Annotated in this window: 215 protein-coding genes and 1 pseudogene (2 of these 216 running past the window's edge); 142 read left to right on the top strand and 74 right to left on the bottom strand. The window is 59.9% G+C overall.

The genetic code is table 11. The features are described 5' to 3' along the window. Positions 1-678: the 3' portion of an ABC transporter permease gene (locus M5B98_RS21550; RefSeq protein WP_085710947.1), read on the top strand. The gene continues 102 nt to the left of window position 1, outside the view; only the last 678 of its 780 coding nucleotides appear in the window; its start codon lies off the left edge, out of view; it ends in the stop codon at positions 676-678. A gap of 54 nt (positions 679-732) precedes the next feature. Here the strand turns inward: M5B98_RS21550 and M5B98_RS21545 are convergent, their stop codons facing one another. Beyond that, positions 733-1,251, bottom strand: coding sequence for a DUF2062 domain-containing protein (locus tag M5B98_RS21545; protein ID WP_114884766.1), 519 nt, complete (start codon positions 1,249-1,251; stop codon positions 733-735). Positions 1,252-1,387: 136 nt separating this feature from the next. On the opposite strand from M5B98_RS21545, the gene M5B98_RS21540 reads away from it, so the two are divergent. The 12 genes from M5B98_RS21540 to M5B98_RS21485 all read left to right on the top strand — a co-directional run bounded on the left by M5B98_RS21540 (position 1,388) and on the right by M5B98_RS21485 (position 12,835). Beyond that, the gene (locus M5B98_RS21540; protein WP_248743904.1) at positions 1,388-3,631 is read left to right on the top strand and encodes a DNA internalization-related competence protein ComEC/Rec2; all 2,244 of its coding nucleotides are present in this window, start codon (positions 1,388-1,390) and stop codon (positions 3,629-3,631) included. Positions 3,632-3,709: 78 nt separating this feature from the next. Further along, entirely contained in the window at positions 3,710-4,345 is a 636-nt protein-coding gene (locus tag M5B98_RS21535; RefSeq protein ID WP_162803506.1) for a MotA/TolQ/ExbB proton channel family protein, read from the top strand. Then, positions 4,342-4,770 (top strand): ExbD/TolR family protein, encoded by a 429-nt coding sequence (locus M5B98_RS21530; protein ID WP_085710944.1) that lies wholly within the window; start codon positions 4,342-4,344, stop codon positions 4,768-4,770. The genes M5B98_RS21535 and M5B98_RS21530 overlap by 4 nt, the downstream gene beginning before the upstream one ends. Then, positions 4,770-5,780 (top strand): tetraacyldisaccharide 4'-kinase, encoded by a 1,011-nt coding sequence (gene lpxK / locus M5B98_RS21525; RefSeq protein WP_248743903.1) that lies wholly within the window; start codon positions 4,770-4,772, stop codon positions 5,778-5,780. Before M5B98_RS21530 ends, lpxK begins: the two co-directional genes overlap by 1 nt. A gap of 24 nt (positions 5,781-5,804) precedes the next feature. Continuing rightward, positions 5,805-5,990: a Trm112 family protein gene (locus tag M5B98_RS21520; RefSeq protein WP_003179363.1), complete on the top strand. Its 186-nt coding sequence runs from the start codon at positions 5,805-5,807 to the stop codon at positions 5,988-5,990. Further along, positions 5,987-6,751, top strand: a complete 765-nt coding sequence (gene kdsB, locus M5B98_RS21515) for a 3-deoxy-manno-octulosonate cytidylyltransferase (protein ID WP_248743902.1) — start codon at positions 5,987-5,989, stop codon at positions 6,749-6,751. Before M5B98_RS21520 ends, kdsB begins: the two co-directional genes overlap by 4 nt. Further along, positions 6,751-7,215, top strand: a complete 465-nt coding sequence (locus M5B98_RS21510; RefSeq protein ID WP_085710942.1) for a low molecular weight protein-tyrosine-phosphatase — start codon at positions 6,751-6,753, stop codon at positions 7,213-7,215. Before kdsB ends, M5B98_RS21510 begins: the two co-directional genes overlap by 1 nt. Continuing rightward, positions 7,212-8,231, top strand: a complete 1,020-nt coding sequence (gene murB / locus M5B98_RS21505) for a UDP-N-acetylmuramate dehydrogenase (protein ID WP_248743901.1) — start codon at positions 7,212-7,214, stop codon at positions 8,229-8,231. Before M5B98_RS21510 ends, murB begins: the two co-directional genes overlap by 4 nt. A gap of 245 nt (positions 8,232-8,476) precedes the next feature. Beyond that, a complete protein-coding gene (locus M5B98_RS21500; protein ID WP_085710940.1) occupies positions 8,477-8,947 on the top strand; it encodes a (2Fe-2S)-binding protein in 471 nt (156 codons plus the stop codon). After that, the gene (locus M5B98_RS21495; RefSeq protein ID WP_248743900.1) at positions 8,944-11,265 is read left to right on the top strand and encodes a xanthine dehydrogenase family protein molybdopterin-binding subunit; all 2,322 of its coding nucleotides are present in this window, start codon (positions 8,944-8,946) and stop codon (positions 11,263-11,265) included. Before M5B98_RS21500 ends, M5B98_RS21495 begins: the two co-directional genes overlap by 4 nt. Continuing rightward, complete coding sequence (locus M5B98_RS21490; RefSeq protein ID WP_248743899.1) at positions 11,265-12,242, top strand: XdhC family protein; 978 nt, start codon at positions 11,265-11,267, stop codon at positions 12,240-12,242. Before M5B98_RS21495 ends, M5B98_RS21490 begins: the two co-directional genes overlap by 1 nt. Beyond that, entirely contained in the window at positions 12,239-12,835 is a 597-nt protein-coding gene (locus M5B98_RS21485) for a nucleotidyltransferase family protein (RefSeq protein ID WP_248743898.1), read from the top strand. The genes M5B98_RS21490 and M5B98_RS21485 overlap by 4 nt, the downstream gene beginning before the upstream one ends. 68 nt (positions 12,836-12,903) lie before the next feature. Here M5B98_RS21485 and rne read toward each other — a convergent pair whose 3' ends face one another. Beyond that, entirely contained in the window at positions 12,904-16,149 is a 3,246-nt protein-coding gene (rne, locus tag M5B98_RS21480; RefSeq protein ID WP_248743897.1) for a ribonuclease E, read from the bottom strand. Positions 16,150-16,846: 697 nt separating this feature from the next. Here rne and rluC point away from each other — a divergent pair. From rluC to M5B98_RS21465, 3 genes are read left to right on the top strand one after another with little or no spacing between them, the layout of a single operon-like run. After that, positions 16,847-17,809, top strand: a complete 963-nt coding sequence (gene rluC, locus M5B98_RS21475) for a 23S rRNA pseudouridine(955/2504/2580) synthase RluC (protein WP_011335441.1) — start codon at positions 16,847-16,849, stop codon at positions 17,807-17,809. Continuing rightward, a complete protein-coding gene (locus tag M5B98_RS21470; protein ID WP_248743896.1) occupies positions 17,796-18,458 on the top strand; it encodes an HAD-IA family hydrolase in 663 nt (220 codons plus the stop codon). The genes rluC and M5B98_RS21470 overlap by 14 nt, the downstream gene beginning before the upstream one ends. A 24-nt stretch (positions 18,459-18,482) precedes the next feature. Then, the gene (locus tag M5B98_RS21465; protein ID WP_248743895.1) at positions 18,483-19,472 is read left to right on the top strand and encodes a S49 family peptidase; all 990 of its coding nucleotides are present in this window, start codon (positions 18,483-18,485) and stop codon (positions 19,470-19,472) included. Positions 19,473-19,519: 47 nt separating this feature from the next. Here M5B98_RS21465 and M5B98_RS21460 read toward each other — a convergent pair whose 3' ends face one another. Continuing rightward, positions 19,520-20,098 (bottom strand): Maf family protein, encoded by a 579-nt coding sequence (locus tag M5B98_RS21460; protein WP_248743894.1) that lies wholly within the window; start codon positions 20,096-20,098, stop codon positions 19,520-19,522. 106 nt (positions 20,099-20,204) lie between these two features. On the opposite strand from M5B98_RS21460, the gene M5B98_RS21455 reads away from it, so the two are divergent. From M5B98_RS21455 to M5B98_RS21325, 27 genes are all read left to right on the top strand, one after another. Then, positions 20,205-20,732 carry a YceD family protein gene (locus M5B98_RS21455; protein WP_085710932.1) on the top strand — a complete coding sequence of 176 codons (528 nt, stop codon included), beginning with the start codon at positions 20,205-20,207 and terminating at the stop codon, positions 20,730-20,732. A gap of 13 nt (positions 20,733-20,745) precedes the next feature. Further along, positions 20,746-20,928 carry a 50S ribosomal protein L32 gene (rpmF, locus tag M5B98_RS21450; protein WP_003179396.1) on the top strand — a complete coding sequence of 61 codons (183 nt, stop codon included), beginning with the start codon at positions 20,746-20,748 and terminating at the stop codon, positions 20,926-20,928. 4 nt (positions 20,929-20,932) lie between these two features. Then, entirely contained in the window at positions 20,933-21,943 is a 1,011-nt protein-coding gene (gene plsX, locus M5B98_RS21445; protein ID WP_074688106.1) for a phosphate acyltransferase PlsX, read from the top strand. A 125-nt stretch (positions 21,944-22,068) separates the two neighbouring features. After that, positions 22,069-23,007, top strand: coding sequence for an ACP S-malonyltransferase (gene fabD / locus M5B98_RS21440; protein WP_248743893.1), 939 nt, complete (start codon positions 22,069-22,071; stop codon positions 23,005-23,007). Positions 23,008-23,023: 16 nt separating this feature from the next. Continuing rightward, positions 23,024-23,767 (top strand): 3-oxoacyl-ACP reductase FabG, encoded by a 744-nt coding sequence (gene fabG / locus M5B98_RS21435; RefSeq protein WP_085710930.1) that lies wholly within the window; start codon positions 23,024-23,026, stop codon positions 23,765-23,767. A 196-nt stretch (positions 23,768-23,963) separates the two neighbouring features. Continuing rightward, the gene (acpP, locus tag M5B98_RS21430) at positions 23,964-24,200 is read left to right on the top strand and encodes an acyl carrier protein (RefSeq protein ID WP_003175607.1); all 237 of its coding nucleotides are present in this window, start codon (positions 23,964-23,966) and stop codon (positions 24,198-24,200) included. 108 nt (positions 24,201-24,308) lie between these two features. Then, positions 24,309-25,553, top strand: coding sequence for a beta-ketoacyl-ACP synthase II (gene fabF, locus M5B98_RS21425; protein WP_007908259.1), 1,245 nt, complete (start codon positions 24,309-24,311; stop codon positions 25,551-25,553). Beyond that, positions 25,553-26,368, top strand: a complete 816-nt coding sequence (gene pabC, locus M5B98_RS21420; protein ID WP_248743892.1) for an aminodeoxychorismate lyase — start codon at positions 25,553-25,555, stop codon at positions 26,366-26,368. Before fabF (M5B98_RS21425) ends, pabC begins: the two co-directional genes overlap by 1 nt. 3 nt (positions 26,369-26,371) lie before the next feature. Continuing rightward, a complete protein-coding gene (gene mltG, locus M5B98_RS21415) occupies positions 26,372-27,553 on the top strand; it encodes an endolytic transglycosylase MltG (protein ID WP_248743891.1) in 1,182 nt (393 codons plus the stop codon). Positions 27,554-27,572: 19 nt separating this feature from the next. Beyond that, positions 27,573-28,205: a dTMP kinase gene (gene tmk / locus M5B98_RS21410; protein ID WP_248743890.1), complete on the top strand. Its 633-nt coding sequence runs from the start codon at positions 27,573-27,575 to the stop codon at positions 28,203-28,205. Continuing rightward, a complete protein-coding gene (locus M5B98_RS21405) occupies positions 28,198-29,181 on the top strand; it encodes a DNA polymerase III subunit delta' (protein WP_248743889.1) in 984 nt (327 codons plus the stop codon). The genes tmk and M5B98_RS21405 overlap by 8 nt, the downstream gene beginning before the upstream one ends. Positions 29,182-29,223: 42 nt before the next feature. Beyond that, entirely contained in the window at positions 29,224-29,580 is a 357-nt protein-coding gene (locus M5B98_RS21400) for a PilZ domain-containing protein (protein ID WP_248743888.1), read from the top strand. A 15-nt stretch (positions 29,581-29,595) separates the two neighbouring features. Next, positions 29,596-30,381, top strand: coding sequence for a TatD family hydrolase (locus tag M5B98_RS21395; protein WP_085730469.1), 786 nt, complete (start codon positions 29,596-29,598; stop codon positions 30,379-30,381). A gap of 341 nt (positions 30,382-30,722) precedes the next feature. Then, entirely contained in the window at positions 30,723-31,361 is a 639-nt protein-coding gene (locus tag M5B98_RS21390) for a TetR/AcrR family transcriptional regulator (protein WP_007950805.1), read from the top strand. A 138-nt stretch (positions 31,362-31,499) separates the two neighbouring features. Beyond that, positions 31,500-32,468 carry a GTP 3',8-cyclase MoaA gene (locus tag M5B98_RS21385; RefSeq protein WP_248743887.1) on the top strand — a complete coding sequence of 323 codons (969 nt, stop codon included), beginning with the start codon at positions 31,500-31,502 and terminating at the stop codon, positions 32,466-32,468. A 168-nt stretch (positions 32,469-32,636) separates the two neighbouring features. Continuing rightward, positions 32,637-33,242: a DUF4823 domain-containing protein gene (locus M5B98_RS21380; RefSeq protein ID WP_007950810.1), complete on the top strand. Its 606-nt coding sequence runs from the start codon at positions 32,637-32,639 to the stop codon at positions 33,240-33,242. Positions 33,243-33,257: 15 nt separating this feature from the next. Continuing rightward, positions 33,258-33,818: a DUF1285 domain-containing protein gene (locus tag M5B98_RS21375; RefSeq protein WP_248743886.1), complete on the top strand. Its 561-nt coding sequence runs from the start codon at positions 33,258-33,260 to the stop codon at positions 33,816-33,818. Positions 33,819-33,920: 102 nt separating this feature from the next. Further along, positions 33,921-34,637, top strand: coding sequence for a FadR/GntR family transcriptional regulator (locus M5B98_RS21370; RefSeq protein WP_248743885.1), 717 nt, complete (start codon positions 33,921-33,923; stop codon positions 34,635-34,637). Between the two features lie 25 nt (positions 34,638-34,662). Beyond that, positions 34,663-35,538, top strand: coding sequence for an SMP-30/gluconolactonase/LRE family protein (locus tag M5B98_RS21365; RefSeq protein ID WP_248743884.1), 876 nt, complete (start codon positions 34,663-34,665; stop codon positions 35,536-35,538). A 270-nt stretch (positions 35,539-35,808) separates the two neighbouring features. Continuing rightward, complete coding sequence (locus tag M5B98_RS21360; protein WP_248743883.1) at positions 35,809-36,627, top strand: SDR family oxidoreductase; 819 nt, start codon at positions 35,809-35,811, stop codon at positions 36,625-36,627. 144 nt (positions 36,628-36,771) lie between these two features. After that, on the top strand, positions 36,772-37,776 hold the full coding sequence (locus tag M5B98_RS21355) for a substrate-binding domain-containing protein (RefSeq protein WP_085710918.1): 1,005 nt from the start codon (positions 36,772-36,774) through the stop codon (positions 37,774-37,776). Positions 37,777-37,832: 56 nt separating this feature from the next. Then, positions 37,833-39,374, top strand: coding sequence for an L-arabinose ABC transporter ATP-binding protein AraG (gene araG, locus M5B98_RS21350; protein WP_248743882.1), 1,542 nt, complete (start codon positions 37,833-37,835; stop codon positions 39,372-39,374). 12 nt (positions 39,375-39,386) lie between these two features. Then, positions 39,387-40,355 (top strand): L-arabinose ABC transporter permease AraH, encoded by a 969-nt coding sequence (gene araH, locus M5B98_RS21345; protein WP_085697229.1) that lies wholly within the window; start codon positions 39,387-39,389, stop codon positions 40,353-40,355. A 118-nt stretch (positions 40,356-40,473) separates the two neighbouring features. Next, the gene (locus tag M5B98_RS21340) at positions 40,474-41,187 is read left to right on the top strand and encodes a GntR family transcriptional regulator (protein ID WP_085710916.1); all 714 of its coding nucleotides are present in this window, start codon (positions 40,474-40,476) and stop codon (positions 41,185-41,187) included. Then, the gene (locus M5B98_RS21335) at positions 41,184-42,182 is read left to right on the top strand and encodes an ADP-ribosylglycohydrolase family protein (RefSeq protein WP_248743881.1); all 999 of its coding nucleotides are present in this window, start codon (positions 41,184-41,186) and stop codon (positions 42,180-42,182) included. Before M5B98_RS21340 ends, M5B98_RS21335 begins: the two co-directional genes overlap by 4 nt. 70 nt (positions 42,183-42,252) lie before the next feature. Then, on the top strand, positions 42,253-43,719 hold the full coding sequence (locus M5B98_RS21330) for a purine-cytosine permease family protein (RefSeq protein WP_248743880.1): 1,467 nt from the start codon (positions 42,253-42,255) through the stop codon (positions 43,717-43,719). Next, a complete protein-coding gene (locus M5B98_RS21325; RefSeq protein ID WP_248743879.1) occupies positions 43,712-44,641 on the top strand; it encodes a PfkB family carbohydrate kinase in 930 nt (309 codons plus the stop codon). The genes M5B98_RS21330 and M5B98_RS21325 overlap by 8 nt, the downstream gene beginning before the upstream one ends. Here the strand turns inward: M5B98_RS21325 and M5B98_RS21320 are convergent. From M5B98_RS21320 to M5B98_RS21310, 3 genes are all read right to left on the bottom strand, one after another. Then, positions 44,635-44,973 carry a hypothetical protein gene (locus tag M5B98_RS21320; protein WP_248743878.1) on the bottom strand — a complete coding sequence of 113 codons (339 nt, stop codon included), beginning with the start codon at positions 44,971-44,973 and terminating at the stop codon, positions 44,635-44,637. The genes M5B98_RS21325 and M5B98_RS21320 overlap by 7 nt on opposite strands. An 82-nt stretch (positions 44,974-45,055) precedes the next feature. Continuing rightward, positions 45,056-46,252 carry an MFS transporter gene (locus M5B98_RS21315; protein ID WP_248743877.1) on the bottom strand — a complete coding sequence of 399 codons (1,197 nt, stop codon included), beginning with the start codon at positions 46,250-46,252 and terminating at the stop codon, positions 45,056-45,058. 111 nt (positions 46,253-46,363) lie between these two features. Next, complete coding sequence (locus M5B98_RS21310) at positions 46,364-47,011, bottom strand: HD domain-containing protein (protein ID WP_248743876.1); 648 nt, start codon at positions 47,009-47,011, stop codon at positions 46,364-46,366. 111 nt (positions 47,012-47,122) lie between these two features. Here M5B98_RS21310 and M5B98_RS21305 point away from each other — a divergent pair, with 111 nt between their 5' ends. From M5B98_RS21305 to M5B98_RS21280, 6 genes are all read left to right on the top strand, one after another. Further along, positions 47,123-47,605 (top strand): GNAT family N-acetyltransferase, encoded by a 483-nt coding sequence (locus M5B98_RS21305; protein WP_039770630.1) that lies wholly within the window; start codon positions 47,123-47,125, stop codon positions 47,603-47,605. Positions 47,606-47,798: 193 nt separating this feature from the next. Beyond that, entirely contained in the window at positions 47,799-48,788 is a 990-nt protein-coding gene (locus M5B98_RS21300) for a 2-dehydro-3-deoxygalactonokinase (RefSeq protein ID WP_248743875.1), read from the top strand. 19 nt (positions 48,789-48,807) lie between these two features. Continuing rightward, positions 48,808-49,428, top strand: a complete 621-nt coding sequence (locus M5B98_RS21295; protein ID WP_085710908.1) for a 2-dehydro-3-deoxy-6-phosphogalactonate aldolase — start codon at positions 48,808-48,810, stop codon at positions 49,426-49,428. A gap of 46 nt (positions 49,429-49,474) precedes the next feature. Then, the gene (gene dgoD / locus M5B98_RS21290) at positions 49,475-50,623 is read left to right on the top strand and encodes a galactonate dehydratase (protein WP_248743874.1); all 1,149 of its coding nucleotides are present in this window, start codon (positions 49,475-49,477) and stop codon (positions 50,621-50,623) included. A 184-nt stretch (positions 50,624-50,807) separates the two neighbouring features. Then, entirely contained in the window at positions 50,808-52,118 is a 1,311-nt protein-coding gene (locus tag M5B98_RS21285; protein ID WP_192558684.1) for an MFS transporter, read from the top strand. 60 nt (positions 52,119-52,178) lie between these two features. Next, entirely contained in the window at positions 52,179-52,988 is an 810-nt protein-coding gene (locus M5B98_RS21280) for an IclR family transcriptional regulator (protein WP_248743873.1), read from the top strand. A 4-nt stretch (positions 52,989-52,992) separates the two neighbouring features. Here M5B98_RS21280 and M5B98_RS21275 read toward each other — a convergent pair whose 3' ends face one another. Beyond that, positions 52,993-54,045 (bottom strand): NAD(P)-dependent alcohol dehydrogenase, encoded by a 1,053-nt coding sequence (locus M5B98_RS21275; RefSeq protein WP_248743872.1) that lies wholly within the window; start codon positions 54,043-54,045, stop codon positions 52,993-52,995. Positions 54,046-54,236: 191 nt separating this feature from the next. On the opposite strand from M5B98_RS21275, the gene M5B98_RS21270 reads away from it, so the two are divergent. After that, positions 54,237-55,127 (top strand): AraC family transcriptional regulator, encoded by an 891-nt coding sequence (locus M5B98_RS21270; protein WP_007950856.1) that lies wholly within the window; start codon positions 54,237-54,239, stop codon positions 55,125-55,127. Between the two features lie 64 nt (positions 55,128-55,191). Here the strand turns inward: M5B98_RS21270 and M5B98_RS21265 are convergent, their stop codons facing one another. Continuing rightward, a complete protein-coding gene (locus tag M5B98_RS21265) occupies positions 55,192-56,856 on the bottom strand; it encodes an electron transfer flavoprotein-ubiquinone oxidoreductase (RefSeq protein WP_192552176.1) in 1,665 nt (554 codons plus the stop codon). Between the two features lie 525 nt (positions 56,857-57,381). Between M5B98_RS21265 and M5B98_RS21260 the strand changes: the two genes are divergently transcribed. From M5B98_RS21260 to M5B98_RS21215, 10 genes are all read left to right on the top strand, one after another. Next, the gene (locus M5B98_RS21260; protein WP_007950859.1) at positions 57,382-58,131 is read left to right on the top strand and encodes an electron transfer flavoprotein subunit beta/FixA family protein; all 750 of its coding nucleotides are present in this window, start codon (positions 57,382-57,384) and stop codon (positions 58,129-58,131) included. Positions 58,132-58,133: 2 nt separating this feature from the next. Then, the gene (locus tag M5B98_RS21255; RefSeq protein WP_007950863.1) at positions 58,134-59,063 is read left to right on the top strand and encodes an electron transfer flavoprotein subunit alpha/FixB family protein; all 930 of its coding nucleotides are present in this window, start codon (positions 58,134-58,136) and stop codon (positions 59,061-59,063) included. A 79-nt stretch (positions 59,064-59,142) separates the two neighbouring features. Next, positions 59,143-59,979 (top strand): substrate-binding periplasmic protein, encoded by an 837-nt coding sequence (locus M5B98_RS21250; protein WP_248740143.1) that lies wholly within the window; start codon positions 59,143-59,145, stop codon positions 59,977-59,979. A 9-nt stretch (positions 59,980-59,988) separates the two neighbouring features. Next, on the top strand, positions 59,989-60,345 hold the full coding sequence (locus tag M5B98_RS21245; protein ID WP_248743871.1) for a DUF4398 domain-containing protein: 357 nt from the start codon (positions 59,989-59,991) through the stop codon (positions 60,343-60,345). After that, positions 60,342-61,154, top strand: a complete 813-nt coding sequence (locus tag M5B98_RS21240) for an OmpA family protein (protein WP_134827730.1) — start codon at positions 60,342-60,344, stop codon at positions 61,152-61,154. The genes M5B98_RS21245 and M5B98_RS21240 overlap by 4 nt, the downstream gene beginning before the upstream one ends. Before the next feature lie 200 nt (positions 61,155-61,354). Beyond that, complete coding sequence (locus M5B98_RS21235; RefSeq protein WP_096820992.1) at positions 61,355-62,794, top strand: PLP-dependent aminotransferase family protein; 1,440 nt, start codon at positions 61,355-61,357, stop codon at positions 62,792-62,794. A 78-nt stretch (positions 62,795-62,872) separates the two neighbouring features. Next, the gene (locus M5B98_RS21230; RefSeq protein WP_248743870.1) at positions 62,873-63,352 is read left to right on the top strand and encodes a translation initiation factor 2; all 480 of its coding nucleotides are present in this window, start codon (positions 62,873-62,875) and stop codon (positions 63,350-63,352) included. 166 nt (positions 63,353-63,518) lie between these two features. After that, positions 63,519-63,773 (top strand): YkgJ family cysteine cluster protein, encoded by a 255-nt coding sequence (locus M5B98_RS21225; protein ID WP_085710899.1) that lies wholly within the window; start codon positions 63,519-63,521, stop codon positions 63,771-63,773. Between the two features lie 41 nt (positions 63,774-63,814). After that, a complete protein-coding gene (locus tag M5B98_RS21220; protein WP_085710898.1) occupies positions 63,815-64,420 on the top strand; it encodes an START domain-containing protein in 606 nt (201 codons plus the stop codon). A 313-nt stretch (positions 64,421-64,733) separates the two neighbouring features. Then, positions 64,734-66,827 carry an LTA synthase family protein gene (locus M5B98_RS21215; protein WP_102620503.1) on the top strand — a complete coding sequence of 698 codons (2,094 nt, stop codon included), beginning with the start codon at positions 64,734-64,736 and terminating at the stop codon, positions 66,825-66,827. 60 nt (positions 66,828-66,887) lie between these two features. On the opposite strand, the gene M5B98_RS21210 is transcribed toward M5B98_RS21215, so the two are convergent. Continuing rightward, positions 66,888-67,046: a DUF3309 family protein gene (locus M5B98_RS21210; protein ID WP_169432680.1), complete on the bottom strand. Its 159-nt coding sequence runs from the start codon at positions 67,044-67,046 to the stop codon at positions 66,888-66,890. 256 nt (positions 67,047-67,302) lie between these two features. On the opposite strand from M5B98_RS21210, the gene M5B98_RS21205 reads away from it, so the two are divergent. The 3 genes from M5B98_RS21205 (at position 67,303) to csrA (ending at position 68,836) form a co-directional block, all read left to right on the top strand. Then, positions 67,303-68,118: an SDR family oxidoreductase gene (locus tag M5B98_RS21205; protein ID WP_085710896.1), complete on the top strand. Its 816-nt coding sequence runs from the start codon at positions 67,303-67,305 to the stop codon at positions 68,116-68,118. Between the two features lie 63 nt (positions 68,119-68,181). Beyond that, the gene (locus M5B98_RS21200) at positions 68,182-68,514 is read left to right on the top strand and encodes a YnfA family protein (RefSeq protein WP_085710895.1); all 333 of its coding nucleotides are present in this window, start codon (positions 68,182-68,184) and stop codon (positions 68,512-68,514) included. A gap of 136 nt (positions 68,515-68,650) precedes the next feature. Beyond that, the gene (gene csrA, locus M5B98_RS21195; RefSeq protein ID WP_085710894.1) at positions 68,651-68,836 is read left to right on the top strand and encodes a carbon storage regulator CsrA; all 186 of its coding nucleotides are present in this window, start codon (positions 68,651-68,653) and stop codon (positions 68,834-68,836) included. Positions 68,837-68,841: 5 nt separating this feature from the next. On the opposite strand, the gene M5B98_RS21190 is transcribed toward csrA, so the two are convergent. The 4 genes from M5B98_RS21190 to M5B98_RS21175 all read right to left on the bottom strand — a co-directional run bounded on the left by M5B98_RS21190 (position 68,842) and on the right by M5B98_RS21175 (position 73,902). Continuing rightward, on the bottom strand, positions 68,842-69,069 hold the full coding sequence (locus M5B98_RS21190) for a YheU family protein (RefSeq protein WP_085710893.1): 228 nt from the start codon (positions 69,067-69,069) through the stop codon (positions 68,842-68,844). Between the two features lie 59 nt (positions 69,070-69,128). Beyond that, on the bottom strand, positions 69,129-70,319 hold the full coding sequence (locus tag M5B98_RS21185; protein WP_119429707.1) for an osmoprotectant NAGGN system M42 family peptidase: 1,191 nt from the start codon (positions 70,317-70,319) through the stop codon (positions 69,129-69,131). Positions 70,320-70,380: 61 nt separating this feature from the next. Further along, a complete protein-coding gene (gene ngg / locus M5B98_RS21180) occupies positions 70,381-72,126 on the bottom strand; it encodes an N-acetylglutaminylglutamine synthetase (RefSeq protein WP_248743869.1) in 1,746 nt (581 codons plus the stop codon). A gap of 3 nt (positions 72,127-72,129) precedes the next feature. Continuing rightward, positions 72,130-73,902 carry an N-acetylglutaminylglutamine amidotransferase gene (locus M5B98_RS21175; RefSeq protein WP_248743868.1) on the bottom strand — a complete coding sequence of 591 codons (1,773 nt, stop codon included), beginning with the start codon at positions 73,900-73,902 and terminating at the stop codon, positions 72,130-72,132. 296 nt (positions 73,903-74,198) lie between these two features. Between M5B98_RS21175 and M5B98_RS21170 the strand changes: the two genes are divergently transcribed. Next, positions 74,199-79,034, top strand: a complete 4,836-nt coding sequence (locus tag M5B98_RS21170; RefSeq protein WP_248743867.1) for an NEL-type E3 ubiquitin ligase domain-containing protein — start codon at positions 74,199-74,201, stop codon at positions 79,032-79,034. 14 nt (positions 79,035-79,048) lie between these two features. On the opposite strand, the gene mnmC is transcribed toward M5B98_RS21170, so the two are convergent. Further along, positions 79,049-81,028: a bifunctional tRNA (5-methylaminomethyl-2-thiouridine)(34)-methyltransferase MnmD/FAD-dependent 5-carboxymethylaminomethyl-2-thiouridine(34) oxidoreductase MnmC gene (gene mnmC, locus M5B98_RS21165; protein WP_248743866.1), complete on the bottom strand. Its 1,980-nt coding sequence runs from the start codon at positions 81,026-81,028 to the stop codon at positions 79,049-79,051. Positions 81,029-81,201: 173 nt separating this feature from the next. On the opposite strand from mnmC, the gene pap reads away from it, so the two are divergent. After that, positions 81,202-82,716 carry a polyphosphate:AMP phosphotransferase gene (pap, locus tag M5B98_RS21160; protein WP_248743865.1) on the top strand — a complete coding sequence of 505 codons (1,515 nt, stop codon included), beginning with the start codon at positions 81,202-81,204 and terminating at the stop codon, positions 82,714-82,716. 101 nt (positions 82,717-82,817) lie between these two features. Beyond that, positions 82,818-84,002, top strand: a complete 1,185-nt coding sequence (locus M5B98_RS21155; RefSeq protein WP_248743864.1) for a thiolase family protein — start codon at positions 82,818-82,820, stop codon at positions 84,000-84,002. Here the strand turns inward: M5B98_RS21155 and M5B98_RS21150 are convergent. Next, positions 83,999-84,199, bottom strand: a complete 201-nt coding sequence (locus M5B98_RS21150) for a DUF6316 family protein (RefSeq protein WP_114884682.1) — start codon at positions 84,197-84,199, stop codon at positions 83,999-84,001. The two genes, M5B98_RS21155 and M5B98_RS21150, sit on opposite strands and share 4 nt — an antisense overlap. Before the next feature lie 210 nt (positions 84,200-84,409). Between M5B98_RS21150 and M5B98_RS21145 the strand changes: the two genes are divergently transcribed. Then, the gene (locus tag M5B98_RS21145) at positions 84,410-85,369 is read left to right on the top strand and encodes a DMT family transporter (RefSeq protein ID WP_248743863.1); all 960 of its coding nucleotides are present in this window, start codon (positions 84,410-84,412) and stop codon (positions 85,367-85,369) included. A 36-nt stretch (positions 85,370-85,405) separates the two neighbouring features. Here the strand turns inward: M5B98_RS21145 and M5B98_RS21140 are convergent, their stop codons facing one another. Then, the gene (locus tag M5B98_RS21140; RefSeq protein WP_248743862.1) at positions 85,406-86,800 is read right to left on the bottom strand and encodes a class II fumarate hydratase; all 1,395 of its coding nucleotides are present in this window, start codon (positions 86,798-86,800) and stop codon (positions 85,406-85,408) included. A gap of 193 nt (positions 86,801-86,993) precedes the next feature. Between M5B98_RS21140 and M5B98_RS21135 the strand changes: the two genes are divergently transcribed. The 7 genes from M5B98_RS21135 (at position 86,994) to M5B98_RS21105 (ending at position 94,876) form a co-directional block, all read left to right on the top strand. Beyond that, a complete protein-coding gene (locus M5B98_RS21135) occupies positions 86,994-87,512 on the top strand; it encodes a DUF2059 domain-containing protein (protein WP_085710833.1) in 519 nt (172 codons plus the stop codon). Between the two features lie 12 nt (positions 87,513-87,524). After that, on the top strand, positions 87,525-87,824 hold the full coding sequence (locus tag M5B98_RS21130) for a BolA family protein (RefSeq protein WP_065257175.1): 300 nt from the start codon (positions 87,525-87,527) through the stop codon (positions 87,822-87,824). 117 nt (positions 87,825-87,941) lie between these two features. Next, the gene (locus M5B98_RS21125; protein WP_085710831.1) at positions 87,942-88,883 is read left to right on the top strand and encodes a rhodanese-related sulfurtransferase; all 942 of its coding nucleotides are present in this window, start codon (positions 87,942-87,944) and stop codon (positions 88,881-88,883) included. Positions 88,884-88,918: 35 nt separating this feature from the next. Continuing rightward, entirely contained in the window at positions 88,919-89,521 is a 603-nt protein-coding gene (locus M5B98_RS21120; RefSeq protein WP_248740260.1) for a DsbA family protein, read from the top strand. Then, complete coding sequence (locus M5B98_RS21115; protein WP_248743861.1) at positions 89,514-91,331, top strand: ABC transporter ATP-binding protein; 1,818 nt, start codon at positions 89,514-89,516, stop codon at positions 91,329-91,331. The genes M5B98_RS21120 and M5B98_RS21115 overlap by 8 nt, the downstream gene beginning before the upstream one ends. Before the next feature lie 241 nt (positions 91,332-91,572). Continuing rightward, positions 91,573-94,035, top strand: coding sequence for an EAL domain-containing protein (locus tag M5B98_RS21110; protein WP_248743860.1), 2,463 nt, complete (start codon positions 91,573-91,575; stop codon positions 94,033-94,035). A 79-nt stretch (positions 94,036-94,114) separates the two neighbouring features. Next, positions 94,115-94,876, top strand: coding sequence for an iron-containing redox enzyme family protein (locus M5B98_RS21105; protein ID WP_263860009.1), 762 nt, complete (start codon positions 94,115-94,117; stop codon positions 94,874-94,876). Between the two features lie 64 nt (positions 94,877-94,940). Here M5B98_RS21105 and M5B98_RS21100 read toward each other — a convergent pair whose 3' ends face one another. From M5B98_RS21100 to M5B98_RS21080, 5 genes are all read right to left on the bottom strand, one after another. Next, on the bottom strand, positions 94,941-95,867 hold the full coding sequence (locus tag M5B98_RS21100; RefSeq protein ID WP_114884671.1) for a GGDEF domain-containing protein: 927 nt from the start codon (positions 95,865-95,867) through the stop codon (positions 94,941-94,943). Positions 95,868-96,230: 363 nt separating this feature from the next. Beyond that, positions 96,231-96,971, bottom strand: coding sequence for a YciK family oxidoreductase (locus M5B98_RS21095; protein ID WP_003226924.1), 741 nt, complete (start codon positions 96,969-96,971; stop codon positions 96,231-96,233). A gap of 67 nt (positions 96,972-97,038) precedes the next feature. After that, complete coding sequence (gene mupP / locus M5B98_RS21090; protein ID WP_114884669.1) at positions 97,039-97,710, bottom strand: N-acetylmuramic acid 6-phosphate phosphatase MupP; 672 nt, start codon at positions 97,708-97,710, stop codon at positions 97,039-97,041. A 4-nt stretch (positions 97,711-97,714) separates the two neighbouring features. Next, the gene (gene ubiG / locus M5B98_RS21085) at positions 97,715-98,413 is read right to left on the bottom strand and encodes a bifunctional 2-polyprenyl-6-hydroxyphenol methylase/3-demethylubiquinol 3-O-methyltransferase UbiG (protein ID WP_007950906.1); all 699 of its coding nucleotides are present in this window, start codon (positions 98,411-98,413) and stop codon (positions 97,715-97,717) included. A gap of 57 nt (positions 98,414-98,470) precedes the next feature. Then, entirely contained in the window at positions 98,471-99,805 is a 1,335-nt protein-coding gene (locus tag M5B98_RS21080; protein ID WP_248743858.1) for a TRZ/ATZ family hydrolase, read from the bottom strand. Positions 99,806-99,913: 108 nt separating this feature from the next. On the opposite strand from M5B98_RS21080, the gene mtnA reads away from it, so the two are divergent. From mtnA to M5B98_RS20980, 20 genes are all read left to right on the top strand, one after another. Further along, positions 99,914-100,990 (top strand): S-methyl-5-thioribose-1-phosphate isomerase, encoded by a 1,077-nt coding sequence (gene mtnA / locus M5B98_RS21075; protein ID WP_248743857.1) that lies wholly within the window; start codon positions 99,914-99,916, stop codon positions 100,988-100,990. 424 nt (positions 100,991-101,414) lie between these two features. After that, a complete protein-coding gene (gene gyrA, locus M5B98_RS21070) occupies positions 101,415-104,198 on the top strand; it encodes a DNA gyrase subunit A (protein WP_114884663.1) in 2,784 nt (927 codons plus the stop codon). 64 nt (positions 104,199-104,262) lie between these two features. Continuing rightward, positions 104,263-105,348, top strand: coding sequence for a 3-phosphoserine/phosphohydroxythreonine transaminase (gene serC, locus M5B98_RS21065; RefSeq protein WP_248743856.1), 1,086 nt, complete (start codon positions 104,263-104,265; stop codon positions 105,346-105,348). Next, on the top strand, positions 105,348-106,442 hold the full coding sequence (gene pheA, locus M5B98_RS21060) for a prephenate dehydratase (RefSeq protein WP_007950913.1): 1,095 nt from the start codon (positions 105,348-105,350) through the stop codon (positions 106,440-106,442). The genes serC and pheA overlap by 1 nt, the downstream gene beginning before the upstream one ends. Positions 106,443-106,455: 13 nt before the next feature. Then, complete coding sequence (gene hisC / locus M5B98_RS21055) at positions 106,456-107,568, top strand: histidinol-phosphate transaminase (RefSeq protein ID WP_248743855.1); 1,113 nt, start codon at positions 106,456-106,458, stop codon at positions 107,566-107,568. A 28-nt stretch (positions 107,569-107,596) separates the two neighbouring features. Further along, positions 107,597-109,804 (top strand): bifunctional prephenate dehydrogenase/3-phosphoshikimate 1-carboxyvinyltransferase, encoded by a 2,208-nt coding sequence (locus tag M5B98_RS21050; protein WP_248743912.1) that lies wholly within the window; start codon positions 107,597-107,599, stop codon positions 109,802-109,804. Then, positions 109,801-110,490, top strand: coding sequence for a (d)CMP kinase (gene cmk, locus M5B98_RS21045; RefSeq protein ID WP_248743854.1), 690 nt, complete (start codon positions 109,801-109,803; stop codon positions 110,488-110,490). Before M5B98_RS21050 ends, cmk begins: the two co-directional genes overlap by 4 nt. Before the next feature lie 120 nt (positions 110,491-110,610). After that, the gene (gene rpsA, locus M5B98_RS21040; protein ID WP_007950918.1) at positions 110,611-112,296 is read left to right on the top strand and encodes a 30S ribosomal protein S1; all 1,686 of its coding nucleotides are present in this window, start codon (positions 110,611-110,613) and stop codon (positions 112,294-112,296) included. 205 nt (positions 112,297-112,501) lie between these two features. Continuing rightward, the gene (locus M5B98_RS21035; protein WP_248743853.1) at positions 112,502-112,780 is read left to right on the top strand and encodes a hypothetical protein; all 279 of its coding nucleotides are present in this window, start codon (positions 112,502-112,504) and stop codon (positions 112,778-112,780) included. A gap of 151 nt (positions 112,781-112,931) precedes the next feature. After that, positions 112,932-113,228 carry an integration host factor subunit beta gene (ihfB, locus tag M5B98_RS21030; RefSeq protein WP_007950920.1) on the top strand — a complete coding sequence of 99 codons (297 nt, stop codon included), beginning with the start codon at positions 112,932-112,934 and terminating at the stop codon, positions 113,226-113,228. A 27-nt stretch (positions 113,229-113,255) separates the two neighbouring features. Further along, positions 113,256-113,495, top strand: coding sequence for a lipopolysaccharide assembly protein LapA domain-containing protein (locus tag M5B98_RS21025; protein WP_248743852.1), 240 nt, complete (start codon positions 113,256-113,258; stop codon positions 113,493-113,495). 230 nt (positions 113,496-113,725) lie between these two features. After that, positions 113,726-114,802 (top strand): dTDP-glucose 4,6-dehydratase, encoded by a 1,077-nt coding sequence (gene rfbB / locus M5B98_RS21020; RefSeq protein WP_248743851.1) that lies wholly within the window; start codon positions 113,726-113,728, stop codon positions 114,800-114,802. Then, positions 114,799-115,692 carry a dTDP-4-dehydrorhamnose reductase gene (gene rfbD, locus M5B98_RS21015; protein WP_248743850.1) on the top strand — a complete coding sequence of 298 codons (894 nt, stop codon included), beginning with the start codon at positions 114,799-114,801 and terminating at the stop codon, positions 115,690-115,692. The genes rfbB and rfbD overlap by 4 nt, the downstream gene beginning before the upstream one ends. Further along, a complete protein-coding gene (gene rfbA / locus M5B98_RS21010) occupies positions 115,689-116,579 on the top strand; it encodes a glucose-1-phosphate thymidylyltransferase RfbA (protein ID WP_248743849.1) in 891 nt (296 codons plus the stop codon). The genes rfbD and rfbA overlap by 4 nt, the downstream gene beginning before the upstream one ends. Before the next feature lie 54 nt (positions 116,580-116,633). Beyond that, a complete protein-coding gene (locus tag M5B98_RS21005) occupies positions 116,634-117,557 on the top strand; it encodes a glycosyltransferase (RefSeq protein ID WP_248743848.1) in 924 nt (307 codons plus the stop codon). Beyond that, positions 117,554-118,516: a UDP-glucose 4-epimerase family protein gene (locus M5B98_RS21000; protein ID WP_248743847.1), complete on the top strand. Its 963-nt coding sequence runs from the start codon at positions 117,554-117,556 to the stop codon at positions 118,514-118,516. Before M5B98_RS21005 ends, M5B98_RS21000 begins: the two co-directional genes overlap by 4 nt. After that, on the top strand, positions 118,513-119,541 hold the full coding sequence (locus tag M5B98_RS20995; protein ID WP_248743846.1) for an MraY family glycosyltransferase: 1,029 nt from the start codon (positions 118,513-118,515) through the stop codon (positions 119,539-119,541). Before M5B98_RS21000 ends, M5B98_RS20995 begins: the two co-directional genes overlap by 4 nt. Positions 119,542-119,992: 451 nt before the next feature. Continuing rightward, the gene (locus M5B98_RS20990) at positions 119,993-121,795 is read left to right on the top strand and encodes a glycosyltransferase family 2 protein (protein WP_248743845.1); all 1,803 of its coding nucleotides are present in this window, start codon (positions 119,993-119,995) and stop codon (positions 121,793-121,795) included. 430 nt (positions 121,796-122,225) lie between these two features. Beyond that, a complete protein-coding gene (locus M5B98_RS20985; protein ID WP_248743844.1) occupies positions 122,226-124,814 on the top strand; it encodes a rhamnan synthesis F family protein in 2,589 nt (862 codons plus the stop codon). After that, a complete protein-coding gene (locus tag M5B98_RS20980) occupies positions 124,811-125,743 on the top strand; it encodes an SDR family NAD(P)-dependent oxidoreductase (RefSeq protein WP_248743843.1) in 933 nt (310 codons plus the stop codon). The genes M5B98_RS20985 and M5B98_RS20980 overlap by 4 nt, the downstream gene beginning before the upstream one ends. A gap of 113 nt (positions 125,744-125,856) precedes the next feature. Here the strand turns inward: M5B98_RS20980 and M5B98_RS20975 are convergent, their stop codons facing one another. From M5B98_RS20975 to M5B98_RS20940, 8 genes are all read right to left on the bottom strand, one after another. Further along, positions 125,857-127,038, bottom strand: a complete 1,182-nt coding sequence (locus M5B98_RS20975) for an acyltransferase family protein (RefSeq protein WP_248743842.1) — start codon at positions 127,036-127,038, stop codon at positions 125,857-125,859. 284 nt (positions 127,039-127,322) lie between these two features. Further along, positions 127,323-129,230 carry a hypothetical protein gene (locus M5B98_RS20970; protein WP_248743841.1) on the bottom strand — a complete coding sequence of 636 codons (1,908 nt, stop codon included), beginning with the start codon at positions 129,228-129,230 and terminating at the stop codon, positions 127,323-127,325. A 70-nt stretch (positions 129,231-129,300) separates the two neighbouring features. Continuing rightward, the gene (locus M5B98_RS20965; protein ID WP_248743840.1) at positions 129,301-130,272 is read right to left on the bottom strand and encodes a lysylphosphatidylglycerol synthase transmembrane domain-containing protein; all 972 of its coding nucleotides are present in this window, start codon (positions 130,270-130,272) and stop codon (positions 129,301-129,303) included. After that, a complete protein-coding gene (locus M5B98_RS20960; protein ID WP_248743839.1) occupies positions 130,269-131,009 on the bottom strand; it encodes an SDR family oxidoreductase in 741 nt (246 codons plus the stop codon). The genes M5B98_RS20965 and M5B98_RS20960 overlap by 4 nt, the downstream gene beginning before the upstream one ends. Then, complete coding sequence (locus M5B98_RS20955; RefSeq protein WP_248743838.1) at positions 131,006-132,319, bottom strand: FAD-binding oxidoreductase; 1,314 nt, start codon at positions 132,317-132,319, stop codon at positions 131,006-131,008. Before M5B98_RS20955 ends, M5B98_RS20960 begins: the two co-directional genes overlap by 4 nt. Further along, positions 132,316-133,746, bottom strand: coding sequence for a UbiA family prenyltransferase (locus M5B98_RS20950; protein ID WP_248743837.1), 1,431 nt, complete (start codon positions 133,744-133,746; stop codon positions 132,316-132,318). The genes M5B98_RS20955 and M5B98_RS20950 overlap by 4 nt, the downstream gene beginning before the upstream one ends. Positions 133,747-134,335: 589 nt before the next feature. After that, complete coding sequence (locus M5B98_RS20945; protein ID WP_248743836.1) at positions 134,336-135,079, bottom strand: ABC transporter ATP-binding protein; 744 nt, start codon at positions 135,077-135,079, stop codon at positions 134,336-134,338. 13 nt (positions 135,080-135,092) lie between these two features. Continuing rightward, positions 135,093-136,019 (bottom strand): ABC transporter permease, encoded by a 927-nt coding sequence (locus M5B98_RS20940; RefSeq protein ID WP_248743835.1) that lies wholly within the window; start codon positions 136,017-136,019, stop codon positions 135,093-135,095. Between the two features lie 412 nt (positions 136,020-136,431). Here M5B98_RS20940 and M5B98_RS20935 point away from each other — a divergent pair, with 412 nt between their 5' ends. The 4 genes from M5B98_RS20935 (at position 136,432) to fabF (M5B98_RS20920) (ending at position 141,190) form a co-directional block, all read left to right on the top strand. After that, the gene (locus tag M5B98_RS20935) at positions 136,432-138,426 is read left to right on the top strand and encodes a polysaccharide biosynthesis protein (RefSeq protein WP_248743834.1); all 1,995 of its coding nucleotides are present in this window, start codon (positions 136,432-136,434) and stop codon (positions 138,424-138,426) included. Positions 138,427-138,536: 110 nt separating this feature from the next. Beyond that, positions 138,537-138,872: a ComEA family DNA-binding protein gene (locus M5B98_RS20930; protein WP_248743911.1), complete on the top strand. Its 336-nt coding sequence runs from the start codon at positions 138,537-138,539 to the stop codon at positions 138,870-138,872. A gap of 216 nt (positions 138,873-139,088) precedes the next feature. Next, positions 139,089-139,883: an SDR family NAD(P)-dependent oxidoreductase gene (locus M5B98_RS20925; protein ID WP_248743833.1), complete on the top strand. Its 795-nt coding sequence runs from the start codon at positions 139,089-139,091 to the stop codon at positions 139,881-139,883. 32 nt (positions 139,884-139,915) lie between these two features. Then, positions 139,916-141,190 carry a beta-ketoacyl-ACP synthase II gene (gene fabF, locus M5B98_RS20920; protein ID WP_248743832.1) on the top strand — a complete coding sequence of 425 codons (1,275 nt, stop codon included), beginning with the start codon at positions 139,916-139,918 and terminating at the stop codon, positions 141,188-141,190. Here the strand turns inward: fabF (M5B98_RS20920) and M5B98_RS20915 are convergent. Then, positions 141,187-141,744 (bottom strand): TetR/AcrR family transcriptional regulator, encoded by a 558-nt coding sequence (locus M5B98_RS20915; protein ID WP_119429657.1) that lies wholly within the window; start codon positions 141,742-141,744, stop codon positions 141,187-141,189. The two genes, fabF (M5B98_RS20920) and M5B98_RS20915, sit on opposite strands and share 4 nt — an antisense overlap. A 175-nt stretch (positions 141,745-141,919) precedes the next feature. Between M5B98_RS20915 and M5B98_RS20910 the strand changes: the two genes are divergently transcribed. Beyond that, positions 141,920-142,771 (top strand): urea carboxylase-associated family protein, encoded by an 852-nt coding sequence (locus M5B98_RS20910; protein WP_114884612.1) that lies wholly within the window; start codon positions 141,920-141,922, stop codon positions 142,769-142,771. A gap of 46 nt (positions 142,772-142,817) precedes the next feature. Here the strand turns inward: M5B98_RS20910 and M5B98_RS20905 are convergent, their stop codons facing one another. Both M5B98_RS20905 and eat read right to left on the bottom strand, forming a co-directional pair. Next, positions 142,818-142,985, bottom strand: coding sequence for a DUF2897 family protein (locus M5B98_RS20905; protein ID WP_065257130.1), 168 nt, complete (start codon positions 142,983-142,985; stop codon positions 142,818-142,820). Positions 142,986-143,103: 118 nt separating this feature from the next. After that, a complete protein-coding gene (gene eat, locus M5B98_RS20900) occupies positions 143,104-144,468 on the bottom strand; it encodes an ethanolamine permease (RefSeq protein WP_248743831.1) in 1,365 nt (454 codons plus the stop codon). Between the two features lie 431 nt (positions 144,469-144,899). Here eat and kdpF point away from each other — a divergent pair, with 431 nt between their 5' ends. The 6 genes from kdpF to M5B98_RS20870 are packed head-to-tail and all read left to right on the top strand — an operon-like array spanning position 144,900 to position 152,799. Beyond that, positions 144,900-144,989, top strand: coding sequence for a K(+)-transporting ATPase subunit F (gene kdpF / locus M5B98_RS20895; protein WP_007899818.1), 90 nt, complete (start codon positions 144,900-144,902; stop codon positions 144,987-144,989). Between the two features lie 8 nt (positions 144,990-144,997). Next, positions 144,998-146,692, top strand: coding sequence for a potassium-transporting ATPase subunit KdpA (gene kdpA / locus M5B98_RS20890; protein ID WP_248743830.1), 1,695 nt, complete (start codon positions 144,998-145,000; stop codon positions 146,690-146,692). Positions 146,693-146,702: 10 nt separating this feature from the next. Then, positions 146,703-148,769, top strand: a complete 2,067-nt coding sequence (gene kdpB, locus M5B98_RS20885; protein ID WP_248743829.1) for a potassium-transporting ATPase subunit KdpB — start codon at positions 146,703-146,705, stop codon at positions 148,767-148,769. A 57-nt stretch (positions 148,770-148,826) separates the two neighbouring features. Continuing rightward, positions 148,827-149,372 carry a potassium-transporting ATPase subunit KdpC gene (gene kdpC / locus M5B98_RS20880; RefSeq protein WP_192552149.1) on the top strand — a complete coding sequence of 182 codons (546 nt, stop codon included), beginning with the start codon at positions 148,827-148,829 and terminating at the stop codon, positions 149,370-149,372. Between the two features lie 28 nt (positions 149,373-149,400). Further along, a complete protein-coding gene (locus M5B98_RS20875; protein ID WP_248743828.1) occupies positions 149,401-152,052 on the top strand; it encodes a sensor histidine kinase in 2,652 nt (883 codons plus the stop codon). Between the two features lie 48 nt (positions 152,053-152,100). Further along, complete coding sequence (locus M5B98_RS20870) at positions 152,101-152,799, top strand: response regulator (RefSeq protein WP_248743827.1); 699 nt, start codon at positions 152,101-152,103, stop codon at positions 152,797-152,799. Here M5B98_RS20870 and M5B98_RS20865 read toward each other — a convergent pair. After that, complete coding sequence (locus M5B98_RS20865; RefSeq protein ID WP_085710784.1) at positions 152,796-153,833, bottom strand: patatin-like phospholipase family protein; 1,038 nt, start codon at positions 153,831-153,833, stop codon at positions 152,796-152,798. The genes M5B98_RS20870 and M5B98_RS20865 overlap by 4 nt on opposite strands. 218 nt (positions 153,834-154,051) lie before the next feature. Between M5B98_RS20865 and M5B98_RS20860 the strand changes: the two genes are divergently transcribed. The 3 genes from M5B98_RS20860 to M5B98_RS20850 all read left to right on the top strand — a co-directional run bounded on the left by M5B98_RS20860 (position 154,052) and on the right by M5B98_RS20850 (position 156,091). Beyond that, the gene (locus M5B98_RS20860) at positions 154,052-154,330 is read left to right on the top strand and encodes a hypothetical protein (RefSeq protein ID WP_007963692.1); all 279 of its coding nucleotides are present in this window, start codon (positions 154,052-154,054) and stop codon (positions 154,328-154,330) included. 77 nt (positions 154,331-154,407) lie between these two features. Next, complete coding sequence (locus tag M5B98_RS20855) at positions 154,408-155,175, top strand: CHAD domain-containing protein (RefSeq protein ID WP_248743826.1); 768 nt, start codon at positions 154,408-154,410, stop codon at positions 155,173-155,175. Between the two features lie 121 nt (positions 155,176-155,296). Then, a complete protein-coding gene (locus M5B98_RS20850; protein ID WP_248743825.1) occupies positions 155,297-156,091 on the top strand; it encodes an acyl-CoA thioesterase in 795 nt (264 codons plus the stop codon). A gap of 1 nt (position 156,092) precedes the next feature. Here M5B98_RS20850 and M5B98_RS20845 read toward each other — a convergent pair whose 3' ends face one another. The 3 genes from M5B98_RS20845 to M5B98_RS20835 form a co-directional block, all read right to left on the bottom strand. Continuing rightward, a complete protein-coding gene (locus M5B98_RS20845) occupies positions 156,093-156,458 on the bottom strand; it encodes an Mpo1-like protein (protein WP_119429646.1) in 366 nt (121 codons plus the stop codon). 121 nt (positions 156,459-156,579) lie between these two features. Continuing rightward, positions 156,580-158,061: a methyl-accepting chemotaxis protein gene (locus M5B98_RS20840; protein ID WP_248743824.1), complete on the bottom strand. Its 1,482-nt coding sequence runs from the start codon at positions 158,059-158,061 to the stop codon at positions 156,580-156,582. A 109-nt stretch (positions 158,062-158,170) separates the two neighbouring features. Continuing rightward, positions 158,171-158,977, bottom strand: a complete 807-nt coding sequence (locus tag M5B98_RS20835; protein ID WP_248743823.1) for a TatD family hydrolase — start codon at positions 158,975-158,977, stop codon at positions 158,171-158,173. Positions 158,978-159,213: 236 nt separating this feature from the next. Here M5B98_RS20835 and M5B98_RS20830 point away from each other — a divergent pair, with 236 nt between their 5' ends. From M5B98_RS20830 to M5B98_RS20820, 3 genes are all read left to right on the top strand, one after another. Continuing rightward, positions 159,214-160,635, top strand: coding sequence for a transglycosylase SLT domain-containing protein (locus M5B98_RS20830; protein WP_248743822.1), 1,422 nt, complete (start codon positions 159,214-159,216; stop codon positions 160,633-160,635). 106 nt (positions 160,636-160,741) lie between these two features. Next, on the top strand, positions 160,742-161,176 hold the full coding sequence (locus M5B98_RS20825; RefSeq protein ID WP_085710777.1) for a DoxX family protein: 435 nt from the start codon (positions 160,742-160,744) through the stop codon (positions 161,174-161,176). 250 nt (positions 161,177-161,426) lie between these two features. Next, positions 161,427-161,735, top strand: a complete 309-nt coding sequence (locus tag M5B98_RS20820; protein ID WP_192552142.1) for a class I SAM-dependent methyltransferase — start codon at positions 161,427-161,429, stop codon at positions 161,733-161,735. A gap of 3 nt (positions 161,736-161,738) precedes the next feature. Here M5B98_RS20820 and greB read toward each other — a convergent pair whose 3' ends face one another. The 3 genes from greB to M5B98_RS20805 are packed head-to-tail and all read right to left on the bottom strand — an operon-like array spanning position 161,739 to position 165,458. Then, the gene (gene greB, locus M5B98_RS20815) at positions 161,739-162,236 is read right to left on the bottom strand and encodes a transcription elongation factor GreB (protein ID WP_003226818.1); all 498 of its coding nucleotides are present in this window, start codon (positions 162,234-162,236) and stop codon (positions 161,739-161,741) included. A 34-nt stretch (positions 162,237-162,270) separates the two neighbouring features. After that, on the bottom strand, positions 162,271-164,775 hold the full coding sequence (locus M5B98_RS20810) for an ABC transporter permease (protein WP_248743821.1): 2,505 nt from the start codon (positions 164,773-164,775) through the stop codon (positions 162,271-162,273). Then, the gene (locus M5B98_RS20805) at positions 164,775-165,458 is read right to left on the bottom strand and encodes an ABC transporter ATP-binding protein (protein WP_085710774.1); all 684 of its coding nucleotides are present in this window, start codon (positions 165,456-165,458) and stop codon (positions 164,775-164,777) included. The genes M5B98_RS20810 and M5B98_RS20805 overlap by 1 nt, the downstream gene beginning before the upstream one ends. Before the next feature lie 10 nt (positions 165,459-165,468). Between M5B98_RS20805 and M5B98_RS20800 the strand changes: the two genes are divergently transcribed. The 3 genes from M5B98_RS20800 to M5B98_RS20790 all read left to right on the top strand — a co-directional run bounded on the left by M5B98_RS20800 (position 165,469) and on the right by M5B98_RS20790 (position 167,547). Then, positions 165,469-166,074 carry an arylesterase gene (locus M5B98_RS20800; protein WP_085730572.1) on the top strand — a complete coding sequence of 202 codons (606 nt, stop codon included), beginning with the start codon at positions 165,469-165,471 and terminating at the stop codon, positions 166,072-166,074. A gap of 57 nt (positions 166,075-166,131) precedes the next feature. Continuing rightward, the gene (locus M5B98_RS20795; protein WP_007908575.1) at positions 166,132-166,425 is read left to right on the top strand and encodes a hypothetical protein; all 294 of its coding nucleotides are present in this window, start codon (positions 166,132-166,134) and stop codon (positions 166,423-166,425) included. Positions 166,426-166,575: 150 nt separating this feature from the next. Further along, complete coding sequence (locus M5B98_RS20790) at positions 166,576-167,547, top strand: L,D-transpeptidase family protein (RefSeq protein WP_248743820.1); 972 nt, start codon at positions 166,576-166,578, stop codon at positions 167,545-167,547. A 124-nt stretch (positions 167,548-167,671) separates the two neighbouring features. On the opposite strand, the gene oprI is transcribed toward M5B98_RS20790, so the two are convergent. Continuing rightward, a complete protein-coding gene (oprI, locus tag M5B98_RS20785; RefSeq protein ID WP_003183784.1) occupies positions 167,672-167,923 on the bottom strand; it encodes an outer membrane lipoprotei OprI in 252 nt (83 codons plus the stop codon). A 637-nt stretch (positions 167,924-168,560) separates the two neighbouring features. Here oprI and M5B98_RS20780 point away from each other — a divergent pair. Continuing rightward, a complete protein-coding gene (locus M5B98_RS20780; protein WP_007955658.1) occupies positions 168,561-168,842 on the top strand; it encodes a GNAT family N-acetyltransferase in 282 nt (93 codons plus the stop codon). A 70-nt stretch (positions 168,843-168,912) separates the two neighbouring features. Here M5B98_RS20780 and M5B98_RS20775 read toward each other — a convergent pair whose 3' ends face one another. Beyond that, a complete protein-coding gene (locus M5B98_RS20775) occupies positions 168,913-169,989 on the bottom strand; it encodes a 3-deoxy-7-phosphoheptulonate synthase (protein WP_011335309.1) in 1,077 nt (358 codons plus the stop codon). 129 nt (positions 169,990-170,118) lie between these two features. After that, entirely contained in the window at positions 170,119-170,562 is a 444-nt protein-coding gene (locus M5B98_RS20770) for a PilZ domain-containing protein (RefSeq protein WP_085710771.1), read from the bottom strand. Between M5B98_RS20770 and M5B98_RS20765 the strand changes: the two genes are divergently transcribed. From M5B98_RS20765 to cysB, 5 genes are all read left to right on the top strand, one after another. After that, positions 170,561-170,947, top strand: a complete 387-nt coding sequence (locus M5B98_RS20765; protein WP_119429638.1) for a thioredoxin family protein — start codon at positions 170,561-170,563, stop codon at positions 170,945-170,947. The genes M5B98_RS20770 and M5B98_RS20765 overlap by 2 nt on opposite strands. Next, positions 170,947-171,903 carry a putative 2-dehydropantoate 2-reductase gene (locus M5B98_RS20760; protein ID WP_248743819.1) on the top strand — a complete coding sequence of 319 codons (957 nt, stop codon included), beginning with the start codon at positions 170,947-170,949 and terminating at the stop codon, positions 171,901-171,903. The genes M5B98_RS20765 and M5B98_RS20760 overlap by 1 nt, the downstream gene beginning before the upstream one ends. 31 nt (positions 171,904-171,934) lie before the next feature. After that, positions 171,935-172,840 carry a 5'-nucleotidase gene (locus tag M5B98_RS20755; protein WP_248743818.1) on the top strand — a complete coding sequence of 302 codons (906 nt, stop codon included), beginning with the start codon at positions 171,935-171,937 and terminating at the stop codon, positions 172,838-172,840. A 98-nt stretch (positions 172,841-172,938) separates the two neighbouring features. Next, positions 172,939-173,442 carry a universal stress protein gene (locus M5B98_RS20750; protein ID WP_085710767.1) on the top strand — a complete coding sequence of 168 codons (504 nt, stop codon included), beginning with the start codon at positions 172,939-172,941 and terminating at the stop codon, positions 173,440-173,442. Between the two features lie 113 nt (positions 173,443-173,555). Beyond that, the gene (gene cysB / locus M5B98_RS20745) at positions 173,556-174,530 is read left to right on the top strand and encodes an HTH-type transcriptional regulator CysB (protein WP_007955684.1); all 975 of its coding nucleotides are present in this window, start codon (positions 173,556-173,558) and stop codon (positions 174,528-174,530) included. Positions 174,531-174,551: 21 nt separating this feature from the next. Here the strand turns inward: cysB and M5B98_RS20740 are convergent, their stop codons facing one another. Both M5B98_RS20740 and M5B98_RS20735 read right to left on the bottom strand, forming a co-directional pair. Further along, entirely contained in the window at positions 174,552-175,034 is a 483-nt protein-coding gene (locus M5B98_RS20740; RefSeq protein WP_248743817.1) for a transcription elongation factor GreAB, read from the bottom strand. A 2-nt stretch (positions 175,035-175,036) separates the two neighbouring features. Continuing rightward, positions 175,037-175,444: a hypothetical protein gene (locus M5B98_RS20735; protein ID WP_248743816.1), complete on the bottom strand. Its 408-nt coding sequence runs from the start codon at positions 175,442-175,444 to the stop codon at positions 175,037-175,039. A 124-nt stretch (positions 175,445-175,568) separates the two neighbouring features. On the opposite strand from M5B98_RS20735, the gene earP reads away from it, so the two are divergent. Together earP and M5B98_RS20725 are read left to right on the top strand one after the other, a co-directional pair. After that, positions 175,569-176,711, top strand: a complete 1,143-nt coding sequence (earP, locus tag M5B98_RS20730; protein ID WP_248743815.1) for an elongation factor P maturation arginine rhamnosyltransferase EarP — start codon at positions 175,569-175,571, stop codon at positions 176,709-176,711. Between the two features lie 48 nt (positions 176,712-176,759). Beyond that, positions 176,760-177,329, top strand: a complete 570-nt coding sequence (locus M5B98_RS20725) for an elongation factor P (RefSeq protein WP_003226785.1) — start codon at positions 176,760-176,762, stop codon at positions 177,327-177,329. Between the two features lie 78 nt (positions 177,330-177,407). Here M5B98_RS20725 and M5B98_RS20720 read toward each other — a convergent pair whose 3' ends face one another. From M5B98_RS20720 to M5B98_RS20710, 3 genes are all read right to left on the bottom strand, one after another. Beyond that, complete coding sequence (locus M5B98_RS20720; protein ID WP_085710763.1) at positions 177,408-177,827, bottom strand: organic hydroperoxide resistance protein; 420 nt, start codon at positions 177,825-177,827, stop codon at positions 177,408-177,410. Positions 177,828-178,110: 283 nt separating this feature from the next. Then, positions 178,111-178,575, bottom strand: coding sequence for a MarR family winged helix-turn-helix transcriptional regulator (locus tag M5B98_RS20715; RefSeq protein ID WP_248743814.1), 465 nt, complete (start codon positions 178,573-178,575; stop codon positions 178,111-178,113). Between the two features lie 83 nt (positions 178,576-178,658). After that, positions 178,659-179,615 carry a LysR family transcriptional regulator gene (locus M5B98_RS20710; protein ID WP_085710761.1) on the bottom strand — a complete coding sequence of 319 codons (957 nt, stop codon included), beginning with the start codon at positions 179,613-179,615 and terminating at the stop codon, positions 178,659-178,661. Between the two features lie 112 nt (positions 179,616-179,727). Between M5B98_RS20710 and M5B98_RS20705 the strand changes: the two genes are divergently transcribed. Next, a complete protein-coding gene (locus tag M5B98_RS20705; protein ID WP_167443783.1) occupies positions 179,728-180,477 on the top strand; it encodes a sulfite exporter TauE/SafE family protein in 750 nt (249 codons plus the stop codon). Here the strand turns inward: M5B98_RS20705 and M5B98_RS20700 are convergent. Next, a complete protein-coding gene (locus M5B98_RS20700) occupies positions 180,467-181,321 on the bottom strand; it encodes a LysR substrate-binding domain-containing protein (RefSeq protein WP_170931623.1) in 855 nt (284 codons plus the stop codon). The two genes, M5B98_RS20705 and M5B98_RS20700, sit on opposite strands and share 11 nt — an antisense overlap. Positions 181,322-181,418: 97 nt before the next feature. Here M5B98_RS20700 and M5B98_RS20695 point away from each other — a divergent pair, with 97 nt between their 5' ends. Together M5B98_RS20695 and M5B98_RS20690 are read left to right on the top strand one after the other, a co-directional pair. After that, positions 181,419-181,634 (top strand): DUF1127 domain-containing protein, encoded by a 216-nt coding sequence (locus tag M5B98_RS20695; protein ID WP_085607148.1) that lies wholly within the window; start codon positions 181,419-181,421, stop codon positions 181,632-181,634. 64 nt (positions 181,635-181,698) lie between these two features. Beyond that, positions 181,699-182,925, top strand: a complete 1,227-nt coding sequence (locus tag M5B98_RS20690; RefSeq protein WP_248743813.1) for a winged helix-turn-helix domain-containing protein — start codon at positions 181,699-181,701, stop codon at positions 182,923-182,925. A gap of 97 nt (positions 182,926-183,022) precedes the next feature. On the opposite strand, the gene M5B98_RS20685 is transcribed toward M5B98_RS20690, so the two are convergent. Further along, entirely contained in the window at positions 183,023-184,369 is a 1,347-nt protein-coding gene (locus tag M5B98_RS20685; RefSeq protein ID WP_114884552.1) for a class II 3-deoxy-7-phosphoheptulonate synthase, read from the bottom strand. 150 nt (positions 184,370-184,519) lie between these two features. On the opposite strand from M5B98_RS20685, the gene M5B98_RS20680 reads away from it, so the two are divergent. Beyond that, complete coding sequence (locus M5B98_RS20680) at positions 184,520-185,275, top strand: spermidine synthase (protein ID WP_085710756.1); 756 nt, start codon at positions 184,520-184,522, stop codon at positions 185,273-185,275. A 3-nt stretch (positions 185,276-185,278) separates the two neighbouring features. Here the strand turns inward: M5B98_RS20680 and M5B98_RS20675 are convergent, their stop codons facing one another. Beyond that, complete coding sequence (locus M5B98_RS20675) at positions 185,279-186,070, bottom strand: crotonase/enoyl-CoA hydratase family protein (protein ID WP_248743812.1); 792 nt, start codon at positions 186,068-186,070, stop codon at positions 185,279-185,281. Positions 186,071-186,492: 422 nt separating this feature from the next. Here M5B98_RS20675 and M5B98_RS20670 point away from each other — a divergent pair, with 422 nt between their 5' ends. Then, entirely contained in the window at positions 186,493-188,166 is a 1,674-nt protein-coding gene (locus M5B98_RS20670) for a DEAD/DEAH box helicase (RefSeq protein ID WP_007955707.1), read from the top strand. 77 nt (positions 188,167-188,243) lie between these two features. Here M5B98_RS20670 and M5B98_RS20665 read toward each other — a convergent pair whose 3' ends face one another. Further along, positions 188,244-189,011, bottom strand: a complete 768-nt coding sequence (locus M5B98_RS20665) for a DODA-type extradiol aromatic ring-opening family dioxygenase (RefSeq protein ID WP_248743811.1) — start codon at positions 189,009-189,011, stop codon at positions 188,244-188,246. Between the two features lie 102 nt (positions 189,012-189,113). Here M5B98_RS20665 and M5B98_RS20660 point away from each other — a divergent pair, with 102 nt between their 5' ends. Further along, on the top strand, positions 189,114-189,770 hold the full coding sequence (locus M5B98_RS20660; protein WP_248743810.1) for a thiopurine S-methyltransferase: 657 nt from the start codon (positions 189,114-189,116) through the stop codon (positions 189,768-189,770). A gap of 52 nt (positions 189,771-189,822) precedes the next feature. On the opposite strand, the gene htpX is transcribed toward M5B98_RS20660, so the two are convergent. Both htpX and M5B98_RS20650 read right to left on the bottom strand, forming a co-directional pair. Next, positions 189,823-190,710 (bottom strand): protease HtpX, encoded by an 888-nt coding sequence (gene htpX, locus M5B98_RS20655; protein ID WP_085710752.1) that lies wholly within the window; start codon positions 190,708-190,710, stop codon positions 189,823-189,825. A 303-nt stretch (positions 190,711-191,013) separates the two neighbouring features. Further along, complete coding sequence (locus tag M5B98_RS20650; RefSeq protein ID WP_085710751.1) at positions 191,014-192,225, bottom strand: pyridoxal phosphate-dependent aminotransferase; 1,212 nt, start codon at positions 192,223-192,225, stop codon at positions 191,014-191,016. Between the two features lie 225 nt (positions 192,226-192,450). Here M5B98_RS20650 and msrB point away from each other — a divergent pair, with 225 nt between their 5' ends. From msrB to M5B98_RS20635, 3 genes are all read left to right on the top strand, one after another. Further along, positions 192,451-192,846: a peptide-methionine (R)-S-oxide reductase MsrB gene (msrB, locus tag M5B98_RS20645; RefSeq protein ID WP_248743809.1), complete on the top strand. Its 396-nt coding sequence runs from the start codon at positions 192,451-192,453 to the stop codon at positions 192,844-192,846. 101 nt (positions 192,847-192,947) lie between these two features. Beyond that, entirely contained in the window at positions 192,948-193,433 is a 486-nt protein-coding gene (locus tag M5B98_RS20640) for a glutathione peroxidase (protein WP_085710750.1), read from the top strand. Next, the gene (locus tag M5B98_RS20635) at positions 193,430-193,891 is read left to right on the top strand and encodes a MarR family winged helix-turn-helix transcriptional regulator (protein ID WP_248743808.1); all 462 of its coding nucleotides are present in this window, start codon (positions 193,430-193,432) and stop codon (positions 193,889-193,891) included. The genes M5B98_RS20640 and M5B98_RS20635 overlap by 4 nt, the downstream gene beginning before the upstream one ends. On the opposite strand, the gene M5B98_RS20630 is transcribed toward M5B98_RS20635, so the two are convergent. Then, complete coding sequence (locus M5B98_RS20630; protein ID WP_248743807.1) at positions 193,875-196,196, bottom strand: response regulator; 2,322 nt, start codon at positions 196,194-196,196, stop codon at positions 193,875-193,877. The two genes, M5B98_RS20635 and M5B98_RS20630, sit on opposite strands and share 17 nt — an antisense overlap. 166 nt (positions 196,197-196,362) lie before the next feature. On the opposite strand from M5B98_RS20630, the gene M5B98_RS20625 reads away from it, so the two are divergent. Together M5B98_RS20625 and M5B98_RS20620 are read left to right on the top strand one after the other, a co-directional pair. Further along, entirely contained in the window at positions 196,363-197,253 is an 891-nt protein-coding gene (locus tag M5B98_RS20625) for an ATP-binding protein (protein ID WP_085710747.1), read from the top strand. Beyond that, on the top strand, positions 197,250-197,732 hold the full coding sequence (locus tag M5B98_RS20620; RefSeq protein ID WP_085710746.1) for a GAF domain-containing protein: 483 nt from the start codon (positions 197,250-197,252) through the stop codon (positions 197,730-197,732). The genes M5B98_RS20625 and M5B98_RS20620 overlap by 4 nt, the downstream gene beginning before the upstream one ends. Here M5B98_RS20620 and M5B98_RS20615 read toward each other — a convergent pair whose 3' ends face one another. The 8 genes and pseudogenes from M5B98_RS20615 to M5B98_RS20580 all read right to left on the bottom strand — a co-directional run bounded on the left by M5B98_RS20615 (position 197,733) and on the right by M5B98_RS20580 (position 209,084). Further along, positions 197,733-200,678 (bottom strand): HD domain-containing phosphohydrolase, encoded by a 2,946-nt coding sequence (locus tag M5B98_RS20615; protein ID WP_248743806.1) that lies wholly within the window; start codon positions 200,676-200,678, stop codon positions 197,733-197,735. It lies immediately after the preceding gene. Positions 200,679-200,726: 48 nt separating this feature from the next. Further along, a pseudogene (locus M5B98_RS20610) lies at positions 200,727-204,367 on the bottom strand (transporter substrate-binding domain-containing protein). A gap of 8 nt (positions 204,368-204,375) precedes the next feature. Further along, a complete protein-coding gene (locus M5B98_RS20605; RefSeq protein ID WP_119429618.1) occupies positions 204,376-205,002 on the bottom strand; it encodes a response regulator transcription factor in 627 nt (208 codons plus the stop codon). A 358-nt stretch (positions 205,003-205,360) separates the two neighbouring features. Next, positions 205,361-206,689, bottom strand: coding sequence for a deoxyguanosinetriphosphate triphosphohydrolase (locus M5B98_RS20600; protein ID WP_085710742.1), 1,329 nt, complete (start codon positions 206,687-206,689; stop codon positions 205,361-205,363). 68 nt (positions 206,690-206,757) lie between these two features. Beyond that, on the bottom strand, positions 206,758-207,921 hold the full coding sequence (locus tag M5B98_RS20595; protein ID WP_248743805.1) for an EAL domain-containing protein: 1,164 nt from the start codon (positions 207,919-207,921) through the stop codon (positions 206,758-206,760). A gap of 124 nt (positions 207,922-208,045) precedes the next feature. Continuing rightward, positions 208,046-208,384 carry a hypothetical protein gene (locus tag M5B98_RS20590; RefSeq protein ID WP_119429616.1) on the bottom strand — a complete coding sequence of 113 codons (339 nt, stop codon included), beginning with the start codon at positions 208,382-208,384 and terminating at the stop codon, positions 208,046-208,048. Beyond that, a complete protein-coding gene (locus M5B98_RS20585; protein WP_065257074.1) occupies positions 208,381-208,767 on the bottom strand; it encodes a phage holin family protein in 387 nt (128 codons plus the stop codon). The genes M5B98_RS20590 and M5B98_RS20585 overlap by 4 nt, the downstream gene beginning before the upstream one ends. A gap of 2 nt (positions 208,768-208,769) precedes the next feature. Continuing rightward, on the bottom strand, positions 208,770-209,084 hold the full coding sequence (locus M5B98_RS20580; protein ID WP_085710739.1) for a DUF883 family protein: 315 nt from the start codon (positions 209,082-209,084) through the stop codon (positions 208,770-208,772). Between the two features lie 316 nt (positions 209,085-209,400). On the opposite strand from M5B98_RS20580, the gene M5B98_RS20575 reads away from it, so the two are divergent. Next, entirely contained in the window at positions 209,401-210,609 is a 1,209-nt protein-coding gene (locus M5B98_RS20575; RefSeq protein WP_248743804.1) for an ammonium transporter, read from the top strand. Here the strand turns inward: M5B98_RS20575 and M5B98_RS20570 are convergent. Continuing rightward, the gene (locus M5B98_RS20570) at positions 210,606-212,318 is read right to left on the bottom strand and encodes a cation:proton antiporter (RefSeq protein ID WP_248743910.1); all 1,713 of its coding nucleotides are present in this window, start codon (positions 212,316-212,318) and stop codon (positions 210,606-210,608) included. The two genes, M5B98_RS20575 and M5B98_RS20570, sit on opposite strands and share 4 nt — an antisense overlap. A gap of 202 nt (positions 212,319-212,520) precedes the next feature. Here M5B98_RS20570 and M5B98_RS20565 point away from each other — a divergent pair, with 202 nt between their 5' ends. The 3 genes from M5B98_RS20565 (at position 212,521) to M5B98_RS20555 (ending at position 214,210) form a co-directional block, all read left to right on the top strand. Then, a complete protein-coding gene (locus M5B98_RS20565; protein WP_248743803.1) occupies positions 212,521-212,757 on the top strand; it encodes a glutaredoxin family protein in 237 nt (78 codons plus the stop codon). A 172-nt stretch (positions 212,758-212,929) separates the two neighbouring features. Next, positions 212,930-213,247 (top strand): transcriptional regulator, encoded by a 318-nt coding sequence (locus tag M5B98_RS20560; protein WP_085710735.1) that lies wholly within the window; start codon positions 212,930-212,932, stop codon positions 213,245-213,247. A 69-nt stretch (positions 213,248-213,316) separates the two neighbouring features. Continuing rightward, on the top strand, positions 213,317-214,210 hold the full coding sequence (locus M5B98_RS20555; RefSeq protein ID WP_248743802.1) for a pseudouridine synthase: 894 nt from the start codon (positions 213,317-213,319) through the stop codon (positions 214,208-214,210). 73 nt (positions 214,211-214,283) lie between these two features. Here the strand turns inward: M5B98_RS20555 and M5B98_RS20550 are convergent, their stop codons facing one another. Next, complete coding sequence (locus M5B98_RS20550; protein WP_085710733.1) at positions 214,284-214,505, bottom strand: YgdI/YgdR family lipoprotein; 222 nt, start codon at positions 214,503-214,505, stop codon at positions 214,284-214,286. 77 nt (positions 214,506-214,582) lie between these two features. Beyond that, a complete protein-coding gene (gene mobA / locus M5B98_RS20545; RefSeq protein ID WP_248743801.1) occupies positions 214,583-215,185 on the bottom strand; it encodes a molybdenum cofactor guanylyltransferase MobA in 603 nt (200 codons plus the stop codon). An 81-nt stretch (positions 215,186-215,266) separates the two neighbouring features. Between mobA and moaB the strand changes: the two genes are divergently transcribed. Both moaB and glp read left to right on the top strand, forming a co-directional pair. Beyond that, positions 215,267-215,806 (top strand): molybdenum cofactor biosynthesis protein B, encoded by a 540-nt coding sequence (moaB, locus tag M5B98_RS20540; RefSeq protein ID WP_248743800.1) that lies wholly within the window; start codon positions 215,267-215,269, stop codon positions 215,804-215,806. Then, a complete protein-coding gene (gene glp, locus M5B98_RS20535; RefSeq protein WP_248743799.1) occupies positions 215,790-217,016 on the top strand; it encodes a gephyrin-like molybdotransferase Glp in 1,227 nt (408 codons plus the stop codon). Before moaB ends, glp begins: the two co-directional genes overlap by 17 nt. 42 nt (positions 217,017-217,058) lie before the next feature. Here the strand turns inward: glp and M5B98_RS20530 are convergent, their stop codons facing one another. Continuing rightward, on the bottom strand, positions 217,059-217,367 hold the full coding sequence (locus M5B98_RS20530) for a hypothetical protein (RefSeq protein ID WP_248743798.1): 309 nt from the start codon (positions 217,365-217,367) through the stop codon (positions 217,059-217,061). Between the two features lie 315 nt (positions 217,368-217,682). Between M5B98_RS20530 and yegS the strand changes: the two genes are divergently transcribed. Then, positions 217,683-218,600, top strand: coding sequence for a lipid kinase YegS (yegS, locus tag M5B98_RS20525; RefSeq protein ID WP_248743797.1), 918 nt, complete (start codon positions 217,683-217,685; stop codon positions 218,598-218,600). Here yegS and M5B98_RS20520 read toward each other — a convergent pair. The 3 genes from M5B98_RS20520 to M5B98_RS20510 form a co-directional block, all read right to left on the bottom strand. Then, positions 218,584-219,243: a response regulator transcription factor gene (locus tag M5B98_RS20520; protein ID WP_085710728.1), complete on the bottom strand. Its 660-nt coding sequence runs from the start codon at positions 219,241-219,243 to the stop codon at positions 218,584-218,586. The genes yegS and M5B98_RS20520 overlap by 17 nt on opposite strands. Then, positions 219,240-220,133, bottom strand: a complete 894-nt coding sequence (locus M5B98_RS20515; RefSeq protein WP_085710727.1) for a sensor histidine kinase — start codon at positions 220,131-220,133, stop codon at positions 219,240-219,242. Before M5B98_RS20515 ends, M5B98_RS20520 begins: the two co-directional genes overlap by 4 nt. 490 nt (positions 220,134-220,623) lie before the next feature. Further along, the gene (locus tag M5B98_RS20510; protein ID WP_096821100.1) at positions 220,624-221,094 is read right to left on the bottom strand and encodes a hypothetical protein; all 471 of its coding nucleotides are present in this window, start codon (positions 221,092-221,094) and stop codon (positions 220,624-220,626) included. A 455-nt stretch (positions 221,095-221,549) separates the two neighbouring features. Between M5B98_RS20510 and M5B98_RS20505 the strand changes: the two genes are divergently transcribed. Both M5B98_RS20505 and M5B98_RS20500 read left to right on the top strand, forming a co-directional pair. Then, positions 221,550-222,485 (top strand): chemotaxis protein CheV, encoded by a 936-nt coding sequence (locus tag M5B98_RS20505; RefSeq protein ID WP_085710725.1) that lies wholly within the window; start codon positions 221,550-221,552, stop codon positions 222,483-222,485. 90 nt (positions 222,486-222,575) lie between these two features. Next, the gene (locus M5B98_RS20500; RefSeq protein ID WP_114884516.1) at positions 222,576-223,382 is read left to right on the top strand and encodes an MOSC domain-containing protein; all 807 of its coding nucleotides are present in this window, start codon (positions 222,576-222,578) and stop codon (positions 223,380-223,382) included. 70 nt (positions 223,383-223,452) lie between these two features. Here the strand turns inward: M5B98_RS20500 and M5B98_RS20495 are convergent, their stop codons facing one another. The 5 genes from M5B98_RS20495 to atuD form a co-directional block, all read right to left on the bottom strand. Next, positions 223,453-223,737: a pyrimidine/purine nucleoside phosphorylase gene (locus M5B98_RS20495; RefSeq protein WP_007940055.1), complete on the bottom strand. Its 285-nt coding sequence runs from the start codon at positions 223,735-223,737 to the stop codon at positions 223,453-223,455. An 81-nt stretch (positions 223,738-223,818) separates the two neighbouring features. Further along, the gene (locus tag M5B98_RS20490) at positions 223,819-224,361 is read right to left on the bottom strand and encodes an exonuclease domain-containing protein (RefSeq protein WP_248743796.1); all 543 of its coding nucleotides are present in this window, start codon (positions 224,359-224,361) and stop codon (positions 223,819-223,821) included. A 69-nt stretch (positions 224,362-224,430) separates the two neighbouring features. Then, complete coding sequence (locus M5B98_RS20485; RefSeq protein WP_248743795.1) at positions 224,431-226,392, bottom strand: acetyl/propionyl/methylcrotonyl-CoA carboxylase subunit alpha; 1,962 nt, start codon at positions 226,390-226,392, stop codon at positions 224,431-224,433. Positions 226,393-226,460: 68 nt separating this feature from the next. Then, positions 226,461-227,258, bottom strand: coding sequence for an enoyl-CoA hydratase/isomerase family protein (locus tag M5B98_RS20480; protein ID WP_248743794.1), 798 nt, complete (start codon positions 227,256-227,258; stop codon positions 226,461-226,463). After that, on the bottom strand, positions 227,255-227,949 hold the 3' portion of the coding sequence (atuD, locus tag M5B98_RS20475) for a citronellyl-CoA dehydrogenase (RefSeq protein ID WP_085710720.1). 463 nt of this gene lie beyond the right edge of the window; 695 of the gene's 1,158 nt are visible here — the last part of the coding sequence; its start codon lies off the right edge, out of view; the stop codon is at positions 227,255-227,257. Before atuD ends, M5B98_RS20480 begins: the two co-directional genes overlap by 4 nt.

The raw sequence follows: 227,949 nt of genomic DNA, 5'->3' as shown, positions 1-227,949 counted from the left end.
GCGATCACCATGGTTCTGTACTTCGTGATCTTCGGCAACCTGATCGGCAAGCAGATCGGTGGCATGGGCGGCTTCAGTTACATGGAGTACATCGTGCCGGGGCTGATCATGATGTCGGTGATCACCAACTCCTACGGCAACGTGGTGTCGAGTTTCTTCGGCAGCAAGTTCCAGCGCTCCATCGAAGAACTGATGGTGTCGCCGGTGTCGCCGCACACCATCCTGATTGGCTACACCCTCGGCGGCGTGCTGCGCGGCCTGATGGTCGGCGTCATCGTGACGATCCTGTCGCTGTTCTTCACTAGCCTGCAGGTGCATCACCTGGGCGTTACCGTGCTGGTGGTGGTGCTGACGGCGACGATCTTCTCGCTGCTGGGTTTCATCAACGCCGTGTTTGCGCGCAACTTCGATGATATTTCGATCATCCCGACGTTCGTGCTGACCCCGCTGACCTACCTCGGTGGCGTGTTCTACTCGATTACCTTGCTGCCGCCGTTCTGGCAGACCGTGTCGCTGGCGAACCCGGTGCTGCACATGGTCAACGCCTTCCGTTACGGCATCCTCGGTGTGTCGGACATCCGTATCGGTATCGCGATCACCTTCATGCTGGTGGCAACCGTGGTGCTGTATTTCGGTTGTGCGCGGTTGCTGGTGAGCGGTCGCGGCATGCGTACCTGATCCACCCGGCGCTGCAATAAAAAACGGCCTCCCACAGTGGAGGCCGTTTTGCATTCACGACTGGCGACTTTTCTTGCGTCGCGCCCATTGCCGTGCGACCCACCAGCGCCAGTACATCATCACCAGACAATAGGCGAGGGCGCCCAGCGCCAGCCCGACCACCACCGAACCGAGCAGGAACGGTTGCCACAGGGTCGAGAGTTCGCCGCTGATCCACTCCCAGGTCAAGGAGTCCGGCAGGGTGCGGGCGGGGATGTCCATCAGCCACGCCCCGACTTTGTAGGTGCAGTAGAACACCGGCGGCATGGTGACCGGATTGGTCAGCCAGACCAGACTGACGGCAATCGGCATGTTGCCGCGCACGGTGATGGCCAGTGCGGCGGCCACCAGCATCTGCGCGGGAATCGGCAGGAAAGCCGCAAAAATGCCGACGGCCATGGCCCGGGCCACCGAGTGCCGGTTCAGGTGCCAGAGGTTCGGGTCATGCAGCAACTTGCCGAGAAAGCGTAAGGATTTGTGTTCCCTGATGCTCGTCGGGTCGGGCATGTAACGTTTGAATAAGCGCCGGGGCATAAGGCTTCTCGGTCGGTTAAGGCGGCAAGTATGTCTGGATTCTACGAAGCGCCCATTCAGACTTTGTGACAATTGTTGACGACGCCCGCGCTCAACAAGCGCTATGCCTGAAGAGGGGACTCTCAAGGACGGGCGTATGCGCACAGGGATGATGGCGCTGGCAGTCGGTCTGCTGGCCCCGGTTTTTTTGCCGGCCTTGCCGCCGGTCGGGTGGATGCTATGGCTGCCGGTGGTGGCACTGATGTTGTTGCCGTTTCGCAGTTATCCGCTGGCATTTTTGCTGTTCGGCTTCGCCTGGTCGTGCATCGGTGCGCAGTGGGCGCTGGATGAGCGACTGCCGGCGGAGCTGGACGGCGAGACACGCTGGGTCGAAGGACGGGTCGTTGGCTTGCCGCAGAGCGGCGACGGGGTCGTGCGCTTCGAGTTGGCCGATGCCCGTTCGCGTCACGGGAAATTGCCATCGCTGATCCGTCTGGCCTGGTACGACGGGCCACCGGTCAACAGCGGTGAGCGCTGGCGGTTGGCGGTCAAACTCAAACGTCCCGGCGGGCTGCTCAATCCCGATGCCTTCGATTACGAAGCCTGGCTGCTGGCCCAGCGCATCGGTGCCTCCGGCACGGTGAAGGACGGCAACCGGCTGGCGGCGGCGCAGTGGGCCTGGCGGGACGGCATCCGACAGCGTCTGCTGGCGGTGGACACTCAGGGCCGGGGTACAGCGCTGGCGGCGTTGGTGCTGGGCGATGGCTCGGGGCTCAGTCGCGAGGACTGGCAGATCCTGCAGGACACCGGCACCGTGCACTTGTTGGTAATTTCCGGACAGCACATCGGACTGCTGGCAGCGGTGATGTACGGGCTGATCGCCGGGCTGGCGCGATTCGGTGTGTGGCCATTGCGGTGGCCATGGCTGCCCTGGGCCTGTGGTCTGGCGTTCGTGGCGGCGTTGGGTTACGGGCTGCTGGCCGGGTTCGATGTGCCGGTGCGACGAGCCTGCGTGATGGTTGCGCTGGTGTTGCTGTGGCGATTGCGCTTTCGCCATCTCGGTGCCTGGTGGCCGTTGTTGCTGGCTTTCAACGGTGTGCTGCTGATGGACCCGCTGGCGGCTCTGCGCCCAGGACTATGGTTGTCCTTCACGGCGGTGGCAGTGCTGATTTTTACCTTCGGCGGTCGTCTGGGGCCGTGGCGCTGGTGGCAGACCTGGACGCGAGCCCAATGGCTGATCGCAATCGGCTTGTGCCCGGTGTTGCTGATCCTGGGCCTGCCGATCAGCCTCAGCGGGCCACTGGCCAATCTGCTGGCGGTGCCGTGGATCGGTTTTGCGGTGCTCCCGCCGGCGTTGCTTGGCACTTTGTTGTTGCCGATTCCCTATGTCGGCGAAGGCCTGTTGTGGCTGGCCGGCGGGCTGGTCGATGGATTATTCCGGGCTCTGGCCCTGATCGCCGGGCGCTGGCCGGCGTGGGTGGCGCCATCGATGCCGGGATGGATCCTGGCGCTGGGCTGCATTGGTGCCGTGTTGTTATTGCTGCCCCGAGGCATTCCATTGCGTCCCCTGGGCTGGCCGTTGCTGCTGGTGCTGGCATTCCCGCCCCGGGAGCGGCTGGCCGAAGGCGTGGCGGATGTCTGGCAACTCGACGTCGGTCAGGGCCTGGCGATTTTGATCCGCACCCGCCACCACACATTGCTGTACGACGCAGGCCCGCGCTTCGGCGATTTCGATGTCGGCGAGCGGGTAGTGTTGCCGGCCTTGCACAAACTGGGTGTGGAACGACTCGATCTGATGCTGCTCAGTCATGCCGACGCCGACCATGCCGGTGGGGCGCTGGCCGTGGCAAACGGCTTGCCGGTCACTCGGGTAATCAGCGGGGATCCGCCGGGGCTGCCCGAAGCGCTGAATGCTGAAACCTGTGAAAGCGGTCGGCAATGGCAGTGGGACGGTGTTGCCTTTCATCTATGGCAATGGGCCGATGCCCATGACAGCAATCAACGCTCCTGCGTCCTGCAGATCGAAGCCAACGGCGAGCGGCTACTGCTGACCGGTGATATCGACACCGATGCCGAACGGGATTTGCTTAACAGCGTGTTGGCGGTCCCTACTCAGTGGCTGCAAGCCCCGCACCATGGCAGTCGCAGTTCTTCATCGATGGCGTTGCTCAAGGTTTTGCAGCCCCGGGACGTGCTGATCTCCCGGGGGCAGGGCAATTCGTTCGGGCATCCGCATCCGACCGTCATCGCCCGTTACCGCAAGCAAGGTTTGCGCATCCATGACAGTGCCGAGCAGGGTGCCATTCATCTGCAACTGGGCCGGTTTCAGCCGGCCCGGTCGATGCGTCAGCAACGCCGGTTCTGGCGCGACCCGCCGCAGCCGGGGGCGACGCACCGTTGAGTACGGTCGTCGGGGCGACGGGTCTTTATCGCGAACCGGTATGGTAAAGTGGCGCACTTTTTCGAGGGGGCTGTCACTGTGTGGGAATTGGTCAAATCCGGCGGCTGGATGATGTTGCCGATCATTCTGAGTTCCATCGCCGCCATGGCGATCGTCGCCGAACGCCTGTGGACGCTGCGCGCCAGTCGCGTCACCCCCGAGCATCTGCTGGGTCAGGTCTGGGTCTGGATCAAGGACAAGCAGCTCAACAAGGAAAAACTCAAGGAATTGCGTGCCAACTCGCCGCTGGGTGAAATCCTCGCTGCGGGCCTGGCCAACTCCAAGCATGGTCGCGAGATCATGAAAGAGTGCATTGAAGAAGCCGCCGCCCGGGTCATCCACGAGCTGGAGCGCTACGTCAATGCGCTGGGCACCATCGCCGCCATGTCACCGTTGCTGGGTCTGTTGGGCACGGTGCTGGGCATGATCGACATTTTCAGCGCCTTCACCGGTTCCGGCATGACCACTAACGCTTCGGTATTGGCCGGTGGTATCTCCAAGGCGCTGATCACCACGGCGGCGGGCCTGATGGTCGGTATTCCGTCGGTATTCTTTCACCGTTTCCTGCAACGCCGCATCGATGAACTGGTGGTGGGCATGGAGCAGGAAGCGATCAAACTGGTGGAAGTGGTGCAGGGCGACCGTGACGTCGATCTGGCCGGGGGCAAAGCGTGAAATTCCGTCGCAAGCCCCGGGAAACCATCGATATCAACCTCGCGTCGCTGATCGACGTGGTGTTCATTCTGCTGCTGTTTTTCGTCGTGACCACCACCTTCACCCGCGAAACTCAGCTGCGCGTCGATCTGCCGGAAGCGGTCAGCGGCTCGCCGGCCGAGGATCAGCAGGTCAAGCAACTGGACGTCGCCATCAGCGCTGAAGGCGTGTTCTCGGTGAACAACAGGATTCTGCCGAAGAACGACCTGGCGACCCTGATGGAAGCCATGCAGAAAGAAGCCAACGGTGACACCAACATGCCGTTGTCGATCAGTGCCGATGGCAAGACCCAACATCAATCCGTGATCACCGCCATGGACGCGGCCGGCAAGCTCGGTTTCAGCCATTTGCGCATGACCACGGTAGAGGCGGCGCCCAAATCCTGATGGCCATGTCCGATCGTCTGCTCGCCGCGTGGTATCAGGGGCATCCGGCCCTGACGCTGTTGCGGCCGCTGGAGTGGCTGTATCGCCGCGTGGTGGCTGGCAAGCGTCAGCGTTTTCTCGACGGCGAGGGCGAGATCTATCAGTCGCCGGTGCCGGTGATCGTGGTCGGCAATATCACGGTGGGTGGCACCGGCAAGACGCCGATGATTCTGTGGTTGATCGAACACTGTCGGCGCAGCGGATTGCGGGTCGGGGTGGTCAGTCGCGGCTACGGCGCCAAACCGCCGCAATTGCCGTGGCGGGTCGAAGCCGATCAGCCTGCCGATGTCGCGGGCGACGAGCCGCTGCTGATCGTGCAGCGCACCGGTGTGCCGCTGATGATCGACCCTAATCGCGGTGCCGCCGTCAAAGCCTTGCTGGCCAGTGAGCCGCTGGACCTGATCCTGTCCGATGACGGCATGCAACATTATCGTCTGGCGCGGGACCTCGAGCTGGTGCTGATCGACGCTGCCCGAGGCCTGGGCAACAAGCGCTGCCTGCCCGCCGGCCCATTGCGTGAACCGATCGAGCGTCTGCAAAGCGTCGATGGCGTGCTGTTCAACGGCGCCCCTGAGGATCGCGAGGACGGTTTCGCTTTCCGTCTGCAACCCACGGCCCTGGTCAATCTGCTCAGCGGCGAACGCCAGCCCCTCGAACATTTTCCAGCCGGTGAGGCACTGCACGCAGTCGCCGGGATCGGCAATCCGCAACGTTTCTTCAATACCCTCGAAGCGCTAGACTGGCGGCCTGTGCCCCACGCGTTTGCCGACCACGCCGAATACAGCGTGCAGGCCTTGAGTTTTACGCCGTCATTGCCAGTGGTGATGACCGAAAAGGACGCGGTGAAGTGCCGCGCCTTCGCTGCCGCCGACTGGTGGTACTTGGCGGTCGATGCCGTGCCGTCGCCGGCCTTCGTGGCCTGGTTCGACACGCAGCTGATGCGCCTGTTGCCGGATCGTCTTTTGCCTTAAACCGTTTTTATCCAGGGAATGTTCATGGACACCAAATTGCTCGACATCCTCGCCTGCCCGGTCTGCAAAGGCCCGCTCAAGCTCAGCGCCGACAAGACCGAACTGATCAGCAAGGGCGCCGGCCTGGCGTACCCGATCCGTGACGGCATCCCGGTGATGCTGGAAAGCGAAGCCCGCACCCTGACCACCGACGAGCGTCTGGATAAATGACCACAGCCTTCACCGTTGTCATCCCGTCGCGCTACGCCTCGACCCGCCTGCCGGGCAAACCGCTGCTGGACATCGCCGGCAAGCCGATGATCCAGCACGTCTGGGAACAGGCGAGCAAAAGCAGCGCAAACCGCGTGGTCGTGGCCACCGACGACGCGCGTATCGTCGAGGCCTGCAAGGCTTTCGGCGCCGAAGTGGTATTGACCCGTGAAGATCACAACTCCGGCACCGATCGCCTGGCCGAAGTGGCTGCAAAGCTGGGCCTGGAGCCGGATGCCATCGTGGTCAACGTCCAGGGTGACGAACCGCTGATCCCGCCAAGCGTGATCGATCAGGTCGCCGCCAATCTTGCGGCCCACACCGAAGCGCGCATGGCCACCCTGGCCGAGCCGATCGAGGACGTGGAAACCCTGTTCAATCCGAACGTGGTCAAGGTCGTCAGCGACCTCAACGGTCTGGCGCTGACCTTCAGTCGTGCGACCCTGCCATGGGCCCGCGATGCGTTCGCCAAAAGCCGCGACGTGCTGCCGGAAGGCGTGCCGTATCGCCGCCACATCGGCATCTATGCCTACCGCGCCGGTTTCCTTCAGGACTTCGTGAACTGGGGCCCGTGCTGGCTGGAAAACACCGAATCCCTCGAGCAGCTGCGTGCCCTGTGGCATGGCGTGCGGATTCACGTGGCTGACGCATTGATCGCGCCGCCAACCGGAGTCGACACCGCCGAAGACCTCGAGCGCGTCCGTCGCCTGCTGGAGGCCTGATGCGCGTTCTGTTCGTGTGCCTGGGCAACATCTGCCGTTCGCCCACTGCCGAAGGCGTCATGCGCGCCAAGCTGCGTGAGGCCGGCCTGGACGCTCAGGTCGAAGTGGCTTCCGCCGGCACCGGCGACTGGCACGTCGGCAATCCGCCGGACAAACGCAGTCAGGCCGCGGCCAAACTGCGTGGCTACGACTTGTCGGCGCAACGCGCCCAGCAGGTCAGCCGCGCCGATTTCGCCAGCTACGACCTGATCCTCGCCATGGACAACAGCAACCTGCGCAACCTCAAGGCGTTGCAACCGTCCACTGGCAAGGCCGAGCTGGACCTGTTCCTGCGTCGTTATGAAGGCGAAGTCGATGAGGTGCCGGATCCGTATTACGACGGCGATCAGGGTTTCGAGCAGGTGCTGGATTTGATCGAGCGCGCCTGCGACCGGTTGCTGATCGAAGTGAAGGGCCGGTTATGAGTTTGCAGGTACACCCTCAGGTTTCCCTGAAGCCGTTCAACACCTTTGGCGTCGACGTTCGCGCGCAGCTGTTTGCCGAAGCCCACAACGACGGCGATGTGCGCGAAGCACTGGCTTACGCGAGCGCCCATGATGTGCCATTGCTGGTGATCGGCGGCGGCAGCAATCTGCTGCTGACAGCAGACATCCCGGCACTGGTGCTGCGCATGGCCAGCCGTGGCATTCGTGTCATCAGCGATGATGGCAATCGTGTGGTGATCGAGGCCGAAGCCGGCGAGCCGTGGCATCCATTTGTCCAGCACACGCTGGCGCTGGGTTTTTCCGGGCTGGAAAACCTCAGCCTGATCCCCGGCACCGTCGGCGCCGCGCCGATGCAGAACATCGGTGCCTACGGTGTCGAGATCAAGGACGTGTTCGCCGGCCTGACGGCGCTGGATCGTCAGACCGGCGAGCTGCGCGACTTCAGTCTGGAAGAGTGCAACTTCGCCTACCGCGACAGCGTGTTCAAGCAACAACCGGGTCGCTGGTTGATCCTGCGGGTGCGCTTTGCATTGAATCGAGTCGCCCATCTGCATCTGGAATACGGTCCGGTGCGTCAGCGCCTGAGCGAGCAGGGCATCGAACAGCCAACGCCGACGGATGTCAGCCGCGCCATTTGCAGCATCCGCAGCGAGAAACTGCCGGACCCTGCGGTGCTGGGCAATGCCGGCAGTTTCTTCAAGAACCCGCTGGTGTCGGCGGCGGTGGTTGCGCAGATCAAGGCGCAGCATCCGGACCTGGTGGCCTATGCGCAACCGGACGGTCAGATGAAGCTGGCGGCAGGGTGGCTGATCGAGCGAGCGGGCTGGAAAGGTTTCCGTGAGGCCGATGCCGGCGTGCATAAATTGCAGGCGCTGGTGCTGGTCAATTACGGCTCAGCCACCGGGCTGCAATTGCTCGATCTGGCGCAACGTATCCAGAAAGACATTGCAGAACGTTTCAATGTCGAGCTGGAAATGGAGCCCAACCGTTATTGAGGCTACGCTTTCAAGGCGCAATCCAAAGCCCTGCACTCTTTAAAATGTGCAGGGCTTTTTTGTTAATCCCGGGTTAACTTAGCCAGCTAACGATAAACCCCTTTGCTCCACCAAAGGCCCGGTGCAGACGTTTTCGTCGGCACAAGAGAGCCTCATTAGCCTGAGTCGATCTGCGTGAACCCACCGCTGATTTCCGGCGGCAGATTGCTCGACCCCATAACCTCCATGAATATGCGGGCGTGCCCATGATTACCCTGAAACTCAATGGCCAAGACCATCCACTCGATGTCACCGAGGACATGCCCCTGTTGTGGGCGATCCGTGACGTCGCCGGTTACAACGGCACCAAGTTCGGCTGCGGCATGGGCCTGTGCGGCGCCTGCACCATTCATATCGACGGATTGCCGGTGCGTAGCTGCATCACGCCGATCGGTTCGGTGGCCGGGCAGAATGTAACGACCATCGACAACCTGCACGCCGATCCGATTGGCCAGATCGTCCAGCAAGCTTGGCTCGACACCGCGGTGGCCCAGTGTGGTTTCTGTCAGGGCGGGCAGATCATGTCCGCCACCGCGTTGCTCAAGACCAACCCGAACCCAAGCGACGAGCAGATCGAAGAGGCGATGGTCGGCAACATCTGCCGCTGTGGTACCTACAACCGGATCAAGACCGCCATCCGCCAGGCCTCCACTCACCTGAAGGAGGCCAAGGCATGAGCCGCTTGCCGAACGATTTCGCCCTGAGCAATCTGAGCCGCCGGGGTTTCCTCAAGGGTGTTGGTGCCACCGGGGCGCTGGTGCTGGCCGCGAGCTGGGGCTGGCAGGATGCATTGGCTGAAGACAAACCGAAGAAATTCGGCGCCGATGGCATGCCCAATGGCTGGATCGATGATCCGAAGGTCTACGTCAGCATTGCCGCCAACGGCACGGTGACCGTGGTCTGCAACCGCTCGGAAATGGGCCAGGGCGTGCGCACCAGCCTGACCATGGTGGTTGCCGATGAGTTGGAGGCCGATTGGGCACACGTCAAAGTGCAACAGGCCCCGGGCGATGAGGTGCGTTTCGGCAACCAGGACACTGACGGCTCGCGCAGCATGCGTCACTGGTACGAGCCGATGCGCCGTTGCGGCGCCGCTGCCCGGACCATGCTGGAGCAGGCAGCTGCCGCGCAATGGAAGGTGCCGGTCAGCGAATGCCGCGCGCAGCTGCACAAGGTCATTCACACGCCGTCCGGGCGCGAGCTGGGTTATGGCGAGCTGGCCGCTGCCGCCAGTGCGTTGCCGGTTCCGGGCCGTGACAGCCTGCGGCTCAAGCAGCCGTCGGAATTCCGCTACATCGGCAAGGAAGGGACGAAGGCCATCGACGGCGATGACATCGTCAATGGTCGCGCCGTGTACGGGGCCGACGTGCATTTCGACGGCATGCTGTACGCCGTGATTGCTCGACCTGCGGTGTACGGCGGCAAGGTCAAGTCGGTGGACGACAGCGCCGCGTTGAAGGTGCCGGGCGTGCTGAAAGTCATCCAGATCGAACCCCGGCCATTGCCTTCGGAATTCCAGCCACTGGGTGGCGTGGCCGTGGTGGCCAGTAACACCTGGGCCGCATTGAAGGGCCGTGAAGCGCTGAAAATCGAGTGGGACGATGGCCCGAACGCCAGTTACGACTCGATCGCCTACCGCAAGGAGCTGGAAGCCGCTTCGCTGAAACCGGGCAAAGTGGTGCGCAACACCGGCGACATCGAAAAGGCCATCGGCAGCGCTGCCAGCACCCTGGAAGCTTCCTACTATTTGCCGCATCTGGCACAGGCGCCGATGGAACCGATGGTGGCCATCGCTCGCTATAAAGAAGGTGTGTGCGAGGCCTGGGCGCCGAGCCAGGCGCCGCAGGTCACCCGTGAGCGGATCGCCGAACGCCTCGGTCTGCCGTTCGATAACGTGACCTTCAACGTGACCCTGCTCGGTGGTGGTTTCGGCCGCAAGTCCAAGCCGGACTTCGTCGTTGAAGCGGCGATCCTTGCCAAGGAGTTCCCCGGCAAGGCTGTGCGGGTCCAGTGGACGCGCGAAGACGATATCCACAATTCGTATTTCCACACCGTGTCCGCCGAATACCTCAAGGCCGGCGTGGGCAAGGACGGTTTGCCGTCCGCCTGGTTGCACCGCACGGTGGCGCCGAGCATCACCGCGCTGTTTGCGCCGGGCATGAATCACGAAGCCGCGTTCGAGCTGGGCATGGGCTTCACCAACATGGCTTACGCGATTCCCAACGTACGCCTGGAAAACCCAGAAGCCACCGTCCATACGCGGGTCGGCTGGTATCGCTCGGTGTCGAATATTCCCCATGGTTTTGCGATCCAGAGCTTCGTCGACGAACTGGCGCACAAGGCCAAGGAAGATCCGCTCAAGTACCAGATCAAACTGCTCGGCCCGGATCGACAGATCGACCCGCGCACGCTCAGTGAAGAATGGAACTACGGCGAATCCCCCGAGCGTTATCCGATCGACACCGGGCGTATGCGCACCGTGCTGGAAACCGCGGCCAAGGCTGCCGGCTGGGGGCGGAAATTGCCCAAGGGCCGTGGCCTTGGCCTGGCAGTGCATTACAGCTTCGTCACCTATGTGGCGGCGGTAATCGAAGTCGAGGTCAAGGACGACGGCACGCTGATCGTGCACAAGGCCGACATCGCCGTGGATTGCGGGCCGCAGATCAATCCCGAGCGGATTCGTTCGCAGTTCGAAGGCGCCTGTGTGATGGGCCTGGGCAATGCCGTCTGGGGCGAAATCAGCTTCAAGGACGGCAAGGTGCAGCAGGACAACTTCCATATGTATGAAGTGGCGCGCATGTCGCTGGCACCGAAGGAAGTGGCGGTGCATCTGGTGACGCCGCCGGGCGAGGTGCCGCTGGGCGGTGTCGGTGAGCCGGGCGTGCCACCGATTGCTCCGGCACTGTGCAATGCGATCTTCGCCGCGACCGGCCAGCGCATCCGCAGCCTGCCGGTACGTTACCAGTTGCAGGGCTGGCAAAAGGCGCAAGCGTGATGGACAGCGCCGATCTCAATGTCCTGCGCAGCGTCCTGGAGTGGCGCCGCGCCGGGCAGCGGGTGGTGTTGTTCACTGTCGTGCAGACCTGGGGCACTGCGCCCCGGGCACCCGGCGCGATGCTGGCGTTGCGCGAGGACGGCGTGGTGATCGGTTCGGTGTCCGGCGGTTGTGTCGAGGACGATCTGATCGCCCGGTTGCACGACGGGCGAATTCCCGCCGACGGGCCGCTGGTGCAGTTGATCACCTATGGCGTGACGCGGGAGGAGGCGGCGCGGTTCGGCCTGCCGTGCGGCGGCACTTTGCGCCTCACCGAAGAGCGAGTCGGCGATCCTGCGTGGGTCGCTGAATTGCTGGCACGTTGTGAAGCTCATGAAATCGTTGCTCGCGAGCTGAACCTCGAAAGCGGTGAGGTGATTCTTTCGGCGGCGAGCAAAACGGATGCATTGGTTTTTGATGGCAAGACCTTGCGTGCCATCTACGGCCCGCGCTGGCGTCTGCTGCTGATCGGTGCCGGACAGTTGTCGCGTTATGTGGCCGAAATGGCGCGGCTGCTGGATTTCGAAGTGCTGATCTGCGATCCCCGCACCGAGTTCGTGTATGACTGGGAAGAGCAGCATGGCCGCTTTGTCCCTGGCATGCCGGATGAGGCAGTGCTGAGCATTCAGACCGACGAACGCACCGCCATCGTTGCCCTGACTCACGATCCGCGTCTGGACGACATGGCGTTGCTGACGGCGCTGGATTCCAGGGCGTTTTACGTCGGTGCCCTGGGCTCGCGCGTCAACAGCCTCAAGCGCCGCGAATACTTGGCTGAGCTAGGCTTGTCGCAAGCGGCCATCGCTCGATTGCACGGGCCGATCGGTCTGCCGATCGGCAGTCATTCCCCGGCGGAAATCGCATTGTCGTTGCTGGCGGAAATCGTCGCGATCAAGAATGGTGTCGAGTTGAAGCAGAAGAAGGCAGAGCGCGCATGAGTCGATCCATCGGAGTGATTGTGCTGGCGGCAGGCGAGGGCAGCCGCTTTCGCGAAGTGGCGGGTGCCGACAAGGACAAGTTGCTTGTCGATTGCACGGGGCGTGACGGAGCAGTGCGCTCGGTGATCGAGCAGACGCTGGTGAATCTGCCGACGAGTCTCGACAAGCGAGTACTGGTGACGACCGAAGCACGGCCACAGGCGATGCGGATGGCGCAGGCTTATGGGTGCGACATTGTTTCGATCGAGTCTACGGGGATGGGCGACAGCATCGCGGCGGGTGTGGCGGCTTGCCCGGATGCCGAAGGCTGGCTGATTGTGCTGGGTGATATGCCGTTTATCCTGCCGTCGAGCATTGAGCGGGTGGTGGCGGCGATTGCCGAGGATGCGGTCTGTGTTCCGGTGCAGGGTGGCGAGTTTGGGCATCCGGTCGGATTTGGTCGTTCGTTTGGGCCGGGGTTGATGGCATTGTCCGGTGATCGCGGGGCCAGACCTTTGTTCAAGCAGGGGCGAGTAGTGGAAGTGGCGGTTGATGATCCCGGCGTGCTGTGGGATATCGATGTGCCCCAGGCGCTGGTTTTTCCGCAGGTCTGATACAAACCGCGAGGCATAAAAAAGCCCCGCCTGGATCACCAGGCGGGGCTTTTTATTGGCGCTCGGAATCAGACGAGAGGTTTAGGCTCGTGTTCTTTTTCCTGGGCCTGTTCGTGGTGCTCGACCGCTTCCTGTACGGAGCGCGGTGCTTCGGCAATCACTTCTACGGCAGCTTCTTCAGCGACCGGGGCAGGGGCTGCCTCGACCGCTTCGGCAACGGCTGGAGCAGCGGCGGCAGCGGCAGCCAGTTCGGCTTCCTTCTGCAGACGCTCTTCTTCACGCTTGCGACGACGCACTTCACGCGGGTCGTTCGGTGCACGGCCACTTGGCGTCAGGGCGCTGACCGGGGCGACAACTGGAGCCGCTTCAACTACCGGAGCAGGTGCTTCGGCGACAACTGGCGCTTCTACCACTGGGGCTTCAACGACCGGTGCCGGTTCGGCAACCACTACTGGCTCGGCGGCCTTGGCTTCTTCCACGACAGGCACTTCAACCACTGGCGCTGGTGTTTCAGCGACGGCCGGCTCGGCCACCCAGTTGAAAGCGGTCTGTTCTTCGCGAACTTCACGCACGGTTTCGGTCACGGTTTCAGCGACGGTTTCGACAACCGGCTCTGCCACTGCAACAGGCGCCTGGGCGACGAAAGCAGGTTCGGCAGCGACGTCAACCTGAGGCTGAGCTTCGCGAACCGGAGCCACTTCGACTTCCGGAGCAGCAGCTGTTTCTACCGGAGTGGTGGCTTCAACAACCGGCGCTTCTACTGGAGCAGTTTCCAGGGTGGCAGCGGTAGCGCGTTCAGCTTGCTCGTGGGCCTGGGCTTCGGCCGGAGCGCTGATCACGGTGCTGGCAACAGCGGCAGTAACAGCCAGGCCGGCTGCCAGATCGGCAGTGCTCGGCTCGGCGCCTTCAGCGTTCTCGGCGGATTCTTCCGAACCTTCGATCACGTTGCCGTTGGCATCACGCTGACGCTCGCGACGGTTGCTGCGACGACGCTGACCACGGGAGCGGCGGCGTGGACGATCGCCTTCGGCGTTCTCCGAACCGTCTTCCGGCAGTTGCTCTTCGGTGGTGGTGATTTCTTCTTCAGCTACGGCGGCAGCGGCTTGTTCGGCACGCGGTTGACGCTCTTCACGCGGTGGACGTGGCGCGCGCTCTTCACGCGGCTGACGGGCCGGACGCTCTTCAGCGGTGGCGGCTACAGCGGCAGCGGCGGCTGGTGCGGCATCCAGAGGTTCACGCAGTTCACGTACGCGTTCTTCACGCTCGCCACGCGGCTTGCGATCTTCACGCGGAGCACGTGGTGCACGTTCTTCACGAGGGGCGCGTGGTGCGCGTTCTTCGCGGGCTGCCGGTGCTTCGTCACGGGACTCGCGTGGCTCGCGCAGTTCGCGGGCTTCACGAGGCTGACGCTCTTCGCGTGGCTCACGCGGTGCGCGTTCTTCACGTGGAGCACGTTCTTCGCGCGGCTTGCGTTCTTCATCGCGGCGACCGTTACGGTTGCGGCTCTGCTGACGACCGTTGCGACGCTCTTCGTTGCGGGCCGGACGCTCGGTGGCTGGTTTTTCAACCACAACCGGAGCAACTGGCTCTTCCTTGGTGGCGAACAGGCTGACCAGCGACTTCACCAGACCTTTGAACAGGCTTGGCTCAGGTGCGGCAACCGGAGTTGGTGCCGGGGCCGGAGCGGCGACTTCGGTCGGAACCGGAGCGTTGGCGCGGGCCGGAGCGGTCTTGACCGCGGCTTCCTGGCGAACCAGGGTGCGGGTCGCGGCGGCTGGCTGGACGTCTTCGACGTCGGCAGCAGCGGCAGCGATTTCGTAGCTGGACTGGTTGGTCGCGGCTTCCGGGCTGTCGTCACGCAGACGCTGAACTTCGAAATGCGGGGTTTCGAGGTGATCGTTCGGCAGGATGACGATGCGGGCGCGGGTGCGCAGTTCGATCTTGGTGATCGAGTTGCGTTTTTCGTTGAGCAGGAACGCGGCCACCGGGATCGGCACTTGCGCGCGAACTTCGGCGGTGCGGTCTTTCAGGGCTTCTTCTTCGATCAGGCGCAGGATCGCCAGGGACAGCGATTCGACGTCACGGATGATGCCGGTGCCGCTGCAGCGCGGGCAGACGATGCCGCTGCTTTCGCCGAGCGAAGGACGCAGGCGCTGACGGGACATTTCCAGCAGGCCGAAGCGCGAGATGCGGCCGATCTGTACACGGGCGCGGTCGGCTTCCAGGCATTCGCGGACTTTTTCTTCCACGGCGCGCTGGTTCTTGGCAGGGGTCATGTCGATGAAGTCGATGACGATCAGGCCGCCGATGTCGCGCAGGCGCAACTGACGGGCGATTTCTTCAGCCGCTTCAAGGTTGGTCTGCAGGGCGGTTTCTTCGATGTCGCTGCCTTTGGTGGCGCGGGCCGAGTTGATGTCGATGGACACCAGGGCTTCGGTCGGATCGATGACGATGGAGCCGCCGGAAGGCAGTTCGACGACGCGCTGGAAGGCAGTCTCGATCTGGCTTTCGATCTGGAAACGGTTGAACAGCGGAACGCTGTCTTCGTACAGCTTGATCTTGCTGGCGTACTGCGGCATCACCTGGCGGATGAAGGTCAGGGCTTCGTCCTGGGCTTCAACGCTGTCGATCAGCACTTCGCCGATGTCCTGGCGCAGGTAGTCGCGGATGGCGCGGATGATGACGTTGCTTTCCTGGTAGATCAGGAACGGCGCGGAACGATCCAGCGAGGCTTCCTTGATCGCGGTCCAGAGTTGCAGCAGGTAATCGAGGTCCCACTGCATTTCTTCGCTGCTGCGGCCCAGGCCGGCAGTGCGCACGATCAGGCCCATGTCGGCCGGAGCGACCAGACCGTTCAGCGCTTCACGCAGTTCGTTGCGCTCTTCGCCTTCGATGCGACGGGAGATACCGCCGGCACGCGGGTTGTTCGGCATCAGAACGAGGTAACGACCGGCCAGGCTGATGAAGGTGGTCAGGGCTGCGCCCTTGTTGCCACGTTCTTCTTTTTCGACCTGAACGATGACTTCCTGGCCTTCGCTCAGGACGTCCTTGATGTTGACGCGGCCTTCAGGGGCTTTCTTGAAGTATTCGCGGGAGATTTCTTTGAGGGGCAGGAAGCCGTGGCGCTCGGAGCCGAAATCGACAAAGGCAGCCTCAAGGCTTGGTTCGATGCGAGTGATACGGCCTTTATAGATGTTGGCCTTTTTCTGCTCGCGTGCACCGGATTCGATGTCCAGGTCGTAGAGGCGCTGGCCATCTACCAGTGCAACACGCAACTCTTCGGGTTGAGTTGCGTTAATCAGCATTCTTTTCATGTAGTACCGTCGGTTTCCGGGCTGCCGGAAACGGCGTTCGGCACACACGACTTCTCACGGTCGGTGTCAGGTGCGTCGGGAGTGGTTGGCCATTCCCGTGTCCAGCGATGTCCGGCCAATTGGGCCGTTATCGCGACGTACGCGTCCTGCTTGCTGTGGCTACTTAAGCACTCAGTCAGGAGGAGGAATCAACCGTGGCTGTGGACGAGATGAAGCGTCTTGATAAAGCCTGTTGCTACACAGTCCAGCGGTTGTGCATCTCCACCCTACACGTATCCCTGATAATTCGGGTGCTGCCGCGCGCAGAATCCGCAGCGGGTTGGCATTTACCGTGAGCTCCGAAAGGGGAGGTCACGCATCATGGCTAATTCAGGCGGTGTTTCCGGCGCTTTCGCTCGGGGTCATCCGCGGCTGACTGCACTTTGTGAACTGGCCGTGAATATGGCTCGCGTGGCGAGTCAGAACTCTGCTTTGCGGCGTGATTCAGGCCTCATGTCACCTGCGCTTGTTACAGCTGCAAACTCCACCGTTACGTAGCGAAAGCCCCGTAGGACGGCCTCGCGTCCTGGTGAATTGCGTTGGTCAGGGCCGGTTTTTGACCGTGGTTCCGCTGTCCAGGCCGCTTTTGGCGGCGTTCGCGACTATAGCAGCAATGATTAAGTGCTTCAATTCCATAAAAATTGTTATCATCCGCGGCATGACGACTACTGCCCCTTCGACTCCAGGCGTTCAATTGCTTGAGGTCTCGCCGGAATATGCCGGCCAACGAATCGACAATTTTCTTCTCGCCCGGCTCAAAGGCGTGCCCAAGACCTTGATTTACCGCATTTTGCGCAAAGGCGAAGTGCGGGTTAACAAAGGTCGGATCAAGCCCGAATACAAGCTGCAGGCCGGCGATATCGTGCGCGTGCCGCCGGTTCGCGTGCCCGAGCGTGACGAGCCGGTGCCTTTGGCCCAGGGCCTGTTGCAGCGCCTGGAAGCCTCGATTGTCTACGAAGACAAAGCCCTGATCGTGATCAACAAGCCCGCCGGCATTGCGGTTCACGGTGGCAGCGGCCTGAATTACGGCGTTATCGAAGCCTTTCGTCAGTTGCGCCCCGATGCCAAGGAGCTCGAGCTGGTTCACCGTCTCGATCGTGATACCTCCGGTCTGCTGATGATCGCCAAGAAGCGCAGCATGCTGCGTCACTTGCATGCCGCGTTGCGCGGTGACGGTGTCGACAAGCGCTACATGGCACTGGTTCGCGGTAACTGGGCGACCTCGATCAAGCAAGTCCGTGCGGCGCTCGGCAAGAGCAATCTGCGCTCCGGTGAGCGCATGGTCGAGGTCGACGAGGAGGAGGGCAAGGAGTCGGTGACCGTGTTCAAGGTCCTGCGTCGCTTCGGCGATTTTGCCACTCTGATCGAGGCCAAGCCGATCACTGGTCGCACGCACCAGATCCGCGTCCACACGTTGCACGCCGGGCACTGCATTGCGGGTGACACCAAATACGGCGATGACAATTTCAGCAAGGAAATCCGTGATCTGGGCGGCAAGCGCCTGTTCCTGCACGCCTACATGCTGACCGTGCCACTGCCCGATGGCGGTGAACTCAAGTTACAGGCACCGGTCGATGAAATGTGGGCCAAGACTGTGGAGCGATTGAGTGCGCCCATCTGATTACAAGCTGCTGATTTTCGATTGGGACGGCACGCTGGCCGATTCCATTCATCGGATTGTCGAGGCAATGCATTCGGCATCCGCGCGTTCCGGTTTTGAGTTGCGTGATGATTTTGCCGTCAAAGGCATCATCGGTCTGGGCTTGCCCGAGGCGATCCGCACGCTGTATCCGGAAATCAGCGATGCCGAAATGACCTTGTTCCGCGAGTATTACGCGGATCACTACATTGCTGCAGAAGCCGTGCCTTCGCCGTTGTTCGAAGGCGTAGTCGAGTCGATGGCGTCCTTTCGCGAGCAGGGCTATCACCTGGCGGTCGCGACCGGCAAGAATCGTCGCGGGCTGGATCGGGTGCTGAAGGCCAACGGCTGGGAAGATTATTTCGATATCACCCGTGCTGCCGATGAAACTGCCAGCAAGCCGCACCCTCTGATGCTGGAGCAGATCCTTGCGCATTGCGGTGTACGTGCCGAACAGGCGCTGATGGTCGGCGACTCGTCCTTCGATCTGTTGATGGCGCGCAATGCGGGAATGGATTCGGTGGCGGTCAGCTACGGCGCGCAATCGATCGAGTCGCTGCAGCAGTTTGAGCCACGACTGTCGATTGACCGGTTTTCTGAATTGCATGCCTGGCTGGCGCAGCGGGCTTAATACGTTTTTGCTGGGGTGGATGGCATGACCGACGAATGGAAAGCACCGGCCAAGGCAACTGCCGACGACGGTGATGCGAAAAGCTGGAAGCTGCTGGAAAAGACTCTGCTGGCCAGCGTGCAGGAGCAGCGTCGTTCCAGGCGTTGGGGGATCTTCTTCAAGCTGCTGACGTTTGTTTACCTGTTTGTTGCGCTGCTCCTGTTCACGCCGTTGATGGACATGGAAAAGAGCGCCACCCGCAGCTCGAATTACACGGCACTGATTGATATCACTGGCATGATTGCCGATAAAGAGCCGGCCAGCGCCGACAATATCGTCGGCAGTCTGCGTGCGGCGTTCGAGGACAAGAAGGTCAAGGGCGTGATCCTTCGCATCAACAGTCCGGGTGGCAGTCCGGTGCAGTCGGGTTATGTGTATGACGAGATCAAGCGCCTGCGCGGCCTGCATCCGGATACCAAGGTGTATGCGGTGATTTCCGACCTCGGTGCGTCCGGGGCCTATTACATCGCCAGTGCGGCGGATCAGATCTATGCTGACAAGGCGAGCCTGGTGGGCTCCATTGGTGTGACGGCGGCCGGTTATGGCTTTGTCGGCACCATGGAGAAGCTGGGCGTCGAGCGCCGCACTTACACCTCTGGTGAGCACAAGTCGTTCCTTGATCCGTTTCAGCCGCAGAAGCCGGAAGAGACCGCGTTCTGGCAGGGTGTGCTGGATACCACGCACAAGCAGTTCATCAGCAGCGTCAAGCAAGGGCGTGGCGATCGCCTGAAGGACAAGGAGCATCCGGAGCTGTTCTCCGGGCTGGTCTGGTCTGGCGAGCAGGCGCTGCCATTGGGGCTGATCGATGGTCTGGGTAATGCCAGTTCGGTGGCGCGTGATGTGATTGGCGAAAAGGAGCTGGTGGACTTCACCGTTCAGGAATCGCCGTTCGACCGCTTCTCGAAGAAGCTTGGTGCCAGCGTTGCCGAGAAATTGGCAATGTGGATGGGTTTCAACGGGCCATCGTTGCGTTGATCGCTTGATGCATAAAAAACCGGCCTTCGCGGCCGGTTTTTTGTGGGTCAGGGGATTTGTACGCCTTCCGCCAGCAGCATGTCGATCAGGCGAATCAGTGGCAGGCCGATCAGGCTGGTGGCGTCGGGGCCTTCGGTGGACTGGAACAGGCTTACGCCCAGCCCTTCCGCCTTGAAGCTGCCGGCGCAGTCGTAGGGTTGTTCGGCGTGCAGATAGCGCTCGACGCGGGCCTGATCCAGTACGCGCATGTGTACGGTGAACGGCACGCAATCGACCTGGCAGTGGCCGGTCTGGCTGTTGAGCAGGGCCAGGCCGGTGAGGAAGGTCACGCTGGCGCCGCTGGCGGCCATCAGTTGTTCGCGGGCGTTTTCAAAGGTGTGCGGTTTGCCGATGATTCGCTCACCAAGTACGGCAACCTGGTCGGAGCCGATGATCAGATGGGCAGGGTGGCTGTCGGCCAGTGTCCGGGCTTTCTGTTCGGCGAGGCGTTTGACCAGTTCGATTGCTGACTCTCCCGGGCGATGACTTTCATCGATGTCCGGCGAGCTGCAGACGAACGGCAAGCGCAGGCGATTGAGCAATTCCCGACGATAGGTCGAGCTTGAAGCGAGTAATAAAGGCAGCATTCGCGTCTCCAGAGGCAGGCTGCAGATTCTAGCGGAGGCTTGCAAGTGACGGACAGGGCACAATTTCCTTTGACATGGGTGGGTGCATCCCTATAATGCTGCGCCTATGTTGAATGACCCGATTCCACCTCACGTTGACCCGCGCAAATTGGCTGACCGTGGCACCACCCTTCAAGGTGAACTGCTGCTGGCCGATTTGAAGAGACTCTGCGACCCGCTTTCCGACGATGTCGGTACGGTGCAGGCCAAATTAGTTTTTGAACGAGATGAACGTAAATCTGTGGTGATCCACAGCTTTATCGACACCGAAGTCAAAATGGTTTGCCAGCGTTGTCTTGAGCTGGTCACCCTGCCGATCCACAGCGAATGCAGTTACGCCGTGGTGAAGGAGGGTGCGAATACCCAGTCGTTACCGAAAGGTTATGACGTGCTGGAACTGGGCGAAGATCCTTTGGATCTGCAGTCACTGATCGAGGAGGAGCTTCTGCTCGCCTTGCCCATTGTGCCTGCTCATCATCCGGAAGAATGCCAGCAGCCGGCGGGAGCAGATGAGCCCGAACCGAGCGAGGACGAGGTAACGCGGTCCAACCCGTTCAGTGTATTGGCGCAGTTAAAGCGTGACCCAAACGTTTAGGAGTTAATCAATTATGGCTGTTCAGCAGAACAAAAAATCCCGCTCTGCCCGTGACATGCGCCGTTCGCACGACGCTCTCGAGGCTAGCACCCTGTCTGTAGAAAAAACCACCGGTGAAGTTCACCTGCGTCACCACGTATCGCCAGAAGGCGTATACCGTGGCCGTAAAGTGATCGACAAGGGCGCTGACGAGTAATCACTTGTCCGCTCAAGTCATCGCGATTGACGCAATGGGCGGGGACTTCGGTCCCCGCAGCATTGTTCAGGCCAGCCTTGCTTGCCTTTCTGCTACGCCCTCGCTGCACCTGACCCTTGTCGGTCAACCCTCCCTTCTTGAAGAACTGATCACCGGCCAGTCGGCTGCCGATCGCGCGCGCCTGACGATTGTTCCGGCGTCCGAAGTCATCACCATGGACGAAAAACCTGCCCAGGCTTTGCGTGGCAAACCGGATTCGTCGATGCGTGTCGCTCTCGAATTGCTGCGTGATGGCAAGGTTCAGGCCTGTGTCAGTGCCGGCAATACCGGTGCGCTGATGGCGCTGTCGCGATTTGTGCTCAAGACCCTGCCGGGGATTGATCGTCCGGCCATGGTTGCCGCGATTCCTACGCAGAAGGGCTACTGTCAGTTGCTCGATCTGGGCGCCAACGTTGATTGCAGTGCCGAGCACTTGTTGCAGTTCGCTGTGATGGGGTCTGTGGCCGCGCAAACTTTGGGCATTGCCCGTCCGCGCGTCGCATTGCTGAACATCGGTACCGAGGACATCAAGGGCAATCAGCAGGTCAAGCTCGCTGCGACTTTGTTGCAGGCCGCCAGAGGCATCAATTACATCGGTTTCATCGAAGGCGACGGCTTGTATCGTGGCGAGGCGGACGTGGTGGTGTGCGACGGTTTCGTCGGCAATATCCTGCTCAAGTCCAGCGAAGGCCTGGCGACGATGATTGCCGCGCGCATCGAGGCCTTGTTCAAGAAAAATCTGGCTTCCCGTGCTGTCGGCGCTCTGGCGCTGCCATTGATGAAGCGTCTGCAGGCCGATCTGGCGCCGGCGCGACACAACGGCGCAAGCTTTCTTGGCTTGCAGGGAATTGTCGTGAAAAGTCACGGTTCGGCCGGGGTTCAGGGGTTTCAGAGTGCCATTCAGCGAGCGCTGATCGAGATTCAGGAGAATCTTCCCGAACGCCTGCACGGCCGTCTGGAGGATTTGTTGTCTTAGGCGTTTTCGTCGGACAATGCTTAAATGTGACCGCCCGGTTCAAAGGGCCATCCAACTGTCAGTTTCTTGCGTCCCTCTAGCGGGATGCCATTTTTCCGACGACAAGATCATTAGGGGCTTGTTACATGTCTGCTTCCCTCGCATTCGTCTTTCCAGGACAGGGTTCGCAGTCCCTCGGCATGCTGGCCGAGCTGGGCGCGCAACATCCGCTGATCCTCGAAACTTTCAAAGAAGCATCCGAAGCTCTGGGCTATGACCTGTGGGCGCTGACCCAGCAGGGGCCGGAAGAGCTGCTCAATCAAACCGACAAAACCCAACCGGCCATTCTGACCGCTTCGATCGCCCTGTGGCGTCTGTGGCTGGCTGAAGGTGGTGCGCGCCCGGCATTCGTTGCCGGTCACAGCCTGGGTGAATACAGCGCACTGGTCGCTGCCGGCAGCCTGAGCCTGGCGGACGCGGTAAAACTCGTCGAGCGTCGTGGTCAGCTGATGCAGGAAGCCGTTCCGGCCGGGCAGGGCGGCATGGCTGCCATCCTCGGTCTGGAAGATGCCGACGTGCTGGCAGCCTGTGCCGAAGCGGCGCAAGGCGAAGTGGTCAGCGCGGTGAACTTCAACTCCCCGGGCCAGGTGGTGATCGCCGGTGCCAAGGCGGCCGTTGAGCGCGCCATCGAAGGTTGCAAGGCCCGTGGCGCCAAGCGTGCCATGCCGCTGCCGGTCAGCGTGCCCTCGCACTGTGAGCTGATGCGTCCGGCTGCCGAGCGTTTCGCCGAATCCATCGCTGCCATCGACTGGCAGGCGCCGCAGATCCCTGTGGTACAGAACGTCAGCGCTCAGGTGCCGGCGGATCTGGAAACCCTCAAGCGCGATCTGCTGGAGCAGCTCTACAAGCCGGTTCGCTGGGTCGAGTCCGTACAGACTCTGGCAGCGAAAGGCGCGACCAGTCTGGTCGAGTGCGGTCCTGGCAAAGTGCTGGCCGGTCTGAACAAACGTTGCGCCGAAGGCGTTTCGACTTCCAACCTCAATACCCCAGACGCTTTCGCTGCTGCTCGCGCAGCAGCTGTCTGAATCAGGAGAAACTTGCATGAGTCTGCAAGGTAAAGTTGCACTGGTCACCGGCGCAAGCCGTGGTATCGGCCAGGCTATCGCACTGGAACTGGGTCGTCAGGGCGCTATCGTTGTCGGCACCGCGACTTCCGCTTCGGGCGCCGAGCGCATTGCTGCGACCCTGAAAGAGAATGGCATTCAGGGTGCAGGTTTCGAGCTGAACGTCACCAGTGACGAATCGGTCACCGCAGTGCTGGCGAGCATTCAGGAGCAATTCGGTGCTCCGGTCGCGATCCTGGTCAACAATGCCGGCATCACCCGCGATAACCTGATGATGCGCATGAAAGACGACGAGTGGTACGACGTGATCGATACCAACCTGAACAGTCTGTATCGCCTGTCCAAGGGCGTTCTGCGCGGCATGACCAAGGCGCGTTGGGGTCGAATTATCAGTATTGGCTCGGTGGTGGGTGCCATGGGCAACGCTGGCCAAGTAAACTATGCAGCCGCCAAGGCCGGTCTGGAAGGTTTCAGCCGTGCCATGGCGCGTGAAGTCGGTTCGCGTTCGATTACGGTCAACTCGGTAACCCCGGGGTTCATCGACACCGATATGACGCGCGAACTGCCTGAAGCACAGCGTGAAGCCTTGCAGACGCAGATTCCGCTGGGCCGTCTGGGACAAGCTCAAGAGATCGCGTCCGTGGTCGCTTTTCTTGCATCCGACGGTGCGGCATACGTGACCGGGGCTACAATCCCGGTTAACGGCGGGATGTACATGTAATTCAAATGTGACGGATTGCTTCAAAAAAATGTCATACGAGCTGTCTAAAATCCGTTATAAAGCTGCAATCTATTTATAGGCAGAGGGCCGCAGGGTTTGAGGAGTGAAGCTTTCAGTTGAAAAGCTGAAAAGTCTTTCTATACACTTACTCACTGGCCAGCTGCCTGAATTTGTCCATTAGGAGTGAAAACAAGGTATGAGCACCATCGAAGAGCGCGTCAAGAAAATCGTTGCCGAGCAACTGGGTGTTAAAGAAGAAGAAGTGGTCAACACCGCTTCCTTCGTAGAAGACCTGGGTGCCGACTCCCTTGACACCGTTGAGCTGGTGATGGCTCTGGAAGAGGAATTCGAGACCGAAATCCCTGACGAAGAAGCTGAGAAGATCACTACTGTACAAGCTGCAATCGACTACGTTACTAGCCACCAGGCGTAATAGTTTGTAATCGTTGCTTGCTGTCATGGAAAAACCGCACTGCCATCATGGCGTGCGGTTTTTTCTTTAGGCCTGATGCAAAATCGTCATTTGAAAAAGGAGAGTGCTGTGTCGCGTAGACGCGTCGTAGTCACCGGTATGGGTATGTTGTCGCCACTGGGCACGGATGTGCCGAGCAGTTGGCAGGGCATTCTGGCTGGCCGCAGTGGCATTGGTCTGATCGAACACACCGACCTTTCTGCCTATTCCACCCGCTTTGGCGGCTCGGTAAAGGGCTTCAATGTCGAGGAATACCTGTCGGTCAAGGAAGCGCGCAAGCTCGACCTGTTCATTCAGTACGGTCTGGCGGCCGGCTTTCAAGCCGTACGCAATGCCGGTCTGGAAGTCACCGATGCCAACCGTGAACGCATTGGCGTGGCCATGGGTTCGGGTATCGGCGGTCTGACCAACATCGAAGAAACCAGCCGCACCCTGCACGAGACCGGTCCGCGCCGGATTTCTCCGTTCTTTGTGCCTGGCTCGATCATCAATATGATTTCCGGTTTCCTGTCCATCCACCTGGGTGCACAGGGGCCTAACTACGCCATCGCCACAGCGTGTACCACGGGTACGCACTGCATCGGTATGGCGGCGCGCAACATCATGTACGACGAAGCCGACGTGATGATTGCCGGCGGTGCTGAAATGGCTGCGTGCGGTCTGGGCATGGGCGGCTTCGGTGCCTCCCGCGCACTGTCGACCCGCAACGACGAACCGACCCGCGCCAGCCGTCCATGGGACAAGGGCCGTGACGGTTTCGTACTGTCCGACGGCGCCGGTGCGCTGGTGCTCGAAGAACTCGAACACGCCAAGGCCCGTGGCGCGACCATCTACGCCGAATTGATCGGTTTCGGTACCAGTGGCGACGCCTTCCACATGACCTCGCCACCCGCCGACGGCGCCGGTGCTGCACGTTGCATCACCAATGCACTGCGTGACGCGAAGATCAATGTCGATCAGGTGCAGTACATCAACGCCCACGGCACCTCGACCCCGGCTGGCGACCTTGCCGAAGCCAATGCGATCAAGTCGGTGTTCGGTGATCACGCCTACAAACTGGCGGTCAGCTCCACCAAGTCCATGACCGGTCACCTGTTGGGTGCAGCGGGCGCGGTCGAAGCGATCTTCAGCGTGCTGGCGATCAACAGTCAGGTGGCGCCGCCGACCATCAACCTTGATGAGCCGGACGAAGGCTGCGATCTCGACTTCGTGCCGCACACGGCGCGCAACATGGACATCGATGTCGTGCTGTCCAACTCGTTCGGGTTTGGCGGCACCAACGGCACGTTGGCGTTCCGTCGGTTCGCCGGCTGATGGACTGCTGGGTCGACGGTCAACCGGCTGACACTCTGTCGCTGAAAGATCGCGGCCTGGCTTACGGCGACGGTCTGTTCGAGACCATCGCCGTACGTGGCGGCCAGCCTTTGCTGCTGGAACGTCACGTGGCACGAATGGCCGAGGGCTGTTCACGCCTGGCCATCGCGGCCGATATCGAGCTGATCCGTAGCGAGCTGCAAGCCTATGCAGCGGCCATGGGTGAGGGTGTGCTCAAGCTCATCCTCACCCGCGGCGACGGCTTGCGTGGCTATGCACCGGATCCTTCGGCGCCTGGCCGGCGCATCCTGCAAGGCAATCCTCCTGCGGCTTATCCTGCCGTCCACGGCGAACAAGGCGTCCGCCTGTTTCCGTGTACGACGCGTTTGTCCATCCAGCCCTTGCTGGCAGGCCTCAAGCACCTCAATCGTCTGGAACAAGTCCTGGCTCGCGCCGAATGGCAGGACAGCGAGCACGCCGAAGGTTTGATGCTCGACCAGGCGGGCCGAGTGATCGAAGGGGTGTTCAGCAACCTGTTTCTGGTGCGCGATGGCGTGTTGGTCACGGCGGATCTGAAACGCTGCGGCGTGGCCGGTGTGATGCGTGCCGAACTATTGTTTCAGGCAGCATCCTCGGGAATTCCCACGCAAATCACCGATATCAGCCTGGATCAGCTGCAATGGGCTGACGAAGTCTTTGTCTGCAACAGCGTGTATGGCGTCTGGCCGGTACGCGCGTACGCTGCTCTGAGCTGGCCGGTTGGGCCGCTCACCCGTAAACTGCAAACCATTGCCCGCACGCTACTGGATGCCTGATTCGTGAGACGTAAACTTTTGCTGCTGCTGGAAACCGGACTGGTTCTGGCAGGGCTGCTGCTGGGTGCCAGCGCCTGGAAGATTCATTCGGCACTGGAACAGCCTCTGAACATCACGCAGGAAGAACTGCTGGATGTGCCCAAGGGTTCCACACCGACCCGCACTATTCTCGGACTTGAAGCCGATGGCGTGATCAAGGACGCGTTCTGGCTACGCATCTACTGGCGTTTCAACCTGACGGGCACCCCGATCCACACGGGCGAGTACCGCATGCAGCCGGGCATGACCGTCAAGGGCCTGATCGACCTGTGGAAGCGTGGCGAGGTGGTTCAGTACAGCCTGACCCTCGTCGAGGGCTGGAATTTCCGTCAGGTCCGCGCCGCACTGGCGAAAGATGAAAAGATCGAGCAGACCCTGACCGGTCTGAGCGACAGCGATGTGATGAGCAAAATCGGCCACAAGGGCGTGTTTCCCGAAGGTCGATTCTTCCCCGATACCTACCGTTTCGTGCGCGGAGCCTCCGATACCGAACTGCTGAAAAAGGCGTTCGACCGCCTCGACGAAGTATTGGCCAAGGAATGGGAAAGCCGTTCGACCGATGCGCCGTACACCGAGCCTTACCAAGCGCTGATCATGGCGTCGCTGGTGGAAAAGGAAACCGGGGTTCCCCAGGAGCGTGGCCAGATTGCCGGCGTGTTCGTGCGCCGCATGGCGCTGGGTATGCAACTGCAGACTGACCCGACCGTGATCTACGGTCTGGGTGATCGCTACAACGGCAAGTTGACCCGTGCGCATCTCAAGGAAGCCACGCCGTACAACACTTATGTGATTCCGGGGCTGCCGCCGACGCCGATTGCGATGGTCGGGCGCGAGGCGATTCACGCTGCGTTGAACCCGGTGGAAGGCACCAGCCTCTACTTTGTTGCCCGGGGCGATGGCAGCCACGTGTTCTCCGATGACCTTGATGCGCACAACAGTGCGGTGCGTGAGTTCCAGCTCAAGCGGCGCGCGGATTACCGCTCGAGCCCGGCGCCGGCATCGTCGCCGGAAGCTGCTCCGGCAACTGGCGAAGCCGTTCCTGCCGCATCACCCGACACGGCGCCCGAGTCGTTGCCGCCGGTTCCTGCCCAGGAGCCCGCACCGACGCCGGAAACCGAAGCGGCCGCACCGCAAAACGCGCAATGACTTTGATTAAGGACTGCCTGTGACTGGCTTGTTTATTACCCTGGAAGGCCCGGAAGGCGCCGGCAAAAGCACCAACCGCGAATACCTCGCCGAGCGCCTGCGCGCCGCCGGTATCGAAGTGGTGCTGACCCGCGAACCTGGCGGTACGCCGCTGGCCGAGCGCATTCGCGAAGTGTTGCTGGCACCGGTCGACGAAGTGATGAACCCGGACACCGAGTTGCTGCTGGTGTTCGCCGCCCGTGCCCAGCATCTGGCCGAGGTCATTCGCCCGGCGTTGGCCCGTGGCGCCGTTGTGTTGTGCGACAGGTTCACCGATTCGACTTACGCCTATCAGGGCGGTGGTCGCGGCTTGTCGCTGGAACGCATCGCGGCGCTGGAGACTTTCGTGCAGGGCGACCTGCGCCCTGACCTGACGCTGATTTTCGATCTGCCGGTGGAAATTGGCCTGGCCCGTGCCAGCGCTCGCGGTCGACTGGATCGCTTCGAGCTGGAAGGCCGGGCGTTTTTCGAGGCCGTGCGCAGTGCGTTCCTCAAGCGTGCCGAGGCCGATCCCGCGCGTTACCTGCGGATCGACGCCGGCCAGCCGCTGGCGCAAGTCCAGCAGTCGCTGGATATCTTGCTCCCACGTTTGCTGGAGCTGAGCCGTGGCTGAGGCCTATCCGTGGCAGGACAGTCTCTGGCAGCAACTGGCCGGACGCACTCAGCACGCACATGCGTATCTGCTGCACGGTCCTGCCGGGATCGGCAAGCGCGCGCTGGCCGAGCGGCTGATGGCCAGCCTGCTGTGCCAGCGTCCGACGCCTGAAGCCTGCGGCGAGTGCAAATCCTGCCTGCTGCTCAAGGCCGGCAGCCACCCGGACAATTACATCCTCGAACCGGAAGAAGCGGACAAGGCGATCAAGGTCGACCAGGTGCGCGATCTGGTCAGTTTCGTGGTGCAGACCGCACAACTGGGCGGTCGCAAGGTGGTGCTGATCGAGCCGGTGGAGTCGATGAACATCAACGCCGCCAACGCCTTGCTCAAGAGCCTCGAAGAACCGTCCGGCGATACGGTTCTGTTGCTGGTCAGTCACCAGCCGAGCCGTTTGTTGCCGACCATCAAGAGCCGTTGTGTGCAGCAGGCCTGTCCGTTGCCGAGCGAATCCATGAGTCTGCAATGGCTGGCTCAGGCATTGCCGGAATGTTCTGAAGACGAACGGGTCGAACTGCTGACCCTGGCCGCCGGCTCGCCATTGGCCGCCGTCACCTTGCAGGGGCAGGGCGTGCGCGAACAGCGGGCGCAGGTGGTCGAAGGTGTGAAGAAGCTGCTCAAGCAGCAGCAATCGCCGACGCAACTGGCCGAGGAGTGGAAAAACATTCCGATGCTGCGTCTGTTCGACTGGTTCTGCGACTGGTCGAGCCTGATCCTGCGCTACCAACTGACCCAGGATGAAGCGGGCCTCGGCCTGACCGACATGCGCAAGGTCGTGCAGTACCTGGCGCAGAAAAGTGCCCAGGGCAAAGTCCTCGATATCCAGGACTGGATTCTCGCCCAGCGCCAGAAAGTCCTGAGCAAGGCCAACCTCAACGCGGCATTGCTGCTGGAAGCGTTGTTGGTGCAATGGGCGAGTCTGCCTGGCCAAAGATAAGAATGTGTACCTAGACTCTGAACATCAGCAGTGGAGGTCAACATGAATGAACCCGTCAGCCCGGGGCCGCGCAACGGCATCTTGTCCCTGACCATCAAGGACAAGTCCGTCCTTTATGCCGCGTACATGCCGTTCATCAGGAACGGTGGCCTGTTCATCCCGACCAACAAGAGTTACAAGTTGGGCGACGAGGTGTTCATGCTGCTGCACCTGATGGACGAAACGGAAAAGATACCGGTGGCCGGCAAGGTCGCCTGGATCACCCCCAAAGGGGCCCAGGGCAATCGCGCTGCCGGCGTCGGCGTGCAATTCAACGATGGCGACAACACGGCGCGCAGTCGCATCGAAACTCATCTGGCCGGAGCCCTGAAGTCCGACCGTCCCACTCATACGATGTAAGTTGCAGTCCTCTTTATGCTCGTAGATTCCCATTGTCACCTTGATCGCCTCGACCTCGCCGTTCACGACGGTTCCCTGGATGCCGCGCTGGATGCAGCCCGCCAACGCGGCGTCGGGCATTTCCTGTGCATCGGTGTCAGTGCCGACAACGCGGCCGATGTCAAAGCACTGGCCGAGCGTTACGACGACGTTGATTGTTCGGTCGGCGTGCATCCGCTGGATGTGCAGCCGGGCGCGGCGCCGGCGCTGGACTGGCTGCTGCACGAGCTCAATCACCCGAAAGTGGTGGCGATCGGTGAAACCGGTCTGGACTACCACTACGAGCCGGAAGCCGCGGAGCTGCAGCAGGAGTCGTTCCGTCTGCACCTGCAAGCCGCACAGCAGACTGGCAAACCGGTAATCATCCATACCCGCGGCGCCCGCGCCGACACCCTTGAACTGTTGCGCGAAGCTGCGCTACCCCAGGCCGGTGTGCTGCATTGCTTCACCGAAGACTGGGACATGGCCAAGGCAGCGCTGGACATGGGTTATTACATTTCCCTTTCGGGTATCGTCACCTTCCGCAATGCCGATGCGCTGCGCGACGTGGCGAGCAAGGTGCCGGCGGATCGTCTGCTGGTGGAAACCGATTCGCCGTACCTGGCACCGATCCCGTATCGCGGCAAGCCGAACCTGCCGCAATACGTGCGGGAAGTGGCAGAGTTTCTGGCGATGCTGCGGGGCGAGAATTACGAACGCTTTGCCGAGCAGACCACCGAGAACTTCAAGCGACTGTTTCCGCTGGCGCACGTAAAAGCCTGAATCGCAGGCAAAAAAAACCCGGGTTCTGGGGGGTGAATCCGGGTTAAGACCATTAGGAGTAAAACAAAGGCACGCGGTCCCTTGGTACCTTTACCGGCGCGACACTTGGGGGAGATGTCGCCCGACAGTTCAAGTATTGATCAGTCTGGCGTTCAGTCCAGTTGGCCGGTCGGGGTTTTTAAACAAATTTGGAATACGTTCGCTTCGGTTATGTTCTCATTCCCCCCGAAACGTTCGTGAAATGAACAAGAAACACAGATATGGTCGGATGATCCGTGCATTTTTGCGCAAGTTAGGCATAATACGCGGCTTCGAATTTTGACCCCTACAGACCTTTTCTTATGCACAAAGAACCTCGTAAGGTCCGTGAGTTTCGTCGCCGCGAGCAAGAAATTCTCGATACCGCGCTCAAGCTGTTCCTCGAACAAGGTGAAGACAGTGTCACCGTCGAGATGATTGCTGATGCCGTGGGTATCGGCAAAGGCACGATCTACAAGCACTTCAAGTCCAAGGCCGAGATCTACCTGCGCCTGATGCTCGATTACGAGCGCGACTTGAACGAGCTGTTGCATTCGGCCGATGTCGACAAGGACAAGGAAGCCCTGTCCCGTGCCTACTTTGAATTCCGCATGCGCGACCCGCAGCGCTATCGCCTGTTCGATCGCCTGGAAGAGAAGGTGGTCAAGGGCAATCAGGTCCCGGAGATGGTCGAGGAGCTGCACAAGATCCGTGCCTCGAACTTCGAACGCCTGACCTTGCTCATCAAGGGCCGCATCAGCGAAGGCAAGCTCGAAGACGTGCCGCCGTACTTCCACTACTGCGCGTCCTGGGCGCTGGTGCACGGCGCGGTGGCGCTGTATCACTCGCCGTTCTGGAGCAATGTGCTGGAAGATCAGGAAGGTTTCTTCCAGTTCCTGATGGATATCGGCGTGCGCATGGGCAACAAGCGCAAGCGCGACCCTGAAACGCCAAGCAGCTGAATCATTCAGTCGCCTTATGCGCCGTGTTTTTCGCTACATGGCGCAGTACCGCAGGAATATACTCAGGCATAGGGCTTGCTAAAACTTGAATTGTGAGTCAAGTTTTAGCCGCTCGATTTTCCATCGCCGGAGTGCTTCATGATCGTTGACCGTCAAGGCAGGCGTTTTCGCAATTTGCGGATCAGTCTGACTTCAGCCTGCAATTACGCCTGTACCTACTGCGTGCCCAACGGCAAGCGGCTGGTGGCTGCGCAGGATGAACTGTCGGCCGAGGCCATGGCACGCGGCGTTGCCTACCTGATCGAAGCCGCCGGCATCGAACGCCTGCGCATTACCGGTGGCGAGCCGCTGGTCAGTCCCAAACTCGAATCCTTCATGAGCGCCGTCGGCAAGATGGGCCTGGAAGACATCAGCCTGACCACCAACGGCCAGTTGCTCGCAAAAAAACTGCCGTTGCTGGTGGATGCCGGTATACGCCGGATCAACGTTTCCCTCGATACCCTTGACGCCGGCGCGTTCCGCAGCATTGCCCGTGGTGGCGATCTGGCAACGGTACTCGAAGGCATGGATCGAGCCAAAGCGGCGGGCATGAAGATCAAGGTCAACATGGTGCCGTTGCGCGGGCAGAACCTCGATCAGGTCATGCCGTTGCTCGATTACTGCCTTGAGCATGGCTACGAGCTGCGTTTCATCGAGCTGATGCGCATGGGCCACCTGGCCAAGGACTCCAACGCTTTCCTGCAGCAGTTCGTCAGCCTGCAACAACTGCTGGAACTGATCGGCGAGCGTTACGAGTACGCGCAAACCGATGCACCGGTGGACGCCACCGCTGTTCGCTATGCGATTCCCGGCCAGGGCACCTTCGGCGTGATCGCCAACGAAAGCGTGCCGTTCTGCCGAACCTGTTCGCGCCTGCGCCTGTCGTCCACCGGATGGCTGCATGGCTGCCTGTCGTCGAGCAACCGCCACTATGTCGGTGACCTGCTCGACAAGCCGCGCCACGAGGCGCTGCCGGCGTTGCAACGATTGCTGGTCAAGGCGCTGGGCGACAAGCAGGAAGTCGCATTCTCCGGTGGCGCAACCGTCATGAAGATCATCGGCGGCTGAAAGTCCTCATCGCGAGCAGGCTCGCTCCCACAGGTAAATGCTGACTCCTGTGGGAGCGAGCCTGCTCGCGATTACGATCGAACAATCGACAAAGATCTGGAAATGGCGCAAAAGCTGCATCCTACGGCCATTCGCCGGTTTTCCGTCACCGGCTTCTGGAGGATTAGGATGCGTAGCCTGGTTTTGCTGCTGGCCGTTTTGGCGCTGGGCGGCTGTATGACTGTCAGTGACATGGCCGAAGGGACTCGCTACCAGATGAGCGACGCGGGTCTGCTGGATCACAGCGACAGCCGCCGCGTAAACAATTTCCGCATTCAGCCGGATTCGTTCATCTACATCGCGCAAGGCTCGTTCGCGCCGCCGGGTGGTTCTTACCCGCGTCCCAACGTGGTGGCCGAAGAGGCCTTCAAAGGCTTCGTCGAATACTTCCCGATGGTCCGCCGCGCCCGTGCGCCGGAAGGCCTCGACCAGGCGATGGGCGAAGCCCGCGATGCCGGTGCTCACTACCTGCTGTACACCCGTTTCGCCAAGGCCGACGACCGCATCGGCAACTCCGATGAGTGGCTGGATCAGGAAGCCGTGGATCGCCTCGGTATCGACGGCGGTGTGATTCAGATCATGTTGATCGAGACCAGCACCCAGTATTTGATTGATACTGCACGGATCAAGAGTCGTGGCGGTTTACTGACGTTCCACGACAACAAGCCCGAAGACCTGATCGGCCCACCACTGGCGCAGTACGCGCGCAGCCTGCTGGGCGTCGGGGACCAGTAATTCAAGGAGTACGCCATGAGTGGCCCGCAAAAAGCCAATGACCTGCTGGGGCAAATCCCCAAAACCAAAGGCTTGCCGCCGGTGCACTTGTGGAACCCGGATTTCTGCGGCGACATCGACATGCGCATCGCCCGTGACGGCACCTGGTACTACCTGGGTACGCCGATCGGGCGCAAGCCGATGGTCAAGCTGTTCTCCACCATCATCCGCCGCGATGGCGATGACTACTTCCTGATCACTCCGGTGGAGAAGGTCGGGATCAAGGTCGATGACGCGCCCTTCGTGGCGATTGCCGTCGAGGTGGAAGGCGAGGGTGAGGCGCAAGTGCTGCGCTTTACCACCAACGTCGATGAAACCACCGAGGCCGGCGCGGAACATCCGATCCGCGTCGAGATCGATCCGACAACGCAAGAACCTGCGCCTTACGTGCATGTCCGCACCAACCTCGAAGCGCTGATCCATCGCAACGTGTTCTACCAATTGGTGGAGCTGGCCGTCAGCCGTGAAATCGATGGCCAGCGCTGGCTCGGCGTCTGGAGTGGCGGCGAGTTCTTCCCCATCGGCCTCGAACCTTAAAAAAACCGCAGTCTGTGAAAACAGGCTGCGGTTTTTTGTCGTTGACTCTCAATCGTATGATGATTAGCTTGAGCAACCACAGCGAACGGCTTCGGGGTGTTCATGTCGAGCAGTTTTCACGCATCAACGGTTGACTGGCTGGGCGCCTGGATTGCCGCCGGCCAGGTGAAACCGGGGCAGGCGATCAAGGTCGAGGCCGATCTGGGCGAACAGCTCGGGGTCAGTCGCACCGTGATCCGCGAAGCCATCAAGACCCTCGTTGCCAAAGGTTTGCTCGAAGTCGGGCCGAAAGTCGGCACCCGGGTGTTGCCGATCAAGCGCTGGAATCTGTTCGATCCGCAAGTCGTCGGCTGGCTGTCACGCAGCGGTCTGCCGGAAAACTTCGTCGACGACCTGCTCGACCTGCGCCGCACCATCGAACCGATGGCGGTGCGCTGGGCCTGCGAGCGGGCAACCGTCGAACAGGTGCAAGCCATTCAGCAGGCCTACAACGCCCTGGAGCGGGCCGCGCACAGCGGCATCGATTACAACCGCGCCGACCAGTTCTTCCACGAGTGCATTCTCGCCGCCAGCCACAATCAATTCATCGAGCAAATGGTGCCGGCCCTCGGCGCGCTGCTTGCCGTGTCCTTCGAAGTGTCTGCGGCCGACCCTGACGAATTGCGTCGCACACTGCCCATCCACAAAGACATGGCCGACGCCATCGCCGCCCGGGATGCCGCGCGCGGGGTGTGGGCCTGCATGACCCTGATCGACAATGCCGACCTCGCCATCAAGCGGTTCTACCCGCAGGTGATGGCCGACAAAAAAGCCAGCTGACAAAAATAACAAGACAGGAGGTTGCATGACGTGGACTGCAGTGACAGAGCATCGGGCGCAACTGGGCGAAGGCCCGTTCTGGGACGCGCCGACCCAGGCGCTGTATTGGGTGGACATCGCCGGCAAGCAGGCGCTGCGGCTGATCGGGCAGAACGTGCAGATCTGGCAGATGCCGGAGCACGTCTCGGCATTCATTCCCTGTGCCAGCGGTGACGCGCTGGTGACCCTGAGCAGCGGCGTCTACCGACTCGATCTCGATTCCCCCGGACTTGAGCCGCGACTGACGCTGTTCTGCGTCGCCGATCCGCAACCGGGCAACCGCGCCAACGAAGCGCGTTGTGATGGCCAGGGCCGCTTGTGGCTCGGCACCATGCAAAACAACATCGGCGAGCAGGGCGAGGATCTGCCGATCACCCGTCGTTCCGGCGGGCTGTTCCGGGTTGATCCGGATAAACGAGTCACGCCATTGCTGCGGGGCCTGGGCATTCCCAACACGCTGCTCTGGAGCGACGATGGCACCACGCTGTTGTTCGGCGACAGCCTCGACAGCACCTTGTACCGTTATTTCATCCATACCGACGGCAACCTCGACACCGCCCAGCCCTGGTACAGCGCCGATCAGCACGGCGGCCCGGACGGTTCGGCGATGGATGCCGAAGGTTACATCTGGAACGCCCGCTGGGACGGCAGTTGCCTGTTGCGCCTGACGCCGGATGGCCGGATCGACCGCAAGATCGACCTGCCGATCAGCCGCCCCACCAGTTGCGTATTCGGCGGCGCAGACCTGAAAACCCTCTACATCACCAGCGCCAAAAGTCCGCTGAACCACCCGCTGGACGGCGCCGTGCTGTCGTTGCGGGTCGATGTCGCCGGAAAGCTCTGTACACGTTTTGCTGATTAAATCCCAAAATATGGGATTCAAAATTATATATTGAGATTATTTGGCGGTCGGGTTTATAGTCGGCTCCAGCAGTAACACGCACTCACACTTAAAAAGAACAAAACAGGTGAAGTGATGCAGCGAATTTCTATCGCACTCCCCAGCGGAGTCAGCGTTCCGCAACGGCCCGATGCCGTCAGCGGCGCTTGCCTGTTTCGCTCAAAAAGCCTTCCAGACCGGACATCGTCAGATGCCCGGTTTTTTTATGCTTTCGAACAGGAGTCCTGATTCATGGCTGACCCCCTTTCCTTGCCGCCAGTGCCCGAGCCACCCAAAGGCGAGCGCCTGAAAAACAAGGTCGTGCTGCTGACCGGTGCCGCCCAAGGCATCGGCGAAGCCATCGTCGCGACCTTCGCCTCGCAGCAGGCCAAACTGGTGATCAGCGATATCCAGGCTGAAAAAGTCGAGAAAGTCGCTGCCCACTGGCGCGAGCAAGGCGCCGATGTACAAGCGATCAAGGCCGACGTATCGCGCCAGCAGGATCTGCACGCCATGGCCAAACTGGCCATCGAGCTTCACGGTCGCATCGACGTGCTGGTCAATTGCGCCGGGGTCAACGTGTTCCGCGATCCGCTGGAAATGACCGAAGAAGACTGGCACCGCTGCTTCGCCATCGACCTCGACGGCGCCTGGTATGGCTGCAAAGCGGTGTTGCCGCAGATGATCGAGCAGGGCATCGGCAGCATCATCAACATTGCCTCGACCCATTCCACGAACATCATTCCCGGTTGTTTCCCGTACCCGGTGGCCAAGCATGGCCTGCTCGGGCTGACCCGCGCGTTGGGTATCGAGTACGCGCCGAAGGGCATTCGCGTCAACGCCATTGCCCCTGGCTACATCGAGACCCAGCTCAACGTCGATTACTGGAACGGGTTCGCCGACCCCCACGCCGAACGCCAGCGCGCCTTCGATCTGCACCCACCGAAACGCATCGGTCAGCCGATAGAAGTGGCGATGACCGCCGTGTTCCTGGCCAGCGATGAAGCGCCGTTCATCAATGCCTCGTGCATCACCATCGATGGTGGTCGCTCGGTGATGTACCACGACTGAAAATCTGGATTTCAGGTGGCAAGGTCCGCCTGAAATCCAATCATCATACGATATGACTATTGTCGTCATGATTTGCGGGAAAACGCTTCGACCGCTTCAACGCTTTTCAAATAACGCTCAAGAAAAATAACAAGGAGTCTGCTTATGAAACGTCGTTTCGGGATTCGTACCCTGTGCAGTGCCGCGCTGGCGGTCACTGCGTTCAGCCTGAGTGGTTCGCTGCTGGCCGCCGATCCGGTGAAGATCGGTTTCCTGGTCAAGCAGGCCGAAGAGCCGTGGTTCCAGACTGAATGGGCCTTCGCCGAGAAAGCTGCCAAGGACAAAGGCTTCGAGCTGATCAAGATTGCCGTACCGGACGGCGAGAAAACCCTTTCGGCCATCGACAGCCTTGCGGCCAACGGTGCCAAGGGCTTTGTGATTTGCCCGCCGGACGTGTCCCTCGGCCCGGCCATCATGGCCAAGGCCAAACTCAATGACCTGAAAGTGATCGCTGTGGACGACCGTTTCGTCGACGCCAACGGCAAGTTCATGGAAGAGGTGCCGTACCTCGGCATGGCCGCGTTCGAAGTCGGCCAGAAGCAGGGCGCCGCCATGGCCGCCGAGGCGAAAAAGCGTAACTGGGACTGGAAAGACACCTACGCGGTGGTCAACACCTACAACGAACTCGACACCGGCAAGAAGCGCACCGACGGCTCAATGAAAGCGCTCGAAGATGCCGGCCTGCCGAAAGATCACATTCTGACCGCCGCCCTGAAAACCCTCGATGTACCGGGCAGCATGGACGCCACCAACTCGGCGCTGGTCAAGCTGCCGGGCGCGGCGAAGAACCTGATCATCGGTGGCATGAACGACAACACCGTGCTGGGCGGAGTGCGCGCCACCGAAGCCGCCGGGTTCGCCGCCGCCAACGTGATCGGCATCGGCATCAATGGCACCGATGCGATCGGAGAGCTGAAAAAGCCCAACAGCGGCTTCTACGGTTCGATGCTGCCGAGCCCGCACATCGAGGGCTACAAGACTGCCGAGATGATGTACGAGTGGGTCACCACCGGCAAAGAACCGCCGAAGTACACCGCGATGGACGACGTCACCCTGATCACCCGCGACAATTTCAAGCAGGAGCTGGAAAAGATCGGCCTGTGGAACTGACGGCAGCGTCGGCCCGGGCAGCCGGGCCGCTTGAACGGTGTGATGAGGTGGCTTAAATGCACGCGCAAGTACAGACACAACAACACGGTGCCGGCAGCCTGCGTTTCAAAGGGATCGGCAAGACCTTTCCCGGCGTGAAGGCGCTGGACGGCATCAGCTTCGTCGCCCACCCCGGGCAGGTGCACGCCTTGATGGGCGAGAACGGCGCCGGCAAATCGACGCTGCTGAAAATCCTCGGCGGCGCCTACATCCCGAGCAGCGGCGAACTGCAGATCGGCGAGCGGACGATGGCCTTCAAGTCCACCGCCGACAGCATCGGCAGCGGCGTGGCGGTGATTCACCAGGAGCTGCATCTGGTGCCGGAAATGACCGTGGCCGAGAACCTGTTTCTCGGCCATCTGCCGGCGAGTTTCGGCCTGATCAATCGCGGCGCGCTGCGCCAACAAGCCTTGGCTTGCCTCAAGGGGCTGGCCGATGAAATCGACCCGCAGACCAAAGTCGGGCGCCTGTCCCTCGGCCAGCGACAACTGGTGGAAATCGCCAAGGCGTTGTCCCGTGGCGCCCATGTGATTGCGTTCGACGAACCGACCAGCAGCCTCTCGGCGCGGGAAATCGACCGCTTGATGGCGATCATCGGCCGGCTGCGCGACGAGGGCAAAGTCGTGCTCTACGTTTCCCATCGCATGGAAGAAGTGTTCCGTATCTGCGACGCGGTGACGGTGTTCAAGGACGGTCGCTACGTGCGCACGTTCGATGACATGAGCCAGCTGACCCACGATCAACTGGTGACCTGCATGGTCGGGCGCGACATTCAGGACATCTACGACTATCGCGGTCGCCCCCGTGGTGCCGTGGCGCTGAGAGTCGATGGATTGCTCGGCCCGGGCCTGCGTGAGCCGATCAGTTTCGATGCGCACAAAGGCGAGATTCTGGGCCTGTTCGGGCTGGTCGGGGCCGGACGCACCGAGCTGTTTCGGCTGCTCAGCGGCCTGGAGCGCAACACCGCCGGACGTCTGGAATTGCGCGGCCATGAACTGAAACTGCGTTCGCCCCGGGATGCGATTGCCGCCGGGATTCTGCTGTGCCCGGAGGACCGCAAGAAAGAGGGCATCATCCCGCTCGCCAGCGTCGCCGAGAACATCAACATCAGTGCGCGAGGCGCCAATTCCGGGCTCGGTTGCCTGCTGCGCGGGCTCTGGGAAAAGGGCAACGCCGACAAACAGATCAAGGCCCTGAAAGTGAAAACGCCTCACGCCGGGCAACAGATCAAGTTCCTGTCCGGCGGCAATCAGCAGAAAGCCATTCTCGGCCGCTGGCTGTCGATGCCGATGAAAGTCCTGCTGCTCGACGAGCCGACCCGGGGCATCGACATCGGCGCCAAGGCCGAGATCTACCAGATCATCCATAACCTCGCCGCCGACGGTATTTCGGTGATCGTGGTGTCCAGCGATCTGATGGAAGTGATGGGCATTTCCGACCGCATTCTGGTGCTGTGCGAAGGCGCCCTGCGTGGCGAAGTCAGCCGCGACCAGGCCAACGAATCCAACCTGCTGCAACTGGCTTTGCCGCGCCATCGCGCCAGCGGCGCGGCGAACTGAGAGGTGACTATGATGACAACCCAAAACGAAACCCTGCCGACCGCGCGCAAACCTCTGGATATGCGGCGCTTTCTCGATGACTGGGTCATGTTGCTGGCGGCGGTCGGGATCTTTCTCGCCTGTACTTTGCTGATCGACAACTTCCTCTCGCCGCTGAACATGCGTGGCCTGGGCCTGGCGATTTCCACCACCGGCATCGCGGCGTGCACCATGCTGTATTGCCTGGCATCGGGGCATTTCGACTTGTCGGTAGGTTCGGTGATTGCCTGCGCCGGGGTGGTTGCGGCGGTGGTGATGCGCGACACCAATAGCGTGTTTCTCGGTGTCAGCGCGGCGCTCGTGATGGGGCTGATCGTCGGGCTGATCAACGGCATCGTGATTGCCAAGTTGCGGGTCAATGCGTTGATCACGACGCTGGCGACCATGCAGATCGTCCGTGGCCTGGCCTACATTTTTGCCAATGGCAAAGCAGTGGGCGTTTCCCAGGAATCGTTCTTCGTCTTTGGTAACGGCCAGTTGTTCGGCGTGCCGGTGCCGATCCTGATCACCATTGTCTGCTTCCTGTTTTTCGGCTGGTTGCTGAACTACACGACCTACGGGCGCAATACCATGGCCATCGGCGGCAACCAGGAGGCGGCGTTGCTCGCGGGTGTGAATGTCGATCGCACGAAGATCATCATCTTCGCGGTGCATGGGGTGATTGGTGCGTTGGCGGGGGTGATCCTGGCGTCGCGGATGACTTCCGGGCAGCCGATGATCGGGCAGGGTTTTGAGCTGACGGTGATTTCGGCCTGCGTGCTGGGCGGGGTGTCGTTGAGCGGCGGGATCGGGATGATCCGGCATGTGATTGCCGGGGTGCTGATTCTCGCGATTATCGAGAATGCGATGAACCTGAAAAATATCGACACGTTTTATCAGTATGTGATTCGGGGTTCGATTCTGCTGCTGGCTGTTGTCATTGACCGTCTGAAACAACGCTGAGATCAATATTCTGCTGACCCTCTCCTTGGGGAGAGGGTGCCTCCAGTACCGCGCCTTTTGTCACCTTCCCCAAAAATTACCTTGCCCGTCCCAACCCGTTTCGGTTATCACTTTGTACATGATTAGACAGGTACGATTTGACAAGAAACAACGGGTGGTCGACGAGCTCGTCCGACGCATCGAAAGCGGCCTCATGGAGGACGGCTTTCTGTTGCCCGGCGAGCATCAGTTGGCTCAGGAATTCAACGTCAGCCGTGGCACGTTGCGCGAAGCGCTGGCCGAACTGAAACGGCGCAATTACATCGCCACGCAAAGCGGGGTCGGTTCCATCGTCACTTTCGACGGTGTAGTGCTCGATCAGCGCAGCGGCTGGGCCCAGGCTCTGGCCGACAGCGGGGCGCTGATCAACACCGAAGTGTTGCGCCTGGAAGCCGTGACCCGGCCCGATCTGCTGCCGCGCTTCGGCACCGACCAATTCATCACCCTCGATCGTCGCCGCCGCTCCAACGACGGCACGCTGGTGTCCCTCGAACGCTCATTGATGCCCGCCACCGGAGGCCTGGAAAGCCTGCCGCGCGTGGGTCTGATCGACAATTCGCTGACCGTCACCCTGGCGGCCTACGGCTACATCGGCGAACGCGGCGATCAGTGGATCGGTGCCGAGCCGCTCAACGCGGTGGACGCAGAACTGCTCGGCCGACCTGAAGGCACGGTTTTTCTGAAAGCGCTGCGCACCACCTACGACCGGCAGAACCGCTTCATGGAGCAAGTCGAAAGCCTGCTCGACCCGGTGCATTTCCGTCTGCACCTGCAATTTGGAGAATCGAAATGACCGCCCTCGACCGTGCCCTGGGCGCGTTTTATGGCCTGGCCCTCGGCGATGCGCTGGGCATGCCGACGCAATCCCTGAATCGCGAAACCATCAAGCAGCGCTTCGGCCAGATCACCGATCTGCAAGACGCCGGCCCCTTGCAGCCGATTGCCGCGAACATGCCTAAAGGCTCGATCACCGATGACACCGAACAGGCGATTCTGGTCGGCGAGTTGCTGGTCGAAGGTCGCGGTCGGATCGAACCGGCGGTGCTGGCGCAACGGTTGATCGAATGGGAAGCCGAGATGCAGGCCAAGGGCTCGCAGGACCTGCTCGGCCCATCCACCAAACGTGCGATCGAGATGATCCTCGCCGGCCATTCGCCGGAGGAGGCTGGGCGCTACGGCACTACCAACGGCGCGGCGATGCGCATCACGCCGGTGGGGATTGCAGCGGATGTCGCCGACCCCGGGCGCTTTATTGCGGCGGTGGTGCAGGCCTGTCAGGTCACTCACAACACCACGCTGGGGATTTCCAGCGCGGCGGCGGTGGCGGCGGTGGTTTCGGCCGGCATCAACGGCCTGGATCTGGGCGAGGCGCTGAACCTCGGCCAGCAGATCGCCCAGCAAGCTGAGGCGCACGGGCATTGGGTTGCCGGTGGGCGCATCGCGTCGCGGATCAGTTGGGCGCGCAGTATCAGTGTCGAGAGTGATCCGGTGTTGCTCGCGGATCTGCTGTACGACGTGATCGGCACCTCGGTGGCGTCGCAGGAATCGGTGGTGGTTTCGTTTGCCCTCGCGCAGCAAGTCGCTGTGGGAGAAATGTCGCCGTTCGATGCGCTGTGCATGGCCGCCAGTCTGGGTGGCGACACCGACACCATCGCCGCGATTCTCGGCGCCATGCTTGGGGCCTGCCTGGGTCTGCAGAGTTGGCCGGCGGCGATGATTGAAACCGTCAAAGCCGTCAACGATCTGGAGCTGGAACCGTTGGTGAAAGGACTCCTCGCGCTGCGCTGAAACGCCGCCCGCCACACGTCAATCAACTGTCTTGCCGACAACCACAACAATGGCAACAGGAGCATTTCTCATGAGTTCATCGAACGCCGGGCAAAGCGCCGGGCAACTGGAAACCCGGGGCATCGAACCGGTGCCGGAAGGCGAGTGCAACGGCCATCCGCTGCAACTGTTCTGGGTCTGGTTTGCGGCCAACATTTCCATCCTCGGCCTGCCGCTGGGCGCCACGCTGGTTGCGTTTCGTGGCCTGGCGATCTGGCAGGCAATCATCGTCGCGATCCTCGGTGCTGCCGGCTCGTTCGCGGTGGTGGGGATCATCTCGATTGCTGGCCGTCGCGGTCGTGCGCCGAGCCTGACGCTGTCGCGGGCGATCTTCGGTGTTCGGGGCAATATCGGCCCGACGCTGGTCTCGCTGATGTCGCGCCTGGGCTGGGAAACCGTCAACACCACCACGGCGGCGTTCGTGCTGCTGTCGCTGTGCTCGATCCTGTTCGGCTCGCCGGTGGAAGCCAAAAGCGCACCGGTGCTGACCCTGATCTTCATCGCGATTTTCGTGCTGCTGACCCTGTCGGTGTCCGGCCTCGGCCACGCCACCTTGCTGGTGATCCAGAAGTGGGCGACCTACGTGTTCGGCGCGCTGAACATTCTGGTGGGCGGCTTCCTCTGCACGACCATCGACTGGAGCGCGGTGTTCAACGCCACGCCAGCGCCGATGAGCGCGATGATCATCGGTATCGGCACCATGGCGGCCGGCACCGGGATCGGCTGGGCGAATGCTGGCGCCGACATGTCGCGCTATCAGCATCGCAGTGTAAAAGCCGTGCGCCTGGTCGCTTCGGCGGCGTTCGGTGCGGGGATTCCGCTGGTACTGCTGATCACCCTCGGCGGCCTGCTGTCGGTGGGCAACAACGATCTGGCCTCGGCGACTGACCCGATCGTGGCGATCCGCGACATGCTGCCGACCTGGATGGCCGTGCCGTACCTGATCACCGCATTCGGCGGCCTGCTGCTGTCGAACAACCTGTCGGTGTACTCCGCCGGCCTGACCACGCTGACCCTCGGCCTGAAGGTCAAGCGCGTGTACGCGGTGGTGGTCGACATCGTCGCGATCTTCGCCGGTTCGATCTACTTCATGCTGATCGCCGATAGTTTCTATGGCCCGTTCATTACCTTCATCTCCCTGCTGGCGGTGCCGATCACCGCGTGGGTCGGGATCTTCGTGGTCGACCTGATTCACCGTCATTACTACAGCCCCAAAGACCTGCTCGATGTCAGCCCGAGCAGCGCCTATTGGTACAGCGGCGGCATCGAGTGGCGCGCGTTCGGCGCGTGGGCGATTGCCATCGTGCTGGGCTTCAGTTTCACCACCATCGGCACCACCGCCGAGAACGTCTGGTTCAAGGGCTTTCTGTCGGATTCCTGGCTGGGTCATAACGGCCTTGGCTGGATCGTGACCTTCGTGGTGGCCGGCGGCATTTACTTCGTACTCGGCGGGGCGAAAGACCGCCGCGCTGCGCAAACCGAGAATGCTCATGCCTAAGATGTTGCACACCGGCCAGGTCATCATCGACCTGGTCATGGCCGTGGATGCACTGCCGCAGATCGGCGGCGACGTGCTGGCGCAGTCCGCCAGTTTCGAAGCCGGTGGCGGCTTCAATGTGATGGCTGCCGCCGCGCGTAACGGTTTGCCGGTGGTCTATCTGGGTCGCCACGGCAACGGTCGTTTCGGCGATCTGGCGCGGCAGGCGATGAACGCCGAAGGCATTCGCATCGGCATCGAACAGCCTGCAGAACGCGACACCGGCATCTGCGTGGCGCTGACCGATGCGTCCGCCGAGCGCAGTTTCATTTCCTACATCGGCGCTGAAGGTGAAGTGACGATGGCGGAGCTGGACAGCGTTGCCGCCGAGGCCGGGGACTATGTCTACGTCAGTGGCTACAGCCTGTTGCACAGCGGCAAGGCCCAGGCATTGCTGGACTGGACGCTGGCGTTGCCGAAGACGATCAACGTGGTGTTCGATCCGGGCCCGCTGGTGGAATCACCGGACTCACCGATGATGCAGGCGCTGCTGCCACGCATCGACGTGTGGACCAGCAACAGTGTCGAGGCGCTGCGTTTCACCGGCGCAGCGGACATCGAAACGGCGTTGGATCGCTTGGCCGTGCACTTGCCAAAGGGTGTGCTGATGGTGGTGCGCGACGGCCCGCAAGGCTGCTGGATTCATCAGCACGGCGAACGCCAGCATGTGCCGGGCTTCAAGGTGCAGGCCGTGGACAGCAACGGCGCCGGCGATGCCCATGCCGGTGTGTTCGTGGCCGGGCTGGCGCGAGGTCTGGCGGCTGATGAAGCCGCGAGGCGCGCCAACGCCGCCGCGGCGTTGGCCGTCACTCGCTGGGGGCCGGCGACCGCGCCGGGCTCTGACGAAGTCGATGCGCTGATCCGCGAATCTTCCGCCTACTGACCGGTGCCTTCGGAACCCGAGCCTCCGGTGGTGGTTTTCGAACCGATGCCGGAGCCGGAGTTGTCGGGAGTGGTGGGAGAATCCGGCGTGTTCATTCCGCCCTGACGACCCGGGTCATTGCCCTGGGTGCGCGGATCGGTTCCGGTGGCCGGCGGCTGATTGATCAGCGGAACGCCGGAGCCATCGGTATTCATCCCGGGAGCGCTGTTGATCGCAGGCGCGCGCGGTGGTGTGACCGGGTCAGTGGGGCCGGTGCCCGTGGCAGTCGCGGCGAACGCCACGGGGCAGAGCAGGGTGGTAAACACGAAAGCAGTCAACCTTGACGAGATCATGGTGTGTCTCCAGTGATTGGAATCCTTACCTGATCTTGGTCTGCCCTCGCGTGGGATAGGTGCCGATTGAATGACGAACGGTTCAGTTCGTCAGTGCACTTTCTACCTTCATCCTCCGCCACAGCAGGCGGCCGAGGGTGATCGACCAGTTCAACGCCGCCACCGCCAGCACCGTCAGCAACAGCGTCGCCATGCCGTGTTCGACGATGATTTTTCCGGCCAGCAGCGGGAAGCCGAATACACCGATGAAATAAGAAAGACTGAACAGCAGCAACGCCTGCGACGTGGTGCCGATAGGTGCTTCGTTGGCTGCCAGTCCGTTAATCACCGAGTAGGTGAGGCCGTAACCGACACCGAGCATCACTGCTGCCAGCAGATAGCTGAAACCGCTCTGCACGCCGAACGCAAACAACACGATCGAGCCCAGCATCAACCCCGAAAGCAGACACGACGCCCGCAGCGGATCACGCTTGACCACATAGCCTGCGATCAACATCCGGCTGCTGATGGCGGCGCTCATGAAGCCCAGGAAGAACAGCGAATAATCCAGCGAACGGGCGGCGGCATAGCTGGTCTGGAAACTCGACAGCCCCCCGAACACGCAACCGCCGAGGCCGACCATGATGATCGGAAACACCGCGCGGGAGCTGAGCACCTGAGCAGTCGCTTGCCAGGAGATTCGCGCTGCCGATGTCGCCTGTGTGCCTTTCAATCGAGCGCCGAGACGCCAGAACAGCAGCACGCCGATCAGACTCGCCGCAGCCGCCAGATAGAACGCCGACGTCACCGGCAAACCCAGCGCACTCGCCGCACGCCCGAGCAGCGGGCCGCTGCCGATGCCGGTCATCATGCTGCCGGACAGCAGCGCAAAGTATTTCGCCCGCTGTGCCGGGCTCACCAGACTGGCGACGATGATCGGCCCCAGCGTGTAGAACACGCCCCAGCCCAAGCCAAGCAGCAAACCGAAAAACAGCAGCAGATGGCCGAAGCCCGGCGTCATCGCAAACCCGAGACTCGCCGCCACCAGCATCAGCCCGAACAGCGCAATCGAACGCGCCGCGCCCAGCCAGTCGGACAGGTGCCCGGACACCAGCACCGCAACGAAGGTGCTGAGCATCGCCGCACTGATTACGCTGCCGGCATCGTGCTCGTTGCCGCCGCGCGAACCGATCAGCAGCGAGAGCAAAAACGTTGCGCCATAGGACAGCGACAACAGATAACTGGCGAGGCAGAACAGGCCGAACAGTTTGCCCGAAACCTGGGGTGTTGCTTGAGGCATGACGCGGTTCCTTGACCGGAAAAATTGAGCGTCATCTATCTAACACGTCGGGCCCGCGGTTTAGGTCTGAGCTTGGCGATCTCAGGATCGTGAATGACCGGAGTAACGCCTTCAGACGACGCCGATCTCTTCCTTGAATTGCTCCATGAAACCTTTCAGGCGTTGATGACGGATGCGTGCCAGACGTTGTCCGGCAGCGGTCTGGAAACCCTCGGCAAGGTGCAGCAGTTTGGTCTGGAAATGATCGAGGCAGAATCGCTTGTCGTCGTAGTCCCTTTCCCGGGCTTCGGGATCGTGCGGGTCGTACAGCGCACTGCCCATGCGCCCGGCGGTGTAGAACGTGCGGGCGACGCCGAGCATGCCGAGGGAGTCGAGACGGTCGGCGTCCTGCATAAGCCGCGCTTCGAGGGTTGTCGGTGTGATGTTGGCGGAAAAACTGTGGGCTTCGATGGCGTGGATGACGGCGCTGACTTTTTCTTCTGGCCAGTTAAGGTTTGCCAGCACCGTTGATGCTTTTTCCGCTGCCAGGCGCGATGCCTGTGAACGCAGGGGCGAGTTCTTTTCCACGGCCACGCAATCGTGCAACAGCACAGCGGCCAGCAGCACCTCAAGGTCGCCGCCTTCCTCGGCCTGCAAAATACGCGCGTTGTGCCAGACCCGCTGCAGGTGCGACAGGTCATGGGCGCCGTCCTCCGACGGTTCCAGTGCGTGGGGCAGCAGTTCGGCGGCGAGTGGGGCCAGTGGTTCGAATGCGTTCATGAATATCCTTCAGAGTGACCGGCCGCACTAGCCTAATCCGTGGATTGCCATGTGACGAGCGCCGCGCGCCGCCTTAGTATGGCGTTTTCCTTTTTCCGACAAGGCCCGTCCATGACGATCGAAATCCGCCCGGCGACCCCCAGCGATGCTCCGCAAATCCTCGCGTTCATCACTGAACTTGCAGACTTCGAAAAGGCCCGTCACGAAGTCATCGCCAGCGTCGCCGACATCGAGCGCAGCCTGTTCAGCGAAGGCGCCACCGCCCACGGCCTGATCTGCCTGCGTGACGGTTTGCCGATCGGTTTTGCGGTGTTCTTCTTCAGCTATTCGACCTGGCTGGGCAGCAACTGCCTGTACCTCGAAGACCTCTACATCACCCCCGAGCAACGGGGCGGCGGCGCCGGCAAAACCCTGCTGCGCCACCTTGCGAAAATCGCCTGCGCCAACGACTGCGGCCGCTTCGAATGGAGCGTGCTGGACTGGAACACCCCGGCCATCGAGTTCTACAAATCCCTCGGCGCCCAGCCGCAGGAGGAGTGGGTGAGGTATCGCATGGATGGCAAGGTATTGCGCGAGTTTGCCGAGGGCAACTGAGCCGCGCCAGGAATACCGCAGCCGGAGACAGTTCCTGCAGGGAAAGTGAATTTCTCTGAAGGCGCTGTTACTGGCTGCGGTATTTTTTTGCCTATGTCCCATATTATGGGATTGTTATTTATATATTGAGATTTTGCTGTGCCCGGGTTTATAGTCCAGCTCACTCACTGCCAATAACAAAACAGGTGAAGCGATGCTGGCGCAATTGATCGCGCTCGATTGGGGGACGACCTCCCTACGTGCTTACAAACTCGGTGTGGGCGGGCAGGTGCTGGCGCAGCGGTCGCTGTCGTTCGGGATCATGCAGTTGCCGAAGACACCGCGGGTCATCAACGGTCGTGAGTGCTCCGACGGTTTTGAACTGGCGTTCGACGAGGCCTGCGGCGACTGGCTCGATTCGCAACCCGATTTGCCGGTGATTGCCTGCGGCATGGTCGGCAGCGCTCAGGGCTGGCGCGAAGCGTCCTACCGCGATACGCCGGCCAACGTCGCCGATCTCGGAAAATCCCTGCAAACCGTTCGCAGTCTTCGTGGTGTCGATGTGCACATCGTGCCGGGTGTGATTCAGCGCTCAAAGCTGCCGAACGTGATGCGCGGCGAAGAAACCCAGGTCCTCGGCGTCCTGCAGAATCTGCCGGACGAGGCGGGCAATGATCTGTTGATCGGCCTGCCGGGCAGTCATTCGAAATGGGTGGAAGTAGCCGACGGCTGCATCACCCGTTTCGACACCTTCATGACCGGCGAAGTGTTCGCCGTGCTCAGTGAACACAGCATTCTCGGCCGTACCCAACAGCACAGCGCGACGTTCGACGCCGAGGCATTTGATCGCGGTGTGCAGGTGGCGTTGTCGGCCGAGGGCGAGATCGGCGTACTGTCGACGTTGTTCAGCGCCCGTAGCCTCGGTCTGACCGGCGAACTCGGCGCCACCGCACAACCGGACTATCTGTCCGGCCTGCTGATCGGCCATGAGCTGACAGCATTGGCCGCCGTGCAACGACGCCGGCGCAACAGCGCACATCTTCCTTCGATCATCCTCATCGGCAACGCGCAGTTGTGCGCTCGCTACAGCCGTGCCATCGACGCCTGCGATTTCGCCCGGGTGACCCTGGCCGAGCAGGCTACCGAGCGTGGGCTGTGGCAACTGGCGCTCGCCGCCGGACTGATCGATTCCTCATCCCGTTAACCCTGACTGGAGGCCTGACATGCTCAAGCAAGCACTGGCGCAAAACGGTCTGATCGCGATCCTGCGCGGCCTGCATCCGCAGGAAGCCGCCGCTGTCGGAGAAGTCCTGTATGCCGCCGGATTTCGCGTCATCGAAGTACCGCTCAATTCCCCCGCGCCGTACGAAAGCATTCGCATCCTGCGTAAGACCCTGCCCGCCGATTGCCTGATCGGTGCCGGCACGGTGCTGACCCCGGAACAGGTGGAGTTGGTGAAGGAGGCCGGCGGCCAGGTGATCGTCATGCCCCACAGCGATGCCAAGGTGTTGCGGGCGGCGAAAGCGGCGGGGCTGTATCTGTCGCCGGGCGTTGCCACGCCGACTGAAGCCTTCGCGGCGCTGGAGGAGGGGGCCGACATTCTCAAGTTGTTCCCGGCCGAGCAGATGGGCCCTGCGGTGGTTAAAGCCTGGCTGGCGGTGCTGCCGGTCGGGACGATTCTGGCGCCGGTCGGCGGCATAACCCCGGACAACATGCAGGTGTTCATCGATGCCGGCGTCAAAGGCTTCGGCCTCGGTTCCGGGCTGTTCAAACCCGGCATGACGACTGAGCAAGTGGCGGCCAATGCCAAGGCCTACGTGGCGGCCTGGAAAGCCCTTCGCTAAGACTTTTTGGCGCTGTGTGCGCTGCATCTATAAGAGAGACAAAAAGATGAAAATCACCAAACTGACCACCTTCATCGTCCCGCCGCGCTGGTGTTTCCTGAAAGTCGAAACCGACGAGGGCGTGACCGGTTGGGGTGAGCCTGTGGTCGAAGGCCGGGCCCACACCGTCGCCGCTGCGGTCGAGGAATTGTCCGACTACCTGATCGGCAAAGACCCACGCAATATCGAAGACATCTGGACCGTGCTGTATCGCGGCGGCTTCTACCGGGGCGGCGCAATCCACATGAGCGCACTGGCCGGTATCGACCAGGCGTTGTGGGACATCAAGGGCAAGGCGCTCGGCGTGTCGGTGAGTGATCTGCTTGGTGGTCAGGTGCGGGACAAGATCCGCGTGTATTCGTGGATCGGCGGCGACCGTCCGGCGGATACCGCGCGGGCCGCGAAAGAGGCGGTGAGTCGCGGTTTTACTGCGGTGAAAATGAACGGCACCGAGGAGCTGCAATTTCTCGATACCTTCGAAAAAGTCGACCTAGCGCTGGCCAATGTTGCCGCCGTGCGTGATGCGGTGGGGCCGAACGTCGGCATCGGCGTCGACTTCCATGGCCGGGTGCACAAGCCGATGGCCAAGGTGCTGATGAAGGAACTCGACCCTTACAAACTGATGTTCATCGAAGAGCCGGTGCTCAGCGAAAACTACGAAGCGCTGAAAGAACTGGCGCCGCTGACCAGCACCCCGATTGCCGTCGGCGAGCGACTGTTTTCGCGCTGGGACTTTAAACGGGTGTTGAGCGAAGGCTACGTCGACATCATCCAGCCGGATGCCTCCCACGCAGGCGGCATCACTGAGACCCGCAAGATCGCCAACATGGCTGAAGCCTACGACGTGGCGCTGGCGCTGCACTGCCCGCTTGGGCCGATTGCACTGGCGGCGTGTCTGCAACTGGACGCTGCTTGTTACAACGCGTTTATCCAGGAGCAGAGCCTGGGCATCCATTACAACGAGAGCAACGACCTGCTCGATTACGTGAAGGATCCACGGGTGTTCGATTACGACAAAGGCTTCGTGAAGATCCCCAACGGCCCGGGGCTGGGGATCGAGATCAACGAGGAATACGTGATCGAACGGGCTGCGGTCGGCCACCGCTGGCGCAACCCGATCTGGCGTCATGCCGATGGCAGTTTTGCCGAGTGGTGAGTCTTTTCTGACCCGACACCAAACACTGTGGGAGCGAGCTTGCTCGCGAAGAGGGCGGCACATTCGAAACCGATGTCGCCTGATAGATCGCTTCGCGAGCAAGCTCGCTCCCACAGGTTGATCTCCAGGGAGCGGAGATCTGCATCCCCCCCGACCTCAATAAACATAAGAAGAGGCGCTCTCCATGCAACCGCAAACCCTCACCGGGCAAGCGACGTTAGTCACGCCCAGCCGCAAGCGATTCTTCATCATGGTGTTGCTGTTCATCACCGTGGTCATCAACTACCTTGACCGCAGCAACCTGTCGATTGCCGCCCCGGCACTCACCACCGAACTGGGCATCGACCCGGTGCACGTCGGGCTGATCTTCTCGGCGTTCGGCTGGACCTATGCGGCCATGCAGATCCCCGGCGGCTGGCTGGTGGACCGAGTGCCACCGCGCATCCTGTACAGCGTCGCGCTGCTGTTGTGGTCGCTGGCCACCGTGATGCTCGGATTCGCCGCCAGTTTCATCGCGCTGTTCGTGCTGCGCATGGCGGTCGGTGCGCTGGAAGCGCCGGCGTATCCGATCAACAGCCGCGTGGTGACAACCTGGTTCCCCGAGCGCGAGCGGGCCACGGCCATCGGTTTCTACACCTCCGGGCAGTTTGTCGGGCTGGCGTTTCTGACGCCGGTGCTGGCGTGGCTGCAACATGAATTTGGCTGGCACATGGTGTTTGTCGTGACCGGCGCGGTGGGCATTGTCTGGGCTGCGATCTGGTACGCGGTGTATCGCGAGCCACGGGATTTCAAAGGCGCCAATGAAGGCGAAATCGACTTGATCCGCGAGGGCGGCGGGTTGGTGGACATCGCCGCCGAAACTGCAAAAGTGAAGGCGAAATTCAGCTGGACCGATCTCGGCATCGTCCTCAGCAAACGCAAATTGTGGGGGATTTACCTCGGCCAGTTTTGCCTCAACTCGACGCTGTGGTTTTTCCTGACGTGGTTCCCGACCTATCTGGTGAAGTATCGCGGCATGGACTTCATCAAGTCCGGCCTGCTGGCGTCGCTGCCGTTTCTCGCCGCGTTTATCGGCGTGCTGTGCTCAGGGTTCTTTTCCGACTTCCTGATTCGCCGTGGTTGCACCGTCGGGTTCGCACGCAAATTGCCGATCATTGGCGGGTTGCTGATTTCCACCTCGATCATCGGCGCCAATTTCGTTGAATCGACGCCGCTGGTGATTGCCTTCCTGGCCCTGGCGTTTTTCGGCAACGGGCTGGCGTCGATCACCTGGTCGCTGGTTTCGACACTGGCACCGGCGCGGTTGCTTGGACTGACGGGCGGGGTGTTCAACTTCATCGGCAACCTGTCGGCAATTGCCACGCCGATTGTCATCGGCTTCCTGGCCAGCGGCGATTCGTTCGCCCCGGCGATCACTTACATCGCGGTTCTGGCCCTGATCGGTGCTTTGTCCTACGTGCTGTTGGTGGGCAAGGTCGAGCGCATCGAGTTGTAGTCGTCCCTGTCGGGCGACCATAATGCCGCCCGTTCCCTCGCTCAACGCTAAAGGCTGGATATGCAGGAAGACGCCCCGAAAAACGCCAAGGACGCCGCGCCGACCGGCACCCAGACCCTGCTTCGCGGGTTGGGTGTGGTGCAGGCCGTCGCCAGTGGCGCCCGCGATCTCAAAGAGATTGCCCGCCTGATCGGCACCACCCGCAGCACCACCCATCGTCTGGCCAGTTGCCTGGTGGACGAGCGTTACCTGCGTGTCGTGCCGCAAGTCGGTTATCTGCTGGGGCCGAAACTGATTGAACTGGGTTTCCAGGCGCGTGAAGAATTGCCGCTGGTGACCCTGGCCGGGCCTTATCTGGACGAGTTGTCGGCGCTGACCGGCGACACCGTTCACCTGGGGATTCGTGAAGGGGACGAGGTGCTTTATTTGCTGAAGAATCCGGGGCGCAACGGCCCGGAAATGCGCTCGCGGGTCGGCCATCGCATGCCGCTGGCGCGCACCGGAATCGGCAAGGCACTGATGCTGGATGACGCGCCGCAGGATTGGCAGCGTCTGTACGACATCAGCCTGCCGGCGGGTGGGAAAAGTCAGTTCTGGCCGCAGCATCCCCAGCAGTCGTGGGAGCAGTTGGAGCAGCGGATGACCGAATACGTGGCCGGCGGCTACGCGTTCGATCTGGAAGACAACGAACCGTCGATCCGTTGCGTGGCGGCGCCGATCCGCGACGCGAGCAAGCGCATCGTCGCGGCGATCAGCATCGCCAGCACTGTGCCGTACATGCCGCTGGAGAAAATGGCCGAGCTGATTCCCCTGATCAAAGGGGTCACGGCCCGGCTCTCGGCGGAACTTGGTTTAAAAGTGCAGGCTTGAAGGTTTAAAGCTTCAAGGTCGCCATGTCGATCACGAAACGGTACTTCACATCACCGGCGATCATGCGGGCGTAGGCCTCGTTGATCTGGCGGATGTCGAGCATTTCGATGTCGCAGCTGATGTTGTGCTCGGCGCAGAAATCCAGCACTTCCTGGGTTTCGGCGACGCCACCGATCAACGAGCCCGCCAATACGCGACGACCCAGCACCAGTTTGGCGGCGTGGACCGGCGGATCGATCGGTTCGATCAGGCCCACCAGAATGTGCACGCCGTCGAAGCGCAGGGTGTCGAGGTACGGGTTGAGATCGTGCTGCACTGGAATGGTGTCGAGCAGGAAGTCAAAACGACCGGCTGCGGCTTTCATCTGTTCTTCGTCGGTGGAGACGATCACGTGATCGGCGCCCTGGCGACGACCTTCCTCGGCCTTGCTCGCCGAACGGGTGAACAGCGTCACTTCGGCGCCCATGGCCTTGGCGAACTTGATGCCCATGTGACCGAGGCCGCCCATGCCGAGAATCCCGACCTTGTCGCCGGCCTTCACGCCGTAGTGCTTGAGTGGCGAGTAGGTGGTGATGCCGGCGCAGAGAATCGGTGCGGCAGCCGCCAGATCCAGTTTCTCAGGGATGCGCACCACGAAGTGTTCGTTGACCACGATGCTGTCCGAATAACCACCCATGGTGTTGCTGCCGTCGACCCGGTCGGGAGTGGCATAGGTCATGGTCGGACCTTCGAGGCAGTATTGCTCGAGGTTCGACTGGCAGGCTTCGCAGGTGCGGCAGGAATCGACCATGCAGCCGACACCGACCAGATCGCCTACCTTATGTTTGGTGACGTTCGCACCGACAGCGGTGACTTTTCCGACGATTTCGTGGCCGGGCATCAGCGGGTAAACGGCGATGCCCCATTCGTTGCGCGCCTGATGGATGTCGGAGTGGCAGACGCCGCAGTACAGGATGTCGATGGCGACGTCGTCGGCACGGGGGCTGCGGCGTTCGAACTTCATCGGGGCGAGGGGCGTGGTGGCCGTTTGAGCGGCATAGCCGATGGCGGTGTACATGTGAAACCTCGCAAAAGCAGTGACAGGTGAGGCGGCGCATTCTGGGCGCCGTCCGGTCGTCCGGCCATGGCGATTCCTCCGGGTGTCATGCCTAATCCTCCGGCATGCGGGGTTGATCGGTCGCATTGGCAAAAGGATCTGCGATGATGCTTTTATCCCTTTTTCCGTGATTTTTTCTGAAGAGCCGCCCGATGCAATTGACCCGTCACCTTGATGCCAACGCCACCCTGGTTTCGCTGATCGAACCGCTGGCGCTGCGCGACGGTTACAGCCAGACCGGGCTGCCGGGCGTGCAGGTGCTGCGCGCCAGTTGCGACGTCGCCCGTGGCCCGCACATTTATGAACCGAGCCTGATGATCATCGCCCAGGGCAGCAAACTGGCGTATCTCGGCCCGCGCACCATGGAATACGGCGCCGGGCACTATCTGATCCAGGCATTGCCGGTGCCGTTCGAGTGCGAAACCTATGCGTTGCCGGACGCGCCGTTGCTCGGTGTGTCGGTGGCGATCGACCGGGTGCTGCTCGGTGAGCTGGTGCTGGCCATGGGGCTGGCGCCGGGGCGACATATTCCGGCGCAGACACCGGAGTCGATGACCTCGGTGGTGCTCGACGATGACATGCGCGGTTGCGTCGAACGCTTGCTGCGCTGCCTGCACGATCCGCTGGAATGCCAGATTCTCGGACCGGCACGGGTGCGGGAATTGTTGTTCGTGGCGTTGCGCGGGCCTCAGGCCGATGTGCTGCGCGCACTGGTGGAGCAGCAGGGGCAGTTTGCCCGGGTGGCGGCGTCGATCAGCCATTTGCACTCGCACTACACCGAACCGTTGAACGTCGAGACGCTGGCCAGTTGCGCGAACATGAGCGTTTCGACCTTTCATGAGCATTTCAAACGCAGCACGTTGCTGTCGCCGGTGCAGTATCTGAAGCGTTTGCGTTTGTTGAAGGCGCAGACGTTGTTGATCGCGGAGGGGCTGGGTGTGGCGCAGGTAGCGCATCGGGTGGGGTATCAGAGCACGTCGCAGTTCAGTCGCGAGTACAAACGTTATTTCGAGCGCAGCCCGGGGGATGAGCGGGCGGCTTGATCTTTTAAATCGCAGGCAACAAAAAGGCCCCCATACAGGGAGCCTTGATGTTCAGCGGATCGACTTACATATTCGGGTAGGTCGGACCGCCGGCGCCTTCCGGCGTCACCCAGGTGATGTTCTGCGAAGGGTCCTTGATGTCACAGGTCTTGCAGTGCACGCAGTTCTGGGCGTTGATCTGGAAACGCTTCTCGCCGTCTTCCTTGGTGATCACTTCATACACGCCGGCCGGGCAGTAGCGCTGCGCCGGTTCGTCGTACATCGGCAGGTTGCGGCTCAACGGGATGGTCGGATCGGTCAGCTTCAGGTGGCACGGCTGTTCTTCTTCATGGTTGGTACCGGAGATGAACACCGAGCTCAGCTTGTCGAAGCTGATCTTGCCGTCGGGTTTCGGGTAATCGATCTTCTTGCAGTCGGCCGCGAGCTTGAGGCAGGCGTAGTCCGGCTTGGTGTCGTGCAGGGTGAACGGCAGTTTGCCGCCGAAGATGTTCTGGTCCAGCCAGTTGAAACCGCCGCCGACGATGGCGCCGAACTTGTGGATCGCCGGGCCGAAGTTGCGGCTGGCGAACAGTTCTTCGTAGAGCCAGCTCTTCTTGAAGGCGTCGACGTAGGTGGTCAGCTCTTCGCTGCCGTCTTTTTCAGCAAACAGCGCGTCAGCCACGGATTCAGCGGCGAGCATGCCGGACTTCATCGCGGTGTGGCTGCCCTTGATCTTGGCGAAGTTCAGGGTGCCGAGGTCGCAACCGATCAGCGCACCGCCCTTGAACACCATTTTCGGCAGCGAGTTCAGGCCACCCTTGCAGATGGCGCGCGCGCCGTAGCTGATGCGCTTGCCGCCTTCCAGGTACTGCTTCAGAACCGGGTGATGCTTGAGGCGCTGGAACTCGTCGAATGGCGACAGGTAGGTGTTGCTGTAGGACAGATCGACGATCAGGCCGACTACAACCTGGTTGTTTTCCAGGTGATAGAGGAACGAGCCGCCGGTGTTCTCGGTGCCCATGATGTCCATCGGCCAACCGGCGGTGTGCACCACCAGGCCTGGCTGGTGTTTGGCCGGGTCGATTTCCCAGATTTCCTTCAGGCCGATGCCGTAGTGCTGGGCGTCGGCATCGCTGTCGAGGTTGTAGCGCTTGATCAGTTGCTTGCCGATGTGGCCACGGCAGCCTTCGGCGAACAGCGTGTATTTGCCACGCAGTTCCATGCCCGGGGTGTACAGGCCTTCTTTCGGATGGCCTTCGCGATCGACGCCGAGGTCGCCGGTGATTATCCCGCGCACCACGCCGTTTTCATCGATCAGCGCTTCCTGAGCGGCGAAGCCCGGGTAGATTTCCACGCCCAGGTTCTCGGCCTGCTGGGCCAGCCAGCGGCACAGGTTGCCGAGGGAGATGATGTAGTTGCCTTCGTTGTGCATGGTCTTGGGCACAAAGAAGTCAGGAATCTTCTGCGCGCTTTCGGCGTTTTTCAGCACGAAAATGTCATCGCGGGTGACAGGAGTGTTCAGCGGGGCGCCGAGTTCTTTCCAGTCAGGGAACAGTTCGTTCAGGGCCCGTGGTTCGAATACGGCACCGGACAGGATGTGCGCGCCGACTTCGGAGCCTTTTTCGACCACGCAGACGCTGATTTCCTTACCGGCTTCGGCGGCCTTCTGCTTCAGACGGCAGGCGGCGGACAGGCCAGCGGGGCCGGCACCGACGATGACCACGTCGAATTCCATGTATTCGCGTTCCACAGGCTATCTCCTACTCAAGGCTCAACAGTTTTTTTTCTAATTTGGAGGTTCGGTGTCGTATCCGTTATTGCCTTTACGTTAACGTCAAGGCTAATAATGGGCAAACCACCTTTCTCTCTAGGCGGCGCATTATATCTACACCACTCTTAGCGTCCAATACAAACGTTTGTTTGAATCGGCTCCAGCCCAGAGAAATCAAAGAAGCGCGGCTTATGACAGGGCATTTTGGCGTATTGACCAGAATGGGCGTTCCGGTCAAGATACGGGCGGTTTTGCGCTCGCCGTAGGCTGAATGGTGGTTTCAAGAGCACCTCTAAAGACAGGGCGTAGGCGGTAACCGGTGATGCGCAGCGCAGGTTCGGCGCGCAGTTTACACACCGCGAAGCGGCATGACTCGTCGGTCACGACTGACGAACGGTCATCCGACTCAGCCGGCGTTTTTGGAGGTGCCCTTGTGCCCGATGAGCATCAACCGCCAGGTTCGCCTAGGCGACTTTCTTTTCACCGGAGAGTAACGAGGAATCCATGAAGGTTCTTGTAGCTGTCAAACGCGTTGTGGATTACAACGTCAAGGTTCGCGTCAAGGCGGACAATTCCGGCGTAGACCTCGCCAACGTCAAGATGTCGATGAACCCGTTCTGCGAAATCGCAGTGGAAGAAGCCGTACGCCTGAAAGAAAAAGGCGTTGCGACTGAAATCGTCGTCGTCTCCATCGGCCCGTCCACCGCTCAGGAACAGCTGCGTACCGCACTGGCTCTGGGTGCCGACCGCGCCATCCTCGTCGAATCCGCTGAAGACCTGACTTCCCTGGCCGTGGCCAAGCTGCTCAAGGCCGTGGTCGACAAGGAACAGCCTCAGCTGGTGATCCTGGGCAAACAGGCCATCGACAGCGACAACAACCAGACCGGCCAGATGCTCGCTGCACTGAGCGGCTACGGTCAGGGCACTTTCGCCTCGAAAGTCGAAGTCTCCGGCGACAGCGTTGCCGTGACCCGCGAAATCGACGGCGGCGCGCAGACCGTTTCCCTGAAACTGCCCGCGATCGTCACCACCGACCTGCGTTTGAACGAGCCGCGCTACGCGTCCCTGCCAAACATCATGAAAGCCAAGAAGAAGCCTCTCGAGACGCTGACTCCGGACGCTTTGGGCGTTTCCACCGCCTCCACCAACAAGACCCTGAAAGTCGAAGCGCCGGCTGCACGCAGCGCGGGCATCAAGGTCAAGTCGGTGGCTGAACTGGTCGAGAAACTGAAAAACGAAGCGAAGGTAATCTGATCATGACTATCTTGGTAATCGCCGAACACGACAACAAGGTGCTGGCCCCGGCCACCCTGAACACCGTGGCTGCCGCTGCCAAAATCGGCGGCGACATCCACGTTCTGGTTGCAGGCCAGGGCGCTGGCGCCGTGGCTGAAGCCGCCGCGAAAATCGCTGGCGTGAGCAAAGTCCTGAACGCTGACAATGCTGCCTACGCGCATCAGCTGCCGGAAAACGTTGCTCCTCTGGTAGCAGAGCTGGGCGCTGGCTACAGCCACATCCTGGCTGCCGCCACTTCCAACGGCAAAAACATCCTGCCGCGCGTTGCCGCCCAGCTGGACGTTGACCAGATCTCCGAGATCATCTCGGTTGAAAGCGCTGACACCTTCAAGCGTCCGATCTACGCCGGTAACGCCATCGCTACCGTGCAATCGACCGCTGCGATCAAAGTGATCACTGTGCGTGCCACCGGTTTCGACCCGGTTGCTGCTGAAGGTGGTTCGGCTGCCGTTGAATCGGTTGCCGCTGCTCACAACGCCGGCACTTCCAGCTTCGTCAGCGAAGAGCTTGCGAAATCCGATCGTCCTGAGCTGACCGCTGCCAAGATCGTCGTTTCCGGCGGCCGCGGCATGCAGAACGGTGACAACTTCAAACACCTGTACGCCCTGGCCGACAAGCTGGGCGCTGCCGTGGGTGCTTCCCGCGCCGCGGTCGACGCAGGTTTCGTACCGAACGACATGCAGGTCGGTCAGACCGGCAAGATCGTTGCACCACAGCTGTACATCGCCGTCGGTATCTCCGGCGCGATCCAGCACCTGGCCGGCATGAAAGACTCCAAAGTGATCGTTGCGATCAACAAGGACGAAGAAGCGCCGATCTTCCAAGTGGCCGATTACGGCCTGGTGGCGGATCTGTTCGAAGCCGTACCTGAGCTGGAGAAGCTGGTCTAATCCGGCGGCTTCACTTATAAAGAGCCCGGCCTGTTGGTCGGGCTTTTTTTGTCTCGGATTTGAGTGGGAGCGTTTCGCCATGGATCTGCATCGCCGGTTGGGCTTCTCGTTATTGCTGTGTTCCAGCCTGCTGCCGGGGTTGTCCGTGGCAGCGGGCAAATGCGAACGACTGGTCGTCACCGGCAGCCCGGATGCACCGCCGTATCTCTGGCAGGATCCGCAGAATCCCAAACAGTTGATCGGTGCGAGTGCCGACCTGTTGCAGCAAGTGGCGAAGGACCTGGGCATCAAGGTCGAGCTGCTGTATGCCGGCAAGCGCTCGCAGGCCCTCGACGAAGTGCGCAGCGGGCGCATGGACATGCTGGCCGACGCGCCGCTGGCCTTCAACGAGCTGGAAAACCTCGACTACATTCATCCGCCGTTGCTGGAAAACGACTATCTGGTATGGACCCGCAAGGGCTCGACCCTGGTCTACAGCGAAGCGAAGGACCTTCAGGGCCATCAAGGAGGATTGTCGGAAAAGTCTCGAATGACCCAGGCATTCAGCACTTTCGCCGAGAAGCAATTGACCCTGACCCGTACGGCAAACCTCACTCAGGCCTTGCAGAAACTTCTGCTGGGCGAGGTGGAATATGTACTCGCCGGCCGTTACTCCGGGATGGCGGCCGCGCAGGCATTGGGCATGGCCAATGATCTGCTGGCCTTCGAGCAACCGATTGACCGGCCCGGTCTGTTCCTTGCGCTTTCCCACAACTCGGCCTGCAACGATCCGTGGTTACGCGGACAGCTGGCCAAAAAGATGACAGAATTGCCCGCGTCCGGCCTGACGGAAGCCGCGCTGCAACGCAACATCGAGCGCTGGAAGGCGCAGCAGCAACAGCCGCCGCAACAACCTGTCAGCGCCCCAAAACAGTAGGGATTCTTAGTGAGTAATCGAGTTCTTTTCACGGCCCTGGCCGTTCTGGCCCTGGCCGGTTGCGCCAGCGATCCGGCACCCAATGAACAAATGCGCTTGACCGAGCAGGCGCTGGAGCAGGCCAAGGCCGTCGGCGCCACCGCCGACGAAGTGCCGGAAATGAAACTGGCAGATGACAAGTTCAACCGAGCCAAGGGCAGCATGGCCGGCGAATCCTTCAAGAACGCGCGGATGCGTGCCGAACAGGCCGAACTGGATGCACGCCTGGCCGAAGCCAAGGTGCTGACCCAGAAGAGCGAAGAGCAGCTGAACGTGCTCAACACCCGCATCGTCCGCCTGCGCAAGCAACTGGGGGATGCCCAATGAACCTGACTTCAAAAGCCTTCGGCACTCTGATCCTGGTGGGTTGCGCCAGCCTTTACGGTTGCGCTGGTCAACACAGCGAAACTGCTTTGCAGGAAGCCAGCGCTGACTTCCAGAAGGTCAAGGAAGATTCCAATGTGCTGCGTATCGCGCCGAAAGACGTGATACGTGCCGGTGAATCCCTGGCTCGTGCCGATCGCCTGTCCACTTATTGGGGCAGTGGCTCGGACGTGGCGCATTACTCCTACTTGAGCCAGCGCTACAGCCAGATCGCCCGCGAGCACACCAACCTGGTGCTCAACGAAGAGCGTGCGGCGAAGCTGGAGCTTGAGCGTCAACGCCTGCAACTGGCACTGCGCGAGTCCAAACTGTTGAGCGTGCAGCAGCAGGGTAAATGGCTGGAGGAACAGATTGTCGCACTGGCCACCACCCAGACTGACCGTGGACTGGTGATGACCCTGGGTGACGTGCTGTTCGACACCGGCGAGGCGGAGCTGAAGAATTCGGCGAATCGCGTGGTCTTGAAGATCGTGCAGTTCCTGCAACTCAATCCGAAACGCGTGGTGCGTATCGAGGGTTACACCGACAGCACCGGCGGCAAACAGGAAAACCTCAAGCTTTCCCGTGATCGCGCGCAGTCGGTTGCCGACGTGCTGACGGACCTGGGTATCGACGAAAAACGCATTCAGGTCGAAGGCTACGGTGACGAATACCCGGTGGACGCCAACGCTTCCGAGCGTGGGCGGGCACAGAACCGTCGGGTGGAAATCGTGTTCTCCGACGAAAAGGGCCAGCTCGGCGCCGCCCGCTGAGGGTGGCGTTACTGGAAAGCCCGGCCTGTCATGCAGCGCCGGGCTTTTTTACGTCTGTCGATTACCTCACAAAGCAGTACAGATTTATCCGACACTGGACTGTATGGTTGACTAATATGGCAACTGTCCCAGTACACTTCAGAACTGTTCCGGTATTGTTCACACAAAAATAAAACGCCCGTGATATCGAGTGCTGCGTCATGACCAATCTCTTGCTCTACCAACGTATTGCTCAACAGCTGGCCGAAGACATCCGCCGTGGCGTCTATCAACCGGGCGAGCGCGTGCCTTCGGTGCGCAAGATGAGTTCGCAGCTCAACGTCAGCCATGCCACGGTGTTGCAGGCTTACGCCAACCTCGAGGATCAGGGGCTGATCCGTGCACGGCCGCAATCCGGTTACTACGTACACCAGACGCCGGCCCTGACTGCACCGACCCCGGACATTGCCCGGGTCGAACGACCTGGCCTGGTCACCCGCGCCAGCATCATTCAGCAAGTATTGGTCGAATCGCGCCGCGAAGGCGTGTTCCCGTTGGGCGCGGCGGTGCCGAGCGTCGACTATTTGCCGGTGCGCGCGCTGCATCAGCAATTGGCCAAGGTCACCCGATTCCATAGCCCGCGCGCTTTCAGCTACATGTTCAGTCCGGGCTTCGAGCCATTGCGCCGACAAGTGGCGATCCGCATGCGCGACGCCGGTGTGGTGGTCGATCCGTCGGAAGTGGTGATCACCCACGGTTGTGTCGATGCCTTGCAGATGTCGCTGCGGGTGCTGACCCGCCCGGGCGATCTGATCGCCGCCGAATCGCCAACCTATTACGGACTGCTGCAACTGGCCGACCTGCTCGGCCTGAAAGTCATTGAAATCCCCAGCGATCCGGCCACCGGCATGAGTCTCGAAGCCCTGCAACTGGCGGCCAACCAATGGTCGATCAAAGCCCTGGTGCTGACGACCCGGCTGAGCAACCCGTTGGGCGGTACCATGCCCGAGGAGCGGCAAAAACAATTGCTGCGTCTGGCCTCGGATTTCGATATCCAGATCGTCGAAGACGACATCTATGGCGAACTGATGTTCGAGCAGGGCCGCACCAAGGCCCTCAAGGCCTACGACCGGCTGGATCGGGTGATTTACTGTTCGAGTTTCTCCAAGACCTTGTCGCCGGGCGTGCGTGTGGGCTGGATGATCGCCGGCAAGTATCAGCAGGAAATCCAGCGTCTGCAGACCTTCACCACGCATTCGGCTTGCAGCGTCACGCAAATGGCGATTGCCGCCTATCTGGAAAATGGCGGTTATGACCGGCATTTACGGTACATCCGCCAGGAATACCGAAAAAACCTCAGCGCATTCCAGCTGGCGGTGCAGCAGTACTTCCCTGAAGGCACGCAAATGACCCGGCCCACGGGCGGTTTCATTCTCTGGGTGAGCCTGCCGGGGCGGGTCAACACCCAGGAATTGCATGTCCGCGCGTTACAGCAGGGCATCAGCATCGCACCCGGATTGATCTTCAGTAATACCGAGCAGTTCAACCACTGTATCCGCCTGAATTGCGGCACGCCGTGGAATCGCGAGGCGGAACGGGCGTTGATGACTTTGGGTCTGCTGGCGACTCAACTGTGTCAGGAAATGGCCGGCGGTTTCTGAACAGACTGTGTCGCGCGCTTGTCATGCGGCGTTCAACAGGCGAGCATATGGCCCTCTGCCGTTAGCGTTGTAGGTTCCATGAAAGCGATTTTTCCTGCTGCCTGGATTGTGCTTTGTCTGTTGATGATCGGTCACGCGCCAGCTGTCATGGCCGCTGCCGTTTCGGAAAAGCCGACAACAGCCTCCACGGTGAAAAAGCCGGTGGCCAGCAAGAAAGCCGTACCTGCAAAGGACAAGCAGCAGAAGAAAGCCGCCCCGGCGAAGAAACGTGCGCCAATCGCCTCAAAATCGAAATCGGCCCGTGAAGTGGCCAAGACACCGTTACCGCCGGCCAAACTCGACTTGAGCCTGCCCAGGGATATGGTTCAGCAGTTGAAACCCGTCGGTGCCGTGCCGCTGCCCAAGCGCGAAGCGATCCTGCCGCAGATGTTTGGCGAGAAGAACAGCGGCTTCCAGCTCAACGGTCGTCTTCTAAGCAACGAAATGCAGTTGCAGCTACGCAACGAAGAACGCCGTGAAGTCGAAGGCGCGGCGCTGGATTTCGAATTCAAGCAGTAAATTCAATCGATCCGTGACCCGCAGACCAGACGCTTTGTCGGAGACTGGTCAGTCACTTTCGTTTCTGCGTAAAAACCCGGGTTCAGGGAATTTAAAACAGCCGTTTTAGCGGTTACCCTGTTCCGCGTCCCTTTAACACATTGCCCGTCGCGAGGAACTCGTCGTCATGAAATGCCGTGAAGGCTGTGGCGCCTGTTGCATTGCCCCCTCCATCAGCTCGCCGATTCCAGGCATGCCCGATGGCAAACCTGCCGGCGAACGTTGCGTTCAGCTCTCGGTCGAAAACCTGTGCAGCATTTTCGGCCGACCGGAACGTCCAGCGGTCTGTTCAGGGTTCAGCGCCGATGTCGAAGTCTGCGGAAGCAGTCAGGAAGAGGCGATCAGACTGCTCGGCTGGTGGGAGCAGATGACGGCGGCGTGATGTGTCAAACGTACGGAACTTCAACAATAAGGAATAAGACTATGGGTTCGCTGCATCGTATCGCTGTGTTGTGTGGTTTGACTGCCGTGCTGGCCACTTCGGCTGCCCAGGCGGAAGACTGGAAAGTGGCCAAGAACGAAGACGGCATCAAGGTCTCCCTGAGCGAAGTGCCGGGTTCGGACTACAAGTCTTATCAGGGCGTGACCTTGATGAAGACCACCGTCGCCAAACTGCGCGCACTGCAGGAAGACGTCTCCGGTGCCTGTGCCTGGATTCACGAGTGCAAGACCCAGAAACTGCTCAAGCACGAAGGCGACCAGAGCTGGACCTACACCCAGTTCAATACGCCATGGCCGGTAACCCCGCGCGACTCGATCCTGCACGTCACCACCGTTGAAGGCGCCGATGGCAGCCTGACCCGCAATCTGGAAGGCGTGCCGAAGTACCTGCCGGAAGAAAAAGGCTTTGTGCGTGTCGCTCAGGTCAAAGGCTTCTGGAAATTCGTGCCAAAAGGCGATCAGGTTGAAGTGACTTATCAGGTCCACACCGAGCCAGGCGGCAGCGTGCCGTCGATGATTGCCAACAAGTTCGTGGTCGACGCACCGTTCAATACCCTGAAAGCCCTGAAAGAACGCGCCGAGAAGTAAGTATCGCGTGCTCTGCAAACGCCCCGATGAACTCGGGGCGTTTTGTTTTGTAGCGATATTGTGTTTCCGGATATGCGTTGCACGAAATTTTCACAAACGCTTCAAGACAATTCGCCCGCGCAATTTGAATCTGTCCGGGTATGCCGTGCCTTTAATGAAAGAGTCCGGCAGCAGGGCAGTAATCAATGGCAATGCCGCCGGTGATCGTGCAACATTTGCGCACCGCGCAAGCCCCGGGGCCTGGAATGGCCAACAGAGGGCAGGGCGCAGCTGTATTTTTGCAACTTCAACTTCCAATGGGTCCTAAAACGACATGGCAAACCCGGACGCCCTGAATCAGCAGCGATCTTCCAGTCGCTTGCTGCAACCGACCGTCAAATCGCATCTGGCCTACACGCTCTTGTGCGCGCTGGTCATGATGGTGATGTTTTCCGTGCTGCGCCTCGCGCTGCTGGTCTACAACCGCGAGATGATCCTCGACACCCCGGCTTCGACCTTTCTCGAAGCCTTCGCCAACGGCCTGCGCTTCGATTTGCGTCTGGTGGTCTACCTCTGCGTTCCGATGGTGCTGGCGCTGTTCAGTGCCCGGGCCATGGCTGCGCGCGGGTTCTTCCGCCTGTGGCTGACCGTGACTTCCAGCATCGCGCTGTTCCTCGGCCTGATGGAGATGGACTTCTACCGTGAGTTCCACCAGCGCCTCAATGGTCTGGTGTTCCAGTACGTGAAGGAAGATCCGAAAACCGTGATGAGCATGCTCTGGTACGGTTTCCCGGTGGTGCGCTACCTGCTGGCCTGGGCCGTGGGCACGGTGATCCTGACGCTGGCGTTCAAGGGCGCCGACCGTCTGACCCGCCCGCGTGGCCCGTTCAGCGGCGGCAACGTCGGCACCCGTCAGGTGGCGCCATGGTATGCGCGTCTGGCGGTGTTCGTGGTGTGTCTGCTGATCTGTGTGGTTGCCGTGCGCGGTACTCTGCGTCAGGGCCCGCCGCTGCGTTGGGGTGACGTGTACACCACCGAATCGAACTTCGCCAACCAGCTCGGCCTCAATGGCACCCTGTCGCTGATTGCGGCAGCCAAGGACCGCATGGGCGAAGACCGCAACAACATCTGGAAAGCCACGCTGCCGCAGGATCAGGCGCAGAAGGTCGTTCGCGAAATGCTGGTGATGCCGGACGACAAGCTGGTCGATGCCGACATCGCTGCCGTGCGCCGTGACTACACGCCGCCGGCCGACAAGACCCTGCCGATCAAGAACGTTGTCGTAATCCTCATGGAAAGCATGGCCGGTCACTCGGTAGGCGCGCTGGGCGCACCGGGCAACATCACGCCATACCTCGACAAGCTGTCGAAGGAAGGCCTGCTGTTCGACCGCTTCTTCTCCAACGGTACTCACACCCACCAGGGCATGTTCGCCACCATGGCCTGCTTCCCGAACCTGCCGGGTTTCGAGTACCTGATGCAGACCCCGGAAGGCAGCCACAAACTGTCCGGCCTGCCGCAGCTGCTCAGCGCGCGCAAGTATGACGACGTCTACGTCTACAACGGTGACTTTGCCTGGGACAACCAGTCCGGTTTCTTCAGCAACCAGGGCATGACCAACTTCGTTGGCCGTAACGACTTCGTCAACCCGGTGTTCTCCGATCCGACCTGGGGTGTGTCCGACCAGGACATGTTCGACCGCGGTCTGGTGGAACTGAAGGCACGGGAAAACGGCAAGCCGTTCTACGCGCTGCTGCAAACCCTGTCCAACCACACGCCGTACGCCTTGCCGACGCCATTGCCGGTCGAGCGCGTGACCGACCGTGGCACGCTCAACGAGCACCTGACCGCCATGCGTTACGCAGACTGGGCACTGGGCCAGTTCTTCGAGAAGGCCCGCAAGGAGCCTTACTTCAAGGAAACCCTGTTCGTCATCGTCGGCGACCACGGTTTCGGCAACGAGCGTCAGATCACCGAAATGGACCTGGGCCGCTTCAACGTACCGATGCTGATGATCGCACCGGGCATTCAGGAAAAATTCGGTACCCGTGACCACACCGTGGGTACGCAGATCGACATCGTGCCGACCATCATGGGTCGTCTGGGTGGCGAAGTGCGTCATCAGTGCTGGGGTCGTGACCTGCTCAACCTGCCGGCAGGCGACACCGGTTTCGGTGTGATCAAGCCGTCGGGCAGCGAGCAGACCACTGCCATCGTGACCGCTGACCAGATCCTGGTGCTGCCGAAAGAGAAGGAAATGGCGCCGAAGATCTACCAGTACCAACTGGGCGCGAATCCTTCGGCTGAAATCATTCCGGACGCACCACGTACCGCCGAGTTGAAACTCAAGCTCGAAGCGTTCCTGCAGACGGCTACCAAGAGCCTGCTCGACAACACCGCCGGTGTGATTAACGGCAAGCCGGACTGATCTTCCGCGCAATAAAAAAGAGGCCCTTTTCAGGGCCTCTTTTTTTTGTCGGTCAAAAGGTCATATCCGACCGAGCAACAGCAGCACCAACAGTACAACCAGCACTACGCCGATAATGCCCGAAGGACCGTAACCCCAACTTCTGGAGTGCGGGAAGACCGGCAGACCACCGATCAGCAACAGGATCAGGATAATGATAAGAATTGTGCCCATGTCGATTTCCTTGTTGATAGTGTCTGAGGAGTCTCGTTGTTCAAGGGCGGCTGGAAGTTGAACTAAATCCAGACGGCTTACAAATTCCGACTGGCGCGCGTGAAAGAAAATTCAATGTTTTTTTAACGTATTTGGTTCACGGTCTTATTTCGTTCGATGCCACGGTTTGCTCTTGCCATTCAGCAATCTGATGGAGCGTGGGTCGCTCCGGATCCTTCGCTACACTCCGCGCATCTTCCCCGGAACAACAAGGCTGTCTGTTATGCAAAATCGCATGATGATCACTGGCGCGGGCTCCGGCCTGGGTCGCGAAATCGCGCTGCGCTGGGCGCGTGAAGGCTGGCAACTGGCCTTGTCGGACGTCAGCGAACCGGGTCTGCAGGAAACCCTCAAACTGGTGCGCGAGGCCGGTGGCGATGGTTTCATCCAGCGCTGCGACGTGCGCGATTACAGCCAGCTCACCGCATTCGCCCAGGCCTGCGAAGTGAAGTTCGGTGGCATCGACATCATCGTCAACAATGCGGGCGTGGCCTCGGGCGGATTCTTCAGCGAACTGTCGCTGGAAGACTGGGACTGGCAGATCGCGATCAACCTGATGGGCGTGGTCAAGGGCTGCAAGGCGTTCCTGCCGCTTCTGGAACAGAGCAAGGGCAAGATCATCAACATCGCCTCGATGGCGGCACTGATGCAAGGCCCGGCGATGAGCAACTACAACGTGGCCAAGGCCGGCGTGGTGGCGTTGTCTGAAAGTCTGCTGATCGAACTGGCCCAGCAGGAAGTCGGTGTCCATGTGGTTTGCCCGTCGTTTTTCCAGACCAATCTGCTGGACTCGTTCCGCGGTCCGACACCGGCCATGAAAGCCCAGGTCGGCAAGTTGCTGGAAAGTTCACCGATTACCGCCGCCGATATTGCCGACTACATCTACCAGCAGGTCGCCGCCGGCGAGTTCATGATCCTGCCCCACGAACAAGGCCGCATGGCCTGGGCGATCAAGCAGAAGAACCCGCAGCTGCTGTACAACGAAATGACCGCAATGGCCGAAAAAATGCGCGCCAAGGCCAGACAGAACAACGGCTGAACTTGCACCACCAGAGCCCCGTCGTTAGGGTGACCGCCACAGTCACCCTGACGAGTCATCTGCATGCTCAACTACTTGTGGTTTTTCCTTGCCGCGCTGTTTGAAATCGCCGGTTGTTTCGCTTTCTGGATGTGGTTGCGCCAGGGGAAAAGTGCCTTGTGGGTGATCCCGGCGCTGCTCAGCCTGACCCTGTTTGCACTTTTGTTGACGCGTGTTGAAGCGACCTACGCCGGTCGCGCCTACGCCGCTTACGGCGGCATCTACATCATTGCCTCGATTGGCTGGCTGGCGGTGGTCGAGCGCATCCGTCCGCTGGGCTCGGACTGGATCGGTGTCGCCTTGTGTGTGATCGGTGCCAGCGTGATTCTGTTCGGGCCACGGTTTTCGGCGACTTGAAACACGAGTTTGAAGGAAACGTCTGAAGGCTGATGCGCCGTGGCGTGTAGGGTTTGACTGATTTGCCCGCAGCGCATTGTAGGGCGCTCGAAAGCCGCGCATCTTCAAGGCTCGAAAACCTTGAAGGACAACCCTCATGCTTGTACTCAGCCGTGTTGTCGGTGAACTGATTTCCATCGGCGACAACATCACTTTGCGCGTTCTGGCGGTCAACGGCTCCAGCGTGCGATTCGGCGTCGAGGCGCCAAAGCAGGTCAACGTGCACCGTGCCGAAGTCTACGAGCGGATCCAGCGCAAACAGGTCAACGGCAAGGGCCGCTGACCGTTTCAGTCGAACAGGTGCTTGGGCACGTCGTGCTTGAGCATCAACTGGCATTGTTCGCTTTCCGGATCGAAGACGATCAGCGCCTGCCCCTTGATCAGGGCCTGACGAACCCGCAACACGCGGGTTTCCAGCGGGGTGTCGTCACCGTTGTCGGTGCCGTCGCGGGTGACGAAATCCTCGATCAGGCGGGTCAGGGTGTCGACTTCGAGCGCGTCGTAGGGAATCAGCATGGGCACCTCGGCTAAATCAATGTCGGGATGCTACGGCGAATGATCGCCGAGGGCCAGACTCAACTGTCCGAGCGTTGCCCCACCAGGCTGTCCACCGACGGCACCCGGGTGTCGCTTTCCATTTGTGTCTCGTGTTCGATCTGGTGACTGAAGCGATCCAGTGAGGCGTTGGCCGGTTGCGCATCGCTGGCGAACACCGGCGGACTCAGGATGTATGCCCCCAGCAGACGACTGAGTGCGGCCAGACTGTCGATGTGCGTGCGTTCGTAGCCGTGGGTCGCATCGCAGCCGAAGGCGAGCAGGGCGGTGCGAATGTCGTGGCCGGCGGTGACGGCCGAATGGGCGTCGCTGAAGTAATAGCGGAACAGGTCGCGCCGCACCGGCAACTCGTTTTCACCAGCCAGACGCAGCAGATGCCGCGACAAGTGATAGTCGTAAGGCCCGCCGGAATCCTGCATCGCCACGCTCACCGCGTGCTCGCTGGAGTGCTGGCCGGGAGCAACCGGCGCGATGTCGATCCCGACAAACTCACTGACATCCCAGGGCAAGGCCGCCGCCGCGCCGCTGCCGGTTTCTTCAGTGATGGTGAACAGCGGGTGGCAATCGATCATCAACTCCTGACCGCTGTCGACGATGGCTTTCAGCGCTGCGAGCAGTGCCGCGACTCCGGCCTTATCGTCCAGGTGACGGGCGCTGATATGGCCGCTTTCGGTGAACTCCGGCAGCGGATCGAACGCCACCACATCCCCCACGCAGATACCCAGCGAGTCGCAATCGGCGCGGGTCGCGCAGTAGGCATCCAGACGCAGTTCGACGTGATCCCAGCTGATCGGCATCTCGTCCACGGCGGTGTTGAAGGCGTGCCCGGACGCCATCAGCGGCAACACGCTGCCACGGATCACGCCGTTATCGGTGAACAGACTGACGCGGCTGCCTTCGGCGAAACGGCTCGACCAACAACCGACCGGCGCCAATGTCAGGCGCCCGTTGTCCTTCACCGCGCGCACGGCGGCACCGATGGTGTCCAGGTGCGCCGATACGGCGCGGTCGGGGCTGTTTTTCTTGCCCTTGAGGGTGGCGCGAATCGTGCCGCGTCGGGTCATTTCGAAGGGGATGCCGAGTTCCTCCAGACGCTCGGCGACGTAACGCACGATGGTGTCGGTGAACCCGGTAGGGCTGGGAATGGCGAGCATTTCCAGCAGGACTTTTTGCAGGTAGTTCAGATCCGGTTCGGGAATTTGGATGGTCATGGAAACTCCTGTTGCGGAGCGCCATCCCCGTGTCGGGTGCGGGAATGACGCAGAAGAGAGATCAAACGGCCGGCTGACTGTGTGGAAACAACAGATCCACAAACCGTTCGGCCGTCGGCTGCGGCTCATGGTTGGCCAGGCCCGCCCGTTCGTTGGCTTCGATGAACACGTATTCCGGCTGATTGGCGGCGGGCACCATCAGGTCGAGCCCGACCATTGGAATGTCCAGTGCTCGCGCCGCACGTACGGCGGCATCGACCAGGGTCGGATGTAGAATGGCCGTCACGTCTTCCAGAGTGCCGCCGGTGTGCAGGTTCGCCGTACGCCGTACGAACAGATGCTCGCCGGCGGGCAGGATGCTGCTGTAGTCGTAACCGGCAGCGTGCAGGGTGCGTTGGGTTTCGTGGTCCAGCGGAATCTTGCTTTCGCCGCCGGTAGCCGCTTGCCGGCGGCGGCTCTGGGCTTCGATCAGCGCGCCGATGGAGTGATGACCGTCACCGACCACCTCGGCCGGCCGGCGGATCGCGGCTGCGACTACGTCGAAACCGATCACCAGAATCCGCAGGTCAAGGCCTTCGTGGAAGCTTTCGAGCAGCACGCGGCTGTCGAACTGTTTCGCCGAATCGATCGCTTGCTGCACCTCTTCGATGCTTCGCAGGTCAACGGCCACGCCCTGACCTTGCTCGCCATCCAGCGGCTTGACCACCACCCGCTGATGCTCGTCGAGAAACGCCAGATTGTCGTCCGCATTCGCCGCCAGTTGCTGGGACGGCACATTCAGCCCGGCGTTTTTCAGCACCTTGTGGGTCAGGCTTTTGTCCTGGCACAGATTCATGCTGATGGCGCTGGTGAGGTCGCTCAGGGATTCGCGGCAACGCACCCGACGCCCGCCATGGCTGAGGGTGAACAGCCCGGCATCGGCATCGTCCACTTGCACGTCGATGCCACGTCTATGGGCTTCCTCGACGATGATCCGCGCGTAGGGATTGAAATCTGCCTCTGGTCCGGGGCCGAGAAACAGTGGCTGATTGATGCCGTTCTTGCGTTTGATGGCGAAGGTCGAAAGGTTACGAAAGCCGAGTTTGGCGTAGAGGTTTTTTGCCTGACGGTTATCGTGCAGCACCGACAGATCCAGGTAGCTCAAACCGCGACTCATGAAGTGTTCGATCAGGTGCCGCACCAGCACTTCGCCGACCCCGGGACGCGAACACTGCGGATCGACCGCCAGGCACCACAGGCTGCTGCCGTTTTCCGGGTCGTTGTAAGCCTTCTGATGATTGAGGCCCATGACGCTGCCGATCACCGCGCCGCTGTCTTCGTCCTCGGCCAGCCAGTACACCGGCCCGCCCTGATGATGCGGGGTGAGCAGGGTGGCATCGATCGGCAGCATGCCGCGTGCCTGATACAGCTGATTGATCGACTGCCAGTCCTCTTCGCTTTGTGCTCGACGGATGCGAAAGCCGCGAAACACCCTGGTGGCCTGACGGTAATCGCTGAACCACAGGCGCAAGGTGTCGGAGGGGTCGAGAAACAGTTGGGTGGGTTCCAGACCGAGAATCTGCTGCGGCGCCGCCACGTACAGGGCGATATCACGCTCGCCCGGCTGCTCGTTGAGCAACTCTTGGGCAAGGCTGGCCGGGTCGGGAAAGGTATGGCCGATCAGCAACCGGCCCCAGCCGCAATGCACGGCAATCGGCTCGGCACTCGGTTGGTTGCCATCCTCGGCCAGACGCGCCTGTAAACGTTCATAGGACGGTGTCTGACCGCGCAGCAGCCGTTGGCTGTAAGCCGTGGCGTGAGGTTTCATCGATCAGATTCCTTGTTCGCTAAGCCACAGGTTCAGAGCCGCCAGTTGCCAAAGCTTGGAGCCGCGCAACGGGGTCAACTGGCCTTGTGGGTCGGTCAGCAATTTGTCGAGCATGGCGGGGTTGAACAGGCCGCGATCCTGGCTCGGATCCAGCAGCAGCTCGCGCACCCAGTTCAGGGTGTCGCCTTGCAAATGCTTGAGGCCGGGTACCGGGAAGTAACCTTTCTTGCGATCGATCACTTCGCTCGGGATGACCAGCCGAGCGGCTTCTTTCAAGACCTGCTTGCCACCGTCGGGCAGTTTGAATTTGCCGGGAACACGGGCCGACAATTCCACCAGGCGATAGTCGAGAAACGGCGTGCGCGCCTCCAGACCCCAGGCCATGGTCATGTTGTCGACGCGTTTGACCGGGTCGTCCACCAGCATCACCGTGCTGTCCAGGCGCAGGGCCTTGTCGACTGCCGCATCGGCGCCGGGCTGTGCGAAATGTTCCTTCACGAAGTCGCCGGCGGCGTCATTGGCGGTCAGCCATTTAGGCTGCACCGTGGCGGCGTAATCGTCGTAGCTGCGGTCGAAAAATGCTTCGCGATAGGCCGCGTACGGATCGGCCGCGCCGTCCACTTGCGGATACCAGTGATAACCGGCGAACAACTCGTCGGCGCCCTGGCCGCTCTGTACCACTTTGCAATGCTTGGCCACTTCGCGGGACAGCAGATAGAAGGCGATGCAGTCGTGGCTGACCATCGGCTCGCTCATGGCGCGGAAGGCGGCGGGCAGTTGCTCGATGATCTCTGTTTCGTCGATGCGCAATTGATGGTGCCGGGTGCCGTAGTGTTTGGCGATCAGGTCGGAATACTGGAATTCGTCACCGCGCTCGCCGCCGGCATCCTGGAAACCGATGGAAAAAGTCGACAGGTTCTCCACGCCGACTTCACGCAGCAGGCCAACGAGCATGCTCGAATCGACACCGCCGGAAAGCAGTACGCCGACATCCACCGCCGCCCGTTGGCGGATCGCCACGGCTTCGCGGGTGCTGTCGAGCACGCGGTCGCGCCAGTCTTCCAGTGTCAGGTTTTTTTCGTCGTCGTGTGGGCCGTAGGGCAGGGTCCACCAGGTTTTTTGCTCGGTGGTGCCGTCCGCCTCAATGCGCATCCAGCTCGCTGGCGGCAGCTTTTCGATGCCGGCCAGCAAGGTGCGCGGCGCCGGCACCACGGCGTGGAAGTTCAGGTAATGGTTGAGCGCCACCGGATCGAGGATCGGGTTGATGTCGCCGCCCTTGAGCAATGCCGGCAGGGCCGAGGCAAAACGCAGGCGCTGACCGGTGCGCGACAGGTACAGCGGCTTCACACCGAGACGGTCACGGGCGATGAACAGGCGCTGGGCATCGCGCTCCCAGATGGCGAAGGCAAACATGCCGTTGAGTTTCGGCAGCAGCGCTTCGCCCCAGGCGTGATAGCCCTTGAGCAGCACTTCGGTGTCGCCGCCGGAGTAGAACGCGTAACCGAGCGCTTCGAGTTCGGCGCGCAGTTCAGGAAAGTTGTAGATCGCGCCGTTGAAGGCCAGGGACAGGCCCAGTTGGCTGTCGATCATCGGCTGCGCCGAGCCGTCCGACAGGTCCATGATTTTCAGGCGTCGATGGCCCAGGGCAATCGGCCCCTGAGCATGAAAACCCCACGCATCAGGGCCGCGAGGCGCCAGGTGATGGGTGATTCGTTCGATGGCTGCAAGGTCTGCAGGTTGTTGATCAAAACGTAACTCGCCAGCTAGTCCGCACATAAAGTCCTTACCGGTTTTTCCGTTGGGGAGGGTGTTGCTGAACCGCGCCGAAATGGCCGGTACCCAGAAACTGACCCGGTGCGGATGTGGGAGTTTTAGAACGATCGGTTATAAGCGTGTCAGTCTGACCGGTGGGCCATTAGCATCCTGCGGGAAGTCAGCGGTAGTAGATAAGTATTCAAAACATAAGGATTGCTGCTGGTTTGCTGGCTTGAACGGGCAGTTTTCCGAGTTTTTTATTCGTCGCCGGGATCGATAAGGTGAATGGACTCAACAGCAATAAAGGAATATTGCCCATGCCCACGACACCGTACTCGTCCACCTCGATCACCCTCACGGATAAACAGAAACTGAGCTTTCTGCTGGAGGCCACAGGCGATCTGGACACCGCCCGGACCTTGCAGAAAACCCTGCCCCCCGCATTGCTCAAAGCCAGCGCCGATACGCTGGCGGCATTGGAAAAGACCTCGCGTGACTTGTACGTGACCCAGACGCAAGTCGAAACAGACCTGAGCCGGCTGCAATCGCTCAAGCACTTTTGCATTGAACAATTGAACTGCGCCCTGACTGCGCGTTGGCCGGCCGTATTCGATGTCGAGAACGACTATCTGGAGTTGCCGGGAAGCTATTGCGGGTGCGAGGCAGTGACCCCGCCCGGAGGTGGAGAGAAGGTCATTCCGCCCGCTACACCCACGCTGCTGGAAGCCGCGATGCAGAACTTCACGGAAGTCGAGGCGCAAGCCGATTATTTTCCCGAAGGCAGCTTCGTGCGGATTGCCAGCCAGCCTGACGGCGTTCCCGGACTGACACCGACGGCGTTCGCCGCACTTTGCCGGGAGCTGGATCTTGGCCGACTGTATCAGGAGCATTTCCAGCAGGTGTTCGGGGTCAGGGAGGTCAATGGCAGTCGAGTCGCCACCGGGCCGATGGTTCGCAATATCTCGGTGATGAAAAAGCAGATGTTGCAACTGGACCTGCACATGGCGCTGATGAAGGAGCACGTTTCCCCGGAAGGCTTCCGGACGGTTCAACGTTTGATCGATGCCGCAGGCGTCGCCAGTGCCCCTGGCCTTCATTACCAGGGCAGACCGCTGATCATGCAGGGCATTGAATTGCTCGAGAGCTGTATCTGGGGCGTCGTGGTGTTCTCCGAACGTTCGGTGGAGCTGGATCCGGATCAGTGGTGTCTGGTGTACATGCCTGGAGAACCCGATCAGCCACTGTCCGAGTTCGCCAGCTTCACGGCGTTCATCGCTTATCTGGAATTCAAACTGGGGCTGGACAGTTACAAGAGTTACTTCAGCCACTGCATCGGCGAAGTCGACAAGGTCGATTTTTTCAAGACATTCACCGATACCGGCAGTTTGGGGCAGGTCAAACAGCTGGAGATGAATGATCCTTTGTTCGACTTCATGCTCAAGAGCCATGTCGGCAAGCTGCAACTCGACGCCCGTGCGCTCGCCGTACCGACTGCAGATGTTGATGAAGAAGAGCGCAAGAAGCGACTGATTCAATACCTGGAAATCGGCTTGACGATCGCCAACGTGGCGGGCTTCGTCGTTCCGGTATTGGGGCAATTGATGATGGGCGTCGCTATCGGACAAATGCTCGCCGAGGTGTACGAAGGGATTGAAGACTGGAGTCGTGGCGACCGTCAGGAAGCGTTTTCGCATCTGCTCAGTGTTGCCGAGAATATTGTGCTGATGGCAGCCGTGGGGGCCGGGATCAAGGGGGTGAAATCTCTGGTGATCAAGACGGTACGCCAACACCCGGATTTTTTTCAGCCATTTACCACGATCCTCGATCGTCAGGGTCAGGCCCGCTTATGGAAACCGGACCTGCGCGGTTATGCACAACCATTGACCACCACGGCGACGCCTGATGCACAGGGGTTTTACCGGGTCGACGGCAAGGTTTTCGTCCGTCTCGATCAACATTTCTACGAAGTGGCACATGAGCCGGCCAGCAACACCTTTTGTATCCAGCATCCTGTTCGTCCTGGTGCCTACGCGCCTGTACTTGAACACAACAACCATGGAGGCTGGCGTCACGCTTTCGAACACGCCGAAAACTGGAGTGGTGGCTACCTGCTTAAACGCATCGATCCAGGTCTGACGGCTTTCGACGACAGTCGTCTTGAGATGATTCGACAGCTGACGGACACTCATACCGGCGAGTTGCAGCGTCTGTTCGAGAACAACTTGCCACTGCCCGTCCGTTTACGCGATGCGCTCGAGCAATTAAGGCTTGAGCGCCAATTGCGTGATTTCATTACAGCAATGGAGGCCGGCGAAGCGTTCGATGCCCGTTACACCGAGGAGCAGATGCATGCGTTGCCTCGCCTCGCTAACTGGCCCACTGATCGCTACATCAAGGTCGTTGACGAGCATGGCCGTATCACCGCGACCTTTCCTCCCGATGTAATTGACGATGACACGGTGAGCGTCATTGTGACCCACGCACAACTGGAGAAGGGCGAGCTGTTACAGACGGTCATCAACGGTTTGTACCCCGAGGAAGTGGAGACGCTGGTTGGCGAGAATGTTGCCCCGGCGGACGCTGGCACACAGTTGGCCAAAGTGATCGGGGCCGCGGTCAAGACTGATCGCAGGTCGACCTTCGATCACCTCTACCGGCGATACGATCGAGCTGTCGCCGGCGAGTTGCTCAATATTCGCAACGCTTATCCCGACCTGCCGGTGCGGTATGCGCGTGAGTTGCTCAAGCGAGCGCCAAGTGTTGAACGGATGCACCTGCGCAGTACCGGGCGGGTACCCATGGGGCTGGCAGAACGTGTCCGCGCGGCTTCGAGTGATGTGCGTGTGGATCGGGCGTTGACCGGGTTTTACCTGGCTGACATTGCCAGTGCCGATACCACGAGGCTGGCGATCCGGTTGTTACCCCGGCTCAGCGGATGGGATTCTGAGTTCTACCTGGAGGTGCGGGCAAAAAAACTGAACGGAGACTTGTTGGAAACGCTGGGCGAGAAACCGCTCGTGACGTCGAGTTCATGCACGCTGGTCAGGCTCGACAACGGTTATGAAGTGTTCGGCGGTGACAGGAAATCCCTCGGTCATGTGGCGTCCGGTACGGAAAGTCTCTATCACGCGATCCTCAAGGGGCTTTCGTTGCGCCAGCGCAAGGCCATCGGGTTTGCGGAACCGAAGGCGGACGATGGTTGGCGTCTGCGACTCAAACTCCTGGACTGTGCACTGGACGAGCGCGAGGGCTGTGCCCGGATCCTGGCGGATGAGCGGTTGCAACCGACCATCCCGGAGCTTGCGTGTACGCTTGCCGATTCGCCCGTCGAGCCAGTCACGCACTCGCGCCGATTGCTGCGCAAAGTCAAATGGATCTATCCCTCTTTTTCGGACGTACAGGCTAGGGAGTTTCTTGAACAGTTGGGCGGTGACCATCTGACCAGAGCGATACGGGTACGACAGCTGCAAGAGGATCTGAGTCGGCTCCGGGATGTGCTGGACACCTGGAGCGAGGACGAATTGGCCATGAGTTCCTTGGGGGGCTTGCTGTATGACGTTCATGATTGCCGGCAAATCGTGGCCGACGAGATCGAGGACTGCTTCAGGCGGCGGGTTTTCCAGAGCGACGAGTTTGGGCACCGGGTATACGGTTTGAACCTTGACGGCATGCGATTCGGCAAACTGCCGATACTGCCGGTCGGACTGACCTTCGACCATGTCAGATATCTGTCTCTGCAAAACATGCAGCTGGACAACGATGTGGCCTACTTTCTGAAAGCCTTCAAGCAGCTCGAGACCCTGGCACTGGACAGCAATCAGCTGACCTTGCTGCCTGAGATCATTTCGCATATGCCGAACCTCAAGCACTTGAGCATGGGAAACAACCGGATCCAGCTGACAGAGCATTCGCTGGTGAAGTTGTCCAGATTACGCACGCTGCAAAGCCTGGACCTGAGCGGGAACCGCCTGGGAGCGACAGTGGATGTAGGTGGTCTGTTCGACCTGAATCACCTTTACTTGCGTAACACCCGTGCCACCGAGCTGCCGAAGGGATTGCAGTATCTGCCCAATCTGAAACGGGTGGATCTGCGCGACAACGATATTCGCGATCTGCCTGACTGGCTCTTTGGAACGTCCAGGTATTTCAGTGAAACGATCAATCTGCGTAACAACCCGATTTCCGATGTCAGCAAAGTCCATCTTGATTCCTACCGCAAGACCGTGGGTATCGGCATGGGGTATCTGGAAAACGACATCGCTCGACTCGACGAGAACCTGGCGCGTTCGATCTGGTTGACTGAAACAGGGGGGAGCGTGGGTTCACGGCGCCTGCAGACGTGGACCGCAATCAAGGATGATCCGATGGCCGAAGGCCTGTTTCAGCTATTGGCTGAACTGGGTAATTCTGCTGAATCCGTACACGTGCGTGAAGACATGACGCGCCGGGTCTGGACGGTTCTGGAGGCAACGCAGGCCGACGCCGAACTGCGGCGACAGATTTTCGATCTGGCGGCCAACCCGATCAACTGCACGGACAATGCGGCGCTGAACTTCAGTCATCTGGAAGTCGCCGTGCAGGTTCATCGTGTGACCCGCGTTTCCGCGGGCCGACAACCTTCGGCGATATCGCTGATCAAACTTGCAAGAGGGCTGTTTCGTCTCGACCAACTGGACGGGATTGCAACGGAGCATGCAGAGGCGCACTCGTCACCGGATCCCCTGGAGGTGGCTCTGGCCTATCGCTCCGGGCTGGCGGAGGCTCTCGAACTGCCGGGGCAACCGTCGCACATGCGCTACGCGTCAATTGCAGAGGTGACAGGGGCGGATCTGGTAGAGGCCATCGATAGAATCCAGACCGCCGAGCTGTCTCCAGACTGGTTGAAGTTTCTGGTTCGTCAGCCATTCTGGAGCCAGTACGTGAAAAGCAGCTTCGCACAGCAGTTCGACGATGCCCGTGCACCTCACGACGAGGAGGCTCTGGCGTTATTCGAGAAGGCTGAAGAGCTCAGCTCTGCCGACTACCTGAGTGAAATGAATCAGTGCGCCACCCGGCGGGAGCAAACCGAAGGTGCCTTGCTCGAACGATTGACCGAGCAAGTGATGAAGCTGATCGAGGGCAATACCTGCCTGATGCCGGAGGGGGGATCCTGATCCGGGCTGGCAGGTTATTTTCCCCGAATCAGCCGGCGCAGGGCGAACCGGTTGGGATGGCATGCTTCGGCCACACTTCTGGGCAGCGGCAGTGGTTCGTTGTCCAGCCAGGCTGCCAGCAATTCACCTGACAGTGGCGCGGTGATCAACCCGCGTGAACCATGGCCGCTGTTGACGTACAGACCGTCCAGCCACGGGCAGGCGATGTCCGGCACTTGCCGGGCATCCTTGCCCAGGACTGCGTAGGTTTGATCGAAGGCTTCGCGGTCGGCGAGCGGGCCGACGATCGGCAGGTAGTCAGGACTGGTGCAGCGGAATGCGGCGCGTCCTTCAAGGCGTTCGGGATCCTGATCCTTGATGTGCAGGCGCAAGACCAGGTCGTCGGAGATTTCTTCGAGCATCGCCAGATTGCCCAGGTGCTCGGCGGTGGTCGGGGTCAGGTCGTCGTTGTTGAAGTCGAAGCTGGCACCCAGGGTGTGTTCACCCAGCCGTGCCGGAGCGACATAGCCTTCGGCACAGACCACCGTTGCCAGTGCCTGGCTGTCTTCGGTCTTTGCCAGACGGGTGATCTGTCCGCGAATGCGTTTGAGCGGCAGCTCGGCGCTCTGTGCAAACCTTTTGATCTCGGCGGCGCCGGCCAGTACCACGACGGGTGCTGTTGCGATCAATTGTCCGCCGTCGAAAACTTGCCACTGACCGTCGACCTTGTGCAGCTCAACGGCGTCCTGATGAGTCAGCAGTGTGATGCCCGGTTGCGCAGCTTGTGCCTGACACAACGCGGGCGGATGCACCCAGCCACCTTCGGGATAATACAAACCGCCGTGGGCCAGACCGATCCCGGCACGGGCCTGCGCCTCGGGTTGATCGAGCCACTGCAGAAGATCTTCGGGAAACGCCGCCGCCAATTGTGCCTGACGCTCGCGTTCCTTTTCATTGAACGCCAGTTGCAGCACACCGCAGTCATCCCAATCGGTGCCGCGCTGCAGGGTTTCCAGCAGGCGCCGGGTGTGGCCGAAGCCGCTGACGATCAACTGCGACAGCGCTGTGCCGTGGGCGGACAGTTTCAGATACAGCACGCCCTGGGGATTGCCCGAGGCTTCCTGCGCCACTGCTGCATGACGCTCCAGCAGACTGACCTGCCAACCCCGCACCGCGAGGCTGGCGGCCGTGGCGCAACCAGCCAGACCGGCGCCGATCACCAGGGCACGACGCTCTCCCATGACAGGCGCCGGGCGGGCGAACCACGGTTTGTCCGCAGCGGGTAACGGCACATCCTCCGGCCAGCCGAGAAACTCGCCACGCAAAATTTCCCATTTGTGGCCGATGCCCGGCGTGCGCTTCATCTTGAAGCCGGCGGCGTTGAGCAGACGTCGCACCCAACCGGTGCTGGTGAACGTGCTGATGGTCGAACCCGGCGCCGCCAGTCGCGCCAGCTCGGCGAACAATTCGGCGGTCCACATCTCGGGGTTTTTCGCCGGAGCGAAACCGTCGAGAAACCAGGCATCGATCTGGCCGTCCAGTTGCGGCAACTGCTCCAGCGCATCGCCGATCAGCAGCGTCAGGGTCACGCGACCGTTATCCAGAACAATGCGCTGGAAACCCTGATGAATCGCCACGTAATGCTTGAGCAGTTGATCGGACAGCGGCTTGAGATCCGGCCACAACGCCAGCGCACGCTGCAGGTCGGCAGGGCTCAGCGGGTACTTTTCCACGCTGACGAAATGCAGCCGCGCACCGGCCACCGCATGCTGTTCGAACAACTGCCAGGCGCAGAGAAAATTCAGCCCGGTACCGAAGCCGGTTTCACCGATCACCAGTCGCCCGCCCGCCGGCAGCGCGGCGAAGCGTTCAGCCAGTCGATTCTGTTCAAGGAACACGTAGCGGGTTTCATCCAGCCCCGACTGGTCGGAAAAATACACATCGTCGAACACTCGCGAACGCGGGCGTCCCTGGTCATCCCAGTCGAGTTGGGCGTGGGGCATTACAGGTTTCATGGCAGGCTCGGCAACGGCAAGGCGGCCATTCTAGCCGATCACGCGGGCAGCGCTTGATCCATGGCAAGCCTTGCTATGGATGACTCAAGGACAATCCGCCCCCGGCGGGAATTTCTGTGCCGCGTCTGTGCCCAATCCGCTAGTCTTGCTGAATCCTGGAAGGAGCCGTCCCTATGTTCGAATCCGCTGAAATCGGTCACGCCATCGACAAAGAAACCTACGACGCCGCCGTACCCGCGCTGCGTGAAGCACTGCTGGAAGTCCAGTTCGAGTTGCAGCAGCAAAAGCGTTTTCCGGTGATCATTTTGATCAACGGCATCGAAGGCGCTGGCAAGGGCGAGACGGTCAAGCTGCTCAACGAGTGGATGGACCCGCGTCTGATCGAAGTGCGTACCTTCGACCAGCAGACCGACGAAGAACTGGCGCGACCACCGGCCTGGCGTTACTGGCGGATGTTGCCGGCCAAGGGGCGGATGGGGATTTTCTTCGGCAACTGGTACAGCCAGATGCTGCAGGGCCGGGTGCACGGTTTGTTCAAGGACCCGCGACTGGATCAGGCCATCGCCGGTGCCGAACGGCTGGAGAAAATGCTGTGCGATGAAGGCGCATTGATCTTCAAGTTCTGGTTCCACCTGTCCAAGAAACAGATGAAGGCGCGCCTCAAGGCGTTGGCTGATGACCCTTTGCACAGCTGGCGGATCAGCCCGCTGGACTGGCAGCAGTCGGAAACCTACGACAAGTTCGTCAAGTACGGCGAGCGCGTGTTGCGCCGCACCAGCCGCGACTACGCACCCTGGCATGTCATCGAAGGGGTGGACGCGCATTACCGCAGCCTGACCGTGGGCAAGATCCTGCTCGAAGGCCTGCAAAATGCGCTGAAACGTCCGGACGTGCATTCGAATGCTGTCAGTGCCCAGCCGTTGGGCACATCGGTGGATCAGTTGAATCTGCTCGACAGCCTGAACCTGAACCAGAACCTGGACAAGAAGGATTACGAAGAGCAACTGATTACCGAGCAGGCGCGACTGTCCGGCCTGATGCGTGACAAGCGCATGCGCCGCCACGCGCTGGTGGCGGTGTTCGAAGGCAACGATGCGGCGGGCAAGGGCGGGGCGATCCGGCGGGTCGCGGCGGCGCTCGATCCGCGTCAGTACAACATCGTGCCGATTGCCGCGCCGACCGAAGAGGAGCGGGCGCAACCGTATCTGTGGCGTTTCTGGCGGCACATTCCGGCCCGAGGCAAGTTCACCGTGTTCGACCGCTCGTGGTACGGCCGGGTGCTGGTGGAGCGGATCGAAGGTTTTTGCAGCACCGCCGACTGGATGCGTGCCTACGGTGAAATCAACGACTTCGAAGAGCAACTCGCCGACGCCGGGGTGATCGTGGTCAAGTTCTGGCTGGCCATCGACAAGGATACGCAAATGGAGCGTTTCCAGGCCCGCGAGGAGATCCCGTTCAAGCGTTTCAAAATCACCGAGGACGACTGGCGCAACCGTGACAAGTGGGACGCCTACCGTGCGGCGGTGGGGGACATGGTCGATCGCACCAGCACCGAAATCTCGCCGTGGACACTGGTCGAGGCCAATGACAAGCGCTGGGCCCGGGTCAAGGTGCTGCGCACGATCAATCGCGCACTGGAAGAGGTCTTCGAGAAATCCGACAAGAAGGAAAAGAAGCACAAGGACTGACCGATGGGCACGCATACGCGAGGTGAATGATTGTCGCGGTCGGCGATGGGGTGGACTTATGCTCGGTTCACTCTCAACCGACTACAACAATGAGGTATGCCATGCGTGAAGTGGTGATCGTCGACAGCGTGCGGACCGGCCTGGCCAAGTCCTTTCGCGGCAAGTTCAACCAGACCCGCCCCGATGACATGGCGGCCCATTGCGTGAACGCGTTGCTGTCGCGCAACGACGTCGACCCGGCCAGCGTCGAGGACTGCATCGTCGGTGCCGGCTCCAACGAAGGCGCCCAGGGCTACAACATCGGCCGCAACGTGGCGGTGCTCTCGCGACTGGGCACCGGTACGGCGGGCATGACCCTCAACCGTTTCTGCTCTTCGGGTCTGCAGGCGATTGCGATTGCCGCCAACCAGATCGCTTCGGGTTGCAGCGACATCATTGTTGCCGGCGGTGTCGAATCGATCAGCCTGACCCTGAAAAGCGTCAACACCGATCACCTGATCAATCCGTTGCTCAAACAGCAGACCCCGGGCATCTACTACACCATGGGTCAGACCGCCGAAGTGGTGGCGCGTCGTTATGGCGTCAGCCGCGAGGCTCAGGATCGCTACTCGCTGCAAAGTCAGATCCGCACCGCTCAGGCGCAGGCCGCCGGTCTGTTCAATGACGAAATCGTGCCGATGGCGGTGAAATACCGGGTCGAGGACAAGAACAGCGGAGAAGTGCAGATCCTCGACGGCATCGTCGATCGCGATGACTGCAATCGCCCGGATACCACCTATGAAAGCCTTGCCGGACTGAAACCGGTGTTCGCCGAGGATGGTTCGGTAACGGCAGGCAACTCGTCGCAGTTGTCCGACGGCGCCTCGATGACCCTGGTGATGAGCCTGGAAAAAGCCCTGCAACTGGGGCTCAAGCCAAAGGCGTTTTTCCGTGGTTTCACCGTGGCTGGTTGCGAGCCGGACGAAATGGGCATCGGCCCGGTGTTCTCGGTGCCGAAGCTGCTCAAGGCCAAAGGTTTGCAGGTTGCGGACATCGATCTGTGGGAATTGAACGAAGCGTTCGCCTCGCAATGCCTGTACGCCCGTGATCGGCTGGAAATCGACAACGAGAAGTACAACGTTAACGGTGGCTCGATTTCCATCGGCCACCCGTTCGGCATGACCGGATCGCGGCAGGTCGGGCATCTGGTGCGCGAATTGCAACGACGCAATCTGCGCTACGGCATCGTGACCATGTGCGTGGGCGGCGGGATGGGCGCGACCGGTTTGTTTGAAGCGGTGCGCTAAGTCCGGTTGCCGGAATCCAGCAATTGCATCCGCGCGATGTACGCGCGGATTTCCTGCTCGGCTTTCTCGGGGCTGTCGAACGGCCCTTCGAGGGTGTTCTCCCGGGTACTGAAAAACAGTTCGCCGTTGACCCGGCACACCCGGTCACTGCGAAAGTGCGTGGCGGGGGCGGTGTCCTGGGCGCGCATTCCGAACATGATCGATCTCCTTGAGCGCTGCGCTGAATGGGATCCAAAGAGCTTATGCCTGAACCACTTGCAGCGCTTCGCCAGTCGATCAACGGCAGCGCGTCAATTTAATGCTGCGACCTGCACAGTTTCATTTGCGGCTTGAGCGCAACTGTCCCTGTGTCGCGCTTGCCGCTGCGCCTAGAATGAGCGCTCCTGTCATTGGCTTTCGGGGTTCTCATGCACGTTTCATCGGGTCGTTGGGTGTACGGCATGTTCCTGGCCTTGTTGACCGCGTTCTTGTGGGGAATCCTGCCGATCAAGCTCAAACAGGTGCTGCAGGTGATGGACCCGATCACGGTGACCTGGTTTCGCCTGACGGTGTCCGGCGGCTGCCTGTTCATTTATCTGGCGGCCACAAAGCGTTTGCCGAATCGCAAGGTGCTCGGGCCGAAGGGCGGCTGGCTGGTGCTGATGGCGGTGCTCGGTCTGGTGGGCAACTACGTGCTGTACCTGATGGGCCTGAACCTGCTCAGCCCCGGCACTGCGCAACTGGTGGTGCAGATGGGGCCGATCATGTTGCTGATCGCCAGTCTGTTCGTGTTCAAGGAACGCTTCAGTATTGGTCAGGGCATGGGGTTGGCGGTGTTGCTGATTGGCTTCGCGCTGTTTTTCAATCAGCGTCTGGCGGAGTTGCTCACGTCTTTATCTGATTACACCGCCGGCGTGTTGCTGGTGTTGCTGGCGTCGACCGTCTGGACCTTTTATGCGCTGGGCCAGAAGCAATTGCTGACCGTCTGGAATTCGCTGCAGGTGATGATGGTGATCTACCTGTTCTGCGCCTTGCTGCTGACACCTTGGGTGCATCCGCTGGAAGCGCTGGAGTTGAGCCCGTTGCAGGGCTGGCTGCTGCTGGCGTGCTGCATGAACACCCTGATCGCCTATGGCGCGTTTGCCGAAGCACTGGCGCATTGGGAGGCCTCGCGGGTCAGCGCGACGCTTGCGATCACACCGCTGGTGACCTTCGGTGCCGTGGCGATAGCCGCATGGACCTGGCCGGAATACGTGCACGCCGAGCAGATCAACGGTCTGGGTTATGGCGGGGCGGTGCTGGTGGTGCTGGGTTCGGCGCTGGTGGCACTGGGGCCTTCGTTGATTGCCGGGCTCAAGGCCCGGCGGGCGAAACTGTTGGTCGGATAACCTTCCCGTGCCGAGCACGGGAAGGATCGGGATGACTCAGCCCTTGGCCCCGGCCTCGATCATGTTTTCCGGGCGCACCCAGGCATCGAAATCTTCATCGGTCAGATAGCCCAGCTCCAGCGCTGCCTCGCGCAGGGTCTTGCCTTCGCTGTAGGCCTTCTTGGCGATTTCCGCCGATTTGTCGTAGCCGATGTGCGGGTTCAGCGCCGTCACCAGCATCAGACCGCGCTCCAGATGTTTCGCCATGACTTCGGCATCCGGCTCAAGCCCGGCGATGCAGTGCTGCTGGAAGTTGCTGCAGCCATCGGCCAGCAGGCGGATCGATTGCAGCAGGTTGTGGATGATCACCGGTTTGAATACGTTCAACTGCAAGTGACCCTGACTGGCGGCGAAACCGATCGCCACGTCGTTGCCCAGCACCTGGCAGGCCAGCATCGACAGCGCCTCGCACTGAGTCGGATTGACCTTGCCGGGCATGATCGAACTGCCCGGCTCGTTGGCCGGCAATTTCACTTCGGCAAAACCTGCGCGAGGGCCTGAGCCCAGCAAGCGCAGGTCGTTGGCGATTTTCATCAGCGCCACGGCGAGGGTTTTCAGGGCACCGGACAGCGTGGTCAGTGGTTCATGGCCGGCGAGGGCGGCGAACTTGTTCGGGGCGGTGACGAACGGCAGACCGGAAAGTGCAGCCAGCTCGGCGGCAATCGCTTCGCCGAAACCGTGGGGCGAATTGAGCCCGGTGCCGACGGCGGTGCCACCCTGGGCCAGTTCGCACACCGCTGGCAATGCGGCGCGGATCGCCCGTTCGGCGTAATCCAGCTGCGCTATGAAACCGGAGAGTTCCTGGCCGAATGTGATCGGCGTGGCATCCATCATGTGGGTGCGACCGGTCTTCACCAGCTTCATGTGCCGCGCCGACAGCTCGGCCAGTCCACCCGACAGCTCGGCAATGGCCGGCAGCAGTTGGGTCTGCACTGCTTGCGCAGTGGCGATGCTCATGGCGGTGGGGAAGCAGTCGTTGGAGCTCTGCGAGCGGTTGACGTGATCGTTCGGGTGCACCGGCGTCTTGCCGCCGCGGGGGTTGCCGGCCAGTTCGTTGGCGCGACCGGCAATCACTTCGTTGGCGTTCATGTTGCTCTGGGTGCCGCTGCCGGTCTGCCAGACCACCAGCGGGAACTGGTCGTCATGCTGGCCGTCGAGCACTTCGTCGGCGGCCTGTTCGATCAGGCGGGCGATGTCGGCAGGCAGGTCGCCGTTGCGGTCGTTGACCCGGGCCGCGGCTTTCTTGATCAGGGCCAGGGCGTGCAGGACCGGCAAGGGCATGCGTTCCTGGCCGATGGCGAAGTTGATCAGCGAGCGTTGCGTCTGAGCGCCCCAGTAAGCGTCGTCCGGGACTTCGATCTGGCCCAGGCTGTCGGTTTCGATACGGCTCATCGTGCACACTCCTGTTGGTCTGTTTGCGCAGTTTAGGCCGGTGTCGGCCCGGGTGGTTCCCTCCATTCGATTGTTGACCGGCAAATCCCCGCCAATCAAGCACGGCAAGGCCCGGGGGTTGAGCCGCAGCGTTATTCAGGCGCAGAATGGTCGCCCTTGGGGTTTTACCTCGCCTAGCTGAAAAGGAAACTCGATGACTCGTCTTCGTGCCATCTGCACCGCGGTTGCCCTGGTTTGCGCCAGCGGCCAGGTGCTTGCCGATACCGCCAGCCACAACGCCAGTGCCGAAGCTTTCCTGACCCTGGCGCACGCTGACAAGCTGGGCACTCCGGTGTACATGCAAGTGCAGCAGATGTTCGCCCAGCGTTTTGAACAGACCAAGGCTCCGGAATCCAAGAAAGCCGTACTGGATACCTACCAGGCCAAGGCCAACGCCGCTCTGGACCAGGCCATCGGCTGGAACAAGCTGAAACCGGACATGGTCAAGCTCTACACCAGCAACTTCAGCGAACAGGAGCTCAAAGACCTGGTCGCGTTCTACCAGTCGCCACTGGGCAAGAAAGTCCTGGAAAAAATGCCGCAGCTGACCCAGCAATCGGCCCAGATGACCCAGGCCAAACTGGAACCTGCCGTTCCTGTGGTCAACAAGCTGCTGGACGACATGACCAACGAGCTGGCACCGAAAGGCGCGGCTCCGGCCAAGAAGAAGTAAGCGGAGTTCGTGATGACCATGCAACAACGCATCGAATCGACGCTGGCGCTGCTTCAGCCTGAGCATCTGCAAGTGCTGGACGAAAGCCACATGCACAGTCGCGGGTTGCAGACCCACTTCAAGGCAGTGGTGGTCAGCGCGCAGTTCGAAGGCCTGAACCGGGTCAAGCGCCACCAGAAAGTCTACGGCACGCTCGGCGAGCTGATGGGCGAGTTCCATGCGTTGGCGCTGCACACCTACACCCCGCAGGAATGGGCAGAAGTGGGCGCCGCTCCGGCGTCGCCGACCTGTGCCGGCGGCAGCAAGCATTGAGCCTTGCAGCAATGAACTGAGGTTTTTTGCTAGAATCCGCAACGCGCCGCTCACCCGGCGCGTTTTTTTTCGCATCCGGTTCACCCTTTACGAGGGTAGCCACCTGGAGAAATACCCATGACACAACCGATTGTCGTGGCGGCACTGTACAAGTTCGTCACCCTCGAAGATTACGTCAACCTGCGCGAGCCCCTGCTGCAAGCGATGGTCGACAACGGCATCAAAGGCACCCTGTTGATCGCCGAAGAAGGCATCAACGGCACGGTTTCCGGCAGCCGTGAAGGCATCGACGGCCTGCTGGCCTGGCTGCGCAACGATCCACGCATGGTCGACATCGATCACAAGGAATCGTACTGCGACGAGCAGCCGTTCTACCGCACCAAGGTCAAGCTCAAGAAAGAGATCGTGACCCTGGGCGTCGAAGGCGTCGACCCGAACAAGAAGGTCGGCACCTACGTCGAGCCGCAGGACTGGAACGCGCTGATCAGCGATCCGGAAGTGCTGCTGATCGACACCCGCAACGATTACGAAGTATCGATCGGCACCTTCGAAGGCGCCATCGATCCGAAAACCACCAGTTTTCGCGAATTCCCCGACTACATCAAAGAACACTTCGACCCGGCCGTGCACAAGAAGGTCGCGATGTTCTGCACCGGTGGCATCCGCTGCGAAAAAGCCTCGAGCTACATGCTCGGCGAAGGCTTCGAAGAGGTCTACCACCTCAAGGGCGGCATTCTGAAGTACCTCGAAGAGGTGCCGCAGGAAGAGACCAAATGGCAGGGCGACTGCTTCGTCTTCGACAACCGCGTGACCGTGCGCCATGACCTGAGCGAAGGGGACTACGATCAGTGTCACGCCTGCCGTACACCGGTCAGCGTCGAGGATCGCGCCTCCGAGCATTACGTGGCCGGCATCAGCTGCCCGCACTGCTGGAACAGCCTGAGCGAGAAGACCCGCCGCAGCGCCATCGACCGCCAGAAACAGATCGAACTGGCAAAAGCGCGCAACATGCCGCACCCGATCGGCTACAACTATAAGCAAGCATCCTCCGAGGCTTAATCATGTCTGCACGCCTGCTCTATGTGATGGATCCGATGTGTTCCTGGTGCTGGGGATTTGCCCCGGTCGCCAAGGCATTGGTGGAGCAGGCGCAGGCTGCCGGGGTGGAACTGCACCTGGTGGTCGGCGGGTTGCGCACCGGCAGTGGTGCGGCACTTGAGCCAACCACCCGGCGCTACATTCTCGAACACTGGCAGGCGGTCACCGAGGCCACCGGCCAGCCGTTCAAGTTCGAAGGCGCATTACCGGACGGTTTTGTCTACGACACCGAGCCTGCCTGCCGGGCCATCGTCACGGCGCGCAGCCTGGCACCGGATTGCGCTTGGAAACTGGTCGGATTGATCCAGCACGCGTTTTACGCTGAAGGTCGCGATGTCACTCAGGCCAGCGTTCTGGTGGAGCTGGCGGAGAAGGCCGGCGTCCCCCGCATCGAATTCGCTGCCCTGTTCGATCGTGCTGACCAGCACGAGGCCACACTGGCCGATTTCAACTGGGTTCAGGATCTCGGTATCGCCGGATTCCCGACCCTGCTCGCCGAACGCAATGGCCAACTGGCGTTGCTGACCAACGGCTACCAGCCGCTCAGTGAACTGTCGCCGTTGCTCGGTCGATGGCTGGAGCGCGCGGCCTGTGTCTGACCCGGCCGATGACACGCCAGCCGTCAAGCGTGTCGACCGGCTGAGCTGGGCTGAAGTCCGGCGACTGGCACTTCATCACAAAAAATCCCTGTGGATCGCCAACGGCGTGGCCGTACTGGCGACGCTGTGCAGCGTGCCGATCCCGTTGCTGCTGCCGTTGCTGGTGGACGAAGTCCTGCTCGGCCACGGCGACGCCGCGCTGAAAGTCATGAACCATGTGCTGCCCTCGATGTGGCAACAGGCGGCGGGCTACATCGGCCTGATGCTGGTGGTGACCCTGACCCTGCGTTGCAGCGCCCTGTGTTTTGGCGTGTTGCAGGCGCGGTTGTTTGCGCGGCTGGCCAAGGACATCGTCTACCGCATTCGCGTGCGCCTGATCGAAAGACTCAAGCGTATTTCCCTCGGCGAATACGAAAGCCTGGGCAGCGGCACGGTCACCACGCACCTGGTCACTGACCTCGACACCCTCGACAAGTTTGTCGGCGAAACCCTCAGCCGTTTTCTGGTGGCGATGCTGACCCTGGTCGGTACCGCCAGCATCCTGATGTGGATGCACTGGAAACTGGCGCTGCTGATCCTGCTGTTCAACCCGCTGGTGATCTACGCCACGGTGCAGTTGGGCAAACGGGTCAAGCATCTGAAGAAGCTGGAGAACGACAGCACCTCGCGCTTTACCCAGGCCTTGAGCGAAACCCTCGATGCAATTCAGGAGGTGCGCGCCGGCAACCGTCAGGGCTTCTTCCTCGGGCGCCTCGGCCTGCGGGCTCAGGAGGTGCGCAACTACGCGGTCAACTCGCAGTGGAAGACCGACGCCTCGAACCGCGCCAGTGGCCTGCTGTTCCAGTTCGGCATCGATATTTTCCGTGCGGCGGCGATGCTCACGGTGTTGTTCTCCGACTTGTCCATCGGTCAGATGCTCGCGGTGTTCAGCTACCTGTGGTTCATGATCGGCCCGGTCGAGCAACTGCTGAACCTGCAATACGCCTATTACGCGGCGGGCGGTGCACTGTCGCGGATCAACGAATTGCTGGCCCGCGCCGACGAGCCGCAATACCCCGGTGGCATCGACCCGTTCAAAGGTCGTGAGACCGTCGGGATTCAGGTGCAGGGTTTGAGCTTCGGTTACGGCGACGAACTGGTGCTGGATCAGTTGAACCTGTCCATCGCACCAGGCGAGAAAGTGGCGATTGTCGGCGCCAGTGGCGGCGGCAAAAGCACCCTCGTGCAATTACTGCTGGGGCTCTACACGCCACTGGCCGGGACCATCCGTTTCGGCGGCTCGACCCAGCAGGAAATCGGTCTGGAAACGGTTCGGGAAAACGTCGCAGTGGTGCTGCAGCATCCGGCGCTGTTCAACGACACCGTGCGCGCCAACCTGACCATGGGCCGTACCCGCAGTGACGAAGCCTGCTGGCAGGCGCTGGAAATCGCCCAGCTCGAACCCGCCATCCGCGCCTTGCCGGACGGCCTGGACAGCATCGTCGGCCGCTCCGGCGTGCGCCTGTCCGGCGGCCAGCGGCAACGGCTGGCGATTGCGCGGATGATCCTCGCCGAACCCAAAGTGGTGATCCTCGACGAAGCCACCTCGGCCCTCGACGCCGCCACCGAATACAACCTGCACCAGGCCATGGCGCGGTTCCTCCATGGCCGCACCACGCTGATCATTGCCCACCGCCTGTCAGCGGTGAAGCAGGCGGACCGGGTGCTGGTGTTCGACGGCGGGCAAGTGGCCGAAGATGGCGACCATCAGCAATTGATTGCCGATGGCGGGTTGTACGCCAAACTTTATGGGCATTTGCAGCGGTTGTAGGACAGCTCCCAAAGGGGCTCAAAACCTCCCTTTTGGCCGTATTGGTCGAACTGGCAGCTGTCTGGTGAGGACAGAAATGCCAATTGCAGTAGAGCGCTTCCAAAAGACCTGGCAGTGGTGCATATGTATCGCTTGCAAAAGCGATGAGGGGGCCGGCTTGCCTAGTGCGTGAAGCCCACCTAGTCTCGGTGTAGCGATTTCGTCCGGACGACGAGCGGGCAGTGCTCATGCAAGGAATCCAATGAAACAAAAGCGGACTCTCGGAACGCCTCGGTTGCTGGGCATCGTCTGGCCATTCATCGCCGTCGTGTTGTTCCAGGCATTGCTGGGAGGCGTGAGTCTTTACGTCCTGTCGGCTGTTCGCGGCTATGTGGCGGGCGAGAGCCTCTGGTCAAAGGGCCAGAAGGACGCGATCTATTACCTCAACCTGTATGCCGACAGCCGTGACGAGGCGATTTACCTCAAATATCAGAATGCGATCGCCGTGCCTCAGGGTGGCCATCAGCTGCGTCTGGCCCTGGACAAGCAACCACCCGACCTGCAGGCGGCCCGCGAGGGCATCCTCAAGGGCGGCAACCACCCGGACGATGTCTCCAGCCTGATCTGGCTGTACCTCAATTTTCGTCACTTCAGTTATCTGGAAACCGCCATCGACCGCTGGACGCTGGGCGACGCCTATCTGGTGGAGCTCGATGACGTGGCGCAGGAGATGCACCGGCGGATCACGGCCAATGCCGCCACCGATGCCGATATCCGGCGCTGGAAGGACCGGATCTTTGCGATCAACGATGGTGTGACACCCGCCGCCAAGGCGTTCAGCGATGCCCTGGGCGAAGGCTCGCGGGTAATCCTGCGTTTGCTGTTGTTCACCAACCTCGCCACGGCGCTGGGCCTGATCGTCCTGGCGCTGTTGCGCACCCGCAAACTGCTCAAACAGCGGCATGCCTTTGCCGAAGCCCTGCAGCTGGAAAAGGACCGGGCCCATATCACCCTGCAATCGATTGGTGACGGGGTGATTACCACGGATGTGAGCGGTGCAATCGAATACATGAACCCGGCGGCCGAGGCCTTGACTCATTGGAAGGCCGAACAGGCTGCCGGTCTGCCGCTGGCGGCGCTGTTCAATTTGCTGGATGACAACGCCCAGACCGAAGGGCTGACCCTGATCGAACACATTCTGAGCGGGCAACTCAGCGGTGGCAGCGAGCATTCCAAGCTGATTCAGCGCCTGGATGGCAGCACGGTATCGGTGACGCTGGTGGGAGCGCCGATCCGCAATGCGGGCAAGGTCAGCGGGACGGTGCTGGTGCTGCATGACATGACCCAGGAGCGGCAATACATTGCCAATCTGTCGTGGCAGGCGACCCATGATGCGTTGACCGGTCTGGCCAACCGCCGCGAGTTCGAATATCGCCTCGAACAGGCGTTACACAACCTGACCCGGCAGCCCGGGCGGCATGCGCTGATGTTTCTTGATCTGGACCAGTTCAAACTGGTCAACGACACCTGCGGGCATGCGGCGGGTGACGAGTTGCTGCGGCATATCTGCGCGTTGCTGCAATCCGGTCTGCGCGAGGGCGACACGCTGGCGCGGCTGGGGGGCGATGAGTTCGGCATCCTGCTGGAGAACTGCGCGCCGGAGGCAGCCGAGAAGATCGCCGAGGGGCTGCGTCAGACGGTGCAGAACCTGCATTTCGTGTGGAAGGGACGGCCATTCCTGACCACTGTCAGCATTGGTCTGGTGCACGTCGCGCAAACCCCGACCACCCTCGAAGCCTCGCTGCGGGCGGCCGACATGGCCTGCTACATGGCCAAGGAAAAGGGCCGCAACCGGGTGCAGGTCTACCATGCCGACGATTCGGAGCTATCCCTGCGTTTCGGCGAGATGGCCTGGGTGCAGCGCCTGCACATGGCCCTGGAGGAAAACCGTTTCTGTCTCTATGCCCAGGAAATTGCTCCGTTGGGTTCGGTTGCCGGCGGTACCGGCGGGCACATCGAAATTCTGCTGCGTCTGCATGACGAAGCGGGGCGGATGATTCTCCCGGACAGCTTCATACCGGCAGCCGAGCGTTACGGTTTGATGACTTCGCTGGATCGCTGGGTTGTGCAGAATGTATTTAAGGTCATTGCTCAATGTATTAACGAAGAGTGCGAACGGCCTCTGGCAATGTGTGCGATTAATCTTTCAGGCATTACTATCGGAGATGACGCGTTCTTGCACTTTCTGCGGGAACAGTTTGATAACTATTCCGTTCCTCCTGAAATGATTTGTTTTGAAATTACAGAAACCAGCGCCATTGCAAATCTTGGCAGTGCCATCCGATTTATTAATGAACTCAAAGGCTTGGGTTGTTATTTCTCGCTGGATGATTTTTGCGCCGGAATGTCTTCATTCGCTTATTTGAAACATTTGCCTGTAGACTTCCTGAAGATCGACGGGAGTTTCGTAAAGGATATGCTGGACGACCCGATTAACCGCGCTATGGTCGAAGTGATCAACCACATCGGGCATGTCATGGGTAAGCAGACAATTGCGGAGTTTGTCGAAACAGCCCAGATCGAGCAGGCATTGCTTGAAATCGGCGTGGATTACGCTCAGGGTTATGTCATCGAACGCCCGCAGTTGTTTACCTGCGACAGTTTGCAAAGTCGGCCCGCCAGACCGCAGCCGCTGTTGTTCAAGGCGCCTGGCACGTTCCGTTGAAGTCTCTTGCCGATCCTTACAATCACAAATCAAAAGGAGCCGAACAGTGATCGACACATTCAACCGAACCGGACCACTCATGGAAGCTGCAAGTTATCCTGCCTGGGCACAACAGTTGATCCAGGATTGCAGCGAGAGCAAACGCCGGGTTGTCGAACATGAACTTTACCTGCGCATGCGTGATAACAAGCTCAGCGCCAAAACCATGCGCCAGTACCTGATCGGGGGCTGGCCCGTTGTTGAGCAATTCGCTTTGTACATGGCGCAGAATCTCACTAAAACCAAATTCGCCCGTCACCCGGGTGAAGACATGGCGCGGCGCTGGTTGATGCGCAACATCCGTGTCGAACTCAACCATGCCGATTACTGGGTGCACTGGAGTCGTGCCCATGGCGTAAGCCTGGAAGACCTGCAAGCCCAGCAAGTACCGCCCGAGCTGCATGCGCTGAGTCATTGGTGCTGGCACACCAGTTCGGCGGATTCGTTGATCGTGGCCATCGCGGCCACCAACTATGCAATCGAGGGCGCGACCGGGGAGTGGTCGGCGCTGGTCTGTTCGACCGGTGTGTACGCCGCCGCTTTCCCTGAAGAAGACCGAAAGCGGGCGATGAAGTGGCTGAAGATGCACGCCCAGTACGATGACGCCCACCCCTGGGAGGCGCTGGAAATCATCTGCACCCTGGCCGGCATGAACCCGAGCCGGGCCTTGCAGACCGAGCTGCGCCAGGCTGTGTGCAAGAGCTACGACTACATGTACCTGTTCCTTGAGCGCTGCATGCAGTTGGAGTTGACAGAGCGGGTGCTGGTCGGGCGCGAGCGACGGGCGCTGGTCGAGAGCTAGTCCGACGACCTCAATGAAAAACGGGAGCCCATGTGCTCCCGTTTTTTATTGGCCTGATAAAGGTTCAGCCGGCCATAGTCAGGCGATTGCGCCCCTCACGTTTGGCCACGTACAACGCGCTGTCGGCGCGACGCAGCAGGCTGTCGGCGGACTCGCCCGGCAGCAGGGTCGAGCAGCCAAGGCTCACGGTCAGTTCGATCAACTGGCCATCGGCGTAATAGTCCTGGGCCTGCGCTGCATACCGCAGGCGTTCGCCGACCATCGCGGCGGCTTCGCGGCTGGTGTTGGACAGCAGAATCAAAAACTCTTCCCCGCCATAACGAAACACCATGTCGACGTTGCGCAACTGGTCCTTGATCGAGGCTGCGACAGCTTTAAGCACTTCATCGCCGGCCGTGTGACCATGAATGTCGTTGACCTGCTTGAAGTGATCAATGTCCAGCATCAGCAGTGACAGCGGTTGCAGGTGGCGACGGGACATCTCGATTTCCCGCTGCAGGGTCTGCTCCATGGCGATACGGTTGCCGGCGCCGGTCAATGGATCGCGCAAGGCCGTCTGCGTCGCAACGCGGTAGAGCAGCGCGTTGCGCATCGGGTACAGCAGGGACGACAGGAGTGATTCCAGATTGCCCAGTTCCTGCTCGCTGAAGCGCTGGTTGCGGCGGAACACCAGCTCGCCCATGTGCTCGCCGTCGTGGCTGAGGCTGTAGCTGGCCGAGTGATGACCGCGGGCACCGAACTCCAGGCGCAAGTCACTGCCACTGTGCACATAGCTCAAGGCGTCGAGCGGTACCAGGCGCTGAACTTCGCGGAAGAACAGACCCAGGATGCGTTGAGGCTCAAGGCTGGTTTGCAGTTGCAGGCTCATTTGCTGGCGCAATTGCGCCAGGCTGACAGGTCGCTGCAGCAGCGGAGGCAGCTGACCAAAGCCCAGGCGTTGCAATTTGGCACTGTCGAAGTCAATTGCAGTGGTCTGGGAGGGTGATTTCATATGGCGTGAGCCCCTAAGCAGTAAGTCTGTCTTACAGGCTGGGTGAGAGCGGCTATGGGCTGCGCGTCATACTGATCCATCAGTCCCGTAGGACATTTGGCACAAGTTTAGTCTGCCCGATGACGATTAGTCAGCTATCGAAATCAGGCCTTGCCCGACTGCCTTCACTCGGCGTGCTTTGAGGGAATGTAGAGCGAAAGTCGTGCCACTCAGTTCAGGTTTAATTAAAACCTTTGTGAATCAAAGAGTTGAATTTATAGAGTGGAATGGAGTGGTGGTAATTTGACTGAAACGGGCCTGCGCAAAGCGGCAAATGTATGCCGCGACGGGAATCCGCCGCGGCAACAAAAGCGACGTATGGCATTACTGGGCGTTGAATGCCTGGCCGTTGATGCCTGTGCTGTCCGGACCCATCAGGTACAGATAGACCGGCATGATCTCTTCCGGCGTCGGGTTGTTCAGCGGGTTTTCCCCCGGATACGCCTGGGCGCGCATGCTGGTGCGGGTGCCGCCCGGGTTGATGCTGTTGGAGCGTACCGGTGCCACGCCGTCGACTTCGTCGGCCAGAGTCTGCATCAGGCCTTCAGTGGCGAACTTCGACACACCATAGGCGCCCCAGTAAGCACGGCCCTTGCGCCCGACGCTGCTGGAGGTGAATACCACCGAGGCGTCCTGCGACAGTTTGAGCAGCGGCAGCAGGGTGCTGGTCAGCATGAACATCGCATTGACGTTGACCTGCATGACGCGCATGAAATTTTCACCGGACAACTGCTCGATCGGCGTGCGCGGGCCAATGATCGAGGCGTTGTGCAGCAGGCCGTCGAGGTGGCCGAACTCGGTTTCGATCATCGCTGCCAGCTCATCGTATTGATGGGGCAGGGCGGTTTCCAGATTGAACGGAATCACGGCAGGCTGCGGATGCCCGGCCGCTTCGATCTCGTCGTAGACCTGGGTCAGGTTGGCTTCGGTCTTGCCCAGCAGCAGCACGGTTGCACCGTGGGCCGCGTAGGTCTTGGCGGCGGCCGCACCGATGCCACGACCGGCACCGGTGACCAGAATGACCCGATCCTTGAGCAATTCGGGGCGAGCGGTGTAATCAAACATAAAAAACCTCTAATCCATTAACTTCTGATCGTTCCCACGACCGGCATGGGAATCGAGCGGGCACGAATCAGCAACTGCACAGCGCGTTATCGATCACCTTGCGTAACTCCTGCGGATGATCCACCACCACGTCCGCGCCCCAGTGTCGCGGGTTGTCGTCCGGGTGAATGTAGCCATAGGTCACGGCGGCAGTCTTGGTGCCGGCGTCACGGCCGGATTCGATATCGCGCAGATCATCGCCCACAAACAGAACGGTCGACGGATCCAGATCAAGCATCTTGCAGGCAAGCTCAAGCATCTCGGGATCCGGTTTGCTGTTCTTCACATGATCCGGGCAGATCAGCAAGGCCGAACGCTCGGCCAGCCCCAGTTGCTGCATGATCGGCTCGGCGAAGCGCAGCGGCTTGTTGGTGACCACGCCCCAGACCAGATTGGCTTTCTCGATGTCGGCCAGCAGCTCGCCCATGCCATCGAACAACTTGCTGTGCACGGCACAGCCCGCCAGATAACGCTCAAGGAACTCCAGGCGCAATTCCTCGAAGCCCGGCGACTCCGGGTCCATCGAGAACGTCACCGCGACCATGGCCTTGGCGCCGCCGGAAATTTCGTCGCGGATATGCTTGTCGTTCATCGGCGGCAAACCGCGATCCGCGCGCATCGCCTGGCAAATCGCGATGAAATCCGGCGCGGTGTCGAGCAGGGTGCCGTCCATGTCGAAAAGGACTGCTCTGATGGCCATCGGCTTATTCCTCGCGCAGGGTCTGGATCATGTAGTTGACGTCAACGTCCGCCGCCAGCTTGTAGTGCTTGGTCAGCGGGTTGTAGGTCAGGCCGATGATGTCCTTGACGGTGAGACCGGCCATGCGGCTCCAGGCGCCGAGCTCGGACGGGCGGATGAATTTCTTGAAGTCGTGGGTGCCGCGCGGCAGCAGCTTCATGATGTATTCGGCGCCGACGATGGCGAACAGGTAAGCCTTCGGGTTGCGGTTGATGGTGGAGAAGAACACCTGGCCGCCGGGCTTGACCATGCGGAAGCAGGCGCGGATCACCGAGGATGGATCCGGTACGTGTTCGAGCATTTCCAGGCAGGTGACGACGTCGAACTGCTCGGGCATTTCTTCCGCCAGGGCTTCGGCGGTGATCTGGCGGTATTCGACGTTCACGCCGGATTCCAGCTGATGCAGTTGTGCGACCGCCAGCGGCGCTTCGCCCATGTCGATGCCGGTCACGGTCGCGCCGCGCTGGGCCATTGCTTCGCTGAGGATGCCGCCGCCGCAACCGACGTCGAGGACTTTCTTGCCGGCCAGGTTGACGCGCTCGTCAATCCAGTTGACCCGCAGCGGGTTGATGTCGTGCAGTGGTTTGAACTCGCTTTCGCGGTCCCACCAGCGATGGGCCAGTGCTTCGAATTTGGCGATTTCGGCGTGGTCGACGTTGCTCATGATTCAATCCTCTAAAACTTGAAAAAGGCTGTAGCCCCGGAGTTTGCCCCGGGGTGTTTACGATTCGGTGTGGCCGCTGATGCGTCGGCCCCAGGCCCGGGCGGTTTCGCCGAGCTGTTGTTCGTCCAGGCGCGTCAGGCGCCGGTCGTCGAGCAGCTGCTTGCCGGCGACCCACAGATGTTTCACGCAGTCCCGGCCGGTGGCGTAAATAAGTTGCGAGACCGGGTCATAGACCGGTTGCTGGGCCAGGCCGGACAGGTCGAATGCGACAATGTCCGCAGCCTTGCCGAGTTCCAGGGAGCCGGTCTCGGCTTCGATCCCCAAGGCCCGCGCGCCGTTCAGCGTGGCCATGCGCAGCGCCCGATGGGCGTCCAGCGCGGTGGCCGAGCCGGCGACAGCCTTGGCCAGCAACGCAGCGGTGCGGGTTTCGCCCAACAGGTCCAGATCATTGTTGCTCGCCGCGCCATCGGTACCGACCGCCACGTTGACCCCGGCCTGCCACAGGCGCTCAACGGGGCAGAAGCCGCTGGCCAGTTTCAGGTTCGACTCCGGGCAGTGGATCACGCTGGTGTTGCTTTCTACCAGCAACGCCAGGTCGTCATCGCTGATCTGGGTCATGTGCACGGCCTGGAAGCGCGGGCCGAGCAGGCCCAGTCGGCTGAGGCGGGCCAGCGGACGTTCGCCGCGCTGTTCGACCGCTTGCTGCACTTCGAAGGCGGTCTCGTGGACGTGCATGTGAATCGAGGCGTCCAGCTCTTCGGCGATCACGCGGATTTTTTCCAGGTTCTCATCACCAACGGTGTAGGGTGCATGAGGGCCGAAAGTGATCTTGATGCGCTCGTGGTGCTTCAGGTCGCCGAACAGTTCGACGCCCTGACGAATGGCTTCATCGGCGCTGGCGGCGCCCGGAATCGGGAAATCGAGGATCGGAATGGCGATCTGCGCACGAATTCCGCTGTTGTGCACGCGCTCGCTGGCAACCTTCGGGAAGAAATACATGTCCGAAAAACAGGTGATGCCACCTTTTATCTGCTCGGCGATGGCCAGGTCGGTGCCGTCACGCACGAAATCTTCATCGACCCATTTGCCCTCGGCCGGCCAGATGTGGTTTTCCAGCCAGGTCATCAACGGCAGATCGTCGGCGAGGCCGCGGAACAGAGTCATGGCGGCATGGCCATGAGCATTGATCAGGCCGGGGGCGAGCAGCATGTCCGGCAATTCGCGGACTTCGGCGGCGTTACACTTCAATGCTTCGGCGCGCGGGCCGATGAACACGATGCGACCGTCGCGGATGCCCAGGCCATGCTCCTTGAGCACAACGCCTGCGGGTTCGACGGGTACCAGCCAGGTCGGCAGCAATAATAAGTCGAGCGCAATGGCAGGTTTCGGCATCGAGGGTCGGTTCCAGTGCTTTTGTAAAGGATGGCGAAGTATACCCGAGCGTCTTCGCGGGGGGATCGCTATAATCGGCGGCTTTTGTTCATGAGTGCGGGGTGAGGGATGCGCGATCGACTGTTGGCTGCGGAGAAAGTGAAGGCCATCGATTGGCGTGATGGCGCGCTCCACCTGCTGGATCAGCGCGTTTTGCCGTTCGAGGAAAACTGGATCGCCTACACCAGCGCCGCCGGCGTGGCCGAAGCGATTCGCTCGATGGTGGTGCGCGGTGCGCCGGCCATCGGCATCAGTGCGGCTTATGGCATCGTGTTGGCGGCTCGTGCCCGGATTGCCGAAGGTGGCGACTGGTATGCCGCGCTGGAAGAGGATTTCATGCTGCTGGCCGATTCACGCCCGACGGCGGTCAATCTGTTCTGGGCGTTGAACCGCATGCACGACCGGCTGGATCGCCTGAAGGACAACGCCGATCCGCTGGAAGCGCTCGAAGCAGAGGCCATCGCCATTCATGAAAGCGATCGCGAAGCCAACCTGACCATGGCCCAGCTTGGTGTCGACCTGATCCGCAAGCATCAGGGCAATGCCCAGGCCATTCTGACTCACTGCAATACCGGCGCCCTGGCCACCGGCGGTTTCGGCACGGCGCTCGGGGTGATCCGCGCCGCGTTCATCGAGGGCATGGTCGAGCGCGTCTACGCCGACGAAACCCGGCCGTGGCTGCAAGGCTCGCGCCTGACCGCGTGGGAACTGGCCAACGAAGGCATTCCGGTAACGCTCAATGCCGACTCCGCCGCTGCGCACATCATGAAAACCAAAGGCGTGACCTGGGTCATCGTCGGCGCCGACCGGATCACCGCCAACGGTGACGTGGCGAACAAGATCGGCACCTATCAACTGGCGGTCAACGCCATGCACCACGGCGTGCGCTTCATGGTGGTGGCGCCGAGTTCGACCATCGACATGAATCTGGCCAGCGGTGATGACATCCCGATCGAAGAGCGCGACGGTGCCGAACTGCTGGAAGTCGGCGGCAAGCGTGTCGGGGCGGACGTGGAGGCGTTCAATCCGGTGTTCGACGTGACGCCGGCGGACCTGATCGATGCGATCATCACCGAAAAGGGCATTGTCGAACGACCGGACACCGCGAAAATGGCCCAGCTGATGTGCCGCAAGCGCTTGCATTAAAGGTGTTCTGCACCCACTAAATCGCTATCGCCAGCAGGCTGGTTTCCACAGGTTTTGTGCCCGGCACGGATCTTGTGGTAGCTGGCTTGCCAGCGATGAGGCCCTGAAAGTCAATAAACATCCGCAATTTCGTCTCGAAATTTGCATTCGGAGAAGCTCTGAGCCTCTCTCGTCCCCGTTAAGCCTGTCATCGGTCATCTAACTATGCTCCATGCGCATCTGGGGGATAGGTGCGTGGCGGCTCTTGTGATAACATCCGGCGTTTTCCGAGGCAGTCCCGCGGGGTTGTCTTCACTGCGCAAATCCAGGGTCAACTTGTCGATTTGTCGTAAGTCGGCGCATGGCACTCGGCCTGCATCGACGAGCTTCGTGCGTCCCCTATGGATATGGCGAAGTTTCACCAGAAAAAGGAATCAGGCTTCTCATGGGCGAACTGGCCAAAGAAATCCTCCCGGTCAATATCGAAGACGAGCTGAAACAGTCCTATCTCGATTACGCGATGAGCGTGATCGTCGGCCGTGCACTGCCGGATGCGCGCGATGGCTTGAAGCCCGTGCACCGTCGCGTGCTGTTCGCGATGAGCGAGCTGGGCAACGACTTCAACAAGCCGTACAAGAAATCTGCCCGTGTCGTCGGTGACGTGATCGGTAAGTATCACCCGCACGGTGATACCGCGGTGTACGACACCATCGTTCGTATGGCGCAGCCATTCTCGCTGCGTTATCTGCTGGTGGACGGTCAGGGCAACTTCGGTTCGGTGGACGGCGACAACGCCGCGGCCATGCGATACACCGAAGTGCGCATGACCAAGCTGGCGCACGAGCTGCTGGCCGACCTGCACAAGGAAACCGTGGACTGGGTGCCGAACTACGACGGCACCGAACTGATCCCGGCGGTCATGCCGACCCGCGTGCCGAACCTGCTGGTCAACGGTTCCAGCGGTATCGCCGTGGGCATGGCGACCAACATTCCGCCGCACAACCTCGGTGAAGTCATCGACGGTTGCCTGGCGCTCATCGACAACCCCGAGCTGACCGTCGATGAACTGATGCAATACATCCCCGGTCCGGACTTCCCGACCGCCGCGATCATCAACGGTCGCGCCGGCATCATCGAAGCCTACCGCACCGGCCGTGGCCGCATTTACATGCGCGCCCGCTCGATCATCGAAGACATCGACAAGGTCGGTGGCCGTCAGCAGATCGTCATCACCGAACTGCCTTACCAACTGAACAAGGCGCGTCTGATCGAGAAGATCGCCGAGCTGGTAAAAGAGAAAAAACTCGAAGGCATCACCGAACTGCGCGACGAGTCCGACAAGGACGGTATGCGCGTCGTGATTGAGTTGCGTCGCGGCGAAGTGCCTGAGGTGATCCTCAACAACCTCTACGCCCAGACCCAGCTGCAGTCGGTATTCGGCATCAACATCGTTGCGCTGATCGATGGTCGTCCGCGGATCCTGAACCTCAAGGATCTGCTGGAAGCCTTCGTCCGTCACCGTCGCGAAGTCGTTACCCGTCGCACCGTGTTCGAACTGCGCAAGGCCCGCGAGCGTGGTCACATCCTCGAAGGTCAGGCCGTCGCCCTGTCGAACATCGACCCGGTAATCGCGCTGATCAAGGCCTCGCCGACTCCGTCGGAAGCGAAAGAAGCGCTGGTCAGCACGCCGTGGGAATCCAGTGCGGTGATGACCATGGTCGAGCGCGCCGGTGCCGATTCGTGCCGTCCGGAAAACCTCGACCCGCAATACGGTCTGCGCGACGGCAAGTACTTCCTGTCGCCGGAACAGGCGCAAGCCATTCTGGAACTGCGTCTGCACCGCCTGACCGGCCTGGAACACGAAAAGCTGCTGGCCGAGTATCAAGAGATCCTCAACCAGATCGGCGAGCTGATCCGCATCCTCAACAGCGCCACGCGCCTGATGGAAGTGATCCGCGAAGAGCTGGAAGTGATCCGCGCCGAATACGGCGACGTGCGCCGCACCGAGATTCTCGATGCACGCCTCGACCTGACCCTGGGCGACATGATCCCGGAAGAAGAGCGCGTCGTGACCATCTCCCACGGCGGTTATGCCAAGACCCAGCCGCTGGCTGCGTACCAGGCCCAGCGTCGTGGCGGTAAAGGCAAGTCGGCGACCGGCGTGAAGGATGAGGACTACATCGCTCACCTGCTGGTCGCCAACAGCCACACCACGCTGTTGCTGTTCTCCAGCAAGGGCAAGGTGTACTGGCTCAAGACCTACGAGATTCCGGAAGCGTCCCGCGCCGCCCGTGGTCGTCCGCTGGTCAACCTGCTGCCGCTGGATGACGGTGAATACATCACCACCATGCTGCCGGTCGATCTCGAAGCCATGAAGCGTCAGGCTGATGAAGAAGAAGCCGAAGGCGCCGAGGCAGATGTAGAAGACATCGAAAACAGCAACGAAACCGAAGAAGAGCGCCGCGCGCGCATCAAGGCTGCCGACCGCAAGAAGGCACCGTTCATCTTCATGTCGACCGCCAACGGTACCGTCAAGAAGACCCCGTTGGTGGCCTTCAGCCGTCAGCGCAGCGTCGGTCTGATCGCGCTGGAGCTGGACGAAGGCGACATCCTGATCTCCGCTGCCATCACCGATGGCGAGCAGGAAATCATGCTGTTCTCCGACGGCGGCAAGGTGACTCGCTTCAAGGAATCCGAAGTCCGTGCCATGGGTCGTACCGCTCGCGGTGTGCGTGGCATGCGTCTGCCGGAAGGGCAGAAGCTGATTTCCATGCTGATCCCGGAAGAGGGCAGCCAGATCCTGACGGCTTCCGAGCGTGGCTACGGCAAGCGCACGGCGATTACCGAGTTCCCTGAGTACAAGCGTGGCGGTCAGGGCGTTATCGCCATGGTCAGCAACGAGCGTAACGGCCGTCTGGTCGGCGCGGTTCAGGTGCAGGACGGTGAAGAAATCATGCTGATTTCCGACCAGGGCACGCTGGTGCGTACCCGTGTCGACGAAGTCTCCAGCCTGGGCCGTAACACCCAGGGTGTGACCCTGATCAAACTGGCCAAGGATGAAACCCTGGTCGGTCTGGAGCGGGTCCAGGAGCCGTCGGAAGTCGAGGGTGAAGAGTTTGAAGGTGAAGAAGGTGTCGAGCTGGAAGAAGGCGTGATCGGCGCCGAACCGGACGATGCGGTCGACAACCTGCAGGCGGACGCCGCAGACGAAGAAGAGTCGCAAGACTAACCAAATCGTAGCAGGGCAGAGTGTTTGCTCTGTCCGCTACCGTGATTGCATAGCGAGAGTGGATGTGAGCAAACGAGCCTTTAACTTCTGCGCAGGTCCCGCTGCGCTGCCTGAAGCTGTCCTGTTGCGTGCCCAGTCCGAGATGCTCGACTGGCACGGCAAGGGTCTGTCGGTCATGGAGATGAGCCATCGTAGCGACGACTACGTGGCCATCGCCGAAAAAGCCGAACAGGACCTGCGCGACCTGCTGTCCATCCCCTCCAACTACAAAGTGCTGTTCCTGCAGGGCGGCGCGAGCCAGCAGTTCGCCGAGATCCCGCTGAACCTGTTGCCCGAGAACGGCACTGCCGACTATGTCGAGACCGGCATCTGGTCGAAGAAAGCCATCGAGGAAGCGCGTCGCTTCGGCAACATCAACGTTGCCGCCAGCGCCAAGCCTTATGACTACCTGGCCATTCCTGGTCAGAACGAATGGAAGCTGACCCCGGGTGCGGCCTATCTGCACTATGCGTCCAACGAAACCATCGGCGGCCTGCAGTTTGACTGGGTGCCCGAGGCCGGTGACGTTCCGCTGGTGGTCGACATGTCCTCCGATATCCTCTCGCGCCCGATCGATGTGTCGCAGTACGGCCTGATCTACGCCGGTGCGCAGAAGAACATCGGCCCGAGCGGTCTGGTCGTAGTGATCGTCCGTGAAGACCTGCTGGGCCGTGCCCGCAGTTCGTGCCCGACCATGCTCGACTACAAGATCTCGGCCGACAACGGTTCGATGTACAACACCCCGGCCACCTATTCCTGGTACCTCTCGGGCCTGGTCTTCGAGTGGCTGAAGGAGCAGGGCGGCGTCGCCGCGATGGAGCAGCGCAACAAGGCGAAGAAAGATCGCCTGTACGGCTTCATCGACAACAGCGACTTCTACACCAACCCGATCAGCGTCAATGCCCGCTCCTGGATGAACGTGCCGTTCCGTCTGGCTGACGAGCGTCTGGACAAGGCTTTCCTGGCTGGCGCCGACGCCCGCGGTCTGCTCAACCTCAAGGGCCACCGTTCGGTCGGCGGCATGCGTGCCTCGATCTACAACGCCCTGGGTCTGGATGCGGTTGAAGCGCTGGTTGGCTACATGGCTGAGTTCGAGAAGGAGCATTCCTGATGTCCGAGCAGGAACTCAAGGCGCTGCGCGTTCGCATCGATAACCTTGATGAGAAGATCCTCCAGCTGATCAGTGATCGTGCTCGCTGTGCCGAAGAGGTTGCCCGGGTCAAGATGGCCAGTCTGGCCGAAGGCGAGCAGCCGGTGTTCTATCGTCCCGAGCGTGAGGCGCAGGTCCTCAAGCGCGTGATGGAGCGCAACAAGGGGCCACTGGGCAACGAAGAGATGGCGCGGCTGTTCCGCGAAATCATGTCCTCGTGCCTGGCCCTCGAGAATCCGCTGAAAGTGGCCTATCTCGGTCCGGAAGGCACCTTCACTCAAGCGGCAGCCATGAAGCACTTCGGTCATGCGGTGATCAGCAAGCCGATGGCGGCGATCGATGAAGTGTTCCGTGAAGTGGCGGCCGGTGCGGTGAATTTTGGTGTGGTGCCGGTGGAGAACTCCACCGAAGGCGCGGTCAACCACACCCTCGACAGCTTCCTTGAACACGACATGGTGATTTGCGGCGAGGTCGAGTTGCGAATTCACCATCACCTGCTGGTCGGTGAAAACACCAAGACCGACAGCATCAGCCGCATCTATTCCCACGCTCAGTCGCTGGCCCAGTGCCGCAAGTGGCTGGACGCCCATTATCCGAATGTCGAGCGCGTGGCGGTGTCCAGCAATGCCGAAGCGGCGAAGCGGGTCAAAGGTGAGTGGAACTCGGCGGCGATTGCCGGTGACATGGCGGCCGGGCTGTATGGCCTGACCCGTCTGGCCGAGAAGATCGAGGATCGTCCGGACAACTCCACGCGCTTCCTGATGATCGGTAACCAGGAAGTGCCGCCGACCGGCGATGACAAGACGTCGATCATTGTGTCCATGAGCAACAAGCCCGGCGCGCTCCATGAGCTGCTGGTGCCGTTTCATGACAACGGGATCGACCTGACCCGGATCGAAACCCGTCCGTCGCGCAGTGGTAAATGGACCTACGTGTTCTTCATCGACTTCGTCGGCCATCACCGTGATCCGCTGATCAAAGGTGTACTGGAAAAGATCAGTCAGGAAGCAGTAGCACTCAAGGTGCTGGGTTCCTACCCGAAAGCAGTTCTTTAAGGGGCGGTAGCAAATGAGTGGCAACTTCCTCGCTCTGGCACAGCCGGGCGTGCAACAACTTTCGCCATACGTACCGGGCAAGCCCGTGGACGAACTGGCGCGCGAGCTGGACCTGGATCCGGCAAGCATCGTCAAACTGGCGAGCAACGAAAACCCGCTGGGCGCGAGCCCGAAAGCGCTGGCCGCAATCCGCGAAGCGCTGGACGAGCTGACCCGTTATCCGGACGGCAACGGTTTTGCCTTGAAGTCCCTGCTGGCCGAGCAGTGCCGCGTCGAGCTGAACCAGGTGACCCTGGGCAACGGCTCCAACGACATTCTCGAGCTGGTGGCGCGCGCCTACCTGGCGCCGGGCCTGAATGCGGTGTTCAGCGAGCACGCGTTCGCGGTCTATCCGATCGCGACCCAGGCGGTCGGCGCCCAGGCCAAAGTCGTTCCGGCCAAGGATTGGGGGCATGATCTGCCGGCGATGCTGGCGGCCATCGACGCCAACACGCGCGTCGTGTTCATCGCCAACCCGAACAATCCGACCGGCACCTGGTTCGGCGCCGAAGCGCTGGACGAGTTCCTGCAGGACGTGCCGGAGCACGTGCTGGTGGTGCTGGACGAGGCTTACATTGAATACGCCGAAGGCAGCGATCTACCGGATGGTCTGGATTTCCTCGCGGCTTACCCGAACCTGCTGGTCTCGCGCACCTTCTCCAAGGCCTACGGTCTGGCGGCGCTGCGGGTTGGTTACGGCCTCTCGACTCCGGTGGTGGCAGACGTGCTGAACCGCGTACGTCAGCCGTTCAACGTCAACAGCCTGGCCTTGGCTGCGGCGTGTGCGGCGCTGAAGGACGAGGAATATCTGGTGCAAAGCCGACAGCTCAACGAGTCCGGCATGCAACAGCTGGAAGCGGGTTTTCGCGAGCTGGGCCTGAGCTGGATTCCATCCAAGGGCAACTTTATCTGCGTCGACCTCGGACAAGTGGCGGCTCCGGTGTTCCAGGGCCTGCTGCGCGAAGGCGTGATCGTACGTCCGGTGGCCAACTACGGCATGCCGAACCATCTGCGGGTGACCATCGGTCTGCCGGCGGAAAACAGCCGCTTCCTCGAAGCGCTGCGCAAGGTTCTGGCTCGTGGGTGATGTCACTGCGCTGCAATCTGCTGCACCTATGATCGGGCGCCTGGTGGTGGTCGGTCTGGGGTTGATCGGTGGTTCGTTTGCCAAGGGCTTGCGTGAAAGCGGCGTGTGCCGCGAAGTGGTCGGGGTCGATCTCGACCCGCAATCGCGCAAGCTGGCGGTCGAGTTGGGCGTGGTGGATCGCTGTGAAGACGATCTGGTGGCTGCCTGCCAGGGCGCAGACGTGATCCAGTTGGCGGTGCCGATCCTGGCCATGGAAAAAGTGCTGGCCCGCTTGGCTGGTATGGATCTGGGGCAGGCGATCCTGACGGATGTCGGCAGTGCCAAGGGTAATGTGGTGCGTGCGGCGACCGAGGCGTTCGGCGGCATGCCGGCGCGCTTCGTGCCGGGCCATCCGATTGCCGGCTCCGAGCAGAGCGGGGTGGAAGCCTCCAATGCCGAGCTGTTCCGCCGTCATAAAGTGATTCTGACTCCGCTGGAGCAGACCGATCCGGCTGCGCTGGCGGTGGTTGATCGCCTGTGGCGCGAACTCGGTGCCGACGTCGAGCACATGCAGGTCGAGCGTCACGATGAAGTACTGGCGGCGACCAGTCATCTGCCGCACCTGCTGGCTTTCGGTCTGGTCGATTCGCTGGCCAAGCGCAATGAAAACCTTGAGATCTTCCGTTACGCTGCGGGCGGTTTCCGTGATTTCACAAGAATCGCCGGAAGCGACCCGGTCATGTGGCATGACATCTTTCTCGCCAACCGCGAGGCTGTCCTGCGCACACTCGATACATTTCGCAGCGACCTCGACGCCTTGCGCGACGCGGTCGATGCAGGGGATGGGCACCAATTGTTGGGCGTCTTCACGCGCGCCCGGGTTGCCCGCGAGCATTTCAGTAAAATCCTGGCCCGCAGGGCCTATGTGGACGCTATGAATTCCAACGATCTGATCTTCCTGGCTCAACCTGGTGGCCGCCTGTCCGGTCGGATTCGCGTACCGGGTGACAAATCGATTTCCCACCGTTCGATCATGCTCGGCTCCCTGGCTGAAGGCGTCACCGAAGTCGAAGGCTTCCTCGAGGGTGAAGACGCCCTGGCGACCTTGCAGGCATTCCGCGACATGGGCGTGGTCATCGAAGGCCCGCATCACGGCCGCGTGACCATCCATGGTGTAGGCCTGCACGGCCTGAAGCCTGCGCCGGGCCCGATCTATCTGGGCAACTCCGGCACTTCGATGCGCCTGCTGTCCGGCCTGCTGGCCGCGCAGGACTTCGACAGCACCCTGACCGGTGACGCTTCGCTGTCCAAGCGTCCGATGAATCGCGTCGCCAACCCGCTGCGGGAAATGGGCGCCGTGATCGAAACCGCTGCCGACGGTCGTCCGCCGATGACCATCCGTGGTGGCCACAAGCTCAAAGGCCTGACCTACACCATGCCGATGGCCAGTGCCCAGGTGAAATCCTGCCTGCTGCTGGCGGGTCTGTATGCCGAAGGCAAGACCACTGTCACCGAACCAGCACCGACCCGTGATCATACCGAGCGCATGCTGCGCGGCTTTGGCTATTCGGTAAGCGTCAATGGTGCCACTGCATCGGTCGAGTCCGGCGGCAAGCTGACTGCAACCCACATCGAAGTGCCGGGCGACATCTCGTCGTCGGCGTTCTTCCTGGTGGCGGCGTCGATTGCCGAAGGTTCGGAACTGGTGCTCGAGCATGTCGGCATCAACCCGACCCGTACTGGTGTGATCGACATCCTGCGCCTGATGGGTGCCGACATCACCCTGGAAAACCAGCGTGAAGTGGGTGGCGAGCCGGTTGCCGACCTGCGCGTGCGAGCAGCTAAACTCAAAGGTATCGAGATTCCGGAAGCGCTGGTCCCTCTGGCCATCGACGAGTTCCCGGTGCTGTTCGTGGCGGCAGCCTGTGCCGAAGGGCGCACCGTTCTGACTGGCGCCGAAGAGCTGCGGGTCAAGGAATCGGATCGTATCCAGGTCATGGCGGACGGTTTGCTGGCGCTGGGCGTCAAATGCGAACCGACCCCGGACGGCATCATCATCGACGGCGGCCAGATCGGCGGCGGCGAAGTGCATGGTCATGGCGATCACCGCATCGCGATGGCTTTCAGCGTGGCCTCGTTGCGCGCCACTGCACCGATCCGCATCCATGATTGCGCCAATGTCGCGACATCGTTCCCGAACTTCCTGGCGCTGTGCGCGCAGGTCGGCATTCGTGTGGCGCAAGAGGCTCAGTCGTGAACAACATTGCTCCGGTCATCACCATCGATGGGCCAAGCGGCTCGGGCAAAGGCACCGTAGCCGGGATTCTGGCCAAGCGTCTGGGCTGGAATCTGCTGGACTCCGGCGCGCTGTATCGCCTGCTGGCGTTTGCTGCGCACAACCATGGTGTCGACCTGACCAATGAAGAGCTGCTGAAGAAGCTGGCCGCTCATCTGGATGTGCAGTTCATCGCGGCGACCGACGGTCAGTTGCAGCGCATCATTCTGGAAGGTGATGAAGTCAGCGATGTCATTCGCACCGAGAGCGTCGGGTCCGGCGCTTCCCAGGTGGCGGCATTGCCGGCTGTGCGCGAGGCGCTGCTGCAGCGTCAGCGCGCTTTCCAGGAAGTACCGGGCCTGGTAGCCGATGGTCGTGACATGGGAACGGTGGTGTTTCCGAATGCACCGCTGAAGATTTTCCTGACTGCGAGTGCCGAGGAGCGGGCGCGCCGTCGATATTTGCAGTTGAAGGGCAAAGTCGAGGGTGTTAGTCTGTCGAGTCTGCTAGATGAGATCCGTGCGCGTGATGAGCGCGATACCCAGCGAACGGTGGCCCCGCTCAAGCCGGCGGCCGACGCCATACAGCTGGATTCCACGGAGTTGTCCATCGATCAGGTGCTGGAACGCATCATGAGCGAGATCGCCATTCGCGATATCGCCGGGTGACCAGGAAGGCCGCAGGGGACCAGTCATAGTCCTGCGGTGGCTTCCTTTAAATGAAACTGACCCGCATCGTCTGGGATGTGGAGACGGGCGTATTTTTCGCCCTAATCAACAGGAATTAAAATGAGCGAAAGCTTTGCGGAACTCTTTGAAGAAAGCCTAAAGACCCTGAACCTTCAGGCAGGCTCCATCATCACCGGTGTTATCGTTGATATCGATTACCAAGCTCGCTGGGTAACCGTTCACGCTGGCCTGAAGTCCGAAGCACTGATCCCTCTGGAGCAGTTCTACAACGACGCTGGCGAACTGAACATCAACGTCGGTGACGAAGTTCACGTTGCTCTGGACTCGGTTGAAGACGGTTTCGGTGAAACCAAGCTGTCCCGTGAAAAAGCCAAGCGCGCTGAATGCTGGATCGTTCTGGAAGCAGCCTTCGCAGCTGAGGAAGTGGTCAAGGGCGTTATCAACGGTAAGGTTAAAGGCGGCTTCACTGTCGACGTTAACGGCATCCGTGCGTTCCTGCCAGGTTCCCTGGTTGACGTCCGTCCAGTGCGCGACACCACGCACCTGGAAGGCAAAGAGCTGGAATTCAAGGTCATCAAGCTGGACCAGAAGCGCAACAACGTTGTCGTTTCCCGTCGCAGCGTCCTGGAAGCCGAGAACTCCGCCGAGCGTGAAGCTCTGCTGGAATCCCTGCAGGAAGGCCAGCAAGTCAAAGGTATCGTCAAAAACCTCACCGACTACGGCGCATTCGTCGACCTGGGCGGCGTGGACGGCCTGCTGCACATCACCGACATGGCGTGGAAGCGTATCAAGCACCCTTCCGAAATCGTCAACGTTGGTGACGAGATCGACGTCAAGGTTCTGAAGTACGATCGCGAGCGCAATCGTGTTTCCCTGGGCCTGAAGCAACTGGGCGAAGATCCATGGGTTGCTATCAAAGCCCGTTACCCAGAAAGCACTCGCGTTACCGCTCGTGTAACCAACCTGACCGACTACGGCTGCTTCGCTGAGCTGGAAGAAGGCGTTGAAGGTCTGGTACACGTTTCGGAAATGGACTGGACCAACAAGAACATCCACCCTTCGAAAGTCGTACAAGTCGGCGACGAAGTGGAAGTCATGGTTCTGGACATCGACGAAGAGCGTCGTCGTATCTCCCTGGGCATCAAGCAGTGCAAGTCGAACCCATGGGAAGACTTCTCTGGCCAGTTCAACAAGGGCGACAAGATCTCCGGCACCATCAAGTCGATCACCGATTTCGGTATCTTCATTGGTCTGGACGGCGGCATCGACGGTCTGGTTCACCTGTCCGACATCTCCTGGAACGAAGTGGGCGAAGAAGCCGTACGTCGTTTCAAGAAGGGCGACGAGCTGGACACCGTTATCCTGTCGGTTGACCCGGAGCGTGAGCGTATCTCCCTGGGTATCAAGCAACTGGAAAGCGATCCGTTCTCCGAGTACGTCTCGGTTAACGACAAAGGCGCAATCGTTACTGGCACCGTGAAAGAAGTTGACGCCAAAGGCGCCATCATCGTTCTGGCCGACGATATCGAAGCGACTCTGAAAGCCTCCGAAATCAGCCGTGACCGCGTTGAAGACGCGCGCAACGTTCTGAAAGAAGGCCAGCAAGTAGAAGCCAAGATCATCAGCGTTGATCGTAAGAGCCGCGTAATCCAGCTGTCGATCAAATCGAAAGACGATGCTGAAGAGAAAGAAGCCATCCAGAGCCTGAAAGCAGCTCCGGAAGGCGAAGCAGCTGACACCACCATGGCGGCACTGCTGCGTCAAGCAATGGCCAAACAGAACTGAGTTCTGTCTGATCATGAAAAAGGGCGACTTCGGTCGCCCTTTTTTGTGCCTGCGATTTGGTGTGGCGTCATGCTCTGTGTTGTCCTGGTGAAACCATTCCCTTTGTGCTGCGGTCTGTTTCTTTAATCGGATCAATCGTCTATTCGCGTCTAGGCTTAGTCTGAAGATAGCAGTAGTCGGGCAAGTGCCTGGCATAAGGAAGTGAATGAGCAAGTTTATAGTCCTGATGGGTATCTTGATGTTGGCGGGCTGCACTACGAGCGCCAAGACTCATGCGGTGCGTGGCGTCAGTGGCATCGAGGTTGACTGCTCCGGTTTGGGTTCTGGCTGGGAGAAGTGTCAGAAGCGCGCGGCCAAGGAATGCAAGGGTGCGGGTTATAAGGTGATCACACGGTCTGATGATGCCCGGGATGAGGGTGAGTTTCCCTTTGGCTTCAATCCTGCCGGTTACGTTACCCGAACCATGTTGGTGATTTGTCGGTGAATGAGCATTGACGGGCTCGCGATCCGATGCCCTGAAAATGGGCGTTTCGTCGAGGCGAAAGATATGTCAAGTCCTGGGCTGTTCAAAATCTTCCGGGCGTGCTAAAACCTTTCAAGCGCTGATCTAGCTGCTTGAAAAAGAAGGGAAAAATATGACGAAGTCGGAGTTGATCGAACGAATTGTCACCCATCAAGGGCTGCTCTCATCCAAGGATGTGGAGTTGGCCATCAAGACCATGCTTGAGCAAATGTCACAATGTCTGGCTACGGGTGATCGCATCGAGATCCGTGGTTTTGGCAGCTTCTCCTTGCACTATCGTGCGCCGAGAGTGGGTCGCAACCCGAAAACCGGCCAATCTGTCAGCCTTGATGGAAAGTTTGTTCCGCATTTCAAGCCAGGAAAAGAGTTGCGTGATCGCGTGAATGAAGAAGAGGAGGAGGGCGCTTGATGATGGTCGCTACGCGAGGAGCCGCTCATGAATAATTTCAAGCGCATTTTGATTTCCGTCTTAATCCTGATGCTCGTATTGGCGATCCTTGCGTTCGTTCTCGAAAATCAGCAATCGGTTTCCCTGTTGTTTCTGGGTTGGGCGGGTCCGCAACTTCCCGTGTCAGTAGTTGCGGTGGGTGCGCTGCTCGTCGGCATGCTGATTGGCCCGGTTTTCGGCTGGTTTCTGGGACGATCGTCCAGAGCTTCCCGCAAGCGCCTTGCCTGAATGCGACATTAAGCGAAAAGCGGACTAATCTTTAGCCACAGCTTGTCTATATCCATTAGTAAAACGCTCATTAAGCTGTAAAATGCTGCGCTTGTTCGATAGTGGCATATTCCCACATCGGTAAAGACTGACTCTGTCAAAAGCCCCGGCTGAATTGATGGCTTTTGCATTCATGGATTAGACAGTGCTCGGTTGGCGGCCCTGTCAGCAACTCAAGGGTATGGTTTCGCGTGAAAATTCTAGTAACCGGCGGCGCCGGCTTTATCGGCTCGGCAGTCATTCGTCATATCATCTCCAATACAACCGACGCAGTGATCAACGTCGATAAGTTGACTTATGCGGGTAACCTTGAGTCGTTGGCCGAAGTCAGCGCAAGCCCGCGTTATGCGTTCGAGCGTGTCGATATCTGTGATCGTGACCAGATCGACCGCATCCTGCGCGAGCATCAACCGGATGCAATCATGCATCTGGCGGCAGAGTCCCATGTTGATCGCTCTATCTCCGGTCCTTCCGAGTTCATTCAGACCAACATCATCGGCACTTACACCTTGCTTGAAGCTGCGCGTCATTACTGGGCTGCACTGGATGATGCCCGTAAGGCCGCTTTCCGCTTCCACCATATTTCGACGGATGAGGTTTACGGCGATCTTGAGGGGCCGGAAGATCTTTTCACGGAAACCACTCCGTATCAGCCGAGCTCCCCGTACTCGGCCAGTAAGGCCAGTTCCGACCACCTGGTTCGTGCCTGGGCTCGTACGTATGGCCTGCCGACGCTGGTCACCAACTGCTCGAATAACTATGGTCCTTGCCACTTCCCTGAGAAATTGATCCCGCTGATCATTCTCAATGCGCTGGAAGGCAAGCCGCTGCCTGTTTACGGCAAAGGCAATCAGGTTCGTGATTGGTTGTATGTCGAGGATCATGCTCGGGCACTGTATAAAGTTGTGACAGAAGGCGTTATTGGAGAGACCTATAACATCGGCGGTCATAACGAAAAGCAAAATATTGAAGTTGTAAAAACGCTCTGTGCGCTGCTCGATGAGCTGCGTCCTGATTCTGCGCATCGTCCGCACGCGAGTCTGATTACTTACGTTCAGGATCGCCCGGGCCATGATCAGCGCTACGCCATCGATGCGAGCAAAATCCAACGTGAGCTGGGGTGGACACCGGAAGAAACCTTCGAAACCGGCATTCGCAAGACGGTGGAGTGGTACCTGAACAATACTGAGTGGGTATCTCACGTCAAGAGCGGAAGTTACCAGCAATGGATCGACCAGAACTACGCCGGTCGTTCAAGCAAGGCATGAAGATTCTCCTGCTTGGAAAAAATGGCCAAGTGGGCTGGGAGCTGCAGCGCTCCCTTGCGCCACTGGGCCAATTGATTGCCCTTGATCGGCATCCGGTTGATGGGCTGAGCGGTGATTTGACCGACGTGGACGCTTTACGTGAAACGATCCGTCAGATCCAGCCAGATATCATCGTGAACGCAGCCGCTTACACGGCAGTAGATAAAGCCGAGTCCGAAAAAGAGTTGGCTGATCGTGTGAATGGTCAGGCTGTTCAAGCCATGGCCGAAGAGGCTGCGGCACTGGGTGCCTGGCTGATCCACTACTCAACCGACTACGTATTCAGTGGTGAAGGCTGCACGCCGTGGTGCGAGTCAGATGCCCTCTCGCCAGTGAATCACTACGGTATCAGCAAGCTGGCTGGCGAACGAGCGATAATATCTACCGGCTGCAATCATCTGATTTTCCGGACAAGCTGGGTCTATGGTGCTCGTGGCAATAACTTTGCGAAGACAATGCTGCGCCTGGCAAAAGACCGAGAAACCCTTAGCGTCATTGCTGATCAGGTCGGTGCACCGACAGGTGCAGATCTGATCGCAGACGTGACGGCATTGGCTGTGCGGCAAGTCTTGCGCTCTCCCGAGTTGGGGGGCGTCTATCACCTGGCCGCTGCCGGAGAAGTGTCATGGCATGGCTATGCTTGTCATGTGATCGATTTTGCGAAGGCTTGCGGTGAAGCGCTTACCGTGAAAACGATTGATCCGATCGATACTGCTGCTTATCCAACACCTGCGCGCCGTCCTTTGAATTCTCGTTTGAATACTCAGAAGTTGCGCGACAATTTTTCTCTGCACTTGCCGGATTGGCAAAGTGGTGTAACCCGAATGCTTAGGGAAGTTCTTAATAAATGACCACGACAAATCGTAAAGGCATCATTCTCGCCGGCGGCTCGGGCACGCGCCTGCATCCGTTGACTCTCGGCGTATCCAAGCAAATGCTGCCGATCTACGACAAGCCGATGATCTTCTACCCGCTGTCCGTGCTGATGCTTGCAGGTATGCGCGAGGTCCTGATTATTTCCACGCCTGAGGACTTGCCATGTTTCCGCAAGTTGCTGGGTGACGGTAGCCAGTATGGCGTCAAGCTCACTTATGCTGAACAACCTAGCCCGGATGGTCTGGCACAAGCTTTCATCATTGGTGAGGAGTTCATTGGTAAGGATCCTTGCTGTCTGATTCTGGGCGACAACATCTTCTATGGTCAGCACTTCTCGGACAACCTCCGCTCCGCCAGCTCGCAAAAGCAGGGCGCAACGGTATTTGGTTACCACGTTTCCGATCCGGAGCGTTTCGGCGTCGTCGAATTCGATAAAACCGGTCGAGCGCTGAGCATCGAGGAAAAGCCAGTCAAGCCAAAATCGAATTATGCGGTGACTGGTCTGTACTTCTATGACAACGATGTTGTCGAGATCGCCAAAAGCATCAAACCGTCCGAGCGCGGTGAGCTGGAGATCACAGACGTTAACCGTGCTTATCTGGAGCGCAAGACGCTGAATGTTGAAATGCTGGGGCGTGGTTTTGCCTGGCTGGACACAGGTACTCATGATTCTTTGCTGGAAGCCAGTCACTTCGTGCATACCATCGAACAGCGTCAAGGCCTGAAAGTGGCTTGCCTGGAAGAAATTGCTTACAACAACGGCTGGATTACGGCCGAGCAATTGGGGGCGCAGGCAGAAGCCTTGAAGAAAACGGGTTATGGCCAGTACTTGCAAAAGTTGCTGGACTTGAGTGCTCGTTGATCCAAGCCGATCTACTCGAACCCCCTAGTGTCAATTAGTGCAAGCAGGAATGGCATGCCAGTTAGACTTCCAAAGGTTGCGGTTTTACTGGCTGCCTACAACGGTACACAGTGGATCGAGGAACAGCTTGCCTCGATCCTTTGCCAATCAGGCGTTGATGTCTCAGTTCATATAAGTATTGATCCTTCTACTGATGGTACCGAGACCTGGTGCGAGGCCTATGCTGCAGCGCACCCTCAGATTTTTATCCTCCCGGCAGCCGGAAAGTTTGGAGGCGCGTCGCGAAACTTCTTTCGTCTGATTCGTGATGTTGATTTCTCTTCTTATGACTTCATCGCTTTGGCCGACCAGGACGACATCTGGCATACGGACAAGCTGCAACGAGCCACCTCTGCAATTGATTCTCGCCAGGCTGATTGCTTCTCCAGTAATGTCACGGCTTTTTGGGATGATGGCAGGACTCATTTGTTGGATAAGGCTCAGTCTCAAGTTGCCTGGGATTATTTATTCGAGGCTGCGGGGCCGGGATGCACTTATGTATTCAATAAGCGCTTTGCTTCAGCATTGAAAGCTTCGGTGATCGCCGACTGGGAAAAGGTGCAGGATGTCCGTCTGCATGACTGGTATTGCTACGCCTTTGCCCGTAGCCATGGCTTTCGATGGTTTATTGACCCAATACCTACTATGGACTATCGCCAACACGCGAATAATCAAGTGGGAGCGAACAAAGGTCTGAGCTCTTTGCTCTCCCGCTACAAGACTATTCACGACGGTTGGTGGTTTAGTCAGGTTCGGATGATCGCTTTGCTGATCGGACAAGCTGACAATCCATTTGTAAAGTCGTGGTTACCTTTGAAGCGGGGCCAGCTCATAAAACTCTCTTTTGATGCCTGGAAGTGTCGGCGACGATTTCGGGATAAAGTCCTTTTCTTTTTTGTCTGCTGGATCTTTGCGTTTTCAGGGAAAAAATCCGGATGAAGTCCTCGAGAGTGGTTGTGACGGGAGCGGGCGGATTTGTTGGTGAGGCTCTCGTTCGCAGGTTGTTGCTGGACGGAGAGTTTCTACCGATAGCAGCTGCACGAGGTGCGACCCGTCTGGGGGGGCAATGTCCGGTTGTTTCACTTGATCTGAGTGAGCCCGACGTCATACCGTCGCTCGATGGTGTGCAAGCGGTCGTTCATGCGGCCGCAAGGGTGCATGTCATGAACGAGACGGCGACTGACGCATTGGCGATGTTTCGCCGTATCAATGTCGATGGAACATTGAGATTGGCGCGACACGCTGCCAAGTCAGGGGTGAAGCGCTTTATTTTCATCAGTTCAATCAAGGTGAATGGCGAAAGCACTGCTGTTGGACATCCGTTCACGGCCGATAGCGTTCCAGCGCCGGTCGACCCTTACGGGGTGTCCAAGTATGAAGCTGAAGAAGGTTTGAAAGAGCTAAGTATTGAGACCGGTATGGAAGTGGTCATCATTCGCCCACCTCTGGTTTATGGTCCGGGGGTGAAGGCCAATTTCCTGAGCATGATGCGATGGCTCAACAAAGGTCTGCCTCTGCCGCTGGGTGCGATAGGCAATAGACGTAGTCTCGTTGCCATTGGAAATCTGGTCGATCTGATTGTGACCTGCATCGAACATCCGGCGGCGGCCAATCAGACTTTCCTGGTGAGCGATGGAGAGGATCTTTCTACTACGCAACTGTTGAGGTACCTGGCACGGGCGTTAGGGAAAAAACCGTTGCTGATGCCAGTGCCACAGTGGTTGCTGGCTCTGGTTGCATCTGCGCTTGGCAGGCAGGCGGTGGCTCAGCGTATCTGTGGCTCGCTTCAGGTCAATATTGAAAAGAACCGCGATGTGTTGGGGTGGACTCCTCCTGTTACTGTGGATAAAGCCATGCTTCAAACCGCTCGCTATTATCTGGATGAGCAAACGAAATGAAATTTTGGTGGCTGCTGTTATCGGTTTTTTTGCTGTCTTGGGTACTGACATTAACGCTTCGCCGATATGCGTTGGGGAATAAGCTGGTCGATATCCCGAATGAGCGAAGTTCCCACACCATTCCTACTCCTCGCGGTGGCGGTGTAGCCATTGTTTTCGCGTTCCTGATTGCACTGCCTGCGTTAAAGTTGCTCGGGATGATGAGTTCTGAGTTGATGTATGGCCTGTTGGCCGGGGGACTGCTGGTTGCGGCGATCGGTTTTGCCGATGACCATAATCATATTGCGGCACGTTGGCGGTTGCTGGGGCATTTTGCCGCCGCTGCATTGGCATTGTTCTGGCTGGGCGGCCTGGCTCCCATTCCTTTCGGAGGGGTGACCATCGATCTGGGAGTGGCTGGCACTGTCCTGGCGTTGGTTTATCTGGTCTGGATGTTGAATCTTTACAACTTCATGGATGGTATTGATGGTCTGGCCAGTGTCGAGGCCATCAGCGTCTGTCTCGGCAGTTGCCTGATTTATGGTTTGACCGGGCACGTCGAATCAATGTGGGTAACGCTGCTATTGGCCGCATCCGTCAGCGGTTTTCTGTGCTGGAATTTTCCACCTGCACGGATATTCATGGGGGATGCGGGAAGTGGTTTCCTGGGACTTGTTTTAGGTGTAATGGCTGTTGATGCCGCATGGAAATCTGGTGATTTTCTGTGGAGCTGGTTGATTCTGCTGGGCGTTTTTGTCGTCGACGCTACCTGGACGCTGGGCAGGCGTCTGCTCAGTGGCGAGAAGGTTTATGAGGCTCATCGAAGCCATGCCTATCAATACGCAGCCCGGCGGTATGGAAGCCACAAAGTAGTGGTATTTGCAGTCGCTGCCATAAACCTGTTCTGGCTGACGCCCTTGGCTGTCGCTGTGGGAACCGGACGGCTTTCCGGTGCCATAGGATTACCAGTGGCTTATTTGCCCTTGATACTGATCGCGTGCGCTTTAGGTGCAGGCGTGCGTGAGAAGCCAAAATCCAGGGCTTGACGATCGGCAGCAAACCATATCGGTGGCGAAGATGATGCTATGATTCGCGCCCTCTGAATGAACCGGCAGAAGTATTGACGAGTTCGAGAGACAGTTTTTTATCTGGCATTGCTCCATTTCGAATGCCAGACAGCAAGGCGCATTTCAACAGGTGCGGAATGTAATTGATTCAGGTCCCGTGGCGGCAACGCGTTAACAGGGTTAGTGGGGACTTCTATGATTGATATTGAGTTACAGACCAATGGATAAAAAGTGTAAAGCTTCTGATAGACCAGTCGTGCGGGCACTCACCAGGCCACTTCGTGTCCTTCGGCGTGGTGCTTCAATCTGCTCCAATATCTTGCGAGCAGTGTTTCGCGGAGACATGGTTACAGTTAGGGGTTATGCTCGGGCTGTATACTTGAGAGTTCCTTTTTTGAAGTTTGTCTGGTCGTTTTATAGTTATAGAAAAATGAAGCTGATGCGAGGCATCCGTGACAAGACGTTATCGAATGATAATATCAAGTCGTTGAATGCACTGTCTGATAATCGGTTTTCCGATCTTTCGGAATTGGCTGCGTCCCCGGCGTTGACCGTCTTTCCTCCTATCGATGTTTCGGTTGTTTCTTATAATAGTTCTCGCTGGGTGAAGAAGTTTCTTGATTCTCTGGCTGCGCAGGATTATCCGCTCTCAAGTATTCATTTTAAAGTTGTTGATAACGGCTCTACTGATGATACGGTCGAATTATTCAATGCTTATTTGAATTCATATGGAAGTGCGTTTGCCAGTACCGAAGTCATTCAGCAGGCGAATCTGGGCTTCGGTATGGGGCACGATCGCGCGATTCGCAAGGGGCAATCGGATTATTGCCTGGTTGTGAATCTCGACCTTGAGTTCCTGCCTTGTTCGATCGTAAAGGCAGTTACAGCTGCCGTAAATGACCGTAACCCTGCATCCGCCAGCTGGGAGTTTCGGCAGGTACCGTTTGAGCATCCGAAATACTATGACCCGGTCACCCTGGAAGCCAACTGGTCGTCGCACGCGTGTGTTCTGCTGCGACGTGACGCGTATGTGCGTTGCGGTGGTTATGATCACGCCATTTTCATGTATGGCGAAGATGTGGAGTTTTCCTATAGATTGCGCTCTTACGGCTATGTACTGAAGTACTTGCCCAGTGCGGCGGTGATTCACCATACCTACGAAGAGGCTGGTGAGGTCAAGCCACTGCAGTTTGCGGGGAGTGTATTGGGCAATACCTATATACGGTTGCGGTATGGATCGAATGTCGACCGCTTCGTAGCGTTGGTGTTGTACGCCATTCTTTTTGTATACCCCTCGCAATTTCCGGGGGCAAAAAAAATGCTCCTGCGGAATTTGCCAAAATTATTTAAGAATTTCCCTCATTTCATACGCGGAAAAGGACCGGTTGCGGCTAATTTTCCGTTTCGCGGTTATGACTATGAGCTGGTCCGCGATGGCGCATTCTGGAAGGCGAAACCTTTTGATTCTGCGAGCCCGGCACCCAAGGTTACAGTGATTACTCGTACCTACAGAGGGCGTGGTGTTTTCCTGAAGCAGGCCATGCAGAGCGTGTTTAATCAAACGTACCCCAATATTGAGCTAATCGTTGCCGAGGATGGTGGGAATACTCAGTTGGAGATCGTGGAAGCGGCGTCCACATACGCGCCTTCAAATGTCGCTGTAAAATTTTTGGCCAATGAAAAAATCGGTCGCTCCGGTGTGGGTAATGCTGCAATGGCCATTGCCCAGGGCGAGTATTTTATGTTTCTGGATGACGATGATCTGTTGTTTTCAGATCATGTCGAAACGCTTATGCAATGCTTGAGCGCCGAACCTGATCTTGACGCTGCATACAGCCTGGCTTTTGAAGTGGCTACTCGTGTCAATGATGATAAAAGTCATTACGTTGAAGAGCTTTTTTACACGCCCCCTGTGTTTCGCCAGGAGTGGGATTATAGCGTTATGCAACGCCATAACTTTATTCCCATTCAATCCATCATGTTCAAGAAAGAACTCTATCAGCGTTGGGGCGGGTTCGATCTCGATCTGGATCAGCTTGAGGACTGGAACTTGTGGCTCTGCTACGGCTACGAGGCCAACTTCCGTTATATCGGAAAGACCACGTCGCTTTTCCGCACGCCAGCTGATTCCGGCGTTCGTGCCGACCGCCATGCTCTTTTGCATAATGCCTATGAAATGGCGGTCAGAAGTGCCACTCAGCGCATTGCACAAGACGCAGGGCGTGCATCCTAGTCCGCGGGAAATGGATCACTCACTTTGAGAGAGGGATGATGAAACCCTTGGTGTTGGTTGTGAAAGGCGAGGGAAGCGTTCAGTGCTTGACTCCTTTCGCAGCCAACGGCCGTTCCTCGATTCAGGGCCAGTCTGGATGCATGGTGGCCACCTGAATGTCCCCCTGCAGGCATGTCTTCGTACCCCCACCACGCCTGAGTCGGATCGCCGACGAATCCAGGATTCTCAACTTTCGTCGAATGTTGGAAAAGCATAAACTGGCCAGCGGATTTTTTTGCAGCCATCAACCGTTCCGGGAAGTGGATGGTGATCTGGTGCAGCGTCGGTGCATGGTGTCGGAAATATGATCACGCCCGTCCGCGTAGTTTTCGCTGAAGCGAAACGGAAGATGCACGTCAGTGCCCGTACGAACGATTAAGGAACTAGTAGCTTGAGCCTGAACACTTTGAAAACCATTGCGAGACGACTGCGACGCGCTTATTACATCCTGAGGTCCGGTGCGAACGAGCCAGTGGTTGGCAAGGCTAACTATGACTGGGATTACTATTTGCACCAGTATCCCGATGTTGCAGCCTCCGGCATCGATCCGCGCGACCATTATTTTCTCTACGGTCGGCATGAAGGGCGCAGCGCGGTGGTCCCGGCGCCTGGCACCGAAGGTTCCGATAAGTCCGACACTGCCAACTACAATTGGGAATTCTATCTACGGAATTATCCCGATATCGCCGCCGCCGGTATCGACCCTAGCCAACACTTTTTTCAGTTTGGTCGAGATGAAGGGCGTATTGCGGTGTTGCCGGAGCTCAAGTTCATCGGCTCCCCGGAAGAGGACTTTGATCCCGCGCGCGAAACTGTTCTGGTTGTGAGCCATGAAGCCTCTCGAACCGGGGCTCCGATCCTCAGCCTTAATCTGGTTCGTATACTGAGCAAACGCTACAACGTAGTCGCTTTGCTGCTCGGAGGAGGCGCTTTGGTCGAGGCGTTTCGCGAAGCCGGCGCTGTAGTCGCCGGGCCATGTGAGATGCGCCATTATCCGATCGCCACTCAGATGATTCTCGACAAGCTGTTCCTTCGCTGCCAGTTCAAGTATGCCTTGGTCAACAGTATCGAATCCCGTTTCGTGCTTTCGTCGCTTGCCCGGCATTTTATCCCGAGCGTCAGCCTGCTTCACGAGTTTGCTTCATACACCCGGCCGCGGGATGCTTTCCGCCAGGCTCTGTTCTGGTCCACCTCTTCGGTTTTCTCTGCAAAACTGACTCTGCAGAGTGCGCTGGACGAATACCCTGATCTGGACGAGACAATCGCTCACATCATGCCGCAAGGGCGTTGCGAACTCCCATTTGCCGCACTTGATGAAAAAGCGCGCAATGCTGAAATAAAGCGATTGATGAATGCTCTGCGTCCATCGTCTGTACCTGCCGATGCCTTCCTCGTCATAGGCGCTGGCTCAGTTCAGTTGCGCAAGGGGGTAGATTATTTCATCGAGTGTGCGAGCCGGATCCTGCGTGCCAATCCCGCTCGCAGCTTCCGGTTTGTCTGGATCGGGCACGGTTTCGACCCTGACAAAGATGTAGGCTACTCGGTTTACCTTGCGGATCAGATCCAGCGGGCAGGCATCGAAGAGCACATTACGTTTCTGAAGGACACGTCGGAGCTTGATTTCGTCTACGAGCAGGCTGATGTCTTGTTGATGACGTCCCGTCTGGATCCGTTGCCGAACGTTTCCATTGATGCGCTCTGTGTGGGTTTGCCAGTCGTTTGTTTTGAAAGTACGACCGGGATTGCGGACATCCTCTCCGAGGAACAACTGGGAGATACCTGCGTTGCGGGCTATCTGGATACAGCCGATATGGCGGAGAAGTTGCTGAATCTCTCCAGCGACCCTCAGCTCTATCAGCAAGTGGTTTCCCGCTCGCGGGAAATGGCGTCCAGACGCTTCAACATGGATGCCTACGTAGAACAGCTGGACCAGTTGGCCGGCACGTTGATCGACAAGGCGAAACAAGAGGCCGATGATGTTGCGCAGATTGCCCAGGCAAATGTACTGCGCTCCGATTTCGTGAGCCTGTCTGAGCGCCCTGAGCGGACTCAGGACGAAGTCATTCGCGAATATGTACGCGCTTGGGCTTGTGGCGTCGATCAGCGTAAACCTTTTCCAGGTTTCCACCCGGGCATCTACAAAGAGCAGCATGAATCGCTCAAGGTGGATCCGCTTGCAGACTTTATACGCAAGGGTCGCCCGCAGGGGCCTTGGCTCGCTCCCGTCATCACCCCTGAAGAGCGGACGAAAGCCATACCGCGCGTGACGGTAGCGCTTCATCTTCATGTATCTCATCCAAAATTGTTGGGTGAAGTACTCGGCAGATTGAAGCACAACAAGTTTTTACCTGATCTGTTCATCAGTTCGCCAAGCGATGATCTGCGCACCGAGATCTCCCGCCAGTTGTCCGGTTATGCAGGACGGTTGGTCGAGGTGCTGACTGTGCCGGAAGATAAAGCTGATATCGGACCGTTTTTCGGTACATTGGGTAGGAAAATCTCTCAGCAATACGACTTCATCGGGCATCTGCACACCCAGGCAAGCGAAGATGCTGACGACGATTCTGAAGTCGAGGCAGGTTACAACTTCCTTCTGGAAAACCTGCTGGGCGGCAAGTCTGGTGCCATGATGGATCGCATCATTTCCAGAATGCACGATGATGCAACGCTCAGTATCGTGTTTCCGGACGATCCCAATGCGGAAAGCATGGGCAGCCTTCGACCGATTGTGCAGCACTGGGCAAAAAATATTGAAATCGAGCCATTAAGGGAGTACCTGTACTTCCCAGTCGCGGCGATGTTCTGGGCGCGTGCTGATCAGCTGGAGGCGCTGTGGGATCTCGCGGTTCAACTCCCTGACGATCGCGCTTCGGTTGAAGACGATGTCGCTCTGCATGCAATGGAGCGGCTCATTCCCCTGTCTCTTGCCGGCCCGAGTCAGCGCTGCGCGGTAACCAATGTATTGGGTGTGACTCGATGAAAATTGTAATCTTTGGTGGCGGTGGGTTTATCGGAGCGGCAATCGCGGATCAGCTGCTTAAAGATGGACACCAGTTGCGCATTTTTGAGCGGCCGCGTGTACCTCCTTATCGTGAGTTTACGGCTGAGGAATCGGTTGAGTGGGTCACCGGTGATCTCATGAGTTCCAGTGAAGTCACCGAAGCAGTGGAGGGTGTCGACGTAGTCCTGCATCTGGTTTCCACGACGCTTCCCAAGACCTCCAACGATGATCCAATCTACGACGTCCAGACCAATCTGGTCGCGACCTTGCAGATGCTCAATGCGATGGTCGCCAAGAAAGTAGGCAAGATCGTCTTCATCTCTTCCGGGGGGACGGTTTACGGTTCGCCCAAGTATCTGCCGATTGATGAATCCCATCCGACAGACCCGCAGGTTTCCTACGGCGTCACGAAGCTGGCAATCGAGAAGTACCTGCTGATTTACCAGAACCTGCACGGTATCAAAGCCAATATCCTGCGGGTCACCAATCCTTATGGCGAGCGCCAGCGCGTAGAAACCGCTCAAGGTGCGGTCGGCGTCTTCCTGAGTCGAGCGCTGCAGGATAAACCATTGGATATTTGGGGTGACGGCAGTGTTACCCGTGACTATATCTATGTAGGCGACGTTGCCACGGCTTTTGCAAAAGCGGTCACGTATGATGGTGAACATTCAGTGTTCAATATCAGTTCCGCGTCGGGCACCAGCCTTAACGAATTGATTGGCGTGATCGAAGGGGTTACCGGGAAATCCATTGCGCGTAACTATTCGCCAGGTCGTGCATTTGATGTCCCTACGAGTATTCTGGATAACTCGCTGGCCCAGCAGGAGCTCGATTGGCAGCCGAGAACTTCCCTTGAGGATGGTGTTGCCAAGACTTGTGCATGGATGAGGAAGGCGCTGTCCAAGTAAAGCAGGGGTTGATGATTCCGTTGGTTGAAGTAGTCAGCGTGTCACTCAAAAGCTAATAAAAACCCGCCTCTTGAAGGCGGGTTTTTTTTGGAGTTCTGGAATTGTCGCGATGTTCAGTCAACTGGCTTTTTGATTAAAAGCTTCCGTGCGACGGTATCGACTCGTTTTACCCACCAGTCGTCAAACTTAGCTAGCGGAACAGCCAACATGACTGATGAGAGAGCGGTAACAGCAAGCACGATCATCAGGCTTGTCTGGTTGTTGACACCGTGACTTGTTAACTTGAAATAGGCATAGCTGGATAGCGAGCAAATAATTAATGTGTGGACAAGGTAGAGCGGGAAGCTGATTTTTCCGATACTGGCCAATAGCTTTCCATTCAGACTCATGAATAATTTTTGATTGGTCATTGTCGCAAAAATTATGCAGGCCGATCCTAGTGTGTGGAACAGTGTCTGCGAATGTGGCTTTAGTGAGGTCGGTATTATAGAGAACCAAGTGTATGATTTTTCCGGGATCATATATCCGAGAAGGTATAGGCCCAGGATGATAAGGCCGATAGAGGTCAGGAATGAAATATGAATTTTATTCTTGGCTAGATAGGCAGAAAGAAACGCCCCGACTACAAATGGAAAAACAAGATCGTTATAAAACAAGGCCGAGATTGAAAGGATTGCCAAGGCATAAACCAAATGGCGATACCCCAGGATCACGGAGATAAAGCATGCAAGCATATAGACTACCATGCTGCCAAAAAACTCTGGCTTCATGGTCCAGAGGTTTGTGTTGTAATTCGCCGCTCCTGTAAAGAAAGTAGTCGCACCTTGGAACAGCGCACTCAGGAAGTTTGGCTCAAAATCGGGGGTTAACCCGAAGGCAAACGCGGCCAGCCATGGGCTTGAGCTAAGTGCGGCGGCCTCGCGAAAATAGTACAGATTCAGTCTGAACAGGCAGTAACTTGCAATCGTTGTTATTGTGACGATCGCAACCAGTCGCGGGAATCTTTTAAGAAAGGCCAGAAGCAGTTTTTGTGGGTTTTCATGGTTGAAATAAGACCAGCACAAAACAAACCCGGAGAGTGTGAAAAAAAATCCAACAGCGCCAGTGCCATTAAAAAGAGCAAAAAAAGGTTGGCCTATCAAGCTGTCTGCGTTTCTGACGTCTGGCAATAGACCTGTGGTGTACGGGGAGAATGCCAGGAAGAAATGATGGATCAGTACAATAAAGGCAGCGATTCCCCTATAAGCTTCAAGCGGAATCAATCTATTGCTGCCGTGTATGTTTTTTACGGGCATGTCAGACCTTGTGTTGAATTTTCGAGCTGTCGGGTTTGCATGGATACATTTTATCGGACTGAATGCCGCTGACACCAGTGATGAGATCGGAACAGGTATGTGGTCTCATCAATATTGCCGCTATCCCTGTGCTTCCTGGGTAATCAGCTTCCGATACTCTTGATATGTTTGGTGTGCGACGTACGGTGGGCTCTGCCAATGTCGGCTGTAGCGTGTTTGTCAAAAAAACGCAAAAAAATACCCTGCGAAAATATTCACTTCTCGCAGGGTATGGCGCTACCGCATTACTTGTTTTGTTCTAGTTTGATCAGGACCCAATTCGTGTCGACGACGTTGTTGTTGTCCAGTACGACTCGGTAATTTCCGTCTTTCGCTAATGGGAAACTAACGGCGAAAGGCTCTCCCGCTCTAATAACCTTGCGTTCGGCGATGATGTCATTCTGGTGGTAGACCGTAAATCCGGCAACCGCTCCGCCGCGCGCAAGTATCTCTTTGGGAACGTTCGGAGATATGGAGGCGGTCAATGTAAGTGATGTAACACCCCACTTTTTGAATGTGTTCGGGTCGAGCTCAAATGTCGTAGGCTGGGTTTCTCCTGGGTGTGCGAATATAGTATTCGGGAACGCATCAGCGCGCAGAATTCCATACTTGTCTCCCAGTACTGGTTTGGTAATAAGATCGATCAAAGGAGTGTCGATAGAGGCGCAAGTTCCATTGTCTGCACATATTTTAAGTGTGCGGTCAATGTTTGTTACTTGTGACAATACGTCGTTTCTGATGTGAACCCCGAACGGGTAATTTATACCGACTTTTGTTGCGCTGTTGAATATTTTTACAAGGGTATATTTGTCCCCTAGCTTTCTTATGTCGCTGATGATGATTTCCGGGAAATAGGTGTCAACCAGATTGTTGCTTTCGTAATGACGGTTCAGAAAGGAACTGTCTATTGTATACCGGTGCCCAAAGAATGCTGGGCTACCCCAAGGTGACTGTAGTTTGAAGTTTTTAGGCGTGTTTTCATTGATCCATTTACCGGCATCTGTTCGATCTTTTTCAAGATTTAAATATGTTTTAACGCCGGCGGTCGATTGCTTGCCGATAATATATGACTGCGTGACTATGTAACCAAGAAGGAGGATAAGTGCCAGCTTGATAACAAAAGAGTATTTAGAGCTGATGTTCCAAATGGTTTGGGCGCCCAGCGATCCCAAAATGAACAGGCTGTAGAGAGCGGGTGTTGCGTACCAGTCGTAGCGCTCGAGAGGGAATTTCAGGCTATAGGCTGTCAGATGGGTAAGAATCAAACCTCCCAGAAAGATGAACAGAGGCAGGGATTTCTTGTTCAAGCCCAGTAGCGCCGGCAGTGCAAGAATTGCAAACCAGTAGTGATTGTTTTCAACGAGCAGGTATTTACCGAACCACTGCCAGGTAATATATGACTCGACATTCTGAAAAAAGGTTTTGGTGATGAATGAGTTTGGTACAGGCAGTCCAAAGTAAATCCAGGCAAAACCGTACCAGGTAACGGCAATGGCAGCGGCGATGGCTATCGTTTTTACCGGGATAGAGCGAGTCAGCACGCTCCAGGCGCATATCAGAAAGAAAGCAGCAGGGATCAAATCGAGCTTTTGTACAGTGAGCAGACCTGCTGCAACACCCACGTGAACCCAGTTATTGCTCCGTAGCAGTGCCCATAAGGCATAGGTAAAGACAGTAATGGTCAGCGGCGATTCCAGCCCGGCAGTTCCGGCGTACCACATGAAGAGTCCGTCGGACGAGGTCGCTGCCACAAACAATATGCCAGCCACATAGCCGAATCGTTGTACCAATACCCAGCCAGCGAAGGTAAGGGCCAAACAGCCCATCAAGGCACCGCCGCCGACTAGCGCAACAATCGGAGATACTCCCAGTTTTATCAGGAGTGCCAGGTAAAGCGGATAAAGAGGGGATGACGCCCCCCAAATTGGAGATTCACCCAGATTCCAGACCCAGAATTGTCCATGCGTCATGTTCTCTGCATAGCGCAAGAAGAATGACCCATCATCGGCGGTCGCTCCACCCCAGCCTGCTTGCAGCCCGTATACGTAAACAAAAAACGCCACCAGTGCAAAAAGCAAGTGGCCTTTGGTTCGTACGAAACTCTCGGCGGGAGTTATTCCAATTTGTGTAGTGTTGCTTCCAGGGGTCAGCATTTTTACCTCGTTGTCATATATGCTGTTTCGGCATTGCTGAATGCTTGTAAGTCTATTAAATCCAATAGTATTAGCTTTGAGGGGGAAGGGCTGGTGCTGAGTCTTTCTTGGCGATGCTCAAGCAAACCGAGCCGATGCCAACGGCATACCACAGTGTTGCGAGTCGTATCAGTACTGTCGCAGCCACAGCATCTGCGTTATGCATGCCATTCCATATCAGCAACGTGACCATTACCGCCTCGGCGCCACCCAAGCCACCAGGCATGAAACTTATTGCGCCTGCAAGCATTGCAAGCGCATACACGAACATTGCAAATTGCAGGGTGATGTCCGCTCCCATCCAGGTAAGAATCCAATAGAAAGCGACAGCCTCCGCACCCCATGAAACAACTGCAAGCAGCGTGGTGAGAGCCAGAACATCAACTTTGTGGCAACGCTGGGCTTCTTTGAATATATCAATCAGGTGGCCGCTTATTTTTGCCAGTCTGCCTTCTTTTTGATCGATGAGCTGCTCGGCCCAGCTATGGATTTTTTGTTGTGAAAGTATGAGTAGGACTATTGCGATACCGATCGCGCCAAAAATAATTATCGGTCGCGCATCAGGATACAAAGTAAGGCCCAAGAAGCTCAGTAATACAATGCCAATGAGGTCTGATAGTCTTTCACTAAAGAAGGCCGCAAAACTTTTTCCGTATGGCATCCCCCACGGTTTCAGCAGAACACCTCTCAATGCTTCCCCGGCTTTTCCTGGGGTTGTAGTCAGTGCAAATCCGGCCAGATAGATCTTCAGGCTGGGTTTCCAGGGAATGGCATGCCCGAGTACCTTGAGGTAAATCTGCCACCTGAAGAATCTCAATAAATAATTGAAAGAAGACATCAGCAGGGCAATGACTACCCCGAACATGCCAACCTCTTTTACCGAATTTGCAACTGCATCCCAGCCGCCCCACATTGAAAAACCGAGATAGCCTATCGCCGACAACACGACGGAGAGAATAAGCGCACGGTACTTCCAGCCAGACAAGTGAGTTTGCACGATCACAAGCTGAGTCTCTTGAATACTGCTTGAGGAATGCACCGGATGATAAGCATGATCAAAGCCCAGAAGCCGGGTGCATAGAGTGTTGCAGCTTTGCTTTCGATGCCGTCAACGATACGACGGGCAACCTTCTCGGGGGTGGCCAAAAGCAGCGGTGGCAAGTTCAGGCCTTGAGTCATCGGGGTATCGACAAAGCCCGGTTTGATCGTGGTGACATTGACGCCGACCTTGTAAAGGCGTGCACGCAAGCCCTCGCAAAACGTCGATACGGCCGCTTTCGCCGTGCCGTACAAGTAGTTGGAAGGGCGACCACGGTCACCGGCTACCGAGGAAATGACGGCAAGACTGCCGCAACGTTGCTCCTCGAACTGATTGGCCAGCAGGGTAAGCAGGGCAATTACCGAGGTACCGTTGATGGCAAATTCCCTCAAGGCCACGTTGACGTCCTGTTCACAGGCTTTTTGGTCCGGGAGAGTGCCGTGGGCAATCAAGGCAACATCGATCTGCCGCAATTCACTCAGGCAACTGCTCAGCATTGCTGCATGCGAGGTGAGATCGGTCGCATCCATGGCGTGGAGCGTTACCCCCTGGGCGCCGCGAGCTCGAAGATCAGCAGCGGTTTGCTCCAGTTTTTCCTGGTCGCGGGCCACCAGAAAGAATGTCGCACCTTGCTCGGCCCAGAGGCGGGCACAAGCCGTGGCGATGGCCGAGGTAGCTCCAATGATCAAAACTCGTTTCATGCGATTACTCGTTTCCAGAAATGGGACATCAATGTTGGGTCACGCAGCTCTTCCAGCTTTTCCCACTCTGGATAGGCCTTGCGAAATTCATTCCCGCTCATGTGCGCATCCTTGGCCGGATACAGGCGACCGCCCGCGTCACTCACAATGGCATCCAGACGCTTGAACAGTGGCATGAGAGCGGCCTTCTGGGGGAAGTCCAAGGCGAGTGAGGTGCCTGCCTGGGGGAAGGACAACAGGCCCGGCGACTTGATGTCACCACAGCGTTTGAGCACGGCAAGGAACGAGCCTTGCCCGGAATCGGCGATGGCGACCAGCAACTCTTGCATGGCTTTTTCGGCGTCGATGTCAGGGATGACGCACTGGTATTGCTGGAAACCTTTGCGTCCGTAGATGCGGTTCCAGTGCAGGATGCTGTCCAGAGGGTAGAAAAACGGATCATAGCTGACGCGTTTTCGCGTGCGCTGGATCGGGTGTACTCGCCAATAGGCCTCATTGAAGGCGTGCAGGGACAGATTGTTGATCAGTGACACGGGTGGGGTAAGCGGTACTTGCTTTTTAGAGCGCTCGCAAACTTCCAGAGTCCCATATCGGGCGTGGTCGCCGACGATGAACACTCCGCGTCCGGTGTTGGCGCCCTTGGCCAGGCAATCGATCCACGCGACGCTGTATTCATGTTGATGATCCAGTTCGGCAGACAGAGAGAAAAACTCGCTCAAATTGTTGAAGCGCACCAATGTACTGTCAATCTGGCTGGACTGGATTGGCATCAGCTGGATTTCCGCCCAGGTGATCACGCCGGTCAGCCCCAATCCTCCAATGGTGGCGGCAAACAGTTCGACGTTTTCGCTCGCGGAGCAGGTCAGCAGTTCCTGATCATGACGCAGCAACCCGAAGTGGCGCACATGATTGCCGAAAGTGCCACGCAAATGATGGTTCTTTCCGTGAACGTCGTTGGCTATCGCTCCCCCGAGGGTCGCGAATTGCGTTCCCGGAGTGACAGGAAGGAACCAGCCCTGAGGGATCGCGATGGCCAGAATCTCGCCGAGGGTTACGCCGGCCTCCGCAATGACGATGCCGCGCTGCCAGTCGGTCTGGATGAAACGATCGAGTGAGCGCATGTGCAGCACCTGGTCACTCGCAGCCAGGCAGCTGTCTCCATAGCTACGCCCATTGCCATATGCAAGGGTGTTGCCGTGATCGGCAGCTAATTGCCGAAGACTCGCAGGGATCTCGCTTCGCCAGCTGCAGGAAACGGCTGTCTGAGGTCTATCCGGGTACCTGCCCCAGGAATAAAGAGGTGCGCTCATGCAGCTATCCAGAACACGAGTCCAAACATTATCCCGACTAGCAGACTGACGCGGTCGCGGATGGCGAATACCACAGGGTCATCATGCATTTCACCTCGATGGGTAAGCATCCAGACCCGAGTAATCCAGAACAGCAGCAATGGACAGGCGACCCAGATCACTTGTGGGTAGGCATAGAGATTTGCAGTGGCCTGATCGTGGATGTACAGGGCCAGAACCATGACCGCCAGGTAGCCGGAAGAGGCGCCCAGTGAGGAGATCATTTCCAGATCCGCAGGATAGTAACCCCGGCCCCGGGTTTTCTCGGTTTTACCTTTTCTGCGTGCCTCATAGAGTTCGGCATAGCGCTTCACCAGAGCCAGACTGAGGAACATGAACATCGAGAATGCCAGAATCCAGAAAGTCAGTGGCAAACTGAAGGCGGCCGCCCCGGCAATGATGCGTACTGTATACAGAAGGGCTAGCGCAATGACGTCGACCGCCATTTTCCGTTTCAGAGATAACGAATAGGCCAGTGTCAGTACGTAGTAAGCCAGGAGCACTGCGCAAAACTGCCAGGGCAGTAACAGCGCTGCACCTGCAAAAGAGGCCATCAGCAACAGGGGGAAAATAATCAGGCCTGACCTGATGGACAGCCGGCCCGATGCGAAGGGGCGATTGCGCTTGCTCTTGTGATGGCGATCATCTTCCAGATCAAGAAGATCATTGAGCACGTAGACGCTGGAAGCGCATAAGCCGAACAGCACAAAGGCCAGAATTCCCTGCAAGAGCAATAGGGGATTGGTTAATTGATGCGCCGCCAGCAGCGGTACAAAGATCAGTGCATTTTTCATCCATTGATGAAGCCGCAGTGCTTTCATCCAGTCCTTGGGCCGGGACTGGTTGGAATTTATAAGGTGCTCCACATTGCCTTGGGCGCGTGCGCGCCGTTCCACGCCTGCCTCGGGGTTGACCACGTAAGCGTGTCGTGCGGCGGCCCATACCGGAATGTCATCAAGTGAGTTGCCCGCATAGTCAAAGCCGTTTTGGCCATAGTGCTCGACCAGCAGATCGCGCTTGCGATGCGCTGACAGATTGCGATTGGCATCGGAGGCTAAAACCTGGTCAAACAATTGAAGGTGGTCTGCAATGCGTTCTGCCAGCGAGTAATGGCTTGCGGTAGCCAAAACAACTTTGCGTCCGGTAAGCCGCTCGGCTTCGATCAATTCGATGACCGCTGGATCGTACGGTAAAGAGGTGACGTCAATCCGGGTAGCGGTGGCGAACCCCTCCTTCAGCGCAGCCTTGCCTTTGAGCAGCCAGCACAGGGGTTTGAACATTTGCAATGGCTGCTTGCGAATGAACGCCATGCCGGTTTCTAGCAGAAGATCGGAGCGCAGCAGCGTGCCATCCAGATCAACGACAAGAGGAGGTGGGGTCGTCACCATAATACTTCCCTGAAAAACGGAGGTCAGACTGTTTCTGACTGGGATGAAAATTACAAATCGAACGCTTTTGACTTTCGCAGCCAAGATAAGGCAAATGTATTCAGCGCTTGAGTTGACTGTACTTGAAACCTTGTCCTGATCGCTTGTTCATGTAGGTGGATCGAGAATTAGAAGGTGTTCTAATGTAGGAACTCAGTGGCGCAATTGCCGCATTTCGTTCTAGTGCATTTTCTCGAAATTGACATGTAGCGATGCTTCAGGAAATTGCATCTGCCTGGAATGTTTTTGCAGGCGGGAAGGTTACGGTGGTGGTGGCGACGCTGCAAGTACAAAGCTTTGATTGATGCTCGTCCAGGCATGATTTTGGGGAAGGGGCGGTCGTGTGGATGCCGTTGCGCGCTCCAGAGAAGCGTCTGGAATCCGGGTATCTGTGGGTCGTGTGTCGGTGTGGTTCTTTGTCGCGCAGAACTGAAACCGGGTGCTCATGGTGAGCGGCCAGCGCAATGAGAGTCTTGCGGGCGCCGCCCGGTCTGATCGAGTTGATAGTGGGTTCATCAGCTCATCAGGCAAGGACGGGCGCCCGAAAACATCATTCGCCGAAATACGCTCGAGTCACGGTCGCAGGATCGGCATCCATCTTGATTTTGCCGTGCTCCAGCCAGATGACCCGATTGCAGGTATGCATCACCAGTTCACGAGAGTGGCTTGCAATCACCAGAATGTTGGTCGCTTCGACCAACTCATTCATGCGTGCTTCGGCTTTGTGCTTGAAGCCTTCATCCCCTACCGATAGCCATTCGTCCATGATCAGGATCTGTGGGCGGATTGTGGTAGAGACCGCAAAGGCCAGGCGCAGATGCATGCCCGAAGAGTAGGTGCGAACGGGCATGTCGATAAAGTCGCCCAGTTCGGAAAACTCGATTATCTCGTCGAGTTTCTCTGTAATGTCGCCTTTTGTCATGCCTAGCAAGATGCCACGCATGAAGATATTTTCCCTGCCGGTAGCTTCAGGGTCTATCCCCAGGGAGATATCGATCAGGGAAGCAACTTCACCCTCGATTTTAGCGGTGCCGGCGGAGGGGGCATAAACGCCGCTCAGCAGTCTGAGCAATGTACTCTTGCCTGCGCCGTTGTGGCCGAGCAGTCCGACCCGATCTCCATCACTGAGAGAAAAAGTAAGGTTTTCCAATGCCCTTACGGTGACGCGTCCTTTTTCGTTGGCGCTTATCTTGCCGCCGGTTGCGACTTCAATAAGCCGTTTTTTCAGGGAGCGACCGTTTGCGTTGTAGATGGGGAAGTCAACGCAGGCTTGTTGAAATTCAATAGATGCCATAATAGTTTTCTTCTCAGATCCAATATGCAATGCGGCGTTTGTAGCTGCCATAAATGATGATGGCAATGCTCCATCCAAACAGTGCCATGCCGCCTGCTACCCACCAGCTCAACGCGCTGACATCTTGTCCGAGCAAAGGAGCCCTGACAATTTGAATAAGATGATAAATAGGGTTGAAGTCTAGCAAGTAAGTTCCTGAGCGACCTGAGATCAGCGAAGGAAGCCACATGATAGGCGTCAAATAAAATGCAACTTGCAAAAAGCTTGCAATGATTTGTGGAAGATCACGGTATCGCGCGCAGAAGATGCTTAAAATCAAACTTGCCCATGCCAGGTTCAGGGCGAGCAGGGCAAAGCCCGGAATACTCAAGAGCGCCTCGAAGCCCAACGGCTTTTGAACTGCCAGAAGTACAAGTGGGAAAATTACAATGTTGTGCGCGAGAATCAGGGTGTTGCGCCAGAGTGTACGCAGGATGTGTACAAATAATGGAATGGGTAGTTGTTTGATAATGCTTTCTGCAACGATGAGGCTGGTGCATCCCTCTGTCAGGCAGGTAGCAATGAAGCTCCACAAAATCATGCCCGCAGCGAGAAAGGGCAGAAAGTCTTTCATTGGAGAGTTGAATATCTGGCCAAATACCAAGCCAATAGTGCCGATCATGATGCCCATGCTGATGGTCAGCCAAAATGGTCCAACAGCAGAGCGTCTATAGCGTTGGCGTACATCTTGCCAACCGAGCATGCCAACCAGAGAATAGCGCTTTACCGCCGTCCCTATGTCCGCCAAGGCAGCATTTATTGAGTTGTTGAGCATTTGAATCACCGGGGTCAAAACAGTCGATGTTTGTAATGTTGGCTGAAGGATGATGTTACTTTTCTCATCCCGCTGAATATCCAGATTTTTGATGGTCGCCGCGTCCATGCTGCGCGTAGAGCCCATAAGGCATGCATTTTGCTGCTGATTACATGCGAGCGCGCGCTCGGTGAGTTCGTCACCATGACCGACGTGAGCGATTCGAAAAAGATCTTGTGTCGGATTGTCGTGCTGTGCTTTCTAGGGGCTAATATCTCTGACTCTATGGGCGATGATTCGCCTATCATCCCATGCTCAGGGGCGAACACCAAAGAAATTTCCTCACGCTGAAGCGCAGCTGGCTCGGTTTTCGCTTCGGTCATAAGCTTCGGTTAGAGACATGCCGGCTCATGAATACGGCGCATTTTCGGATAAATGCTTACTCAAACAGTAAGTGGTGGGCCCGCGTGCGTACGTGGTGGGTGATCTTGTTGTCATTGCGGTTACAATGCCGATCAACGACTGCTTAAAGGAGAGGGCTACGTGCTCAGAAGGGTGAATGGATAAAGTGCGCAGAGTGTTACTGGGATTGCCTCGCAGGCAAAAAAGGCTGGTACAGGTCGCCACTGATGTGGTCTTGGTCTGGGTTGCGCTGTGGCTGGCCTTTATCGTCCGTCTTGGCATCGACGATATGTACAACCCGCTGAGAGCCCATTTCTGGTTGTTCATCTGTGCACCGCTCATCGCCATTCCTCTCTTCATCCGCATCGGCATGTATCGTGCCGTCATGCGTTATTTCGGCAATGATGCACTGGTTGCAATCGTCAAGGCCGTCAGCCTGTCATCCCTCATCCTGGCACTCGTCGTCTACTGGTACAGCAATCATGAAGCTGTCGTTCCGCGCTCGATCATTTTCAATTACTGGTGGTTGAGCCTGGTGATCATCGGCGGATTGCGGCTCTGCATGCGCCAGTATTTCATGGGGGACTGGTTCACGGCGGCGCAACGTATACCGTTCACCAATCGTGACGACGGTCTGACCAAAGTTGCCATTTACGGTGCTGGAGTCGCGGGTAACCAGTTACTCGCAGCCTTACGCATGGGGCGAGTGATGCGTCCGGTTGCGTTTATCGACGATGACTCCAGCATCGCGGATCGTTCGATATCCGGTCTGCAGGTTTACAAGCCTAAACACATACAACAAATGATCGATGTCACGGGAGCCCAGGAAATCCTGCTGGCGTTGCCGTCTTCGACTCGGGCGCGGCGAAGGGAGATTCTCAACTTTCTTGAGGGCTTTCCATTGCACATCCGAAGTGTGCCGAACTTCACTGATCTGGCCAGTGGCCGTGTAAAGGTCGAGGATATCCAGGAAGTGGATGTCGCGGACTTGCTGGGGCGAGACTCGGTCCCGGCTCATCCCGATTTGCTTGAGCGTTGCATCAAGGGCAAAACGGTCATGGTCACTGGAGCCGGGGGGTCTATCGGTGCAGAGCTTTGCCGGCAGATCTTCTCGCTTGGGCCCGCTACGCTCATATTGTTTGAGCACAGTGAGTTCAATCTGTACAGCATTCTCAGCGAACTGGAAAAACGCTTCAACCGAGAGTCGTTGTCCGTTCGACTGCTGCCTATTCTCGGTTCCATCCGGCATCAGGACAAACTTCTGGATGTGATGAAAACCTGGAAGGTGGACACGGTATATCACGCTGCCGCCTATAAACATGTTCCGATGGTAGAACACAATATTGCTGAAGGCGTCTTGAACAATGTGATAGGAACCTTGAATACCGCACAGGCTGCATTGCAGACAGGCGTTGCCAATTTTGTGCTGATATCAACTGACAAGGCTGTTCGTCCGACCAATGTCATGGGCAGCACCAAGCGTTTGGCGGAGCTGACGCTGCAGGCGCTAAGCCGTGAGATTGCCCCTGTACTGTTCGGGGACAAGGCTAATGTATCGCGAGTCAACAAAACCCGTTTCACGATGGTTCGCTTCGGAAATGTTCTGGGCTCTTCCGGTTCGGTCATCCCTCTGTTCCACAGTCAGATCAAGTCCGGTGGCCCCCTGACGGTCACACACCCTAAGATAACTCGCTACTTCATGACCATCCCGGAAGCAGCTCAGCTGGTCATCCAGGCAGGTTCCATGGGGCAGGGGGGCGACGTATTCGTACTGGACATGGGTGAACCAGTGAAGATTGTCGAGCTGGCAGAGAAAATGATCCATCTATCCGGATTCAGCATTCGCTCGGACAAGAACCTCCAGGGAGATATCGCCATCGAATTTACCGGCCTTCGGCCGGGGGAGAAACTCTACGAAGAACTGTTGATCGGCGATAATGTGGCTGCGACCCATCACCCTATGATCATGAGCGCGAACGAAGACTACATCCCCTGGGACGTACTGAAGGGGCGCCTGACAGAACTGCTTGCGGCAGTTGAACAGGATGACTATTCCCGAGTTCGTCAGCTGCTTCGCGAGACGGTCAGTGGCTACACACCTGATGGCGAGATTGTCGACTGGATCCACCAGCAGCGCCGCCTTGAGCCCTGATTGTTTCACATCCTGTAACGGACGCATTTTTGACTTGTTCCGATCATCGCCTAAGTTTGAGGAGCAGCTTCGGAAAAGCTGCTTTCTCAATTGATGATGGAGCGTCACTTATGCGTACCGGTTATTTCTACTCCCTGATTTTTGCCCTGCTGACCAGCGCCTCGATTGCCGCAATCGCTGCGCCTGTGGCGCCGTCCGATACGAGCAAGGCCCCTCTGGTGATGGATTCGTCAGCCACTTCCGACGTCCAGAAAATCGATCTCAACGGGGCTGATGCCGCCACCCTTCAAAAAGAGCTGGCGGGTGTTGGAGAGGCCAAGGCCAAGGCGATTGTTGCATATCGTGAAATAAACGGGCCGTTTGCATCCGTGGATGAGTTGCTCGAAGTGAAAGGCATCGGCAAGGCGATCCTGGATCGCAATCGCGACAAGCTGGAAGTGAACTAAGCTGGTTGTTCAACGCCAAGGGGCCGGTCATTGACCGGCCCTTTTTGCTTCCCGGCCTTGAAGGATTGCGAGGGGGCAGGGTGCCTTTCCGTCGGGATATGGGAAATTACGGCTATCATATTGTGCTGAGATTATGCCTATAATAATTTCGGTCATCGCGAAAGCAATCGTGCTTTCAAAAGCTGCTCATTCCTCACGCATCCCAGGAGTATCGTCATGAATTCCCCGAAATCCCAAGGTACGGCGCTTGTCACAGGCGCGTCTTCCGGCATTGGAGCGGTGTATGCCGAGCGGTTGGCGGCACGTGGTTTTGATCTGTTACTGGTGGCTCGCGACCAGGAGCGCCTGGAAGCTGCTGCCAGCAAATTGCGAGACAAACATGGCGTCCAGGTCGAAGTGCTGAAAGCCGATCTGACACAAAGGGAAGACGTGCTCAAGCTTGAGCAGCGTCTGCGCAGCGACTCCGGCATCAGTCTTTTGGTCAACAATGCGGGGGTGGCAGTGAACGGATTGCTGGCCAATGCCGACCCGGACCAATTGGAAAACCTGATTCAACTGAATGTCACGACCCTTACCCGGCTGGCCTCTGCAGCTGCAGCAGCATTCACCAAAGCCGGGCGCGGCACGATCATCAATATCGCGTCAGTGGTCGCTTTGTTCCCCGAGCGTTTCAATGCCACCTACAGTGCCAGCAAGGCCTACGTGTTGAGCCTCACTCAATCGCTGAATACGGAACTCGAAGGCACCGGGGTCAAGGTGCAAGCGGTATTGCCGGGTGTGACCCGCACCGAAATCTGGGCGCGTTCCGGTTTTGATGCCAGCGGTATTCCGGCGGAGATGGTCATGGAGGCGGGCGAGATGGTGGATGCGGCGCTGTCGGGGCTGGACCAGGGCGAACTCGTGACGATTCCTTCGCTGCCCGATGCCGGTGAATGGCAAGCCTTCGTTGCTGCACGTCATGTGATGGCACCCAATCTGTCCCACAGCTCGGCGGCCAGCCGATACAAGTAAATGACTTTTGAGTCGTGAGAGGTCAACCCGATATGGATCAGCGTCGAGTAGTTGTCACGGGTATGGGCCTGGTGTCGCCCCTGGGCAGTGATGTCGAAATCGTCTGGCAGCGTTTGCTGGCCGGGCGTTCGGGATTGCGAAACCTGCCGGAGGCGGTCGTTGCGGATCTGCCGACGAGGGTCGGTGGCGTAGTACCGACGATGGAAGAGGACGCTGAAGCCGGTTTCGATCCGGATCTTGCCACGCCACCTAAAGAACAGAAGAAAATGGATCGCTTCATTCTGTTCGCGATGGAGGCGGCCCGGCAGGCGCTTGAACAGGCAGGCTGGTATCCGACCGATCCCCGTGCTCAGGAACGTACGGCGACCATCATTGGCTCCGGTGTCGGTGGCTTCGGTGCAATCGCCGATGCTGTGCGCACCACCGACAGCCGTGGTCCGCGTCGCTTGTCGCCGTTCACCATCCCTTCGTTTCTGGTCAACCTCGCGGCGGGCCATGTCTCGATCCAGCACGGTCTGAAGGGCCCGCTAGGTGCGCCGGTCACCGCGTGTGCCGCTGGCGTGCAGGCGATCGGTGACGCCGCTCGGCTGATTCGTGCCGGTGAGGCCGACATTGCCGTGTGTGGCGGTGCGGAAGCCTGCATCGACCGTGTGAGCCTTGCCGGATTTGCAGCGGCGCGGGCGCTCTCCAGTGGCTACAACGACACGCCCGAGCGTGCTTCGCGTCCGTTCGACAGCGGGCGTGACGGTTTTGTGATGGGCGAGGGTGCCGGGTTGCTGGTGATCGAATCGCTGGATCACGCATTGGCCCGTGGTGCCAAACCATTGGCTGAACTGGTCGGCTACGGCACCAGTGCCGACGCCTATCACCTGACTGCCGGGCCGGAAGACGGCAGCGGAGCTCGACGAGCCATGACGCTGGCGCTGGCTCAGGCCGGTATCGCGCCGGATCAGGTGCAGCATCTGAATGCCCATGCGACCTCGACGCCGGTTGGCGACCTCGGTGAACTCGCGGCGATCAAGTCAGTGTTTGGAGCGCAAAACTCAATCGCCGTGACCTCGACCAAATCCGCGACCGGGCATCTGCTCGGTGCGGCGGGAGGCCTTGAAGCCATCTTCACGTTGCTGGCTATCCGCGACCAGACCGTTCCGCCGACCCTCAACCTGGACAATCCCGACCCGGCCAGTGAAGGCGTGGACATCGTCCACGGTCAGTCGCGGTCAATGCCGATCGAATACGCGCTGTCCAACGGCTTCGGTTTCGGTGGGGTCAATGCCAGCGTGCTGTTCAAGCGCTGGCAGGCTTAGTCTTCGGAGCGCTTGAGGTGTTCGCGGGTGACGTCGAGGATCTGCTGCGCAAACCCGGCATCCGCGACGCTGCGTGAGAGCAGGAGCGCGCCCGCCAGTGTCGCCATGATGACGATGCTGCGCTCGGCCGCGTTCTCGCCTTCGAGGGTGTTCTGGATCTGATCCAGACGGGCCTTGAGCACGAGATCGCTGGTCGGGCTCGGTTGTCCGCGCAATCCCAGTTCCGAAGAAATGGTCAGCAGCGGGCAGCCTTCATGCGGAGAGGTCTGGTGCCACTCGGAGAGATACGTATCGATGAAGGCTTCCAGCGGTTTTTCCTGGGCGAACAACTCTTCGCACAAGCCTGCGACCTGCTCGCCGGCGGCTTGCAGGGCTTTCTCGACCAGGTCGTCCTTGGATTTGAAATGCGAATAAAAGCCGCCATGGGTCAGCCCCAGTGCTCTCATCAAAGGTTGCAGACCGGTCGCACCGATGCCGTCCTTGCGAAAGCGCTCTGATGCTTCCTTGATAATGCGCTGATGGGTCTGGGCTTTATGATCTTGCGAGTAACGCATTTAAACTCTCCGCAACAAGACCGCCATCTTAACCAATGCAAATTGAATGGTGACTGTACTTCTACTTCTAAAAAGCCTGCCAGTGAATCCAACATGTTCGTAACAGCCATCAACGGTTGGCACGGATAGTGGTTGCAGCTCACAAAGTTGCCATCACCGAAGGAGCAGGAGAACCATGTACAAAGACTATCCGGCCGCCTATCAAGTCAGTAAGGGCTCGGCCTTGCAGGTCAATGCACCGTTCTACGAGCGGATTCGCGACAGCAAGGATGCGCGGACCCTGATCGAGCAATTCGAAGTGCCGATCCGCACCGGCCGCGCCTGGCATGTTCCGGCGGGCCATGTGTTTCGTGTCACCACACCAGTGGGGCCTCAGGTGGGCGACTTCAATGTGTGGAATGCCCACGATCCGCGTGAACGGATGTGGGCGGCGCGCACCCGACAACTGCAGGGCGCCCATGTCACCACTCATGATCGTCTCTGGTCGAACCTGCCTTTTTTGCGTCCCATGGTGACCATCACCGATGACAGCCTGGCCGATTACGGCATCGATGAACACGGCGGGCGCCTGCATGACTTGCTCGGTACGCGCTGTGATCCCTACGTGAACAAGATGCTCACCGGCGAAGACTTCCATCATCATTGCCATTCAAACCTGACCCGCGCCGTGTTACCCCACGGTCTGACCGAATTCGACGTGCACGACGTGTTGAACATCTTTCAGTGCACGGGCCTGAATCACGATGACCTGTATTTCATGAAGGCCTGCCCGGCGCAGAAGGGCGATTATCTGGAATTCTTCGCGGAAATCGATTTGCTGTGTGCGCTGTCGACGTGCCCCGGTGGTGATCTGTCGCTGGCGATGTGGGGGCCGGATGCGCAGGATCCGTTGAGCGTGTGCCGTCCGCTGGGTGTGGAAATCTATCGGCTGGACGAGTCGCTGCTCGAAGGCTGGAGTTCACCGGAACGCGCGGCGTACAAAGGCCTGCATGGCTTGCACATTGCCAGGGCCGAATGGGAAAAGTAACCGCAACAAAAAACAAACCCCGCCGATTCAAGGCGGGGTTTTTCGTTCAGCGGTCCTGCGCGTCCTTGATGTCCGCTTCGGCATTGCGCTCGGCAACGCGTTGACGTTGTTCTTCGGTCAGTTCGACCTTGTTGGCGGTGTCGCGCAGCATCATCAGACCCCCCACGATCGAGCCGATTGCAACGACCAGAATCAACCAGGCATACCAGGGCATAGCGGCTCTCCTTAATGGCAGGTCGCCGGGCGAGGATTTCGCCGGCGATGCTGCTTACCACGTTTGAGCGATGGGAAATCGCAGTGGTTCCATTCTAGGCCGGTTATGCCCGGTGCGGTTAAAGCCCGGTCAGCATGGCGTCCGCCGGAGCGTTCGCGCGCAATTGCCCGGTGAGCAAAAAGTAGCCGAAGCCGACGGCCATGAAGCCCAGGAAAGTCAGCCCGATCAGTGCGTTGAACCAGGCCATTGCCACCAGGCACACGATCGCCAGCACCAGCGCAATGAACGGGATCAATGGGTAGCACGGCGCGCGGAAAGTCCGCTCCAGATTCGGTTCGCTTTTGCGCAGCTTGAAAAGACTGAGCATGCTCATGATGTACATCACGATGGCGCCGAACACGGCCATGGTGATCATTGCGGCAGTGAGTGTCATGCCGCCGAGATTGATCAGGCCGTCGCTGTAAATGGCGGCAATGCCGATGACTCCACCGGCGATGATCGCCCGGTGCGGGGTCTGGAAGCGCGACAGTTTCGCCAGCGAGGCGGGCAGGTAACCGGCGCGGGCGAGGGCGAAGAACTGCCGCGAGTAGCCAAGAATGATCCCGTGGAAACTCGCCACCAGCCCGAACAGGCCGATCCAGACCAGCATGTGGAGCCAGCCGGAGTTGTCGCCGACCACCGCTTTCATCGCCTGTGGCAACGGGTCGTTGATGTTCGACAGGGTGCGCCAGTCGCCGACGCCGCCGGCGAAGAACATCACGCCCATCGCCAACAGCACCAGGGTCAAGATGCCGCTGATGTAAGCCTTGGGAATCGTGCGTTTCGGGTCCTTGGCTTCTTCTGCCGCCATGGCCGCGCCTTCGATGGCGAGGAAGAACCAGATCGCAAACGGGATCGCCGCGAACATCCCGGCAATCGCCGGTGCGCCGAACACGTCCGCGCCGGCCCAGCCATTGAGGGCGAAGTTGCTGAAGCTGAAGGCCGGGGCGACCACGCCCATGAACACCAGCAACTCGGCGACGGCCAGCACGCAGACGATCAACTCGAAGGTCGCTGCCAGTTTCACACCGAGGATGTTCAGCCCCATGAAGACGATATACGCGCCGACCGCTGCGTGTTTCGGATCGAGGGCCGGAAACTGCACGTTCAAATAGGCACCAATCGCCAGCGCAATCGCCGGCGGAGCGAAGACAAATTCGATCAGCGTCGCCAGGCCTGCGATCAATCCGCCTTTTTCACCGAAAGCCCGGCGACTGTAGGCAAACGGCCCGCCCGCGTGGGGGATCGCCGTGGTCAGTTCGGTGAAGCTGAAAATGAAGCAGGTGTACATGGTCGCGACCATGAACGAGGTCACCAGGAAACCCAGGGTTCCCGCGACGCCCCAGCCGTAACTCCAGCCGAAGTACTCCCCGGAAATCACCAGCCCCACCGCGATGCCCCACAGATGCAACGTGCCCAGCGTGGGTTTGAGTTGTGTGTTCATGCGTTTGCTCCCTGAACGGTTTGGAAAGCTCGGGGGAGGGCGTGTGCAGTGGGCGTGCCATTTTGTATTGGCGGGTCGCAATGGGCTGAAAGCTGTCGTATCGGGGATGTTCGCGACTCGATAGCCACATTTCTGTGCGCCACTTGGGTGCGATGTTGTCTGGAATGCCGCTATCGCGAGCAAGCTCGCTCCCACAGGTGCCAGCGGTGTCTGGACGCGCGCATTTCAAAATGTGGGAGCGGGCTTGGTCCGGGCGGCGATCCGACGAAGAGGCCCGTCCACACGACGCAAAACTCCGCTGTAACGCCCGCGTAAACCGACTCTTTACGCATTCTTTATGCCCCGCCCGCACCCTCGGTCTCGTTCCTTTACAGCCTCCTTTCCGACAATGCCTCCACACGCGGCAATAAGCCGTAACACGGAGATCTTCCATGAGCGTTCTGGACGGGGTGTCCCTGCTGCTGGCAGTGGGGCTGTTCATTTATCTGTTGGTTGCGCTGTTGCGCGCGGACCGGAACTAGGAGCGGCTATGCACAGTTATGACTATTGGCAGATCCTCGCGTTTTTCGCGTTGGTGTTGCTGCCGGCGCCGTTCCTCGGGCGCTTCTACTACAAGGTGATGGAAGGTCAGCGCACCTGGCTGACGCCGATTCTCGGCCCGGTCGAGCGCGGCTGTTACCGCATTGCCGGGGTCGATCCGCAGGCCGAACAGAGCTGGCAGAAGTACACGCTGGCGCTGCTGGCGTTCAACCTCGCGGGTTTCCTGTTGCTGTTCGCGATTCTGTTGTTCCAGGATCACCTGCCGCTGAACCCGCAAAACCTGCCGGGCCAGGAGTGGACCCAGGCGTTCAACACCGCCGTCAGTTTCATGACCAACACCAACTGGCAGTCCTACAGCGGTGAAGCGACCCTCAGCTACCTGAGCCAGATGGTCGGCCTCACCGTACAGAACTTTGTCAGCGCCGCCACCGGCCTCGCCGTGCTGGTCGCCTTGTGCCGTGGCATCGGTCGCAAATCAACCAAGACCCTGGGCAACTTCTGGGCCGACATGACCCGCGCCACCCTCTACGGCCTGCTGCCGCTGTGCCTGCTGCTGGCGCTGTATCTGGTGTGGCAGGGCGTGCCGCAGACCTTCGCGCAATACGTGAATGCGGTGACTCTGCAAGGCGTGGATCAGGTGATCCCGCTGGGTCCTGCGGCCAGCCAGATTGCAATCAAGCAACTGGGCACCAACGGCGGTGGTTTCTTTGGCGTCAACTCGGCGCATCCGTTTGAGAACCCGACTGCGTGGAGCAACCTGTTCGAAGTCACCTCGATCATCCTGATCCCGGTGGCGCTGGTGTTCACCTTCGGCCACTACGTGAAGGATCTGCGTCAGAGCCGCGCCATCATCGGCTGCATGCTCGCGCTGTTCCTGATCGGCGGCGCTACTTCGATGTGGGCCGAGTATCAGCCGAACCCGGCCCTGAACAACGTGGCCGTCGAACAGACCGCGCCGCTGGAGGGCAAGGAATCGCGCTTCGGCACTACCGCCACCGTGCTCTGGTCGGTGACCACCACTGCAGCGTCGAACGGTTCGGTCAACGGCATGCATGACAGCCTCAACCCGCTCAGCGGCATGGTCGCGCTGGTCAACATGATGGTCGGCGAAGTGATCTTCGGTGGCGTCGGTGCCGGGCTCTACGGCATGTTGCTGAACGTGCTGATCGCGGTGTTCCTCGCCGGCCTGATGATCGGCCGCACCCCGGAATACCTCGGCAAGAAACTCCAGGCCCGCGAAGTGCAATTGCTGGTCGTGACCCTGCTGGTGATGCCGGTCGGCGTGCTGGTGCTGGGGGCGATTGCCGCTGCATTGCCTGGCCCGGCGGCGACCATCAGCAACCCCGGCCCCCATGGTTTCAGCCAGTTGCTGTACGCCTACACCTCGGCCAGTGCCAACAACGGTTCGGCGTTCGGTGGCCTGAGTGCCAATACCCCGTTCCACAACCTGATGCTGGGCTTGGGCATGTTGATCGGTCGCTTCGGTTACATCCTCCCGGTACTGGTCCTGGCCGGCAGCCTGGCGATGAAGAAAACCGCACCGGTCGGCCAGAACAGCTTCCCGACCCACGGCCCGCTGTTCGTGACCCTGTTGACCGTGACCATTTTGCTGGTGGGCGGCCTGACCTTCTTGCCGACCCTGGCGCTCGGCCCGATTGCCGAACACCTGAGCATGGGCTTCTAAGGAATCCATCATGAATATGCATGTTCCAGCTTCAAAACCTGCGGTAGCTGCCAAGTCGGCAGAAGCGCCCAAAACCGCGATCAGCGCCCTGTGGCGTCCGGCGCTGGTGCAAGCGTTCGTCAAGCTCGATCCGCGCCAGCTGGTGCGTTCGCCGGTGATGCTGGTGGTCGAACTGACCGCGATTTTCACCACCGTGCTGTGCTTCATCCCGGACAACGTCGTACCGACTTTTGTCGCGGCGCAAATCGCCCTGTGGTTGTGGTTCACCGTGCTGTTCGCCAACTTCGCCGAAGCGCTGGCCGAAGGTCGTGGCAAGGCCCGCGCCGACAGCCTCAAGGCCGGCAGCGAAGGGCTGAGCGCCCGGCGCAAACTGGCCAACGGCAGCTTTCAGGTGGTGCCCGCCGCCAGCCTGCGCAAGGGCGATGTGGTGCGCGTCGAAGCCGGGGAAATGATCCCCGGTGACGGTGAAGTCATCGAAGGCATCGCGGCGGTCAACGAAGCGGCGATCACCGGTGAGTCCGCTCCGGTCATCCGCGAGTCCGGCGGCGACCGTTCCGCCGTCACCGGCAATACGCGACTGGTGTCCGACTGGCTGCTGGTGAAGATCACCGCCAACCCCGGCGAGTCGACTCTGGACCGCATGATCGCGCTGGTCGAAGGCGCCAAACGCCAGAAGACCCCGAACGAAGTGGCGCTGGACATCCTGCTGATCGGCCTGACCCTGATCTTCCTGCTGGTGGTCGTGACCCTGCAACCGTTCGCCCACTTTGCCAACGGCAGCCTGCCGCTGGTGTTCCTGGTGGCGTTGTTGGTCACGCTGATTCCGACCACCATCGGCGGCCTGCTGTCGGCCATCGGTATCGCCGGGATGGATCGTCTGGTGCGTCTGAACGTGATCGCCAAGTCCGGTCGTGCAGTGGAAGCGGCGGGTGATGTGCACGTGTTGCTGCTGGATAAGACCGGTACCATCACCTTCGGCAACCGTCGTTGCAGTGCGGTGTATGCCGCGCCGGGTGTGAATGCCCGAGAACTGGCCGAAGGCGCGCTGTTCGCCTCGCTGGCCGATGAAACGGCTGAAGGCAAGTCTATCGTCGAGTACCTGCGCGGCTCCAATCCGCAGCCGGAACCAGCCCCTGAAACCCTGACTGCCGTGCCGTTCAGCGCGGAAACCCGCTTGTCAGGCGTCGACTATCAGGGCCGTGTATTCCGCAAGGGCGCGGTGGATTCGCTGCTGGCGTTCCTCGGTCAACAACGCAAGGATCTGGCCCCGGCGCTATCCCGTGAAATTGACAAGATTGCCCAGAGCGGTGGCACGCCATTGCTGGTCTGCGCCGACGGCAAACTGCTCGGCGCGATCCACCTGAAAGACGTGGTCAAGCCGGGCATCCGCGAGCGTTTCGCCGAGCTGCGCAAACTGGGGATTCGCACGGTGATGGTCACCGGCGACAACCCGCTGACCGCCGCCGCGATTGCCGCTGAAGCGGGCGTCGACGATGTGCTGGCCGAAGCGACACCGGAGAAAAAACTGGCGCGCATCCGCCACGAGCAGAATGACGGTCGTCTGGTCGCGATGTGCGGCGACGGTGCCAACGATGCCCCGGCGCTGGCCCAGGCTGACGTCGGCATGGCGATGAACGACGGCACTCAGGCAGCACGCGAAGCGGCCAACATGGTCGACCTCGACAGCGATCCGACCAAGCTGCTGGACGTGGTGCAGATCGGCAAGGAATTGCTGGTGACCCGTGGTGCGCTGACGACCTTTTCCATCGCCAACGACGTGGCCAAGTACTTCGCGATCCTGCCGGCACTGTTCGCTGCGATCTACCCGCAACTGGGCGTGCTGAACATCATGCATTTGAGCAGCCCACAGAGCGCGATCCTCTCGGCCATCGTCTTTAACGCTTTGATCATTGTCGTGCTGATCCCGCTGGCCCTGCGCGGCGTGCGGGTGCAGGCCGCGAGTGCGGCGGCGCTGCTGCGACGCAATCTGCTGATCTATGGCCTGGGCGGGATTCTGGTGCCGTTCGTGGGGATCAAGGCGATCGACATGCTGCTGACGGCGTTGCACCTGGTTTGAACCTGAACAGCGGTGTGCCGGGCACACCGCTTCAAGCACGAATTCGAGGATTCCGAAATGTCCACAATGTTACGTCCGGCCCTGAGCCTGCTGGTGCTGATGACCCTGGTCACCGGCGTTGCCTATCCACTGGTCGTCACCGGCGTTGCCCAGGTCGCCTTCCCCGAGCAGGCCAATGGCAGTCTGGTGCGCGATGCTGAAGGCAAGGTGCGTGGCTCGTCGCTGATCGCTCAGGATTTTGTCGGCGATGCGTGGTTTCATCCACGTCCGTCGGCCGGAGCCTTTGCCACCGTGTCGAGCAGCGCGAGCAACCTGGCACCGAGCAATCCGGCGCTGGCCACTCGGGTGATCGATGATGCCAACAAGCTGCTGGTGCCCGGTCAGGGCCCGGTGCCGCTGGCGTTGCTGACCACCTCCGGCAGCGGTCTCGATCCGCACTTGCCACCAGCGGCGATTGCCTATCAACTGGCGCGTGTCGCCCACGCGCGCAACTTGCCGGTGGCGACCTTGCAGCAGTTGCTCGACGCGCACATCGAACAGCCGCTGGTGGGCCCGCCGGTGGTGAATGTGCTGGCGTTGAACATGGCGCTGGAAAAGCTGTAATGAATCCTTCAGGAAGAGAGCTTCAAGCATGAGTGACTCCGGCCGCGCCGACGCGCTGTTAGCAGAACTGCCCCGCGACGGACGCGGCCGGCTCAAGGTTTTTCTCGGCGCCGCGCCGGGCGTGGGCAAGACCTTCGCCATGCTGCAGGCCGCCCATAGCCAGCTGCGCCAGGGCGTGAAAGTCATCGCCGGTGTGGTCGAAACCCACGGCCGCGCCGAAACCGAAGCATTGCTCGGCGGCTTGCCGCAACTGCCGCTGGTGCGGTCCGAATATCGCGGCGTGACGCTGGAGGAAATGGACCTCGACGGTCTGCTCGCAGCAAAACCGAAGCTTGTGCTGGTCGACGAACTCGCCCACAGCAACGCCCCCGGCAGTCGCCACGCCAAACGCTGGCAGGACATTCAGGAACTGCTCGCCGCCGGCATCGACGTCTACACCACGGTCAACGTCCAGCACCTGGAAAGCCTCAACGATCAGGTGCGTGGCATCACCGGTGTGCAGGTGCGTGAAACCCTGCCGGATTGGGTCTTGCAGGAAGCCTACGAACTGCTGCTGATTGACCTGCCGCCCCGGGAACTGCTCGAGCGCTTGCGCGAAGGCAAGGTCTACGTACCGGAGCAGGCCCGGGCCGCGATCGATGCGTTTTTCACCCAGACCAACCTCACCGCTTTGCGGGAGCTGGCGATGCAGACCGCTGCGGCGCAGGTCGACAACGATCTGGCCCAGGGCTACCGCAAGCTCGGTCAGGCCGCGCCGGCGGTGCGCGGTCGCTTGCTGGTCGGCGTCGATGGCAATGCCGATGCCGAACGATTGGTGCGCCATGCCAGTCGTGTGGCCCAACGCCGGCATTTGCCGTGGAGCCTGGTGCACGTCGACAACGGCAGCGTGCGCGATGAGCAATCGCGTCTGCGCCTGCAAGGTGCCCAGCAACTGGCCGAACGGCTTGGCGGCGAAGTGGTGCTGCTGCGAGCCGGCGAAGTGGCGAAGACCCTGATCCAGCACGCTACCGAGCGCCGGGCCAGTCTGGTGCTGGTCGGCCAGTCGCGGCCGAGCCTGCGCCGGCGCCTGTTCGGTGGTGGACTGGCGGCGCGCCTGTTGCGTCAGTCCCACGGCCTGGAAATCAACGTGCTGGACAGCGATCACGAGCAGCACGCGCCACGCCTGCGGACGGCGCCGACGCTGGTGTGGTTCGACTATGCGCTGGCGCTGGTGGCGACCATTCTGGCCAGTGCGCTGGCGTGGGCGGTGTCCAGCGTATTACCGCTGCCGAACATCTCGCTGGTGTTCCTCGCGGCGGTGTTGCTGGTGGCGGTGCGCAGCAGTCTCGGGCCTTCGCTGGCCTGTGCGGCGTTGTCGTTTCTGACCTATGACTTTCTGTTCATTCCGCCGAATTTTTCCTTCGCCATCCAGCGCGAAGAAGACGTGCTGACCTTGCTGTTCTTCCTGCTGATGGCGGCGCTCACCGGCAATCTGGCGGCGCGTCAGCGTCGGCAATTGCAGGCGTTGCGCGATACCCAGGAAGAGACCACCGAGCTGCTCGACCTGTCGCGCAAACTGACTGCCGCCACCGACCGTCAGGCCGTGGTCAGCGCCGCCGCGCAGCACCTCAATGGCTGGAGCGATCTGCAATTGTGCCTGCTCAATCGCGATGGCCAGGGCGGCTGGAAAGTCGAGACCGGCGGGCCGTTGCAATTCACCGAAGCGGAACGCGCCGCCGCCGACTGGGCCTGGCAACACGATCAACCGGCGGGCATGGGCACCGGCACCTTGCCGTTCGGGCGTTGGTGGTGGTGGCCGCTGTCGGTGGAAGACGGGCCGCTCGCACTGCTCGGTGTGTGTGCCAAAGAAGGCCAGACCTTGAGTGGTCAACGTCGCCGCTTGCTGACCGCGTTGAGCCAGCCACTGGCTCAGGCACTGGCCCGGGCGCAGCTGGCCGATGACCTGGAAGCCGCGCGTCTGCACGGTGAAACCGAACAACTGCGCAGTGCCTTGCTGGCCTCGGTGTCTCACGATCTGCGCACGCCGCTGACCTCGATGCGTGGCAGCATCGACAGCTTGCTGGCTCTCGGTGAAGCGATCCCGCTGGAGGATCGCCGCGAGTTGCTCGAAGGCACCCGCGATGAAGCCGAGCGTCTCGACCGTTACATCCAGAACCTGCTGGACATGACCCGCCTCGGGCATGGTGCCCTGAAGCTGGCGCGGGACTGGGTGTCGCCGGCGGACATCGTCGGCAGTGCGCTCAATCGTCTGCGCGCGGTGTTGTCGTCGTTGCAAGTCAGTACCGATGTACCGGCCGAATTGCCGCTGCTGTTCGTCCATGCCGCGTTGATCGAACAGGCGCTGGTCAATGTGCTGGAAAACGCTGCGCGATTCTCGCCGTCCCACGGCCGTCTGCAACTGCGCGCCGGAGCGGATGACAGCGAGGTGTTTTTTTCGGTCAGCGATGAAGGGCCGGGGATTCCGGTCGATGAACGAGCGAAGATTTTCGACATGTTCTACACCGCCGCCCGGGGTGATCGTGGCGGGCAGGGCACGGGCCTGGGGCTGGCGATCTGTCAGGGCATGGTCGGCGCCCATGGCGGGCGGATCAGTGTCGGCGACGGTATCGACGGACGCGGCACCTGCATCACCCTGCACCTGCCTTTGCAGACGCAACCGGGGATGGACGGTGAAGCCTGAATCCGCCTGCGCTACTCTCTTGCCAATCTTTTGTGTTGATGTGAACTCATGACTCAGACCGCGACCATTTTGGTCATCGACGATGAACCGCAGATCCGCAAGTTCCTGCGCATCAGCCTCGCCTCGCAAGGCTACAAAGTGCTGGAGGCCGGCACCGGTGCCGAGGGCCTGGCTCAGGCGGCGCTGAACAAGCCCGACCTGCTGGTGCTCGACCTCGGCCTGCCGGACATGGACGGCCAGCAAGTGCTGCGCGAGTTTCGCGAGTGGGCCACGGCGCCGGTGCTGGTGCTGTCGGTGCGCGCCAGCGAAGGGCAGAAAGTCCAGGCGCTGGATGGCGGCGCCAATGACTACGTGACCAAACCGTTCGGCATTCAGGAGTTTCTCGCCCGGGTCCGCGCATTGTTGCGCCAGGCGCCGACCGGCGAAGCGCAACAGGCAGCGCTGGCCTTCGGCCCGCTGACGGTGGATCTGGCCTATCGCCGGGTGCTGCTCGACGGCGTCGAAGTTGCCCTGACCCGCAAGGAATACGCCGTGCTCGCGCAACTGGCGCGGCATCCGGGGCGGGTGATTACCCAGCAACAACTGCTCAAGGATATCTGGGGGCCGACCCACACCGAGGACAGTCACTATCTGCGCATCGTCGTTGGCCATCTGCGGCAGAAATTGGCGGACGATCCGACCCGGCCACGATTCATCGTGACCGAGGCCGGTGTCGGCTATCGATTGTTGAACGAGAGCAGTCTTTAGCTCTGCTCGCTTTCGTAGCGATCCAGCGTATCCCGGGCGATCTCCCGACCCAGTGCGATCAGCTCCGGCGCCTTGTAGAACTCGAAGAACCGGCAGACCCGCTTCGGCACGTTGATCAGGATGTCCGGCGGATACCCGGCGATCTTGTATTGCGCCAGCGAGGTCTGCATCACCTCGAAACTCTGGTTGATCAGATCCAGCAACGACGCCGGCCCGACGTTATCGACGATGAACGAACCGGTGGCGGACTTCGGTGCACCGTCGCGCTCGGGGGCGGCAGCCGGTTGCTGGGTTTCGGGCTCCGCACCTTCGACCCACGGATTGATCTCGGCGGCCTCGGCGCGCAACGCTTCCTGTTCCAGTCGCAGCAGTTGCTCGGCTTGTGTGCGGCGGAACGGCATCTTCGAACCGAGTGAACTGATCAGATTGTCGAAGCGGCTACGAAACGCCGCCGGGCGTTGAATCACCGGAAGTTTGTAATGGCGCTGGTTGGTCGAGTTGAGATTGACCGCGATGATCAGATCGCAGTGGCTCGACACCACCGGCACGATCGGCAACGGATTGAGAATGCCGCCATCCACCAGCATGCGGTTGCCCTGCATCACCGGGGTGAACAGGCTGGGAATCGCCGCCGAGGCACGCATCGCCTGATGCAGGCAGCCTTCCTGAAACCAGATTTCCTGCTGGTTGGTGAGGTCGGCGGCGACCGCCGTGTAAGGGATGCGCAGCTCCTCGATGTTGATTTCGCCAACGATCTTGCGGATCTGGCCGAAGACCTTTTCACCACGGATCGCGCCGAGGCGGAAACTCACGTCCACCAGCCGCAGCACATCGAGGTAATCCAGGCCTTCGATCCAGCGTCGGTACTCGTCGAGTTTACCGGCCGCGTAGATGCCGCCGACCACCGCCCCCATCGAACAACCGGCAATGCAGGCGATGTCGTAACCACGCCGTTCGATCTCCTCGATGACCCCGATATGGGCATAGCCCCGGGCGCCACCGGAGCCCAGCACCAGTGCGACACGCTTTTTCATCAGACTTCCTCCCCGACAGGTTTCCACAATGCACCCATCGAGGGCCGGGCTACAATCGTCAGGGTCGTTCGGGGTGGCGCTGGCGTCGTTATTTCGATACTTCATGACCCGCTGACGCTATCTTTTGCCGTGCGGTGGATTCACGGGGCACAAGGCACTTTTTCACCGCCCGAACGTCTTAATTGCACGACTGTTGACCTATCTTTGAGGTGTAAGTGATGAAAGCCTGGATCTGTGTGCCCTTGATTGCCCTGGCATTGGCCGGTTGCGCCGGCAAGACGGCCTACCGCGACAGCTGCGGCAGCCAGCTCGATGCGGCGTGGCATGAGCTGGATCTGGCCAAGGCCGAGGGTTTTGCCGGAACGGTGAGTTACTCCAAGGCCCTGTCGCTGCTGACGGCGGCCAAGACCCAACAGCAATTCGAGGGTTTCGAAGGTTGCAGCAACAAAGCCGAGAAGGCGCGTTTCTACATTCGCGAATCCCGCGCCGGGCGCTAAGCTGCTGACGTAGCGCAAGTGCAGGTGCCTTGCGCAGGTACACACTCATGCAGCGCCATTGAATACAGGAGCAAGTAATGTCTGCGTTGGTCGACCGGTTGGTGGCTCATGTCCTGAGCCTGGAAGTCAGGCTGCTGGCCTGTCAGGCACGTTTGACCGCCCGGACCGACCCTGAGGCGCTGCATGATCTGCGAACCACCGTGCGCCGCTTGCGCAGCCTGTTGCGGCCATTGCGCGGTTTGCCCGGTGTCGAGCAACTGGAAGTCGCGGCGGCCGGTGTCGGGCAAGTGACCACGCCTTGGCGCGATCGCGAGGTGCTGGCGGCGTACCTGCTCGAACATGGCCAGCCTGAGGCCGCGCAGCGGCGCATGGCACAGATGGCCGAGGCTTATCCGGCATTGGCGGCCAGTGCGGAAGTGGCTTCGCTGCTGATGATCCTCGATGCGTTTCCGCGTTTCCTGCGGGCATCCCAGCGTCAGGGATTGCTCGATGACCTGGACAAGCGCATCGAAAAACGCCTGGGCAAACAATGGAAGAACCTCGACGTGGCGCTGCACGATCCGGCCCACGACCGCCATCGCCTGCGCCTGCTGATCAAGCGTGTGCGCTACGGCATCGAGGCTTATCCCGAACTCGATCGCCTGCCAAAACCCGCGTTGGAGCGCCTGAAGTCCGCACAGGGTGCGTTGGGTGACTGGCACGATTGCTGGCAATGGCTGGCGAAAGCCGAGCAGGAAGCGGATCTGCAACCCTGCGTCGCCACCTGGCAAGCCACCATGATCAAGGCTGAAAGCAAGGCTGACCGGGTGCTGGAGAAACTCAGCGCCGCCTGCTTCAAATCCTGAAACCCTCTACAGCTTGGCGCGGCTGTCTTATCTGTCAGTCTCTTTGACCGGAATGGACGCTGCGCCGCTCTGCCGCGCTGGTTAAGATCCGGTCATTCCCTTTTTCGTGTCCGAGGTTCCCATGCGCTTCTGCGATCTGATCGATGCTGTCCGCCGTCAACCGGAGGTCACCATTCCGGCCGAGTGGGGCCAGGGTCGGGCCAGTTTTGGCGGGTTGGTTGCCGCGCTGCAATTTGAAGTCATGCGCACTCGGGTGCCAGCCGAACGGCCGGTGCGTTCGCTGGCGATCACCTTCGTCGGGCCGGTCGAGCCTGAAGTACCGGTGAGCTTCGAGGTCGAGGTATTGCGCGAAGGCAAAGCGGTCATTCAGGTGCTGGGACGCGCCGTACAGAACGGCCAGGTGGTGACGATGGTACAAGGCAGCTTCGGTGCTTCGCGCCCGTCGGAAGTGGCGGTTGCAGCCTATCCGGCACCGGAGATGAAACACTGGGACGAGTGCCAGGAGCTGCCGTACATCAAAGGCGTGACCCCGGAGTTCATGCGTCATCTGGCGATGCGCTGGAGTGTCGGCGGCATGCCGTTCACCGGCATTCAATCGCGGCTGATGGGCGGATGGGTGCGCTTGCGTGGGGATGTGAAGGAGGAGCCGGTCAACGAGGCGCATCTGCTGGCGCTGGTCGATGCCTGGCCACCTGCGCTGTTGCCGTATCTGAAGAAACCGGCGCCGGGCAGCACGCTGACCTGGACCATCGAATTCGTTCAGCCTTTACACGATTTGAGCACGCTGGACTGGTGCCAGTATCTGGCGGACATCGAGTACGCCGCCGACGGTTATGGTCATGTCGCCGCCAAACTGTGGAGCGCGCAAGGCGAGCTGATCGCCATGAGCCGGCAGACGGTGACGATCTTCGCCTGACTCAATGCCGGCGGTGGCGTTCACGCCAGGCGCGGTACCAGCCGCCGCTGAGCAGAAAGCGCGGGAAGGTCAGAAACTGCTCGACCAGCAGGCGCGATACCGCGTCCTTGCGATCACTGAACGGCTCGGAGGCTTGCGCCTCCAGGCTGTGGCCGTGGCGCTGCAGACCCAGCGCCGCGACGATGCCGATCACACCGATGGCCACACTCGCCAGACTCAGGCTGAACACGCCCGAGACGATCAACAGAAACGCGACGATGAACAGCGGCACGGCAATCAAGTGCAGCACCAGATTGGTCGGGTGCTGGTGATTGGCCGGGTACGCGCGCCATTGCCACGCGGGAAGGTTGGGGTGACGTTTGCCCATGTTGCTGTTCCTCAATCCATGTTCGAATTCATGGTTGAAGAATAGGCCCGGGCGGGCAGGGCGGCGAATCAAGGTTGGCTATTGCAGTGATAGGGACAATGACTGTCCCTGATGTTGCCCCCTAGAGCTTCAACTGACCGATTGCCTTGTTCAGTTCCCCGGCCAGCGTCGCCAACTCGTTACTGGTGGTCGCCGAATCCACGGTCTGCTGCACGGTGTTTTCGGTCACATCACGAATGCTCACCACCGCGCGGTTCATCTCTTCGGCCACCTGGCTCTGCTGTTCCGCCGCTACCGCAATCTGCGTATTGCTCTCGCGCATCTGCGCCACCGCGCCGGTGATTTCTGCCAGCGCTTCGCCGGCCTCCTGGGCCTGCTGCACGCAGTCGTCGGCCTTGTACGAACTCTCCTGCATGAAATCCACCGCATCGCGGGTGCCGGCCTGCAGCGCCGAGACCATGGTGGTGATTTCATCGGTGGAGGTCTGCACACGTTTGGCGAGGTTGCGTACCTCGTCGGCGACCACCGCGAACCCGCGACCCATTTCCCCGGCACGGGCCGCTTCAATGGCGGCATTGAGGGCCAGCAGATTGGTCTGTTCGGCGATGCTGTGGATCACGCTGACCACGCCGTTGATCTTCTGACTGTCTTCGGCCAGACGCTGGATCATCTCGGCAGTCTGTTGCACGCCGCTGGACAGGCCGGCAATCGAATGCTGGACGCGGGTGACGACTTGCTGACCGCTGCCGGCCAGACCATCGGCGGTCTGCGACAGATCGCGCGTGGCGCCGGCGTGCTGGGCGATGTGGTAGACGGTGGCGGTCATTTCGTTGATCGCCGTGGCGGCCTGATCGGTTTCGCTTTGCTGGCCGAGCATGCCGTGGCGCACCTCGTTCATGCTCGATGCCAGCCGTGCCGCGCCGACGTCCAGTTGTCGTGCGGTGTTGGCCACGGTGGTGACCACGCGCTGGTAGCCGGCCTGCATCGCGTTGAAGGCATTGGCCATCTGACCGACTTCGTCCTTGCAGGCCAGCGGCACCCGGGCCGAAAGATCACCGGTTTTTTCCACGTGCAGCATCACGTCCTTGAGCGTGTTGAGCTGGCTGAGCAGGAAGCGGATCAGCAGCTGCGAAGCACCGAGCATCGCCAGCATCAGGATGAACACCGCCACCGCGTAGTTGGCGAAGCGTTCGCTGAACACCTGGCTGAGGCTGGGGGCGTAGGCAATCACGGCGACCTGCTGGCCATCGGCGCGGCTGAAGACTTCGGCGCCGAGCAGCGGGTTTTCGCCGAACAACGGCAGGTGACTGATTTCGATCCAGCCGTTGCTGTCAGTGATTTCCAGCAGTGGCTGATCGTTGAGGCGCGGCGCTTCACCGCGTTTGAACGTCAGCACTTGATCGGATTTGGGCAGCGCCTGTCCGGCCGGCCAGGCTTTGAGCAGCTGCGCCTGGGCCTGTGCGGAGGCCTGCGCGGCATGGCTGCGTGCCTGTTGTTCCAGCTGCACCGCGTACAGCACCAGCAACAGGGTGGTGACAAAGGCGACCGCGTTGACCGCCCAGAATTTGTATTTCAGCGAGATATTGCTAAGCCAGGCACCCATGGAGGTCTTCTCTGATAGCGGAAACAGTTTTGGCAAGGTGCCATTATTGTGCCGCTACGCAGGTGTCCGGATCTTGATATGCGTCAACAAGTGATGCATCTGCCTTGGCTCAGGGCAGGGCGGGCAGTCTGTAAAAAGCTCGGGCGCATGCGGTGGTATGGGCTGCGAGATCTTCCTCGGTTTCGCCCCGATGCAACGCTACTTCACGCAACACTTCGGTCAGATACGCAGGCTCGTTGCGCCCGTTCTTAGGCTTCGGTCGCAGTGTGCGCGGCAGCAGATATGGTGCATCGCTTTCCAGCATCAGGCGACCGCGTTTGATCTCCTTCACCAGCGGATGCAAGTGGGTGCCGCGCCGCTCGTCGCAGATCCAGCCGGTGATGCCGATGTGCAGATCCAGATCGAGGTAGCTGAACAACGCCTTTTGCTCGCCAGTGAAGCAATGCACCACGGCGGCAGGCAACTGATCGCGGAAATCACGGAGGATTTCCAGCAAGCGCTGGCTGGCGTCACGTTCGTGCAGGAACACCGGCAGTTGCAGTTCCACGGCCAGGGCCAAGTGTTCTTCGAGGACTTTTTCCTGCTGCGGGCGCGGGGAGAAATCGCGGTTGAAATCCAGCCCGCATTCACCCACCGCCACCACGTTCGATTCCTTCAGCAGAGCGCGCAGATGCCGTGCGCTGTCAGCGTTCCAGTCACTGGCCGAATGCGGGTGAATACCGGCGGTGGCGAACAGTCGCTGGCCGTCCGGATCCAGTTGCCGGCACAGTTCCAGTGCCTGTTCGCTGCCCTCGACGCTGGTGCCGGTCAGTACCAGTTGGCAGACCCCGGCAGCGTAGGCGCGGTCGAGTACGGCCTGGTGTTTGTCGGCGAAACTGGGGTTGGTCAGGTTGACGCCGATATCGATGAGTTGCATGGTGCTACCTCGGGCCGAAGGCCGGAAAGCATATCAGAGCAGTAGATTTAAAAGAAAAACCAAGAACTACAACGGCTTATGGCTGTCTGTTGAGGCCGCGAGGCAACACGGGGTGGCGCGGCTGCCATCACTGTGCCAGTCTCTCGCACTTTATCAGCGCTCCAGGCGCTCTGTTTTCGTCGGTGTTTTGCGACCGTTCAGCGGCAAAAACGCCCCGTATTCTTTCCGGAGAGTGGATGGTTCGTCCCTCGGTTTTGCTCCTGCTGTGTGGTTCGTTGCTGCTGCCGATGACAGCGGTCGCGCGCCTGCCCGGGCCGCTGCAAGCCGTGCCGGCCGCCAAGGTCCGCGACCTGACCGAGATCCGCAACAGCCGCGTGCTGCGCGTATTGGTCAACCAGAGCCGTAACAGCTCCGGCGAAGTCCAGGGCCAGACCATCGGCGTCGAATATCACCGTTTGCGCGCCTTCGAGCAGTACCTCAATGGCCACGCTCGCGACGGCCGGGAAATTTCCCTCAAGATCATTCCCAAAGCCAAGGATCAATTGCTCGGCGCGCTGCAGCGTGGCGAAGGTGATCTGGTGGCCCCCGGCGAACTGCTCGACCTGCAACCGGGCCACGCGGTCGCCAGCAGCGAGCCGATCGCCAGCAATGTGCCGCTGGTGCTGGTCGGCATCAAGGGCGAGAAGCGCTACACCAAGGTCGAGCAACTGGCCGGCAAAACCCTGGCCCTGCCCACCGGCAGTGCGGCGGGGGAGGCGGTCAGTCAGCTCAACCAGAAACTGGCGCTGCACAAACTGGCGCCGATCAAGATCGAATGGGTCGATCCAACCCTGGCGGTCGAAGACGTGCTGGAAATGGTCCAGGGCGGGATCTTCCACCTGACCATCGTCGAGCAACCGATTGCCGAGCGCTGGGGCAAGATCTTGCCCAAGTTGCGCTTCGACCGGCAGTTGATGATCAGCGAACCGGGCGAGGAATACTGGTTCGTGCGGCGCGATGCCTCGATGCTGCGCGCGAGCATCGACCGCTTCCTGACCGGCTACAAGACGCCGTCGAACGAAGACGCAGCGTTTCTACGAATCTACCGTCGTCTGTATCAAGTCCACTATCCATTGGCCAAGGCTGACCGTCAGCGCCTGGAAAAACTGCGCCCAACCCTGCAAAAGCATGCCGAAGCGCAGAACATGGATTGGCTGAACCTGGCCGCGCTGGCGTTCAAGGAATCGGCACTGCAACCCAGTGCACGCGGTGGCGGTGGGCCGACCGGGCTGATGCAGATCACGCCATCCGCCGCGCAGCGGGTCGGCGTCAATAACATCCAGAATCTCGATGCGAATGTGCAGGCCGGGGCCAAGTACCTGGCGATGATCCGCCGCAAGTTCTTCAACAGCCCCAAGCTCAACGAGCGCGAGCGCATGGCGTTCACCCTGGCCGCCTACAACATCGGCCCGGAGCGCGTGCAGGGCATGCGCGCCGAGGCCCGGCGCCGCGGGCTTAACCCGAATCAGTGGTTCTTTCAGGTCGAGCGCATCGCGATGGAGCAGGTGGGGATGGGCGCCGTCAGCTATGTTAATAGTGTGAACAAGTATTACTTGGCGTTCGACCGGGAGCGTGAGTCGTTGGAGCCCCGGGGACAGAAAGTTGTCTCACGCAAATGATCAAATAAATTGATTGTTATGGCGGAATATTTGCGCTTTTAACATAAATTTAACTGATTAATATGGCGGCCAACCAACAAGCACTTCTCCAACAAGGAATACAAACATGAGCTCTCTGATCAACAAGGTCCTGTTCACCCGCGCCGGCTACGGTCTGACCATCCTGCGCATTGCCGTCGGCGTGATCTTCGCTGCCCACGGTTCGCAGAAACTCTTCGGCCTGTTTGGTGGCTACGGCCTGGCGGGCACTGCGCAATACATGGAAAGCATCGGTCTGACCCCCGGCTATCTGATGGCGACTCTGGCAGGCGGTACTGAATTCTTCGCCGGTCTGGCATTGATCATCGGTCTGCTGGTGCGCCCGGCGGCACTCGGTCTGACCTTCCTGTCGCTGGTGGCGATCTTCACCGTGCACATCAGCAACGGTCTGTTCATGGCCAACAACGGTTACGAGTTTGCCCTGGCTCTGCTCGGTGGCAGCCTCGCGGTAATGATCGAAGGCGCCGGCAAGCTCTCGGTGGATCGCGCCATCGCCGGTTGACCGCTCTGGTTCAAGCAAAAGGCCCGCATTGTGCGGGCCTTTTTTGTTGCGGCTGATTCTTGACACTGGCTGGTCACGTTCTCTAGGATGCCGCTCATGCGCCGATTTAAACAGCTACTTGCGGGGCGCCAGGTGACTATTCTTCAGTTGCCGTCAGAAGCCGGAACAGGGCTTCGAAATACCGCTAAAGCGCTGGTTCGGTGTTGCCTCTCACCTGCCATGCAGACTTTTGAGGCAGAGACACGACACGATGAATGCACTTCGCCCTCCAGCACGTCCCGCGCCGATCACGGCACATGTCACCCAGCGCAATCCAAAAATCCTGCTTGGCGGTAAACACCAGCCGACGCTGTTGCGTTATCTCGATGGCTGGCCACGTCGCAGCGGCGGTCCTGCCGCATTCCTGATCCAGTTCGTTGAAGACGGCGAGTCGCTGGCGCGTTTTGCCGATGACAGTTTCGACCTGGCGGTGATCCAGTCGCCCAGCGCTGAAGACGCGCCGGAAATGATCCATCAGCTGACCCGCGTTGCCCGTCAGGGTCTGATTGCCCGGCGCTGAGCCTCAGGGGTAGTCGATCGCCACGATGTAAACGAATTGCTCGCCGGTTGGCGTCTGGACCCGGACTTCGGCGTCCAGCGCCTTGCCGATCAGGGCGCGGGCCAGCGGTGAGTCGATGCTGATCAGGCCCAGCTTCAGATCCAACTCATCCGGGCCGACGATGCGGTAGCGCGACTGTTTGCCATCTTCATCCTCGATGGTCACCCAGGCGCCGAAGTAAACCTTGTTCGGATCGCTTGGTTTTTCGCTGACCACTTTCAGCGCCTCAAGGCGCTTGGTGAGAAAGCGAACGCGACTGTCGATCTCGCGCAGCATCTTCTTGCCGTAGGTGTACTCGGCATTCTCCGAGCGGTCGCCCTGAGCCGCCGCCTCGCTGACCGACTGCGTCACCTGTGGCCGGCGTACGTGCCACAACTCATGGAATTCGGCGCGCATCCGCGCTTCACCTTCGGGGGTGATCAGCGCGGTGCCGGCGGTACGGGGAGGGCGATAACGGCTCATGGCAACTTCTTGTGGTATTGAGGGCTGGAGTCTATCAACCCTCGCGCAGCACTGTCAGCGGGCTCGCATTCAGAGCCCGACGGGTGCCGAACACGCCGGCGCCACCGATCAGGACGGCGCCTATCAACGGCAGCACCAGCAACCATGGATGCGGGTGCCAGGGCAGGTCGAACGCGAAGCGATACAACACCAGGCTCACCACTTCCGTACCAATGGCCGCCAGCAATCCACTGACTGCGCCAAGCAAACCGAACTCGATCCGCCGCGCCTTGACCAGCAACTGCCGTTCCGCCCCTAGCGCACGCAATAAAGCACCCTGGCGAATGCGTTCATCCAGCGTCGCCTGCAACCCGGAAAACAACACCGCCATCCCGGCCGCCAGCACAAACAACAACACGTACTCCACCGCCAGGGTGACCTGGGCGAGGATGCTGCGCAGCTGTTCGAGCAAGGCTTCGACCTGCAGGATGGTCACCGCCGGGAAGGCTCGCGACAGCTCGACGATCTGCTGGTCGTGACCGGGCGCCAGATAGAAGCTGGTCAGGTAGGTCGCCGGTAGATCTTTCAACGTGCCGGGCTGGAAGATCATGAAGAAGTTCGGCTGGAAGTTGTCCCAGTTGATCTCTCGCAGGCTGGTGACCTTCGCTTCGCGATTGACTCCGCCAACGGTGAACACCAGATGATCACCGAGTTTGAGCTTGAGGCTTTCGGCGACCTTGCTTTCCACCGAGACCCCGGGAATCTCGTCCGAGGGTTGTCCGCTCCACCATGAACCCGCGGTGATCTTGTTACCCGCCGGCAAGTCAGCGGCCCAGGTCAGGCTCAGGTCACGCTGGATCGCCCGGTCGCCGGCCGAATCCTTGCTGACGATCTGCTGCACCGCCTCGCCGTTGATGCTGATCAGCCGTCCCGGCACCACCGGGTACAACGGCGCAGCCTGGGCCGAGACATTGATCAGGTGATCGGTGAAGGCCTGTTTGTCCGCCGGCAGGATGTTCAGGGCGAAATAGTTGGGGGCGTTTTTCGGCAGCTGGTTTTGCCAGGTGTCGAGCAATTCACCGCGCAGCAGTGCAATCAACGCCATGGACAGCAGGATCAGACCGAATGCCAGGGACTGCCCGGCCGCCGCGAGCGGGTGACGCAGCAACTGGCCCAAACCGAGACGCCACGGCAGGGAGGCGCGAGCCAGCAGGCGACGCAGACTGTTGAGCAGCAGCAACAGCAAACCACCCAGGACCAGTGCAGCGACTACGCCACCGCCGAGCAAGGCAAACGTCAACAGCAGATCCAGGCTCAGGCGCCACATGATCAACCCGAGCGCACCGAGTGCAGCGCCGTAGACCATCCAGGTGCTCGACGGAATTGGCAGCATGTCGCGTCGCAGCACTCGCAACGGCGGCACACGGCCGAGGGCGGCGAGCGGCGGCAGAGCAAAACCGGCCAGCGCCACCAGCCCGGTGCCGATCCCCGCCAGCGCCGGAAGCAAGCCACCCGGCGGTACGTCGGTCGGTAGCAGATCATGCAGCAGCGCAAACAACCCCAACTGAGCAAGCCAGCCAAGCAAGGCGCCGCTGAGGCTGGCGAACAAGCCGAGTACCGCCAGTTGCAGGCTGAACAACACCATGGTTTCCCGGCGTGACAATCCCAGGCAACGGAGCAGGGCGCTGGCATCGAAACGGCGACTGGCGAAGCGATTCGCCGACAGCGCCACGGCCACACCGGCCAACAGCACGGCAACCAGACTGGCCATGTTCAGATAACGCTCGGCCTTGCCCAGTGCGCCGCCAATCTGCCGGTTGCCGTCGCGGGCATCCTGAATCCGCTGGTTGGCGGCAAGGTCTGGCTTGATCAGCTGGCGATAGGTTTCCAGCGTGTTCGGTTCGCCGCGCCACAGTTCGCGATAGCTCACCCGGCTGCCGGGCTGGACCACGCCGGTCGCGGCGAGGTCTTCGAGGTTGATCAACACCCGTGGCGTCAGACTATAGAAGTTGCCGGCGCGATCCGGTTCGTAAGTCAGCACTCTGGTGAGCTTCAGCGTCTTCATGCCGACGTCGATGCTGTCGCCGATCTTCAGGTCCAGCGCCGTGAGCAGGCGCGATTCGACCCAGGCTTCTCCCGGTTGCGGTTCGCCGCCCGACGCTTCGGCAGCCAACGGTGCCGGGGCACTTTTCAGTTCGCCACGCAGCGGATAGGCACGGTCGACGGCCTTGATGCTCGACAGCTGAATGCCGTTGTCGGTGGCGATGACGCTGGAGAATTCGACGATTTGCGCATGGTCGAGGTGCAGCTCGGTGCCGCTCCTGATTTGTTCCGGCCGTGCGGGGGAGCTGCCTTCGAGCACCAGGTCCGCGCCGAGAAACTCGGTAGCGCGCAACGTCATCGCACCATTCAGGCGGGCACCGAAGTAGCCGATGGCGGTACTGGCGGCAACCGCCACCAGCAAGGCGAAGAACAGCACCCGCAACTCCCCGGCGCGGGCATCGCGCAAGAGCTGGCGCAGGGCAAGGCTGAACAGGCGCAACAGCGGCAGACGTGCCATCAAGGCTCCAGGGGGGCGACCAGCAGGCCGGCTTCAAGTCGGATCAGGCGCCGGCAGCGATGGGCCAGGCGTTCGTCGTGGGTCACCAGCACCAGGGTGGTACCGCGTTCCTTGTTCAATTCGAACAGCAGGTCGCTGATGCGCTCGCCAGTGTGGCTGTCGAGGTTGCCGGTGGGTTCGTCGGCGAACAGCACGTCCGGCTCGGCGGCAAAGGCCCGGGCGATGGCGACGCGCTGTTGTTCACCACCGGAGAGCTGGCGCGGCGAGTGCGTCAGGCGCTGGCCGAGGCCAACTCGTTGCAACAATTCCGTGGCGCGACCGCGGGCGTCTTTGCGGCCATCGAGCTCCAGCGGCAGCATGACGTTTTCCAGCGCATTGAGACTGTCGAGCAGCTGGAACGACTGAAACACGAAACCCACGTGTTCGGCACGAATGCGCGCGCGCTGGTCTTCGTCGAGATTGCTCAGGGACTGTCCGGCCAGAACGACTTCGCCGCTGCTTGGCAGATCGAGGCCGGCGAGCAGGCCGAGCAGGGTGGATTTGCCGGAGCCGGACGCGCCGACGATGGCCAGGCTGTCGCCCTTGTTCAGTTCCAGGCTGAGTTCGTGCAGGATGGTCAGTTCACCTTCCGCGCTGGGAACCACTTTGCTAAGGTTCTTCGCGGTGAGAATGCTTGCGCCCATGGAGAATCCGATGCGTGTGTGGTTTTTGAGTGCTGGCCTGGCCTTGATGTGCATGGCCCAGAACGCAGCGGCGGGTACAGTCCTGATCGTTGGCGATAGTATCAGCGCCGGTTTCGGACTGGATACCCGGTTGGGGTGGGTGTCGTTGCTCGAGCAGCGGCTCAAGTCCGAAGGTTTTGACGATAAAGTGGTCAACGCCTCCATCAGCGGCGACACCAGTGCAGGAGGCCAGGCGCGGCTGCCGGCGCTGCTTGCAGAGCACAAGCCGGAGCTGGTGATCCTCGAGTTGGGGGGCAACGATGGCCTGCGCGGAATGCCGCCGACGCAATTGCAACAAAATCTTGCTTCGATGATCGACAGCTCCCGTCAAAGCGGTGCCAGGGTGCTGTTGCTCGGCATGCAACTGCCGCCCAATTACGGCAAGCGCTACACCGATGCCTTTGCCCAGGTCTACGGCAAGCTGGCCGAGGAGAAAAAGATCCCGCTGGTGCCGTTTTTCCTCGAGGGCGTGGGCGGGCACCCGGACTTGATGCAGGCCGACGGTCTGCACCCGGCAGCCGGGGCCCAGGGCAAGTTGCTGGAAAATGTCTGGCCGACGCTAAAACCGCTGTTATGAGGCTTTTCTAGCGGCAGGCTTTCGGCTAATGTGGCGCCCCCCTAAATGGAGCCCCCGATGTCGCGTTCTGCCTGGTCCCTGTTTGCCTACCAACTGATCGAGCCTGACGAACAGCTGGATCTGTTCGCCTGCCAGGAAGTGCGGGTGCATCTGGTGACCCGTCAGCTGGAACTCGGTGGCTCGGCCGACCGGACCCTGTGCGGCAGTCTGCTGCCGGCGCAACCGCGCTGGTCGAGCGTGGATCGCCGGGTGTTCCAGGATCAGCGCCTGTGCTCGTTGTGCCGGGCGATTCTCGAATCGCAGAAGCGTGGCACCTCGCCAATCTGGCCTGAACTGCGTTTCGAGCTTTAAGCACACGCATCTGTCGAACGCCGTCCGGGCTGGCGGCCGCTTCAATTATGAAGACTTCTGCCAGCCCATCGGCGCATCTCCCCGAATTCCCTGGGCGCGGTGTACAATCGCGTTCTTATACCCTTGTCGATCTTGCGAAGGATTCTCCGGATGTTGCCGCGTTTCCCTGCCGTCACCCGCTGCCTGTCTCTTGCCGCCCTGTGTGTGGCCGGCCCCGTTGCCGCCCTGGAGTTTCCCCTGCCACCACCTGGTGAAGACATCATCGGCCAGGTGCAGGTGATCAAGGCCAAGTACGAAGATACCTTTGCCGATCTGGGCACCACCTACGATCTGGGTTATTCGGAAATGGTCGCGGCCAACCCGGGCGTCGATGCCTGGTTGCCGGGCGCCGGCACCGAAGTGGTCCTGCCGACCCGCTTCATCCTGCCGCCAGGCCCGCGTGAAGGCATCGTGATCAACCTCGCCGAATACCGTCTCTATTACTACCCGAAAGGCCGGAACGTGGTGTACACCTTCCCGCTGGGTATCGGTCGCGAAGGCTGGGGCTCGCCAATCGCCCACACCACGATCACCGCCAAGACGCCGAATCCGACCTGGACACCGCCAGCCTCGATCAAGGCCGAACACGCCGCCGATGGTGATCCGCTGCCGAACGTGGTGCCAGCCGGCCCGGACAACCCGCTGGGGCCGTTCAAGTTCACCCTGGGCACGCCGGGCTACCTGATCCACGGTTCGAACAAGAAGTTCGGTATTGGCATGCGCACCAGCCACGGCTGCTTCCGCATGTTCAACAACAACGTGCTGGAAATGGCCAGCATGGTGCCGGTGGGGACTTCGGTGCGAATCCTCAACGACGCGTACAAGTTCGGTCGCAGTGGCGGCAAGATCTACCTGGAAGCGCACACGCCGATCGACGACAAGGGCAACCCGTCGGTGGTCGACAAGCACACCGCCGTGATCAACGCGATGCTCAAGCGTGAAGACATCACCAACAACCTGCGCATGAACTGGGATGTGGTGCGTGATGTGGTGGCGGCGGAAGATGGCCTGCCAACTGAAATCGGCACACCGAACACCTCGGCGCCGATCGTTTCCAGCACACCGATCGACCTGCAACAGTAAGCCGGAAAACAGAACCCGCCGATGCGTGAGCGTCGGCGGTTTTTTTTATTGCATGAAGAAAATTTCAGGCAAAAAAAAGCCGACCCGAAAAACGGGTCGGCTTGATAACAATCCCGAAGGACTATTACTTGCGGCTAGCTTTTTCCAGCATGCGCAGAGCACGCTCGTTAGCTTCGTCAGCAGTCTGTTGTGCTTTTTGAGCAGCAGCCAGAGCTTCATCAGCTTTACGGTAAGCTTCGTCTGCACGAGCCTGGGAGCGAGCAGCTGCGTCTTCAGTAGCGGTCAGACGTGCTTCGGTTTCTTTCGATGCGCTGCTGCAACCGGTAGCCAGAACTGCGGCCAGAGCCAGAGCAGAGAATTTCAGAACGTTGTTCATCGTGTTCCCCTTCAAGGACTTTCAATTAAGTGGCTGTCTCCTCCGATTGAGGAAATAGCCGGCGTACATACTACCCATTACTTGTAGTAAGTAAACTGACGTAAGGCAAGAAGCAAAAAAAATTGTAGGCGTTGATTCTTTTTCGAGCAACTTTTAACCGGGCTGTATAAAAAATATTCAGCTGTAACGCCCGTCGTGAGCGAGTTATTGAGAAAAAGTTCCCGTTGTCGGGTGCTGTTTTGCAGGTAGTGGCTAGAGTCTGCCTATATGGGTTCGTCTACACTTTTGTTCCGATTTTGCGTGACAGCTCGCATATCTTTGTCCATGTTCAGGTGACTTAAAAAAACCAGGCACGTCTTAAGTCTCAACATCCGGCGATGTTCAGCCTTTCGGTTCGGGACAAGGTTCTCCCGAAGCGGTCCTGAGTCCACCGGAACTGCCCCGTCAATCAGCCTGATGACGAGTGCGCCTTGAGCATTTTCGTCATTGGTGCCTACTATTTGATACGTGCTCGGGTTGCGCGAGATCGGTGCGGTTCTTCTCGGTGTCCATCAGGCACGGGGTGGCGTAGATGTTCCTTCGCCGGGAAAACATCGGTAAGGTAGGGGTCAGCATTCGAGACCCGCGAGGAGTAGTGATGAGCGAGGCGTTGTCCATCCACCATGACCAGGCTGGTCATCAGTTCGAGACCAATGTGGACGGTCATCGTGCCTACCTGACCTATATGGATCTGGGGAAACAGACCCTGGATATCTACCGCACCTTCGTGCCCAACGCATTGCGTGGCCGAGGCATTGCGGCGGCCCTGACCGAGCGGGCACTTCAGTACGCCGATGAAATGGGCTACACGGTCATCCCGTCGTGCTCCTACGTGGAGCGCTACATGGAGCGTCATCAGCGGCGCACGGCCAAGATCTGACTGACCTCACACCGCACACACAAAAACGCCGGGCAATGCCCGGCGTTTTTTTATGCCTGCGAAACGGCTGTCAGCCGCGCTGACGTTTCGGCAGTACATCCTTGAGCTTGGCGTGCATGCTGCGCAAGGTGTTTTCGGTGGCCGACCAGTCGATGCAGGCATCGGTGATCGAAACGCCGTATTGCAGGTCGGCGAGGTCTTTCGGAATCGCCTGGCAGCCCCAGTTCAGGTGACTCTCGACCATCAGGCCGATGATCGACTGGTTGCCTTCGAGGATCTGGTTGGCGACGTTCTCCATCACCAGCGGTTGCAGGGCCGGATCCTTGTTGGAGTTGGCGTGGCTGCAATCGACCATGATGTTCGGCTTGATCTTGGCCTTGTTCAGCGCCTGTTCGCACAGGGCGACGCTGACCGAATCATAGTTCGGCTTGCCGTTGCCGCCGCGCAGCACCACGTGACCGTAGGCGTTGCCCTTGGTGGTGACGATCGACACGCCACCTTCCTGGTTGATGCCCAGGAAACGGTGCGGGCTGGAGACCGACTGCAAAGCGTTGATCGCCACGGTCAGACCACCGTCAGTGCCGTTCTTGAAGCCGACTGCCGAGGACAGGCCGGAAGCCATTTCACGGTGGGTCTGGGATTCGGTGGTGCGGGCGCCGATGGCCGACCAGCTGATCAGATCCTGCAGGTACTGCGGGGAGATCGGATCAAGGGCTTCGGTCGCGGTCGGCAGGCCTTTCTCGGCCAGGTCCAGCAGCAACTGGCGACCGATGTGCAGGCCGTCCTGGATCTTGAACGAGTCATCCAGGTACGGGTCGTTGATCAGGCCTTTCCAGCCGACGGTGGTCCGCGGTTTTTCGAAGTACACGCGCATGACCAGATACAAGGTGTCCGACACTTCCGCCGCCAGCACCTTCAGGCGGTCGGCGTATTCGTGGGCAGCCTTGATGTCGTGGATCGAGCAAGGCCCGATGACCACGAACAGACGGTGGTCGGTGCCATCGAGAATATTGCGGATGACTTCGCGACCCTTGGTGACGGTGCGCAGGGCAGCGTCGCTCAGAGGGATATCACGCTTGAGCTGATCGGGAGTGATCAGGGTCTCGTTGGAAGCGACGTTCAGGTCGTTGATCGGTAAATCAGCCATCGTTTACTCGTCAGGTCACGGGTGCCGGCCGCCAGCGATCCCCGCGCGGCGGAGCACAGCAGATTTAAGCGCGTCGGGGAGCCGAACCTTAGCGCGTCAGGCGCCTGTCGACAATGGGCAAGTCACTGTTCAGTCCAGTACTGGCTGCGCAAAAGCCTTGCGAACGGTGTCGTGGGAGAACTCGTCGGCGTGTTGTTCGACCCATTGCAGGGCCAGGGCCTGAATATCCTGGAGGTCGTCGTGGGCGTCGTTGAGCCGGCAATAGCGTTCGATCTGACACACCTGCTCACCCATTCGGGCGCTGAACAGGGTCTGTTCGTCAGTGAAGGCGATGCCCACCAGATAGCCTTTCTTGCGTCGCAGGCACCAGGCCACGTAGCCCGGATAACAGATGTCGGCATTGAGTGTCGGCATTCGCACCTGCAGCGCGGTGCCATGGCGCCAGGCGCGGTGGTAATTGCAAGCGATGCCGCCGAGGCTGATAGTGTGCAGCTGTTGCCGCGAAATACACTCAGGTTTGAGCAACGTTAATTCGACGGGCACATCATCCGGATGAGGAATAAACCGTCCCATGAGCACAGACTCCCTGTGTCGGCCATCTGACATTGTTTCCCCCAGTATAGTGTTCGAATCCGAACTGACCGATTTCGACGCCGACCAACGGCTGCTGGCGATGAGCGGCGTTTCGCTAGTGATTTTCACCAGCATCGGCTGCGCCAGTTGCCGTTATGCCCGCGAGGTCCTGCCGGGGCTTGATCTGGCAGTCGATCGCCTGTGCTGGATCGATGCCGGTGACAACGGCGGTCTGGTCGAGCGTTATCAGGTCTTTCATTTGCCGGCGCTGTTCGTGGTGCGCGACGGCGAGTTCTTTGGGGCAGTACACACGCGTCTGAATGCCGCTGAGCTGAACGCAGCCGTGGCGCAGGCGCTGGGTCGAATTGCAGAGGAGTTGCCGTGATGGGGGCAGTAGTCAAGAAGCCGGTGGTAGGGATTATCGGCACCGGTGCAATCGGAGGGTTCTACGGCTTGATGCTGGCCCGGGCCGGATTCGATGTGCACTTTTTGCTGCGCAGCGAGTTTTCCGCGGTCGCCGAGCGCGGATTGCAGGTGGACAGCGCGGTTCACGGCACACTGACATTGAATCCGGTGCAGGCCTATTCATCGGCTGAAGACATGCCGCCCTGCGACTGGTTACTGGTCGGTGCCAAAACCACCAGCAATGCCGGCCTGGCGCCGTCGATCATTCAAGCGGCGAAACCCGACGCGAAAGTGCTGGTGCTGCAGAACGGCCTCGACGTCGAAGACAGCCTGCGGGCGTTGCTGCCCGATTCCCTGCACTTGCTGGGCGGCCTGTGCCTGATCTGCGTTCATCGGGAAGGTCCGGGCCACATCACCCATCAGGCGCTGGGGGCGGTGAACGTCGGTTATCACAGCGGTCCGGCAGCCGATGATGCGGCGCGCTTGGCGATCGTCGAGGAGGGCGTCGGTCTGTTCCGTGCCGCCGGCATCGACTCCCAGGCCATGCCGAACCTGCACCAGGCGCGCTGGCAGAAACTGGTCTGGAACATTCCCTACAATGGTCTTTCGGTGTTGCTCGGGGCGAGTACCACGCCGCTGATGGCCGATGCCGACAGCCGCGCGCAGATCCAGGCGCTGATGGCCGAAGTGGTGCAGGGCGCCAAGGCCTGTGGCCATGACATGCCGCCCGGTTACGCCGAGTACCTGTTCATGATGACCGAGAAAATGCCCGACTACTGGCCGAGCATGTACCACGATTTTCTGCACAAGCGACCGCTGGAACTGGACGCCATCTACGCTCGACCTTTGGCGGCGGCAAAAGCGGCAGGTTGCGAGCTGCCGCGAATCGAGGCGTTGTATCGCCATTTGCGTTTCATCGACCGGCGTAACACCTGAGTCGATTCTTTGAGGGGATCTGGGGGAAGGCATGGCCAAGAACATTGATGACAAACTGGTGCTGGCGATTTCGTCCCGTGCCCTGTTCGACCTGAGCGAGAGTCACAAGGTCTACCTGTCGAGCGGCGTCGAAGCCTATCGGCAATATCAGATCGAGCACGAAGACGAAATCCTCGCGCCGGGCGATGCCTTCCCGCTGGTGGAAAAACTGCTCAACCTCAACAGTCGCCTCGGCCGTGCCCGGGTCGAGGTGATTCTGGTGTCGCGCAACAGTGCCGACACCGGTCTGCGGGTGTTCAACTCGATCGATCACTACGGCCTGGCGATTTCCCGTGCGGCGTTTGTCGGCGGGCGCAGTCCTTATCCTTATCTCAAGGCCTTTGGCTGCGACCTGTTTCTTTCCACCCACGCTGAAGACGTGCGCTCGGCGCTGGACAACGGTTTTGCGGCGGCGACCATTCTTTCCGGTGGCGCCAGCCGTGCGGCCAGCGATGAATTGCGCATCGCCTTCGACGGCGACGCGGTGCTGTTTTCCGATGAGTCGGAGCGGGTCTATCAGTCCGGCGGCCTCGAAGCCTTTCAGGCCAAGGAACGTGAATCCGCTCGCGAACCGTTGCGTGGCGGGCCGTTCAAGGGCTTCCTCGCAGCGCTCAATCTGTTGCAGCGTGAGTTCCCGGACGATAACTGCCCGATCCGCACCGCACTGGTCACCGCGCGTTCGGCTCCGGCTCACGAACGGGTGATCCGCACCTTGCGTGAGTGGGACATCCGTCTGGACGAGTCGCTGTTTCTGGGCGGCCTGACCAAGTCGGCGTTCCTTGAAGCGTTCGCTGCGGACGTGTTTTTCGACGATCAGGCCGGTCACTGCGAGCTGGCCCGGGAGGTGGTCGCCACCGGCCATGTCCCCCACGGCATCAGCAACGAACCGGTTGTCTAAAGCCCTCGTGGTTCAAGACGTTGCGTCGCACGTCGTACTCGCCAAGGCACTGCTAAGCTGAATCAAATCTCCGCCATGTTGGCTTGCGAGGAGGTCATATGATTCGTTCGATGCTGTATGCCACTGACCTCGGCCTGTACGCACCGTTAGTGATGCAGCATGCCCTGGCGATGGCGCGAACATTCAATGCCGACTTGTATGTGGTGCACGCGGTGGAGCCCATGGGGCTGTTTGCCGAATCGGTGTTGCAGAGCTATCTCGACGAACAGGCGTTGAACGAATTTCACAGTCAGGGTCTGAAAACCGTCATTGCCAATATCGAGCAACGGGTGCTCGACAGTTTTCGCGAAGAGCTGGGGGACGAGGGCGAGCAGGATCTGCTACGGATTCGCGCGGTGCGGGTGCTGCAGGGCGATCCGTCGCAGGTGATTCTCGACCAGGTCCAGAAACTCTCCGTCGATTTGCTGATCGTAGGAAGTCACAGCCACGGGGTCGGGGCGGAAACACCGTTGGGGCGCACGGCGACGCGATTGCTGCAATTGTCCAAGGTGCCGGTTTACATGGTGCCGCTGGTGGAGCGTCGGCGTCGGGAGGATCGCTGAGACGGTAATAATGGCGTTTTGATAAAAAAGTTCTAGATTTATTCTTCAAACCATTAATATAGTTATATACCGTCGCTGATGCCCGTGGCGTCTACCTGCTTTGAGGGATTCATATGAAGCTTCAACAATTGCGCTACATCTGGGAAGTGGCGCACCACGACCTCAACGTTTCCGCTACAGCCCAAAGTCTCTACACCTCGCAACCGGGCATCAGTAAGCAAATCCGTCTGCTGGAAGACGAACTGGGCGTCGAAGTGTTCGCCCGAAGTGGCAAGCACCTGACCCGCGTCACGCCGGCCGGCGAGCGCATCATCACCACCGCCGGTGAGATTCTGCGCAAGGTCGAAAGCATCAAACAGATCGCCCAGGAATTCTCCAACGAGAAAAAAGGCACCCTGTCGATCGCCACCACGCACACCCAGGCACGTTATGCACTGCCGCCGGTGATCAGCAATTTCATCAAGCAATACCCGGACGTGGCGCTGCACATGCACCAGGGTTCGCCGATGCAGATCGCCGAGATGGCCGCTGACGGCACCGTGGATTTCGCCATCGCCACCGAAGCGCTGGAGCTGTTCGGCGATCTGGTGATGATGCCGTGCTACCGCTGGAACCGCTGCGTGGTCGTGCCTCAGGGCCACCCGCTGACCAAGCTGCCGAAGTTGACCCTTGAAGCGCTGGCCGAATACCCGATCGTGACCTACGTGTTCGGTTTCACCGGCCGTTCGAAACTCGACGAAGCCTTCAGTCATCGCGGCCTGACGCCGAAAGTGGTGTTCACCGCTGCCGACGCCGACGTGATCAAAACCTACGTGCGCCTGGGTCTGGGTGTCGGCATCGTGGCGAAAATGGCGGTCGATACCAAACTCGACAACGATCTGGTGGTACTCGATGCCAGCGAACTGTTCGAGTCCAGCGTGACCAAGATCGGTTTCCGTCGCGGCACTTTCCTGCGTGGCTTCATGTGCGACTTCATCGAGAAGTTCGCGCCGCACCTGACCCGCGAAGTCATGGCCAAGGCCATTCAGTGCCACAACAAGCAGGAGCTGGAAGAACTGTTCGAAGGCGTCGAACTGCCGGTTCACTAAGCCCCTGTCACAAGCCCCTGTCTACAGCACCTCGGTGACAGCGAACTGTTGCCGGGTGCCCGCCACCAGAATCTCCACCTCATCACCCTCGAACTTGCCCATAAGGCTTTTGCCCAGCGGCGAGCGTGGGGTGATCACGGTGACCGGCTGACCGACCACGTCGACTTTCAGGCCCGCCGCATCCGGCGCCAGGAACAGCCATTGCTCGCGACCCTTTTCGTCTTCCAGACCGAGCAGGGCGCCGATTTCAATCCCGCGTTGATCGTCATAGGTCCTTAGCGTCAGGTTCTGGCAGACCGCCAGTGACTGGCGGATCTCCTCGACCCGTTTCGCTTGCCCTGCCGCCAGGTACGACGCCTCAAGCCCCAGGGTGTCGTACTTGTTTTCGGCGATGTTCTCTTCGTGAGTCGCGGTTTCGTAAGCGGTTTGTGCCGCGCGTTCGGCGATATCGAGGTCGACGCGCAGTTTGTCGAGAATCAGTTGGTGGACGGCGTGCTTGTTCATGATCAATCGCAGAATTGCAGGACGTTGGCGCGGCTCTTTTCGCTTGGGGCCGTCTGATCCTGCTGGAGCCAGAACTGGCATTTAGGGTTCGACTGGTTGCGCGTGCTGCTGCGGGCCTGATCCAGGCGATCCTGCTGTTCGTTCTTGCGCAGGTTTTCTTCGTACTGCTCGAACAGGCGGTTTTGCGGCTCGGTCTCTGGCTGCGGCTGGGCGACTGCCGCAGGCTTGCTCAGTTGTTGTACTGCATCCGCCACCGGTTGCAGTTGGCGGCTGAACAGCATCGAAGCGAGCCAGCACGTCAGCGCAATGGCCAGGAAACCCAGCCACAGACCCAGGGCAATGCTGCCGGTCAATTGCAGCGCGCTAAGCTGAACAGGCAAGGGACGACGCGGGGTTGGGCGGTAGGGCATGGCTGCCTCCTGGCGGATGATTGCGGGCAAGTGGCGATTGTCGCACGAAGATTAATTGTCGTCGGCTCTTCTGCACGCGGACATTTATGCGGACAATCGGCGCTTTTGCCAACGGGAGTCTTGAATGCCGCAGCCGAAAACCCGCTGGGACATCTTTTGTACCGTGGTCGACAACTATGGCGACATCGGCGTGACCTGGCGTCTGGCCCGGCAACTGGCGGCCGAGCATGCGCTGGCGGTGCGGCTTTGGGTCGATGATCTGCGTGCGTTCGAGCGTATTTGCCCGGAACTCGATATCCATCTCGATGCGCAATGGCAGCAGGGTGTCGAAGTCCGGCACTGGCCGACAGAATGGCCGGAAACGGACTCCGCCGACGTGGTCATCGCCGCGTTCGCCTGCCAGTTGCCGAGCGCCTATATGGACGCCATGGCCGAGCGGGAAAAGCCGCCATTGTGGATGAACCTCGACTATCTCAGCGCCGAGGACTGGGTGGTTGGCTGCCACGGTCTGCCTTCGGTGAAGTACAAGTCCGTGCAGAAGATCTTTTTCTTCCCGGGGTTCCAGGCCGGCACGGGGGGATTGTTGCGTGAAAGCGGATTGCTGGATCGGCGTCGGCGGTTTCAGCAGGATCCCGAGTCGCAGCGACAATTCCTGCAAGCCCTGGGGGTCGTTCCTGCGCCCGGTGCGCAACTGATTTCGCTGTTCGCCTACGAGAATGCCGGGCTCGCCAGTTGGCTGGATGTGCTCGCGGCTGATTCGACACCGACTCATCTGCTGGTGCCGGAAGGGCGGATTCTCGGTGATGTCGCGCGCTGGCTCGGTGTCGAGTCGCTGTCGGTCGGCGACTTCAATGTGCGCCAGGCGCTGACCGTGCAGGTGCTGCCGTTCGTCCGCCAGGATCAATACGATCAACTGCTGTGGTGTTGCGATTTCAATGCGGTGCGCGGCGAGGACTCGTTTGTCCGTGCGCAGTGGGCCGGTCGTCCGATGCTGTGGCACATCTATCAGCAGGACGAAGATATCCATCTGGACAAGCTCGATGCCTTCCTCGCGCTCTACGAAAAAGACCTTTCGCCCGCCGCTGCCGAGGCGATGAACGGTCTTTGGCGGGCCTGGAGTGCCGGGCAGCCTATCGGCGAGCACTGGCTTGAGGCCCGTAAACACTGGTCAGAACTGCAGGAAAATGCCGAAGCGTGGTGTCTGGAACAGGCCTTGCAGGCCGATCTTGCGACGGCGCTGGTACAGTTTTACCGAAATTGGATATGATACGCGGCCTAGATTTTTGTAAATCCCATCCAAATTCGGATATTCGCAATGAAAACTGGTAAAGAACTCAAACCCGGTACCGTGATCCGTATCGACAACGATCCTTGGCTGGTTCAGAAAGCTGAATTCACCAAATCGGGCCGTAACAGCGCGATCATGAAGACCAAGCTGAAGAACCTGCTGACCGGTTACAAGACCGAAACCGTTTACGGTGCGGACGACAAGCTGGACGACGTGATCCTCGACCGCAAAGAAGCGACCCTGTCCTTCATCAGCGGCGACACCTACACGTTCATGGACACCACCGACTACACCATGTACGAACTGAACGCCGAAGACATCGAAAGCGTTCTGCCTTTCGTTGAAGAAGGCATGACCGACGTTTGCGAAGCCGTGTTCTTCGAAGAGCGTCTGGTTTCCGTAGAGCTGCCGACCACTATCGTGCGTCAGGTTGACTACACCGAAGGTTCCGCTCGCGGTGACACTTCCGGCAAGGTGATGAAGCCTGCCAAACTGAAGAACGGTACCGAGCTGTCGGTTGCTGACTTCATCGAAATCGGCGACATGATCGAGATCGATACCCGCGAAGGCGGTTCCTACAAAGGCCGTGCCAAATAAGCACTGCTTTTTAAGGAAAGAAAAAGCCCGACCATTGAGTCGGGCTTTTTTGTGCCTGCGATTTTTGCTGCAGGGCAGTTACACGGTCACATGCAGGCGTACATCGACATTGCCACGAGTGGCGTTGGAGTACGGGCAGACCTGGTGGGCCGCGTCGACCAGGCTTTGCGCGTCAGCCTGTTCCAGGCCCGGCAGGGCGATATGCAGGTCGATGTCCAGACCGAAACCACCAGGAATCTGACCGATGCCGACGTGAGCGGTGATCGACGCGTCGTCCGGGATTTTGCGTTTGGTCTGGCTGGCGACGAATTTCAGCGCACCGATGAAGCAGGCCGAGTAGCCGGCAGCGAACAGCTGCTCAGGGTTGGTGGCCGCGCCGCCGGCACCACCGAGTTCTTTCGGAGTGGCCAGTTTGACGTCGAGGATGTTGTCGCTGGAGATCGCACGACCGTCACGGCCGCCGGTGGAGGTTGCGATTGCGGTGTAGAGAGTTTGCATGGTGTGAGCCTCGTCGAATGTGTGATTTGTTGCGCTAATTGTTTGCGCGCTAACTAGGTTCGAAGTAAATGTACTTCGCCAATGTTTAGTGCGCAAGATAATTTTTTGCGAAAGCACGGAAGCGAGACGTGGATCAGCTCGGGATGAGATCTCAAGCTTCTGATATGAAAGGCTTTTTTGAGAGAAAAACGAGAGAAAAAAATTTCGGGGGAGGGGGTGAAACAGAGAAAAATGCGATTTCCCTGCAGGTGCGAGGCTGCTCCTGCAGGGAAGAGGAGGAGGCTTAGGTCAGGCTGTCCTGCAGATGACCACGCAAGGCCTGCAATTCGGCTTGCAGGTTTTGCAGTCGTTCCAGCGTGAAGCCACTGGCCCCCAGAATGCATTGCGGAACGGTTCGGGCCTTGTCTTTCAACGCGCGGCCCTGTGCAGTCAGTTCAACGATCACCACCCGTTCATCCTCTCGGCTGCGGGTTCGGCTGAGCAGTCCTTCACCTTCCAGACGCTTGAGCAGCGGGGTCAGCGAACCCGGATCGGTCAGCAGGCGCGTGCTGATTTCTCCGACGGTCAAACCATCCTTCTCCCACAGCACCATCATCGCCAGATACTGCGGATAGGTCAGGCCAAGCGCTTGCAGCAAGGGCTTATAGACCTTGGTCATCATCAGCGAGGTGGAATGCAGGGCGAAGCAGGCCTGATTGTCGAGCAGCAGTTCTTCGCAGTGGTCGGTGGTGTTGCGGTCGGTGGTCATGTCGGTGCCTTGAACGGTGATGCAGATGAATCTAGCGCTCGATTGTTTAATGCGCCAGACAATTGTGCCCGATGGCGAATGGGTCAGTGCCGGCCAAGTTCTCGTTGCAGTGCCAGATCCCACGGTGGCACGGGGCTGAAACGGGTCTTGAGGTATTCCAGCAGCAGGCGGCTGCGGGAGCTGGCCTGTTGTTCCAGCCGCAGCGCGTAGATGCCGGTGCTCTCCGGTTTCGGCAGGCCGTTTTCACAGAACAGCGGCAGCAACTCGCCACGCAACAGGTATTCGCTGGCCAGCCAGGTCGGCAGATGCGCGATCCCGAGTCCCGCGAGCGCGCCGCAGACCAAGGCCTCGGCGTTGTTGGCGCTCATGCGGATTCTTGCCGGACGGTGCAGTTGCATTTGCCCGTCGTGTTCGAATCGCCAGGCGAAGGGCGGGGCAAGGCCATCCCAATCGAGGCCGTCATGTTCGCCCAATTGCGCCGGCTCGCTCGGCACGCCCCGACGCTTGAGGTAGTCGGGGCTGGCGCAGGCGATGCGCACCATGCTCGCCAGCGGTGTGGCGACCAGCCGAGTGTCGGCCATCTGTCCGGCGCGCAACACCAGATCGACCTTGCCCAGGTTCGAGCCATCCATGTCGACGAAGCTGTCGATCAGATGCAGTTGTACGTCCAGGCCCGGATACAGCACCAGAAAATCGGCAATCACCGGCGCCAGATGTCGTCGCCCGAACGCTGCCGGCGCATCCACCCGAATCAAGCCTTCCGGCGCGCTGCTCAGTGACACCGCTTCGGCGCGGGCCAATTGCAGTTCGGCAACGATTCGCCGGGCCCGTTCGGCAAACGCCAGGCCGGCCGGTGTGGCGCGGACTGCGTGAGTGCTGCGAATGAACAACTGACTGCCGACGGCGCTTTCCAGGCTGTCGATGCGTCGGGCAACAGCCGAAGGCGTGAGCGGATGTCGACGTGAGGCGGCGGAAAAACTGCCGCTCTCCAGCACGTCGAGGAACAGTCCGAGTTGTTCGGTCAATTGATTGGGGTTCATGAATCGGCTCAGTGCTTATGCGAATTTGGCAAAGCCATTGTGCGTTGCTGTGCGTTTCCGTGCCAGCGGTGACTGCGTAGGATGGGTCGCCTGACGTATGAGGAATTCTGCTGTGATCGAGTTTTTGCTGTACCTGTTGTTTGGCGCCGCCCTTGGCACCCTGGGTGGGATATTCGGCATCGGTGGCGGCTTGATTGCCATTCCGCTGCTGGGCGTGTGGTTCGGCCTCGATCAACAGATCGCCCAAGGCACGGCGCTGGTGATGGTGGTGCCGAACGTGATGCTGGCGCTGTGGCGTTATCACCAGCGCAACCGCATCGAACTCCGGCACGCTTTGCCGCTAGCGGTGATGGGATTCTGTTTTGCGTGGATCGGCTCGATCTGGGCCGTGGGCATTGACGCGCAAACCATGCGCATCGGTTTTGTCGCGTTCCTTGTGGCGTTGTCGGCCTACAACCTGGTGCGCATGTTCGGCGCGCGTCCGGCTGCGACGTCAGAGATGCGTTATTCATGGCCGTGGCTGGGCGTGCTCGGCGCGGCGTCCGGCACCATGGGCGGTTTGTTCGGTGTCGGCGGGGCAGTGGTGGCGACACCGGTGCTGACCAGCCTGTTCGGCACCACTCAGGTGGTCGCTCAAGGTTTGTCGCTGGCGCTGGCATTGCCGAGCACCGGTGTCACGCTGGTGACCTACGCGGTGCACCACGAAGTGGACTGGATGATCGGCCTGCCGCTGGCCCTCGGCGGTCTGGCCAGCATCAGTTGGGGCGTGAAAGTGGCCCACGCAATGCCGGAAAAGCTCCTGCGCGGACTGTTCTGCGGCTTCCTGGTGCTGTGCGCGGTGATGCTCGCCTTTAAAGTTTGAAGCCTTCGACGATGTGTTCGGCCAGGCATTCGGTGATCGGCGACGGATTGTTCAGGTTGCGGATCAGCATGATGCTGGCCTCGGGCAACAGCGGCAGATCCTCGGCAGCCCCGAGAATCCGCAGGTCCGGGGTGATCAGGCTTTCCAGTTGCGCGGTGATCGCCAGACCCGCGCTCACCACCGCCATCAGCGCTGACAGGCTGGTGCTGTTGTAGGCAATCCGGTACTCGCGGCCCATGGCGTCCAGCGCATTGCAGGCCCACAGGCGGCAGAAGCAATCACTGTTGAACATCGCCAGCGGCAACGGCGTCTGCTCGTGGGCGCTGAAGTTCTGCGCCTCGGCCCAGACGAAGCGCTCCTTGCGCAGCAGTTGGCCAATCTCGTTGCCTGGCTCGCGGGTGACGATCGACAGATCCAGGTCCGTGCGTTGCAGCAACTGTCGGGTCGACTCGCAGTGCACTTCAATCTGGATCAACGGATAGAACTGAGCGAAGCGCGACAGGATCCCCGGCAGAAACCGCATTACGTAATCGTCCGGCGTGCCGATCCGCACCGTGCCGACCATGTGCGGTTCACGCAGGGTGTTGAACACTTCGCTGTGCAATTTCAGGATGCGCCGCGCGTAGCCGAGCAACACCTGGCCTTCAGCGGTCAGGCGCACCTGACGCCCGTCACGCTCGAACAACTGGCGCTGCAACACGTCCTCTTCCAGACGCTTCATCTGCATGCTCACCGCCGATTGGGTGCGGTTGACCATTTCGCCCGCGCGGGTGAAACCGCCCTGATCGGCAATCGCGACAAAGGTGCGCAGCACATCGGTATCGATACTGGGGTACGCCGACAATTGATGAATCTCCGTGATGCATGCCATCAGAAACATTCGTTGGATTGATCGTAGCCCCGGCGCGAGACTTGAGCCATCCCAAAAAGGAGGCAACACGATGAAAGGTCAAAAACTGTATGTGAGCGATGAAAGAGTGCCGGTCCATCTGATTTCCGATTTGCTGCACAAGTTTAGCCGCTGGTACGAACTTCACCGTGAACGCGAACTGCTCGCCAGTCTGAGCGACGAGGCTTTGAAGGACATCGGGGTCAGCCGTGCCGATGTCGAACATGAAGCGATTCGGCCGTTCTGGGACGATCCGATGCATAAATGATGAGGCCATCGCTACACAAACCACTTTGTAGTGAGGTAGGTTGCGAGCAGACATGGAGGTACACATGCCCGCGACTTTGTCCTTTTCCCTTAAACAGGCTCGACGTCTGGCACTGGCTGCCCAAGGGTTTCACGGGCGCCAGCCGCCGGCTGTCAAAGCCCTGCACGTCAACCGGCTGATCGAACGCCTCGGCCTGTTGCAGATCGACTCCGTCAATGCCGTGGTGCGCTCGCACTACCTGCCGCTGTTTTCCCGTCTCGGTTCCTATTCTGCTGACTTGCTCGACCAGGCTGCCTGGAGTTCGGGGCGACGCCGTTCGCTGTTCGAATACTGGGGCCATGAAGCGTCGTTGCTGCCGCTGTCGATGTACCCGTTGATGGGCTGGCGGATGCAGCGGGCCAGGCGCGGTGAGGATATCTATCAGCAACTGGCACGTTTCGGCCGTGAGCAACAGGACACCATTCGCCGGGTATTGGCGTCGGTCGAGGAGCAGGGCGCACTGGGCGCCGGCAGTCTGTCGACCCGCGAGGAAAAGGCCGGCCCCTGGTGGGACTGGAGCGCGGAAAAACATGCGCTGGAGTGGCTGTTTGCCGCTGGCGAAGTGACCGTCGCCGGGCGGCGCGGCTTTGAAAGGCTTTATGACCTGCCGGAGCGAGTGATCCCAACCTCCGTGCTGCAACAACCATTGCCCGATGAGGCCGAGGCGCAGCGCGGTTTGCTGTTGCATGCGGCTGAGGCGTTGGGCGTAGGCACGGAAAAAGACCTGCGCGATTATTTCCGCCTGAACCCTGCTGATGCCCGCCCGCGTCTGGCCGAATTGGTCGAGGACGGGCAACTGCTGACCTGTGAAGTCGCCGGTTGGCGCCAGATCGCCTATTGCCTGCCCGAGCCGAAAATCCCGCGCAAGGTCGAGGCCAGTGCATTGCTGTCGCCGTTCGATTCACTGATCTGGGAGCGCAGCCGGACCGAGCGGCTGTTCGATTTCCGCTATCGGCTGGAGATTTATACGCCGCAGGACAAACGTGTTTACGGCTATTACGTGCTGCCGTTCCTGCACAACGAACGGATTGCTGCGCGGGTCGATCTGCGCGCCGAGCGGGCGGCGGGGCGCCTCGCAGTGCATGCGGTGCACGAGGAAGAAACGGGACTGGACGAGGCGGGGATGCTGGCCTTGGCGCTGAACCTGCGGCAGATGGCGGATTGGCTGGGGCTTGGGCAGGTGCAGCTCAATTGCCAGCGCGAAAGTGCGGGTCGGCTCCGGATGGCTATGGTTCAGATCGGCGGTGATTGAACTGGCCTCATCGCCAGCAAGCTGGCTCCCACATTGAATCTGTGTCGTACACAAAATCAAGTGGGAGCTAGCCTGCTAGCGATAGGGGCGATGCGGTTTAACGGCGAACTTGCTTCAGCGTCTCGGCAATCAGAAACGCCAGTTCCAGCGACTGATCGGCGTTCATCCGTGGGTCGCAGTGGGTGTGATAGCGATCCGACAAGCCATCTTCGGTGATCGGCCGCGCGCCACCGATGCATTCGGTGACGTTCTGCCCGGTCATCTCGATGTGGATGCCACCGGCGTAGCTGCCTTCCGCTTCGTGGACCTGGAAGAACTGCTTCACTTCGCCAAGGATCTGCGCGAAATCGCGGGTCTTGTAGCCGCTGCTGGCCTTGATGGTGTTGCCGTGCATCGGGTCGGAACTCCACAGCACCTGCTTGCCTTCACGCTGCACTGCGCGGATCAGCGCCGGCAGGTGATCGCCGACCTTGTTCGCGCCCATCCGTGCGATCAGGTTGAGGCGGCCCGGATCGTTGTCCGGGTTGAGCACGTCGATCAGTCGGATCAGATCATCGGGGTTCATGCTCGGGCCGACTTTCACCCCGATCGGGTTGTTCACGCCACGCAGGAATTCGACGTGGGCGCCGTCGAGCTGGCGGGTGCGGTCGCCGATCCACAGCATGTGCGCCGAGCAATCGTAGTAATCGTTGGTCAGGCTGTCGCGGCGCACGAAGGCTTCTTCGTAGTTCAGCAGCAGCGCTTCGTGGGCCGTGAAGAAACTGGTCTCGCGCAGCTGCGGCGAGCTGTCCATGCCGCAGGCGCGCATGAAAGCCAGTGTTTCATCGATGCGGTCGGCGAGGTGGCTGTACTTTTCGGCCAGCGCCGAGTTGGCGATGAAATCGAGGTTCCACTTGTGCACTTGATGCAGGTCGGCAAAACCGCCCTGGGCGAAGGCGCGCAGCAGGTTGAGGGTGGCGGTGGACTGGTGATAGGACTGCAGCAGACGCTCCGGATCCGGTACGCGGCTGGCCGAGTCGAAACCGATGCCGTTGACGATGTCGCCCCGGTAAGCCGGCAGGGTCACGCCGTCGATGGTCTCGTCGTTGGCCGAGCGCGGCTTGGCGAACTGGCCGGCCATGCGCCCGACCTTGACCACCGGGCAGCCGGCGGCGAAGGTCATGACGATCGCCATTTGCAGCAACACTTTAAAGGTGTCGCGGATCTTCGCGGCGGAGAACTCGGCGAAGCTTTCCGCGCAGTCGCCGCCTTGCAGCAGAAACGCCCGGCCCTGGGTGACTTCGGCAAACTGACGACGCAGCTCCCGCGCTTCGCCGGCAAACACCAGCGGCGGATAACTGGCCAGCGTCTGCTCGACCTGGCGCAGGTGCGCGGCGTCGGGGTATCGGGGTTGTTGCTGGATCGGCAAGGCGCGCCAGCTGTCAGGGCTCCAGGGTTGGCTCATCACGGTCTCTAAGGTTCTACGCACGGACGGCCATGTTAGCAGCAATTAGTGCGTGACCTGCTCCCGCCGCATCGCCGACAATCGCCGCTTTGCCACGGCACCATAGCGGTGCCATCGCGTCACCGCGCCCGGTGACCACCAGGAGACGAAATGACTGAGGAGCGCGTCGAGCTGTTGCTCGCCGAGGTACAGGATGAGTTCGGCGTGATTCGCGTGCTGGAAGTGGCCGACTACCGCTTTCTGGAGTTCGGCGATGCCATCGAGCAAAGCTGCGTGTTTACCGCCGACCCGAGCTGGCTGGAGTACGACTACACCCGGGCGATGCTGATTGGCGCGCTGTGCCATGAGCAACCGGAGAGCGCGTTGTTTCTCGGGTTGGGCGCCGGTACGCTGACCCAGGCCTGTCTCAAGTTCCTGCCACTGGAAGATGTCGAAGCCATCGAGCTGCGCCCCGATGTGCCGCGTCTGGCCATTGAATATCTCGGGCTGGATGACGATCCACGGCTGTACATTCGCGTTGGCGATGCAATCGAACTGCTGCCGACGGCCGAACCGGCGGATCTGATCTTCGTCGACCTTTACACCGATGTCGGCCCGGGTGCCGCGCACCTTGCGTGGAATTTCCTTGGCGACTGTCAGAAACGTCTGAATCCCGGTGGCTGGCTGGTGATCAACCAGTGGGCCACCGATGACGGCAAGCCATTGGGGGCGGCGCTGTTGCGCGGGCTCTATCACCGGCATTACTGGGAACTGCCGGTGAAGGAGGGCAACGTGATTCTGATCGTGCCGGCGGATCTCGATCAGGTGCTGGACATGCAGGCACTCACCGCGCGAGCTGAAGCGCTGGCGCCGAAGCTGGGTTATTCGTTGCAGTCGTTGATCAATTGCATCCGTCCGGCGACTTGAGTTTTAAAAGCCTTTGAAGTCGCCAGGTCTGCGCTCCACCAGTGACCGAACACCTTCCTTGGCATCCTCGGTTGCCAGCAATTTCTTCACCAGCGGCGGCAAGCTCTGCGCCGCTGCGGTCTCGCCTTCATAGCGCGCCTGACGCGCCGACATCAGCGTCGCCTGCACACCCAATGGCGCCTGTCGGGCAATCCGTTCCGCCAGTTCGATGGCGCGCGGCAGCAAGTCTTCGCTGGCCATGACCTCCTGCACCAGCCCAAGGCGTAATGCCTCATGGGCATCGAACTCGTCGCCGGTCAGCAGCCAGCGCATGGCATTGCCCCAGCCGGCGATTTGATGAAAGCGCAGCGTTGCACCGCCGAACGGAAAGATCCCGCGCTGCACTTCCATCTGGGCGAACCGAGTGTTGCTGGCGCACAGGTTGATGTCGGCGGCGAGCATCAGCTCGATGCCGATGGTCAGGCAATAGCCTTGCGCGGCGACAATCACCGGTTTGCTGACCCGCGGTCCGACGAAGACGCCCCAGGGATCGCAGCCGCCGGTCGGCACCTGCCAGCCCTGGGCGAGTGCGGAACTGGCGTTGACCAGATCAAGTCCGGCGGTGAAATGCTCACCATGGCCGAACACCACCGCCACTCGCGCGTCGCTGTCGGCCTCGAATTCGCCGTAGGCCAGGGCCAGGTCGTTGAGCAGATCTAGATCGAAAGCATTGCGCTTGGTTGCTCGGTCCAGACCAATCAAATGGACGTGACCGTGGCGCGCACGGCTGACGCGGCCGGGGCAGGGCTGATTCATGGGTGTTTCCTCGGACGGGAAGAAAGGGTGCAGCGACCAGATGCCGCACATCGGTGAATCGTTTAAGCGCCATCGCCCGCAGGGCCGGGGTCTTTGAAAAATAGACCTTTGCCCGATTATCCGCAAAACCCCGTTACACAGCGGTGACAACTGTATTTCACCGATAAAAAAAGCTCCCTTTTTGGGCAAATTCCGGTATAGTGCGCGCCGGCCTTTAACCGGGCCGCGTTTAGGTAGCGCAATTCCCCGAAGTCAGCTTCGGCTGCACGTCCGCACTGCGGGCTCTTCCTTGACGATTCTTTTTCATTCATTCGTTTTCGCAAATCCCCGCCGACAAAGCTGCCAGGGCGACTCTTGAGTCTCAACACGGCATGTGCAGCTTTGGAGCATGGGTCTTTGCGGATGCACTTAGAGGCAGACCCATGACCCAGGAAATCGGCGGCTTCGCCGCTCTTGAACTTCATCCCAATATTGTCGCTGCAGTAGTCGCTACCGGCTATGAAGAGCCTTCGGCCATTCAGCAGCAGTCGATCCCGATCATCCTCGCCGGTCACGATATGATTGGTCAGGCGCAAACCGGTACCGGTAAAACCGCTGCCTTTGCCCTGCCTATCCTGCACCGCATTGATCCGTCCAAGCGCGAGCCGCAAGCTCTGATCCTGGCCCCAACTCGTGAGTTGGCGCTACAAGTTGCAACCGCTTTCGAAACCTACGCCAAGCAAATGCCGGGCGTAACTGTTGTGGCTGTCTACGGCGGCGCGCCGATGGGCCCACAATTGAAAGCAATCCGTAATGGCGCACAGATCGTTGTCGCCACTCCGGGCCGTCTGTGCGACCACCTGCGTCGCGACGAAAAAGTGCTGCAGACCGTGAACCACCTGGTTCTCGACGAAGCAGACGAAATGCTCAAACTGGGCTTCATGGACGACCTCGAAGTCATCTTCAAGGCCATGCCGGAAACCCGTCAGACTGTATTGTTCTCGGCGACCCTGCCGCAATCGATCCGTGCCATCGCCGAGCGTCACCTGCGCGATCCAAAGCACGTGAAGATCCAGAGCAAGACCCAGACCGTTACCGCGATCGAACAGGCTCACCTGTTGGTTCACGCTGACCAGAAGACTTCTGCCGTTCTCAGCTTGCTGGAAGTGGAAGACTTCGACGCTCTGATCATGTTCGTGCGCACCAAGCAAGCGACCCTGGATCTGGCCAGTGCCCTCGACGCCAAAGGCTACAAAGCCGCCGCGTTGAACGGCGACATCGCCCAGAACCAGCGTGAGCGCGTCATCGACTCGCTGAAAGATGGCCGTCTGGACATCGTTGTGGCGACCGACGTTGCCGCCCGTGGTCTGGACGTACCGCGCATCACCCACGTATTCAACGTGGACATGCCGTACGATCCGGAATCCTACGTGCACCGTATCGGCCGTACCGGCCGTGCCGGTCGCGAAGGCCGCGCGCTGCTGCTGGTGACTCCACGTGAGCGCCGCATGCTGCAGGTTATCGAGCGTGTAACCGGTCAGAAAGTTGCCGAAGTACGTCTGCCGGACGCCCAGGCCGTTCTCGATGCCCGCATCAAGAAACTGACCAACAGCCTGTCGCCGCTGGTGGCTGACGCCGAATCGACTCACGGTGATCTGCTGGATCGCCTGACCGCCGACATCGGTTGCACCCCGCGTGCCCTGGCTGCCGCTCTGCTGCGCAAGGCCACCAATGGTCAGGCGCTGAACCTGGCCGCGATCGAGAAGGAACGTCCACTGGTGCCGAACAGCGCTCCACGTGGCGACCGTCCTGAGCGTTCCGGTGATCGTCCGGACCGTGGTGACCGCGAGCGTCGTGCTCCGATGCCGCTGGGCGAAGGCCGTGCCCGTTGCCGTACCGCGCTGGGCGCGCGTGACGGTATCGCGGCGAAAAACCTGCTGGGCGCCATCCTCAACGAAGGTGGTCTGGCACGTGAAGCCATCGGTCGTATCCAGGTGCGTGACAGCTTCAGCCTCGTCGAGCTGCCGGAAGATGGTCTGGACAAGCTCCTGACCAAGCTGAAGGACACTCGCGTTGCCGGCAAGCAGTTGAAGCTGCGTCGCTACCGCGAAGATTGATCTGCCTTTGGGCTGATTGATCGAACATAAAAAATCCCCGACTGGTTCGGGGATTTTTTTTGCCTGCGATTTGGGCTTCAGCCGAAGCGATAGATGTCCATGCCCAGCGCGCCCATGGTGAACCCTAGGTGCGCAATGCTGAACTCGCTGCCGGCGCCGCGGGCGAAGTACAGCGGAAGCAGGTGTTCGTCACTTGGATGGCTACGAACGGCGTTCGGCGCTTGCTGGCGGTAATCGTGCAGGGCGGCTTCATCATTGGCCGCCAGCCTGTCGATCATCCAGTCACGGAAGTCCCGGGCCCACGGCTCGACGCTTTCCGGGCCGGCGTGCCAGTCCAGTTCCCGCAAATTGTGGGTAATGCTCCCGGAGCCGATCAACAGAATGCCGTGTTCGCGCAGGCTGGCCAGCGCCTTGCCGACACGGGTCTGCAACGCCGGGCCGCCACGGCTGGGCAGGGACACCTGAACCACCGGAATATCGGCTTGCGGATACATCAGCGACAGCGGCACCCAAACGCCATGGTCGAAAGGGCGTTGCGGGTCGAGGCGTGCCGGCAGGTTATTGGCGCTCAGCAGGTCGGCGACCTCGCCGGCCAGTTGCGGATCGCCCGGAGCGGGATATTGCACTTCAAACAGCGCACGGGGGAAACCGCCGAAGTCGTGCCAGGTTTCCGGTTGCGGATGGCTGCTGACCAGCAGCTCATGGCTTTCCCAGTGGGCGGAAACGATGACGATGGCTTTAGGGCGTGGCAGTTCGGCGGCCAGTCGCGCCAGGGCCGGGCCGCTGGCGCCGGGCTCCAGCGCCAGCATGGGCGAGCCGTGAGAGATAAACAGGCTGGGAAACATGGAAGGGTTCCTGAGCGTTAAGATGGCTCATCTTCAGTCAGATCATTGATCTAATTCCAATATAAGTTTTAACGCTTTTTGATCGAATTCTTAGGAGGAAGCATGCAGCCGGAGTTTTGGCACAAGAAGTGGGAATCGAACCAGATTGGCTTTCATCAGCCTGAGGTGAACCCGTATTTGCAGCGGCATTGGCCCGATCTGGCAATCCCGGCGCAGTCGCGGGTGCTGGTGCCGTTGTGCGGGAAAAGCCTGGATCTGCTGTGGTTGGCCGGTCAGGGGTATCGGGTTCTCGGTGTCGAGCTGTCCGAGAAGGCTGTCGAGGATTTCTTTCGCGAGCAGCAACTACAGCCACAAATCAGCGAAGAGGGTGGCTTCAAAGTCTATCTGGCCGGGGCGATCGAGTTGAGGTGCGGGGATTTCTTCGCCTTGTCCGCGAGCGATGTGGCCGATTGCACGGCGCTGTATGACCGCGCGGCGCTGATTGCCTTGCCGGCGCCGATGCGCGAGCGCTATGCGGCACATTTGCAGAATATCCTGCCGACTGGCCTGCGTGGGTTGCTGATCACGCTGGATTACGATCAGGCTCAGATGCCCGGGCCGCCGTTTGCGGTGACAGATGCCGAGGTGCGGCATCTGTTCGGCGGCAGCTGGCAGGTGCAGGCGCTGGAGGAACAGGACGTGCTGAGCGAAAGCGGGAAGTTCCTGCAGGCAGGAGTGACGCGGCTGGAAGAACGGGTGTACCGTCTCACCGGTCAGTAACAGGCACAAAAAAGGCCCGCATCAGCGGGCCTTTCTATTTGAGCAAGGCTGATCAGCCGCGACGACGCAGGGCGTCGATACGCTCTTCCAGCGGCGGGTGGCTCATGAACATACGGGCCAGACCCTGTTTGATGCCACCGTTGATGCCAAAGGCGTTCAGGGTATCAGGCATGTGCACCGGCAGACCCTGTTCGGCGCGCAGGCGTTGCAATGCGTTGATCATCGCGCCCGTACCGGCCAGGCGTGCACCGGCATCGTCGGCTCGGAACTCGCGTTTGCGCGAGAACCACATCACGATCGCGCTGGCCAGAATGCCCAGCACCAGTTCGGCGAAAATGGTTGCGATGTAGTAGGCCGTACCCTGGCCTTCTTCATTCTTGAAGATCACCTTGTCGACGAAGTTGCCGATGATCCGCGCGAAGAACATCACGAAGGTGTTCACCACGCCCTGGATCAGCGCCAGGGTGACCATGTCACCGTTGGCCACGTGGCCGATCTCGTGGGCCAGCACGGCCCTCACTTCGTCTTCCTTGAAGCGCTCGAGCAAGCCCTGGCTCACCGCGACCAGCGCGTCGTTCTTGTTCCAGCCGGTGGCGAACGCGTTCGCTTCGTAGGCCGGGAAAATCCCGACTTCGGGCATCTTGATCCCGGCTTCGCGGGACAGTTGCTCGACGGTTTGCATCAGCCATTGCTCGTGACGGGTGCGCGGCTGGGTGATGATCTGGGTGCTCGTGCTCATCTTCGCCATCCACTTGGAGATGAACAGCGAGAACAGCGAACCGGCGAAACCAAAGACGGCACAGAAGACCAGCAGCTGACTGAGGTTGAGGTCAACCCCGTTGGCCGCCATGAACCCGTTGAAGCCGAACAGGCTCAGGGTGATGCTGGCTATCAGCACGACCGCCAGGTTAGTGGCCAAAAACAGCAGGATGCGCATCATGGTTGTAGAAATCTCCTCAAGCTAAAGATGTAGCGTACTGCGGGGTATATAAGGCGCGGCACCGGGTGATTCAACCGAGTGACTATTTCAAACTGTGTCCTACACCGGATTCGCCAGGCATGGGAGATTTCCCACTACCGGATCCGGTATGGATGACAGGCACGGGCCACCCGGTCTCATTGCGTCAGGCACGCATGATTTGTATGAGTCGCAAGTGTAGAAGGTGCTGGAGGAGGGGCAGAGCAGAAGTGTTGCTGAATCAGACAGTGCGCAACGAAAGGCTCGTTGCGCACGGATGGCCGGTTACTGGCGGTAGGACTTGAGGAAGTTGCCGATGCGCCCGATGGCCATGTCCAGGTCATCGACACGGGGCAGGGTCACGACGCGGAAGTGATCCGGCCAAGGCCAGTTGAAGGCCGTGCCCTGAACCACCAGCAGTTTTTCGGACAGCAGCAGGTCGAGGACGAATTTCTCGTCGTTGTGAATCGGGCAGATTTTCGGGTCGATCTTCGGGAATGCATACAGGGCACCCATCGGCTTCACGCAGCTCACGCCGGGAATGTCGTTGAGCAATTCCCAGGTGCGGTTGCGCTGTTCCAGCAGGCGACCTTGCGGCAGGACCAGGTCGTTGATGCTCTGATAGCCGCCGAGGGCGGTCTGGATCGCGTGCTGGCTCGGCACGTTGGCACACAGGCGCATGTTGGCCAGCATATCGATGCCTTCGATGTAGCTGTGGGCGTTGTGTTTCGGCCCGGAAATGGCGATCCAGCCGGAACGGAAGCCCGCCACGCGATACGACTTCGACAGACCGTTGAAGGTCAGGCACAGCAGGTCCGGCGCCAGCGAAGCGGTGCAGATGTGCACGGCATCGTCGTAAAGAATCTTGTCGTAGATCTCGTCGGAGAACACCACCAGGTTGTGCTGGCGGGCCAGTTCCAGCATGCCCAGCAACACTTCCTTCGAATACACTGCGCCGGTCGGGTTATTCGGGTTGATGATCACCATGGCCTTGGTGTTCGGGGTGATCTTGGCCTTCATGTCGGCCAGGTCCGGGAACCAGTCGGCGCCTTCGTCGCACAGGTAGTGCACGGCGTTGCCGCCGGCCAGGCTAACGGCGGCGGTCCAAAGCGGATAGTCAGGTGCCGGGACCAGCACTTCGTCGCCGTTGTTGAGCAGCGCCTGCAGCGACATTACGATCAGCTCGGACACGCCGTTGCCCAGGTAGATGTCTTCGATACCGACACCTTCGACCTGCTTCTGCTGGTAGTACTGCATCACGGCCTTGCGCGCGCTGAACAGGCCTTTGGAGTCGCTGTAGCCCTGGGCGGTCGGCAGGTTGCGGATCACATCCTGGAGGATTTCGTCCGGCGCTTCGAAACCAAAGGGCGCCGGGTTGCCGATGTTCAGCTTGAGGATGCGATGGCCTTCCTCTTCCAGGCGTTTGGCGTGCTTGAGCACCGGGCCGCGAATGTCGTAGCAGACGTTGGCGAGCTTGTTCGATTTGCTGAACTGCATGGCGATGTGATCCCGAAAATGAACGATCCAGGCGGCGAATGGACAACCGTGCTGGGAATCCTGCGTCTTCACACAGGCAAACGTCTTGAGCGGCGGTTTCCAACAATCCGTTTGAATGCGCAGGATCCCGCTGCCAGACTGGCGTGTGACGAGGCGCAATCATACGTGCCGCCCGATCCGTGGAAAAGGTACAGATCGGGCTTTTTCAGCCGCTGAGGTGTGATGATGGAAAAGATAGAAAAGACCCTGGAAGAATGGCGCGCGATGCTCGACCCGGAGCAATACAACGTGTGTCGTCTCAGTGCTACCGAGCGACCGTTCTCTGGCAAGTACAACGCCACCAAGACCGACGGCGTCTATCACTGCGTCTGCTGCAATGAGCCGCTGTTCGATTCCAGGACCAAATTCGACTCCGGTTGCGGCTGGCCCAGCTTCTACGCGCCGATCGGCGAGAGCGCGATGACCGAAATCCGTGACACCAGCCACGGCATGATCCGCACCGAAGTGAAATGCGCCCGTTGCGACGCGCACCTCGGCCACGTATTCCCCGACGGCCCGCCGCCGACCGGTCTGCGTTACTGCATCAACTCGGTGTGCCTGGACCTGATGCCGCGCGAATAACCGATGCGGGCGATCTTTGGATCGCCTTTCGGATAATTAAATTGCACACAATTCAATTGCTCGCTATTTTTGCAGCTTCTCAACTTTTCAGAGTGCGCACCATGAGCGATAACCTGCTGACCATCCCGTGCACCACCATCAAGGGCGAGCAAAAGACCCTGGCCGATTTCGCCGGCAAGGCGGTGCTGGTGGTCAACACTGCCAGCAAGTGTGGTTTCACCCCGCAGTACAAGGGCCTTGAAGAGCTGTGGCAGACATACAAGGATCAGGGGTTGGTAGTGTTGGGCTTTCCGTGCAACCAGTTCGGTAAGCAGGAACCCGGCAACGAGGGGGCGATCAGCGAATTCTGTGAGCTCAATTACGGCGTCAGCTTCCCGCTGTTCAAGAAGATTGAAGTCAACGGCACCGGTGCGCATCCGCTGTTCGTGCAACTGAAGAAACGCGCACCGGGCGTACTGGGTTCCCAGGGCATCAAGTGGAACTTCACCAAATTCCTGATCGGCAAGGACGGCCAGTTGGTCAAGCGCTTCGCCCCGGCCACCAAGCCGCAGGACCTTAGCCGCGAGATCGAAGCCCTGCTCAAATGAATGAACTGTCCACCGATGCGCTGAAGCTCGACAGTCAGTTGTGCTTCAAGCTGTATGCCGCGTCCCGGGCGGTGATTCGTGCCTACAAGCCGATGCTGGATCAGCTTGGCCTGACCTACCCGCAATATCTGGCGATGCTGGTGTTGTGGGAATGGCAGGAAGCGGCGCCTGAGCAACCGACGGTCAAGGCGCTGGGCGAGCGTCTGGCGCTGGACTCCGGGACGCTGACGCCGCTGCTCAAGCGTCTGGAGCAACTGCAACTGGTGCAGCGCCAGCGTTCGGCGCGGGACGAGCGTGAGGTTCACTTGAGTCTCACGCCTCGGGGGCAGGCGCTGCGCGAGCAGGTCGGGCCGTTGAAGGATCGCCTGTTGTGTGACAGCGGCGTGGACCTGGATCGGCTCAACGAGCTGCGCACCGGGCTTGATCATCTGCTGGGGCAAATCAAAGCGCTGTCGTAGTCGGTATCCACTGATCCAGCAGTGCGGCCAGTTCTTCGCGGCGGAAGGGCTTGGCCAGGTAGTCGCTCATGCCCGCTGCCCGGCAGCGCTCACGCTCCTCGGACATGGCGTTGGCCGTCAACGCCACGATCGGCAAGTGCGGCCAGCGACCGCTCTGCCGGATCTGCCGGCTCGCTTCGTAACCGTCCATCACTGGCATGTTGCAGTCCATCAACACCAGATCGAATTCATGGTGTTCCAGTTGATCCAGTGCTTCTGCGCCATGGGCCGCCACTACCACTTCGCAACCAAGTTTACTGAGCATGCCTTTGGCCACCAGTTGGTTGACCGGATTGTCTTCCACCAGCAACACCCGCCCGCGACGCTGTGAAGGCACGCTTTCAAGCCGCCCGCGGTCGATGGTGGTGATGTCCGGTTGCAGGGTTCTGCGCAGATTCTGATACAGCGCATTGCGCGCCAAAGGGCGAGCCTGCTGTTGCAATGGGGCGAGGGCGGCGGCCTCTTCGCCCGGCAGGAAGCTGCCGTAGGCGGTCACCAGCAGAATTGGTGCGGTCATGGTCGGCCGCAGGCCGAACAGGCATTCGGGGCAATCCGTGATGATGATGTCCGGTGACGGGCCGAGCAGTGACGCTTCAATCGTGCGCTGCTCGTACGACAGGCCCCAGACCGGCAACAGACTGCTCAGCAGTTCTGAGAGTCCGCTGGCCGCTGTGGTGATGGCAAGCACGCTGCCATGCAGTTGTGCCGGAATGACCGCGCGGGTGTGGCAGGGCAGCGGCAGTTCGGCACAGAACTGGCTGCCGAAACCGACTTCGGAGCTGATCGTCAGGCGTCCCTCCATGGCTTCGCACAGGTTGTAGGTCAGCGCCAGGCCCAGTCCGGTGCCGCCGTACTGGCGAGTGATACCGGCCCCGGCCTGGGTGAACGGCTGGAAAATCTTCACCTGGGCTTCCTGGGCAATGCCGATGCCGGTATCGCAGACTTCGATGCGCACGCCGTCCTTCCAGGTCGACAAACGCACATCGACCCGGCCGAAGCGGGTGAACTTCAGGGCGTTGGACAGCAGGTTGCTGACAATCTGCCTGACACGGGTCGGGTCGCCGAGCACCAGCGCCGGGAAGTGCGGATCGATCAGACACGTCAGCTCGACGCTTGGCGCCGCATTCTGTGACAGCAGGTTGGCGGTGTCTTCAACGAGCGAACCGAGGTCGAAGGGGATGTGCTCGAGCTCCAGTTGCCCGGCATCGAATTTCGACAGATCAAGAATATCGTTGAGCAACTCCACCAGCACCTTGCCTGAGTCATGGGCAATGGACAGTTGCTGCTGTTGTTCGCCATTGAGCGGGCCGTCGAGGGACAGCGCGATCATGCCCAGCAGGCCGTTGAGCGGAGTGCGAATCTCGTGGCTCATGTTGGCGAGGAACGCCGAGCGTGCCTCGGCCATGTCCAGCGCCGTGCTGCGGGCGACCTCCAGTTCCTCGTTGGACTGGCTGAGGCGGGCGTTGATTGCTTTCAGTTCAGCGGTGCGTGCCGACACGATGTCTTCGAGTTGGGCGAGGTAGTCGGTGAGACGGTTTTCTGCGGTGCGCCGTTGCTGGATTTCCGTGGCGATGTTCTCGAACTGCTGGTTGGCGACCTTCACCAGCACACCGATCTCGTCGTTGGCGTGTCCGCCGGGGCATTCCAGTGTGGTCGGTTCGGCGCTGCGCGGATCGCGTCCGCTGAGTTCGCGGATCACCCGCACCAGCGGCTTGGTCAGCATCACGTAGAACAGCGCCAGCAGGATGCCGGTCAGGATCAGGCTGCGGGCAAACCCGTTGAGCAGCGTGATTTCGGCCCGGCGCAGGAAGCGGCTGCCGAAGGCATAGGTGTCCACTTCCAGGCTTAACGTACCGAGGGATTCGTTGGGCAAGTGGTCGAGATAGAGCCGGTCTTCGAACTCGCGTTTGGCGCCGAACAGAAAGTCGCTGATCAACCGATAGCCGCTTTGCAGTTCCGGGCGTTTGACGCTGGCCAGCACTGTCTGATTGTTGTCGGTCAGTTGCGCGGAAATGATGGCCGGCGAGCGCAACAGGCCCAGCGTGAGTTCCTGGGCCAGCTCGGCATCGATGTTGTAGGCGATGCGCGAGGCCGGGTTATGGCTGATTTCCAGCAAAGACAGGATTTCACGGTTGATGGAGGCGTCTTCACTGGCATAATCGATGCCGATTTGCAGCAGACTGAGCAGCGTGCCCAGAATGAACCCGACCAGCACGGTAAGCCTGGCTTGCTTGTAAGACAGCCGGTGGGTGAATTTGATATCCATGGGGTGTTGAACCACTTACGTTTCCCTTCGCTGCTCAAGCATAGTCGATCATGCATGGATACCGGAGTTCCCGCATCGCCTTGTAACAAGGGCCGGGCCGGGTGTCGAACGCTATCGGTCGTCGCTGTATCGCCATCATTACTGTGAACCAGCCCGAGGAGAAGACGTGGATTCCCGATTGAATGCTTTTCTTGAGCGCGCCGAGTCGGTTCTGGCGCGGATCGAACCGCTGCTGCCGGCGCCACGCCCGGTCATCGACTGGGGCACTTGCCTGGCTGCACGCTGGCAGCGCGATGGTCGCAGCGGCTATCTGCTGCCGCTGGAAGTCAGCCTCGACATGCGTCTGTCGGACTTGATCGGTGTCGATCGGCAACTGGAGCAACTGGGTCGAAATACCCAGCAGTTCCTCGACGGCATGCCGGCCAACCATGCGCTGCTCTGGGGGTCACGCGGTACCGGTAAATCCTCGCTGGTGCGTGCGTTGCTGGCCGAACACGCCAAGGCCGGCCTGCGCCTGATCGAGATCGAGCGCGATCACCTGGCCGACCTGCCACGTGTGGTGGAGCAGATCGCCAAGCTGCCGCAGCGTTTCGTGCTGTTCTGCGATGACCTGTCGTTCGAATCCGGCGAAGGCGATTACCGCGTGCTGAAGAGCGTGCTGGATGGCTCGCTGGAGCAGGCGCCGGACAACGTGTTGCTGTACGCCACCTCAAACCGTCGCCATCTGGTGCCGGAAAAGGAAAGCGACAACGAAAACTGGAAGCGCGTCGACGGCGAGCTGCATCCGAGCGAAGCGGTGGAAGACAAGATCGCCCTGTCGGATCGCTTTGGCCTGTGGCTGTCGTTCTATCCGTTTACACAGGAACATTTTCTCAATGTCGTCGAACACTGGATCGGGCAACTGGCCGCCAAGGCCGGCCTGACCTGGCAGCGCGACGAACAACTGGACATTCTCGCCGTGCGCTGGGCAACCGGCCGTGGCAACCGCAACGGACGTTGCGCGTACCAATTCGCCCGTTACTGGGTGGGACTGAAATTGCTGGAGCACAAGGCATGATTGATTTGCAACAGAGCGGCCAGGGCCTCGAAGGCTATGGCATGTTGGCCGCACAACTGGAGTCGCTGCTGGCGGATGAGCGCGATTTCATCGCCAATGCTGCGCAGTTTTCGGCGTTCCTGTTCAACCAGCTCGATGACCTGAACTGGGCCGGCTTCTACCTCAATCGCAATGAAGAACTGGTGCTTGGCCCGTTCCAGGGTCAGATCGCCTGCGTACGCATTCCGTTCGGTCGCGGTGTGTGTGGCGCGGCGGCGGCCAGCCTGCAGACACAACGGGTCGAAGACGTTCACGCGTTCCCCGGCCACATCGCCTGTGACAGCGCGTCGAACAGCGAACTGGTGGTGCCGTTGGTCAAGGACGGTCGCCTGATCGGCGTTCTCGACCTCGACAGCCCGAAGCTTTCGCGTTTCGGCGCAGACGATCAGGCCGGAATCGAACGACTGGCGGCGATCTTCCTGCGCCTGACCGACTGCTGATCACGCTGCAAGGCCGGCCTTGCGCAGCACGCCGGCGGGATCGACCGCATCGATCTGTTGCGGTTCGAGGAACCGACTGGCGTATTGCAGGTAAACGCCTTCGCGGATGAACAACCCGAACAGCTCGGCATCGATATGTGCCTCGCGACACATGGTGGCCATGATTCCCAGCGCCTCGCTGAGAGTCTTGGCCTTTTTGTACGGGCGGTCGGCGGCGGTCAGCGCTTCGAAGATGTCGGCAATCGCCATCATCCGTGCCGGCAGGCTCATCTCTTCGCGTTTCAAGCGTTTCGGGTAACCGGTGCCGTCCATTTTTTCGTGATGGCCGCCGGCGATTTCCGCCACGTTGTTCAGATGCCCGGGGAAGGGCAGATGGCTGAGCATCAGGATCGTCTGCACCATGTGGTGGTTGATGATGTAACGCTCCTCGCGTGTCAGCGTGCCGCGAGGAATGCTCAGGTTGTACAGCTCGCCGCGATTGTATTTGTAGCGCGGGACATCGAGTTTGAACCCCCATGGGTTGTCCTCCGGAATCAGCTCGCTGTCGGCGCGTTCGATCAGGTGTTCGGGCTTGTCGGACAGTAACTTTTCGCTGACCGGCAGGGTCGGTGCCGGTGTGCGTGCCTGACGCCGGTTTTCCTCCCAGGACACGCCCAGCCGATCATCCAGCGTGCGGGTCCAGGTGCGCTGCGCAATGCCCTCAAGACGCTGAAGGTCGGTGTCGGCCATGGCCTCACTGCCCAGGTTGCAGCGGGCGACGAAACTGAAATCGTCATCCAGAGACGCCAGCGTCGTGTCGCGCAGGCTGGCCAGTTGTCGTTCGTCCCCGCCCGATGCCAGAGCTTGCCAGTAGCTGATCCAGGCATCGCGCTTGAGCACTTCGAAGCGGGTGCGGATTTCATGGATGCGATCGTTCAGGGTTTCCAGTTTGGTGGCTTTGTCGACGACGTATTCCGGCGTCGTGACCTTGCCGCAATCGTGCAGCCACGCGGCAATGTGCAAGGCTTCCCATTCATCCTCACTGGGCTGGTAGTCGCTGAAGGCCGGGGCTTCGCTCGCTGCCGCAGCGTGGGCGAGCATCAGGGTCAGTTCCGGCACGCGCTGGCAATGGCCGCCGGTGTACGGACTCTTGGCATCGATGGCGCCGGCGAGCAGTTGAATGAACGCATCCAGCAGCTGTTTCTGCCGTGCTTGCAGGCGTTGGCTCTCGATGCTCACCGCCGCCGCGCCGGACACCGCTTGCAGGAAGGCGATGCGGTCGGGGCGCAGTTTTTCAAGGTCGGCCGGGGTGCCGCTGTCGCTGATCAGCAATACCAGCAGACCGATTGTTTCGTTGTGCCGGTTATGCAGACGGATCCCGATCAGGTGTACGCGCGGCGTTTCCATGGCCAGCAGTACTTTTTGCAAGTCGGCCGCCTGTTCGAAGCCGAGGCTGCTCACCACGTTGTCGGCCTTCGACAGTTGCTCAAACCATCTGGGGCCCTGGGTGGCGTCGAGGTTGTGTCCCTGGATATCGAAGGCGGCCAGCGTCTGTGAGGTGTCGTCGACCACCAGCCCGTAAGGTTCCATGCGGTTGCCATCACTTTCCCGCAGGTAGATCAGCCCCGCCTGGGCCTGGGCAATCTGCACCGTTTCGAACAACACCCGTTGCAGCAGTGGTGAGAACCGGGTTTCGGCGGTCAGACTGTCAGTGATGCGAAAGAAGCTGGCCAGAGTGTCCTTCATCCGCGCCATCGACAGGCTCAACTGATCGACCTCCAGCACCGGTGAGCGACGGGTCACGGGAAAGTTGAAATCGAAACTGCGGATGGCGTCGGCTTCCTTGACCAGTGCATGCAGCGGCTTGACCAGAATCCGCGAGATCAACCATCCCAGTGGCAGGCACAACAGCAGGGTGGCGAGGGTGATCAGCGCACCCTGCCAACGCATGCGATAGGCATCGACCAGCAACTCGTCCTCCGGCACCAGCAAGGCCATCTGCAAACCTTTCGGACCACCTTCCTGCAAGCTGCTGCGGGCGACGATCCAGCGTCGCCCGTCAGCATTCAGGCGTTTGCCCTGATGATCGGCAGACAGCAGGGCATGCAGGCTCGGGCTCAGGTCGGCTGCCTTGGCCAGGCGCGCGGTACGGTCATCGACGATCAGCCGGCTGCTGTCAGGGTACGCTACGGCGTTGCCTTCGGCGTCGAAGAGGACGATTTCTGTCGCTGGCGTCACCACGTGTTTGGTCAGGGTCGCCGACAGCGCGTCGAGGGTCAGGTCGGCAGCGATCACTGCATGCTCACCGCTGCGCCGGGCGAGGGTGGTGCCGACATTGTGGGTGGAAAAGAACACGTAGGGTTCGGTGGTGATCTGCTCGTTCTGTTTTTGTGCGCCGATGTACCAGCCCCGGCTGCGCGGGTCGTAGGCATCGTCCGGATTGTCGTGACGACCGACCGCCGACAACGCCTGATCGAAGAACAGCGACTGTGACCGGACGCCGCCATTGGCGTCATGCTCGATGCTCCAGACCTGATAGGCCGCTGCGTCCGGCGCCTTGAGCAAGGTTTTCAGTGAGGTGGTGCGCAACGGCCGCACCATGAAGAAATCACCGTTGTCGTAACCCAGATACAACGAGGCCAGATCAGGGTTGTCCGCCAGTGACTGGCTGAACGGTTTGAGCAGGGTCAGGCGTTGTTCAAGGGCGTAGGCCTGAGTCCCGGGGTTGTCCGCGAGCAGGCTCAGCAAGTGCCGGATCGGCGCATAGGTCGATTGCAGATCGACGCGCACATCCTGCTCGATGCGCTCGAACAGTTTTTCGCTGCTCGACAGAATGATCTGTGTGGTCTGCCGGTAGTTGAACAGTCCCAGCACGACCCCGGTGAGCAACAGCAGAAAGGTGAACATGACGCTGATATGCACGTGCAGGGGAAACCGGCGTTGATCCGGGCGCAGTGGGCTGGGCATTGCGGACTCTCCGAGTTGATAAACACACTGCTCAGCGTCCAAGCATAGTTAAGGCCCGGTCATTCTGCTGTGGTCGGTCAACGTCAGTTGCTGCTCCAACGCCTTCTCCAGTTCGAGAATGGCGAAGTTGCTCGCCTTGCACCGGCGTTCGATCTCCTCAACCGGCAATGCTTGCAGACAAGCCTGTTCGAGTGCGTCGCAACTGTTGATCAGGCGCGATGCCTGGGCAATGCGTGCAGCGCCTTTGATCCTGTGCGCCATCTCGGCCAGCGCCTGGTGATCCCGTCCGGGGGACAAGGCCTGTAGATCCCGGCGGTCAATCCGACTGCTTTTCAGAAGCTCGGTCAACAGTCGCCTGGTCTGGGCGGGGTTGCCTCCGGTCAGCGCATAGAGCCCCTGCAGGTTGAACGCAGAGGTATGGAGCACAGGTGCATCGAGGATTGGCTGGACACTGGCGACCCACTGGCTCAAGACACTCAGGCTCAGTGGTTTGAACAGGCACTCGTTCATGCCGGCCCGCTTGCAGCGAAGCACCTCTTCCGGTTGGGCGTTGGCGGTAAACCCCAGCACGGTGCAGGCCGGGCGTTGTGTGAGTTCTTCGTGGCGCCGGATCGCGCGGGTCAGTTCATAGCCGTTCATGACGGGCATGTTGCAATCGGCGATGACCAGATCGAATGCGCCGTTTTTCCATTGTTCCAGTGCGCTCTGGCCTTCCTCGGCAATGCTGAAGTGGTGTCCAAGGAACTCGAGTTGCTGGCACATCAGCAGGCGATTGGCCGGGTGATCGTCGACCACCAGAACGTTGAGGGGTGTGAGGGCGGTCTGGATCTGTGGTTCGTGTTTCCGGCTTTTCACTTCAGCGGGCATGATTGCCAGTGGCAGCGATACCCTCACTTGTGTGCCGATCCCGGGCTGGCTGCTCAATTGCAGTTGGCCTCCCATCATTTCGCACAGACTGCGGCTGATGACCAGCCCCAGTCCTGTGCCGCTGATTGCCCGGTTCCTGCCATGGCTGGCCTGGGTGAAGGGTTCGAACAGCCGCCGTTGATCTTCGGCAGTAATACCGATGCCACTGTCCTGAACCGTCAGTTGCACCTGCGAGCAAGCGGGAACATCGCTGTCCAGCAGTTCCAGCGAGATCCTGATCTGGCCTTTTTCGGTGAATTTGATGGCATTGCTGATCAGGTTCGACAGCACCTGCTTGAAGCGCAAGGGATCCAGATGTACGTCGATGTTCAGTTCGGGCGGGGAGACGTTCACCACCAGTGCCAGCCGTTTCTGCCGGGCCAGGCCATCGAAGATCCGGACCACCGACGCGATGGTATCGATGAGATTGACCCGTTCGGGGCTCAGGCTCAGGCAATATCCAGAATGTCACCGATCAGACCCAGCAGATCCTTGGCCGAGCTGTAGGCGGTTTCGATGCTGGAGCGGTCCGGATGCACGTTGTCCATGCGCTTGAGTGTCAGTTCGAGCATGCCGATGACCGCGTTCATCGGCGTACGGATTTCGTGGCTCATGGTCGCCAGGAAAGTGCTCTTGGCACGGTTGGCATCATCGGCCTGTTCCTTGGCGGCACGAAGCTCGTCAAGCAGCTCATGACGTTCACTGATGTCGATCCAGCCGCCGATGATCCCCTGAACATCGCCGCTGGAGTCGCGGTACGGCAGGATCCAGTGATAGATCGTCATGCGCCGGTTGCCGATTTGCAACGGCCGGTCGAGGACCAGCGGTCTGCCCTCGTTCACGACCTGCTGGTAGTCGGCCTGAAAGGCCCTGGCTTCGAAAGCGTTGTTCAGAACACCTTCCATCACATTCTTGCCGATGACGTCTTCGCGTCTGGCCTTGAAGGCTTCGAGGTAACTGTCGTTACAGCTTTGCAACAATCCTTGCCGATCACGCACATAGATCGGATGAGGCGTGCCGTTGACGAGGGAGCGCATGAACTCCAGTTGATCGTTCAAGGCGCGTTCGGCGGCCTGGCGCTGTTTGATCTGGCGACGCATGTAGGCATTCCAGAGCATCGACAGCAGCAACAGCAGGCCGGCCGCCCCGATCACCTGATAGAACAGGCGCCGGTATTGGTGCCAGGTGCCTTGCGAAAGGCTTGAATAACCCCTCCATCGACCATTGATGATGCCCAGTTCTTCGGGCGATATGCTCATCAGGGTCTTGTCGATGATCGAGCCCAGTTCGGTGTTGTCTCTGGCGGTTGCCAGGGAAAAGGCTGCCTGGCGGGTGCCGATGGTGGTCGTGATCTGCAAGGGGTGTTCGAAGATGTGCGAAGCGATGAAGTAGTTGGCGATCACCAGCGAGTTCACGGCGCCTTCGACCTGGCCCTCGTCAAGTAATGCCACGGCACTGAAAGTGTCCGGGGTCTCGATCAACTGGATGTGTGGAAACTCGTTGCGCAGGTACTCGATCATCGGGTTGCCCTGGGCGATGGCCAGGCGCTTGCGCTTGAGCTGACCCAGGTGGGTCGGACTGTCGGCAGCCTTGCGGGTCAGCAGGACATAGGAGTTTTCAAGGTAGGGGCGGCTGAACTTCAGGGTTTCCTCGCGTTGGGCGGTCGGCAGCAGGGCGGCGATCAGGTCGGCCTGATGGTTTTCGATCTGTTTGATCATCTCGGCGTCGCTGCGGCTGCGGCGGATTTCGAAGCGCAGGCCGGTGCGCAACCGGATGAGTTCCAGCAGGTCGGCGCTGATGCCGCGAAAGTTGCCATCGGTGTCAAAGAAGCTCAGGGGGGCAAAGGCCTCGTTGACGACCACGCTCACCACCGGGTGTTTCTTCAGCCACTGTTCTTCGCGGTGGGTCAGTTGCAGTTTCTGGTCGGTCAGCAAGGTATCGCTGCCGGCACTCCAGCGTTTGGCGATGGTTTCCCGCTCGCTGCCCGGGACAGCCTTGAGCACGTTATCGATGATACCCAGCAGTTGAGGATTGTCGCGACGCACGGCAAAGCTGAAACCGTGGGCTTCGTGCTTGCCGAAATTGGCCATGCGGATGTTGTTCAGATACCCCTTGCTGATCATGTAGTGAGTGGAAATGGTGTCGCCCAGAAACACGTCCGCCTGATCGAAGGCGACGGCGTTGATTGCATTCTGGTAAGACGGATAGGAGGTGATGAGGGCTTTGGGATACAGCGCCTTGACTTCGTCCAGCGGCAGATAGTGATACAGCATGCTCAGCCGCAATCCGGCCAGACCTTCGCTCAGAGACCGGGTTTCACCCGTGCGGGTGACCAGTACCGGTTGATCGATGGCGTAAGGGCTGGACAGTACGACGTTGGCGTTTTCCGCCTCCAGCCCGTTGGACGTGCCAAGCATGTCGATGCTGCCGTCGAGCAATGCCCGGATCGCCGCGTCCCGTGTGGCAAAGCGCTTGACCCTGACCGGCAGGCGGGTTGCCTGACCGATCAGTCCGGCGTAATCGGCCGTGAACCCTTCGTAATCGCGGCCGCTGGCCGTCATGTCAAAGGGTGGATAGTCGGGAGCCGATGTGCCCAGAACCAACTCATTGCGATTGTGCAACCAGTCCCGTTGCGCATGTTCAAGCAGGACTGGAAGCGGCTTGTCGGTCGAGCGACTGAGCAGGGCCAGGTCTTGCGAGATGACGGGGGCGGCTGCTGCATGAGCACTTAACCCAAGGCATGCACTCAATACAATCAGGCAGTTTTTCAAGCGACTGGGCATGTCGTCTCTCACACGAGTGCGTTGCGTTTGGCCATTTCAATAAGTTCTACAAGGGATCTGGCTTTGAGTTTCTGCATCAGACGTTTTTTATAAGTACTGACGGTCTTGTTGCTGAGGAACATGCCTTTGGCAATTTCCTTGTTTGTTCGGCCTTGGGCGAATAGTTGCAATACCATCAATTCCCGGTCATTGACGGATTTGAAAAGTTCCAGTTCTGCGTAGCGCACATCATCATTTCGAACAGGGTTCAGGGCCTGGCTGGGGAAATAGTTGTATCCGGAAAGGACTGCCTTGATGGCACTGACCAGTTCGCTGAGGTCTTCCTGTTTGCAGACATAACCCGATGCGCCGGACTGCATGCAACGAATGCCGAACAGCGTCGGGCACTGTGCGGTCAGAACCAGCGTCTTGAACGGGGAACTCATTGCGTTGAAACGGGCAAGGACTTCCAGGCCGTCCAGCTTTGGAATACTGATGTCGAGGATGATCAGGTCGGGGGCGCATTCGCGAACCATTTGCATGGCATCGACCCCGTTATCGGTTTCACCGACGACCTTGTAACCTTCATGTTCCAATAGCATTCGAACGGCAAGACGGATAACCGGGTGATCGTCGACAATAAAAACGGAGTTCATAACAAAGTCCCATGCGAACACTAATAAAGGGCGCACCTTAGCTCAGATGAAAGAGCGGTCGCATGAGCCGGTAGGACCTTGGTGGCAATCTAGGATCAGTCCTACAAATAAAGAGGAATGGGACTACGTGTGAACTAGTTTTGACGTAGGTAGCGGATGGCTTCGCGTATTGAACTTGTTCGATGGAGGGGGCAGGAGTGGCTGAAAAGTCTGTTTGTTTAATGTATGTAAGTCATCAATGAGTTTCAGTTTTTTGTTGGCGATACGTCGCGAGCGTCGAACCTGGATATAAGGAAAGGATTGGAATATCCATCAGTCGCCCGTCCGGTCAATGCCTGACCGGGTGGGCGACGAAGTATCAATGACTGGAGCGCCCTGTCATTTCCAGGGCCATGTCGCTGGCATAGCTGTCGGTCATGCCTGCGATGAAGTCGATCATGCGCAGGAACGATGCGTGCAACGGGCCGTGCGGGTCTGGTGCATTGTTGCCCAGCAAGTCGAGGATTCTGCGGCTCTTGAACGACGGTGTACGCCCGTTGTGCTGTTCGAGGGCCGCACCGCAGAACGCGTTGAGCAGAATCTCCAGTGTCGTGTAGGCGCCGATCTCATGCAGGGTCTTGCGCTTGTCCTGAAAGATTTTCTTGCGGGCGATGTCCTTGGCATTCAGCACGCAACGTTTGGCCGGGCCGTGCATGTGCTCCACAAGGTCCCCATGCAGCGTTCCCGCCAAGAGCGCGTCCTGTTGTTCGACAAAGGCCCGGGCGGCGGCGTTGGTCAGGTGTTCGATGGCCTTGCCCCGCAGGATCGCCAGTTTGCGCCGGCGCGAATCCTGCGGGCCCAGCTGTCGGTAGGTTTCCGGCAGATCGTCGCCGACCAGACCCAGCAGCAGCGACTCGACTTCGGCGTAGTCCAGCAGATCCATCTCCAGTCCGTCTTCCAGATCGATCAGCGCGTAGCAGATGTCATCCGCAGCCTCCATCAGGTAAACCAGCGGATGACGCGCCCAGCGCTGTTCTTCGAGTTGCGGCAGGCCGAGTTTGTGGGCGATCTGCTCCAGCAATGGCAACTCGCTCTGATAGCAGCCGAACTTGTGTTTCTTGTAACCCAGAGAGTCGGCGTGGCGGGCGGTCCACGGGTATTTGAGGTAGGTGCCGAGGGTCGCGTAGGTCAACCGGGTGCCACCGTCGAACTGGTGATATTCCAGTTGTGTGAGAACCCGGAAACCCTGGGCATTGCCCTCGAAGTTCAGGAAGTCCCCACGCTCGGCGTCACTCATCGCATCCAGCCAGCCGCGCCCGGCGGCCTGCTGGAACCAATGGCGGATGGCGTCTTCGCCGGAATGGCCGAAGGGCGGGTTGCCGATGTCATGGGCCAGGCAGGCGGACTGCACGACCATGCCCAGATCGCTCGGTTCGCACCACTCGGGCAGGGCGCGGCGCAGGGTTTCGCCCACTCGCATGCCCAGCGACCGGCCGACGCAACTGACTTCCAGCGAGTGGGTCAGGCGCGTGTGGATGTGGTCGTTGCTCGACACGGGATGCACCTGGGTCTTGCGGCCCAGGCGGCGGAAGGCGCCAGAGAAAATGATGCGGTCATGGTCTTTGTGGAACGGGCTGCGGCCGAGTTCCTGCGGGCTGTGCAGCGGCTTGCCGAGACGTTCGCGGTTGAGCAGGGTTTGCCAATCCAAGGCTGATTCTCTCCGTCGGGTGACTGGTGCCCTAGCTTCCCGGTTCGGGCGAGTGTCTGCAAGCGCAACTACAGTCCGGCGGCGTCAATGTCGATCAACAGCAGGCGTTCACCATTGTCGAAAAACTGCCCGGCGGTCAGGCAGTACTGGTTGCTGGTGGCATCGCGGTAGGTGTTGGAAAGCGTCAACCGGCGTTCTTCCCAGCCTTCGGCCAGCAGATGGTAGAAGTAGGGGCGCCACGACCAGTTGTGACCCAGATAACGGTTGTCGGCGACCCAGCCGCTTTGCCGCCATTCCAGATTCGGCGTCAGTTGCGTGCCCTGACGGTCGCACTGATAAAAACGCAGCAACCACGGGAAGGCGTCCAGTTGCGGCAAGGCACTGAGCGGCGCGTGGGTTTGCGCCCAGTTCTGCAGAATCGTCATCAACTCGCCAAGCTGTCGGCGCATGGACATCAACTTGCCGCGCTCGGCGAGTTTCTGCTTCACATAGGCCTGGCGCAGTTCAGCGAAGCGCTGGACGAAAGCATCCGACGCAAAGAAAGCCTCCTGCGCCCGGGCGAACAGAAAACCCTGCACGTAACGCGAGCCACATTCCAGTGCGAAACTCAGCTGCGCTTCGGTCTCCACGCCCTCGGCGATGATCCAGCAACCAGTCCTTTCGGCCATCTGCGCCAGTGCCTTGACCACATCGCTGCTGGGCCCGCCGAGCGCGGCGGCCTGAAACAGGCGCATGTCGAGCTTGAGGATGTCCGGCTGCAAGGCCAGCACGCGATCCAGCTGTGAATAGCCGGCACCGAAATCGTCGATGGCGATCCGCGCCCCGGCATCGCGATAGCGTGCAACCACTTCAGAAAGACGCTGACTGTTGCCGCCCAGTTCAGTGATCTCGAAGACAATCCGCTGTGGGTCGACGCCATGCCGGGCGAGTTGTTTCAGGCTGGGTAGCGCCTGGTCGGCGCGCAGACGGCTGATCCAGCGCGGTGACATGTTCAGGCTGAGAAACCAGTCCGGCGGCGCTTCGTGAAATCGGCTCAGCGCATTGTCACGAATCTGCCGGTCGAGGCGGCGCAAGGCGGTAGCGGGCGTTCGTGGGGCGGCGAACAGCGGCCCGACCGATGTCAGTTGCCCTTGCGCCTGGCGCAATCGACCCAGAGCCTCGACGCCTGCAATGCGTCCGGTGGCGGTATCGATGAAAGGCTGAAAGCAGGCGAGCGGTTGCCCGTCGATCACGGGGCCTCCTTGGTCATTGTTGTTCTGGTCGGATCCTGCCGGCCGGATAGGCGAGCGGGATTGAATCTCCGGGTGAAGAGATTCAATCCCGCCAGCAGTGCAAGAATGCAGCCAGATGTGGAACTCAGCGTTTGCCCGAGTTCTGCATGACCAGTTTGATCAGCGGTGCGAGGCTGGTACCGAGGCGGATCAACCGGCTCAGGCCGCCGATGCCACCGCTTTTCGCACCTTTGCCGGTCAGGAATCCCAGCAGTGTCACGGCGGCTACGCCCCACAACGGCGCATGCTTGATGCCGAAACCGTCCTGCAGGTTTTGCGTCATGCCGCGCATGCGTTGCAAGGGCTGCAGCACCTGGCCGGTTTCGTGGCGGATTTCCTGACGATGCATTTCCATGCGCAGGCGGATCAGGGCCTTGCGCATTTCCTGGCGCGAGCTGTTGTGTGGAAGTTCAGGCAGGCTCATGGCAGCAGGCGCTCCCGGTCGTTGGCCAGTTCTTCCAGGGTGCCATGGAAGGGCGAGGATTCATCGAAGATCGCAGCCTTCAGGCGCAGCCCGCAGAAGATCGCGGCCAGGGTGTAGAACACGCACAGGCCGATGATTGCGGCGAGCCGATACGTGTCCCAGAACACGATCAGGACGAGGGTCGACAGGCCGACCAGCAACAGCAGTGCAAACACCAGCGCGAGGCCTGCGAACAGCAACAGGCTGACAGTGCGTGCTTTCTGCTCCTGCAGCTCGATGCCGAACAACTCGACGTGACTGTGCAAAAGACCGAGGACGGCTGCACCCAGGCGCCGTGTGGAAGAGGCAGTGCCCGCAGTCGGGCCGGATTCACCGATCGACATGATCAGCGCCGCGTGGCCAGCAGGCCAATCAGAAAGCCCACACCGGCGGCGATGCCCACCGATTGCCACGGATTGGCCGACACATAATCTTCGGTGGCGGTGACCGCAGCCTGACCGCGCTCGCGCAGGGTGTCTTCGGTCAGCTTCAGGGTTTCCCGCGCGCGCAGCAGACTTTCGTGGATCTGTTCGCGCAATTCATCAGCCTGATCACCGGCCAGCGTGGCGGTGTGTTCCAGCAACCGTTCGGTGTCGCTGACCAGGGTCTGGAAGTCGTTCATCAGGATTTCTTGAGCAGTCTTTGCCTTGGTGCTGGCCATTGGGAATCTCCGTAAGTGGCTGTCTGAAGCGGCTTCTGAAACTTTCGAGTATGAGCCTTGCGTGAAGGTTCAGTACAAATGACTGGTACATCTTTTGCTGTGTCGTGGTGCGTCCCCCGGTAGCAGTGCGCTGTTGCCGGGCGCGAAGCCGGGAAATCATAGCCCGGATGACACGGGTTCAGCTCAGGACATCGACCTCGTGCGCCAAAGCGGTTCACCGACCCCTCGGGTTAGTGACTGCGCGGTCGCAACTTGGTGCATGAAATGTCTGCATGAACCGCTTTGGTGCCTTTTTCAGCCTTGGGTCTGCCTCTTCATGGAAAATCTGCAAAGCGCTGTGGATACGCTCGTTCATAGTTCCAACACGTTGTTCATTCTGATCGGTGCGGTCATGGTGCTGGCCATGCACGCCGGTTTCGCCTTTCTGGAGGTCGGAACGGTTCGCCAGAAGAATCAGGTCAACGCTCTGTCGAAAATTCTCAGCGACTTCGCCGTGTCCACCCTGGCCTATTTCTTTATAGGCTATTGGATTTCGTACGGGGTGACGTTCCTGCAACCGGCGGCGGTGCTCAGCGCCGATCATGGTTACGGGCTGGTGAAGTTTTTCTTCCTGCTGACCTTTGCGGCGGCGATCCCGGCGATCATTTCCGGCGGCATTGCCGAGCGGGCACGGTTCGCTCCGCAGCTGTGCGCGACGGCGTTGATCGTGGCATTCATCTATCCGTTTTTCGAGGGGATGATCTGGAACGGCAACTATGGTCTGCAAGCCTGGCTGGCGGCTCGATTCGGCGCCCCGTTCCATGATTTCGCCGGCTCCGTGGTGGTGCACGCCATGGGCGGCTGGCTGGCGCTGGCAGCGGTGCTGTTGCTGGGACCGCGCAACGGCCGCTACCGCGATGGCCGGCTGGTGGCGTTCGCACCGTCGAGCATTCCGTTTCTGGCGTTGGGCTCGTGGATCCTGATCGTCGGCTGGTTCGGCTTCAACGTGATGAGCGCGCAAACCCTGCAGGGCGTCAGTGGCCTGGTGGCGGTCAATTCGTTGATGGCGATGGTGGGCGGTACAGTGGCGGCGTTGATCGTCGGGCGCAATGACCCGGGTTTTCTGCACAACGGTCCGTTGGCCGGTCTGGTGGCGGTGTGTGCAGGCTCCGACCTGATGCATCCGGTGGGCGCACTGGTCACCGGTGCGATTGCCGGTGCCCTGTTTGTCTGGTGCTTCACGGCGGCGCAGGTCAAATGGCGGATCGACGACGTGCTGGGTGTCTGGCCGTTGCACGGCTTGTGTGGCGTGTGGGGCGGCATCGCCTGCGGGATCTTCGGCTCGACCGCGTTGGGCGGGCTGGGTGGTGTCAGCCTGATCAGCCAGTTGATCGGTACGGCGTTGGGCGTGGTGGTAGCACTGGTCGGCGGCTTCGCCGTATACGGCTTGATCAAGGCCCTGCATGGTCTGCGCCTGAGTCAGGAACAGGAGTATTACGGTGCGGACCTGTCGTTGCACAAGATCGGCGCGGTGAGTCAGGACTAGGTCTCTTCATCTTCGGCACCCGGGTAGAAGCCATGCAGCAGGCGATAGCGGTCGATGCGCACCCGATCGACTTTCTCCTGCACCTGGTGTGCCGGCAGACCGAGCAGAATCAAGGCGTGAGAGGCAAGCATCAGGCTTGATTCCAGCAGCTCCGGCACCACTTCGCTGGCGCCGGCAGCTTTCAGCTCGGCCCACTGGCTGTCGTCGCGGGTGCGCACCAGAATCGGCACTTTCGGGTTGAGTCGTCGGGCCTCCTTGAGCACCCGCAACGCCACATCGCTTTTATCCACGGCAATCACCAGCAACCTTGCGCGCAGCAAACCGACCGCAGTCAGCAGGTCGCCACGCGCAGAGTCGCCGTAATGCACGTCGCGTTCGACGGTGGCTGCCTCCTGAATACGTACGGGGTCGTTGTCCAGGGCGATGTAAGGTTGCCCGGCATTGCGCATGAAGCGTCCGATCGACTGACCGACACGCCCGTAGCCGCAGATCACCACATGCTGGTCGAGGCCGGCATTGAGGGCGCTGATTTCCTCGATCTGCGCTTCCTGATTGGGTTTACGGTGCAGGGCGGCGGCGATGCGCGGTGCTGCACGTAGCATCAGCGGCGTAAGCAGCATCGAGCAGAACGTTGCAGCGAGGAGCAGCGCGCCGAGCTCGGCGGGCATCAGTTGGTTCTGCTGCATCTGCGCCATCAGGGCGAAACAGAACTCGCCGCCCTGAGCCAGTGCCAGGCCGCTGCGCCACGCGGTTTCATTGTCGTTGCCGCGCCATTTCACCAGCAGCGCCACCACTGAACCCTTGATCACCAGCAAGCCCAGTGTCATGGCGAGTATCAATAGGCTGTGGCTGGCGAACAATTGCAGGTCGATCAGCATGCCGATGCTGACGAAAAACAGGCCGAGCAGGATGTCGCGGAACGGCCGGATATCGGCTTCGATCTGATGCCGATAATGACTCTCACCCAGTAGCATGCCGGCCAGGAAGGCACCGAGGGCAGGGGACAGGCCGAGCAGGTGAGTCAGCCACGCCGTGAGCAACACGATCACCAGCGCCAACAGCACGAACAGTTCGGCCGAGCGCGATGCCGCCACCTCCTGAAAAAGGCGTGGCAACAGCCAGCGACTGGCCAGCAGCAAGCCGATGAACAGCACGACAGTCTTGAGCAGTGTCAGCGGCAACGCCCAATACCAGGCTTGATCGCTGCTGCCGGCGAAGACGGGTACCAGTGTCAGTAACAACACGGCTACCACATCCTGAAACAACAGAACCCCGACCGCGTTCTGCCCATGGCTGCTGAAGATTTCGCCGAGGCTGCCCAGTTCCTTGGTGACGATAGCCGTGGATGAAAGCGAAAGACCCGCGCCGAGCAGCAGCGCCGGGGTGAGAGGCATGCCCAGCAGCATCAGCACACTTCCCAGCAGCGTTGTGCTGACCAGCACCTGTTGGCTGCCCAGACGAAAAACCACCTGACGCAGGGCAATCATTTTCGACAGGGAGAATTCCAGCCCCAGAGAAAACAGCAGAAACACCACGCCCAGTTCGGCGAGGTCCGGCAGGTGCTCGCTCTCGTTGATCCAGTCGAACGCTTTCGGTCCGACCATCAGCCCGACGCACAGATAGCCCAGCACCGGTGGCAGGCGCAGGCGGCGAAACAGGGCAATCATCACCAGAGACGAGGCAAGAATGATCAACAGATTGGCAAACACAAAACACTCCGGTGGCAGGGTCAGGCTCTTCAAGCGTAGAGGCAAAAAACACCGGAGCATGGTGTAAAACGCCTTTGTACGGGCTGATTTGAGTCAGGGTTTTGCGAGGACAGACCCGCTCGATGGCTTGAGGGTTCTGATGGGTCGACGGGTTCACAGGCCAGGCCTACAATGGCCAATCAAATTTTCGGATTGAACGCGCATGCTTCCTGAATGCCAGTTGTTCGGCACCCTGGGGTGCCATCTGTGTGAAGTCGCTGAAGCCGAGCTGATGCCGTTTGTAGAGCATGGACTGCTGGTGGAACTGGTGGACATTGCCGGCGACGAGTCCTGGTTCGAGGCCTACAGCCTGCGGATTCCTGTGCTGCGCCGGACCGATACCGGAGCGGAGCTGGGCTGGCCGTTCAGTGCCGATCAGGTTGTGGCATTTCTGCGTTAGCCCTGTCCCTCGACGTTGTTCCGACTTGGCCATTCATCGCGACGGCCATCGATCCTTGGCACTTTCGAGCTCATTCGGTTACTGTATGCGCATACAGTAATTGAGTGGGCTCGCCGTGTTGTGTCCTTCCGGGGCAACGGGCAAGGCAGCCAGGACGTCTGAGGGATGAATCGTGGTCAATGTCGAACAGTTGAAAAGCAGCGTGAACCGGATGTCGGTTGATGTGGTGCACGATGCCGTCCGCGAATTGCGTCTTGACGGTCTGGTCACGGAGGGCAAGACGCCTTTCAACAAGTTGCATTTCAATACCTGTTTTGCCGAGATCGAGGCGTTGTTCCAGCGCGCCGGCTATCACAAACAACTGGATGTGGTGGGTTATCAGGGACTGTTGTACGCCTTGTACGACCCGGGTCGCTGGGAGGCTGTCGATGTACTGCGCTGGCTGAAGGAGTTCACCGAGGCCGCGGCCCTCAAATCGATTCCCGCCTGATTCTGCGCTAGGTCTGCTGCGTCCGGTGTTGGATAATGCCGCTCTGCTTTGAGGGTTCGAGTTCTCCGTATGTCCAGCACACCAACATTTTCCGCCGCACAGAATCAGGCCAGCACGCTTTACCTGCCCCCGGGAGACTGGCGGACAGTGTTCGATTGTCTGTGTGATCACTTCAGTGCCATCGGACGCGATCAGTGGCTGGACCGGATTGCTCGAGGCCGGGTACTGGATGGCGAAGGCCAGCCGATTGCGCTGGACCTGCCGTACAAGGAAGGCCTGCGCATCCATTACTTTCGCGAAGTGCCGGATGAAAAGCCGATTCCGGTGGTCGAGTCGATTCTCTACGCGGACGAACATTTGGTCGTGGCAGACAAACCCCATTTCCTGCCGGTAACGCCAGCGGGGGAGTATGTGGAACAAACACTACTGCGCCGGCTGATTCGTCGTCTGGACAACCCGCACCTGGTGCCGTTGCACCGAATCGACCGGCACACCGCCGGGTTGGTGATTTTTTCGGCCAATCCGCAGACGCGTTCGGCGTACCAGTCATTGTTCCCGACACGGCAAATCGAAAAACGCTACGAAGCCATCGCTGCTGCATTGCCGGGGCTGGATTTTCCGTTGGTACACAAGAGCCGCTTGGTTGATGGCGAGCCTTTTTTCCGCATGCAGGAAGGTCCCGGTGTCAGCAATACCGAAACGGCAGTGGAAGTGCGGGAAAGAAACGGCGACCTCTGGCGTTACGGCCTGTATCCGGTGACCGGCAAGAAACACCAGTTGCGGGTGCACATGACGGCGCTCGGCGCGAGCATCTGCAATGATCCGTTCTATCCCGAGGTGTTGAAGGACGTCGAGGACGATTACACCAAACCGCTCAAGCTGCTGGCGCAGGGTTTGCGGTTCATTGATCCGGTTTCGGGGCAGGTGCGTGATTTTGAAAGCCGGATCACGCTGGACTGGTGATCTGTCGCACCGTCCACTTTCTACCGCCCACGAAAAAGCCCGCAAATGCGGGCTTTTCTGTATCTGGCGTCGCTTACAGTTCTTTAACGGTGCGAACCTGATCTTTGTTGATGCGAGTCTGCTTGCCGTCCAGTTGTTCGAATTCGTAGAAGCCCGAATCCTTGTCGTATTTAGGCGAGTCGACGGCCTGGATTTCGCGACCGTCATTCAAGGTGATCACCGTTGGCGAAGCGCAACCGGCGAGGGTGGCCAGGCCCAGTGCGAGCATGAAAGTGGCGAGAGTCCGTTGAGTCATGTGTTTGTCTCCGAAGGGAATTCTTTTGGTTACTGAGCTGTAGACGTATGCAAGGCGTGAGAGTTCCTTGAATGCGGTCAGTCTGACACAGTGTTATGAGAGCTTAACAGTTCCGGGGTATTGAGATTGGCCAGCCGTGGGTCGTTGTCCGGGCAAATCAGGGCCTGGGCGCCAAGGCTGCGCATGAGCCTGCCTGGGCTGCGTTCTCCCTCGTGCCAGGCCTCTTCGAATGCGGGCAGAAGCGCCACCGGAATCACACAAAGCAACGGTTCCCAGTGCTCGTCGTGACGCAGCATCAGCGGATTTTCAGGATTCAGGCTGGCGGTTTCGCGCATGCTCTGTAACAGGGGAAGATCGATTCGCGGTACGTCGCACGGCAACACCAGCAGATGGGAATGGCGAGCGGCTCGCAAACCGGCACGGATGCCGGCCAATGGTCCGGGAAAGTCTTCTTGGTCGTCCGTCACCAATTGATCGGCGAAGGGCGCATAGCGTTCGCGATTGCGGTTGCAGGAAATGATCAGATCGTCGGTCAACGGGCGAACCTTGCGCTGCAAATGAGCGATCAGCGGTTCCCCGTGCCATTCAATCAGCCCCTTGTCCTGGCCACCCATGCGTTGACCACGCCCGCCGGCCAGCAGCAGGACGGAGCAGGGGGACAGTTGCGTATTCGAAGTCATGGCAGCTCTCCGCAGGTTCGGCGAAAAAATGGGGCGCTGTGATATAACACCGGGCTGTTTCTCCTACAACTGGATGAGCCTATGAAAGCCAAGGCTGATGTACCTTTTGCACCGCTCAATATCGCGGTATTGACGGTCAGCGACACCCGTACTCTGGAAACCGATACCTCCGGCCAGGTCTTCGTCGACCGTTTGACCGCTGCCGGTCACAACCTGGCGGAGCGGGTATTGCTCAAAGATGACCTGTACAAAATCCGCGCGCAAGTTGCCCACTGGATTGCCGAGGACATTGTGCAAGTGGTGTTGATCACCGGGGGCACAGGCTTCACCGGTCGCGACAGTACACCCGAAGCCGTCGCGTGCCTGCTCGACAAGCAAGTCGATGGTTTTGGTGAGTTGTTCCGGCAGATTTCGGTGGCCGATATCGGTACTTCCACTGTCCAATCCCGTGCACTGGCTGGACTGGCCAACGGTACGCTGGTTTGCTGCCTGCCAGGCTCGACCAACGCGGTGCGCACCGGTTGGGATGGCATCCTGGCCGAGCAGCTGGATTCGCGGCATCGCCCGTGCAATTTCGTCCCTCATCTGAAACAGGCGGCTCCTTGTGAATCCCGCGGGTAAGCCTGGCAAGACCGGCAGCCTGATGCCGGTCGAGGTGGCCTTGGCGCGTCTGCTGGAAATGGCTGACGCCTCGCGTATCGTCGAGTCCGAGTATCTGCCATTGGCGCAGCTCGAGGGGCGGGTGCTGGCGCAGGATCTGGTTTCGACACTGGACCTGCCGCCATGGCCCAACAGTGCTATGGACGGGTATGCCTTGAACCTGGCCGACTGGACTGGTGAGCCGATGCCGGTCAGTCAGAAGATTTTTGCCGGCCAGGCGCCTGAACCTCTGGAACCGGGGACCTGCGCCCGTATCTTCACGGGGGCACCCGTTCCGCCGGGCGCCGATTGCGTCGAGATGCAGGAAAACGCCGTGATCGAGGCCGACGAGCGAGTTCGGTTCACTGAGCCCATGGTGTCCGGGCAGAACGTTCGCCCGCAGGGGCAGGAAACCACGGTGGGCGAATTGATCCTGTCCGCTGGAACCCGGCTCGGTCCGATCGAGCTGGGGTTGGCTGCGTCTTTGGGCTGCGCCGGCCTTGATGTGATCCGTAAGCCTCGCGTGGCAGTGCTGTCCACCGGCGATGAGCTGGTTGAACCGGGAATGGCACTGGGCCCGGGACAGATTTACAACAGTAACCGGGTGGTGCTGTGCAGTTGGTTGCAACGTTTGGGCTGTGAGGTGCTGGATGCCGGGATTCTTCCGGATGACTTGTCCACCACTCGAGCGCGTCTTGGTGAGCTCGAAGAGGCCGACTTGATACTGTCGACCGGAGGCGTATCGGTTGGGGAAGCGGATTTCCTCGGCGTCGCGCTGAGGGAAGAAGGTGAGCTGACGCTGTGGAAGCTGGCCATCAAGCCCGGGAAGCCTTTGACTGTTGGTCATTTCCGGGGGGTTCCGGTCATCGGTCTGCCCGGCAACCCTGCGTCGACCCTGGTGACTTTTGCCTTGCTGACCAAGCCTTATCTGCTGCGTCGTCAGGGTGTGCAAGATGTCGAGCCTCTCAAGTTTCCAGTCCCGGCTGGATTCGTCTGGCCCCAGGCGGGCAATCGGCGTGAATTCCTGCGGGGGCGTCTGGAGCAGGGGCAGGCAACTATCTACCGAAACCAGAGTTCAGGCGTTCTGCGTAGCGCCGCCTGGGCTGATGGGCTGGTAGAGGTGCAGGAGGGGCGTACCCTGGCTCAGGGAGACATGGTGCCCTTCATTCCCCTGAGTGACCTTCTCGGTTGATCATTGAAATGCAGGCTCGGTACGGGCCTGCATTTCTGTAAGTCATCGGCTGATCAGTGTCACGAGCTGGTCGAAGCGACTATTGGCAACCCAGCCCAACAATCCAAGGACCACCGCCGTGGCGCCTGCGGAGTAGGCGAGACGGTGTTTGATGGCTTTGACGTCTCCTTTTACTTCGTCCATATCACGACGGATATATTTGAGATAGGTTTCCAGCTCGGCGACACGAGGTTCCATGATTTTTTCTCCAGTGCTTTTGGCGCTGCTCTTGAATTCGGGTTGATGACTGGCGCAACTGTTGGAGAGGGGGGCAGCCTGACTCGCTGTCATTCTTGCTTCATGACTGTGCATGGGAAATTCCGCCTGCTGCCATGAGTTTCTGCCGGCAGAAACTGCTACTCGAATGATCGAAAGTCCTGATGATGTTTTGACTCATTACCTGCACATCCTTGTGTTATCGGGTTGAAAATTGCTGCCTCAGACACACGGTGTACGAATGGTCAGGACTGGTCAATTGAGCCGATTCCTTACATTCCGTACGAAAAAATACCGCCTTGTAGGACGAATGAGCCGCGTCGCTGGAAATACTTGGGATTGCGGTGGCTCTTTTGCGTGCTGTGAAGGTCAAGATGTCCCGAACTGAGTTAATAACGGGGAGTGGCCAATATGGATGAGCGCAGGGCATTGCTGATTCTGCATGGCAAGCAGGCACTTAATGAAGCGGTTCGCGCCGCCGTTGAGCACAAACGCAAGCAAGGCTGGGAATTGGCGGTACGTCTGACCTGGGAGGCCGGTGATGCCCAGCGTCTGGTCGAAGAGGCGCTGACTGGTGGATACAGGCAGATCATCGCCGGCGGTGGCGATGGCACCTTGCGCGACATCGCCGAGGCCCTGGCGGCTCACCCGGGAGAGACCAGTCTGGTGCTGCTGCCACTGGGAACCGCCAACGATTTTTCCCGCGCGGCCGGTATACCTTTGGAGGCCGCCGAGGCGCTTGAGTTGCTTGATGCACCTGCCCATGACATCGATCTGGGTGAAGTGGGCGGGCAAATATTCCTGAACATGGCCACGGGCGGGTTTGGCAGTCAGGTCACTGCCAATACCTCGGAGGATCTGAAAAAGGTGCTGGGCGGCGCGGCCTATCTGTTTACGGGGCTATCGCGATTCAGTGAGTTGCACGCCGCCTATGGCGAATTGCAGGGGCCGGACTTTCACTGGAGCGGTGAACTGCTCGCGCTGGGTATCGGTAATGGCCGCCAGGCGGGCGGAGGACATGTGTTGTGCCCGGAGGCTCTGGCGGATGACGGCCTGCTGGATATCAGTATTCTGCCGGCACCACAGGAGTTGGTCGGTACGCTGAAAAACCTGCTCAGCGACGGATTCGGTCTCGACAACATGTTTGTCCGCACGCGTTTGCCGTGGGTTGAAATCAAGGTTGCCGAAGGGCTCTGCATCAATCTTGATGGCGAGCCGCTGGAGGGAGACAGTTTGCGATTTGCGGCGCGTCCGGCGGCATTGCGTGTGCATTTGCCGGAGAACTCGCCGCTGTTGGGCAGGACGAGGCGGGTCAGTCGTCCAGACTGATGATCTGCTCCCGTACGGCAAACAGTACCAGCCCCGCCACATCGTAGATCTGCAGGCGTTTCATGATCTGCGAGCGGTGGGTTTCCACAGTCTTGATGCTCAGGCCCAAACCATTGGCGATCTCACGGGTGGACTTGCCGCGAACGATCAGGCGCAGGATTTCCAGCTGGCGAGCCGTCAGGTTGTGCGAATCGGCGACTTCCGGTTGCAACTTCTGATTGCGTGTCAGGGCCTGGTTGATCACCGTGTGGGCGATGGCCGGGCTGAGGTAGCGTTCGTTGTTGCGCAGGGCTTCCAGTGCGTGTTCGAGTTCAGTGGCCGTGGTGTCCTTGAGCAGATAGCCATGGGCACCGGATTCCAGTGCCTGCATGATCAGCGCAGGGTCGGTGTGCATCGACAGAATCAGCACTTTGCTGTGCGGACGAACCCGTCTGAGCCGCTGCAACGCCTCCAGGCCGCCGGTTTCTCTCATGGAAATATCCAGCAAGACGATATCGGGGTTCAACTGCTCGACCATCTCGAGCAGTTGCGAGCCGTCATTGGCCTCGCCGATTACCGCGTAACCGGGAATATCCAGCACCAGAGCGCGCACGCCGGCTCTGATCAGCGAGTGGTCATCCACCAGAAGTAAGTTACAAGTCAACGCATAACCTTATTCGTACTGGCCCGCTCGAGTGCACGGGGCGCCCAGGGGAATAGTGCTTCGATTTGAGTGCCTTTGCCCGGTTCGCTCGTCACGCTCAGGCTGCCGCCCAGCTGCTCGATCCGTTCGGCCATTCCGGCCATGCCTCGTTGTCCTTCACGACCGGGATTGGCGGCCGGGGCAAATCCCAGACCGTCATCGCTGATCAGCAGGGTCAAGCCTTGGGGCAGGCGTTGCACGCGGATCAGCAGGTTCTTGGCCTGCGCATGTCGCAGGATGTTGGTCACGGCTTCCTGAGTGATGCGGAAGGCGGCGACAGCCATTTCTTCGGGGATGCCGTTCAAACGCTGCTGACAGTCCAGGCTCCAGTGAACCGAAGTATTGGCCAGTGTCTTGAGCAAATGCGCGCGCAGACTGGCTTCCAGTCCGAGGCTGGTCAGTTGACGTGGGTTGAGAATGGCCGAAACGTCGCGGACTTTATTGAGGGTTTCCTCAAGGGTGTCGCAGAGTGCCGAACATTGTTCCTGCAGGTCCTCGGGCAGACGCCGTTTGAGCCATTCGCTCTGCAACTTGGCGGCGGTCAGCAACTGGCCGATATCGTCGTGCAGTTCGCGGCTGAGGCGATGACGTTCGTTTTCCTGGACTTCGAGCAATCGATCGGCCAGCTCCTGGGGCTGGAACTTGATCGACTTGCGCGACAGGCGATGCTGGGTAAAGACGCAAGCGGCGGCTGCCATGTTGAGCAGCAGCAGGCCAAATGACAACGGTGCGGACAGGCAATAAGTCAGCAGACTGCCCAAAGCCGCGCCAATGCAAAGCGTGAGCGTGAACCTGCGCGCGTTTTCTCGGGAGGGTGGCCATGTGGCGATTGACTTGAGGCTGGCGTACATAGCGGATGGAGCCAATGGATGTTCGCTGCGGGCAGACCGGTCAGAGTGACTGGCGGTCTCTGTCTGAAAATCTGTGATTCAGGTTGTTGGTTTCAATACGGTTCAGTGATCGATAATTGACTGCCAACTTCGGAGCAGACCGATCATTGAAGTCACTGTGCCATTAAGTGAAAGCAACTAACGCGCGGCATAATACCACTTAACATACCGTTGGTCGCGTTTGCCCTATATGTCCAAAGAGTCAGGAAATACGCCATGTTGGACGCGAGTTCCATAATGGAAAAAGTTGATTTATTGGAGTCGATAATTATCGGTGACACCTGAAGTCTTCAATTTTTATACACAGGTAAACCCTGACTTCAACGGTAGGCAGTCTGCATGTTGAAGCGTAATTATTTATTTGGAGATGTCGCTGGCAGGCATGAGTTATTCAATTGCGACATTCGATGGCTCGAACTAACAGGCTCCAGCGATCCCGGCGTGCACTCGATTACGCTTGCCGCTCCGAGTAAGACACGAGGGACAAGGGCTTGGCACTGAGCGGCGGTTGAAACTGGCTCTGTCCGACCTGGAAGGCGAACGCTTCGATGAGGGACGTCTGCTCGCTTTCGTCCAGGCTTAGCTGGCCGGTGCTCTGGTCGACCAGCTCAAGTTGCCAGGCCATCAGGGTGAAGCAATCTTTCAGGGCGTCGAGTGCCTGGGCATGCAGGTCGACATGATCTTGCGTCTGAGTGAGCAAACCGTGCAGGTGCAGGCAGAACTCGGAGACTGCCACCAGTGCCAGGGCATCGGCCTTGTTCGCCAGTTTGAGCAGGGTGCTGAGCATGCAATCGATTGCGTCCTTGTCATTGCTGATCAGTTGCAAATGACTCAGGCACTCTTCGGACTTGGCCAGGAGCGTTTCAGCCTCGACAAGAAATTCGGGGAACCGCTGCGCCCACTCTTTACGGTCGTTCGGCATGCTTATCTCCACAACGTCATGTCTGATGAGCGAATGTCGTGTGTGTCGACGATCATGAACCGTCGTGAGATCGCGCCCCGCAGTGCCGAGAAGGCTGGTGCCGGGGGTTTCGAGAGGATGGGGTTCCACTGACCTGCGATCGCACACAAAAGCCTGACTCCGTTCATGCAATGAGAATGGCGTCACATTAATGGCTATTGGATATTGCGAACATCAGGTTGGGCCTGATTGTTACTAGGGGAATCCCTTAGGCACGGGAACCTGCCGCGCAAACCGTGGTCGCGCCGCAGAGAATGTAGCAGATGAAATCACGGGGCCAGTAAAGCATGATGTTAATGTGACATCAATGCTTTCTCATGGCATTTTGTAGGTGATTTGTATGGGGATCAAGATTGGCCGGAATCCGCCGATAACCCCCTTTAATGAATTCACCAGAAAAAGCCCAGGAGTCATTGATGGCCGGCATTCTCGATACGGTAGACCAACGCACGCAACTGGTGGGTGAGAATCGCCTGGAAATTCTCATGTTTCGACTGGCCGGGCGCCAATTGTTCGCGATCAACGTGTTCAAGGTTCAGGAAGTGCTGCAATTGCCGAAGCTGACCCTGATGCCTCAGCGTCACCCGTTTGTCTGTGGTGTGGTCAACCTGCGCGGCCAGACCCTGCCGGTGATCGACCTGTCCCAGGCGATCGGCATGCGCCCGCTGGTGCCGGGTCCCAACAGCACGATCATCGTTACTGAATACAACCGTTCGGTGCAGGCCTTCCTGGTCGGTGGTGTAGATCGTATCGTGAACATGAACTGGGAAGCCATCCTGCCACCGCCGACCAGCGCCGGTCGCCAGCACTACCTGACCGCCATCAGCAAGGTCGACGATCAACTGGTGGAAATCATCGACGTCGAGAAAGTCCTCGCCGAAATCGTTCCGTACAACGCCAAGGTGTCCCGCGACAAACTGGAAGATCCGGTCCTGGAACGTGCCCGCGGCCGCGAAGTGCTGCTGGTGGACGATTCCAATGTGGCGCTGTCGCAATTGCGCGACACCCTCGGCCAGTTGGGTGTGAAGATGCACATCGCCAGCGACGGTCTGAAAGCCCTGAACATGCTCAAGGCCTGGGCCGATACCGGGGTCAACATGACCGACAAGTTGTTGATGATCTTCACCGACGCGGAAATGCCGGAAATGGACGGCTATCGCCTGACCACCGAAATCCGCAACGACCCGCGTCTGCGTGGCCTGTACGTGGTGTTGCACACCTCGCTGTCCGGCAGTTTCAACGACTCGATGGTGAAGAAGGTCGGCTGCGACAACTTTCTCTCCAAGTTCCAGCCGGACAAGCTGGTCGATGTGGTGCGCCAGCGTCTGATGCTCGACGAAGTGCCGGCCTGATCAACTTGTCGAGGCTGACCCGGCGTCAGCCTTTGATTCGGCGACAAAGCTCGTATAGGGTGGCGTTTTTCACCCATCAGGGAGCTGGCCATGCTGCGTCTGAGCGCGCTTTATCGTTACCCGCTGAAATCCGGCAAGGCCGAGGTCCTGCAAGGGATCGGCCTGGACAAACTGGGGCTTGAGGGCGACCGACGCTGGATGCTGGTGGACGAGGCCAGCGGGCGCTTTTTGACTCAGCGTGCCGAAGCGAAGATGAGCCAGTTGTCGGCGCTGTGGAATGCTGACGGTGGCCTGACCCTCGATGCGCCGGGGCATTCGGCAATTGATATCGCCTTGCCCGGCAACGAAGCCGAACTGCGCGGCGTGACGATCTGGCGCGACACTCTGCGCGTGCCGGATGCCGGTGAAGAAGCGGCCCGCTGGGTCAGCGAATTCATCGGCAAGCCGACCCGACTGGTGCAAGTGCCACTGGACCGCGCCCGCACGACCCAGGCCGGGTACGGCAACGATGACGACCAGGTGGCCTTCGCCGACGGCTTCCCACTGCTGTTGATTGGTGAGGCGTCGCTGCAACATCTGTCGCAGGAAGTCGGGCGTCCGCTGGAAATGCTGCGGTTCCGGCCGAATCTGGTGATCGAAGGCAGCGAGGCCTATGCCGAGGATGGCTGGAAGCGCATCCGCATTGGCGATGTCGAATTCCGCGTGGTCAAGTCGTGCTCGCGCTGCATTCTCACGACCATCGACCCGAAAACCGGTGAGCGCAGCGCCGACCGCGAGCCACTGGCGACCCTACAGAAGACCCGTGCCCAGGCCGACGGTGCAATGTTCGGTCAGAACCTGGTCAACGACAGCAACGGTCGACTTGAAGTCGGCATGCCGGTGGAAATCCTCGAATAACCGTCCCGAAACGAAAAATGCCCGTGTCCTTGGACACGGGCATTTTTTATTGCCGCAGGAAACCGTGGTTTCAGCCGCGGTATTCGCACAGGTAAGCGGTGTCGACGGCCACTTTCAGCTGGAACTTGCTGTTGGCCGGCACGTTGAACTGGCTGCCGGCGGCGAAGGTTTCCCAGTCGCTGCTGTCCGGCAGTTTGACGGTCAGTGCGCCGGACACCACGTGCATGATTTCACGCTGGCTGGTGCCGAATTCGTATTCGCCCGGGGCCATGACGCCGATGGTCGCAGGGCCTTCGGCAGTGCCAAAAGCGATCGACTTGACGGTGCCGTCGAAGTACTCGTTGACTTTAAACATGGGCGATTCCTCTCGAAAAGGGCTTAAAAGGGTCAAAAAGGTCGGCCAGTATGCACAAGGTGCCTGGCGCCGTCACCTGTGCTAGAGCGGCAGCACCAGCGGCAATAATCGGGCGGTATTTCGCGCATCTTCCAGCGCCCGGTGCTGCTGACCGGAGAACTGCATGCCCGCCAGTTGCAGGGCGCCATTGAGTCCCAGGGGCCGTTCGAGACGTCGGGCCTTGGCAAAGCGCTGTTTGAGGTTCATGTGCGGCACACGGCTCAGCGCGCTGTCGAGTTGCAGGCGCTGCCATTCCTGAAGCAATTGCTTGCGGTCGTAATCGCCCCAGCTGGCCCAGCCTTCAAGGCGTGTCTGGTGCTGAGCGAGCCAGCGCTCGAACGCCGGCCAGACATCGGTCAGCGGTTGCGCGGCGTCGATGTTGGCCTGGGTGATGTGTGTCAGCTCACGACAGAACGGCGTCAGCAGTGGCCGACGCGTCGGTTTGACGAAGCGCTGGAAGTGATCCTGCTCGCGACCGGTTCGATCCACCAGGGTGGCACCGATCTCGATGATCTCCATTTCCGTAACCGGCCAGCCACCTTCATCGGTGGTGGCTTCCAGATCAATGACCAGCCAATGGGGCATCGCAGGGTTCCTGATTTCCGCGTCCTGATTATTCAGAGCGTAGTCAAACCTTGCGGATGCGCGCGGTGACTACTCGACCTGCAACAGAACCTGACGATTTTTCACCTGATCGCCGACCTTGACCTGCACCCGCTTGAGCACGCCATCGATGCCGGCCTTGAGCGGGTGCTCCATTTTCATCGCCTCCAGCACCACCAGCAGCTGGCCTTTACTGACCGGGCTGCCTTCGCTGACAAGCACGTCGATGATTGCGCCATCCATCGGGGCTTTCAAGGTGCCGGTGCTGACGCTGGTCTGACTGTCGATCACGGCGTGAGTTCGATTCACCAGACGCAGGCTGCCGGGGCGGGTGCACAGCCAGAGCTGGTCGTCGCGCAGGCGATAGGCGTGGCGCTGGCGCAGGCCTTCGATGTCCAGGGAAATCGAGCGTTCGCCGTGTTCGATGAACTTCAGTTCGAAGGTACGTTCAGCGACTTGAACCCGAACGATGCCATCCGGGGCGGCCAGTAATTGCACGCTCCACTCCTGATCTTCAAGACCCAGGCGATAGTGCAGCGGCGCGCCGGCATTGTTGCGCCAACCGGCCAACGGTGCGCGATGCGAACCAGCGGCAGATTGATAGAACAGCAACGCCGCGATCGCGAGTTCTTCCGCACTCGGTGCATGGGGATGCAGGCATGGATGGTCGGTGAAGTGTTGCGGGATAAACCCGGTGCTGAATTCGCCGCTGATGAATTGCGGATGCTGCAACAGACTGGCCAGCAGCCGCTGATTGCTCTGCACACCCAGCAACACGCTGTCCTGCACCGCGCACAACAGCTTGCGCCGGGCCTCTTCGCGGGTCGCGCCATGAGCGATCAGTTTGCCGAGCATCGGGTCGTAGAACGGTGAGATCGACTGACCTTCGATCAGCCCGTGATCAACCCGCGCTCCCCGATCCAGTGCCGGTTCCCAGGCTTCGATACGCCCGGTCTGCGGCAGGAATCCCTGGGCCGGATCCTCGGCATAGAGTCGCACTTCCATGGCGTGGCCATCGAGTTTCACCTGCGCTTGCTTCAGTGGAAGAGGCTGGCCCTCGGCAACCAAAAGTTGCCAGGCCACCAGGTCCAGCCCTGTAATCATTTCGGTTACCGGATGTTCGACCTGCAGCCGGGTATTCATCTCCAGAAAGAAGAACTGGCCGCGGGCGTCGAGCAGAAACTCCACGGTTCCGGCGCCGACGTAGTTCACCGCACGCCCAGCCTTGAGCGCCGCTTCGCCCATTGCCTGACGCAACTCTTCGGTCATCACCGGGCACGGCGCTTCCTCGATGACCTTCTGATGGCGACGCTGGATCGAGCAGTCGCGTTCGCCGAGGTAGATCAGATTGCCGTGCCGGTCGCCGAACAGCTGAATCTCGACATGACGCGGTTCGATCAGGGCCTGTTCGAGGATCAGTTCGTCGCTGCCGAATCCATTCAAGGCTTCCGAGCGAGCCGTGCGCAGTTGCGCCGCCAATTCAGATGCGTGATGCACCAGCCGCATGCCGCGTCCGCCACCGCCGGCGCTGGCCTTGATCATCAACGGATAACCGATGCGCTCGGCTTCCCGTGTCAGGGTCGCGTCGTCCTGCTCGGCGCCTTGATAGCCGGCGATGCATGGCACACCGGCGGCGAGCATGGCGATTTTCGATTGGCGTTTGCTGCCCATCAGTTCGATGGCTTCGACGCTGGGGCCGATGAACGTCAGGCCGGCCTGTTCGCAGGCCCGGGCGAATTCGGCGTTTTCCGAGAGGAAGCCATAACCGGGATGAATCGCGTCGGCACCGCTACGCCGGGCGGCGTCGAGGATGGCCGGGATGTTCAGGTAGGACTGTTGAACCGGCGCCGGGCCGATGTTCACCGCTTCATCCGCCATTTGGACATGCAGCGCATCGGCGTCGGCGTCACTGAACACCGCGACGGTGCGATAGCCGAGGGCCTGGGCGGTGCGCTGGATGCGGCAGGCGATTTCACCGCGGTTGGCGATCAGGATTTTATGGATGTCGGGCATGGTGGTTTTTCCTGAATGTTGGCGGTGGATTGAAGGGCCTCATCGCGGGCAAGCCCGCTCCCACAGGGTCAGGTGCTCCATCCGGGTTTGCGCTTTTGCACGAACGCCATGGTGCCCTCAATCCCTTCGGCACCGGTCACCGCTTCGCTGAACCACTGCGCCGCTTCATCCAGCAGTTCGCTCGATGGCTGGCCGGCACTGGCCAGCAGCAGCTTTTTCGTCACGGCATTCGCTTCGGGGGCGCAACACAAGACGTGATCGAGCACTTCATCCAGACGCTCGGCGAGTGCCTGCGGATCCTGTTCGACAAAGTGCACCAGCCCCAGCCGTCGAGCCTGATGGCCATCGAAGCGGGCGGCGGTCAGCGCCAGGCGGCGGGCCTCGGTGAGACCAATGCGCTGCACCACAAACGGCGCGATCTGCGCCGGCAACAGGCCAAGACTGGTTTCCGGCAGACCGAATTGCGCCTGATGATCGGCCATCGCGATATCGCTCACGCACGCCAGCCCGAATCCGCCACCGAGCACCGCGCCCTGCAGCACGGTGATCAACACTTGCGGTGTGTGCTGTGCTTCTTCCAGCAGCGCCCCGAAAGCCCGATTCAACTCACGATAGGCATCGCTGCCCTGGGTGCGGGCGTTGGTCATGTCCTTGATGTCGCCGCCGGCACAGAAATGCCCGCCGGCGCCGCTGAGCACCAGGGCGCGCACGCCGCGGTCATCGCGCACAGCGGCAAGCACTGCGCGCAGTTCGGCGACCATTTGCAGGCTCATGGCGTTGCGGCTTTCCGGGCGATTGAGGGTGATGTGCAGCACGCCGTTATGCGGCTCCAGCAACAACGTCTGGCAAGCGGGCAAGGTGCTCATTTCTTTTTCCCCGGCAGGATGCCCATCAGTTTGCAGATGATCCCCAGCATGATTTCGTCGGCGCCTCCGCCAATCGATACCAGCCGCACGTCGCGGTAGGCGCGGGCCACCGGGTTGTCCCACATGAAGCCCATGCCGCCCCAATATTGCAGGCAACTGTCGCTGACTTCGCGACCGAGGCGCCCGGCCTTGAGCTTGGCCATCGAGGCCAGCCGGGTGACGTCCTGGCCTTTCACATACTGCTCGGTGGCCTGATAGACCAGCGCCCGCAGGCATTCGATTTCGGTCTGCAATTCGGCGAGGCGGAAATGGATCACTTGATTGTCGATCAGCGCATTGCCGAAGGTTTTGCGTTCCTTGCAGTACTCGATGGTGCTGTCGACGCAGTATTCCAGGCCCTTGATCATGTTGGCCGCGCCGAACAGGCGTTCCTCCTGGAACTGCAGCATCTGCATCATGAACCCGGCGCCTTCATGGCCGATGCGATTGCGTTGGGGCACACGCACATTGTCGAAAAACACCTGGGCGGTTTCCGAGCTGCGCATGCCGAGCTTGTCCAGGTGCGAACTGAGGCTGATGCCCGGCGTGTTCATCGGCACCATGATCAGCGATTTGTTGACGTGCGGTTTGTCGTCCGAGGTGTTGGCCAGCAGGCAGATGAAGTCGGCGCTCGGCGAGTTGGTGATCCACA

Origin of the sequence: Pseudomonas sp. MWU12-3088, assembly GCF_023242405.1 — a bacterium.
GTDB lineage: Bacteria > Pseudomonadota > Gammaproteobacteria > Pseudomonadales > Pseudomonadaceae > Aquipseudomonas > Aquipseudomonas kribbensis.
This window is presented reverse-complemented; position numbering and strand designations above follow the sequence as displayed.

Coding starts and splice junctions, on each gene's coding strand:
- M5B98_RS21545 (WP_114884766.1), bottom strand. CDS start 1,251: ATGCCCCGGCGCTTATTCAAACGTTACATGCCCGACCCGACGAGCATC.
- M5B98_RS21540 (WP_248743904.1), top strand. CDS start 1,388: ATGCGCACAGGGATGATGGCGCTGGCAGTCGGTCTGCTGGCCCCGGTT.
- lpxK (WP_248743903.1), top strand. CDS start 4,770: ATGGCCATGTCCGATCGTCTGCTCGCCGCGTGGTATCAGGGGCATCCG.
- M5B98_RS21520 (WP_003179363.1), top strand. CDS start 5,805: ATGGACACCAAATTGCTCGACATCCTCGCCTGCCCGGTCTGCAAAGGC.
- kdsB (WP_248743902.1), top strand. CDS start 5,987: ATGACCACAGCCTTCACCGTTGTCATCCCGTCGCGCTACGCCTCGACC.
- M5B98_RS21510 (WP_085710942.1), top strand. CDS start 6,751: ATGCGCGTTCTGTTCGTGTGCCTGGGCAACATCTGCCGTTCGCCCACT.
- murB (WP_248743901.1), top strand. CDS start 7,212: ATGAGTTTGCAGGTACACCCTCAGGTTTCCCTGAAGCCGTTCAACACC.
- M5B98_RS21500 (WP_085710940.1), top strand. CDS start 8,477: ATGATTACCCTGAAACTCAATGGCCAAGACCATCCACTCGATGTCACC.
- M5B98_RS21495 (WP_248743900.1), top strand. CDS start 8,944: ATGAGCCGCTTGCCGAACGATTTCGCCCTGAGCAATCTGAGCCGCCGG.
- M5B98_RS21490 (WP_248743899.1), top strand. CDS start 11,265: ATGGACAGCGCCGATCTCAATGTCCTGCGCAGCGTCCTGGAGTGGCGC.
- M5B98_RS21485 (WP_248743898.1), top strand. CDS start 12,239: ATGAGTCGATCCATCGGAGTGATTGTGCTGGCGGCAGGCGAGGGCAGC.
- rne (WP_248743897.1), bottom strand. CDS start 16,149: ATGAAAAGAATGCTGATTAACGCAACTCAACCCGAAGAGTTGCGTGTT.
- rluC (WP_011335441.1), top strand. CDS start 16,847: ATGACGACTACTGCCCCTTCGACTCCAGGCGTTCAATTGCTTGAGGTC.
- M5B98_RS21465 (WP_248743895.1), top strand. CDS start 18,483: ATGACCGACGAATGGAAAGCACCGGCCAAGGCAACTGCCGACGACGGT.
- M5B98_RS21460 (WP_248743894.1), bottom strand. CDS start 20,098: ATGCTGCCTTTATTACTCGCTTCAAGCTCGACCTATCGTCGGGAATTG.
- M5B98_RS21455 (WP_085710932.1), top strand. CDS start 20,205: ATGTTGAATGACCCGATTCCACCTCACGTTGACCCGCGCAAATTGGCT.
- rpmF (WP_003179396.1), top strand. CDS start 20,746: ATGGCTGTTCAGCAGAACAAAAAATCCCGCTCTGCCCGTGACATGCGC.
- fabD (WP_248743893.1), top strand. CDS start 22,069: ATGTCTGCTTCCCTCGCATTCGTCTTTCCAGGACAGGGTTCGCAGTCC.
- fabG (WP_085710930.1), top strand. CDS start 23,024: ATGAGTCTGCAAGGTAAAGTTGCACTGGTCACCGGCGCAAGCCGTGGT.
- acpP (WP_003175607.1), top strand. CDS start 23,964: ATGAGCACCATCGAAGAGCGCGTCAAGAAAATCGTTGCCGAGCAACTG.
- pabC (WP_248743892.1), top strand. CDS start 25,553: ATGGACTGCTGGGTCGACGGTCAACCGGCTGACACTCTGTCGCTGAAA.
- M5B98_RS21400 (WP_248743888.1), top strand. CDS start 29,224: ATGAATGAACCCGTCAGCCCGGGGCCGCGCAACGGCATCTTGTCCCTG.
- M5B98_RS21395 (WP_085730469.1), top strand. CDS start 29,596: ATGCTCGTAGATTCCCATTGTCACCTTGATCGCCTCGACCTCGCCGTT.
- M5B98_RS21390 (WP_007950805.1), top strand. CDS start 30,723: ATGCACAAAGAACCTCGTAAGGTCCGTGAGTTTCGTCGCCGCGAGCAA.
- M5B98_RS21385 (WP_248743887.1), top strand. CDS start 31,500: ATGATCGTTGACCGTCAAGGCAGGCGTTTTCGCAATTTGCGGATCAGT.
- M5B98_RS21380 (WP_007950810.1), top strand. CDS start 32,637: ATGCGTAGCCTGGTTTTGCTGCTGGCCGTTTTGGCGCTGGGCGGCTGT.
- M5B98_RS21375 (WP_248743886.1), top strand. CDS start 33,258: ATGAGTGGCCCGCAAAAAGCCAATGACCTGCTGGGGCAAATCCCCAAA.
- M5B98_RS21370 (WP_248743885.1), top strand. CDS start 33,921: ATGTCGAGCAGTTTTCACGCATCAACGGTTGACTGGCTGGGCGCCTGG.
- M5B98_RS21365 (WP_248743884.1), top strand. CDS start 34,663: ATGACGTGGACTGCAGTGACAGAGCATCGGGCGCAACTGGGCGAAGGC.
- M5B98_RS21360 (WP_248743883.1), top strand. CDS start 35,809: ATGGCTGACCCCCTTTCCTTGCCGCCAGTGCCCGAGCCACCCAAAGGC.
- M5B98_RS21355 (WP_085710918.1), top strand. CDS start 36,772: ATGAAACGTCGTTTCGGGATTCGTACCCTGTGCAGTGCCGCGCTGGCG.
- araG (WP_248743882.1), top strand. CDS start 37,833: ATGCACGCGCAAGTACAGACACAACAACACGGTGCCGGCAGCCTGCGT.
- araH (WP_085697229.1), top strand. CDS start 39,387: ATGACAACCCAAAACGAAACCCTGCCGACCGCGCGCAAACCTCTGGAT.
- M5B98_RS21340 (WP_085710916.1), top strand. CDS start 40,474: ATGATTAGACAGGTACGATTTGACAAGAAACAACGGGTGGTCGACGAG.
- M5B98_RS21335 (WP_248743881.1), top strand. CDS start 41,184: ATGACCGCCCTCGACCGTGCCCTGGGCGCGTTTTATGGCCTGGCCCTC.
- M5B98_RS21330 (WP_248743880.1), top strand. CDS start 42,253: ATGAGTTCATCGAACGCCGGGCAAAGCGCCGGGCAACTGGAAACCCGG.
- M5B98_RS21325 (WP_248743879.1), top strand. CDS start 43,712: ATGCCTAAGATGTTGCACACCGGCCAGGTCATCATCGACCTGGTCATG.
- M5B98_RS21320 (WP_248743878.1), bottom strand. CDS start 44,973: ATGATCTCGTCAAGGTTGACTGCTTTCGTGTTTACCACCCTGCTCTGC.
- M5B98_RS21315 (WP_248743877.1), bottom strand. CDS start 46,252: ATGCCTCAAGCAACACCCCAGGTTTCGGGCAAACTGTTCGGCCTGTTC.
- M5B98_RS21310 (WP_248743876.1), bottom strand. CDS start 47,011: ATGAACGCATTCGAACCACTGGCCCCACTCGCCGCCGAACTGCTGCCC.
- M5B98_RS21305 (WP_039770630.1), top strand. CDS start 47,123: ATGACGATCGAAATCCGCCCGGCGACCCCCAGCGATGCTCCGCAAATC.
- M5B98_RS21300 (WP_248743875.1), top strand. CDS start 47,799: ATGCTGGCGCAATTGATCGCGCTCGATTGGGGGACGACCTCCCTACGT.
- M5B98_RS21295 (WP_085710908.1), top strand. CDS start 48,808: ATGCTCAAGCAAGCACTGGCGCAAAACGGTCTGATCGCGATCCTGCGC.
- dgoD (WP_248743874.1), top strand. CDS start 49,475: ATGAAAATCACCAAACTGACCACCTTCATCGTCCCGCCGCGCTGGTGT.
- M5B98_RS21285 (WP_192558684.1), top strand. CDS start 50,808: ATGCAACCGCAAACCCTCACCGGGCAAGCGACGTTAGTCACGCCCAGC.
- M5B98_RS21280 (WP_248743873.1), top strand. CDS start 52,179: ATGCAGGAAGACGCCCCGAAAAACGCCAAGGACGCCGCGCCGACCGGC.
- M5B98_RS21275 (WP_248743872.1), bottom strand. CDS start 54,045: ATGTACACCGCCATCGGCTATGCCGCTCAAACGGCCACCACGCCCCTC.
- M5B98_RS21270 (WP_007950856.1), top strand. CDS start 54,237: ATGCAATTGACCCGTCACCTTGATGCCAACGCCACCCTGGTTTCGCTG.
- M5B98_RS21260 (WP_007950859.1), top strand. CDS start 57,382: ATGAAGGTTCTTGTAGCTGTCAAACGCGTTGTGGATTACAACGTCAAG.
- M5B98_RS21255 (WP_007950863.1), top strand. CDS start 58,134: ATGACTATCTTGGTAATCGCCGAACACGACAACAAGGTGCTGGCCCCG.
- M5B98_RS21250 (WP_248740143.1), top strand. CDS start 59,143: ATGGATCTGCATCGCCGGTTGGGCTTCTCGTTATTGCTGTGTTCCAGC.
- M5B98_RS21240 (WP_134827730.1), top strand. CDS start 60,342: ATGAACCTGACTTCAAAAGCCTTCGGCACTCTGATCCTGGTGGGTTGC.
- M5B98_RS21235 (WP_096820992.1), top strand. CDS start 61,355: ATGACCAATCTCTTGCTCTACCAACGTATTGCTCAACAGCTGGCCGAA.
- M5B98_RS21230 (WP_248743870.1), top strand. CDS start 62,873: ATGAAAGCGATTTTTCCTGCTGCCTGGATTGTGCTTTGTCTGTTGATG.
- M5B98_RS21225 (WP_085710899.1), top strand. CDS start 63,519: ATGAAATGCCGTGAAGGCTGTGGCGCCTGTTGCATTGCCCCCTCCATC.
- M5B98_RS21220 (WP_085710898.1), top strand. CDS start 63,815: ATGGGTTCGCTGCATCGTATCGCTGTGTTGTGTGGTTTGACTGCCGTG.
- M5B98_RS21215 (WP_102620503.1), top strand. CDS start 64,734: ATGGCAAACCCGGACGCCCTGAATCAGCAGCGATCTTCCAGTCGCTTG.
- M5B98_RS21205 (WP_085710896.1), top strand. CDS start 67,303: ATGCAAAATCGCATGATGATCACTGGCGCGGGCTCCGGCCTGGGTCGC.
- M5B98_RS21200 (WP_085710895.1), top strand. CDS start 68,182: ATGCTCAACTACTTGTGGTTTTTCCTTGCCGCGCTGTTTGAAATCGCC.
- csrA (WP_085710894.1), top strand. CDS start 68,651: ATGCTTGTACTCAGCCGTGTTGTCGGTGAACTGATTTCCATCGGCGAC.
- M5B98_RS21190 (WP_085710893.1), bottom strand. CDS start 69,069: ATGCTGATTCCCTACGACGCGCTCGAAGTCGACACCCTGACCCGCCTG.
- M5B98_RS21185 (WP_119429707.1), bottom strand. CDS start 70,319: ATGACCATCCAAATTCCCGAACCGGATCTGAACTACCTGCAAAAAGTC.
- ngg (WP_248743869.1), bottom strand. CDS start 72,126: ATGAAACCTCACGCCACGGCTTACAGCCAACGGCTGCTGCGCGGTCAG.
- M5B98_RS21175 (WP_248743868.1), bottom strand. CDS start 73,902: ATGTGCGGACTAGCTGGCGAGTTACGTTTTGATCAACAACCTGCAGAC.
- M5B98_RS21170 (WP_248743867.1), top strand. CDS start 74,199: ATGCCCACGACACCGTACTCGTCCACCTCGATCACCCTCACGGATAAA.
- mnmC (WP_248743866.1), bottom strand. CDS start 81,028: ATGAAACCTGTAATGCCCCACGCCCAACTCGACTGGGATGACCAGGGA.
- pap (WP_248743865.1), top strand. CDS start 81,202: ATGTTCGAATCCGCTGAAATCGGTCACGCCATCGACAAAGAAACCTAC.
- M5B98_RS21155 (WP_248743864.1), top strand. CDS start 82,818: ATGCGTGAAGTGGTGATCGTCGACAGCGTGCGGACCGGCCTGGCCAAG.
- M5B98_RS21150 (WP_114884682.1), bottom strand. CDS start 84,199: ATGTTCGGAATGCGCGCCCAGGACACCGCCCCCGCCACGCACTTTCGC.
- M5B98_RS21145 (WP_248743863.1), top strand. CDS start 84,410: ATGCACGTTTCATCGGGTCGTTGGGTGTACGGCATGTTCCTGGCCTTG.
- M5B98_RS21140 (WP_248743862.1), bottom strand. CDS start 86,800: ATGAGCCGTATCGAAACCGACAGCCTGGGCCAGATCGAAGTCCCGGAC.
- M5B98_RS21135 (WP_085710833.1), top strand. CDS start 86,994: ATGACTCGTCTTCGTGCCATCTGCACCGCGGTTGCCCTGGTTTGCGCC.
- M5B98_RS21130 (WP_065257175.1), top strand. CDS start 87,525: ATGACCATGCAACAACGCATCGAATCGACGCTGGCGCTGCTTCAGCCT.
- M5B98_RS21125 (WP_085710831.1), top strand. CDS start 87,942: ATGACACAACCGATTGTCGTGGCGGCACTGTACAAGTTCGTCACCCTC.
- M5B98_RS21120 (WP_248740260.1), top strand. CDS start 88,919: ATGTGTTCCTGGTGCTGGGGATTTGCCCCGGTCGCCAAGGCATTGGTG.
- M5B98_RS21110 (WP_248743860.1), top strand. CDS start 91,573: ATGAAACAAAAGCGGACTCTCGGAACGCCTCGGTTGCTGGGCATCGTC.
- M5B98_RS21105 (WP_263860009.1), top strand. CDS start 94,115: ATGGAAGCTGCAAGTTATCCTGCCTGGGCACAACAGTTGATCCAGGAT.
- M5B98_RS21100 (WP_114884671.1), bottom strand. CDS start 95,867: ATGAAATCACCCTCCCAGACCACTGCAATTGACTTCGACAGTGCCAAA.
- M5B98_RS21095 (WP_003226924.1), bottom strand. CDS start 96,971: ATGTTTGATTACACCGCTCGCCCCGAATTGCTCAAGGATCGGGTCATT.
- mupP (WP_114884669.1), bottom strand. CDS start 97,710: ATGGCCATCAGAGCAGTCCTTTTCGACATGGACGGCACCCTGCTCGAC.
- ubiG (WP_007950906.1), bottom strand. CDS start 98,413: ATGAGCAACGTCGACCACGCCGAAATCGCCAAATTCGAAGCACTGGCC.
- M5B98_RS21080 (WP_248743858.1), bottom strand. CDS start 99,805: ATGCCGAAACCTGCCATTGCGCTCGACTTATTATTGCTGCCGACCTGG.
- mtnA (WP_248743857.1), top strand. CDS start 99,914: ATGCGCGATCGACTGTTGGCTGCGGAGAAAGTGAAGGCCATCGATTGG.
- gyrA (WP_114884663.1), top strand. CDS start 101,415: ATGGGCGAACTGGCCAAAGAAATCCTCCCGGTCAATATCGAAGACGAG.
- pheA (WP_007950913.1), top strand. CDS start 105,348: ATGTCCGAGCAGGAACTCAAGGCGCTGCGCGTTCGCATCGATAACCTT.
- hisC (WP_248743855.1), top strand. CDS start 106,456: ATGAGTGGCAACTTCCTCGCTCTGGCACAGCCGGGCGTGCAACAACTT.
- M5B98_RS21050 (WP_248743912.1), top strand. CDS start 107,597: ATGATCGGGCGCCTGGTGGTGGTCGGTCTGGGGTTGATCGGTGGTTCG.
- rpsA (WP_007950918.1), top strand. CDS start 110,611: ATGAGCGAAAGCTTTGCGGAACTCTTTGAAGAAAGCCTAAAGACCCTG.
- M5B98_RS21035 (WP_248743853.1), top strand. CDS start 112,502: ATGAGCAAGTTTATAGTCCTGATGGGTATCTTGATGTTGGCGGGCTGC.
- ihfB (WP_007950920.1), top strand. CDS start 112,932: ATGACGAAGTCGGAGTTGATCGAACGAATTGTCACCCATCAAGGGCTG.
- M5B98_RS21025 (WP_248743852.1), top strand. CDS start 113,256: ATGAATAATTTCAAGCGCATTTTGATTTCCGTCTTAATCCTGATGCTC.
- rfbD (WP_248743850.1), top strand. CDS start 114,799: ATGAAGATTCTCCTGCTTGGAAAAAATGGCCAAGTGGGCTGGGAGCTG.
- rfbA (WP_248743849.1), top strand. CDS start 115,689: ATGACCACGACAAATCGTAAAGGCATCATTCTCGCCGGCGGCTCGGGC.
- M5B98_RS21005 (WP_248743848.1), top strand. CDS start 116,634: ATGCCAGTTAGACTTCCAAAGGTTGCGGTTTTACTGGCTGCCTACAAC.
- M5B98_RS21000 (WP_248743847.1), top strand. CDS start 117,554: ATGAAGTCCTCGAGAGTGGTTGTGACGGGAGCGGGCGGATTTGTTGGT.
- M5B98_RS20995 (WP_248743846.1), top strand. CDS start 118,513: ATGAAATTTTGGTGGCTGCTGTTATCGGTTTTTTTGCTGTCTTGGGTA.
- M5B98_RS20990 (WP_248743845.1), top strand. CDS start 119,993: ATGAAGCTGATGCGAGGCATCCGTGACAAGACGTTATCGAATGATAAT.
- M5B98_RS20980 (WP_248743843.1), top strand. CDS start 124,811: ATGAAAATTGTAATCTTTGGTGGCGGTGGGTTTATCGGAGCGGCAATC.
- M5B98_RS20975 (WP_248743842.1), bottom strand. CDS start 127,038: ATGCCCGTAAAAAACATACACGGCAGCAATAGATTGATTCCGCTTGAA.
- M5B98_RS20970 (WP_248743841.1), bottom strand. CDS start 129,230: ATGCTGACCCCTGGAAGCAACACTACACAAATTGGAATAACTCCCGCC.
- M5B98_RS20960 (WP_248743839.1), bottom strand. CDS start 131,009: ATGAAACGAGTTTTGATCATTGGAGCTACCTCGGCCATCGCCACGGCT.
- M5B98_RS20955 (WP_248743838.1), bottom strand. CDS start 132,319: ATGAGCGCACCTCTTTATTCCTGGGGCAGGTACCCGGATAGACCTCAG.
- M5B98_RS20950 (WP_248743837.1), bottom strand. CDS start 133,746: ATGGTGACGACCCCACCTCCTCTTGTCGTTGATCTGGATGGCACGCTG.
- M5B98_RS20945 (WP_248743836.1), bottom strand. CDS start 135,079: ATGGCATCTATTGAATTTCAACAAGCCTGCGTTGACTTCCCCATCTAC.
- M5B98_RS20940 (WP_248743835.1), bottom strand. CDS start 136,019: ATGGGCTCTACGCGCAGCATGGACGCGGCGACCATCAAAAATCTGGAT.
- M5B98_RS20935 (WP_248743834.1), top strand. CDS start 136,432: ATGGATAAAGTGCGCAGAGTGTTACTGGGATTGCCTCGCAGGCAAAAA.
- M5B98_RS20930 (WP_248743911.1), top strand. CDS start 138,537: ATGCGTACCGGTTATTTCTACTCCCTGATTTTTGCCCTGCTGACCAGC.
- M5B98_RS20925 (WP_248743833.1), top strand. CDS start 139,089: ATGAATTCCCCGAAATCCCAAGGTACGGCGCTTGTCACAGGCGCGTCT.
- fabF (WP_248743832.1), top strand. CDS start 139,916: ATGGATCAGCGTCGAGTAGTTGTCACGGGTATGGGCCTGGTGTCGCCC.
- M5B98_RS20915 (WP_119429657.1), bottom strand. CDS start 141,744: ATGCGTTACTCGCAAGATCATAAAGCCCAGACCCATCAGCGCATTATC.
- M5B98_RS20910 (WP_114884612.1), top strand. CDS start 141,920: ATGTACAAAGACTATCCGGCCGCCTATCAAGTCAGTAAGGGCTCGGCC.
- M5B98_RS20905 (WP_065257130.1), bottom strand. CDS start 142,985: ATGCCCTGGTATGCCTGGTTGATTCTGGTCGTTGCAATCGGCTCGATC.
- eat (WP_248743831.1), bottom strand. CDS start 144,468: ATGAACACACAACTCAAACCCACGCTGGGCACGTTGCATCTGTGGGGC.
- kdpF (WP_007899818.1), top strand. CDS start 144,900: ATGAGCGTTCTGGACGGGGTGTCCCTGCTGCTGGCAGTGGGGCTGTTC.
- kdpA (WP_248743830.1), top strand. CDS start 144,998: ATGCACAGTTATGACTATTGGCAGATCCTCGCGTTTTTCGCGTTGGTG.
- kdpB (WP_248743829.1), top strand. CDS start 146,703: ATGAATATGCATGTTCCAGCTTCAAAACCTGCGGTAGCTGCCAAGTCG.
- kdpC (WP_192552149.1), top strand. CDS start 148,827: ATGTCCACAATGTTACGTCCGGCCCTGAGCCTGCTGGTGCTGATGACC.
- M5B98_RS20875 (WP_248743828.1), top strand. CDS start 149,401: ATGAGTGACTCCGGCCGCGCCGACGCGCTGTTAGCAGAACTGCCCCGC.
- M5B98_RS20870 (WP_248743827.1), top strand. CDS start 152,101: ATGACTCAGACCGCGACCATTTTGGTCATCGACGATGAACCGCAGATC.
- M5B98_RS20865 (WP_085710784.1), bottom strand. CDS start 153,833: ATGAAAAAGCGTGTCGCACTGGTGCTGGGCTCCGGTGGCGCCCGGGGC.
- M5B98_RS20860 (WP_007963692.1), top strand. CDS start 154,052: ATGAAAGCCTGGATCTGTGTGCCCTTGATTGCCCTGGCATTGGCCGGT.
- M5B98_RS20855 (WP_248743826.1), top strand. CDS start 154,408: ATGTCTGCGTTGGTCGACCGGTTGGTGGCTCATGTCCTGAGCCTGGAA.
- M5B98_RS20850 (WP_248743825.1), top strand. CDS start 155,297: ATGCGCTTCTGCGATCTGATCGATGCTGTCCGCCGTCAACCGGAGGTC.
- M5B98_RS20845 (WP_119429646.1), bottom strand. CDS start 156,458: ATGGGCAAACGTCACCCCAACCTTCCCGCGTGGCAATGGCGCGCGTAC.
- M5B98_RS20840 (WP_248743824.1), bottom strand. CDS start 158,061: ATGGGTGCCTGGCTTAGCAATATCTCGCTGAAATACAAATTCTGGGCG.
- M5B98_RS20835 (WP_248743823.1), bottom strand. CDS start 158,977: ATGCAACTCATCGATATCGGCGTCAACCTGACCAACCCCAGTTTCGCC.
- M5B98_RS20830 (WP_248743822.1), top strand. CDS start 159,214: ATGGTTCGTCCCTCGGTTTTGCTCCTGCTGTGTGGTTCGTTGCTGCTG.
- M5B98_RS20825 (WP_085710777.1), top strand. CDS start 160,742: ATGAGCTCTCTGATCAACAAGGTCCTGTTCACCCGCGCCGGCTACGGT.
- M5B98_RS20820 (WP_192552142.1), top strand. CDS start 161,427: ATGAATGCACTTCGCCCTCCAGCACGTCCCGCGCCGATCACGGCACAT.
- greB (WP_003226818.1), bottom strand. CDS start 162,236: ATGAGCCGTTATCGCCCTCCCCGTACCGCCGGCACCGCGCTGATCACC.
- M5B98_RS20810 (WP_248743821.1), bottom strand. CDS start 164,775: ATGGCACGTCTGCCGCTGTTGCGCCTGTTCAGCCTTGCCCTGCGCCAG.
- M5B98_RS20805 (WP_085710774.1), bottom strand. CDS start 165,458: ATGGGCGCAAGCATTCTCACCGCGAAGAACCTTAGCAAAGTGGTTCCC.
- M5B98_RS20800 (WP_085730572.1), top strand. CDS start 165,469: ATGCGTGTGTGGTTTTTGAGTGCTGGCCTGGCCTTGATGTGCATGGCC.
- M5B98_RS20795 (WP_007908575.1), top strand. CDS start 166,132: ATGTCGCGTTCTGCCTGGTCCCTGTTTGCCTACCAACTGATCGAGCCT.
- M5B98_RS20790 (WP_248743820.1), top strand. CDS start 166,576: ATGTTGCCGCGTTTCCCTGCCGTCACCCGCTGCCTGTCTCTTGCCGCC.
- oprI (WP_003183784.1), bottom strand. CDS start 167,923: ATGAACAACGTTCTGAAATTCTCTGCTCTGGCTCTGGCCGCAGTTCTG.
- M5B98_RS20780 (WP_007955658.1), top strand. CDS start 168,561: ATGAGCGAGGCGTTGTCCATCCACCATGACCAGGCTGGTCATCAGTTC.
- M5B98_RS20775 (WP_011335309.1), bottom strand. CDS start 169,989: ATGGCTGATTTACCGATCAACGACCTGAACGTCGCTTCCAACGAGACC.
- M5B98_RS20765 (WP_119429638.1), top strand. CDS start 170,561: ATGAGCACAGACTCCCTGTGTCGGCCATCTGACATTGTTTCCCCCAGT.
- M5B98_RS20770 (WP_085710771.1), bottom strand. CDS start 170,562: ATGGGACGGTTTATTCCTCATCCGGATGATGTGCCCGTCGAATTAACG.
- M5B98_RS20760 (WP_248743819.1), top strand. CDS start 170,947: ATGGGGGCAGTAGTCAAGAAGCCGGTGGTAGGGATTATCGGCACCGGT.
- M5B98_RS20755 (WP_248743818.1), top strand. CDS start 171,935: ATGGCCAAGAACATTGATGACAAACTGGTGCTGGCGATTTCGTCCCGT.
- M5B98_RS20750 (WP_085710767.1), top strand. CDS start 172,939: ATGATTCGTTCGATGCTGTATGCCACTGACCTCGGCCTGTACGCACCG.
- cysB (WP_007955684.1), top strand. CDS start 173,556: ATGAAGCTTCAACAATTGCGCTACATCTGGGAAGTGGCGCACCACGAC.
- M5B98_RS20740 (WP_248743817.1), bottom strand. CDS start 175,034: ATGAACAAGCACGCCGTCCACCAACTGATTCTCGACAAACTGCGCGTC.
- M5B98_RS20735 (WP_248743816.1), bottom strand. CDS start 175,444: ATGCCCTACCGCCCAACCCCGCGTCGTCCCTTGCCTGTTCAGCTTAGC.
- earP (WP_248743815.1), top strand. CDS start 175,569: ATGCCGCAGCCGAAAACCCGCTGGGACATCTTTTGTACCGTGGTCGAC.
- M5B98_RS20725 (WP_003226785.1), top strand. CDS start 176,760: ATGAAAACTGGTAAAGAACTCAAACCCGGTACCGTGATCCGTATCGAC.
- M5B98_RS20720 (WP_085710763.1), bottom strand. CDS start 177,827: ATGCAAACTCTCTACACCGCAATCGCAACCTCCACCGGCGGCCGTGAC.
- M5B98_RS20715 (WP_248743814.1), bottom strand. CDS start 178,575: ATGACCACCGACCGCAACACCACCGACCACTGCGAAGAACTGCTGCTC.
- M5B98_RS20710 (WP_085710761.1), bottom strand. CDS start 179,615: ATGAACCCCAATCAATTGACCGAACAACTCGGACTGTTCCTCGACGTG.
- M5B98_RS20695 (WP_085607148.1), top strand. CDS start 181,419: ATGAAAGGTCAAAAACTGTATGTGAGCGATGAAAGAGTGCCGGTCCAT.
- M5B98_RS20690 (WP_248743813.1), top strand. CDS start 181,699: ATGCCCGCGACTTTGTCCTTTTCCCTTAAACAGGCTCGACGTCTGGCA.
- M5B98_RS20685 (WP_114884552.1), bottom strand. CDS start 184,369: ATGAGCCAACCCTGGAGCCCTGACAGCTGGCGCGCCTTGCCGATCCAG.
- M5B98_RS20680 (WP_085710756.1), top strand. CDS start 184,520: ATGACTGAGGAGCGCGTCGAGCTGTTGCTCGCCGAGGTACAGGATGAG.
- M5B98_RS20675 (WP_248743812.1), bottom strand. CDS start 186,070: ATGAATCAGCCCTGCCCCGGCCGCGTCAGCCGTGCGCGCCACGGTCAC.
- M5B98_RS20670 (WP_007955707.1), top strand. CDS start 186,493: ATGACCCAGGAAATCGGCGGCTTCGCCGCTCTTGAACTTCATCCCAAT.
- M5B98_RS20665 (WP_248743811.1), bottom strand. CDS start 189,011: ATGTTTCCCAGCCTGTTTATCTCTCACGGCTCGCCCATGCTGGCGCTG.
- M5B98_RS20660 (WP_248743810.1), top strand. CDS start 189,114: ATGCAGCCGGAGTTTTGGCACAAGAAGTGGGAATCGAACCAGATTGGC.
- htpX (WP_085710752.1), bottom strand. CDS start 190,710: ATGATGCGCATCCTGCTGTTTTTGGCCACTAACCTGGCGGTCGTGCTG.
- M5B98_RS20650 (WP_085710751.1), bottom strand. CDS start 192,225: ATGCAGTTCAGCAAATCGAACAAGCTCGCCAACGTCTGCTACGACATT.
- msrB (WP_248743809.1), top strand. CDS start 192,451: ATGGAAAAGATAGAAAAGACCCTGGAAGAATGGCGCGCGATGCTCGAC.
- M5B98_RS20640 (WP_085710750.1), top strand. CDS start 192,948: ATGAGCGATAACCTGCTGACCATCCCGTGCACCACCATCAAGGGCGAG.
- M5B98_RS20635 (WP_248743808.1), top strand. CDS start 193,430: ATGAATGAACTGTCCACCGATGCGCTGAAGCTCGACAGTCAGTTGTGC.
- M5B98_RS20630 (WP_248743807.1), bottom strand. CDS start 196,196: ATGGATATCAAATTCACCCACCGGCTGTCTTACAAGCAAGCCAGGCTT.
- M5B98_RS20620 (WP_085710746.1), top strand. CDS start 197,250: ATGATTGATTTGCAACAGAGCGGCCAGGGCCTCGAAGGCTATGGCATG.
- M5B98_RS20615 (WP_248743806.1), bottom strand. CDS start 200,678: ATGCCCAGCCCACTGCGCCCGGATCAACGCCGGTTTCCCCTGCACGTG.
- M5B98_RS20605 (WP_119429618.1), bottom strand. CDS start 205,002: ATGAACTCCGTTTTTATTGTCGACGATCACCCGGTTATCCGTCTTGCC.
- M5B98_RS20590 (WP_119429616.1), bottom strand. CDS start 208,384: ATGAGCCTGCCTGAACTTCCACACAACAGCTCGCGCCAGGAAATGCGC.
- M5B98_RS20585 (WP_065257074.1), bottom strand. CDS start 208,767: ATGTCGATCGGTGAATCCGGCCCGACTGCGGGCACTGCCTCTTCCACA.
- M5B98_RS20580 (WP_085710739.1), bottom strand. CDS start 209,084: ATGGCCAGCACCAAGGCAAAGACTGCTCAAGAAATCCTGATGAACGAC.
- M5B98_RS20575 (WP_248743804.1), top strand. CDS start 209,401: ATGGAAAATCTGCAAAGCGCTGTGGATACGCTCGTTCATAGTTCCAAC.
- M5B98_RS20565 (WP_248743803.1), top strand. CDS start 212,521: ATGCTTCCTGAATGCCAGTTGTTCGGCACCCTGGGGTGCCATCTGTGT.
- M5B98_RS20555 (WP_248743802.1), top strand. CDS start 213,317: ATGTCCAGCACACCAACATTTTCCGCCGCACAGAATCAGGCCAGCACG.
- M5B98_RS20550 (WP_085710733.1), bottom strand. CDS start 214,505: ATGACTCAACGGACTCTCGCCACTTTCATGCTCGCACTGGGCCTGGCC.
- mobA (WP_248743801.1), bottom strand. CDS start 215,185: ATGACTTCGAATACGCAACTGTCCCCCTGCTCCGTCCTGCTGCTGGCC.
- moaB (WP_248743800.1), top strand. CDS start 215,267: ATGAAAGCCAAGGCTGATGTACCTTTTGCACCGCTCAATATCGCGGTA.
- M5B98_RS20530 (WP_248743798.1), bottom strand. CDS start 217,367: ATGCACAGTCATGAAGCAAGAATGACAGCGAGTCAGGCTGCCCCCCTC.
- yegS (WP_248743797.1), top strand. CDS start 217,683: ATGGATGAGCGCAGGGCATTGCTGATTCTGCATGGCAAGCAGGCACTT.
- M5B98_RS20515 (WP_085710727.1), bottom strand. CDS start 220,133: ATGTACGCCAGCCTCAAGTCAATCGCCACATGGCCACCCTCCCGAGAA.
- M5B98_RS20510 (WP_096821100.1), bottom strand. CDS start 221,094: ATGCCGAACGACCGTAAAGAGTGGGCGCAGCGGTTCCCCGAATTTCTT.
- M5B98_RS20505 (WP_085710725.1), top strand. CDS start 221,550: ATGGCCGGCATTCTCGATACGGTAGACCAACGCACGCAACTGGTGGGT.
- M5B98_RS20500 (WP_114884516.1), top strand. CDS start 222,576: ATGCTGCGTCTGAGCGCGCTTTATCGTTACCCGCTGAAATCCGGCAAG.
- M5B98_RS20495 (WP_007940055.1), bottom strand. CDS start 223,737: ATGTTTAAAGTCAACGAGTACTTCGACGGCACCGTCAAGTCGATCGCT.
- M5B98_RS20490 (WP_248743796.1), bottom strand. CDS start 224,361: ATGCCCCATTGGCTGGTCATTGATCTGGAAGCCACCACCGATGAAGGT.
- M5B98_RS20485 (WP_248743795.1), bottom strand. CDS start 226,392: ATGCCCGACATCCATAAAATCCTGATCGCCAACCGCGGTGAAATCGCC.
- M5B98_RS20480 (WP_248743794.1), bottom strand. CDS start 227,258: ATGAGCACCTTGCCCGCTTGCCAGACGTTGTTGCTGGAGCCGCATAAC.